Here is a 226,411-nt window from a genome sequence, read left to right on the forward strand (position 1 = left end):
GCCGTTTTGAGCGCAAGCCGTAACTTGCCACCCCGCGCTCTCGTGGATCGGCTGCGACGGTGGCGCGTCAGGGAACCCTGACGTCGGAATGGTGGACTCTGACGCCAGTCTCAGCCGCTGCTGATTCTGGGCTGGAAGCGTGGCGACCATACTGCTTCCATGACATCCCTGCACAGTCCTCCGTCTTACGCCGTCTTCGTACTAAGCGGCTCCCGGCTGCTTGTCAGCCGGCTGATCCGCACGCTGCAAACGATGGACGGCTTCCGGCTCATGGGACACGCCAAGGATGGGGTATCCGGGCTTCTCGCTATCCAAAGGGACCGGCCGGACGCGGTGCTCTACGAGTTGCCCGCATGTCGGCCTCTCCCGCTCGACGTGTTGAGCGCTCTGCGAGCACAGGACGCCCCGCCGCAAGTGATCGCCTTGACGGACTCCATGGCGTTGGCTGTCAGGCAGGCCTGTCTGACAGCCGGAGCGACACACTGCTTCGACAAGACGCTGGAGTACGACCGACTCCGGGCGACGCTTTACGGATTGCGTATGGAAAAGCAGCGCGGACGGCTGCCGGCGCGATAACGCAGTGCCGGGCACGGTGTGTCTCAGTCCGACCGCGCGAGCGTCTTGAACCCGCCGGGGCGGGCGCCCGGCCATAGGGCGGCACGCGAGGGGCCGCTTGTAATGTCGCGGAACGCTAGCCGCCAACGCGGCGCGACTTCCATTCGCCATCGGCCTGCTTGCAGAACCAGCCGGTCCAGCGCTCCTCGCTGGTGCCGCGCCTGAGTTCGGTCGTCATCCTCCGGCATGGCTGCCCCCGATCCGTTCTGCTTTCCAGTGCCGTGATGGTGGCGTGGATGGGGTCGCGTCTCCCCGGGTTCGGGGACGTCCATTCCATCGTGTCGCCGTCCGCCGTATTGGCGAGGGCCTTTCCGGCGGCCTCCGAGAAGGCGTTGGCCTCGGCCACGGTCATGGAGCCGACGACGGTATTGCGCATGTAGTTCCGCAGGAAGGCGTGGGCCGGTGCGCTCGCAATCGCGCTGGCCACAACCAGCGCGAGAACGGTGGATCTGGGCGATGCACTGATGTAGGTGAGGCGAAAGGCTTTGCGGTCCTGCATGGAGCCCCTCCAGAGCGGTATGAGGATTGGCTGCCGGCAACGAAACGTGTGTCGCGGCGAGGATTCGATTCTAGACACCGCCCCGGGATTTTTCGCGGTTGGGCCGAGGACAGTGCCTGGCCAAGCTGATTTCCAGGGCAGTCGTCGCCTGAGTCTATGGACCTTGGTCTGGCGCGGCGCGGACTAGCGCAAGCGCTCGCTTGCCGACGTGGCCCAGCAGTTTGCGCACGCGGTGCTCAGGTGTCAGGAAATCCTGACGCTGGCATAGCGCGCCCTGACGCGATTCTCAGTCCATGCTGATTTCGGGGGTGCATCACGCCGACGATACTGGGTTCATGAATCGATCCATCTGGCTGGCACCTATGCCTTCTCGGCCGGAACAGTTGCCGGTCGATCGCTTCCCAAGCGCCGATGTCGCGTTCCGCGCGGGGTACAGGCCCCCGCGTGGGCGGATGTGAGAACGCTGCCACTGGGGCGCCCGTGCTCGTCGTAGGCGCCACACCGTTACCGCCATTCCAACTCTCGGAGGACGTCATGCTCGAGCCCATCGCACCATCCCATCAAAGGTCCGTCCCGGGGCCAGCTTTGGAAACGGGGCGCTTTGTCGATGCCGCGACCATGGACCGGGATCCCATGTCCGAGGCGCGTTGCCTCAGTTGCATCCTGCGCGAAAGCTGCATGGCGGCGGATCTGGATCGCGCCGAGTTGCTGAAGCTGGACACGGTCGTTCGCAACGGGCGCAGCGTCCGGCGCGGCGAGACCCTGTATCGGGCCGGCGATCCGTTCCGCAGCCTGTATGCGGTGCGCGCCGGCTCGTTCAAGAGCGTGGTGACCCATCCGAGCGGCCGCACGCACGTCACGGGCTTCTATCTCGCTGGCGAGACGCTGGGCCTGGACGCAATCAGCACGGATTCGCACCGCTCCGATGCCATCGCCCTGGAGGACAGCGCCGTCTGCGTGGTGCCCTATCGCCTGCTCGAGGCCCTTTGCCTGGAGGTTCGGTCAATCCAGCAGTATCTGCACAAGATCCTCAGCGCCGAGATCGCTCGCGAGGCCGGCGTGATGCTGCTGCTGGGCAGCCTGAGCGCAGATCAGCGCGTCGCCGCCTTTCTCCTGAATATTTCCGCGCGGCATGCCGCCCGCGGCTACTCGGCGGCGGAATTTACCTTGCGGGCCACCCGCGAGGACATCGGCAGCTATCTCGGTATGACGCTGGAGACCGTGAGCCGCACCTTGTCACGCTTGCAACAGGCGAACCTGGTGCGGGTGGAGGGAAAGCGTATGCGCCTGATGGATATGGAGGCGCTGGATCGTCTGTAAGCGCGTGGATCAGGCAGAGGGTTGCAGCCTCAAAGGCTCGCCGGTACCACGCCATCTTCTGACTTCAGGGGAAAACCTATGCGTCACGTCAGCACCAAACTTCTGGGTGTCTTCGTGCTGCTTATGGAATATCGGGACCTGCATGCCGTGGCCATGTGCACACAGTGCCGGGTTCCGACCGTTTCCTATGCTTTGGCAAAGCTGCGCGAGATCACGGGCGATCCCTTATTCGTGAAGCGTCACGGGATTCTCGAGCCCACGCCGCATGCGATGCGGATGGAACCGGCGGTGCGTCGGATGCTCGAGCAATGGGCGAATCTGACCGGACGATCCGGCGCAAGGACCGACGCGGACGCAATCCCGGACCTGAGTACCAATGCCTGCCGCCGCGGCTGCGACACCATGGTCGACGGCACCTACGCGTCTCTGGGTGAGAGTCTGCCAGGCCGTGAGCGCTACCGTATCGGCGAAATCCGATAGCTACTTGTTCCACCGCTTTGTTAAAGGCCCCGTAACAAGGCGCGCGGAGTGCGCGATGCCGTTCCGGCGGGAAGTCGCGCGCAACCCCTGATTCGTCGCAGAACTTCCACTGGACGAAAACTTCGGTGCGGAGATGTCTCAGGTTGCCCCGCCCCCGTCAGCCTCCCGCGCCGAAACACCCCTCCTCCAACCGATACTTCGCCGCACTTTCCACCGCCTGGTCCACGAACGGCAAGGTCAGGGGATTGCCGATTTCCTTGTGGAAGGCGATCCACAGTTCCAGCGCCGGCACGTCGCGGTCCGCGAGGCGGCGGTAGACCGCCCCCTTTACCGGCTGCGCCGCGGCTGACGCGGGCACCAGCGCGACCGCGATGCCAGCCGCCACCATCGACATCACGGCATGATGCCGGGCGGCGTCGTGAATCCGTGATGGCACGACATTGTGTTCGGCCAGCCAGCTCATCATCAGGTCGTGGGCGTACTGGCCGTGGCGTCGCTCCAGGCTAGCCAGGCTTTCGCCGTTGAGGTCGCGTGCCCGCACCCGTTGGCGTCCGGCCAGCGGATGATGCTGCGGCACGGCCAGGACATACGCCTCCGACATCAGCCGGCGCGCCTGTAGCCGCGGGTCTGTCACGGGCGGCCTCAGGATCGCCACGTCCAGTTCGTTGCGCAGCAGCGATTCCACCATGACCTCGGAACTGACTTCGCGCAGCGAGTACAGGACGCCCGGCACTCGCGCGGAGAAATGCCGGAGCATGTCCGGCACCAGCTCGATCGCGGAGATCGCCGTCAAGCCGATGCCGAGGTGCCCGACATCCTCACCCCGCCCCGCCTGCCCCACCATCTGCCGGGCCCGATGCTCGATATCGAACAGCTTCTGGGCTTCCTTGCGCAAGACGTGGCCCGCCGGGGTGAGCCGCACGCTGCGTTTGGAGCGCTCGAACAGTTGCGCGCCGACCTGCGCTTCGAGCTGCTTGATCTGCAGGCTCAGCGGGGGCTGCGTCATGTTGAGCCGTTGTGCGGCGCGCGTGAAATTCAGTTCCTCGGCCAGTACCAGGAACGATGTCAGCACGCGTAGTTCGAGCGGGGCGTACATATACAGAGTTTATATAAATTCAATACAAAACCAGTATTGGAAATATAACTCGGCACATCCCAGAATGTCTCCACTGCCCCCGGCCCCGCCGCTCCCGGGCGACACCGATAACAAGACAGGAGACCCATGACGATCCAGCACCCCATCGACACGCGCTTGCCAGCGCTGCTGCGCGGCGGCGAGCCACTGCGTGGGATTTTTTCCGCGTTGCCGAGCCCGGCCATCGTGGAGATGTGTGCCTATGCCGGCTTCACCTTCGTGATCATCGACAACGAGCATGGCGCCGCCGACTTCGAGACGACCGAGCATATGCTGCGCGCCGCCCGCGCGAGCGGCATCGTTCCGGTCGTGCGCTGCTTTGCCGAGGACATTCCGCGCGTGCTGGACATGGGCGCCAGCGCCGTCCAGGTGCCGATGGTCGAGACGGCCGATCAGGCGCGCGATCTCGTCGCCCGCGTGCGCTATCCCGTGCTGGGACGGCGCGGCAGCGCCTTCAGCGGCCGGGCCGCGGGCTATGGCGCGTTTCCCGGTGCCGGCCACATCCAGCGCAGCAATGAAGGCGTAACGCTGATTCCGATGATCGAGACGCCGCAGGGCGTCGCGAACGCGGGCGAGATCGCGGCGGTGGACGGCGTCGAGGCGGTGTTCGTCGGGCCCAACGACCTCGCGCATGCGATGGGCCATGGCAACGACTGGAAGGCGCCCGCCGTGGCAGGGGCCATCGAACACGCGCTGCGCGCGGTGCACGGCGCGGGCAAATGCCCCGGCATCATCGCCCTCGGCCCGAAAGACGAGGCGCACTACGCCGGCTTTGGCGCGCGGTATTTCGCCACGGTGGCCACCAGCCTCATCACCCAGGCCTTTCGGCAGGCGGCACAGGGCGGCCGCGATACCCCGCCGCCCGTGCTGCGCTACTAGGCCGCAGCCACCCAGAACCCCAGCTTTCATATGACAGGAAGACCGCCGCAAGCGGGCCGGACGCGTGCGTCCCGACGCAATGCGCGGCGAGCAGACCAATCCAGGAGATTTGCATGGCCCAGTATCTGAAGACATCCAAGCCGCAGGAGGTAAAGGCGGAAATCCAGGCGCAGGTGCGCGACACCGTGGCCGGCATCCTCGCGCAGATCGCCGAACGGGGCGACGCCGCCGTGCGCGAATACTCGGCCCGCTTCGACAACTGGCAGCCCGAGCGCTTCCGGCTGTCGCAGGAAGAGATCGAGGCCTGCGTGGCGTCGCTGTCGCCCGAGGTGCTGGCCGATATCCGCTTTGCGCAGGAGCAGATCCGGCGCTTTGCGCAAATCCAGAAGGACTCGATGCGCGACGTGGAGGTCGAGACCTTGCCCGGCGTGGTGCTGGGGCACCGCAATCTGCCGGTCAACAGCGTCGGCTGCTATATCCCGGGCGGCAAGTATCCGCTGGTCGCGTCGGCGCACATGAGCGTACTGACCGCGAAGGTCGCCGGCGTGAAGCGCGTGATCGCCGCCGCGCCGCCGTTCGACGGCAAGCCGGCCCCCGCCATCGTGGCCGCCATGCACCTGGCCGGGGCCGACGAGATCTACTGCATGGGCGGCGTCCAGGCCATCGCCGCGATGGCCCTGGGCACCGAGCACATCGCGCCCGTGGACATGATCGTCGGCCCGGGCAACGCCTACGTCGCGGAAGCGAAGCGCCAGCTCTTCGGCCGCGTCGGAATCGACCTGCTGGCAGGGCCGACGGAGACGTTGATCATCGCCGATGACACCTGCGACGCCGAACTGGCCGTAGCGGACCTGCTGGGCCAGGCCGAGCATGGTCCCAACTCGCCCGCCATCCTGCTGACCAATTCGCGCGCCCTGGCCGAAGCCGTGCCGGCCGAGCTCGAGCGGCAGCTGGCCATTCTGCCCACGGCGCCCATCGCCCGCGTGGCATGGCAGGAATACGGCGAGATCATCCTCTGCGATTCGTACGAGGAGATGGTGGCGGAAGCGGACCGCATCGCCTCCGAGCACGTGCAGGTGATGACGCGCGATCCCGACTATTTCCTGAAGCACATGACCAACTACGGCGCGCTGTTCCTGGGCGCCCGCACCAACGTCTCGTACGGCGACAAGGTCATCGGCACGAATCACACATTGCCGACCACCAAGGCCGCGCGCTATACCGGCGGCCTGTGGGTTGGCAAGTTCATCAAGACCTGTACCTACCAGCGCGTGACCACCGACGAAGCCTCGGCCATGATCGGCGAGTACTGCTCGCGGCTATGCGCGCTGGAGGGATTCGCCGGGCACAAGGAGCAGGCCGACATCCGCGTGCGCCGCTACGGCAAATCGCGCAAGGCGGCTTGACCGCCATGGGCAAGCTGGATTTCGAAGGTCAGGTGGTGGTCGTGACCGGCGCCACCGGCGGACTTGGCACGGCCATCTGCCACGCATTCGCGCAGGGCGGTGCGGTCATGGTGGCGGGCTATCACCGTTCGGCCGAGGCGGCGCAAGCGCTGGTGGGCGCCCTGCCCTCGCACGCCGGCGCGGTACACGCGGCGGTGGCCATGCCGGTGACCGACAGCGCCGCATTGGCACACGCCGCCGCGGCCGTCGGGCAGGCGTTTGGCCGGGTCGATGTGCTGGTCAATTGCGCGGGTACCACCCGCTTCGTGCCGCACGACGACCTCGACGCGCTCGATGACGCCCTGATCGACACGGTGCTGGCGACCAACGTGCGCGGCCCGATTGCGATGGTGCGGGCATTCAGGCCCTTGCTTGAAGCGTCGGATAGCGCCGTGGTGGTGAACATCTCATCGGTGGCGGCACGGACCGCGATGGGCAGCAACATTGCCTACTGCGCATCCAAGGCCGCGCTGGACAACCTGACGGCATCGCTGGCCCGTGCGCTGGCGCCGCGCATCCGTGTGGTATCGGTGTCGCCGGGTCTTGTGGATACCGATTTCGTGCAGTCGATGGAGCCGGCATGGCGCAATACGCAGGCCCGGCTCACGCCGCTGGGGCGCCTGGCCAGTCCGCAGGAGGTGGCAACCACCGTGCTGGCCGTCGCCGGTGCGATGCCCTTCACCACCGGCGTGGCGATTCCGGTAGATGGCGGGCGTCCGTTGCAATAGCGCACTCGAGGCACGCTTCCCATTGCCGACGGGACGTCGCAACGGCAGCAAGAACCAGAAGCAGAAACATAGGAGACAAACAATGAAATCGATCTACCGCACCGCACTTCGCACCGGCCTGCTAATCACTGGACTGGCGTTCGCCATGGCGGCTTCCGCGGAGTCCTGGCCCAGCAAGCCGATCAAGTATGTGGTGCCGTTCTCGCCCGGGGGCGTGTCGGATGCCACCGCACGCATCATCGCCGAGGGACTGTCGCAACGGCTGGGGCAGCCCGTGGTGGTCGAGAACAAGCCCGGGGTATCCGGCATCCTCGGCACACAGGCCGTGGCCCGCGCCGAGCCGGACGGCTACACCGTCATGGGCGGCACCATCACGACCCACGCCGTCAACCCGTTCTTCTACAAGAAGCTGGGCTATGACCCGCTCAAGGACTTTGTGGCGGTCAATCTGGTGGGTACGGTCAGCAACGTGCTGGTGGTATCGAACGAGAGCCAGTACCAGTCGCTGGACCAGATCATTGCGGCACTGAAGGCCAAGCCCGGCAGCCTGACGTTCGGAACGGCGGGCCCGGGCAGCTCCCAACAGCTGTCGGGCCAGCTCTTCCAGAGCATCACCGGCACAAAGCTGCAGCAGATCTCGTACAAGGGCGGCGCCGCGGCGATGACAGACCTGATCGGTGGCCAGATCGACCTGGTGTTCGAGACGGTGGCTGCGGCCAAACCGATGCTCGACGCCAGGCGGGTCCGCCCGATCGGCGTGACTTCCACCCAGGCGTTGCCCAGCCTGCCGGGGGTACGGCCCTTGTCCGAGCAGGGACTGAAGGGATTCGAGATGCAGTCGTGGCAAGGCATGTTCGCGCCGGCGAAAACGCCCAAGCCCATCGTGGACCGGCTGGCGAACGAGATTGCCGCGGTGGTGGCCACGCCGGCGGTGCAGCAGCGGCTGCGCGGACTGGGCGTGGAACCGTCGGGCAAGACCTCCGCGGGCTTTACGGCCTTCCAGAGCGCGGAAGTGGCCAAGTGGGGCAAGATCATCCAGGATGCGGGCGTGGTGCCGGAGTAAGGCGGCACCGGATGGCGATAGGGAACGGGCCGACAGCCTGGCCGTCTCCGTCAATGTTTTCAGCCGGCCGGTTTGGTCAAGTTGGGAGTTTCGCCGGCGTCGCGGCGAGGGGTCGCCGCCGCTTCGTCGTGTACGCCGACACGGCGTTCTCCGAGCCTCGTACCTGAGGGAGGTAGCACAGTTGTGCTCTCTACACAGCCAATGAGCCGGCACGTTCGTGGAGAGCGCACCCTGCCGTTCATACCCAGCGTGTTGTACCGCGGCCATGGCGCACTCAGCACCATGCGCTGCGCGTATCATCGTGCGGATCCGCGTTCTTGCCGCCGACAGGTCACGATGTCCGATCGCTCACGCCTATCACCGAAGCTGCATATGACGGCAAAGCTGGGCTTTGCCTTGCACGACAGCCGTCAGCCCGCTTTCCGGCGCGATTGGCACATGCATGACTGCAGCATGTTGCTATGGCCGTGCACGGGCAGCCTGAAGGCGGTCTGGGACGCGACGCCGGATACCTGCGAGCAGACGCCCGACGCGCGGCAAGCGACGACGCTGGTGCGCGGCATGGCCGTTCTGTTGCCGGCCAACACATCGCATCTGACCGTTTCCCTCCATCGCCACCAGCACCATGGGGAGCTCTACCTTCCTCCGGATCGAACGCCTCATGGGCGGCGGCATGGCGCGTTGCGTCTCGACGCCCCCACCATGGCCATGCTGGAGGCCATGCTGGCGCCGTCGATCTCCGAGCGGAGCGCCACCTGGCTGGTGCGGGCCGTCGTGGAGCAGATCGAGGCTGGCCGGCCGCTGGCCGTGGCCGATACGCCCGCCACCGTGGCCGTTCGCATGGTACGGCGGTTCATCCAGGCGTTGGAGCACGACCAGCCCCTGCCCTTGATCGACGCGGTGGCCAGCGAACTGGGCATTTCCGTCCGCCAGCTGCAGCGTGCCTGCCAGGACGAACTGGGGGCCACGCCGGTCGCAATCCGGCGCCGCGTGCTGGCAGCTCACGCCCGGGCATTGATGGATGCCGGCCGATCGCCAGCGAGCGTCAGCGTGCAGCTCGGCTTTGCCTCCAGCAGCCATCTGCACCGGCTGCTGCGCGAAGTTGCCGCATCGCCATAGCGGGTGCCTGCCTCAGGCAGCCGTTACGAGCGCGTCGATCTCGATTTCTATCCAGGCGCAGTCGGGCAGGCTCGCCACGCCCACCGCGCTGCGCGCCGGCAGCGGCTGCTCCGGAAATGCCATGCGCAACACCGCTGACGCCGCATCGAGCACGGCCGCATGCCGTGTGAATTCCGGCGCTGCGCGGATGAACCCGCGCAGCCTGACGACCTGGCGCACGCGCGACAGATCGCCAGTGCAAGCCTGGCGCAGCGCGGCCAAGGCATTGAGCATCGATATTTCCGCTGCCTCCCGGGCAGCGGGAAGATCGGCTTCATCGCGGCATTGGCCGGCCATGGCCACCCCCTCCCGCCGGCATACCTGGCCGGAGATCGACACGGCTTGCAAGGCGCCAATGGGCATTGCGCAAGACGGCGCGTAGTGGCCCTGCGGTTTCGATACGTCGGGCAGCACCATGCCTGCCTGGGCCAGCCGGGCTTCGGGCGACTGTGCGTTCATTGCTCGCTCCACGTGCTCGCCCCGCTCAGCCAGCAACCGTCGATCCGCGCGCCCTCGCTGCGAGGTGCGACGAGGATTTCGGACGGACTGCCCATGGCGTCGCCCTGCCATACCGCAATGGACGCGGGTGGCGGACCACCGAGCGTGCCCTGGCTCGCGAGGTAACCCCACAATGCCGCCGCGGCGATACCGGTTGCAGCGTCCTCCTGATACCCCGAGGACCGTGGAAACTGCCGGGCATGGACGACAGGACGGCCTCCTGCGTCTGTCGCGCCCATGGCATAGGGATACAGCCCGGTGGAGCCGATACTGGTACAGAGCGCCTCCATCGTCGGGAAATCAGGCTGCAAGCCATCGAGCATCGACACGGACGGCAGCGCTACCAGCGTCTTGACGCGACTGGTGGAGGCATTGATCGCCGGATAGGCGCCCGGCGGCAGTCCGAGTTGCGCCTGCACGCGGCGGCAAGCCGTGTCATCCAGCGTCTGCAGTTGCACTGCCGGCTGCGAGATCCACGCACATTGCGCCCGGTCGTCCCAGTAGGCGTGCACCATGCCGCTAAGCGTCTCGATACGGGCGGTAGGCGTGGTCCAGTGTCCCCACTGGCGCATTGCCCACAGTGTGCCCACGGTGGCATGCCCACACATTTCCATCTCGTGCTGCGGAACGAAGAAGCGCAACCGCCAGTCGGCATCGCCGCCAGCGGGCAGAACGAACGCCGACTCGTGTCCGTACGCCGCCGCGATGGCCTGCATGTCGGCGCCGGTCATCGCCTGCGCGTCCGCCACCAATGGCACCGGATTGCCACCCTGCCCTTCGCGCACGAACACGCGGACTACGCTGACTTCACTCACCGGTGGCTCCCACGGATTTGGCGGTCGTTCCCCAATAGGGGATGTCCTTTTCCACGGCAGCACGCAAGGCGGCCGGCGTACCCGGACGCACCGCCACGCCCTTGGCCGCCAGGTCATCCGCCACGCTCTTGTCTTCCAGCACCTTGTTGAGCGCGGCGTTGAAGCGCACCACGATCTGCGCGGGCGTGTTCCTGGGAAATGCGATGCCGTACCAGAGCTGCTGCTCGAAACCCCGCACGCCCTGGCTGTCGAACGTCGGCACATCGGGCAACAGCGGCGTGGGTGCGGTCGTGGCGACCGCTGCAACCTTTTGCGCCTTGATATAGGGCGCAAGGCCCACGGGGTTGTCGAACATCATCTGCACCTGCCCGCCGATAAGGTCGGTATATGCCGGTGCCGCACCGCGATACGGAACATGCGTCATGGGTACGCCGACCAGTTTCTGGAACTGCTCGCCCATCAGGTGCGAGACCGTGCCCACCCCAACCGAAGCAAAGCTGTGCGGCGTGGTGTCGGTCTTCAGCTTCGCGATAAGGGATTTCGCATCGGATGCCTTCCACTGCTTGTTGACGGCCAGCACGTAGGGGGATGTGCCAATGAACCCGGCATAACTGAAGTCCTTCGCCGGCTGGTAACCCAGCTTGGGATACAGCGCGACGCTGACAGCGTGGGTGCTCGTGGTCACCACGCCAGCGGTATAGCCGTCCGGCGTCGCTCGTGCCACGTAGGCGGAGCCGATCGTGCCGCCGGCACCGCCGCGATTGTCGATCACGACGGGCTGGCCAAGCTCGCGTTGCAGCGCGGGCTGGATGGAGCGGACGACCAGGTCCGTACCACCACCGGCTGGAAACGGCACGACAATCACGACGGGCCGGCTGGGCCATGTTTCCGCGTGCGCGGCGCCGCCGAGCGCGGCAACGGCGGCGATCAGGACGTGGCGCGTCATACGCCATGTTGGGGTGGGCGATTGCACGATTTCCTCCTTGTTGGATGCAAGGAGTCTAGACAAGCGCCGCGCCGTGATCGAACCGCAAAGCGACAGGATCCCATCCAAAATACGACCATGCACCACGACAATGGCGCGAGCCAGCCGTACGTCCCGAGTAGCGTCCCGTCTTTGTGCAGCTCAAGACGACGCTGCAACCCTGATGTCGGAATGGCGCCTGCCAATGCCTAAGGCGCAGCGCCGACGCCAGGCCCGCTATACCCCGCCGCGTGCCATGCGCTCCAGATCCACCAGCCTGTCGTACTCTTCTGCCGGCATCACGCCCAGCGCGATGGCTGCTTCCCTGGACGATATGCCGTGCGCAGCGGCATGGCGGACGATGCGCGCCGCCTGGTCGTAACCGATCACGGGGTTCAACGCGGTGGCGGCCAGCAGTGGGCTGTCGAGCTGGCGCGCCAGCCTTCCCTCGTCGGGCACGAGCCCCGGAATCACGCGTGTTGCCACCGTGGCCGCGCTATCGGCGAGCAGGCGGATCGACTGCAGCACGTTGTATATCAGCACCGGCTTGGCGACGTTCAGTTCAAAGCTGCCGGAAGCGCCCGCCATCGTTGCCGTGACATGGTTGCCGGCCACCTGCATGCCGGCCTGCACCATGACCTCGGCAATGGTCGGATTGCGCTTGCCGGGCATGATCGACGAAGTGAGCCCGTCGTCTGGCATCACCAGTTCTCCGATGCCGCAGTGCGGTCCCGAACTCATCCAGCGCAGGTCATTGGCGATCTTGATGAACGAGGCGGCAATGACGTTCAGCACGCCGGACAATTCCAGCAGGGCGTCGTGCGCGGCCATGCCCTCGACCTTGCAGGGGTTGGGACGGAACGGCAGACCGGTCAGGCGGCTCACTTCCCGGCAGAACGCGTCGGCAAATCCGGCCGGCGCATTCAGTCCCGTCCCGGCCGCGGTGCCGCCCTGCGGCAGCATCAGCAGGCGCCGCATCGTGCCTTCGACCCGCGCCATGCCGTGCCCGATCTGCGCGGCGAAGCCTTCGAAGCCGCGGCCCAGCGTGGTCGGCACGGCGTCCATCAGGTGCGTACGGGCCAGCTTCAGGATGGCGGCGAAGTCGGTCGCGCGGGCTTGCAGGCTGGCGTGCAGCGCGGCCAGCGCCGGCAGCATGCGGTCGTGGAGCTCCAGCACCGCGCTCAGATGCATGACCGTCGGAAAGCTGTCGTTGGATGACTGCGAGCGGTTGACGTGGTCATTCGGATGGACGGGCCGCTTGCCGCCCAGTGGTGCGCCCATCTGCTGGTTGGCCCGGTTGGCGATCACCTCGTTCGCATTCATGTTCGTCTGCGTCCCGGAGCCGGTCTGCCAGACGGTCAGCGGGAAGTGCGAGTCGAACGCGCCGCTGCGCACTTCGGCCGCGGCGGTGACGATGGCTTGCGCCACGGCGGGGTCCAGCTCGCCGCACTCCAGGTTCGCGGCTGCCGCCGCCATCTTCTGCAGGCCGAAGGCATGGATCAGGCAGTCCGGGAAGCGTTCGCTGCCGATATCGAATACGGCCAGCGCGCGCTGGGTCTGGGCGCCCCAATAGCGGTCTGCCGGGATGTCGACGGGACCGAAGGCGTCGTGTTCTACGCGTACCGCGGTCATGGCGCTCAGTCCAGCGAGATATTGGCCTTGGCCGCCAGCACTTTCCATCGCGCCACCTCGGCCTCGGTGTGCTTGCCCAGGGCGCTCGCGGTGTACTTGTCGGCCGGCAGCATCTGGATGGCCTGCGCCGACAGCCGGTCCGTGAACGCCTTGTCGCTCATCGCCTTCAGGTAGGCAGCCTGCATCCTGTCGACGACCGGTTGCGGCGTGCCCTTGGGCGCGTAGATGCCGTACCAGGTCGCGGCCTCGAAGCCGGGCACCACCGTTTCCGCCAGCGTCGGCACGTCCTTGAGCTGGTTCACCCGCGACGCCGAGGTCACGGCCAGCGCCCTCACCTTGGACTCGGTGATCTGCGGCAGCGCCGTATTGGTCTGGTCGAACATGCCATCCACCTGCCCCCCGATCACGTCGATCAGCGCGGGCCCCGCGCCCTTGTACGGCACCAGCGACACTTTCATGCCGGCCGCCGATGCAAACATGGCCGCTATCAGATGCGAGGTGGACCCCATGCCCGCATTGCTGACAAACAGCTTGCCGGGATTCTGCTTGCCGTACTCGACGAATCCCTTCACGTCCTTCGCCGGATGGTCCTTGCGCACCATCAGCACCATCGGCGTATCGGGAAAGCGGAAGACGGGCGCGAAGTCCTTGACGGGGTCGTAGGCCAGCTTCTTGTACAGCGCCGGCGCCGCGCCCATGTAGCCCATGTGCCCGACCAGCATGGTGTAGCCGTCGGCCGCCGCCCGGGCGGCCTTGGCGGCGCCGATGGTGCCGCCCGCGCCCGGCGAGTTGTCGATGATGATCGACTGCCCCACCTCGCGCGAAACACGCTCGGCAATATGGCGCGCCAGGGCATCGGTCGGCCCCCCGGCGGCGAACGGCACGATCCACGTGATCGGTCGGGTCGGCCAGGTCTGCGCGTGGGCGGCGGTGGCGGCGACCATCGCGGCGATGGTCAATGCGCCGCGCAGGAAGCGGGGGAAGGGGTGCATGTGTTGTCTCCTGGATTGGCTTTCTATGGCGGTGGATCGGGCGTGCGTGGGCACGCGCGAGGGCTTGCCGCCCAGAGCGGGCAGCTGAACCTGTCGGGGGATGGATGCGGGCCGGTGCCGAAGCACCCCGGTATCAGGGCACCTGCGCGGACAAGGCGATGGCGCGGTCGACCATCTGCGGCGCCAGGCCCAGATAGTTGGCCGGGTCGACCATCTGTTCGATGGCGGCGCGATCGAAGTGCCGAGTCACGGCCGGCAGCGCGCACAGCGCGTCGGCGAGCGTGCCGCCCGACTCGTTGACGGTGCGGCAGGCGTCGTAGACCACGTCGTGCGCCTGCTGGCGGCCGATATGCGGGGCCATGCGCATCATCACCGCTTCCGCCACGATCAGGCCCTTCGAGATGCCCAGGTTATGCGCCATGCGCGGCGCGTCGACGATCAGCCCGCCGAGCGCGAACTTCGCCTGGTGCAGTGCCCCGGCCGTCAGGATGAAACTCTCGGGAATGGCGATCCACTCCGCATGCCACGGCCCCGTGGCGCGCTCGAAGTCCTGGACCATGGCGTCGATCATCAGCCCCGCGTGCTGGCGCACGGCCTTCGAGGCGGCGAGCATCAGTTCGCTCGAAATCGGATTGCGCTTCTGCGGCATGGTGCTGCTGGCGCCGCGGCCCTTGACGAAGGGCTCGTAGACCTCGGCGAATTCGGTCGACGCCATGATCATGATGTCCAGCGCGATCTTGCCCAGCGAGCCGGTGACCAGCGCAAGCAGGTTCACGGCCTCGGCCAGTCCGTCGCGGGCCACGTGCCACGTGGTGGCTGGCACGCCCAGTCCCAGTTCTTCGGCCAGCGCGTGCTGTACGTCGAATCCCTTGTTCCCCAGCGACGCCAGGGTGCCGGCGGCCCCGGCGAACTGTACGACCGCCACGCGGGGGCGCAATTCCGCCAGGCGCTGCTGATGGCGGTCGAACATTGCGAGCCAGATCGCCACCTTGTAGCCGAAGGTCACCGGCAAGGCTTGCTGAAGGTGGGTGCGGCCGGCCATCGGGGTGTCCCGGTGCCGGCTCGCCAGGTCGGCGAGGATGGCGCGCAGCGCCCGGATATCGGCGTCGATGGCGTCCAGGGCGTCGCGCACCTGCAGCGCCACGGCGGTATCCATGATGTCCTGCGTGGTCGCGCCCCAATGGACGAAGCGGCCCGCGTCCCCGCACATCGCCACCAGCTGGTGGACCAGCGGGAGGATCGGATAGCCGACAATGTCGGTTTCCTCCCGCATATGGTCGAAGTCGATGCGATCGATCCGCGATTCGCGGGCGATCGCCTGGGCGGCCTCGGCCGGGATCACGCCGACACGCGCCTCGGCTTTCGCCAGCGCGACCTCGACATCGATGTAGCGCTGCACGAGCGCCCCGTCGGAGAAGATCTCGCGCATGGCCTTGGTGCCGAAGGCATCGCGAAACAGCGCGGAATCGACGACGGTGCTGGCGGCGGGGATCGAGTAGTTGGGCATGGTGCTACCTTGTGGCATGCTGACAGGAACGCGGATATGTTCGAACATGTTGGTCATTAAATATGTTCGAACATAACTCCGAAATACGTATAAACCCTCGGATCCGCCGGCGGGCGACGAGCGGGCAACGAACGCCGCAAGGCCACTATGAGCAAAAGAAACGCAACCGAAATCACCGGCGAACTGCTAGAGGGCATCACGACTGGCCGTTTTCCCGTGGGCTCGCTGCTGCCCACCGAATTCGAGCTATGCGAGCAGTTCGGTGCCAGCCGCTACACCATCCGTGCGGTGCTGCAGGCGCTCCAGGACATGGGGCTGGTGTCGCGCCGCAAGAATGTCGGTACGCGTGTGGAAGCCGCGCAGCCCCGGCCGGTGTTCAAGCCGACGCTGGCATCGGTGGAAGACCTGATGCAGTTCGGGCAGGCGCACCGGCGCGTGGTGCAGTCGGTCGATACGGTCAAGGCGCCGCCCGACGTGGCCGCCGACCTCGGCGGCGGGCCGGATGCCCGATGGCTTCGCATTTCCAGCGTGCGGCTGGACGACGATGCGAGCGCGGCGCCCATGGCGTGGACCGACATCTATATCGATGCCGGCTATGCGGACATCGGGCCGATCGTGCGAGACACGCCGGACGTGCTGGTCAGCTCGCTGATCGAATCGCGTCATGGCCGGTGCATTGCCGAGATCGAACAGAAGGTCCGGGCGTCGACGCTGCAAGACGCGCGTATCGGGCGGGCGCTGGGGCTCGAACCCGGGGCGCCCGTGCTGAAGATCGTTCGCCGCTACTTTGACGAAGCGGGCGACACCTTCGAGGTATCCGTGACCACCCATCCCGCCGAGACGTTCTCGGTCGTCACCCGCATGAAACGGTCGGCGGGCTAGCCATCGCGCCAGCAGCGGCGCGCCGGTCGCCGCGGTGTCCTGCTGTCGCGTCAGGCGCGCTGCTGCTCTCCCAGATGCTCCGCCAGATGATCGATCAGCGCCCGCACCTTCGGCGGCAGCACGCGCTTGGGCGGGTACAGCAGCCACACCGCCCCCTGATAAGCACGAGCGCGGAAGTCCCAGTCGGGCAGCACCTGCACGAGCTTGCCGGACCGCAGCGCGGCGCGCGCGGCGAAGTCCGGCAGCGCCGCGATGCCCAGGTGGCCCAGCGCCCCTTCGAGCCGGGCGCCGACATGGTTGGCGATATAGCGGCCCCGCACGCTCACGGTGTGCGCCTCGCTGCCGCGGCGGAAGCGCCAGCGGTTGTCGTCCGCGTGTTCGCCCAGGAACAGGCAGTCGTGGCCGGCCAGCTCCCGCGGATGCGCGGGCGCCCCGGCCTTGCCGAGATAGCGCGGCGAGGCGCACAGCATCCAGCGCACCGCGCCGAGGCGACGGCCGGCCAGACCGGGGGGCGGGTCGTCGGTGAGCCGGATCACCAGGTCCACTTCGTCGGCGACCGGATCGACCGCCTGATCGGAAAACCGCAGATGGACGTCGACCTCCCCGTACTGGCGCAGGAACGACGGCATCAACGGGTGAATCATGGTCTTGGCGTACGCGACCGGCGCGCTCAGCGTGACCCGCCCTTGCGGCCGTTCGCCCATCTGGCCCGCGGCATCGATGGCACCCGCGGCGGCACCGACCATATCGCGGCAGAAGCGCGCCACCTGCTCCCCGGCTTCGGTAACGCGGACCTTGCGGGTCGAGCGCTCCAGCAGCCGGGTTGCCAGCGCCTCCTCCAGCCGCTTGATCTGCCGGCTGACGGTCGACGGCGTGGTGCCAAGCTGGCGCGCCGCCAGCGAGAAGTTGCCCGTATCGACCACGCGGGCAAAGACCGCGAGGTCGGGCAGCAGTGCGATCAGGGCGTTCGGGTGCATTCGGGGCTTCGACGATTGATGATTCAGCGACATCAAAGATGTGCGGGCGTAGCGGATTATCGCCGCCCACGCAATGCCAGACAATGCGTCACCGATCATTCTCCGCCGCCCGGCTTCCCGACCATGACCGCCCGACAAGCCCGATTGCTGACGTTGTCCGACCTGATGCTGCTCGGCGTCGCGGTGGTCTGGGGCACCAGCTATGGCGTCGCCAAGCAGGCGCTGGACTATTACCCGGTGCTCGGCCTGCTGGCGTTGCGCTTCGGTCTGACATTCGTGCTGCTGTCCCCCACGCTCGCAGGCCTGCGCGGCATTCCGGCGGCATCGCTGGCGCGGGTGCTGGGCGCCGGCGTGCTGCTGCTCGGCATCTTTCTGTGCGAGATGTTCGGCCTGTTGCTGACGCGCGCCGCCAATGCGGCGTTCCTGATCAGCCTGTGCGTGGTGTTGACGCCGTTGATCGAATGGCTGCTGCTGTCGCGCCGGCCGTCGCGCGTCGAATGGGCGGCCGTGCTGCTGTCGCTGTGCGGCGCCTGGATCCTGGCGGCCGACGGCGCATGGTCGCTTTCCTTTCATCCCGGCGACGCGCTGATCCTGCTTGCAGCGCTGCTGCGTGCGATCTATGTCTGCGTGATGAAGCACAGCCTGGGCAGACAGTCGCCTCCGGCGCTGACCGTCACCGCATTGCAGGCCGGCGTGGTGTCGCTGGGCAGCGTGCTGGTGGCCTGGGTGGGTGGCGCCGCCACGTGGCCATTGCCGCCGCTGCCTGGCTTCGGTGCAAGCAGCGCCTTCTGGCTGGCCGTGTTGTACCTCGTGGGCGCCTGTACGCTGTTCGCATTCTTCGCGCAGAACTATGCGATCGCGCGCAGCAGTCCCACGCGCGTCGCGCTGTTGACGGGCAGCGAGCCGGCATTCGGCGCGCTGTTCGCCTGGCTGTGGCTGGGCGAACGCATCTCGCTGTCCGGCTGGATCGGCGGCGGCCTGATCGTGGTCGCTTCGCTGGCCGCGACGGTCCGCTGGCAGCGTCCGGCCGCACGGCCCCACGCCGGTGTGGCGCAGGCCGGGAAACGCGCGTAGCACGGACGGTTGGCTGGGCTCGCCGTCGCTCCGTCGACGCCGCCTGGCACGTACCGTGCGTCCGCGCAGCGGCATGCACATCCATTCCCGCTCGATCAAATACTTCGACATGATCCGCCGCTGCGGATCCATCCGCGAGGCGGCGCGGCGTCTGCATGTGGCCTCGTCCGCCGTGAACCGGCAACTGCTGCAGCTGGAGGAGGACATCGGCACGCCGCTGTTCGACCGCTTGCCGGCCGGGCTGCGGCTGACCCCGGCCGGCGAGGTGTTTTCGCGCCATGTGCTCACCGTGCTGCAGGACGAGCATCGGCTGATCACGGAGCTGGAGATGCTGCGCGGCGTGCGGCGCGGCTCGGTGAGCATCGCCGCGGTGGAGGGTCTCAATGCCGATCTGCTGCCTGCGATGCTCAACGCGATGCACGTGCGCTACCCGACCATCCAGATCCATGTGCGCACCTGTGGCTCTGAACAGGCCGCGCAGGCCGTGATCCAGGGCGACGCCGACGTGGGCATCGGCTTCTCCATCCGCCGCCATGAGGCCCTGCGGCAATGCGCGGTTGGGCGCTTTGCCCTCGGCGCCATCGTGCCGCCCACCCATCCGGTGGCGAGCCTGCCGCGCGTGGATTTCACGAGCTGCGCGGCCTATCCCCTGATCCTCCCCTCGGCCGAGCTGTCGATGCACGGCCTGCTGCAACCGGTCATCGCCCACCACAAGCGCGTGTTGCAAGTCCTGCTGGAGACCTCTTCGATCGAGCTGGCCAAGGGGCTGGTCGAACGCGGCGTGGGGCTGTTCTTCCAGAGCCGGCTCGGGCTGGAGCGCGAACTGCGCGAGCGCCGGCTGGTTCATGTCCCGCTCGATACGCCGACACCGCTGTATTCGGAGCTGGGCGTCTACATCCGTGCGGGCCGCACGCTGCCGTCCGCGCTCGACGCCTTTATCCGCATTGCCACCGACGCCATCGCGGTGCGCGAGGACGAGGAGCGCAACGCGCTGCCGCAGCCGGCCGAGCCGCCCCACCGCGGCGCGCCCGCCATGCCCCAGGATTGGGCCACCCCGCTTCCCTAGCTGCACTGGACACGGGAATCGAAGCGTCGCGATGCACAAGCGTTGCGCACGCGGCTGCGCGGGCGACGCCGGTGCAAGGTGCTGCTCGCATTTCGGCATCGCCCCGCGCAGAAAACGGCGCTATCTGGAACGGCGCGCGCTCCCTACACTCGGCTCCATCGTTCTCTACAGCCCGATTGCCGTGACCCGCGACGCTCCCACGCCCAGTTTGCCCCTGATCGACATCGCCGGCCTGCGCAGCAGCGATCCGGCCGCCCGGCTTGCCGTTGCGGCCCGATTGCGCGAAGCGTGCCAGCAGCGCGGCTTTTTCTATGTGTGCAATCACGGCATCGACCCGGCTCTGATCGACGAGGTGTTCGCGGCCAGCCAGCGCTTCTTCGACCTGAGCCTGGCCGAGAAGCTGGCGGTGGACAAGTCGCTGTCGCCATGCAATCGCGGGTACGAGCCACTGCGCGCGCAGACGCTGGAGACCGGCGCGCCGCCCGATCTGAAGGAGAGCTTCTATCTCGGTGCGGAGGTGCCCGCCGACGATCCGCGCGTGCTGAGCGGGCGCTTCAATACCGGCCCCAATCAGTGGCCGGCCGACCTGCCCGGCTTTCGCGCGGCGATGCAAGCCTACTACCGCGCCGCCAGTGCGCTCGGCGCGACGCTCGTGCGGGGGCTGGCGCTATCGCTCGATCTGCCCGAGGACCACTTCGCCGGCTATCTGGAGGACGCCGCCTGTACGCTGCGCCTGCTGCATTACCCGCCCCAACCGGCGCAGGCGCAGCCGCGCGAGAAAGGCTGCGGCGAGCATACGGACTTTGGCGGGATCACGCTGCTGCTGCAGGACGAGACCGGCGGCCTGCAGGTGTGGGACGCGAGCCGGCGCGACTGGATCGACGCGCCGCCCGTACCGGGCGCCTATGTCGTGAACATCGGCGACCTGTTCGCGCGGTGGACCAACGACCGCTACGTCTCGACCCTTCACCGCGTCATCAACCGCTCGGGCCGCGAGCGGTATTCCGTGCCCTTCTTCTTCACCGGCAATCCGCTGCACCGGGTGGCCTGCCTGCCGACGTGCCTCGCGCAAGGCGAGACGCCGCGCTATCCGGAGGTCACCGTGGAGGAGCATCTGATGGCGTGTTACCGGCGCACCTATGCGGCTTCCGGGGCGGCCACCGCATCTGCCGCGGGCGGGCGCGCATCAGCATGACGTCGCCGCATATCGTCCTCATACACGGCGCCTGGCAGGGAAGCTGGGCGTTCGCGGCGTGGCAGCCGCTGCTGGAAGCGGCGGGCTGGCGCGTCCATGCCGTGGACCTGCCCGGCAACGGCCACGGCCCGGCGCTGTCCGGGCAGGCCAATCTGCAGGGCTATACCGATCATGTGGTCCGCCTGCTGGAGACCCTGGACGGGCCGGCCGTGGTGCTCGGCCATAGCGGTGGCGGTGTCACGGCGTCGCAGGTGGCGGAGGCCGCGCCGGAACGGGTCCGCGCGCTGATCTATCTGGCCGGCATGATGCTGCCCAGCGGCCTGCGCTTTGCCGACCTGATCGCGCAATGCCGCGCGGCCGATCCGGACTTTGCCTACGCCGGTGTCGAACCGCACCTGCAATGGGACGGGCTGCGCGCCGCCAGCCGCGTGCCCGTCGATGCCGCGCTCGACCTGTTCCTGCACGACTGCGAGCCCGGCGCCGCGAGCGCGGCGGCGGCGCGCCTGTGCGCCCAGCCCGAGAGCGGACGCAGTATGGCCAACCGGCTCAGCGCGGCGCGCTTCGGCAGCGTGCCGCGCATCTATGTGGAATGCCTGCGGGACCGCTCGGTCACGCTCGTTCTGCAACGCCGCATGCAGGCGCTGGTGCCCGGCGCGCGCCGTGTGAGCCTGGACTGCGGCCACGTACCGCAGCTCGCCTGCCCCCGCACGCTCACCGATGCCTTGCTGCCAGCGCTCGACGCGCTGGCCAGCACCAGCCGCGTCTGACACCCCCGGCCCCGGCTTCCACGGATTCAGACACCGACCTTTCCTTGCCATGCCCAACAGGAGTTCCATCATGATCGTGCGCCCTCTTCTCGTCTCGATGCTGCTGGCGGTGACCGCCGGCACGGCCTCGGCCGCCGACAAGCTGACCGTCCAGCTCGACTGGCTGCCCGGTGGCGACAAGTCCTTCGTCTACGCCGGCGTGCAGCAGGGCTTCTTCAAGGAGGAGGGACTGGACGTGAAGATCGTGCCGGGCCGGGGCTCAGCCGATGCGGTCACCAAGATCGCCTCGGGCTCGGCCGACGTGGGCTTCGGCGGCATCTCGGCGTTGATGACCGCTGCCGCGGAAGGCGCCATCCCGGTCAAGGCGGTGATGTCGCTGTACGCCCGACAGCCGGACGCCCTGTTCACGCGCGCGGACAGCAAGATCCGCAGCCTGAAGGACATGGAGGGCAAGACCGTGGCCATGCCGACCTTCTCGTCGTCGAACGCGCTGTGGCCGGTGGTGTTGCAGAAGAACGGCATCGACCCCGCGAAGATCAAGGTGATCAAGTCCGATCCGGCCACGCTGGCACCCATGCTGGCGCAGGGCCGCGTGGACGCCACCATCAATTGGGTGACCGTGGCCCCGGCCTTCGATGCGGTGCTGAAGCAGGCCGGCAAGGAGCTGACGGTGCTGCCGTGGAGCCAGTTCGGCCTGGATGGCTATGGCTGGTCCGTGCTCGCCAGCGACCGGACCATCAAGGAGCGCCCGGAAGTGCTCAAGCGCTATGTGCGCGCCTTGCAGAAGTCGCTCGCCTTCTCCATCAAGAACCCCGGCAAGGCCGCCGAGGCGCTGAAGGCCAGCGTGCCGGAGGCCGATGTGGCGGTGCTCAAGGCGGAGTTCGAGTCGTCCCTTCCGCTGCTGCAGAACGACATCACCCAGCGCGATGGCATGGGCCGGTTCGAACCCGCCCTGCTCGCCGCCACGTGGAACTGGGTCGCGCAGTCGATGCACTACGCCCCCGCCAAGGTCGACCCCGAAAAGCTGGTCGACCGCGGATTCCTCGCCAAGTAGCCATGCCATCCGTCATCGACCTGAACGCGGTCACCCAGACCTTTGTCGCCAGCGACGGCAGCGCCGTCACGGCCCTGCACGGCGTGGACCTGCATCTGCGCCGCCACGAGTTCGTCTCGCTGATCGGACCGTCCGGCTGCGGCAAGTCGACCATCCTGCGGCTGATCTCGGGGCTGCTGCGGCCCACCGCCGGCGAGGTGGCGATCTTCGGCATGCCGGTGACCGAGCCGCGCGACGAAATCGGCATGGTGTTCCAGAAGCCAACGCTGCTGCCCTGGCTCAGCGTGCTGGACAACATCTGCTTTCCGATGCGCCACAAGTACGGCCGTGTCGATGCGCGCGACCAGGCCCGTGCGCGCGAACTGCTGGCGATGGTCGGGCTGGGGGATTTTGGCCACAAGCGGCCCGACGAGCTGTCGGGCGGCATGCAGCAGCGCGTGTCGATCGCGCGCTCGCTGCTGCATGACCCGGACATCCTGCTGATGGATGAGCCGTTCTCGGCCCTGGATGCGCTCACGCGCGACGTGATGAGCTTCGAGCTGCTGCGGATCTGGAACGAGCGGCCCAAGACGGTGGTGTTCGTGACCCACTCGATCCAGGAGGCACTACTGCTGTCCGACCGGATCGTGGTGATGAGCGCGCGCCCGGGCCGCGTGGCCGACATCATCGATGTGCCGCTGCCGCGCCCGCGCAGCATGGCCACGCTGGCCGATCCGCTGTTTACGCGGATGGCCAACGAAATCCGCATGCAGGTTTTCAGCCACCAGCCGCACTGACCCCCGCTGTCCGACACCCGCCCCGACGCTGTTCCGACTCCTGTCCGCCCAGACCCGCGCCCCATGCCCGCCCTGCTCCATCGCCACGCCAGCCTGCTGGTATTCCTGCTGGCCCTCGTCCTGTGGGAGTTCGCCTGCCGCACCCTGCACGTGCCCGAGTACATCCTGCCCGCGCCGACGAAGATCTGGCACGCCGCGCGCGAACTGGGCGCGGCACGCTGGGCCGAGCATCTGTTCGCCACGCTGGAGGTGGCGCTGGCCGGCTACGCGGTGGCGATCTGCCTCGCATTGCCGCTGGCGGTGGCCATCACCCGCTCGGCGCTGCTGTCCCGCATCGTGATGCCATGGCTCGTGGTGATCCAGTCCACGCCGATCGTCGCGGTGGCCCCGATCATCGTCGTCACGCTGGGCGCCGGCGTGCTGCCGCGCGTGGTCATCACCACCATGATCGCCTTCTTCCCGCTGGTGGTTTCCACCGCGCTGGGCCTGGCCTCGGTGCCCGCCGAGTTGATCGAGCTGTCGCGCTCGCTGCGCGCCACCACCGCGCGGCAGTACTGGCAGATCCGCATGCCGTTTGCGGTGCCCTACCTGTTCTCGGCGCTGAAGGTGTCCATCACGCTCGCCATCGTCGGCGCGGTGGTGGCCGAGTTCGTGGCCGCGGAGAAGGGACTGGGCTATCTGATCCTGTTCACCACGTCGTCGTTCAAGATCCCCGTGGCCTTCGCCGCGCTCGCCCTGCTGGTCATCAGCAGCCTGCTGCTGTACGGACTGGTGCAGTGGCTGCACCGGCGCCTGTTCCCCTGGAGCCAGGGCGCGCAGCATTGAAGCGTATGCGACCGCCTGGAATCTGCCATGACCCACAACCTCACGCCGCGATGCAATTGCTGACGCCCGCCACGCCGCAAGCCGCACAGGATCTGGCCGACCGCCTGGGCGCGCGTGCGCGCTTCATCGCCGGCGGCACTGTCATCCAGCAGGAATGGGAGGGCTCGCGGCTCGCGCCGGACGATGCCTGCCTGATCGACCTGCAACGCTGGCCGCAGACGCAGGGCATCGCGCTCGAGGGGCACAGCCTGCGCATCGGTGCCGGCGCGCGGCTCGAAACGGTCCGCACCGATGCGCTGGTGCGCGCGCACGTACCGCTGCTGGTGCAGGCACTGGACCAGCTGGGCGCGCTTGGCGTGCGCCGCCTCGGGACGCTGGGCGGAAACGTCGGCTGGGGAATGGGCGATGCGGTGCCGGTCCTTCTGGTGCTCGACGCCGAAGCCGAGCTGGCCGATGGCAGTCGGGTGCCGCTGGCCGAGGTGCTGGCGCGTCCGGCGCTGCCGCTGCTGGTGGCCTTCCATCTACCGCGCGCGGATACCCGCGAGCCGGTCCATGCCGTCTTCGAAAAGGTCGGCCACCGCGCCGCGTTTTCCCCGGCGCGGCTGCGCATGGCGCTGCGCTGGCGGAGCGCGGAACGGGGGCGCGACCTGATCCGCGTGGCGGCCGGCGCGCCGGGAGCGCCGGTGCGGCGGCTCGCCGCGGTGGAAGCGCTGCTGTCGCCGGATGCGCCGTGCCCCGACCTGTACGCGCTGCGGCGCGCCTGCGCGCAAACCCTGCCGCCGTCGATGGCCCTGATTGCCAGCCGGCTGATCGCCGGCCATTGCGGCCTGCTGTAGATCGTCTGCCCAACCGCCCGTGCCGCCATGCCCGATTCCGCTTGCACCAACGATCCTCCGCCGCCGTCGGCATTCGTGCCGCCGCACCAGACGCTACGCCTGACCGACGTGGCGGCGGACATCCGCCCCGATGCCTGGAGCAAGCTCGGCGGCGACCCCGGCTTTCTCACGGACCGCATCGCCGACGGCCAGTTGCGCGGCGCGATCCTCGGCAGCCCGCATCCGCACGCCCGCATCGTGTCCATCGATACCGCGGCGGCGCGCGCGCTTCCCGGCGTGCATGCCGTCGTCACGCATGCGGACATTCCGGGCGCCGCCGTCTACGGCCTGCGCCGCGCCGACCGCCCGGTGCTGTGCCACGACAAGGTGCGCTACGTCGGCGACCCGGTGGCCGCGGTCGCGGCGGTGGACATGGAGACGGCGCGCGCGGCGCTGGAGCGCATCGTGGTCCGCTATGCGCCCCTGCCGCTGGTGGACGATCCGGAAGCTGCGCTGGCGCCGCAGTGCGCGCCCGAGGCGAGGGTCCACGAGACGGGCAATCTGCTCCACCACGTCGCGTATCGCCGCGGCGACCTGGCGCCGGCCGAGGCGCAGACGGTGCATGTGGTGGAGGACAGCTATGTCACGCCGCGACAAATGCATGGCTTCCTGGAGACCGAAGGAGGCGTTGCGGAGCCGGACGGCAAAGGTGGCCTGCGACTGTTCTTCGCCGGGCACAATCCGGCGCGCGAACGGCAGGTCGTCGCCGACATGCTGGGCCTGCCGCATGACATGGTGCAGGCGACCGGCACGCCGGTGGGCGGCTCGTATGGCGGCAAGGACGAACTCACGGTGCAACCGATCGCGGCACTGCTCGCGTGGAAGGCCGGGCGCCCGGTGCGCCTGCACCTGACGCGGCCGGAATCGGTGGACTTCGGCGTCAAGCGGCATCCCATGCGTATCCGCATGCGAACCGGTTGCGATGCCAACGGCCGACTGACCTTCCAGCAGGTCGACATCGTCGCGGACACCGGTGCCTACGCGACGCACGGTCCCGAGGTGCTCGACGCCGCGGTCGAACACGCGCCCGGCCCCTACCGCTACCGCGCGGTGCGGATCGACGCGCGGCTCGCCTACACCAACAATGGCGTGGCCGGCGCGTTCCGCGGCTTCGGCGCTACCCAGGTCCAGTTTGCGCTGGAGCAGCAGATGGACCGCCTGGCGGCGCGCGCGGGCCTGGATCCGGCGCACTTCCGCGCGCTCAATCTGGCCGAACCCGACGCGCCGGGGCCGCTCGACCAGGAGGTCGTGCCGTTCGACGGACCGCATCGCGCCCTGGACGTGGCGCGTCGGCAGCCGCTGTGGCAAGGGCCGCGCCGCTGGCAAAGCCAGGACGGGCGCTATCTGCACGGCGTGGGCCTGGCCCTGGTCCACCGCAGCGATGGCTTCGGCAAGGGCGGTCCGAGCGGCAGCCGCATGACCCTGCTGCTTGCCGAGGATGGCGCCATCGAATTGCGCTGCGGTTTCACCGAACTTGGGCAGAACCTGGTGGGCGCGATGCGGCAGTTGTGTGCGCGGCATCTGGGCTGCGCACCGGACGACGTACGGCCGGTGCTGGGCGACACGGCCCGCACGCCCGACTCGGGCGCCGTGGCGGCATCGCGCGCCACCACGCTGGTCTGGCACGCCTTGATCCAGGCGCGGGCCGGCTGGGAACGGGCCCTGCTGGACGCGGCCGCGCAGGCCCTGCATTGCGACGCGGACGCGCTGCGTACTGGCCCTGGCGGCGTCCACGATGCCAGCGGCCTGCGCCTGTCCTACCGGACGCTGGCCGCCAGGTTCGGCCCTGCCCGGCCATGCTTCATGGTGGACCTGCACGGCGAAGACCCGGCGGGAAATGAGCACGGCACCCACTTCGTGTTCGGCGCCTGCGCGGCGATTGCGCATGTCTGCGTCGATGGCTGGAGCGGCGCGGTTCGCGTGCACGATCTGGTGATATGCAGCGCGCTGGGCCCGGTCGTCTCGCCGCAGGGATATCTCGGCCAGATGGAGGGCGGCGCCGTGATGGGCATGGCCATGTGCACGCAGGAGGACCTGCCCTGCGAGCGGGGCCACTACCGCGCGCGCAACCTCGATGCCTACCTGATGCCCACGCTGGCGGATGCCCCGGTGATGGAGGTCATCGCCATCCAGAACCTGCCCGATGGCGATCCCATCGGGCCGCGCGGCGCCGGCGAGATCGGCGTCAACCTCGCCACGCCGGCCGTGGCCAACGCCATTGCGATCGCGCTGGACCATCCGGTTGCGCGCCTGCCGGTGCAGCCCGAGCACGTGATCGCCATGCTGGAGACTCCGCGATGACCGTTCCCGATTCCACCACCGACGCTGCGCTGGCGCCCATCCCGCCAACCTTCACGCTTGCCATGCGGCTCAACGGTGCGCCCGTGCAAGTGGGCTGCCGCCCCGATACACGCCTGCTCACCTTGCTGCGTGAGCACTGGAAGCTCGCCGGCGCCAAGCCGGGCTGCGAGATTGGGCGCTGCGGCGCCTGCATGGTGTGGCTCAACGATGCGCCCGCGAACGCCTGCCTGTTGATGGCGTACCAGTTGCAGGGCCAGTCCGTGCGGACCATCGAATCGGTCGGCGCGGATCCGGCCAGCCTGCCGGTGCGCGAGGCGCTGGCGCGGTGCGGCGGCGTGCAATGCGGCTACTGCACCGCGGGCATGGTGATGACCATGACGTATCTGCATCAGCTCGACCCGAAGCCCGGCGTGCAGCAGGCCGAGGCGCTGCTATGCGGCAATCTTTGCCGCTGCACGGGCTATGGCGGCATCCGCCGCGCGGTGCAGCACCTGTTCGCGCCGGCGCAACGGGAAAACCCAGCGCAACCGGCGGCTGAGAGTACGGCCGCGACGCGTGCCGCCCTTCCCCCGGCGTGCGACTACGGCTGATCGTAGACCCACACGGCGCCATCCGACATCTGGGCAGCCAGGCGCGCCTTGCCGTTGCCATCGACCGCGCCCTCGAACGCCAGCACGGTGCCGGTGCCCGGAATCGTCAGCGGGACGGTAGCGAGCGCCCCGGCATCGAACAAGGTCATCGCCGGGCCGGCCAGCCACGCCACGAAGTTCTGGAACACGCGGAAATTGGTTACCGGTCCGGTATGCGCGAAGACCAGCCGGAAGGGGGCGAATACATCGTCCCTGACCACGAGTCCGGCCCCGTTCCGGAAGCCGTAGTTCGGCCCACCGAACGATGTGGATGCCGTCGGCAGCGGGCCGAAGTGAGAGAACGCGCCCACATTCAGCGGTGTCTCGGGCGGGTGCGTCCATGAGGTCAGGACGCCGTCGGCTTCCATGCGGTAGCGCGTCGTATACAGCGGATCCAGGCCGTAGGCCGAGCCATTCGGCATCGGCAGCATATCCGTCAGCAATGGGACGCTCGCCCGGGACAAGACGGCGGTCTGGCCCGCGCGCTGGACGAACCACGTGGTGGAGCATTGGGCGGTCGTGATCAGGTCCACGCCGTCGGTCGCCACCACGAAGCGCCGCCCGGTCGGCACGCGCTGCGACGCGCAGGTGGAGAAGGAAGCGTGCGCGCGCGGGCTGTCGAAGTCCGCATCGAGCCTGCCGAATGCGTTTGTGGTATCGGCTCCCATCTGCACGACCACGGTCGGGAAGCGGCCGGCCATATTGTCGGCGTACCAGATGCGGCTGGCGTTACCGGGCAACGCCTCAGCCGGCTCGCGTGCGGGCTCGGCGACGCCGGCGAACCGCTCCAGGCGCGCCGGCTGGCTGCCGTCGGCGGATAGCCGCCAGACACGCGTGCCGTCGATCGCCAGGCTTGTCACCGTGGGCGCGTCGATCGGTGCGTCGGGCAGCCGGTGCCAGGGTCCGGGCGACGAGAGCGGCAGCGATGCGCTGTGGGTCCGCCCGTCCGGATACGACGCCGTCAGTGTCAGTGATCCGCTATAGCTCGACAGTTGCGTGGCATCCGAGCTGACGGCAACCGTCGCCCCATCTGCCGCGCCGGCGATGACGGCGGCTGAGCCCGTCTGCTGGATCGACCATGCGAGGTTGGCCAGGCCTGCCAGATGTCCCTGCGGCGCGTCGCTCAGTGTCGCGGTGATGGTGCCGGTGCGGCCGGGCTTGACCACGACCGACGGCGCCGAAAACGCGATTGCGGGCAGCGGCGTCTCGGGGCGCGCCAGCGGCACGTTGGCGCACAGCCGCTCGCGGCCCGGCGTATCGGCGCACGCGGTCAGCGCACCCGTGCCGGCCAGAGTCGCGCTGGCGGGGCTGGCCAGTCCGGCGCTGCGGCCGTCCGCGGCCGGAGTGGCCACGAACGTGGCGTTGTCGGTGGACCAGTTCCAGTTGGCGAGGTCGCCGACACCGTCGGCACCGTCCGAACGCAGTACCACCGCGGTAACCCGCTGCGGCGCGCCGCCCGCGCCGATGGTCAGCGCCGACGGCGACAGCGCCAGGGTGTAGGTGATCGCGGCCTCCGGCTGCACCACCAGGTGCGTCACGCTGGCCGCGCGGCTGCCGTCACCGAACGTCGCGGTGGCGGTGATATCCACCGCGCCGGCCCGCAGCGTACGCACCGTCGCATACGTGCCGACGGGCGCAGGCATGCTCGCGTCTTGCGCTACCTTGTCCGCCACCCTGTCCGCCGCCGTTTCGGAAGCGGACGCGACGACGGCCACGGATTCATCGGAAGAGGTCCAGGAGAACGAGGCGCCCTTGATTTCTAGTCCGTCGGCGCCCAGAACGCTCGCCTTCAGCGTCAGCGTACCGCCGGCAACCGGCGTGGCACTGGCCGTATCGACGACAAGGCGGCTACTGGCCGCCACGGGCGCGGCGGAGCCCGCCTCGTCCGAACCGGCGTCGCCGGACCCGCAGGCCGCCAGCAACGCGGCGACAAGGCAAAGGCCGGCGGCACGCGCGCCGGCATGAAAGCGTGGAAACATCAACCCAACCCGTTTTTGTAATTGGAATCGCGCCCCGCTTCCGGTGTGCCGGGTATGGAGTCGCGGCGCCGGTGTCCGGCATTTTCAGGCGGCGACTGTAACAGCGTTGCCGCAGCCGGTGAATAGCGCGTTCGGACTACGCAGGGGCACTCCGAGGCGTCGCGTCAATGCGGCGTTGCAGGGCTGGCCACGACCCGTGCGGGGCCGTGGTTTTGGTTGACATGCAAACCATTCGGCAACGATAATGGTTTGCATGTCACCTAATCGCCGTCCTGCATCGGCCGGTTCCGTCGAACAAGCCCAGGCCCGCCTGGGTCGCCTGATCGGCACGGTCTACCGGCGCTGGCGCAAGGCCATCGACCGGAGCTTTCGCGAGGTCGGCCTCACCGACGCCTCCCGCGCGCCCTTGATCGCGCTCTACGAATCCGGGTCGCCCTGGATGCGGCAGAAGGAGCTGGCGGAGGTGCTGTCGCTGGACAAGTCCTCGCTGGTGCGCGTGCTCGCCCAGTTGCGCGAGGCGGGTTTCGTGGAGTGGGAAACGCACGAGACCGATCGCCGCGCCAAAAGCATCCGCCTGACCGATGAAGGCCGGGTCATGGCCGCGCGCATGGTGGGCGAGAGCCTGGCGATCGAGGCGCAGATTCTGGACGCGCTATCCCCAGCGGAGATGCGGGCCACGCGCGAAGCGCTGGAAAAGATCGCCCGCCGGCTGGACGAGCTGTAAAGGGTGCCGTCCATGCAGACTTCGGAACCACCGTTTACGCCCGCGCTGCGCGCGCCGATGTGGCTGCTGGTGCTGGTGACGCTCAGCGGCACGATGGCCATGCACATCTTCGTGCCGGCGCTGCCGCTCGCCGGCGCGGACCTGCATGCCGGTCCCGCCGGCATGCAGCAGACCATTACCTACTACGTCCTCGGGCTGGCCTTCGGACAGCTGATCTATGGGCCGGTCTCCGACACGATCGGCCGCCGGCCGACGCTGCTGGTCGGGCTGGGCCTGTACCTGGTCGCAGGCGTGCTGGCCCTGCTGGCCCCGTCGCTGGAGTGGCTGCTGTTCGCCCGCATGGCGCAGGCACTGGGCGGCGCGGCGGGCATCACGCTGGGCCGGTCCATCGTGCGGGACACCGCGGCGCCGGGGCGGGTCACCAGCGATCTCGCGCTGCTGAACCTGCTGACGCTCGTGGGCCCCGGTGTGTCGCCCGTGGTGGGCTCGCTGCTGGCCGACCTGTTCGGCTGGCGGGCGATCTATGTGTTCCTGGTCGCCCTCGCGAGCCTGATGCTGTGGTGCGCCTGGCGCATTCTGCCGGAGACGAACGCGCACCGCCGCTCGCTCCAGGTGGCGAGGATCGCGCGCGACTACGGCCGCCTGCTCGGCAGCCGCCGCTATCTCGGGTTCATGCTCGGTGGCGCCTGTTCCACCACCGCGCTCTACCCCTATCTGGCCACCTCGCCCTACATCGTGCATGAGCAACTGGGCCTGCCCATCTGGCAGATCGGCTGGTTCGCGTCGGTGACCATTGCCGGCGCGAGCCTGGGCACGATGGTGACGCGGCGCCTGGCCGAGCGCCTGGAGCCGGAAGTATTCCTCAATGCCGGCGCCGGCCTCAGCCTCTCCATGGCCGCGTTGCTGCTGGTGGTGCAGATTGGCGGCTGGCTGAGCGCGCCGTTGCTGATCGCGATCACCTTCGTGCTGACCGCCGGAGCCGGGCTCGCCAGCCCTGCCGCCCTGTCGCGCTCGATCTCGGCCGTGCCCGGACTCACCGGCGCCGCCGCGGGGCTCTATGGCTGCGGCCAGATGGCGGTGGGAGCCCTTGGCACCAAGCTGGTGGGATACGGTTCGTCGCCGACCGTCTCCTGCGCGGTGGTGCAGATCCTGATCACCGGCACCGCGCTGGGCGCATATCGCATTGCCGCGCGGTCGAAGGTCGCGTGAACGACCGATTCCCGCACGCCCAACTTACAATCCAATCAACAAGTATGTTCGGGTAAACGCCGGGCGCTGTTTACTTGCGGTACGTACCGCTTGTAAATACACTGCCTCGCATGCCACGAAAACTTTCCTCTCTTCCCGTCGTTGAGCCCGCGCCTGCCGCGACGGAGCAGCCTGCCAGCGCTTTCCCCAGGCCTGGCGAGCCGCGCGCCGGGACCGTCGCCGTGCCCGCGAAGCGCCAGCGGCGCACGCAGGCCGAGCGCGTTGCCGAGTCCGACAGCCGGCTGCTCGCCGCGGCCACGCGCCTGATCGCCACCCGCGGCTACACACACACCACGCTGGAAGCGACCGGCATCGAGGCAGGCTATAGCCGCGGCCTCGTGCAGCATCGCTTCGGCACCAAGGACGGGCTGCTCGAAGAGCTGATCAAGCATATTGCGAATGCGCACCGCGAACGGCTGCTGGCGCGCATGCAGGGCCTCACGGGGCTCGACGCGATCCTGTGCGAGATCGACTGCTACCTGGAAGGCATGGACGACCCGTCCGAAAGTTCGCGCGCCTTCTTTGTACTGATGCTCGAATCGATCGGACCCGCGCCGCAGGTCCGCCCCACCTTCGCCGCCATCAGCGCCCGCTGGCACCGGGCGATCACCCGCCATATCGAAGCCGGGCAACGCGCGGGCCAGATCCGTCCCGACGTCGCCGCCGCCGAGGAAGCCGGCCTGCTCATCGCGACCGTGCGCGGCCTGCGGATGCAGTCGATGCTCAATCCCACGACGAGCAATATCGCGGTCGCGATCCGCGCGCTGAAGGACAACCTGCGCCAGCGCCTGCTGCTGCCGCAAGAGCCCGACTGACCGGCTGACCGTCCCTGCCCTGCCTGTTTCATCGACTGCGCGCGACGAGGCGCGACGCGGTCGGACGGCGCTCGTCCGTACGCGCGCACGACACGCCCCGGATCACACAACAAGGAGACACCGCTTCATGTCACATCGCTGGTTCCAACGCTGCGCCGCGGCTTGCGCGACCGCACTGGTCACGCTGGCCCATGGCGCCGAATTCCCCGACAAGCCCGTGAAGCTGGTGGTGGGGTTCCCGCCGGGCGGCGCCTCCGACATCGTCGCGCGCCTGTTGCAGCCGCATTTGCAGAAGGACCTGGGCCAGCCGGTCGTGATCGAAAACCGTCCGGGCGCGAACGGGAATATCGCCAACGAGGTGGTGGCGCGGGCCGATGCCGATGGCTACACGCTGCTGCTCGGCAATCCCGGCCCGCTGGTGCTCAATCCCTTCCTGTACAAGCGCGTGCCCGTGGACCCGGTCAAGGCCTTCACGCCGGTCACGCAGCTGACCGAGAGTCCGATGGTGGTCGTAGTGCCGGCGGCGTCCCCGCTGAAATCGATTGGCGATCTGCTGGGCAAGGCGCGGCAGCAGCCCGGCAAGCTGACCTACGGCTCGGCCGGCAACGGCAGCTCGATGCACGTCGCGGGCGCGACGCTGCAGGTGCGGCTGCAGACGCCGCTGATCCACGTGCCCTACAAGGGCAGCGGCCCGGCGCTGAACGACTTGCTGCCGGCCAGCTGGACTTCATGGCGGACAGCCGCTCCACCACCCTGCAGCTAATCCGCGACGGGCGCCTGCGGGCGCTGGCGGTGACCGGCAGCCGCCGCGTGGCGGATCTGCCCGACGTGCCGACCGTGGCCGAAGCGGGCGTGGGCGGGTTCGACGTGACCACCTGGCTTGGCGTGGTGGCGCCGGCGGGCACGCCGGCACCGGTGGTGCAGCGGATCTACGCCGCGTTCGCCGGCGCGCTGAAGGACAAGTCGGTGCAGGCCCGCCTCGCGGAGCTGGGCACCAACATCAAGGCCAGCACGCCGGCGCAGTTCGCCAGCGCGCTGGAAGAGGAGCGCAAGAGCGCGCGCCAGCTGGTGCGCGAATCGGGAATGTCCATCGAATGAACCACACACTCTCAGCAGACGGGCGTACCCCCGTCCTCCAGGCCGCGCGTTGCGGCCAGTGCGGCGGGCACAGCTATCCCGCCAACGTACCCGGATGCCGCCACTGCGGCGCACCGGGCCACACGCTCGAAGCGGTGGACTGCATGGGCGCCGTGCCGTTGCGCAACGTGGTCACGGTCCATGCGCCGCTCGCGCCCGGGCTTGCCGTGCCGGCCATCATCGGGGAAATCGAGCTGTGTCCGGGCCTCGTCGAGGAAGTCCGCGTGGATGCGCGGGACGAAGCCGACGCGATGCCGGGCACCGTCGTGCGGCCGGTGTGGATCGACGACGGGCAAGGCGGAAGCTGGGCATTCCGGCCGGTCGCGCAGTCCGGCTCCGATCCCGCCTCGCCGCCGGCGCCGGACCGGCAGGGAGGCGCGCAATGAGCCGCACGCTGTTGCAGGAACGTCCGGTATATGTGGTGGGCATCGGCATGCATCCCTACCAGTTCCCGGGCGAAACGCCCTACCCGCAATTGGGCCTGCGCGCGGTGCGGGAGGCGCTGGCGGACGCCGGCCTCGCATGGCCGCAGGTGCAGAGCGCGTTCGTCGGGACCGCGGCGCTGGGTATGGCGGCGGGCCGCGTGATGCTGCGCCACCTCGGATCCACCGGCCTGGAGGTCGTACAGGTGGAGAACGCCTCGGCGTCCGGGTCGAGCGCCTTCCGCCTCGCCTGCCTGCAGGTGGCCTCGGGAGAGCGCGACGTCGTGCTGGCGCTGGGCGTGGACAAGTTCGGCGACGGCCGGCGCGCGGTGCTCAAGGATGGCCTGCCGCCGCTGAGCCCCACCGCCAACGTGCCCCTGGTGAAATTCGCCCTGCTGGCGCGACGCTACATGCGCGAGCGCGGACTGCGGCCCGAGGACCTGGCCGCGGTCGCCGTCAAGAACCACGGCAACGCCGCGCGCAATCCCTATGCGCAGTTCCGCAAGCCCCGCACCATCGAACAGGTACTGGCCTCGCCGCGCATCGCCGGAGACCTGACCGCGCTGCAATGCTGCCCGCGCGGCGAAGGCGCCGCGGCGGCGATCGTCGTCTCGGAGCCGGCGCTGCGGACGCTGGGCCTGGACCGCTCGCGCGGGGTGCGGGTGCTTTCGTCTGTGGCCAGCAGCGAGGAACTGGTGCAGGACGCGCCCGCGCTAGTCGAACTGGTGCGCAAGTCCGCAGCCGAGGCGCTGGCCAGGGCCGGCGTGGGCGCCCCCGAGCTCGACATCGTCGAACTGCACGACGCCTTCACGATCGAGGAGCTGGTCTACAGCGAAGCGATCGGTGTATGCCCGCCCGGCGAGGGCGCGGCCTTCGTGACCGGGGGCGGCGCGCATATCGGCGGCCGCTGCGCGGTCAATCCGTCGGGCGGTCTGATCGGCATGGGCCATCCGCTGGGTCCGACCGGCATCGGGCAGGTGGCCGAGATTGCGCGGCAGCTGCGCGGCGAGGCCGGGGATCGCCAGCATCCGGGAGCGCGGCTGGGCCTGGCCCACATGATCGGGCTGGGCTCGGTCGCCGTCGCGCATGTCCTTTCACGAGCCTGAAGGCCAGCCATGGAATATTCCACTCTCCTCTACGAAACCCGCGACGGCGTCGCGCTGATCCGGCTCAACCGTCCCGAACGGATGAACGCCATCGGCGGCAGCATGAAGGCGGACCTGGCGCACGCGCTGTTCGAGCGGGCGCGCGTCGACGACGCCGTGCGCTGCGTCGTGATCACCGGCGCGGGCGACCGGGCGTTCTGCGCCGGCGCCGACATCAAGGAACGCGCCGACCGCATCGTGCCGCAAGCCGAATACCACCTGAAGCAGAAGGCGACACACGAGCTGTTCCGGGCGCTGGAGCAGTTCGAGAAGCCGGTGATCGCGGCGATCAACGGCGTGGCGCTCGGTGGCGGCCTGGAGATCGCGCTCTGCTGCGACGTGCGCATCGCTGCGCAGGGTGCGCGCCTGGGCTTGCCGGAAGCACGCATCGGCGTACTGCCCGCCGCCGGGGGCACGCAGCGGCTGCCGCGCCTGGTCGGCGTCGGCATCGCCAAGGAACTCATGCTGACCGGCGACCACATCGATGCCGAGCGGGCACTGGCCATCGGCCTGGTGAACCACGTCGTGCCGGCCGGCGCGCTGCTGGACACCGCCATGGCGATGGCGGCCCGCATGGCCGCCAACGCCCCGCTCGCGCTGCGCTACGCGAAGCACGCGATCGACCTCGGCTTGCAGGTCGGCATCGAGGCCGGCCTGGAGTACGAGCGCTACGCCGCCGCGCTGGTGACCGCCAGCGAGGACCGCAAGGAAGGCATGCGGGCGTTCGTCGAGAAGCGCAAGCCGGTGTTTCGCGGGCAGTAGCGGACGCGGCAGCCGGCGGCATCCGCCCGCCGGCCCACTCAATCAATCAACGACGGACTACGAAGACATAGGCATCGACATGGACCTGAATCTGAACGGCAAGGTGGCATTCGTCACGGGCGGGGGCCAGGGCGTGGGCAGGCGCATCTGCCTGGACCTTGCGGCCGAGGGCGCGCGCGTGGCGGTCAACGATCTGTTCCCCACTCGCGCGCAGGCGGTGGTGGCGGAGATCGAGGCCGCGGGCGGCCAGGCCTTCGCGGCGGTGGCCGACATTACCCGCGAGGCCGAGGTCAATGCGGCCATTGCCGCCGCGGAGCAGGCGCTTGGCCCGATCGACATCCTCGTCAACAACGCGGGCGTGCTGGTCGAGCGGCGCGAAAAAGGCGGTGCGGCGCCGATGTTCGTCGAGACCACCCCGGACGCCTGGGAGCGCATCGTGGCGCTGAACGTGTTCGGCATGATGTATTGCTGCAAGGCGGTGCTGCCCGGCATGCAGGCGCGCCGCTACGGCAAGATCGTCAACATCATGTCCGAGGCCGGGCGCGCCGGCGAAGGGCGGCTGGCGGTGTACTCCGGCGCGAAGGCGGCGATGCTGGGCTTCGCCAAGGCCATCGCGCAGGAACACGGGCGCGATTGCGTCAATGTCAATGTGATCGCGTTGGGCGCGATCTCGCACGAAGGCATTCCCGAAGGGGCGCTGCATCCCGACGCCACGCCGGAGAACAACGAGCGCCTGGGCAAGATGCTCAACGCCTACCCGATCGGCCGGGGACTGCGCCGTCTGGCACGCCCGGAAGACGTCTCCGGCATGGTGTGCCTGCTCGCGTCCGATCGCGCCGCCTATATCACCGGCCAGAGCATCGGCGTCAGCGGTGGCTACGTGATGCTCTGACGCGCCATGATGCATGCGCCCGCCCCCTTCCGCACCCGGATCACCGAACGCTTCGGCATCCGCCATCCCATCTTGGCCGGTGGGCTGATGTGGCTGTCCGACGCGCGCTATGTCGCCGCGCTGGTCAACGCGGGCGCGATGGCCTTTCTCACGCCGCGCTCGTTCGACACCCTGGCGGCCTACCGTGCCGCGCTGCGCGAATGCGGGACGCTGACGCAGGGCCGCGCGTTCGGCGTCAACCTGACGCAATCGCGCCGTGCCGAGGCGAACCGGCTGCTGCCCTCGTGGATCGAGATCGCGCTGGAGGAAGGCGTGCGGCATTTCGAGACGGTGGGACCCGCGCCCGGGGCCCTGTTCGCGCGCATCCACGCCGGCGGCGGGCTCGCCTTGCACAAGTGCGCGTTCGTCGAGCATGCGGCAAAAGCCGAGCAGGCCGGTGCCGACGCCATCGCGCTGGTCGGCGCGGAAGCCGGTGGCCATCCGGGGACCAACGAGCTGTCGGCCTTCGTGCTCGGCGGGCTGGCGCTGGAACGCCTGCGGGTGCCGCTCGCCATCGGCGGCGGCATCGGCGACGGCCGCCAGATCGCCGCGGCGCTGGCGTTGGGCGCCGACGCGGTGCTGATGGGAACGCGCTTCCTGACCTGCGACGAGGTGTGGGCGCACGATCGCTACAAGCGCCACCTCGCCGCCCAGCCGGCCCAGGCCTCCACGCTGGCGCTGCGCTCGACCGGCCATCCCTGGCGCGTGCTGGACAACGCCACCGTGCGCGAGACGCGGCGCCTGGAGCACGGCGGTGCCTGCCGCTATGAAGACTTCGGCGCGCTGGCCAGCGGCGGCCTGGGCCGCGAGCACGGCTATCGGCACGGCGACTGGGACACCGGCCTGCTGTCGATGGGCCCGGCCATCGGCTTCGCGAACACCACCGAGCCGGTGGCGGCCACGGTGCGGCGGCTGATGGCGCAGGCGGAAGCCGCCGCGGGTCGGCTGCGCGCGCTGCAAGCGGCGCCCGCCGGCACCCACGCCGATGCCGGCCTTCGCACTCCCGCCCTTCCATCCGATTCCACGATTCCATGCAACCCAATCTGACCATCCGGTTCGGCGAGCGCCGCATCGACGCCTCCACGCTCGAGGGAAACGCGGCACGCGCCGCCACCGGCTTTGCCGAACTCGGACTGCGCGCCGGCGATGCGGTCGCCGTGATGCTGCGCAACGACCTTCCCTATCTGGAACTGATCGTCGCCCTCGATCGCCTCGGAGTGCATCTGGTGGCGATCAACTGGCACTTCCAACTGGAGGAGGCCGGCTTCATCCTGCGCGACAGCGGCGCGAAGGCGCTGGTCGTCCATGGCGACCTGTTGCCGGGCATCGCCAGCGCAGTGCCCGGCGACATGCCGGTGATCGTCGTGCCGACGCCCGCGGAAATCGTGGCGGCCTATCGACTGCCCGAAGCGCCGGCGCTTGTGCCGCAGGCCCTGGCTTCCCGGGCGCTGGCGTGGCCCGCCTGGCGCGACAGCTTCGCGCCGTCGGCGGCCGAACGCGTGCCGGCGGTCGGCAGCATGCTGTACACGTCCGGCACCACCGGGCGGCCCAAGGGCGTCATGCGCCTGCCGGGCACGCCGGCCCAACATGCCGGCTCCCTGCGGGTGCGCGCGATCGCCAGCGCAGCGCGTCCGGGCATGCGCTGCGCCGTCGTGGGACCGCTGTACCATGCCGGCCCCAATGCCGCGGCCCGCGTCGCGCTGGAGCTGGCCGAGGAGATCGTCGTGCTGCCGCGCTTCGACGCCGAGCTGCTGCTCCAGGCGATCGCGCGCCATCGCATCACGCATCTGTCGCTGGTGCCCATCATGCTGGTGCGCTTGCTCAAGCTACCCGAGGCGGTACGGGTGCGCTACGACGTCTCGTCCCTGGAGAACGTGACGCACGGCGGCTCGCCGTGTCCGCCGGAGGTGCGGCGCGCGATCATCGCGTGGTGGGGCCCCATCGTCAACGAGACCTATGGCTCCACCGAGGCCGGGCTGGTGACCTTCGCCACGGCCGCCGACTGGCTTGCCCGGCCCGGCACCGCGGGCCGGCCCTTTCCGGGGACGTCGATCCGCATCCTGGACGAGGCCGGGCGCGAACTCCCGCCCGGCGAGGTCGGCGAGATCTACGTCGACACGGGCGACAACGCGCTGCCCTTCACCTATCGCCACAATGAGGCCCAGCGCCGCGCCATCGAGCGCGACGGCTATATCACGAACGGCGATGTTGGCTATCTCGATGCCGACGGCTATCTGTACATCACCGACCGCAAGCGCGACATGATCATCTCCGGCGGCGTCAACATCTACCCCGCCGAGATCGAACATGCTCTGCTGGCCAACCCGCACGTGGCCGATTGCGCGGTGTTCGGCATTCCCGATCCCGAGTTCGGCGAGGCCGTCGCCGTCGCCGTGGTGGCCGCCCAGGACGCCGCGCTCGACGCCGCGGCGGTGCGCGACTGGCTGCGCGAACGCGTGGCCGGCTACAAGGTGCCGCGCCACGTGGAATTCCATGCATCGTTGCCGCGCGAGAGCATGGGCAAGGTCTTCAAGAACCAGTTGCGCGCGCCGCACTGGGAACGCGTCGGACGCAAGATCTGATGGACGCCGCGCATACCAGCGTGTTCGATACCGCGCCGGGGCACTTTGCCACGCGCTGGCCCGGCGAGGCGGTATTCGGCGCCGGCTGCGTCGAGCAGCTGCCCCTATGGGCGCGGCGCGCCGGCGTCAGGCGCCCGCTGCTGCTGACCGATGCCGGACTGGCAGCCACGGGGCTGCCGGCGCGGGTGGCCCACGCGCTGGGCCGGGCGGGCATCGCGCCGGTCGCTCACGACGATGTCGCCGCCAATCCCGCGATCTCTCATGTCATGGCCGCCGCGCAGCGCTGGCGCGCGAACGGCTGCGATGGCCTGATCGCGCTCGGCGGAGGCAGCGTGATCGACGTCGGCAAGGTGCTGTGCGCGCTGCTGTGCAGCGACCTGCCGCTGGGCGAAACGATCGTGCAGGGCGATGCCGCGCTGACGCGTCCCACACCGCCGTTCGCGGCGGTGCCCACCACCGCGGGCACCGGCAGCGAGAGCACCGTGGCGGCGCTGGTCAAGGACGAGGCGGGACGCAAGCACGTGCTGCGCAGCCACCGTTGCCGGCCGCAGTGGGTGGCGCTGGACCCGCTGCTTACCTTGACCGTGCCGCGCGCCGTGACGGCCTGCACGGGCTTCGACGTGCTGATGCACGCGCTGGGCGCGGCCACCAATCGCGCCAGCCATCCGCTGGGCGAGACACTGGCGACCGATGCGCTGCGCCGGGCCATCGCCGCGTTGCCGGCGGTACTGGCACGGCCGGACGACACGGCGGCGCGCGCCGACATGATGCTGGCCAGCTACCTGGCCGGCGTGGCGATGAGCCTGCGCGGCGTCGATGGCATCCACGGTCTTTGCACGCCGCTGGAGGCGGTGGTGGACGCGCCGCATGCCCACGTGCTGGCGGTGGTCTGCGAGCCGCTGATGCGCTTCAACGTGGTGTCCATGACGGCGCGCTACGCCGCCGTCGCGCGGGCCTGCGCCCTCGTGGCGCCCGCCGTGCCGGACACGCTCGCGGCAAGGGCGCTGATCGAGACCATCTGCGCACTGCGCGACCTGGCGCAACTGCCCCGCTCGCTCGATGCGCTGGGCGTGCTGCCGGCCGACATGACGGGCGTGCACGACGCCGCCGAAGCCAACGCGTCCGCCCGCCTGAACGGCCGGCCGCTGTCGCGCGACGACATCGTCGCGCTCTATGCGGCCATGCGGCGCCCTCCCAACCTCGTCCGCTGACTGCCACCGGTCGGCAGCGGTCATCCATGCATCCTCACACCACCATGCAACCCACTTCCTTGCTGCGCAGCGGCGTCTATCCCCTACTGATCGATGGCGAGGAGCGGCTCGCCGCGAGCGGCCGCAGCTTCGCGGTGGGCAATCCCGCCACCGGGCGCACGCTTGCCCATGTCGCCGAAGCCGGCGTCGAGGAAGTCGATGCCGCCGTGCGCGCCGCACGCCACGCCTTCGACACGCACTGGCGCAAGACGTCCGCCCGCGAGCGCAGCCGGCTGCTGCGCAGGCTCGCGCAGGCGCTCGATGGCAAGCGGGAACAATTGGCGTGGCTGGAGACCTGGAACGTGGGGCGCCCCATCACCACCACGCGCGCATCGCTGGTCACGATGCTCGACGGCATCGACTACGTCGCCGGCGTGGCCCAGGGAATCGGCGGGCAGACGCTCAATGTCGCCGACACCTCGGTGATCAACTTCACGCTGCGCGAGCCCTATGGCGTGGTGGCGCTGATCCTGCCCTGGAACTACCCGCTGACGCTGACCATCAGCAAGCTGATGCCGGTGCTGGCGGCCGGCAACACCGCGGTGATCAAAGCCTCGGAAATCACGCCACTGTCCACCGTCGAACTCGGTGCCGCCATTCTGGAGGCGGGCTTTCCGCCGGGCGTGATCAACATCGTCCACGGGCCGGGCGCCACCATCGGCCAGGCGCTGGTCGAGCATCCGCTGGTGGAGAAGATTTCGTTCACCGGGGGCACGGCCACCGGCAAGGCGATCTACCGCAGCGCCGCCGAGCGCATCAAGCGCGTGACCCTGGAGCTGGGCGGCAAGTCGCCGCTGATCGTCTTCGACGACGCGGACGTCGACGCGGCGGTAGACGTGGCGGTGCAGGACATCACGCGCAACACCGGACAGATCTGTATCGCCTGCACCCGGCTGCTGGTCCAGCACGGCATCGCGGACGCCTTCGTGGAAAAGCTGCGCGCCGCCTGCGCCCGCATACGCATCGGCTTGCCCGACGATCCCGCCACGCAGATGGGGCCGCTGGTCAGCCGCGCGCAGCTCGAGCGCGTCACCGGCTATCTCGATATCGGCCGCGACGAAGGCGCGGGACCGCAGGCGCTGGCCGACCTGGCCGGCCGCCCGGAGTTGCAGGAGGGCTGTTTCGTCGCGCCCACGCTGTTCGCGACCGCCGGCAACGCCATGCGCGTGGCGCAGGAGGAAATCTTCGGGCCGGTGCAGGCGCTGATCCGCTTCGGCGACGAGGACGAGGCCGTGCGCCTGGCCAACGACAGCCGCTTCGGCCTGGCGGGCGTCGTCTATACGCGCGACGCCGGCCGCGCGATGCGGCTATGCCAGGCGCTGCAGATCGGCAACCTCGCGGTGAACAACGCGATCAAGGCCACCGTCGACGCGCCGTTCGGCGGCTACAAGGAATCGGGCCTGGGCAAGGAGCGCGGCATCGACGCGATCCTCGAGAACACGCAGGTCAAGAACGTGCGGTTCTCGATGCGCTAGGTCTTCGCCGCCTCGCGTGGCGGCGAGAGCGCCGGCGAAGCCATGAACGGCGAAGCCGGAACCGCGAGAAAGACAACGACAAAAAAAACGACAACCAGAACAACCATGGAGACAACGACATGACACGCATCGCCGCCTTGCTGGGGGCGCTCGCCCCGGCCACGCTGCTGGCCACCCTCGCGCTGGCCCTTTCCGCCACGGCACGGGCCGCGCCGCCGACGGACTACCCCAACCGGCCCATCCGGATGATCGTGGGCTTTGCCGCCGGTGGCATCACCGATATCACCGCACGGCAGATCGCCGCGGAGATGGGCGAGCTGCTCGGGCAATCCGTAGTGGTGGACAACCGCACCGGCGCGGGCGGCAACATCGCCACGGCGGAGCTCGCCCGCGCGAAGCCGGACGGCTACACGCTGATGCTGGCCTCGCCAGGCCAGCTCGTCGTCAATCCGCTGACGCAGAAGTCGCTCGGGTTCGATCCGAACACCCGCTTCTCGCTGATCAGCCTGGTCAACGAGAGCCCCTTCGTGTTCCTGGTACCCGCGACATCGAAGTTCGGCAGCGTCCAGCAGTTGGTGGACTGGGGCAAGCGCCATCCGCGCAAGCTCAGCTTCGCTTCGCCCGGCATCGGCACCACCATGCATATCGCGGGCGAGATGCTGCAGGTGTCCGCGGGCATCGAGGCCGTGCACGTGCCGTATCGCGGCGGCGCGCAGGCGACCAACGACCTGATCGCGGGCCGTGTGGATTTCATGATCGACAGCCTCGGCTCCGTCGCACAGGCGGTGCAATCGGGCCAGCTGAAGGTGCTCGCCACCGCGGCGCCGGAGCGCTTGCCCCAGTTTCCGGACCTGCCCACGCTGGCGGAGACCTACCCCAACCTGATCGCCTCATCCTGGCTCGGCGTGGTGGCCCCGCCCGGGCTGCCCCCGGATCTCACCGCGGTACTTGCGCGCGCGGTGGAGCGTGCCTCGCGGGCGCCCCGCTACGTCGAGACGATCGAACGGCGCGGCAGCCGGCTGGCCGCGCCCGGCCCGGCTGCCTTCTCGACGCATCTGGAGAAGGAGCGCGCGCGCGTCGAGCGCACCATCGTCAAGGCCGGCATCAAGCTGGACTGACCGCCTGAGGCGGCACGCAAGCTGACGTCCGCCAGCGGATAGCCGCGGCGATCGCGCCGCACCCCACCCCAACCACCCGAGCCGTTCCTCCGCGGCGCCTGCCGCCCCGTCCCGGGCCAGCGCGCGCAAGGGAGGCGCTCGCCCTTCGCATGGCGATGCTCGCCCGGCTTTGCCGTGGCCGCCATTCGCCGCGCGGCATCGACGCTTTACCAACAAAGGCCCGGCCAACGCCGGGGGACCGCACTCGTCCCGGGCCGACACAACAGGAGAAACGCAGCTCATGAAACCATCGATCGCATGCACGGCCGCGCTGGCCGCCACGGCAGCGCTCGCCGCCACGCCGGCACGCGCCAGCGTCACGCTCTACGGCGTTGCCGACATCGGCATCGAGTACATCGACCATCTGCCGGAGAGCGGCGACAGCGCAGTGCGCATGCAGGCGGGCAACCTCTCCGGCTCGCGTTGGGGCCTGCGCGGCGCCGAGGACCTGGGCGGCGGCATGCAGGCGGTGTTCGCGCTGGAAAGCGGTTTCAATCTCGACGACGGGCGCAGCGCGCAGGGCGGCCGCCTGTTCGGCCGGCAGGCATGGGTCGGCCTGAAGGGGCGCTTCGGCACGCTGACAGCCGGCCGGCACAGCACACCGCTGTACGACATCGGCGCCCAGTTCGACCCGATGGTCATCGGCCCACGCTATTCCATCGGCGCGCAGGACCCCGGCTTCCAGGCGCGGGCGGACAACTCCCTGAAGTACACCGGCGTGTTGGGGCCGCTCACCGCCGTCGCGTTCTACAGCTTCGGCGCCGACGGCACGGCCGGCGTCAATGGCGAAGTGCCCGGACACAGCACGGTCGGGCGCGAATACAGCGGTTCGCTGCGCTATGACGCCGGCCCCGCCGCGCTGGCGGTGGCCTACGACGAGGTCGCGGGCGCGAGCCTTGCAACGGCAGGCGACCGCACGCGGCGCGCCGCCCTGGTCGGCAGCTACGACATCGGCAGGGTCACCGCCTACGCCGGCTATCGCTATCGCTGGGAAACCCGTGGCGGGGAATCGGCCACCGGCAACCTGTACTGGGCTGGCGCAACGTGGCAGCCGCGCGCACCATGGACGTTCAAGGGCGCCGCCTACTATCAGGATTTTCACGGCACGGGGGCCGACCCGTGGCTGTTCATCCTGTCGGGCGAGTATGCGTTCAGCAAGCGCACGGACGTCTACGTCAACGTGGCCTACGCGTTGAACCGCGGCGATTCCCGGCTTGGCGTCGGCGGCTTCAACGGCGTCGCCGGCAGCGCCAACCAGCTCGGCGTGGTGGCGTCCATCCGGCACAAGTTCTGACGCGTGCCACCGCAGGCGGCAGCGCCGCCGCCTGCGGCCGCTTCGCAAAGCGACGCCATCTTGGTGCACCTGTGTGCGCCACCCCACAGAAGCGAACCTGCACGGTCAGTATCTTCGATGGCGCAGCGAATGCCGGTGCCCATCCTGTCCGTCCGGTTGCATCACGGGATGAGGGAACTGCGTCGATCCGCCACGGAGCATTCGCCTCCACAACGCCACGAATGACATCGATACCAGAACAGATTCCCGGGGGGAAGCTGGAGACATGAATTGCATAGCGATGCAATGCCCTGGCTGTGTTCCCTGGCCTATGTCCAGGTGAGCAGCCACACCGCCATTGCGCAAGGCCACGGTGGCCGCGCCGGCCTGGACCTGATTGTCGCGGGCATCCATGGCGGCACCCTGTTCCGGGACCTTCGGCACGTCCTCCCGCCTGCCTGCCACTTCCGCCTCTTCGACGCGGAAGACGAGCAGGGAAAGCGCGTGGAAGCCGCGTTGCGCAGGGTGATCCACCAACCGGATGCGGACTGGCAATGGCGGGCCGACGAGGAATGCGCCGGGCTGCGGCTGCTGTCGGTGCTCGCGCACGAGGCGATGCTGCGCGGGTATTGGGAGCTGTAGCACGGCACGTGCGCCGTGGCGGTCACTGGCGCCGCGAGCCCGCCCGTCGAACCTGCCGTCGCCGCCACCACAGCCACACGCCGGTGCCGCCAATCGCCGCAAGCAGCAGCCCGCCGACAGCGATGGACACTTCGAGAAGGACGCCGCCCAGCGTGCCCGTGTGCAGCGGGTAGACCACCGCGACAGCGCGCGCCCCGGGATCGAGCTCGTTCCAGCGGTGGACCGCCAGTACCTCGCCGCTGCGCGGGTGCAGCCACACGGAAGTCAGGCCGTTGGGATGCGGGTCGTCGGGCAGCCGGAAGCGGATGCGTACCGGACGATGCGGCTGCGCGGGGATCTGGATGTAGCCGATGGGCATGCCGGGCAGCGCGGCCTGCGCATTGGCGATCAGCACGTCGAGCGGCGGGCTGGCGTGGCTGCCGTGGCTGCCGCCGTTGTCTTTCGGGATGGCTGGGGCCGCTACCGGCACGGCGCCAGCGATGGCGGTGACGACACCGGTCAGCGGGCGCCACGCCATGTAGGCCCCCGTCGCGACCGAGACCGCGATGAGCAGGCCCGCCACGGCGCCGCCGATCCGGTGCAGGTCGAACAGCGCGCGCATGGTGCCCTTGCGCAGTTCGATGCGCAACGACGGCGGCCAGCGGCGCGGCCACCAGAGCACCAGTCCGGTCACGAGCAGAAGAAGGTAGGCCAGCGCGGCCCAGGCCAGGATGGCCTTGCCGGTGTCGCGCAGCCACAGCGAGCTATGCAGCTTGAACAGCGCGTTGGCAAACCCTTCTGTCTCGCCGCGCCGGCCGGTCTCCGCGCCGGTCGCGGGGTCGAGATAGACCGTGCCGTCCCAGGGTCCGCGCACCAGCACCCACAGCGTGTCGTCGGCCTGGCGCGGCGGGCGCAGCGTAAAGCTCGCCTTGGGCCCGAACTCGCTGCGCAGGGTGCGCACGATGCCGTCCAGCGGCACCGCCGCGCGTGCGGCATGGGCCGCGGGGGCGATAAACAGCTCGGGATGGAACCAGCGATCCAGCGGCTTTGCGGCGACCAGCACGGCCCCCGTCAGCCCCGAGAGAACGAGGATCCAGCCAATGCCCAGCGCCACCCAGCGGTGGACGCGCAGCCACAGCCGCTGCATTCGTGCCATGCGTTGCCCTGCGCCGCCGCGTCCTGGTCGGGTCCGCGGTCAGAAGGCCAGACGGCCCTGCACGTAGAACAGGCGCGGCGCGCCCACCATGCGGCCGGCGTTGCCGTCCACGTTGCGGGTGTAGAAGCGCTTGTCCAGCAGGTTGTTGATGCCCAGCAGCACCTCGCTGCCCTTGACCGCGGTGGGCTTCCAACTGGCCTGCACGTTCCACAGGCGGAAGCCCGGCACGCGTCCGACGCGGGCATCGGGTGTCTCGGCGACCGTGTTGGCCGCGTCGGAGAACTGCGCGCTCTGGTGCGTGCTGGACAGATTGAACGCCCAGTTGGCCAGTTCGTAGCGGGTGCCGAGCGTGCTGGTATGCCGGGAGTAGAACGGCACGTCCTTGCCCGCGTTCTCGCCCGATTCCTGGATGGCCTTGGTCCACGTGTAGTTGGCGTAGACGCTCAGGCCGGCCAGCATGCTCTTGCGGTCGAAGGCGTATTCGATGGCGCTCTCGATGCCCTCGTGGTCGGTCGCACCGATGTTCTGGAACGTCGGCGGCGTGATGCCCGGGACCTGCAGGATCTGGTTGTCGAAGCGCATCTTGAACGCCGTCAGTTCCGCGCGCACCTGCTCGCTCTGCCAGCGCCCGCCGATTTCCGTGGTCTTGGCGACTTCCGGCTGCAGCGGATTGCTGGCGGTCTGCGAGTTCAGCTGCAGGTTCTGCACCGGGCCGAACGACGTGTTGTAGTTACCGAACAGCGTGAGCTGCGGGGTCAGCAGGTAGGCGATGTTCAGCGACGGCAGCGCCTTGTTGTTCTTCGTCTCGAAGCGTTGCGTGGTGCCGCTCTGCTCGCGGTCCGACTCGATGTGCTCGAAGCGGACGCCCGGCGTGATGCGCCACTTGCCGATGGCGATGCGGTCGTCGATATAGAACGAGTGCGCATCGGTGGCGTTGTCGAAACGAACCACCGGCGTCAGCACGCCCGTCGCGATGATCTCGTTGAAGCTGCGGTCGTTGCCCCGCTCGCGCAGGAAGCGGTAGCCGACCGTCACGTCATGCGTGGTCGGGCCCAGCGCGATGCGATGGGTGTAGCGCGGCTCGATGCCCAGCACCTGGTAGTCCCGCGGCTGGTTGGTCAGCTGCGTGCCGGCGGTGTTGATCAGCACGCTGGAGCGCGTGCTTTCGTTGTAGTAGGCGCGAACCTCGAACTCCTGGTTGTCGGAGATCGAGTTGATGTAGCCGACATCCACGCCCTTGCGGTTGCCTTCCCAGTAGTCGGTCGGGCGCGTGTTCTGGAACGGATCGGCCTCGTACTGGGCCACGGTGAGGCCGCCGGGCGTGCGCGACTTGACGTCGAAGTACGAGAACTTCCCGTAGATCTCCGAGGTGGACGTCAGCGCGTAGCGGAACTTCAGCGCGAGATCGTTGACCCGGTCGTCGCTGCCCTGGCGCCACTCGCGTCCGGTCATGCCCGAGTAAAGCAGGGCCAGGCCGAGACCATTGTCCAGCTGCGTGCCGAGGAAGGTGCTGTACTGGGTGTTGTCGCCGCCGCCCTGGTCGAAGATGTTCTGCCGTACCGTGGCATCGCCCGTCAGCCCCGGGGTGGTCGGAATGGACCGCGTGGTGAAGTTGATGATGCCGCCGACATTCTGCGGGCCGTAGCGCACCGCCCCGCCCCCCCGCACCACGTCGATGGACTCGATGTTGGCCAGGCTCACCGGGGCGAACGACAGCTGCGGCTGGCCATAGGGCGCGACGGCGAGCGGAATGCCGTCGAGCAGCACCGTGGAGCGCGGCGAATAGCGGCCGGTCAGGCCGCGCACGCCCACGTTCAGGGAGATGGCGCTGCCGGCGGTACCCGAGTTGTCGGTGTTCTGCACGCCGGGGATGCGGCGCAGGACGTCGCCGATATTGGTCGCGCCGGTGCTCTCGATGGTTTCCTTGTCCACGACGCTGCGCGCGCCCGGAAAGGTTTTCACACTGTTTTCGAGGCCGGTGCCGAGCCAGCTGCCCGTCACCTTCACGGTGTCGAGGGTGGAGCCCGCGGGTTCGTTGGCGTCAGCCGTCTGCTGCTGCGCGAAACCGGGTCTGGCCGCCAGCAACGCCAGCGCAATCGCGGTGGCCAGGGTGGTCGGCTTGAAAAGGGGCGCGCGAGGATTGCTCGTATGCATGGCAGTGATGGGCCGGTCCTGGCCGGCTTCCCGTTGTGGTGTGCTGTGCCAATGCGCGCGATTGGCTGCCGCGAATGCTGTCGCAAACGGCGACGGATAATACCAACGAGAATCATTCCCGTCACCGGAGAAGTGCACGGCGGTCCTGCCAAACCGTTTCATCCCGGCAACACCCCGGGAATACCCTGAGTTGCGCCCCTAGCACAGCCGGCTGCTTTCGCGTTCGACCAGTGCGCAGGGCACCTCCACCGCCTGCGGCCCGCCTCCCGGGGTGCCGCCCTGGAGCGCCGCGACCACGATGGCCAGTGCGCGGCTGCCGATCGCGTAGGCGTCGGGCCGCACGGTCGTCAGCGCCGGCGTGGTGACGGCGGACAGCGGCGTATCGCCGAAACCCGCGATGGCAAGGCCGGCCGGCACGCCGATGCCCAGCGCCGGCGCGCTCAGGATGGCGGTGATGGCCATGCTGTCGTTGGCGAAAATCGCTGCCCGCGGACGCTCGGCCGGCGCCAGGGCGGCGATCGCCGCGATGGCTTCGCGGGCGGCGCCGACATCGTCGGCCGCGCCCGCGCGCCAGACGTCGGGCGCGAGGCCGGCCTCGACCATCGCCTGCGCGTAGCCCTCGCTGCGCCGCGTTGCCCGGCCGTCCTCCACGGCGCCGTTGAGCACGAAGCGGATGCGGGCGGCGCCCTGCCCGATGAAATGCCGCGCCAGCATCCGGCCCACCGTCAGCTGGCAGAACCCGACCTGGTGGAACGGGCGGCCCGCATGGAATTCCCACGCTTCGACGATCGGCACGCGCAGCCGCGACAGCAGCGCGTCGGTCTCGGGCGAATGGTCGCTGCGCGTGAGCACCAGCGCGCGCGGGTGCCATCCCGCGAAGGTACGCAGCGCCCGCCCCTCCGAGTCGCGCGAGAAATTGCTGTTGGCCAGCAGCAGTTGCAGCCCGTTGCGCTCGGCCATGTCCGACATGCCGCGCACCATGTCCGCGAAGGTCGCACTGGTGACGTTCTGCATCACCGCGCCGACCACCCCACCCTGGTTGGTGGCGAGAAAGCGCGCGGCCTGGTTTGGCACGTACGAGGTCTGCTCGACCACGCGGGCAATGCGCGCGCGGGCGGCCTCGGACACCCGCTGCGGTTCGTTGAAATAGCGCGATACGGTTACCGACGAGACACCCGCCATCGCCGCGATGTCGCGCACGGTATAGGTGCCGCTGCTCGGCCGCGCCGCCCGCTGGCGCCGGGCGGTCGACCTGCCCGATACGGGCCGTTCGGGGTCTGGAGGCATGGCCACTGTCGTGTGTGTGTCGTTGCGGATTGCCGATGGCGGCGAGTCGCCCGTCGCGCTCCTTGGGGCGCTCCTTGGTGCGCTGATTGGCGTTCGTTCCGGGTGATACGCGGCAGCCCGGCATTGACCGCAGCGCGGGGCGGATTATACACTCCGCCAATGTTACCGGTTTCATCGGATCCCTACGCTGACAAATGAAACCGCTAACATCCGTTAAAAAGCGACCTTCGAGCCGCCTCACGAGGAGACACCATGACCCAGTTCCGCAAAGCCGCGGCTGCCCTTTCCTGCCTTGCCGCGACTTCCCTGGCCCACGCCGCCTGGCCCGACAAGCCCATCGTGATGGTGGTGCCCCAGCCGCCCGGCGGCGCGGCCGACGCGTTCGCGCGCCCGTTCGCGCAGGCGCTGTCGCAGCGGTTGGGCCAGCCGGTGGTGATCGAGAACCGCGCGGGGGCCAACGGCAATATCGCCGCCGCGTACGTGGCCAAGCAGCCGGCGGACGGCTATACGATCTTCTTCGGCTCGGTGAGCACGCTGGCCGTCAACCCGCACCTGTACAAGTCCACCGGGTTCGATCCGCTGAAGGACTTCCAGCCGATCACGCTGACCAACCAGACGCCCAACGTGCTGGTGGTCAACGCCGCCTCGCCCTACAAGACGGTGGCCGACGTGGTGGCGGCGGCCAAGGCCGCGCCCGGCACCATCAACTACGGCTCCGCGGGCAACGGCAACACGATGCATCTGACCGGCGTGCTGTTCGAGCAGAAGACCGGCACCACCCTGGCCCACGTGCCCTACAAGGGCGGCCCGGCCGCGCTGACGGACGTGATGGGCGGCCAGATTCCCATGATGTTCCACAACCTCAACGCGGTGCTCGCGTACGAGAAGAGCGGCAAGGTGCGCATCCTGGCGGTGGCCGACAACAAGCGCGCGACGCAGCTGCCTGGCGCGCCCACGATGAAGGAAGCAGGCGCCGCGGGCGTGGTGCAGGTGCCTTGGAGCGGTATGCTGGTGCGCACCGGCACGCCGCAGCCCGTGGTCGAGCGGCTCAGCAAGGAGATGGTGGAGATCCTGAAGACGCCGGCGTTCCGCGCCAGCCACGAGGCGATGGGCACCGAGGTGCTGTCGTCCACGCCGGCGGAATTCGCCGAACGGCTCAAGGCCGACTATGCGTCCATGGGGGCGCTGATCAAGGCCGCGAACGTGAAGATCGACTGAACCACGCTCCGTCCAGCTCCAAGGCCCCGCATCGTTTCCGGAGACAACGTGCCAACACAGAATCAATTCAAGCAGGCGCTGCGCGAGAAGCGCGCCCAGGTCGGACTCTGGTCCACCCTGCCCTTTCCCTTCGTATCGGAGCTGATCGCCGGTGCCGGCTTCGATTGGCTGCTGCTCGACACCGAGCACACCGCCAGCGATCCGGTAGTGATGCAGCAACAGTTGCAGGCGGTCGACGCCGGCCGCTGCGCCAATACCTCGGCCGTCGTGCGGCCCGCGTGGAACGACGCCGTGCTGGTCAAGCGCTATCTGGATATCGGCGCGCAGACGCTGCTGTTTCCCTTCGTGCAGACGCCGGAGGAAGCCGCGGCGGCGGTCGCCGCCACCCGCTATCCGCCGCGCGGCATCCGCGGCATGGGCGGCACCATGCGTGCGTCCCGCTTCGGGCGCGACAGCCACTACGTGCGCGATGCCGACGACCAGATGTGTGTACTGGTCCAGCTAGAGACCGAGGAAGCGCTGGAGCGCCTGGAGGATATCGCCGCCGTGGACGGTGTCGATGGCATCTTCATCGGCCCCGCCGACCTGTCCGCCAGCATGGGCGTAGCAGGGGACGTGCACCATCCCCGCGTGCGCGCCGCCATCGACGATGCCATCTCCCGCATCCTCGCCTGCGGCAAGGCCCCGGGCCTGCTGATGCTGGACGAGAAACGGGCGCAGCAATGCCTGGACCTGGGCGCGCTGTTCGTCGCGGTGGGCACCGACCAGGTGCTGCTGCGCAAGAGCACCGACGATCTGGCCGGGCGCTTCGGCCGCGGGCCGGGCTACGCCGACGCGTCGTACTGAGCCGCGGCGGGATCAACAGGAGTTTTGCATCATGTCTCAAGCCGACAAGCCGCCGCGCCGTCCCGAGGACCTGCGCAGCCACCGCTGGTTCGCCAGCGACGATATCCGCGGCTTCGCCCATCGCCAGCGCATGCAGCAGCAGGGCCTGGCGCGCGAAGCGTTCATGGGCCGGCCGGTGATCGGCATCATCAATACCTGGAGCGATCTCTCGCCCTGCCATGCGCACCTGCGCGAGCGCGCCGAGGCGGTCAAGCGCGGCGTGCTGCAGGCGGGCGGCTATCCGCTGGAGCTGCCCGCGCTGAGCCTGGGCGAGGTGATGGTCAAACCGACGACCATGCTGTACCGCAACCTGCTATCCATCGAGACGGAGGAGCTGTTGCGCAGCCTGCCGCTGGACGGCGCGGTGCTGATGGGCGGCTGCGACAAGACGCCGCCCGGCCTGATGATGGGCGCCTTCTCGATGGACCTGCCGGTGATCTTCGTGCCGGCCGGCCCCATGCTGAACGACCGTTACCGCGGCGCGGCGGTCGGCGCGGGCACCCACACCAAGAAGTACTTCGCCGAGTACAGCATCGGCAATATCGGCAAGGACGAATGGGTGACGATGGAAGCGCGCATGACGCGCTCGGTCGGCACCTGCAACACCATGGGCACCGCCAGCACGATGACGGCCATCGTGGAGGCGCTCGGCTTCTCGCTGCCGGGCGCGATGAGCATTCCCGCGGTCGACGCGGCGCACCCGCGCATGGCGTGGGCCTGCGGCAAGCGCATCGTCGAGATGGTGTGGGAAGACCTGCGGCCATCGAAGATCGCCACCAGGACGGCCTTTCTCAATGCGGTGGCGGTCTACGCGGCGCTGGGCGGCTCGACCAACGCCGCCGTGCATCTGCCCGCGATGGCCGGCCGCGCCGGCGTGTCGCTGGACCTGGACGAGATCGACGCGGTCGCGCGCGCGGTGCCGGTCATCGCCAACCTGTACCCGTCCGGCGAACGGCTGATGGAGGACTTCCACTACGCGGGCGGGCTGCCCGCGGTGCTCCGGAAGATCGCGCCGCTGATCGATCTCGAAGCGCTGACCGTGACCGGCCGCACGCTGGGTGAAAACATCGCGGCCTGGCCGATCGAGGACGACGGCACCGTGCTCGACATCGATCGCCCGCTGAAAACCGGCACCCCCGAATGCCCCGAGGCCGGGCTCGCGCTGGCGGTGCTGCGCGGCAACCTCTGCCCCGACGGCGCGGTGATCAAGCCGTCCGCCGCCACGCCCGAGCTGCTGCGGCACGAGGGGCGCGCGCTGGTGTTCGACTCCAATGCCGAGATGTTCGCGGCCATGGACGACCCGGATCTCGATGTGGACGCCTCCACGGTCCTGGTGCTGCGCAACGCCGGGCCCATCGGCGGCCCCGGCATGCCCGAATGGGGCAACCTGCCGATCCCGAAGAAGCTGCTGCGCGAGGGCGTGCGCGACATGGTGCGCATCTCCGACGGCCGCATGAGCGGCACCCACTACGGCACGTGCGTGCTGCACGTCGCGCCGGAATCGGCCGTGGGCGGCCCGCTGGCGCTGCTGCGCACCGGCGACATCGTCCGGCTCGACATCGGCACGCGGCGGCTGGACATGCTGGTGTCGGAGGACGAGCTGGCGGCCCGGCGCGCGGCGTGGCAGCCGCCGCCGCGCCCGTATGCGCGCGGCTATGGCCGCATCTTCCAGCACGAGGTAACGCAGGCCAACGAGGGCTGCGATTTCGCCAGCCTCGCGGGCAACGCGCCCACGGTGGAGCCCTCGATCTATTGAGGGCCGCGGGCCCGGGTGGTGGGCGCTATCTCACCACCATGGCCACGCCCGTCAGGGCGAGCAGCACCGCCACCGCCGGCCGCATCACCCTCGGTGGCAGCGGCGGCGGCGCCATCATGGTCAGCCGCGTGGCGATGTGCACCACGGGAACGGACAGCACGCTGAGCAGCATCGCCCGCGGCGACAGGCCGATCGACACGATCACCAATACCAGCCTGACGCTCGCATTGCTGGCGAACATCACCAGCAGCGCGCGGCGCACCACGTCGGTGGCGAGCGGCTGCCGGTACAGGTGGTAGACGATGGGCGGCCCCGAGGTCCCGAACAGCCCGCCCATCAGCCCGGACAGCGCGCCGGCCAGCGCGAATCCGCGCGGCGGCCCCACCCGTTCGCCCGGGCGCCTGCGTGCCACCAGGCTGATGGCGCAGGCGACGATGGCCACGCCCAGCACGGTCTCCAGCCAGGCCGACGCATTGTCGTTGAGCCAGTGCAGCAGCAGCACCCCCACCAGCACGGTCAGCAGGCTCGCGATCAGCGCGGGCCGCATCAGCTTCCATGGCGGCGGCTGGCGGTCGGCGCGAAAGAACGCCACGGCATTGACCAGCGTCAGCACGGTGGCGATATTGGCGGCGTCCGCGACCGAGGCCAGATCGAACGTGGCCACCAGCCCGAGCAGCACGAGACCGAACGCGAAGCCGGTCAGCGTCTGCACATAGGTCGCGATGGCCACGCACAGCAGGAACAGCAGCGAGGTGGCCGGGGCGGCGATGACCTGCGCCACCGGCCCCGACGAAAGAATGTCCACCGGATATCGTCTTTGACTTGAGCGGATCAGGGCGGGCGCCTCGCGCCCGCGCGCCCCGCCCTCTGCTATTTATCGGCCAGGTCCAGTTCCGCGATCAGCTTGCCGTAGATCTCGGACTGGCGCTGGGCAAACGCGGCGAAGTCCTTTGCGCTCCTGTACTCGGGCGGCGTCTCCAGGCGCTCCGCATCGGCGCGATACGCCTTGCTCTCCAGCGCCTGCCGGCATGCGGTCTCCAGCTTCTGCAGCACCGGCGCGGGCAGCCCCTTCGGCGCGATCACGCCGCCCCAGATCGTCGCCTGCACCGGCCAGCCCGCTTCGGCCATGGTCGGCACGTCCGGGTAGCCGGCCAGGCGCTTGTCGGCGAACACCGCCAGCGGCCGCAGGCCATACTGCTTCGACACGGTGGGCGTCTCGTTGAACAGCATCACCTGCTTGCCGAGCAGCCCGGTCACCATCTCGCCCGAGCTCTTGTAGGGAACGTGCAGCCCTTTGCCGCCGGCCTTGCCGAGCAGCATCTCCATCGACAGGTGCAGCAGCGTGCCGGGGCCGGAAGAGCCATAGGTCAGCTTCTCCGGATTGCGCCGCGCGTAGTCGATCACGTCCGCCACGGTCTTGAACGGCGAGTCCTTGGGCACCATCATCATCAGCGGCACCGCGTACGTGCCGCAGACGTGGTCGAAATCCTTGTAGGTGTAGCCGGTCTTGCGAATGGCGGGCTGCAGCACCTCGGGTCCGATCACCGACAGGCCGATGGTATGCCCGTCGGGTTTGGCACGCATCAGTTGCGACATGCCGATCGCGCCGCCCGCCCCCGCCTTGTTGTCGACGACGATCGAGCCGCCCAGCGTCTCCGACATGCGGCGCTCGAGAATGCGCGCCATGATGTCGGAGGTGCCGCCGGGACCGAACGGCACCACCAGCGTCACCGGCTTGCTGGGAAAGGTATCCTGCGCGGCCGCGGAGCCCGCGATCAGGCCCGCCAGGGCGGCGACGGCGGCGCGCCGCAGCAGCCGGGCCGATGCGGGCGATGTCGTCGATGCCGTCGATGCCGTCGATGCCGTCGATGCCGTCGATGTCGTCGATGTCGTCGATGCCGTCGATGGGCGATGGGTATGCATGTTGTCTCCTCCTGCTGTCTGGATGGTTGCCTGGCTCGGTGCGGCCAGTCATGGCTTGCCGTGCTGCGTGTCGGGCGTGTCGCGCGTCAGTAGACGCCGCCCTCGAAGCCCTTGGCGATGGCCGGGCGGATGGCCTGGATGAATGCGCTGGCCTGCCGCATCATCATTCCCATGTCGGAGGCCACGGCGACGAACGCGTAGCCCTGGGCGATGAATTGCGACACCATCTCCGGGGTCGGCCCCACGATGCCGCAGGGCTTGCCGATGGCCTGGCAGCGGCGCGCGACGTCGGCGATCACGGCCTGCACGTCGGGATGCGCGATGTTGCCGATATGGCCCATGTTCGCGGACAGGTCGCCCGGTCCGAGAAAGAGCGCATCCACGCCCGGAACCGCCGCGATCTCCTCCAGCGCCGCGACGGCCTGCGGCGTCTCGAGCTGGATGATGGTGTAGACCGAATCGTTGGCGCGCTTGCCGTAGTCCGGCGCCGTGCCATAGCCGCTGGCGCGGTGCACGGCGGCAAAGCCCCGGATGCCCTCGGGCGGATACTTGGCGTACGACACCGCGCGGCGCGCGGCCTCGGCGCTGTCGACGAACGGCACCATCACGGTCTGCGCGCCGAGGTCCAGCGCGCGCTTGAACAGCACCGGGTCGTTGGCGGCCAGCCGCGTGACCGGGTAGGCGTTGGTGCCGGCGATCGCCTGCAGCACGCACAGCGTGTCGCGCTCGTCGAGCGGCACGTGTTCGAGGTCGACGACCAGCCATTCGAAGCCGGCGCGGCCCATGGCCTCGGCCGTCGCGGTGGTGCCGGACATCAGCCACGTGCCCAGCGGCACGCCGGGCTGGGCCAGGCGGTCGCGGAAAGGGTTGGCAAGCAGATCTTTGGGTGCGGGCATGGTGGTTCCTGTTTTTTCGGTGAGAGTGGGTGACGGTGCGCGCGCACCGCTCAGTAGATGGAAGGCTCGGGCGTCGGCGCATTGCCGGCCAGCACCTGGAAATCGCAGCCAAGGTGGGCCTGCGTGACTTCGCTCTGGTAGATGCGGGTGTCCGCGCTGATAGACCGGGGGCGGCGGCGTCCACGCGGCGCGGCGGGCGTCGAGCTCCTGCTGCGACACCAGCAGGTCCAGCCGGCGTTCGACGATGTCCAGGCGGATCCTGTCGCCGGTGCGCACCAGCGCCAGCGGGCCGCCGACCGCGGCCTCGGGCGAGATATGCAGCACGCAGGTGCCGTAGTGGGTACCGCTCATGCGCGAGTCCGACAGCCGCACCAGGTCGCGCACGCCGCGCTGCAACAGCTTCTTCGGGATCGGCAGGTTGCCCCACTCCGGCATGCCGGGCCCGCCGACCGGGCCGCCGTTGCGCAGCACCATGACGGTGTTCTCGTCGATGTCGAGGTCCGGATCGTTGACCGCGGCGAGCATCTCGGCGTTGGAGTCGAACACCAGCGCGCGCCCCGTATGACGCAGCAGCGCCGGGGTCGCCGCCGAGGGCTTGATCACCGCGCCGTCCGGGCACAGATTGCCGCGCAGCACCGCCAGCGCCATCCCGGCCTCCGGACAGTCGGCCGGCGCCTGTACGACCGGGCGGTCCAGCGGGCGGATCACGTCGTCGTCGCTGCATTCGTGCCCGGCGATGTTCTCGCCGAGCGTGGCGCCGGTGCACGTCATCGCATCGAGCGCCAGGTGCGCGGCGATGCGGTTGAGCAGCGCCGGCAGGCCGCCCGCGTAGTAGAAGTCCTCCATCAGCCGGTTGCCGGACGGGAAGAGATTGGCGAGCACGGGCACGCGGCGCGCCATCGCGTCGAAGTCCTCGAGGCTGAAGTCGACGCCGGCGCGCCCTGCCATCGCCGGCAGGTGCACCGCCGCGTTGGTCGAGCCGCCCAGCGCCATCCATGCCGCCACGCCGTTGAGAAACGACTGGCGCGTGACGATCCGCGAGGGGCGCAGGTCCTCCCACACCATCTCGACGATGCGCTTGCCGCAGGCCCAGGCCATGCGCGTGTGCCCCGCATCCATCGCCGGGATGCTGGTGGACCTGGGCAGCGCCAGCCCCATCGCCTCGACGATCGCGGTCATGGTGCTGGCCGTTCCCATCGTGTTGCAGGTGCCCGGCGCGCGCGTCATGCGCGCCTCCAGCGAGATCCACTCGGCGTCGTCGATGGCGCCCACCGTGTACTGCTCCCAGTATTTCTTGGTGTGGGTGCCCGCGCCCACGCTCTGGCCCTGGTAGCGGTCGTTGAGCATGGGCCCGGCCGGGCAGAACAGCGCCGGCAAGTCCATCGACATGGCGCCCATCACCAGTCCCGGCGTGGTCTTGTCGCAACCGCCGAGCAGCACCACGCCGTCCAGCGGCAGGCTGCGCATCAGCTCCTCCGCCTCCATCGCGAGGAAATTGCGATACAGCATGGTGGTGGGCTTGACCATCACCTCGCCCAGGCTCATCGCTGGCAGCTCCAGCGGATAGCCGCCCGCCTGCAGCACGCCGCGCTTGATGGCCTGCGCGCGGTCGCGCAGATGGGCGTGGCACGGCGAGAGGTCGCTCCACGTGTTGAGGATGCCGATGACCGGCCGCCCCATGAATTCCTCGCGCGCCAGCCCCTGCTGCTGCATGCGCTGCCGGTGGGCGAAGCCGCGGATGTCGTTGCTGGCGAACCAGCGTTGGCTGCGTAGTTGATCGATGGTGCGAGACACTGCGTGGTCCTTGGTGGGAATCGTTGTCGTCGAAATCGTGCCGGCGCCCGGTCAGTCCAGCTTGATGCCGGCTTCCTTGACCAGCCTGCCCATTGCGGCATGGTCCTTTTTCAGCAGCGCCTCGAACTGCGCCGGCGTGGAGGACAGCACTTCGTAGCCCTGCTGCTCCAGCGGCTTGCGAAAGGCCGGCGCCTGCAGCACGGCCACCATTTCCTTGTTGAGCCGGTCCACGATGGGCTGGGGTGTACCGCGCCGCACCAGGATGCCGTTCCAGACGACCGACACCACGTCCGGCACGCCGGCCTCCGCGAACGTCGGCACATCGGGCAGCACGGCCGAGCGCTTGGTGTCGGCCACGGCGAGCACGCGCAGCTTGTTGGCACTCTTGTAGGTGACCACGGCAGGCAGGTTGTTGAACATCATCGGAATCTGGCCGGCGAGCACATCCATCAGCGCCGGCGGCCCGCCCTTGTAGGGCACGTGCACGAGCTGCGTGCCGCTGCGCCTCTCGAACAGCACGCCGGCCAGGTGCATGGTGTTGCCGTTGCCCGCGGAGCCGTAGTCGATCCGGCCCGGTTGCGCCTTGGCCGCCGCCACTACGTCGGCCACGGTCTTGTAGGGCGTCTGCGCGCCCACCAGCAGCACGTTGGGCATCTGGTGCGTGAGCGTGACGGGCTGCAGGTCCTTCAGCGGGTCGTAGCCCATGCTGGCGTACAGGTGCGGGTTGATCGCCAGCGTGCTGGTGGAGCCGAGCAGCAGCGTGTAGCCGTCGGCCGGCTGCTGGCGCGCGGCCAGCGCCGAGCCGATATTGCCGTTGGCGCCGGCGCGGTTGTCGATCACCACCGGCTGGCCCAGCCGCTCGCCCAGCGCGGTGGCAAAGGCGCGGGCGAACTGATCGGCGACGCCGCCGGCCGGGTACGGCACCACCAGCGTGATCGGCTTCTTCGGGTAGCCGGCATCGCCCTGCGCATGGGCGGTGACGGGCAGCGACAGCAGGCCGCAGGCGGCCAGCGAGGCCGCGGCAAGGATGGAGCGGTGGAACAGACGCCGACGATGCATTGCTATGTCTCCTGGTTGTTTTCGTTGAGGGCCGCTCGATCGGCGGCCTGTCGTGGCAGCCGCGGACGGACTGCCGGTGCCATGGCGATGGCGGCTAGTTGACGGGCGTGGCCAGCGGCAAGCCCCGCGCGTGGCGCGTCAGGTTCTCGACCACCAGTTCGGCCATGGCCCGCCGCGTCTGCACCGTAGCGCTGGCGATATGCGGGGTCAGCACGACCCGGTCGGATCCGGTCAGCGCGGGCGGCACGTGCGGTTCGTCCTCGAACACGTCCAGGCCCGCGGCGCCCAGCGTGCCGTCGCCCAGCGCCTCGATCAGCGCGGACTGGTCGACGACCGAGCCGCGCGCGACGTTGACCAGCACGCCGTCGCCACCGAGCGCGCGCAGGGTCTCGCGGCCGACCAGATGACGGGTGTCCGGGCCGCCGGGGGTGGCGACGATCAGCACGTCCGCCCACTCGGCCAGCGCGTCGGTGCTGCCGAAATAGGTGTAGGGAACGTCCTGGGGCTTGCGGCCGCAGTACCCGATCTGGGTATCGAACGCGGCCGCGCGCCGGGCGATCAGCCGGCCGATGCGGCCCAGGCCGAGGATGCCGACGCGGCTGCCCCAGAAGCGCCGCGCCAGCGGGAACGGGCCTGCCTGCCATTGCCCCTCGCGCACGAAGCGGTCGGCCTGCGGCAACCGGCGGTGCGCGGCCAGCGCGAGCAGCACGGCAAGGTCCGCGACGTCGCCCGACAGGATGTCCGGCGTATTGCTGACGCGGATGCCGCGCGCGGTGGCCCACGGCACGTCGATGGCGTCATAGCCGACCCCATTGCATGCGATGACCGCCAGGTTGGGCAACGTATCCCGGCAATTGGCGGGAACGCCGGCCATGCCGTTGGTGATCATCGCCACCACGCGGCCGCCCCGCTCCCGCAGGAACACCGCGGCGTCAGGCAGCGCACGCCATTCCACGATCTCGAAGTGCTCGCGCGCCGGGGCGAGCGCCTCGGCGGCAAAAGGCGTCACGACGAGAAGGATCGGGCGAGTCACGGGCGTCTTCATGGCTGTTCTCTAGGTGGAAGTCCGTATGGTACCGGTGACTGTTACCGGTACCATTGGCGAAAGTGTAGAGTTGCTTACGCTCCCTTCGCCATCCGTACAAACCATGAACGACTCCACGCCGCCGCGTGCCACGCGCCGCAAGGCGGGCACCCACACGATCCACGACGTCGCCGCGCTCGCCGGCGTGTCATCGATCACGGTGTCGCGCTACTTCAACAGCCCCGACAAGGTGTCGGCTGCCGTGCGGGAGCGGCTGCGCGAGATCGTCGAGCGGATCGGCTACGTCCCGAGCCAGGTGGCCGGCGGGCTCGCATCGGGCCGCGGCCGAGTGGTGTGCGCGGTGATGCAGAACATCGCCAGCGCCACGTTCGCCGACCTGGTCAAGGGCATGACCGACGAACTGCAGGCCTCGGGCTTGCAGCTGCTGCTGGCCAATGCCCAGTATTCGCAGACGCTGGAGGAGAACGCGATCCGCACCTTCGTCGGCTGGCATCCGCGCGCGCTGATCCTCACGCGCGACGACCACACGCCCGCGGCCGAGGCGATGCTCGGCGCGCTGGACATCCCGGTGGTCGAGGCCTGGGGCTTCGTCGAGGACCGCCCTTTCCACCAGGTCGGCTTTCCGCATGCGGAGACCGGCGCGCAGCTCGCGCGGCACTTCCTCGAGCAGGGTGCGACGCGCGTGCGCTTCGTACTGCCGCATGTCGGCGAGGATTTCCGCGCGGGGCAGCGCGCACAGGGCTATGCGGGCGCGATGCAGGCCGCGGGATGCAAGGTGGACCTCGCCACCGCCGACGTGGAGGACGACTTCGAGGCCGGCGCGCGCACCATCGCCGCGCTCGCGGCGACGCCCGCCGCGCGGCGCCCCCAGGCGATCATCTTCGCCAACGACAACATGGCCGCCGGCGCCATCCTGCACGCGGGCGACTGCGGCCTGAGCCTGCCTCGCGACTGCGCGCTCGCGGGCTTCGGCGACGCACCGATCTCGGTGCGGCTCAAGCCCGCGCTGACCACACTGCGGCCGGCGCGCTACCAGATCGGCCAGATGGCGGCGCGCACCGTGCTGCGCATGCTGTCCGCCCAGCCTGAGCACGAACCGACGCCGCGCCGCGAACTGCTGCCCTGCGAGCTGATCGTGCGGGAAAGCAGCCGGCTGTCGTTGCGCTGAACGCTGGCGCCCGCGGCGGCCCGCGCGCCCGTCCTGCCCATCTCACCGGATACCACTCGATACCACTGGAGACCCCATGCAGATCACCGATTCCTCCCTGCTACGCACGCAATGCCTGATCGGCGGCGAATGGACGGCCGCGCGCGACGGCCGCACCATCGCCGTGACCGACCCGGCCGACGGCACGCATCTGGCCGACGTGCCGCGCCTGGCCGTGGACGAAGTCCGCCAGGCCATCGAGGCGGCGCATCGCGCCCTGCCCGCCTGGCGCGCCCGCACCGCCAAGGAGCGCGCGGCGATCCTGCGGCGCTGGTACGAGCTGGTCGTCGAGAACGCCGACGATCTCGCGCGGATCCTGACCGCCGAGCAGGGCAAGCCGCTGGCCGAGGCCCGTGGCGAGATCCTGGCCAATGCCGCCTACCTGGAGTGGTTCGCCGAGGAAGCCAAGCGCGTCTACGGCGACCTGATGCCCGCCGCCAATGCCGGCAGCCGCGTAGTGGTGATGAAGCAGCCGGTGGGCGTGTGCGCCGCGATCACGCCGTGGAATTTCCCCAACGGCATGATCACGCGCAAGGCCGGTCCTGCCCTCGCCGCGGGCTGCACCATGGTCCTCAAGCCCGCGTCCAAGACGCCGCTGTCCGCGCTCGCGCTGGCCGAACTGGCGCAGCGCGCCGGCGTGCCCGCCGGGGTCTTCTCGGTGGTGACGGGCGACGCGCGGCCGATCGGCGAGGAGTTCAGCCGCAATCCGCTGGTGGCCAAGATCACCTTCACCGGTTCCACCGAAGTCGGCCGCTGGCTGCTGCGCGAGGCGGCCGATGGCGTCAAGAAGATGTCGATGGAACTGGGCGGCAACGCGCCCTTCATCGTGTTCGACGATGCCGACGTGGACGCCGCGGTCGAGGGCGCGATGATCTCCAAGTTCCGCAATGCCGGGCAGACCTGCGTCTGCGCCAACCGCATCTATGTGCAGGCGGGCGTCTACGACGAGTTCGCACGCAAGCTGACCGAGCGCGTCAACGCGCTGCGCGTGGGGCGCGGCACCGAGGATGGGGTCACGCAGGGGCCGCTGATCGACATGGCGGCGGTGGAGAAGGTCGAGGAACATATCCGCGACGCGCTGGACCAGGGCGCGAAGGTGATCGCCGGCGGCCATCGCCATGCGCTGGGCGGCCAGTATTTCGAGCCAACGGTGCTGGTCGATGCGCGGCAGTCGATGAAGGTCGCCACCGAGGAGACCTTCGGGCCGCTGGCACCGCTGTTCCGCTTCGACACCGAGCAGGAGGTCGTGGAGATGGCCAACGCCAGCGAGTTCGGGCTGGCGGCCTACTTCTACGCCCGGGACCTGGGCCGCGTCTGGCGCGTCTCCGAAGCCATCGAGGCCGGCATCGTCGGCGTCAACAGCGGCCTGATCGCCAACGAGATGGCGCCGTTCGGCGGCGTCAAGCAATCGGGCATGGGGCGCGAGGGCTCGAAGTACGGCATCGAGGACTATCTCGAGATCAAGTACGTCTGCATGGCGGGGATCGCATGATGCAGGGCACGACCACCGCCATGGCGGCGCACGGTGCCATGCAGATCGAAAGCCTGGACGCCTTCGTCTTCCGCGCACCGGCCGATCCGCCCGTGCAGACCTCCTTCGGCATCATGCACGACCGCCCCGCCGTGCTGCTGCGGCTGCGCGACAAGGATGGCGCCGAGGGCTGGGGCGAAGTCTGGTGCAACTTTCCGACCGTCGGCGCCGAACACCGCGCGCGGCTGGCGCTCGCGTACGGCGCCCCGGTCGTCACCGGCCGCGCGTGGGCGCATCCGCGCGAGGCATGGGAAACGATGCTGGCGCGCTTCGCCGTGCTGATGCTGCAGACCGGCGAACCGGGCCCGCTGCACCAGATCGCCGCCGGCATCGACATGGCGATGTGGGACCTGTTCGCCCGCCGCGCCGGCATGCCGGCATGGCGGGCGCTGGGCGGCGAGTCGGCCTGGCCGGTGCCCGTCTACGCGTCGGGCATCAATCCGACCGAGCCGGAAGCACTGGCGCTGGCCAAGCGCGACGAAGGCTACCGCGCCTTCAAGCTCAAGGTCGGCTTCGGCGAAGCGCGCGACATGGCGAACCTGCGCGGCATGCGCGACGCGCTCGGCGGCGACACCGTGATGATGGTCGACGCCAACCAGGCCTGGACACCGGACGAGGCCATCGCGGCCGGCCATCGCATGGCGCAGTTCGGCCTGCTGTGGCTGGAGGAACCCGTCCGCGCCGACGAGCCCCCGCAGACATGGGAGCGCCTGGCGCGCGAGCAGCCGCTGCGGCTGGCGGGCGGCGAGAACCTGAGCAGCATGCCGGCGTACGAGGCGTTCATCGCGCAGCCTGGCATGTCGGTGATCCAGCCCGATGCCGGCAAATGGGGCGGCCTGAGCGGCTGCATCGACGTGGCACGCCGCGCCAATGCCGCGGGCAAATGGTATTGCCCGCATTGGCTGGGCGCGGGCATGGGTCTGGTCGCATCGCTGCACCTGAAGACAGCGGCCGGCGGCGAAGGCTACGTCGAGGTGGACGCCAATGCCAACGTGCTGCGCGACACGATGGCCGCGCCGGTCATGCGGCTGGAACAGGGCTGCGTGACGCTGCCCGACGCGCCCGGCTTCGGCGTGGTGCCGGACCTGGCGGCGCTGGCCCCTTACGCGGTGGATTTCGCGCGAGGGTAGTCCGCCGCCCTGCTTCCCTCTCCCGCGCGCGGGAGAGGGAAGCAACGCGATGTGGGCCGTCAGCGGCCTTCTCAGAAGCGATGCCGCACCCCAACGCTGACCGACCGCGCGTCGTCCCCGCTTCCCGGGTCGATCGCGATGCTATTGTTGGTCACGCTCCCGCCCGCGCTGTTGCGCACATAGACGGCCCGCAGGTATGCCGTGGTCCGCTTGCTGAGGTCGTGATCCCAGCCCAGGGTGACCGACAGCGGCCGCTCCCCGCCGCCGACGATCTGCCGCTTGAGCGCCGCGGCCTTGAACGTATCGCGTGGCGTCACCGTCCACTTGAAGGTCAGCCCGTAGTGGCGCGCATTGCGCGTATCCGGGCGGTGGCTGCTAGCCGTACTGAACAGCACGCCGATCTCCACCGGCTTGAACCGGTAGGATCCGCCAACGAAATGGTTCGACGTCAGCGCCGGGTTCCCCGGGACATTGGCGCCGGTGTACATGCCCTGGTAGCTGTAGAACGCATAGGCGTTCCCCGCCTCGTACGTCGCGTTCATGCCGAAGTTCAGCCCGGAGCGCTGCGAGCCGGGCACTTCGCCCGGCGCCACCGCCGCGCCGAAGGCGAAGCCGCGCCACGTGGGCGAGAAGTACTGCACCGCATTGTCGAAGCGCGCGCCGTAGGCAACGTGGCCCACGCCCTGCGATGCGGTGGCGCTCAGCAGGTTGAACGGCGACACCGCGCCGTTCAGCAGGAACGGGTCCAGCCGCAGCAGCGCATAGAACGATGGCGTGTACTGCCGGCCGAACCGGAATTCGCCCCAGCCGTTCGACAGGCCCACATAGGCCTGCCGGCCGAACAGCCGGTTGGTGCCGAAGAACTCCGTGCCGGTATCGATGTTGAAGCCCGACTCGATCAGGAAATTCGCCTTCATGCCGCCGCCGAGGTCTTCGATCCCGCGAATGCCGAAGCGCGATGCCGCCTGCTGGCCCTCGCGCATGCGCACTACGCTCTGCGACCCTTTCGCGTATTCGAGCGAGGCATCGACGACCCCGAACAGCTGCATGGTCCCCGCTGCCGCATGGCCGGCGGCGAAAACCGTGCCGCCGGCCACTCCCAATGCCATCCACTGTCTGACCTTCACGCGTGCTGTCTCCTTTCGTTGTTGTGTGTGGCCTTGCTACCGCGCCGCCTCGGACATGCTCGGGCAAGGCCCGGCCGTGGCCTTCGGCCCGTACCGAAGCGGGCTGGCCGGACGCGGCGCCGTTACTCCAGCACCACGCCGCTGGTCTTGATGACCGCGCTCCATTTGCGCACCTCCGCGTCGATGAACCGCGCAAAGCTCGCGCTGTCACCCGGCTCGGGCTGCAAGCCCAGCGCCGCCAGCTTGCCGCGCACGTCCGCGCTGCCCAGCACCGCGCTGGCATCCTGATTGAGCTGGCGCACGATGGCGGCAGGCGTTCCCGCCGGCGCCATCAGGCCGAACCAGCCGTAGCCCGTCACGCCGGGATAGTGCTGTTCGGCAAAGGTCGGCGCGTCCGGATAGACCGGCGTGCGCTGCTCCGAGGCCACGGCCAGCACCCGCAGCTGGCCCGCCTTGATAAAGGGCAGCGCCGACGTGATGGCGGTCAGCGTGGCGTCGACGCGGCCCGCGAGCAGCTCGGTGTAGGCGGTGGCATCGCCGCGGTAATGCACGTTCAGCGCCTTGAACTTCGCCTGCGCGGCGAACAGTTCCGCCGTCAGATGCGGCCCCGAGCCGGCGCCCGGCGAGGCGAAGGTGACGCCCTGCGGCTTGCCCCGCGCCATGCGCACGAAATCCTCCACCGAGCGCAGCGGCGAATCCGCCTTGACGATCAGGAACACGGGTCCGAGCACGCGCGGTCCCACCGCGACGAAGTCCTTGTGGATGTCGTAGGGCTGGGGCAGCCCGGCGGCGGTGTTGATGGCGAACGGCGCGGCGGCCCACAGCAACGTATAGCCGTCCGGAGCGGCGCGGGTCAGCGTTTCATTGGCGACGCGCGTGCCGGCGCCCGGCTTGTTCTCGACCACGAACTGCTGGCCGTACTTGCGGCTGAGCGCCTCGGCCAGCAGCCGCGCCGAGGTGTCGTTGGACCCGCCCGCGCCATACGGCGAGATCAGCCGCACCGTGCGCGACGGATAGGCCTGCGCCAGCGCCGCCAGCGGCGCCAGGGCGGGCGCGGCCGCCAGCAACAGCAGGTCCCCCGCGCGCCCCAGCAGCGCCCTTCGCGACATCGTGTCCCTGTTCATCGTCATGCCTCCGCCGGCCGGATGGCCGGATAGGAAAACGTCTTGGCCAGGTGCGCCTGCCCTGGAACGTATAGCCGCATGGCCACGTAGAACGGGCCCTCGGGCGCGGGCAGCCAGTTGCCATGGCGCGCGGGGTCGCGCGGCGGCGCGGCACTCAGATGCAGGCGCAGGCTGCCGTCGGGTTCGTGGCGCAGGGTCGGCGAGCGGTCGCCGAGCGAGTAGCGGCCGATGGGGTTGTCGACCAGCATGCAGTCGCCCTTGTCGTACATGGTCAGCGACCAGAAAGCCCCGGCCTGCGGCAGCTGGCCGGCCGGGAACACCATCTCGTGGGCCGTACGCCCATCGAGCGGGCGGCCCTGCGCATCGCAATCGGCAATGATGTACATGGCCTCCTGCACGCCGAGCGCACCGATATAGTTGCGTGCGACCTGCGCCCGCTCGGCATAGCGCGTGCCGAACGACGCGCCGATCTCGACCGGCAGTGTCCAGCCGCCGCCAAGCGACGAAGGCATGGGCGCGGCCAGTTCGGCGAGCACCTGTTCCATCGCGGCGCAAAGCTGCGCCAGTTGCCCGCCATCGGGCGGGTTGCTCGCGCACTCCGCGGCCAGGCCAAGTTCGGCGAAGGCTCGTACGGTCGCCGCCTCGGCGGCCGGCGGCGGATTCTCGCGCAGCGCGCGGTTCACCACCTCGGCGTAGCGCCTCACCTGCTGGGGCGACGCGCCCAGCTGTTCGCTCGCCTTCATGCCGACATCGTAGGCACGCACGGGATCGCCGCCATCGGGCAGCGTCAGCCGGATGCGGTCCTGCAGCGCATGCACGGTGGGCAGGTCGTCCGCGCCATCGACCAGCAGACGGCCCAACAGCCATACCGAATCGGTCGGACAGGCAATGACCGCGGCGCCGGGCGGCGGCTCGCCATTCCAGTCCGGGCCATGGAGCAGATAGCGCCCGGCCTGCGTGCCGGTGGTGCGGCTGCCGATGTAACCGAAGGGGTTGGTATAGAAGTCGAGCAGGCCGAGCACGTAGTAGCGGCCCGCGCTGTCGGGCACCTCCAGCAGCAACGGGCCCTGCGACAGGTCCAGCCAGGCATTGCTGTACAGCGTGTCGTTGTTGGGCGTTACCACCTGCCGGTGCTGCGGGCCCAGCAGCTCGCGGGTGTGGAAGAACAGGTTGACCCAGCGCAGCGTGCCGTCGGGGCTCGTGTCGGCAAAAGCGCCGTCGCGGCGGCGGCGCGGACAGGTGGCCGCACGCATGCGCGCCATCTCGTACAGCGGCAGGGTGTAGAGCACGGCGTCGCGCGCAAGGGTGGACGTGCGGGTTGGCGTTTGCAAGGTTGTCATGGGCGTTCTCGTCAGGCGAGGCGGCGCACCGCCGGGATGCGGTACTGGCCTTCGATAAAGGCCGGTGCGGGGTGGTACAGACGCAGGATCAGGTAGAACGGGCCGGCCGGCGCCGGCAGCCAGTTCTCGGCCTGCGCCGGCCGCCGGTGGGAAATCGGAATGACCAGGCTGCCGTCGGCTTCCATCCGCAGGCCCGGCGTGCGGTCGCCCACGGCGTACCGTCCGATCTCGTTGGCGCTGAAGTAACGGTCCTCGCCGTACAGCGAGACCGACCAGAACGCCTGCGCGGGCGGCAGCATGCCGGGCGGAAAGCGCAGTTCGTAGGCATGCGCGCCGTTCAGCGGCTCGCCGTCGGCGTCGAAGTCCGCCATGGCATAGATAGCCTCGTCGGCGCGCAGCGCCCCCAGGCCCTTCATCGCGGTGCAGGCGCGCTGCAGCCAGTCGTCCCCATACACGCCGAGCTTCAGGCTGTAGCCCCAGCTCTTGCGGCCTTGGCTGCGCGTGTGGGCCTCGATCAGCTGCATGGCCTGGCGGTAGGCGCTCTCCAGGCCAGCGCGGATGGCCGGGCGCAACGATGCCATGTCGAGCGGCTCCTCCAGCTTGAGGCCGGCCTTGCGCAGCAGTGTGAATGCTCCCGCCTCGCGCTCGGCCGGCGGAAACTCGCGCAGCGCGTTGAACAGGTTCTGGAAGAAGTCCAGGGCCTCGTTGCCCGTCTCGCTCCAGTCGCGCACGCATGGCGGCAGCGCCTTGCCCGGCGCCTCCAGCGCAAAGCCGCGCTCGAACGCATGGGCGGCGGCCAGATCGTCCGGTCCTTGTACCAGCACGCGGCCGAGCAGCCAGACCAGCGAGGTCGGACATGCCACGACATGGGCGCCGTCCGCCTGCTGGCCGGGACCGGCCAACGTCACGGTGCCGCCTTCGGCAGGCACGTTGCGCGGCCCGAGGTTCTCGAAGTTGTTGGTGTGCGCATCGAGCAGTTCCACCACGTAGTACCGGTCGCGCTGCGGCAGCGGCGGCACGCGCAACGTGACCGGCCCGTCCGCGAGATTGACCCAGCCGCAGAAGTACAGCAGGTCATTGGCTGGCGTAACCACGTCGCGGTCTTCATGCGTCCATTGGCGCTCGCTGGCCGACAGCGTGTTGACCGGCGCGCGGCCATAGCCGGTGGCTTCGGTGACCGCCGTCTGCACGCGGCAGGTACGCAGCGTCTCGATCAGCGGATAGCCATAGATCACGAGCGGCACGGCCGCGGCGGCGACCAGGGCCTCCTGGCTGGAGCGGTAGACGGGGGCGGCGAAGAATTCGGGCGCGGGTTGGTTCATGCGAAGGCTCCGTAAAAAGGGGAATGGAGAGGAAGCGCGGCTCGCGCCTATTCCTGCGTGGCGCCGCTGGACTTGACCAGTGCGGCCCAGGCCGCCGTGTCCGCACGCCATTGCGCGGCGAATTCGCTGCGGGTCTGCGGCGTGTAGCGCATGCCCAGCGCATCGGCCTGTGCCCGGATGGCGGGATCGCGCAGGGCGGCGGCGGTGGCGCGCTCCAGCCGGTCCAGGATGCCGGGCGGCGTGCCGGCGGGTGCAAAGAGCGCGAACCAACTGTCCACCCCGAACGGCACGCCGGACTCCGTAAAGGTGGGCACATCGGGCAGCGCCGGCGAGCGCTCCGAACCGCTGACCGCCAGTGCCCTCACCTTGCCGGCGCGGATCAGCGGCAAGGTGCCGGCGAGGTCGGACATGGCGACGGGCAGCGTGCCGCCCATCACGTCGGTCAGCATCGGGCTCACGCCCTTGTAGGGGATATGCCGCAGGCGGATGCCGCCGGAGACGTTCAGGCTCTCGCCGGCGAGGTGCCCACCCGAGCCGTTGCCCCAGGAGCCGTAGGTCAGATCGGCACCGGGGCGCTTGGCCGCGGCGATCAGCGCGGGCAGATCGCGGCCCGTGAAGGCCGGCCCCGCGATCAGCACATTGCCGCCGTAGAACAGGCGGCCGACGGGCGCGAAGTCGCGCAGCGGGTCGTAGGGCAGCTTCGGGAAGATCGCCGGCGCAATCGCGTGCGTGGCCGAAATTCCCAGCACCAGCGTGTACCCGTCGGGCGCCGCGCGTGCGACCTGCGCCGACCCGATCGTGCCGGTGGCGCCGGGCACGTTGTCCACCACCACGGTCTTGCCAAGGTCCTTCGCCAGGCCCGCCGCCAGGATGCGGCCCACCACGTCGGTGCCGCCGCCTGGCGGGAACGGTACGACCAGGCGGATCGGCTTGTCAGGAAAGGGGCCGGCGTGCGCCGCCGGGGCCGAGGCGCCGAGCGCCGCGAGGGCGAGCGCCAGCCAGCCGCGCGGCGCCATGCGGCCCGGCGGCAAATGCGTCTGCGATGGCATTGCTTGTCTCCTGTCTTGTGTTCTGGACTGCTACTGCCGCGGTGGCGGCGCCCGTCTGTGCGGGCATGGCCGACCAACGCGTTGCGCGGCGAAGCTAGGTCGCGCGGCCCTGTGCGCAGCGCAGGGTAACGACCGCGTCGGCGGCCACCAGCCCCTGCGCGCTGACGATAAAGGGGTTGATCTCGAGCGTGTCCAGCCGCTCGCCCAGCCTTGCCGCCAACTGCGATACCGCCGCCAGCACCTGCGCGGCGGCGTCCAGGTTCAGTGCGGGATTGCCGCGATGGCCCTCGCATAGCGCCGCCGCCTTGCTGTCGACCAGCATGGCGCGGGCCTGCGCGCGCGACAGCGGCGCCAGGCCGCAGGCGGTCTGGCGGAAGATCTCGACCGCGGTGCCGCCGATGCCTGCCAGCGCCACCAGGCCGAACACCGGATCGCGCCGCACGCCGACCATGATCTCGCCCCAACCGCGCACCATGCGCGCCACCAGCACACCCTCGAAAGGCACGGGCAGACCCGCTTCGGTACGCGCACCTGCCAACGCCTGCGCCATGCGGCCGAAGGCGTCGCGCACCGACGGCGCGTCGGCAAGGTTCAGCGCCACGCCGCCGACGTCGCTCTTGTGCAGGATCTCGCGCGAGCACAGCTTGACCACCACGGGATAGCCGAGCGCTTCGGCGATGCGCACGGCCTCGTCCGCATCGTGCGCGAGGCCATGCGGGGCCACCGGAATGCCGGCATCCGCCAGCAGTTGCATCGCCTCGGCTTCGGAAAGTGCCGTGGCGGTGGGCGCAAGGTCGCGCGGCAGGCTCACCGCGGTTGGCTGACGTCGATCGTCAGCCTGCGTGCCGGCGCCGTCGCCGCCCTGCATCGCGGCCGCGCGCGCCAGCGTCGCGGCCGCTTCCACCGCATGCGCCGGTTCGCGGAACACCAGGCAGCCGCGCGACTCCAGCCATGCGCGCTTGTCGTCGTCGACGATGCCGGCCAGCAGCAGCGGCGCGGCCTGCGGGTCGTCGGCGAGCGTGCCGATGGTCTGCTGCAGCTCCGGCCACAGCCGCGGGGCATTGGCGCCACCGGCCAGGAACACCGTGACGCAGCCATAGGAGCCGCTGCGTGCCACGCCCGCGATGGCCTCCATGAAGACGCGCGGCTGGGCCACCACCTGCCCCGTCACGTCGATGGGGTTGGCCGTGCTGGCGAACGGGATCGCGGTGCGCAGGGTCTCGGCCGCGTGCTCCGGCATCGCGGGTAGCGGCAGGCCCAGTTCCTCGGCGCGGTCGGCCATCATGATGCCGACGCCGCCGGACACCGTGACGATGGCCAGCGGCGCCGCGGCGGCGACCGACTGCCCCGGCTCGCGCGGTGGCAGCGCCGGGCGCCGGCCCCTGGACAACACGTAGCCCAGCCGGAAGAACTCTTCGAGCGTATGGGCGCGATGGACGCCGTAGGCATCGAACACCGCCTGGTACACCGCGTCTTCCCCGGTCAGGCTGGCCGTGTGCGACTGTGCCGAGCGGGCGCCCGCCGCCGTGGTGCCCACCTTCGTGATGACCACCGGCTTGCCGGCGGCACGCGCGGCAGCCAGCGCCTCGCGCAGGCGGGCGCCATCGCGGCAGCCTTCGATGTAGGCAAGGATCACGCGGGTGTTGGCGTCATTCGCGAGCCATGCGATCACGTCGGCCACCTGCAGCCCGGCCTCGTTGCCGGTCGTGACCCAGTGGCTCAGCCCCAGCCCCGCTTCGCGCGCCAGCGCATAGGCGTAGGCGCCGAAGGCACCGCTCTGGCTGACGAGGCCCACTTCCCCCACGGGCGGCACGCCGCTCAGCGGGATCGGCGAGAAGGTGGCGAACATGCGCTCGCGCAGGTTCATCGCGCCCAGGCAGTTGGGCCCGAGCAGCGTCACGCCGGCTTCCCGCGCGCTGCGCGCCAGCCTTTCCTGCATGCGCACGCCCGCCTCCCCGGCCTCGGCAAAGCCCGAGGTGAAAAACACCGCGGCGCCCGTGCCGTGGGCGCCAAGCTGTGCCATCACGTCCTCGCTGGCGCCGGCCGGCACGGCAACGATCGCCAGGTCCACGGGCTTGCCGATGGCCGCGATCGAGCCGTAGGCGCGCAGGCCCTGCACCTCGGCGGAGGACGGATTGACCGGATACAGTTCCCCCGCATAGCCGAGCTCGCGCAGCAGCCGCACGGGCATGCCGCCCACCTTGTCCGGCTGCGTGGAAGCACCGACCACGGCGATCGAGCGCGGGTACAACAGGGAATTCAGGTCCAGCATGGGGGCGTCTCCGGGATGTCGTTGTCGTTGTCGTTGTCGTTGTCGTTGCTGTCGCCGGCCGTGGCCGCTATTGCGGCAGCCCGCTGGCGATCTCGATGGACCGGACCATCTCCATCAGCAGCGGCGCGACCTTCTTTTCCATCATGCCGCGCCTGACCTGCGTGCCAGGCAAGGCGCAATTGAACAGCAGCGGCCGGTCCAGGTAGCGGATGCGCGAATACACGCCCACGCCATGCACGCCGACGCCCGCGTCACCCTCGTTGAGCGCGAAGCCGCGCTTGGGGTAATGGGCGACGTTGTGGCACAGCGTGTCGTACCACGCCGCGTATTCCTCCGGCCGCTCCTGGCGGGCGGCGACCATCAGGTTCTCGAATTGCGCTTTGGTCAGCGTGCACAGGTAGGCACGGCCCATGGCCGTGTTGAGCACCGAACGCACGGCACCGGTGCCGGGCCGCGCCGGCGTGCCCTCGTTGTGGGTGCACGACTGCAGGTACGTCACGTCCAGGCGATGCGCCACACCCATCGACACGGCGCCCTCGACGCGGTCGGCCAGCGCCTGCATCAGCGGCCGGGCCACGTGCCGCACCTGCAAGCCCGCCAGGTAGGGATAACCGAGCGCCAGCACCTGGGCGCTGACGAAATACTTGTCGAGCTTCGGATCCCGGTCCAGGTAGCCAAGTTCGAACAGCGTGCGGCAGATGCGCGACACCGTGGCCCGTGGCAGCTGCAGGCGTTGCGCGAGTTCGGCGTTGCCCAGCGGCTGCGGCTCGTCGATGAAGCAGCGCAGCAGCGCAAAACCCTTGGCCAGCAGACCGCCGAAGGACGGATCCTCCAGGCGGCGCTCGGCAATGAATTGTTCGACAGGCAGGTTCATGTCAGGTCCTCTATACCCAGTCTGGACAGTGCTCCGTCCAGTGTCAAAAAGCGGAACGTATTCCCACATATTGGAAATATAGGGCACCGACTTGACCCCGGCCTTGGGCGGCCTCTATGGTCTTTGGCATCGGACGGAGACACATCAATGAAGAACCGCAGCCAGATCGGGAGGCGCCGTGCCGCCCTGCTCATCGCGTCGGTAGTGGGGCTATCCCCCCTTGCCGTACTGGCCGGCGAGGCCTATCCCGGCAAGCCGGTGCGCCTGATCGTGGCCTACCCTGCCGGGGGCCTGACGGACACCCTGGCGCGCGCGCTGGCCGATGGCCTTGGCAAGCGGCTGGGCCAGACCATCGTCGTCGAGAACAAGGCAGGCGCGGGCGGGATCATCGGCACCGACCAGGCAGCCAGGTCGCCCGCGGACGGCCATACGCTGCTGCTGACCATCCCCGGCCCCATCACCGCCAATCTAGCGCTGTACAGGAAGCTGCCCTACGATCCGCGCACCGACCTGCGCCCCGTTTCCGACATCGCCACCGCGCGCACCGTGCTGGCGGTCAATGCCAGCGTTCCGGCCAGGAGCGTGAGAGAGCTGATCGACTACGCGAAGCGGGAGCCCGGCAAGCTGCGCATGGGTTCGTGGGGACCGGGCACGCAGCCGCATACGATCCAGACGTACATGGCAAAGACGTATGGGATCGACATCCTGCATGTGCCCTATCGTGGCGAGGGGCCCATGGTGACCGACCTGCTGGCCGGCCAGATCAACGTCACGGTGGGCTCGGTCACCGCGCTGCAGCAGCACTTCGCCACGGGCAAGCTGCGGCCCCTGGCGGTCACCGGAACGAGCCGCGCGAAAGCGCTGCCCGACGTGCCCACTTTCGCCGAGGCCGGCTACGGCGACAGTGCGTACCGGCTGACCGGACCCATCACGCTGATGGCGCCGGCCCGGACACCGCAGCCGATCGTCGCCCGCCTCGGCGAGGAGGTCAGCGCGCTGGTGAACAGTCCGGATTTCTCGCGGCGCATCGAGGGCATGGGCGCGGAGCCCATCGGCAACCGCCCTGCGGAGGCCGAGCGCGCTTACGCCGCCTACTTGCCGGTGGTGCTCAAGCTGACGGCCGACACCGGTGTAACGCTAGACTGACGACGCAGCACAAGAGACCGTCCGGCTTCCCTCCCTCCGCTCGCGGGAGAGGGCAGCAAAGCAATCCGCGCACCGCCTCAGGGCTTGGGCTCCACGATCACCACCGCCGTATTGACATTGCCCGTGGCAAACGGGCTGCCAGGAACGGGCGTCAACGTACCGGTGGAAGCGTCGATCGCAAACGCGAGGATCGAGCCGGACAGCGCGGTCGTATAGAGGTAGCGGCCATTGGGGTCGATGCTCAGCCGCTGGCCGTTGCCGCCGGCCGGCGTCGTTCCGACGACGGCCACGGGCAAGCCGTCCGCCGATGAAGGATCGAGCCGGTAGCCCACGATGGAACTGCTGCCGGTGCCAAGCAGGTAAGCGAAATCACCGGACGGTGTCAGCGCGATATCGACCGGCGTCGCGGCGGTGGTCGGATAGGTGTTCACCGCCGTCAGCAGGCCGTCCGAACCGATGGTCCCGACGCCCAGCGACGCGCTGGTGGAGTTCGCCACGTAGACATGGCCGCCGCTCGGGCTCACCACCAGCCGATTCGGCCCTGTTCCACCGGTGGGCAAGAACGCCAGGGGTCCGAACCCGCCACTGGACGGATCCAACGTGACCTTGAGCACGCGGTCCTGCCTGGAGTTTGCCCCGTACACGTGCGCGCCGTCCGGCGACAGTGCGACCCCATAGGTCTGACCGGTGCCGATGCCATCGGCGGCGCCGGAGACGAACGTAAGGGCATACGTGGCCGGATCGATCGCATAGGAGCTGACGCCCGTACCCGCGCCGATCAATGCCCAGTTGCCGGACGGATGCACGGCGACCGCGTGAGGCGCGCCATAGGCAGTGGGCGCCGAAGTGCCGGCGATGGCCGACATGGCGCCGGTGGCGGGATCGAGACGGAAACCGACCACCGTGTTCGTATCGACCATGACCGCGAGGCCGACAAGACCGGACGGCAGGAACGCCATGTCGTTGACGGCCCCGCCCGAAGGAAATGGACTGCCCGGGACTGGGGCAAGCGCCCCGTTCCGTGGATCGGCCCGGTACACGGAGATCGTGCGGTCGTCGCGGTTGGCGACGACGACGAACTGCGCCTGCACGCACGTGATGGCGATATTGGTCACGTTGGCCGCGGGGAGCGTCCCGATACCGTTGGCCACGGTGCACGTCTGTCCGGCCGGCTGGCCCGACACCGTCACGGCATAGGGCGTAGCGGCCGGCCGTGATGTCGGCATCGCGAAGGCGCCATTCGCGTTCACCAGCTGGACGTCCCCGTTGCCGTCGCTCAGTTGCAGGCTCTTGCCTGCCGCCAGGCCGGACACGGTACCGCCCACGCTGTATGTCGGGGCGGGCGGCGTGGCGGCGCGCGAGAGCGCGGCGTTCGCACACAGGCGCCCGGCCGGCGCATCGGCGCAGGCCGTCAGCGTTGCGCTGGCCGCCGCAGTGGCCGACGCGGGACTGGCGACTCGAGCGCTGTGCCCATCGCTGGCGATCACCACCACGAAGCTGGCGTCGTCGCTGGTCCACGACCAGTTGGCCAGATCCGCGGCGCCGTCGACACCGTCGGAGCGCCGCACGGAGACGGCCACCGTCTGCGCGGCGCCCCCCGCGCTGACGGCCAGCGTGGCCGGCGTCAGTGCGAGCGTATAGGACTTCGCCGGGGCGGCCTGCACCACCAGATGGGTCACGCTCGAGACCCGGCTGCCGTCGGCGAGCGTGGCGGTTGCCGTGATATCGGCGTCGCCCGCCGCCAGGGTCTGGATCGTGGCGTAGATGCCGACCGGCGCGGCGCCCGCGGCCGCTGGCGCCCTGTCCGATGCGGACAGCACCGTCGCCACGGACTCGTTCGAGGACGTCCAGGCAACGCTCGCGCCTTTTACCTCGGAACCGTCGGCGGCGAGCAGCGTCGCCTTGAGACTGAACGTGCCGCCCGCCACCGGTGCGGCGCTGCCGGTATCGACCACGAGACGCGCCGCAGGCAGCGTGACCGGCGGTGTCTCGGCGGGATCGTCGGAGCCGCAGGCGCCAAGCAGCGCGGCGGCGAACAGGACGAGGCCGGCAGCGCGCGCGCCGGCAAGAGCGTGTGAAAACATGGACCCAACCCGTATCTGAATGGAGAAGGGCCGCCCCGCCCTGCGGCCGGCGGCCAATCGCGCCCTCGGCGGGGCGTACTGCGCGCGACTGTAGCAGCACGACAAGGCATCCGCCACCGCATTGTGGCGAGCGCGCAGCGCAACGCCGGGCAGCGGCAGGCGCCGCATGGCGCGCTGCCCCGGCAATCAGACGTCGATCTTCGCCGCGGCGGGCCGGCTCACGACCCTGTTGCGCCCGGCCGCCTTGGCCCGGTAGAGCGAGTCGTCGGCGCGGGTGACCGCTACGTGCTCGTCGGCGTCGCCCTCGGCCACTTCCTCGACCCCGATGCTGATGGTGATGGCACCGACCGGATCGACCGGCGCCTGCGCGATGGCATGGCGGATCTTCTCGGCCACGTCCATCGCCACGTCCAGCCGGGTAGCGGGCAGGACGACGAGGAATTCCTCTCCGCCGATGCGCCCGGCGAAATCGCTCTGGCGGATGGTGGCATGCAGCACCCTGGCAACATGCCTGAGCACGTCGTCGCCTACCGCGTGACCATAGGTGTCATTGACCCGCTTGAAGAAATCCACGTCCAGCGCCAGCACGCAGTACGGCACCTTGTGGCGCTGGAAGCGGGCGAACTCCTCGGCCAGCCGCTCGTTCGTGCGCAGGCGGTTCGGCAGGCCGGTCAGCGTATCGGTGCGTGCCTGCTTTTCCAGTTCGATGTTCAGCTCCTCGAGCTCGGCCGTCCTTGCCGCCACCTTGGCTTCGAGATCCTGGTTGCTGCGCGCCAGCGCTTCCTTCTGCGCGATCAGCGTGCCGGACATGCCGCGCAGGGCCTCGGCCAGCCGCTGGAGCTCGCGGGCCCAGAAGGTCTCGGGGAAGCGCACGTTCCTGTCGCCGCGCTGGATGCGCCGCGCGGTCTGGGTCAAGGACTCCACCGGACGGCTGACGCGGTCCGCCACCACCCAGGCCAGCAGCAGGAATGCCAGGCCCGCCGCGCCCATCGTCAGCAGGTTGACCCTTTGCAAGGAGCGCACTTCCGCCAGCACGGTATCGTCGAATTGCCGCACCACCACGCGCCAGCCCAGCGCGTCGGAGGCCACGGGGCCCTGCACGATGGCCGAGGCGGTCAGGTATTGGCCCTCGTCGCCCCAGTCCATGAAGCGGTTGTGGGCGCCGCCGGCAAGCGCGTCGAGGCTGGGCGCCTTGAGACCTGCCGGTGGATTCTCGGGATAGATGACCTCGCCCTTGTGGTTGAGGATGAAGACGTCGATCTGATGGCCGTCCGTCGGCTCCGGCGTGACGGTGCGCAGCAGCGCGCCGGCCCACTGCCAGTGGGCGTGCGCGCCCAGCACGCCTTTGACATTCCCCTCGTCGTCCCGGATCGGCGCCGAAAAGTCGATGAAGCGGATGGGCTGGTCCGGCGTGGGATTGGGCAGCAGCTTGGCCAGCAGCACCGCCTCGTGGATATCGCCAACGAAGCTGCGGGTGAGCCCCGCCTGGAACCAGGGGCGCTTGGACACGTCGGCGCCCATCAGATGACCGGAGGTTGCGGCGTGGACGCGGCCCTGCGCGTCGGCCACGCCGATCCACGAATAGTGCGTGTACGACTGCTTGACCCGCTCGAGGCTGGCCCGCACTTCCGCATCGTCGAAACGCGTGCGGCGATACAGAGGGCTTTGCGTCAGCAGTTCGATCTCGCGGTGCCGCTCCGCCAGGTTCTCGGTCAGCACGGTGGCCGCGGAGTGAGCCATGGCCTCGAGCGCCTTTCGCTTGTTCTCGATCAGCTGCGTCCGGTGCTGGTTGCTGATGTACCAGTAGGTCGGCAGTCCGACGAGAACCGACAGCAGGCCGAACACCAGGGCCATCTGGAAGCGAAAGGTGCGCGGAGGAAATTGAAAGGCCAATTGGATACCCGTTTCTGGACGTGATGGTCAGAGCAAGCGCCGGCAAAAACGCGAATGATAACCAAAAACCGTGACGGATAACCTTGCTTTATATGGTATTGGAAGAACCCGATATTGACCGCTTATCGGAGTGGACTTTTTCGGCAGTTCGAAGGTGTCATTTTTCTATTGCGCCGGGCGCATCGTCATTTCCGCGCTTGATTCCCATTCCATGGCCCCTTTCCTCCAGCGCCGCACCGATTTCTTTCTTGATATGGTCGACGAAGGCCGCCATTGCGGCGCCGCGCAGGGCCATGCGGTCCTGTCCATGCCCCAGGTAGGCGTGCTGCGCTTCCAGCAGGACAGCGCTGTGCGCGGGGGGCAGGCGTGCCATGGCCCAATCGGCCGCGATCGCCTTTGGCGCGATGGCGCCGGTCGCGGCGCTGTACCAGATGCGGGCCAGCGTGAGCGCGATATTGCGTTCTTCCCCTTCCCAATCCGCCGGGCTATTCCAGAGATTCAGCGTATCGGAAAGAACCCGGTAGAAATCGTATTCCGGCACCGCATCGAAGACGCGTTGGGCCGGCGGGCCGAACAATGCAATGCTGCTTTGCCTCGCCTTGGTCAGCAGTATTGCCAGATCCGGATCGACCAGCGCGGGCTCGAAGCGGCCCGCCGCAATGTCCTCGCGCAGCCATTCGCCAAATTGCAATTCGCGCCTGGCCGGGTAGTGCCACGGCACGACATCGTCGCGCACGACGATCGTGATTTCGAGCGCGCGCAGCGCACCGCTCTGCCCGGGCGGCGCTGACACGTCCAGCAGCTCGGTCATCAGCGCCTGCCGCAAGGCGTCATCGAGGCGCGCGGCGACGGTCACCAGCAAGTCGATATCGCTGAACGGCTTCAGGCCGCCGTCCAGGGCAGAGCCATACAAATGAACCGCGATCAGCGTCGGGACGAGCCGCCTTTCGACGACGGCCAGCGCGCGTTGCACTTGTGCGGAGATTTCAGCGGGTACGCAGACACGCGTCATGGCCAACGTTCCTTCTGCAAGAGGGACGCCGCGCCGGCGCCCGCGCCGTCGGGGCCGGGCGCCCCTGGGGCGGGGCAAAGGCCCATGATAGTCCCTACCCTGCCCGCTTCTTCCCGACGGCATGGTCCGGCGCGCGCGGCGCCGATGCCAGGCCCGCCACCTTCGCCGGCAGCGCGCCTCGGCCCGCGAATGCCGCCTTGCATGCGGCCACCACGGCCTCCAGCCTGCCCCGGCAGTGCAGCCGGTCGGCCGCCTCGCGCACCGTCCACATGAATTCCTTGCGCAGGTGGCCGAGCCGCGTCTTGTGGCGCGTGTGCTCGTTGTAGTCCGCATTGATCATCGCCGGGTTGATATAGATGCGGTGGCCGTTGGCCCGCAGCGCGGCGTGGAACGCGATATGTTCGTTCACCTCCCTGCCGTTCTCGTCCTTCCCGACATAGCGGCCGCAGACGAAGGCGTCCCGCTTGTAGATCGCAAAGCCTCCGCAGGCGGATTCGACCTCGATCAGACCCGCCTCGGGCGGAATGCGCATCTGTTTCGATGCCACGCAGGCCTCCAGCGCCTGCCGCGGCCCCACGGTGTCGACAAGGGAACGGTACGCATCCCAGCAATCCACCGGGGACCATGCCTTGTGCCGCAGGGCCCAGATGTCGTAGTAGCCGAGCGTCTGGTTGGCGGTGACCCCGGCCCAGTCGATGTCAGTGCGCCAGGAGGACAGCACCGCGTCGGCGGTCAGGCCATCGTTGACGCCGTCCAGGTCGGCACTGAGCACGTAGTCGATATGCCGGTAGCGGGGATCGTTCCGGACCATCTCCACGTACACGTTGCGGCATTGCGCGATGCGATCGCACCGGATGGGATGGAGCGGCGCAAGCGCGCCCATGGAGACGAACGCGAAGTTGGGAATCTCGCGCTCCAGCTTGCGCAGTTCACGGAGCGAATCGTCGGACGAGTCGCTTTCCACGAGCAATACGGCGACCGATCGGAACACCGAAAATACCCTCATGAGATGACGGATTTCCCGCGCGATGCCGCTGCCGCAGTTCCTGACCGGTCCGACCAGCAATACGTTTGCCGCGGACGCAGGCGTCCTGTGGACGCCGCCCGAATCGTTCATACGGTCTCCCTGATCTTGTGGGGCCCTCCTGGATGGCCGCGCGGTCGGCGGCCATGCGAAGCACCGTGGTTGTGCTTCGAATTAAGGTCTTTGGGAGCGCGACCGGCAATCCCTCAAATGGCGGATGACGGCGAATGCGGCCCACCGTGGCCCGACCAGCGGCCGTGTCAGGCAGGGTCGCCGCGTTGCGGCATGGGTTAAGCCAGCACCGTCTCGTCGCTGTACAGCGCGTGCAGCGCTTCGCGCGAGCGCCAGCCATGCTGCAGCGCGAGCATCAGCAGGATCCGCGCTTTCCATGGCGACAGGTCGTCGCTCAGTACCGCGCCCTTCTCGACGAGACGGTGCGAGGAGCCGGGGAAGCTATAACCGATCCGCGTCCCGCCGGACGGAATCCGCGTGGAGACGACAACGGGTAGCCCACCGTCGAGCACGGCACCGATGGCGTCGTACATGGCTGCGTTGACGTGGCCCGAGGCGGTGGCCTCGACGACGATGCCGTCCATGCCCGCCTGCGCTGCCGCCTCCGCCAGTTCGCCGGCCGCGCCGACGTACATCGACACGATCGCGACCCTGGGCAGCGCGGCATCGCGCAGCGGCACGTGCAGCCGGCGCAAGGGCTTGCGGTGCAGCACGACGCGACCGGCACGGATGTGGCCCAGGGCCCATGGCGGTTCGGTGCGGCGGTGGATGCGAGTCGACGGTTTGGCATATGCCTGGAGCGGGTAAGCGTCAAGGGGCGTGGCGGTACCTCGATTTGCCCTACCCTGCACGTAGCCAGAAAGCGAAATTAAATCAACTTGCAATCAACATTTCTTGATGTAGTGGCACGGGGCCACCGCGCAACGCCCGCGAAAAAAATCACCACCCGTGACCGTGGATCGCGAAAAAAATCAGCACGCCGGTTTTTTGCTGTCTGCTTGACTAGGCAAAGACGCGGGAAACGGCTGCCTTTTCCCTCGCTGCACGCCGCGGCAGGGCCGTCTCCGCGCAGCACCACAGGAGGCCACCAAATGACCAATTTCTGGGATCTCGTTCTTCTGATGCTGTCCACCTTCGTGCTGGTGGCGTACCTGCTGATCCTGTTCCAGATCTTCGCGGACCTGTTCCGCGATCAGGAGCTGGGCGGCGTCTACAAGGCAATCTGGCTGATCGCGCTGGTCCTGGCACCGCCCCTGACCGCGATCGTCTACATCGTCGCGCGCGGCGCCGGCATGGCGGCGCGGCAACGGGAGCGGCTGGAGCGCGCCAGGTCTGAGACCGACGCCTATATCCGCCAGGCCGCTGGCGCCCGATCCCCGGCCGAGCAGATCGCCGACGCGAAGGCCCTGCTCGATGCCGGGACCATCACCGAGCAGGAGTTTGGCCTGCTCAAGGCGAAAGCGCTGAGCTGAAGGACGTGGCAGCAGGCGACGGCGACCGGCGGGCCCGAAGCGGTGGTGCCGCCATGGCGCTGTCGCGCCCCCCCATTCTTGAGCCTTCCGGAACACAAACTTTCGCCGGGCGTGGCTGCGCGCGGCCCGCGCTTGCCGGATCATGCGTCTATCGCCCAGGGGCCAGAGTTTGCCCCGCCCGCGCGACGATGCCGCCGGTCCCCGCGGTCCCCCGCCCTCATCAAGGAGCCTACATATGTCGAAAGCGCCAGAAGTTCGCCAGCCCGTCCCGCCCTTTACCCGCGACACCGCGCTCACCAAGGTGCGCCTCGCGGAAGACGGCTGGAACTCGCGCGACCCGCAGCGGGTCTCGCTTGCCTACACCGCCGACAGCGCCTGGCGCAACCGTACGGAGTTCGCCAACGGGCGCGACGAGATCGTGGCGTTCCTGACCCGCAAGTGGAACAAGGAACTGGATTATCGGCTGATCAAGGAACTGTGGGCGCACGACGGCAACCGCATCGCGGTGCGCTATGCCTACGAATGGCATGACGACTCTGGCAACTGGTTCCGCTCGTATGGCAACGAGAACTGGGAGTTCGACGAGAACGGGCTGATGCAGCGCCGCTTTGCCTGCATCAACGACATGCCCATCCGCGAGGCGGACCGCAAGTTCCGTTGGCCGCTAGGGCGCCGCCCGGACGACCACCCCGGACTGAGCGAGCTGGGCCTGTAGCCGCGCCGCCGCCGGCGCGGAAGACGCATTCCGGCAAGAGGAACGCACCGCGGCGCCATGGGGGCCGTCCCGGCCACGCCCCCGTGCGCGGCGGCACTATCGCCGTCGTGCGTCAGCGGGCGAGCCGAGCCGGGTCGGTCTGCAGCAGGACCTGATCGTGCATGTCGGCGAGCACCCTGTCGCGCCGCGCATCGTCGTCCATGCGGCCGAAGGCGTCGCTCTCTTCCGCGGCCCGTACCAGCGCCAGCACGTCGATGGTGCGCGAACGCGAGGAGGGCACGGTCGAGTCCTCCTCCAGCTTGCCGAAGCGGTAGGTCTGCGTGCGCTGCCACTCGCTGGCCGACTGCGTCAGCGATGCCTTTGCCAGAACGCCCTGTTCGTACGCCAGCGTCATGTCGCTGCTGGCGGTGTCGTGGATGCGCTCGTACGCATAGTTTTGCGAATGTCGGCTGGCGTCGAGCAGCAGCGTCGTGTCCGGCGTCAGCGAGCGATGGAAGCTGGCATCCAGCGTGGCTTCCTGGCGCTGCCGGATGGTGCGGTCCAGCGGGCCGGAGCCGCGCACCTCGGTCTGCTGGGACACGCGGTACGAGAACGCATCGACCTCGTCGCTGCGCAGCGGGTTCTCGGACCGGCGCGTCTGCGTGACGGAGGCGGAGAAATCCGCCAGTCCGGTCAGCATGCCCTGATCGCCGGCGCCCAGGCGGGTGGCCTGCGCCGTCGCGGCCACTGCCGGCATATTGCCGTGCAGCGCGCCGAAGCCGTCCTTGAACAGCGCCATCAGGTCGGCGTCGCCCTGACCGCGCCGCTGCGCCTGGTCGAAGGTGTGCAGATAGCGGGTCAGCGCGGCCTGGCGCTGCGCCTCGTTGCCGACGATCGCGGCGCCGGTCACGTCCACGTCCATCGCGATGGTGCCCAGCGCGCCGCTGGCGGTGAGCGACCGCCGCTTGTCGTCGGCCACCAGATCGATGGTCTGGCGCTTGTCGTGGCCCACTTGGACAGTGGCATGCAGGCTGACCGACGACAACGCCTCGCCGTCGAACCGCAGCACGCCGGCCAGGTCCAGCCGCGGCGGTACCTTGGCGAGCCCGTCGATGGCCTGCTGGAACCCGTCGGACAGCGCCGCCAGGGCCGTGCGCTCGTCCTCCGACAGCTCGCCGCCCGTCACCGCGATCCGTACCGACAGCCGGTCAGCGTCGCTGCCCAGCGTGACGGCCACCGTGGCGCCCCCGCGGGTGGTTACCGTGAGCGCGATCTCGTTGTCCGCGGGCGCGTGAAAGCGCGCATCGTCGACGCGGTCCACGGGGGTGCCGGCCGGCAGCCGGATGACGGACTGCGAGAAATCGTTGCCGTCGAACCGGAAACGCTCCAGCAATGCCGCGCCCAACCCGTCGAAGCGATTGCCGAGCCGGGCGCCCTGGACATTGGCCGCCATCCGCGACGACACGGCGTCGCGCGCCGAACGCTCCCACACAGGGGTCGGGGACAGCTGCGCCAGCGAGTACGCCGCCGCCTCGCCGCCGGACTGTCCCAGCGTCAGCGTGGTCGAGGTTGCGTCGGGCACGCCGGGCGCATCGCCAGGCTCGGCCAGCGCCCGCGGCGCGGGCACGAGGGCTTCCCGAGCGGGCGCGGTCAAGGGGGAAATCGCGGTCATGGGATCGGTCCAATGGAGTGAGGCAACACGTCGGTTGTCGGCACCGTCGGCCGGTTCTTTAGCCAGCGCACGACCCCATTTCCCCCGCGACTTCAGAAAGTGAAGATCGTATAGCCGTCCGCCGCGATCTGGGCGATGCTCGGCAGGCCGGAGGTGCCCGGCACGCTGTTGTCGGTGATCAGGTCGAAGCCGGCCCGCTCGGCCTCCTCCCGGGCGCCAAAGACATCGGCACAGCCGCACGAGATACCGACTACCGTGTCCTCCACCGCCTTGTACAGCGCATGGATCGGATGCTCGGGATTGGCCAGCACGCCGGGCCAGCGCGTGCCGGTGCCCTGGAAGTAGATGCCGACCTCGGTGTCCTTCTGCTTGAAGTCATAGGCGGCCGCCAGGCCGTTGAACATGCGCCCGAGCGCGTCTTCGCCGGCTTTCGGGTCGGACAGAATGATGATGGCTGCTTTCATGTGGAACTCCCGTTCGTCTGTGGTCGATGGCCTGTGCCGATGGCCAGTGCGATGCGGTGCGCATGCGACGAGGCCAGTCTAGGCACCGCGCAGGACGAGGGAAATGCCACGGGGGTGAATTGATTATTCCTTCGTGCGCAAGGATGCGACGCTCAGCTCAGTTCGGGGTGCGAGCGCAGGCGGGCGGCCAGCAGGTCGATGAAGTGCCTCACCTTCGAAGAGCCGTACTTGCTCTCGCGGTGCAGCACATGCACCGGCCACGGCGACTCCTCATAGTCCGGCAACACGATGCGCAGGCGTCCGTCGGCCACATGGTCGGCAATCATGTACGACAGCAGCCGGCAGATGCCCAACCCCGCCACCGTCGCCTCGATGGCGGCGTCGTTGCTGTTGACCGTCAGCCGCGGGCTCGCGCGCACCATGGTGGGATCCTCCAGCGCGCCGAATTTCCATTCGGCGCGCGGCGAGATGCCGGTGGCGGCGATGAGCGTATGGCGCAGCAGGTCGGCCGGATGCTCGGGCGTGCCGTGCCGCTCCAGGTAGGCCGGCGATGCGCACAGGACCCGGCGCACCTGGCCTACCCGCAGCGCCCGCAAGCTGGAATCGGGCAGATGGCCGATGCGCACCGCCACGTCGATGCCCTCGTCCATCAGGTTGACGAGGCGGTCCAGGAAGACCGCGGAGACCTCGACTTCCGGGTAGGCATCGAGAAATTCCACGATGCACGGCGTGACGTAGGTCTTGCCGAACAGCACCGACGCCGTTACCGAGAGGTTGCCGCGCGGCGCCGCATTGACGCCTGCCGCCGCCTCGTTGGCTTCCGCGATGCTGGCCAGGATGTTGCGGGCATCGTCCAGGTAGCGGCGCCCCGCCTCCGTCAGCCTGACGCTGCGGGTGGTGCGCATCAGCAGCTTCACCCCAAGCCGGTCTTCCAGCGCGGAGATGGCGCGGGTGACCGCCGCGGGAGACAGGTCCAGCCGCCGCGCGGCCGCGGCAAAGCTCTGCCCTTCCCCGACCGCGACGAACACGGTCATCAGGTGAATCTGGTCCATCCATTACTCTCCGCGAAACTATGACTTGCGTCGGGCGACTATTCTTGTTGCGCGGATTATTTCCCAGAATGGCGGCACCAGCAACGATCGATGCCCGATTCCGAGGAGCCGCCATGAGCGACATCAGCCCATTCCACTGCGGCGAACGTGCCGTGCAGCGCAGCGCCGGCGAAGCCGCCATCGCGGACCGCAATATCGCCGTCCTGTCCGACGCGGTCATTGCCGGCGCACGGCCGTTCATCGCCAAGCAGTCGATGGTGGCGCTCGCCAGCGTCGATGCGGCGGGGGACCTGTGGGCCTCGGTGCTGTTCGGCAAGCCGGGCTTCGTCACCACACCGGACGGCCGGTCCATCGTGCTCGACGTGCCCGCGAGCACGCGCGACCCCGACGATCCGCTATGGACCAACATCGCCGCCGGGGCGGACCTCGGCATGCTGTTCATCGAGCTGAGTTCGCGGCGCCGCTACCGCGTCAATGGCTCCGTCAGTCAGATCGACGGGCGGGCCGCGGAAGTCGCGATCCGCGAGGCCTATCCGAACTGCCCGAAGTACATCCAGCGGCGTCAGCTACGCCACGTGGGCGAGCCTCGACTGCCGGCGCAGGCCGCGTATGGCGCCGTGCTGCGCGGCACCGTCGAACAGATCGTGCGCGCGGCGGACACGGTGTTCGTGGCGAGCCGCCATCCGGCCGCGGGCGCCGACGCCTCCCACCGCGGCGGCACCCCCGGGTTCGTGCAGGTGGTGGATGCCACCACGCTGCGCATCCCCGACTATGCCGGCAACAGTCTCTTCAACACGCTGGGCAACTTCTCGGTCGATCCCCGCGCCGGGCTGTGCATCCCCGATTTCGCCAACGGCCAGCTGCTGCAACTGACAGGAAGCGCGACGGTGCAATGGGACCAGGAGGACCCCGGCAACGAGACCGGCGGCACCAGGCGCTACTGGGAATTCCGCGTCGACAAATGGATCCTGCGCGATACCCTGCAAGCGCTGGAGTGGGAATACCTCGACGCCTCGCCGTTCAACCCGCCCGTGCGGGCCGCGTGAGGCGACCAGCCATGGATTGCGTCGTCACGGCCATCGTCGGACACGGCCCCGCCGTCAAGGAGTTCCAACTGCGCCGCGCCGACGGCCAGCCGCTGCCGCCGTGGACGCCCGGCGCCCATGTCTCGCTGCGCTTTGCCGCCGCCGACGGCACATCGTTCGAGAACCGCTATTCGCTCGTCGGCGCGGCGGGAAAGGCGGACCGCTATCGCATCGCCGTGCAGCGCGAGGCCGATGGCAAGGGCGGCTCGCGCTGCCTGCACGACGAGGTCGCGGTCGGCCACCCGGTGCAGGTAGCCGGGCCGTTCGATGGATTCGCACTGCGGCCGCCGGCGGCATCCGCGCGCATCACGCTGGTTGGCGGCGGGATCGGCATCACGCCGCTGATATCGATGGCCCATGCCCTGCGCGCGCAAGGCATCCCGTTCCGGCTGCACTACCTGGCCCGCGATGCAGGCCGGCTTCCGCTGCTGGACGAACTGCGCGCCATCGCGCCCGAGGCGGTGGCCGTGCATCTGTCCGCGTCCGCGGGCCGGATCGATCCGGCCGCCGTGCTCGGCGCCTATGAACCGGGACACCATCTGTATGCATGCGGTCCGGTGGCGCTGATGCAGGCGCTGGCGGATGCCGGCGCCCGCCGGGGATGGCCGGCGAACGCACTGCATTTCGAGAGCTTCGGTGCACGAGCGGCGAGCGCGGACCGGCCGCTTACGGTGACGCTGTCGCTGTCCGGCATGACGGTCGAAGTCGCGCCCGGCACGTCCATCCTGGACGCGCTGATCGACGCGGGGGCATTGGTCGCCTACGACTGCAAGCGCGGGGAGTGCGGCAGTTGCTATGCCGAGGTAGGCGGGGGCGCGCCCATCCACCGCGACGTCTGCCTGACGCCGGCGATGCGGGCACAAGGCATGTGTACCTGCGTGTCGTGGGCCGACGGGCCGGGGCTGACACTGGCGTTGTGAGCCGCCGGCAACGGGGGATATGTCCCTGGCCTGGAAATTGCGGACGTCTGCCAGGATCGAGGCAACTGGCACGCAGTTTCGCGGCCCCATAGATGCAAACCACCGACCGTCCCGTCACGCAGAAACGTATCCAGTCCGGCATTGAGGGTATCGACGATATCCTCGGCGGTGGACTCACGCCCGATCGCATGTACCTGGTCGAAGGCGCGCCGGGGGCGGGCAAAACGACATTGGCGTTGCAATTTTTACTCAGGGGCGCCGAACTCGGCGAGTCTGGCCTGTACATTACGCTGTCCGAGACCAGCGCCGAGCTGGTCGCCGTGGCGGAAAGCCATGGCTGGGACGCCAGCAAGTTCACCACCATCGAGCTGCTGTCGGACGAAGGTCTGGATCCCCGCTTCGAGCAGAGCGTGCTCCAGCCTGCCGAAGTCGAACTGAGCGAGACCGTGCGGGACGTCATCGCCAAGGTGGACGAACTCAAGCCCACCCGCCTGGTCTTCGACAGCCTGTCCGAACTGCGGATGTTGTCGCAGAGCGGGCTGCGGTACAGGCGCCAGATCCTTGCGCTCAAGCGCTACTTCGCCACCCGCGCCTGCACCGTTCTGCTGCTCGACGACAACAGCTCCGAACCTGGCGACCTGCAGTTGCACAGCATCGCGCACGGCGTCATCTCGCTCGACAACGTAGTGCATGACTTCGGCGGCGAACGGCGGCGGCTGCGCATCGCCAAGATGCGCGGCATCCGCTTCCGCGAAGGCTTTCACGACATGACGCTCAATACGGGCGGCATCCAGGTCTACCCCCGCCTGATCGCCGCCGAGCACCACAGCGAATATGCGCCCGAAGCGCTGACCACCGGCACGCCGGGGCTGGACGCGCTGCTCGGCGGAGGCCTGGTGCGGGGCACCAACACGCTGATGGTCGGACCGTCCGGGGTAGGCAAGACCACGACGGTGGCTTCCTGCCTGCTGGCGGCGCTGAAACGCGGGGAGCCCTGCGTCTATTACCTGTTCGACGAAACCCGCATGACGCTGCTGCGGCGTTCGGCCATGCTCGGCATCGACCTCCGGCCGCATCTCGACAGTGGCCTGCTGACCCTGCGCCAGGTCGACCCCGCCGAGATTTCGCCGGGCGAATTCACCAGCGAACTGCGCCGCAGCGTGGAGCAGGACGATGTGCGCTTCGTCGCCATCGACAGCCTCAACGCCTTCCTGCAGGCCATGCCGGGCGAGCGGCACCTGCTGCTGCAGATGCACGAGCTGCTGACGTACCTGAACCAGCGCGGCGTCATCACGATGCTGGTGCTGGGGCAGCATGGTGTCATCGGCGAAGTCCAGAGCGACATCGACATCAGTTATCTGAGCGACGTGGTGGTGCTGTTCCGCTACTTCGAGCGCCAGGGCCATGTCCATACGGCCGTGACGGCCGTCAAGAGCCGCACCAGCGGGCACGAACGCTCGATCCGCGAATTCCGGCTGGACCGCGGCGGCGTGAACGTCGGCGAATCGCTGCGGGATTTCGAGGGCATCCTGAGCGGGCTGCCGGTGTACAAGGGCGACACCGCGATGCTTTCGTCCTCGCGCGCGACGCCGGATTTGCCCGGGACCTGAGGCATGGAGTTTCGCGCTCTGGTGGTGGCCCCCTTCGGCCGCGACGCCGAAGTCATCGCCGACGTGTTGCGCACGGATGGGCGCAGCTGCCTGCCATGCCCCGACATGCCGGGCCTGGTGGCCGAACTCGACCGCGGCGCCGGTGTCGCGATCGTCACGGAAGAGGCCCTGCGCCCGGACAACGCAAGCGCACTGGCTGCGTGGCTCGCACGGCAGCCGGCGTGGTCGGATTTTCCCGTGGTGCTGCTGTCCCGCCGGCTCGCCGAGGGCCGCCGCGCCGTGGGCATCGACATGCTCGAACGCCTGGGCAATGTGCTCGTGCTCGAACGTCCTCTCAATTCGGAAACCTTGCGCCGCGCGGTGACGTCGTCGCTGCGCGCCCGGGCCCGGCAGTACGACGCGCGCCGGCATCTGGCGGAATCGGAACAGCACCTGATCGAACGGGTCGAGGCTCAGCAGGCACTGGAGCGCCTGAACGAATCGCTCGAGAGCCGCATCGAGGAGCGCACGCACGAACTGGCCTCGGCGAACAACCGCCTGATGAAGGAGATCCACGAGCGGGCGAAAGTGCAGGCGGTGCTGGTGCAGTCGCAGAAGATGGAGGCGCTGGGCCAGCTGACCGGCGGCATCGCGCACGACTTCAACAACCTGCTGAGCATCATCATGGCCAATGCCGAGTTGCTCGCGCTGGTCAGCGACGACGAACGCATCCGCAAGATGGCCGCCACGGTCAAGCGCGCCACCGAACGCGGCGCCAAGCTGACGGCGCAACTGCTGACATTTTCGCGCACCAGCAACCTGGACCTGAAGGCGGTCAATGTCGCCTCGCTGCTCAACGGCATGCGCGACATCATCTCGATCTCGCTGGGGTCCACCATCGCGTTCGCCACGCATTGCGATTCCGACGACCTGTGGACGCAGGCCGATCCCAACCAGCTCGAGCTGGCGATACTGAACCTGGCAATCAACGCGCGCGATGCCATGGCCGGCGGCGGGCGCCTGGACATTTACGCGACCGAACGATCGGCTCCCGACGCCACGCTGGAGCCGGGCCGCTACGTCGTCGTCAGCGTCACCGATTCCGGCTCCGGCATCGAGCCATCCATCCTGCCCCGGGTCTTCGATCCGTTCTTCACGACCAAGCCTGTCGGCAAGGGCACCGGACTGGGCCTGAGCCAGGTCTATGGCATCGCGCGGCAGGCGGGGGGAACCGCCCGCATCGACAGCCAGCCCGGCAAGGGCACGACGGTGGAACTGTGGCTGCCGCGCGCGGCCCGGGAAATGCTGGACCTCGACGTGGCCGCGGCCGCCGATGTCGATGCGCCCAACACCGGGCGCATCCTGGTCATCGAGGACGACGACGATGTGCGCACCATGCTGGTGGAGTGCCTGCAGACCATGGGCTATCAGGTCACGGACGCGCCCGACGGCCCCAGCGGCCTGGAACGGCTGCGCCAGAACGCCCCGGACCTGATGATCGTCGACTACGCCATGCCGGGCATGAACGGCATGGAGGTCATCGAGGAAGCGCATCAGCTCAAGGCTGACCTGCCGGTCATCCTGGCAACGGGATACGCGGACGTCGATGTGTCCAAGATCACCGAGAAGCGCTTCACCGCCCTGCGCAAACCCTTCCAGCTCGGCGAGCTGGCGCGCGTGGTCCGCACCGCCCTGCTCAAGCTCCAGTAGCGCCCCGGCGGGCCCGCCTCCACGCGCACGACTGGTCCTCCAGGTGCGAGCGCACGTAGTCCATCAACGTGCGCGTGGCCAGCGTGGGAAACCGGTTCGGCGCCGTCAGCATGTAGATGCTGTCCCCCACGCCTTCCGGATCGCACTGGTCCAGCACCTCGACGATCTGGCCGCTTTCGATCTGCCGCCACACCGCATAGCGGGGCAGCAGCGCCACGCCCAGGCCGCCCATCATGGATTCGAACAGGAACGGGTAGTCGCCGGACTGGATGCGCGGCGCCACCCGCAGCGTGACCGGCGTACCCGCGACGGTGATCTTCAGGTCGAAGCGCCGCCCGAGCGAGGCCGGCGAAATCAGGTCGCATTCGAGCAGGTCGGCCGCCTGGTGGATCGGCCCGTTCTCCTCCAGGAACGACGGCGCGGCGCACAGGCACCAGCCGACATCGCATATCTTGCGCGCCACATGATCCTCGGGCGGCATCGAGGTGATCTTCAGCGCCACGTCCACTTCGGCCGAGATCAGGTCGCCGATATAGTCGTTGATCACCACGCGCAGCGAAATGTCCGGATAGGTGCGGGCAAACTGCAGCAGCACGGGCGTCAGGTACAGATGACCGAGGCCCGTCGGCAGGCGGATGCGGACATCGCCGCGCACCGACTGTCCCAGGCTGTCGATCGAGGCGCTGGCCGCCTGCAGTTCGTCCAGCATGCGCAGCCCGTGGGTATAGAGCAGGCTGCCCGCTTCCGTCAGCTCGACATGCCGGGTGGTGCGCCGCAGCAGCTGCGCGCCCATATGCTGCTCCAGCAACTTGAGGCGGCGCGAGACATTGGATCGCGTCATGCCGCTGCGCGCGGCGGCCGCGGTGAGGGTCTTCGCCTCCACCATCGTCACGAACAGCCGGACCATGTTCAGGTCGAGGGAATTGTCAATCATCAGTCAACACGGGTGGCACAGATAGGCGGATTGTCCTGGCGGGGTCGCGTCTCTAGCATAAGCCATCCGTCCTGTTCCGAGATTCCGCTCCATGCGCGACAACGCACCCGCCTCTTCCCCGCCATCCTCCAACGGCGCACCGCCGCCGGACCTGCCCTTCGCCGGCCTGCGCGTGCTGGACATCAGCCAGGGCATCGCCGGCCCGTACTGCGCCCATATCCTGTGGCAGCAGGGCGCGGAGGTGGTGAAGGTCGATCCGCCCGCGGGGGACTGGGGCCGCCATGTCGGGGTCGTACGGGGCGAGCACAGCGCGCTGTCGGTGGCCTATAACGCCGGCAAGCGCAGCATCTGCATCGACGCGACGCGGGACGACGGCCGCGCCTTGCTGCTCGAACTCGCCCTGCAGGCCGACGTGGTGGTGCAGAACTTCCGCCCCGGGGTCGCCGAACGGCTGGGCGTGGGCTTCGCCGCGCTGGCGGCACGGCTGCCCGAACTGGTCTATGTCTCGGTCAGCGGCTACGGCCCGGACGGGCCTTGCGCCGACCTGCCGGCGTCGGACTCGGTGATGCAGGCCGACAGCGGCCTGATGCACACCAACCGCAGCGCCGACGGCACGCCGCGCCGCATCGGCATGCTGCTGGCGGATGCCGCCACCGGCCTGTATGCCGCGCAAGCCTGCGCCGCGGCGCTGTGCCGGCGCTTTCGCACCGGCCTGGGCGCGCACGTCGAGCTGAACCTGTTCGACGCGTGCTGCGCGCTGCAGGCGAACAACATCCTGGAATACGCGATGCAGGGCGACAGCGCGCCGGGACCGGTGAGCGCGCCCAACGGCGTGTTCGCCACCGCGGACGGCAGCATCAGCCTGCTCGCGCTGAACAACGCGCAGTTCGCCAGGCTGTGCCACGCACTGGAGCGCGCGGCGTGGCTCGATGATCCGCGCTATGCGGACAACGGACTGCGCATGGCGAACGCCGCGGCCCTGCACGAGGCCGTTGCTGCCGTGCTGCGAACCCGTGAGACGGCCCACTGGCTGGCCCGCCTGCAGGCGCACGACGTGCTGCACGCGGCCGTGCGCGGGTACGAGGACGTGCTGCGCCATCCCCAGGCCGTGCATCGGGGCACGTTCCAGCCCATCGATCAGCCCGGCCTGGGCGCCCTGCCCTTCGCCGGCTTGCCGGCCGCCGGCCTACGCCGCCCGGCCGGCCCGGCGCCGCGCATCGGCGAGCATACCGAGCGCGTGCTGCTCGATGCCGGGTTCCCGCCATCGCGGGTCTCGCAATGGCTGGCGGACGGCGCGGCGCGCCAGGCCGAGCGCTCGCCGACGGAGGCCGGCGCATGATGCAAGCCCTGGTCTGCCACCAGTTCGGCCCTCCCGAAGACATGCGGCTCGAAGCGGTCGCTTCGCCCGCTGCGCTGGCGCCGGATGCGGTGACGCTGGCGGTGGAGTACGCCAGCGTGAGCCATGCCACCGGCCTGATGATCGCCGGCCGGTACCAGACCCGGCCGCCGCTGCCCTTCGTGCCCGGCACCGAGGCCGTGGGACGCGTGGTGGCGTGCGGCAGCGCGGTGACCCGCTTGCGGCCGGGCGACCGCGTGGTCGCCATCGCCGACTGGGGCTGCTTCGCCGAGCAGGTCTGCGTGCCGGAATACACGGTGTACCGCATTCCGGACCATCTGGATTCGCTGCGCGCGCTGCCGATTCCGCTGTCCTACGGCACCGCCTACTGCGGACTGGTATGGCGTTGCGAGCTGAAGGCGGCGGACACGGTGCTCGTGCTGGGAGCGGGCGCCGGCGTGGGCCTGGCCGCCGTCGAGATCGCCAGCCAGCTCGGCGCCACGGTCATCGCCTGCGCCAGCACCGAAACCAAGCGCACGGAGGCGCTGGCGCGCGGCGCGCGCTACGCCGTGGCGCCCGAGGACCTTGCCGCGGACGTCAAGCGCGTGACCGGCGGGCGCGGTGCCGACGTGGTGGTCGATCCCGTCGGCGGCGACCTGTTCGACCGCGCGCTGCGGGCCGCGGCGGCCAACGGCCGCGTGCTCAGCGTCGGCTTTGCCAGCGGGCGCATTCCCCAGGCGCCGCTGAACCTGCTGCTGGTGAAGAACCTGACGCTGCACGGCTTCTTCGTCGGCCGCTATATCGGCTGGACCCCGGCCAACGAGCGGGCGCAGCACGCGCCCGCCTTGCAGGCGGTGATGCGCACGCTGTGCGAATGGGCCAGCGAAGGAAAGATCCGACCGACGGTGTCGACGGTGTACCCGATGACCGGCTTGGCCGACGCGCTCGCCGCGCTGGAGGCACGCCAGGTGGTCGGCAAGGTGGCGATAAAAATCAAGGAGACGACTTCATGGCAAACCCACTCACCGGCGGCTTCGCCCGCCACGCCCATGGCATAGCCGGGCGCCGGCTGCTGGCCGGTGCATTGATGGCGGCATCGGCGCTCGCCGCGACGCTCACCGGCACGCCGGCACGGGCGGAGGACTTTCCGCAGCGCCCGGTGCGCCTCGTGCTGCCCTACCCCGCCGGCGGCCCCACCGACCTGCTCGCGCGCGTGGTTGCCGCCAAGATGGGCGACACGCTGGGCCAGACGGTGGTGATCGACAACAAGCCCGGCGCCAGCGGCATGATTGGCGCCGAGCTGGTGGCCAAGGCCCCGCCCGATGGCTACACGATGCTCGCCAACGCCTCGCTGCACGTCATCAATCCCAGCATCTATCCGAAGATGCGCTACGACGCCTTCCAGGACTTCGTACCGGTGACCCAGCTGGCCGACGTGCCGCTGGTGCTGGTGGTCAACAACGACTCCCCGGTAAAGACCGTGCAGGACCTGGTCGCGCTCGCGAAGGCCAAGGGGCGCGCGCTCAATTTCGGGTCCGCCGGCAACGCCTCGGCGCAGCAGCTTGCCGCGGAGTCTTTCAAGTTCGCCGCCAAGGTGGACATGCAGCACGTGCCCTACAAGGGCAGCTCCCCGGCGCTGACCGATCTGATGGGCGGACAGATCCAGCTGATGTTCGACTCGATGCCGTCGGCGATGCCGTTCATCAAGGCCGGCAAGCTGCGGGCCGTGGCGGTCACGACCGCCAAACGCTCGCAGGCGCTGCCCGATGTGCCCACGGTGGCCGAGTCGGGCTTCCCCGGCTTCAATATCAGCACGTGGTACGGGCTGTGGGTGCCGCGCGGCACGCCGGCGCCCATCGTGGAAAAACTGGCCACGCATGCCGCCGTGGCGTTGAAGCGGCCCGACGTGCAGCGCCAGTACGCCGACATGGGCGCGGAGCCGGTGGGCTCGTCGCCCGCGGAGTTCGCGCGCTATACGGTTGCGGAAGGCAGCAAGTGGGCGGAAATCGTCCGGCGGTCCGGCGCCAAGGCGGATCAATAGGCGGCGGGTGGCGCGATTCGCCGTGGAGAAGTCGGGGCGCCGCCGGTGGCACGGTGCTTGCGGAACGGGAGAGCCATCGGCTGCCGGCATGGCCGCCGGTACCCTTCCCGAGGGTTGCCCTCAGGCATTGTTTCAACGCTGTGCAACATGGAGATCCACCATGAAGACCGCCCCGCCCACCAACCGCACCGAGCAGGACGCCAAGGCCGAAGCCAATTCCGGCAAGCCCGCCACCACGCAGGGAAGCAAGCCCGGCAGCGGCCAGCACGCCGCGAATCACACCAAGGCCGGCAACAACGAAGGCGCCGGCGGCGGCGCGAAGCAGCGCCACGGCGCCCGCTAGGCGGCCGACCGCGAAATGCGGCCCCATGGCCCGCGAAGCCTTCGCGGGTCATGGGGCCGCTCGTCGGGCTGGCGCGGTCAGTACTGTTCGCGCCCTCCATCGCGGTCGAGCACGTTGCGGATGACATTGCGGCCGCGCGGCGGCACCGCGTAATACGCCAGCAGGATCGAGGCGGTCAGGGCGAGGCCAGCGACCGCGAAGGCGATCAACGTGGTGGCGGCAATGCTGTGATTGTCGTCGGACATGGGTGCTCTCCGGTGGCGATGAAGGGGAAGCGATCGCCGCCGCGACGGGGACGATCGGATACCTGCTTTGCATCGCGACGCAAGGCCCGTGCCGGCTCGAACCGGCCGGCGGGCGGCGCCGGCCTGTGCCGCAACGGCCGGGCCAGTCCCGCGGAGCCGGCCGTGAGAGCAGGCTTGCCCCGGACCAGCGGCGAGCAAATATTGCACGCACGATGCCCGCGGCGAACGTCCGCCGTACAAGCACGCCACGCGCGCCGCCCGCTACGACGACAGCTTGAGTCCCACGATGCCGGCCAGCACCAGGCCCGCGCTGGCAAGCCGCCACACGCTGGCTGACTCGCCGAAAATCAGGATGCCGACCGCGAATGCGCCGACCGCGCCGATCCCGGTCCATACCGCGTAGGCGGTGCCCAGCGGCAGCGAGCGCATGGCAAGCGACAGCAGCCAGAAGCTCAGGATCATCGTGACGATGGTGAAGACGGACGGCCAGAGCCGGGAGAACCCCTCGGTGTACTTCAGGCCCGTGGCCCAGGCGATTTCGGTAAAGCCGGCAAGGACGACGTAGATCCACGGCATGCGGTGCTCCAGGAAAGGCTCGTGCTAAGCCTGCGCTGACATCCGGCAGTCCTCGCGCGGCCGCCGGGCCTGCCGCCGGCTTGGACCGGCCGGGGCCTCGCGGATTCTAGCGGCTGGGCGCGCCGGCGAACCAGCGCTCCAGCAGTGCGTTGACCTCCGCCGCGCGCTCGAACTGCACCCAGTGCCCGGCCCCGGGCAAGACGCACCAGTCCCGCTGTTCCTCGTTGCCGGCGAGCTGCTGCGCGATTGCCACCGGTACCGCCGTCACGTCGTGCTCGCCCCACAGCAGCAAGGTCGGGCCGCCATACGCGGCCAGCGCCTCGCCGAGCAGCGCCTGGCGCGAGATGGCCTTGCTGCGGAACCGCGTCGCCTTGCATGCGCGTTCATGGATGGCCATGGCCAGCTCGTCGACGGCGCCCGCATCGTGCAGCATGTGCGCCTGCAGGTTGTGGCGAAGCGCATCGCGCATGGCCGCCGCATCGTCGGTGCGCCAGTCGCGCAGCGCCAGCCCCGGACGCCGCGTGCCCCCGTGTCCGGCGGGTCCGAGCAGCGCCACGCGCCCGACATGCGCGCGCCGTGCGGCGAGGCAGGCGGCGACCAGTCCGCCAAACGAAAAGCCGGCCAGCGACACCGGCCTGTCGCGGCCGACGAGCTGGTCCAGCGTGCCGATGGACGCCTCCACCAGCCGGTCGAGCCGGTCGGGCGCATGCACCGGTCCGGGCAAGGCATCCGATTCGCCGAAGCCTGGCAGATCCGGCACCAGCAGCGTGTAGGAGGCCGCCAGCGCGTCGATGCTGCGCGCCCAGTGCATCCAGTTGCCATGACCACCGTGCAGCAGCACCAGCGGCGGGCCATCGCCGAACTCGCGCCACACCACGGTGGTGGCACCATGTGCGAGGCGATGGCGGATCGCCATGCCGTCCAGGCGCGCGAGTTCCGCATCGGCCCGGCGCATGGCGCCACGCGCGGATTCGCCGCGGCTCATGCGCGCAGCACCAGCGCGTCGACGGCCAGCACACCGTCCCCTTCGGGCAGGACCATCAGCGGGTTGACCTCCGCCTCGGCAATGCGCAGGTCCGGGCGGACCGCAAGCCGGGACAGCGCGGACACCGCCTGCGCCAGCGCCTCCAGGTCGCCGCGCTGCCGGCCGCGCAGGCCGGCCACGGTGCGCAGCGCCTTGACCTCGGCGATCATCTCGCGCGCGGTCTCCACCGTGACCGGGGCAAGGCGGATGCTGCGGTCCCGCGCGACCTCGGCCCAGATGCCGCCGGCGGCGAGCATGACGATGGGGCCGGCTTCCGCGTCGACGCGATAGCCCAGCAGCACCTCGGCCAGCCCCCGGGTCATCGGTTGCACCAGCACCTCGTCGCAGTGCGTATCCGGTGCGCGCTCGGCCAGGTTGCGGCGCAGCGCGGCCAGCGCGGCATCGAGCCCCGCCTGGTCCTGGATGCCCAGTACCACGCCGCCCACTTCCGTCTTGTGCGGGATGGCGGCGGAGCAGACCTTGGCGACCACCGGAAAGTCGAATGGCGGCGCGGCGGCCGGGCCCGACAGCGGCATCGTGACCGCCGGCGCGTGGGGAACCTGGAGCTCGTCCAGTATCGCGTACGCCTGCGCTTCGCTCAGTGTCCGTGCGCTTGCCGCGGACGCAACCTGCGCGGCCGCCGGCGTGCCCGGGCGACGGCGCGCGAGCAGCGCGGCGACGGCGTCCGCGCAGGCCTCGGGCGAGCGGAAACATGGGACGTCGGCGGCCGTGAGCGCCGCCAGCGCCTGCGGCGCGTCGGGCACCAGCATCGCCGCCAGCGGCGTGGCGTGGTGCGCGCTGTCGATGATGGGCTTGACGGCCAGCTGCGGCTGGAAGCGCGCCGACGATCCCACCACCGCCAGCACGACATCGAACTCGGGCGCATCGAGCATGATGTCCAGCGCGCCCTTCATCACGTTGTAGTTGGTGCCGGCAAGCGTGAGGTCCACCACCCGGCCCGCCGAGACCGCGATGCCCGCGGCGGCGAAGCGCGCCAGCGTAGCGGGCGACGCCGCTTCCACCACCACGTCGCGCACGCCGAGCTGGTCCACCACCATCGCGGCCCCGCCGCCGGTCGTGGTGACCACGCCGACGCGGCGCAACGGCGCGCCCTCCCCATGCAAGGGAATGCGCCGCGCCAGCGGAAATGCCTCCAGCAGCGCCTCCAGCACGCCGACGCGCGCGATGCCCAGGTCTTTCAGAAAGGCGTCTGCGATATCGTCTTCGCCGGCCAGCGCGCCGGTATGCGTGGCCGCCATCTCCGCCGCCGCGGCGCTGCGGCCCAGCTTGTAGGCGATCACCGGCTTGCCGCGCCGCGCCGCCTCCCGCGCGAACGCGCGGAGCGCCTCGCCGTGGCGCAGGCTTTCGAGGAACAGCAGGTAGCCCTCCACCCCGGGATCGTCCAGCGTGGCCGCGCACACTTCGCCCAGGCACAGGTCCGATTCGCTGCCCACCGACACCAGCCCGGCGAAGCCCACGCCGCGTGCCTTGCCCCGCGAGACCAGCGCGCCGATCATGCTGCCGCTGTGCGAGGCGACGAACACGCGCCCGCGCGGCAGCTCAGGCTCGGCGAAGGCCGCGTTGGCGGTCAGCACCAGCCCCGCGCGCGGATTCACCACGCCCAGGCTGCTGGGGCCGAGCACACGCGTCGCGCTGCCCTCGCACGCCGTGCGCAGCGCCGCCTCGCGCGCCACCCCTTCGGCGCCCGCTTCCGAAAAGCCGCTGGCGAGGATGGTGACCACCTTCACGCCGAGGCGGGCGCTCTCGCGCACCGCGTCGAGCACGGTGTCGGTCGGCGTCAGCACGAAGACGTGCTCGGGCACTTCGGGCAGCGCGGCCAGGCTGGCATAGGCACGCTCGCCCTGCACCGTGCCGCGGTTGGGATTGATCGGATAGACCCGTCCCGCGAAGCCGGCCGCGCGCAGGAACTGCTGAGGACGCCCGGCGGTCTTGGCCGGATCGTCGGAGGCGCCAACCAGCGCCACGCTGCGCGGTGCCAGCAGGGCCTGCGCCAACGTGCCCTCGGTTTCGGTGCGAGACGTCATGCCGGGGCTCCGGCCTTGGGCGCGCGCTGGGGGAAGGTGCGCTCGAACACCCCCTCGGCAATGCGGTTCTTGAGCATTTCGATGGAGCCGCCGGCGATCATCCATCCCCGGATGCGGCGCAGGCAGTATTCGACGATCGATTCCTGGCTATAGCCCATGCCGCCCATCACCTGCAGCGCTTCGTTGGCGACTTCCCAGCCCGCCTGGTTGCAGGCCAGCTTGGCCATCGCGGTGCTGTGGGCCGAGGGCAGGCCGTGCTCGCCCTCCATCGCGGCGCGGTACAGCAGCAGTTGCGCCGACTCGAGCTTGAGCGCCATCTCGGCGAACTTCCACTGCACGCCCTGGAATTCGCACAGGTCGCGCCCGAACTGCTTGCGGATCTTCGCGTGCTCGCGCGCCACGTTGAAGCAGTGCCGCCCGAGTGCCAGCGAGCGCGAGGAATTGCCCAGGCGCTCCACGTTGAAGCCCGAGATCTGGCGCTTGAAGCCGCCTTCGCCGAGCAGCAGGTTGCGCGCCGGAATGCGGCAGTCCTCGAAGTACAGCTGGCACCATTCCTCGCCGCTCATGAACTTCGACGGCTCGCCGACGTGAAAGCCCGGCGCGCCGCGCTCAACCAGCACCGAGCCGATGCCGCCCACGCCCGGGCCGAAGCGCACGTAGACGAGGAACAGCTCGGCCTCGGGACTATGCGTGGAGAAGATCTTGCTGCCGTTGATGACATAGTCGTCGCCGTCGCGCCGGGCCGAGGTCTTCAGCTCCGTGACGGCGGAGCCGGCGTCCGGCTCCGTCATGCCGAGCGCGATCAGCTTCCGGCCGGCGAGCAGGTCCGGCAGGAAGCGGGCCTTCTGCTCCGCCGACGCATACTCGACGAAGGTGCGGATCGGCCCGAAATTGCCGGCCTGCACGATATCCGCGCTCTTGGGGCAGACCAGCGCGACCTCCTGGATGGCGATGACCGCGTGCATCAGCGTGCCGCCCTGCCCGCCGTCCTCTTCCGCGAAGGCGATGCCCAGCAGGCCCTGTTCGGCCAGCATGCGGGCCGCGTCCCAAGGGTACTGCGCGGAATGCGCCCGCTCCAGCGCACCGGCGGCGAGGCGGTCCTGCGCAAACCGGCGTACCGATTCGGCGAAGGCCTGGTGTTCTTCGCTGAGTTCAAAATTCATTGTCGCCCTCTCTGATTCCGACCATTGACGGGGGTCAGGATCGGGCAAAAGCAGCATGGTGTGAACTTCGGGTTTGGCGCGCAGGCAGAACCATAGCTCATACCTGCGCCTGCCCGCCGCGTCCGGCGGCCTCCAGCAGCCAGTCGCGGAACACGGCGACCTTGCGCGACTCGCGCTGGACGGCCGGGCGCACGAGATAGTGGCCCTTGCTGCGGGTATAAGGCAGCGCGAACGGCCGCACCAGGCGGCCTGCATCCAGCTCGGCCTTGAGCATGGCCGTCTGGCCGATGGCGATGCCCAGGCCGTCCAGCGCGGCCTGCCACGTCAGCACCGAACTGCCGAACGTCATGCGCTCGGTGCCTTCGGCCTGGCGCGACAGGCCGGCGAAGGCCAGCCAGTCGTCCCAGTCGGCGCGGCGATAGTGGGACACCAGCAGGCGATGGCCGAGCAGCGGCTCGAGCTTGCCGCGCGGGCCGCGATGGGCGCGCAGATAGTCGGGCGTGCAGACGGGCTCGATCTCGTCGGCGAACAGCAGCTCGGCGCTCACGCGCGGCCAGCGGCCGTCGCCGAACTGGATCGCCACGTCGGCGGCATCGCGGTCGAAATCGACGTCGGGAATGGCGTTGTCGATGCGCACCTCGATGCTGGGGTACTGGGCCTGGAAGTCAGGCAGCCGCGGGATCAGCCATTTGGCGGCGAAGGTGGTATAGGTGCGCACGCGCAGGGCGCCCTGCGAGGTGTTCCTGAGCAGCCGCGCCGTGGCACTGGCGATGGCATCGAAGGCTGGCACCACTTCCTCGGCATAGGCCTGGCCCACGCGGGTCAGCGTGACGCCATGGCGCTCGCGCCGGAACAGCTCGACCCCGAGGTAGCTTTCGAGCACGGCGACCTGGCGGCTGACGGCGGACTGGGAGACATGCAGCTCCTGCGCGGCCAGCGTGAGGTTCTGGGTGCGCGCCACGACTTCGAAGACCCGCAGTGGATTCAGTGGAGGGATACGTCGTGCCATCCGTGCATGCCTGGAAATGACATTTGATTATATCTGCGGGGTATCCGCGGCGCCCTCCGGATTAGCCCGCGGAGCGCTCCCTCCAGGGCGATCGTGTCAGGGCAATGCCTTCGCCGTCTCCAGCGTCCACAAGCGCTGCAGCAAGGCGCGCGCCGCCGTCGCGCCCAGCACCGGCCCGGCCAGTTCGAGAAACTTGCCGTCCAGGTCGCCGTCGCTGAGCGGCTCCTCGGGATCGCCTTTGCGGTTCGGCTGCAGGTAGTCGAACTGGCGTCCATCGCGCGTGCGGATCACCACCCGTGCGGCGCGCTGCCCGGGAAACGCGGCATCGAGCGGCTGGTCCACGTCCAGCGCGATGCGCGCCATCAGTGCGCGGATGGCCGGGTCGGCGAGCCGTTCGGCCGAGAACGCCGCCAGCCGGACGCTGCCGTGGATCAGCGCCGAGGCCACGACGAAAGGCAGGCTGAAGCGCGCCTCCGCCGCCGTGCGCGGATTCGGGTTGCCAGCCACCTCCAGCGCCGGCCGGTACGTGCCGATGCGCACGCTCTCGATCTCCTCCACTGCCAGGCCATGCTCACGCTGCAGTGTCTGCGCGCCGTCGATGGCCGCGAAGGTATGGCCGCAGCACGCGTGGTTCTTGAAGGTCATCCGCGTGATATGGAATTCCCGTCCCAGCGTGGCCGCGGCGGCCGGCCAGTCCGGGCCGTCGCTCATCGCGCGCCCCAGGCCCGCTTCGCCATCGATGACGTCGCGCGAGCCCGTGACACCGGCCTGCGCGGCCAGCGCCGCCAGCAGGCCGCCTTCGGCCGCGCGCCCCGCGTGCAGCGGCTTGGACATCGAATCCATGCGGAACGCCTGCTGCAGTCCGGCGGCGAACGTGGCGCAGGTCGCCAGCGCGTGCGCGGTGCGTTCGGCATCCAGGTTCAGCACGGAGGCGGCGGCGGCGGCCGCGCCGAAGGTGCCCACCGTTCCCGTGTTGTGCCAGTAGCGGTAGTGCGTGCGGCCCAGGGCGGCGCCGATGCGCGTGGACACCTCGTAGCCGGCGATCACCGCGCGCAGGAAGGCCATGCCGTCGGCATTGCGTTGCTGCGCGGCCGCCAGCGCGGCGGCAATGGTCGGCGCGCCGGGGTGATAGATGGCGTGCTTGTAGATGTCGTCCACCTCCACGGTGTGCGCGGCCGTGCCGTTGATCAGCGCGGCCGTGCGCGGCGTCGCCGCACGGCCCAGCGCCAGCCGCGCGCCGCCCCGCCCCAGATCCTCGGCCAGCGTCTGTTCCAGCAGGGTCGCCGGTGCCTGTACCGCGCCCGGGATCAGCGCCGCATACCAGTCCACCACGGCTCGCTTGGCGTGATGAACGACTTCGGCGGAGGCCGCGCCCGCGCCGGGCGCCGCGGCGAACGCGGCGAATGTGTCGATGATGGTCATGGCGATCGGCCCGGCCTTCGCGGCGGGCGGCAGGAAATGAAGCGCCATCCTCGCCCGCCCGCGCGTGCGGCGCCACTTCCAATCGCGCGCCCAGCCATGAGGTTTTGTCATGGCCGCTCCCTGCGCGGGCGCCGCCCTCAGGGTTGAGCTTTTGTCATTCCACACGGCCGAATCGGCATTTCTGTTTGCGTGGGCCATCGCCCACTATTCGGCCTGAACCAGATGCCGCGTCCCGGTGCCATGCCGGATGCGCCATCGACCAGGGGCGCGCAATCCCGTCCACAAGCGCCCCGGACCCACGACCCATCAAGGAGACAACCCATGCCATCGCTTGCCTTGCTGCGCATTCCCTGCGTCCTGGTCGCGCTCGGCCTCGCCGCCACCTCGCCATCGGCGGCGGCCGCGGCGCCCTATCCGTCCGAACCGATCCGCATCATCGTCGGCTATCAGGCCGGCGGCCCGACGGACCTGACCGCGCGGTTGCTGGCCAGCAAGCTGCAAGCGTCGCTCGGGCAGCCCGTGATCGTGGAGAACAAGCCGGGCGCGGGATCGAATATCGCGTCGGAGTACGTCGCCGCCGCGCCGCCGGACGGCTACACGCTGCTGCTCGCGGCCGCGCCCATCACGATGACGAAGTTCCTCTACAAGGGCCTGAAGTTCGACGTACAGAAGAGCTTCGAGCCGATCGCCAACGTGATGAACGCGCCGGCGGTGCTGGCCGTATCGCCCAAGCTGCCGGCGCGCGACCTGCAATCGCTGATCGAGCTGGCGAAGCAGCGGCCGGGCAGCCTGACGTTCGGCTCGACCGGCACCGGCGGATCGCAGCACCTGGCGGGCGAGCTGCTCAAGCAGCGGGCCGGCATCGACCTGCTGCATGTTCCCTACAAGGGCGCCTCCACCGCCCTGACCGATCTGATGGCGGGCACGGTCGACATGGTCTTCATGACGTCGATGTCCGCGCTGCCTGCGCTCAAGTCGGGCAACCCGCGCGCGCTGGCCGTCGCCTCGAAAAAGCGCCTGCCGCAGATGCCGGACCTGCCGACCATGGACGAATCCGGGCTGCCCGGCTTCGAGGCGGATTCGTGGAACGGATTGCTGGCGCCGGCGAAGACGCCCGCCGCCGTGCTGGACCGCCTGAACGCCGAGGTCAACAAGGCGCTGGCATCCCCCGCGGTGCGCGACGCGCTGGTGTCGCAGGGCGCGGTCGTGGTGGGCGGCTCGCGGCAGGAATTCCGGCAGTACCTGGACAAGGAGGTGGAACGCTGGAGCACCGTGTTCAAGACGGTGAAGATCAGCCTGTGAGCGGCCCGCGGCCGTGCATCACGGATAGATGCGGCTCCAGTCCCGCTTCATGCTGATCACGGTCCAGCCCTTTGCGCGCGCCGCGTCGAGCGCCTTGTCGAGCTTGCCGACAGCGGACTGCCGGTCATAGGCGAACTCGCGCTCGGCATCGTCGTGGTGGACCAGCACGGCCAGGCGCGGCCCGCTCCCTCCCGTCGTGTACTCGAGCATCTGCAGGTCGCCATCCGAATTGCCGACGGCCAGGATCGGACGACGGCCGATATGCCGGTAGATCCCGACCGGCTTGCCCGGACCGTCATCGATGAAGTCCAGCTTCGGCTCTCGCATCAGCACGGGCTTGCCGTCCCGCACCGCGTAGCGGATGCCCTGCGACGAGCCGATGACCTGTTCGGGCGGGATGCCATAGACCGCCTGGCTCCACGGGCGCATGAAGTCGATGGTGCCGCCCGAGACGATGTAGGTCCTGAAGCCGTTGGCGCGAAGAAAGGACAGCAGCTCGAGCTGCGGCTGGAACACCAGCTCGGAATAGGGCTTGTTGAACCTGGGATGGCGCGCGCTGGCCATCCAGTCGCGGATGGTGCGGTCGTATTCCTCGACGCTCATGCCGCTGTTGGCCTTGGCGATCAGCGCCAGCGCCTGCTTGCGGTTGCGCATCAGCGCCTGCATGTCGTTGGCCATCAGCGCCTTGTACGCCGGGTCGGTGCGCCATTCCGGGTGCTGCGGCGCCGCGGCCCGTACCTGGTCCAGCAGGAAAAAGAATTGGAAGTACATCGGCTGCTCGCTCCAGAGCGTGCCGTCGTTGTCGAACACGGCCACGCGCTCCTCCGGCGGCACGAAGTTGGGCGATCCCGGCTGCGTCACGTCGGCAACGAACTTGAGCAGGGCCTCGCGCGCGGCGCCGTCGCGCCACGACGGCAGCGCCTGGGTGGCGGCCTGCTGCTGAAGGGCCGACGGCTGCGCGGCGGAATCATACGGCGTGGAACAACCGGCCGCCGCGAGCCCGGCGAGCGCCAGGGCCGCGTACAGCGAGGCCAGAATGCGGCGGGAGCGGACGCCGGCGAATAGGGCGGCAGCGGGCGTTGTCATGGTGAAGACTCCAGAGTGGATAGGTCCGCGGGCGATGCCGTTCGGCCAAAGCCCGGTTCGGCGGCGCCCACGCTAGTTGGCTCCCTCGGGTCGCCGCCCACCACCCGCGAGCGGCGCGGCACGGCGCTGTTCGGTCCATCGCGCTTCGTCCATCACCAGGCGGAAGCCCAGGTGCGACATGCTGTTGTAGGGGTCGGTCCCGCGCCGGGCGCTGGGGCGGTAGCTCAGGCAGAAGTCCTCGTTGCACAGGAAGGAGCCGCCGCGCGTGACCCGCTTGGGCGCGTTGGCCGGTACGCCGGGCTCCGCGGGGTCCCATGCCGCCACCGGTCCGACGGGGTTTTCGATCAGCGCCGCCCTCGCGGCCTCGCGCCGGAACTGGTCGGCGCGATACCAGTCCGCGACCCATTGCCACGCGTTGCCCGTCATGTCGGCCAGGCCATAGCCATTGGGCGGAAAGGTGCCGACCGGACTGGTGCCGAGCGCCCCGCCCGCCTTGGCGCTGACCACCGGAAAGGGCTGGCTGGCCTGCCCCTGCCACACGTTGGCCATCTGCCGGCCGTCCGGTGCGAACTTGTCGCCCCAGGCGTAGGTGGCCTGCTCGAGCCCGCCGCGCGCGGCGAATTCCCATTCGGCTTCGGTCGGCAACCGCTTGCCGACCCATCGGGCATAGGCGAGCGCGTCCTCGTACGAGACCTGGACCACGGGGTGGTCATCCTTGCCCTCGATCGTGGTGCCGGGACCGCCGGGGTGGCGCCAGCTGGCGCCCGGCACGTAGCGCCACCACTGCGAGTAGTCCTGCAGCGGCACCGGGCCGGGCGTGCCCACGAAAACCATGGCGCCGGCCACCATCGCGCTGGCGGGCGGACGGGGCGTGCCGGGCGGCAGCTGGACCCTGAGCGTTTCCCAGTCGGGCACGCGCTCGGCCGTGGTGACATAGCCGGTGGCCTCGACGAAGCGGCGGAATTCCGCGTTGGTGACGTGGTGCTTGTCCATCCAGAACGCATGCACGCGGACCTTGTGGGCGGGCTTTTCGTTGGGCTGCGCCATCTTGCTGTCGCTGCCCATCAGGAATTCGCCGCCGGGCACATGCATCATGCCGCGGGGGCCGCGCTGGCCATCGCCCTCGACCACCGCCGGCGCCGTGGCCTGCGGGCCGGCGAAGTGGTGCCACGCCGCGGCCGAGGCCGCTACCGCGCAAGCCAGGCCGGCCGCGACCAGCGCGCGGCGGTGCCAGGACGGCGGCGTTGCCGGCGCGGCGGCCACGATCCCGGCCTTGTCCCGACGGCTTCCTTTGGTTCGGCGTGTCATGGGAGATTCCCCTGGAGAACGCAGCCCGCTGCTGCGCGGAATTCAAGCCACCCTGGGTCAGCCGTTCGCGGGCGGGCCGCGTGCGAGCAGCCTTTCGATCACGCGCAGCAGCGCGTCGCCGCCGAAAGGCTTGAGCAGGACTTCCGTACCCGGCGCGAGCTTGCGCACGGCCTGGCTGTCATAGGCGGTGATGTAGACCACGGGGGGCCGCGGCTCGCGCAGGCTCGCATAGCACGCGGGTCCGGACAGGCCCGGCAATTCCACATCGACCACCAGGCAACCGGCGCGTTGCGCAACGCCGCGCGCGGCCAGCAACTGCTCTGCGCTGCCGAAACACCGCGCCTGATATCCGGCCGCCTGCAGCAGCCGCTGCAATGCCCGCTGCAGGCTCACATCGTCCTCGACCACGGCAATCAGTTGGGAAGTCATGTTGATGAAGATGGACACTGGTGACTCCCGATCCTGAACGGACGAGATCGAGAACGGATGCGACGTATCGATGCGCCGGAGCTAGCGCTGTTGCCCTGTTACCTCTCGCTTCGCTGCCTCATGTGAGCATGAGTATTGGAGGCCGGGCACCGTCGTGCAATCAGGGAAAAGTGCAAACGCCGCTGCGTGCTTGTACGCGCCAGGGACGTCACGACCTGGGCGACGGGTCCCGGGTCCAGACGGCGGCCGGGGAGCTCGCCTTGCGGCGCGGCGAAGGTTGCATGGCGCCGGCCGCTGGCATGCGCACTTCGAACGTGGTGCCGCGCTCCGGTTCGGACGTCACGCAGACCTCGCCGCCATGGGCGGCGACGATGGCGCGCACGATGGACAGGCCCAGGCCGGTGCCCTGGGGCTTGGTGGTGTAGAACGACTCGAACACGCGCGAGACGACCTCGGCCGCCATGCCGGGTCCGCGGTCGGTCACGTTCAACACATGGAACCCCGCCTGCGCGCGCGTCTCGACCATGATCCGGCGCCGCGCGGGATCGAGTCCCTGTACCGCGTCCATGGCATTGATGACCAGGTTCACCAGCACCTGCTGCAATTGCACGGGGTCGCCCATGACCGCCACGTCAGCGGCCGCAAAGCGGCAGCGCAGCTCGCAGCCCCGGCGCCTTGCCTCGGGCCGCAGCAGGTCCATGCCTTCCTCGAGCACCGCGTCGGGCCGCAGCGGCACGAATTCGAGTTCATGCTTCCTGAGCATGGCGCGCTGCCGCTGCACCACCTGATTGGCACGCAGCGCGTCGCGGCGCACGTCGTCCAGGATCGAGCGCACCTCGTCGGTGTCCGCGGCGGGGCCATCGAGCATGAAGCTGGCCGCATCGGCATTGGTCAGGATGGCGCCAAGCGGCTGGCTGACTTCGTGGGCGATCGACGCGCTCAGTTCGCCGATCGAGGCGATGCGCGCGGCGCGCGTCAGTTCCGTGCGCCGCTGCGCTGCCTCGTCTTCCGCGCGCCGCCGCCACCGTCGCTGCCACAGCAGCGCGCCGATGGTCAGCGCCTGGAGCACGACCGTGGCGAGCACACCGAGCACCAGCGCCCGATGATCGCGCCACAGCGAGGCCGGCACATTGAGGCGGCGGCATTCGGCCGGCAGCGCTCCGGCATCGAGACCGAACGCTTCCAGACGGCCGACATCCGCCACGCACAGCGGCGCGGGCGCATCGAGCACGGTGCCGGCGGCGCGCAGTTCGCCCCGCAGCATCGCGGCGGCCACTTCGCCGGTGCGGCGGCCATGCGCGGCGAAATCGATGGCCGAGCCCGCCGCCATGCCGTACCGCATGTAGGTCTCGTACCAGCCGTAGAGCGGTGCGGCCGTTGCCGCCGACAGTGCTCCCATGACTTCGTAAGGGAAATGGGCCGCGCCGTAGCGGTCGGCATACATCGTGGCGAACAGCACCGCGGCGGAGCGATCGAGGCCGGCCACCCGTTCGACCAGTTCGCGCTGCGTCAGGCCGCTCCATGTCTCGACCTGCCACGAAGCCGACGCTCGTTGCGCCAAACCGTCATCGATCCGGGAACCCCAGTAGCGGTCCACCGGAGCGGCCCCCGTCACTACGATCAGCCGCTTCAGCTCCGGTTGCAGCGCAGCGACCATGTCCAGCGTTCCCGGAATGTCGGCCGCCATCGGCAGATAGGTAAAGGACTCGGGGCGGGCAAGCGCGGCGAGGCGTGTGGCGTCGATGCTGGTGATCAGCACGGGCACGCCGGGCCAGACCTGCTCGTGATAGCGTCCGGCGAACTGTAGCGCGTACTCGGACACCCCGATCACCAGATCGACTTCCCGGTTCGCGTACTTGGCCTTGAGCAACTGCACGAAGTGGGGTGTCATCGAGGCGGCGTCGAAGCGATAGCTGTCGAGCGCATCGACATAGAACTCCACGCCCTGCGGTGCCGCCGCGTTGAGCACGGCGCGCAGCTCGTGCACCTGCTGCGAGGCCGCAGGCTGGCTGAGGTCCGCCCCGGGCAGGATCACGACGCGCCAGGGCCTCGCCTGTGCCGGCGCGCAGAAGGCGATGGCCTGGAGCCAGAGCAGCAGCAACAGGATCGCCGGGCGGTGAAAGGACATGGCCCGGGCCGGCATGCGCTCCGGACCGGCGATGGCGAGTGGCGACGACTTCAACGCTGGACGAGGTCGCCGCCGCGCTGGACCAGGTCGGCCAGCGAGCGCGCGCCCAGCTTGGTCATCAGCCCGGAACGGCACAGCTTGATCGTGCGCTCGCTAAGGCTCAGGTCCGCGGCGATCTGCTTGTTGAGCCGGCCGGCCAGAATGCCGCGCAGCACGGTTTCCTCGCGCGTGCTGAGCGGCACGGCGGCGGCGGCCAGCGCCGCGGCGTGGTCCAGCGCGGCCAGCAGCGCCGTGGTGTCGAGGGGCTTGAGCAGGAATTCCACGGCACCGCCCTTCATGGCGCGCACGGCGCGCGGGATGTCGCGATACGCACTGATGAACACGATCGGCACCGACGCGCCGTCGCCGCGCAGGGCCTGCTGCAACGCCAGTCCGTCGATGCCCGGCATCTCCAGATCCAGCAGCAGGCATCGCGGCCCCGGGTCCGGCTCCGCGAGCATGAACGCCTCGGCCGACGGGAACGTGCGCACGGGAAAGCCGGTGACTTTCAGCAGCCGCGCCAGCGCGGCGCGGGAAGAATCGTCGTCGTCGACGATATGGACGGTGCAGTCGGATCTTGCGCTCACGAGCCATTCTCCCCGTCATCGGCGTTGCCGGCGCTGCGTGTCCAGGCCAGCCTTGTGCCAATGATTCCGTATCCCCGCCGCTTCCCGTACTGAAACTTTTCGACGCGTGGGCGGGGGTGATCTGAGCGAAATAGCTGCCGCCCGGGCCTGGCTGCGGGCATCGCGTCATGCAGGCCCTGCCAGACGAGCCTACAGCAGCGCCACCAGCAGCTTGGCAAGCACCTGCCCGAGTGGAAACTGCGCCGCCACGAGGACCAGCATCGGCAGCGCCGCCGGCACGATGGTGGCGACCAGCGCGCTCTTGTTGACCAGGGCGACGCGCGTCCTTTCCACCGCCTCGTAGAGCGCGTGGGTGTCTGCCACCGGCCCCAGTTCGGGCGCATTCAGCAGGGGATCGTCTTCGAGGCCGGCCCTGCCATGCATCCAGCGATCGTCCACCTTGCGGCCGTGCTCGGACAGCAGCACCCCATAGTCGAGCACGCCGCGTTTGCGGGTGCGCATCAGCAGCGGCGTGAAGCACAGCAACGGTGCCAGCACCAGCAGCGCCAGCACGGTGACCAGCGTGCCCATCGGCACGTACAGCGTGGACACCGGGACGCCGTGATAGACCACCTCGTGCGCCCACGCCGCCGCCACCACCGCCGACACCGCCAGCGAGAACGGCGCGAAGGCGAGCGGCAGGCGGGCCAGGAAGCCCAGCCCGCCGAAGCGGTCCGGATGGTTGGGAACCAGGCGCAGCGGCAGCCGCGCGATCCGGAACATGACGATGCACAGCAGCGCCAGCCGCCACAGCCACGCGAGCAGCAGCACATTGAAGATGGGCCGCGATACCAGCAGGAACCACCACACGGCGAAGCCGCTCGCGCCGCCCGCATCGCCCCAGCGGATGGAGTCGGGATGCGGCGCCACGGACATCGCGGCCGTCCAGGCGAGCGCCACGCCCGCGATGACGACCCAGGGATAGGTGCGGTCGCGCAGCCGCGCCCCCGCCTCGAGGATCTGGCGGAAGCGGGCTTCGAGCGGGCCATCGACCATGCCGTTGCGGACGAACTCGGACAGGCATAGCGGTATCACGGTGTGCGCGAGCGCCTCGGCCGCGATCAGCAGCGGCACGCCGACCAGCGCACGCACATGCACGGCGTAGTGGCCGAGCAGCGGCTCGGCCACCGCCGTGCCGGCCAGCAAGTGCCCGTGCACGGCGGCGATCAGCACCAGTGGCAGCCAGCCGAGCATGCCGAAGAACAGCGCGCGGCGCACGATGCCCAGGCCATGCGCCGGCACGAGTCCGATCCGTCGTTGCAGGCGGATCAGCGCATCGTCGCGTACGAGGGAGAACGATGCCGCGCAGGATCCGGCCGAGCCTTCGGCAAATGCGCTGTGAGCCGCGACCATGGTTCTTCCCGAGGCGATACCGGCTGAAGTATCGGAGGCGGCCGGCCGCCACGCAATCCGGGAAAGGGGCAACGCGGCGGCGGAGGACCGGCTCGCCGCTACGGCGTCATTCCGCCTTGGCTCCCGCCCGTTTCACCACGCCGGACCATTTGCGGATCTCGCTGTCCACGAAGCGCGCCGTGGCATCCGGGCTCATGGGCATGGGCTCCGAGCCGCGGTCGACGATGAACTTCTGCAGCTCCGGCGATTGCAGCGCCTTCACCGTTTCCGCGTTGAGCTGGCTGACGATGGGGTCGGGCGTGCCGGCCGGGGCCATCAGCACCGCCCAGCCCAGCGCCTCGAAGCCGGGCACGCCCTGCTCCTGCACCGTAGGCACGGACGGCAGCTGCCGCACGCGCGTGGCGGTGGTCACCGCGAGCGGCACGGCGCGTTTGGACTGGATCATCGGCATCGCCGCGGTGACCGAGTCCACCATGACCGGGATCTGGTTGCCCAGAAAGTCCGCCTGCGCCGGGCCGCTGCCCTTGTAGGGGATATGGACCATGAAGATGCCCGCCTGCGCCTTGAGCATCTCGGCTGACAGGTGCTGCGTGCCGCCGATGCCGGCGCTGGCGTAGCTGTACTTGCCGGGCGCGGCCTTGGCCTTGGCGATCAGGTCCTGCAGCGAGCCGATGCCGGATTGCGGCGTCGACAGGAAGATCAGCGGCACGGAGAACACGCCGGAAATGGACCGGAAGTCCTTCCGGGGGTCATAGCCGATGTTCGCGTACAGCGTCTGGTTGATCGCCATGGCGCTGCCCCCCATTACCAGCGTGTAGCCGTCCGGCGCGGCGCGCGCCACGAACTCCATGCCGATATTGCCGCCGGCGCCCGCGCGATTCTCGACCACCACGGATTGGCCGAGCTGCTTGCCCAGCCGCTCGGCCAGCGCCCGCGCGAAGATATCGGTGGCCTGTCCGGGAGGGAACGGCACGATCAGCTTGATGGGTCGCTCGGGATACGCGGCGTGGGCCGCGGGGATGGCGGCGAAAAGCAAAGCGGCGGCAATGGCAGTGCGTGGGAAGGTCAAAGCGGGTCTCCGGAGATGTTGTCGTGGCCTGCGCCGGGGTACGCGTTCGCGTCCCGGCGTGACACATTCTACGGCGCGCGGCCCGCCGTTCCTCCCGCGCAAGGCGCCGCCGCACTGTCGCGCAGCGGTGAAACTGCGGTACAGTCGGCGCGGAAGCCGTCCGCGGCACCTGCGTGCCAGGGCCGGGGCGGCCTGCCCTTCGTTCCTGCCGTCGCCGGCCTTCACGCGTCCATGAACCGATCTTCCGCCACCGGCCTCACAGCGCTGCTCTGCCTCGCGGCAGTGCTGCACGGCTGCGCGCGTGCGCCGGTCAGGAGCGATGCGGCGCCGCCCGCGGCCAGCGCCGCCGCCGAGGGCACCTGCGTCCGCGCGCAGCATGCCACCACGCTGCGCGGCACGCTCGTGCCGGCTGCGCGCGATGCACAGTTGCCCGCCATGCCGGCATCCCATCCGTTCTCCAGGACGGCCGTCGACACCAGCCGGGCCATCGGCGTGCTGCCCGAACTGGCGGTGATCGTCACCGGCCGCGAACGCGGCCTGTCCGCCGAGCAGATGCTGCTGGCACGACAGGTGCTGATGGAGCGGATCATGCTCACGATGCTGGACGTGGCGAGCGTGACGGGCGAGATCGACTGCGAGAACGAGCGCAGCGCGCAATTGCGCGACCAGCTCAGGAAGGCGGAGGAGCAGCGCCTGCGCAGCCTGACGGTGGCGGGCCTGGTGCTCGGGGCCGCCACCGCCATCCTGTCCGGCGGCATCGCGCTGGCCAACCCCGACGCCGCGGCGGCGAACGTGGTCAATGTGGTGGGCGGTACCGCGCAGGCCGGCACAGGCTTCGCCACGCTGTCGCACGCCCCGCGCGGCGCATTGCGGCACGACCGCAACCTGATGGCGGACCTGTGGGCCGGCAAGCCTTCTTCGGAAATGTTCCCGCCCTCGGTCTGGCGCTTTCTCAACGAGGTCGAGGATCACCAGAGCGGTACGCTGCTGCGGCAGCGCCTGATCGAGCAGTGGAAAGCGGGCGAGCGCCTGGGGCCCAGCGGCTCCGACGAGGAGCAGCAGCGGGCGGCGCTGATCTTCGGCAGCGGCGGCGAGTACACCATCGACGATCTGGAGGCGCGCGACGCCATGCTCGACCAGCTGGAGGCCACGGTAAAGCTGCTCTATCAGGACCTGGCGCTGCTGCTGCGCGAACTGTCCGACTGGACCGCGGCCAACTTCTACCAGCCGGTGCCGCGCTGAAGACAACGGGCGGCACCGGCGCCCGCGCGGCCTACGCTTCCACCAGCGCCTCGAAGCCGCCGAAGATCATGCGCTTGGCGTCGAACGGCATGTTCTCCATATCCATGTTCAGGCGCGGATCGGCCATCGACGCCTTCATGCCCGCGTCGCGCGCCTCCCGCGACGGCCACTGGATCCACGAGAACACCACCGCCTCGTCGTCCTTGCGCTGCACGGCCATCGTGAACGACGTGACCTTGCCTTCTGGAACGTCGTCGCCCCAGGCCTCGACGACCTGCTGGGCACCGTGCGCCTTGAACACTTCGGCGGCGGTCCGGGCGACCTCGCGGTATTTGTCGCGGTTGGCAACGGGCACGGCGAGAACGAATCCATCGATATAGGACATGGCATGTCTCCTCTGCGAACGAATGTGTCTGCGGGGCGCGATGGACGGCACGGGTGCCCCGTTTCCCGTAGGCGTCTGGATACCACATGCGCGTGAATGGGCGCTATTCCACGCTGCGGACGGGGTCATGGGGACCGCAGCCGTTGGCGCACCGCAGCAGCGCCGGTGCGCCGGGCGGATAGAATGGGCGCCCCGCCGGAACATGCGAACGACGCCCGCAGGCCACGCTCCCACGACCCATCACCATGCGTTTTCCCCGTTTCGCGCGCCGCTGCCTCGTCGCGGCAACGCTCGTGCAGCTCGGCACGGCCCATGCTTCGGACATCGACTGCGACCCGTCGGCGACCGCCGCTTCCTCCACGCCGGCGCACCGACTGATCTGCGAATCGGCGCTGTTCTCCATGGGCCATCGGCGCATCGAGGCCGACCAGCAGCGCCTGCTGAAGGCCGGCGCGATCGGCGAGGCCGACATCGCGGCGTTCCGCAGGAACCGGGACCGCTGCGATTCCGCCGCGTGCCTCGATGCCGTGTTCCGCGAATGGCGGGCGTTCGCGGCGGGGGCGCGCGGCACCCGGTGAGGCATGCGCCGGCTTGACCGGCGCGCTACGGATGCTGCCCGCGCGGTTTGACGCGCTCCGGTGCCATCCGCATAATTGCAACTTTGTTGCATCAAAGACGGATATGGCGAAGATCCAACCACATGGCCCGGCGCGCGCGACGCGCGCCGTTGCCACGCTTGCATGGCTGCTCGCCACCGGCGGCGCGGCGGCGCAACATGCGCACCGGCACGGCGCCGGCTCGCTCGACCTGTCCGTGGAGGGCGGTGGCATGACCGTGCAACTGGTGCTGCCGCTTGAGGATGTGGTCGGTTTCGAGCGCACCCCCAGGACCGCGCAGGAACGGGGCAGAGTCGAGGCGGCGCGCGCCCGCCTCGGGGAGCCGGAAGCCCTGTTCTCCGTGCCGTCGGAGGCAAAGTGCCGGCTGCGCTCGGCTCGCGTCGATCTCGATGCCGCCCGGACCATGGGCGGCAAGTCCGCCCATCATGGCGATGTCCGCGCCGACTATGTGTTCGACTGCGCCAAGCCGGAGGGCGTGCGGTGGCTGGACGTTCGACTGTTCGATGCCTTTGGCTCGGTGCGTTCCGTGCAGGTACAGGTGGCGACCCCGCAGGCCCAGCGTGGCGCCCGCCTGTCGGCGGACAAGCGACGGATCTCCTGGTAGTGCGGCGGCCCGTTCCGATGCAGATGCCGTCCGCCGCCGTGATCGCGCTGTCCGACGTGGTGTTCTCCTGGCACAAGGATTCTCCCCTGCTCGCCATTCCCCGGCTGCGGCTGGTAGCCGGCGAGCAACTGTTCGTGGCGGGGCCGAGCGGCAGCGGCAAGAGCACGCTGCTGTCGCTGCTGGCCGGCGTCGTCACGCCGCGCAGCGGGCGCGTCGATGTCCTGGGCACGGCGCTGTCTTCGCTGGGCGGCAGCGCACGCGACCGCTTCCGCGCGGACCATATCGGCGTGATCTTCCAGCAGTTCAATCTGCTGCCCTATCTGTCCATCGTCGACAACGTGCTGCTGCCCTGCCGCTTCTCGCGGTACCGGCGGGAGCGGCTGCGCGAGCTTGGCCGCACGCCCGGGCAGGCCGCGCATGTCTTGCTGGAACGGCTGGAACTGCCCCGCGCGCTGTGGAACCGGCCCGTGCCGCGGCTGTCCGTCGGCCAGCAGCAGCGCGTCGCCGCGGCGCGGGCGCTGATCGGCCGTCCGGCGGTCGTGCTCGCGGACGAGCCGACGTCCGCGCTGGACGCCCGCCTGCGGACCGTGTTCATGAGCCTGTTGCAGGAAGAATGCCGCGCGGCCGGCGCGGCGCTCGTGTTCGTCAGCCATGACGAGGCGCTGGCACAGCGCTTCGACCGCCGCCTGGACCTCGCGCCCGCGGGCGCGGCCGACGTACCGGAGACGCCCGCATGGTGATCCCGATGCTCGCCGCCCGCAGCGCATGGAACCGGCGCTCGTCGCTCGTGCTCATGCTGATCGCCATCGCGTTGTCCACCGCGCTGCTGCTGGGCATCGAGCGCGTGCGCCAGCAGGTCAGGGTGGGCTTCGCACAGTCCATTGCCGGCACGGACCTCGTGGTGGGCGCGCGTTCCAGTCCCGTGCAGCTCGTGCTCTCCGCCATCTTCCGGCTCGGCGTACCGACGCACAACGTCAGCTGGTCCAGCGTGCAGCGCCTGGCCGCCCATCCCTCGGTGGCGTGGACGGTGCCGCTGTCGCTCGGCGATTCCCACCGCGGCTTCCCGGTGCTGGCGACCAGCGCAGCCTATTTCGACCACTATCGCTACGGCAGCGGCAAGCCGCTCGCGCTGGCCACCGGCCGGCGCTTCGACGCCCTGTTCGACGCCGTGCTGGGCGCCGAGGTGGCGCGGGCGCTGGACTACCGCGTGGGCGACCGCATCGTGCTCAGTCATGGCGGCGGGCAGACGACATCGCCGGCGCATGCCGACAAGCCCTTCACCGTGGTGGGCGTGCTCGCGCCCACCGGCACGCCGGTGGACCGCACCGTCCATATCGGCCTGCCGGCGATGCAGGCGATCCATCTGGACTGGGAGGGCGGCGCGCCGATGCCGGGTCTGGCCATTCCGCCGGAACTGGTACGCAAGTTCGACCTGACGCCGACCAGCGTGAGCGCGGTGCTGGTCGGCCTGAAGCTGCGCTCGCATGTGTTTTCCGTGCAGCGCGAGATCGCGTCCGACCGGGACGAGGCGCTGACCGCGGTGCTGCCCGGCGTCGCGCTGGACGAACTGTGGAGCGTGATCGGCCATGCCGAACGCGCCATGCTGCTGATGTCGGGGCTGGTCGTGTTCGTCGGTCTCGCAGGACTGGTATCGACGGTGCTGGGCGCGCTCGACGCGCGCCGCCGCGAACTCGCGCTGCTGCGCGCGGCCGGTGCCAGCCCCCGCCACCTGATGGCCATGCTGGCGCTGGAAGGCTTCGTGGTGGTGTGTGCGGGCGCCGCACTCGGCGTCGCGCTGCTGTCCGTGCTTTCCGTGCTGATGCGGCCGTGGCTCGAAGCCGAGCTGGGCGTCGCCCTGCCCCTGGCATGGCCCACGCTGCGCGAATGGGCGCTGCTGGGCGCCGTGGTTCTCACCGGCTTCTGCGCGGGCCTGCTGCCGGGCTGGCGCGCGTACCGGATGAGCGTGTCGGACGGGCTGTTCCCGAACTAGCGAAAGGATGGGCCAATGAAGCTGAAGCTGTTGTACCTGCTCGCCGCGGTACCCGCCATCGGAGCCTACCTCGCGTATGTGCAGTGGGCCGGCAGGCAGGACGGTGGCGACGGGAAGCCCGCCGCCTACCAGGTGGGCGAGCGCATTGCACCGGCCTCCGCACCGGCCGCGCCGGCGACGGCCGCCTTCCGCGAGATCACGTGGGAGGCGCTGATCCCGCCGGGCTGGGACCCGCTCGCGCCTCTCAAGGGCCTGAAGCTCGACCAGCTCGCGGACGAGGACCCGCGGGCGCAGTCCGCGCTGCACAAGGCGCGCGAATACTGGAAGGAGGCCCCGCTGCGCACGGAGATGGACGGCCAGCAGGTCCGCCTGCCCGGCTTCGTCGTGTCGCTGGCGGGCGAAGGCGAGCGCATCCAGGAATTCCTGCTGGTGCCGTACTTCGGCGCCTGCATCCACGTGCCGCCGCCCCCGCTGAACCAGGTGGTGCACGTCGTCGCGAAGGCGCCGCATGACAGCATCCGGACGATGGACACCGTGTGGATCGCCGGCACGCTGCGCGTGGAGCGCGCGGAAACGATGATGGGGGACGCCGGCTATGCGATGCGCGACGCCGAAGTGCTGCCCTATTCGCCGCCGGCGCCCGAGCGGCGCTGAGCCGGGCCGCCGCCGCGCATTGCCAATCCCGACCGGCGGCCCTACCCTACACCGCTGAGGGGCCCTGCATCCGGCGCGTGCCGGCCGCATGCCCGCAGCGCGCGCCCTGCGCTTCCCTTCCCCGCCGCCCCACCGACGGACGCCATGCTCCACGAAAGCACGAAGACGACCCTGCTCATTGTTGCCGCGCTGTTCCCCCTCCTGAATCCGCCCGCCGTGGGCCTGATCGTGCTGGGCATGATGCCGAACCTGAGCACGGCGGAGCGCGCCGCGCTCGCCTCGCGCATCGCCATCAACAGCCTCGTGCTGCTGCTGGCCGCGCTGTCGGTAGGCGCCTATGTGCTGGCGTTCTTCGGCATCTCGATCCCGGTGCTGCGAGTCGCGGGCGGCATCATCATCGCCGCCGCCGGCTGGCGCCTGCTGGAGTCGCCCGGCGACACCAACGCGCAGCGCGAAGCCGAGCCGATGGACCGGGCGGTACGCGCCGCGGCGCTGGCAAGCCGCGCGTTCTATCCGCTGACTCTGCCGCTGACCGTGGGCCCCGGTGCCATCGCAGTGGCCATCGCCATCGGCTCCGGCACGCCGCGCGGCGGTCCGGCCGTGACGCACCTGATCGGTGTGGCGGTCGCACTGGTCCTGCTGGCGGCCAGCCTCTACGTCTGCGTGCGCTTCGCCGGCACGCTGCAGCGCCTGCTCGGCGTGGTCGGCACGCAGGTCGCGATGCGCCTGTTCGCCTTCATCATCTTCTGCATCGGCATCCAGCTGCTCTGGCTCGGCGCCTCGGAACTGCTCGGCATCGGCAAGGCAACGCCGCTGGTGGGCGGGTCGTAGCGCTTGGTCCGCTACGCCGTGCGCTGCGCGCGATAGCGCGACGGCGACACGCCCACCTGCCGCTGGAAGGACTGCCGCATGCGGTCCTCGGTGCCGAAGCCGCAATCGCGGGCGATCTGGTCGATGGTCCGGTCGCTCGTCTCCAGCAGCCGTCGCGCCGCTTCCACGCGAAACGCCTCCACCGCCTTGGCCGGCGTGCGGCCCTGCCGCTGCCTGTAGACGCGGGCGAAATTGCGCGGACTCATGCCGACCTGCGCGGCGAGGTCTTCCACCGCCAGCCTCTCCCGGCCGATATTGTCCGCAATCCACAGATGCAGCGCATCGAACGCGGGCCTGGCACCTTCCTGCGCCAGCAGCATCGTGCTGATCTGCGGCTGGCCGCCCGGGCGCCGCAAGAACACCGCGAGCTCGCGGGCAACGAGGCGCGCGATGTCGGCGCCGCAGTCCGCCTCCACCAGCGCCAGTGCCAGGTCGATGCCGGTCGTCACGCCCGCCGAGGTCCAGATGCTGCCCTGCCGCACGTAGACCGCCTGCTCGTCCAGCGTGACGGCGCCGAAGCGCGACCGGAACGCGTCCTGCATGGCCCAGTGCGTCGCGGCCCGTTTTCCTTCGAGCAATCCCGCTTCGGCCAGCAGGAATGCGCCCGTGCAGACGGAGGCCATGCGCCGCGCGCGCGGGGCGGCGAGACGCAGCCACCGCACCAGCGCGGGCGACGCGGCGACGGCATCGACGATCTCCGGGCCGCCCGGCACGATCACCGTATGCAACGGCACCGGCTCGAACTCGCGCAGCGCGGCGGTATGTATCGCCACGCCCTCGGCCGTCGCCACCGGTCCTCCGCCGATACTGGCCGCATGGCAGGCGTACCCCGGCTGGCCGCGCTCGCGGGCGTAGCGCGATGCGGCCCAGAACACCGACAGCGGACCGCTGTAGTCGAGCAGCCCCATGCCGGGATAGGCGACGAACACCACGACGGACGCGTCGGGGGGCAAGGGGCAAGCCGGGGGAGGCAGTACGGAGGACATGGGGGTCACGAAAACGGCTTGCGTCAGCCCGGGTCACGATCCGGATGCTGGCAACCGCCCTGCACCGGGGCCACGCCGAGTGCCCGCGCGAGCCAGCCGCAGGGACAGTGCCCGGGATCCGCCGCCCGCTCCCTGCCTTCTCGCGGCGCCGGATGCCACAGCCGGGCAACCCGGCGCGCCAGGGCCTGCCGCTCGACCACGCCGACGTAGCGGTCGCCATATGTGACCACCAGCGGGTCGTGCGGCTCGTGCGCGGGGCGCGACGCCAGCAGGCTCGCCAGCTCGGGCAGCTCCGCGTCGTGGGCCACGGTAAGGGGCGCCACGGAGACGAAGCAGGCGCACAGCTCCCGCCGTATCGACTCGCGGTAGCACGGCAGCATCACCACGTCGGCGATCATGCGCCGGCAGATCAGGCCGGTGGGCCTGCCGGCCGACAGTACCGCGATGGCCGAGGCCGCCTCGTGACGCGCGAAGATCTGCAGGGCATCGGCCAGACGCTGCGATTCGGCGACCGGGGGCAGCGCGTGCAGCAGCGCACGGAGCACCGGCGAGGTATCGGGGGGAAGGGGCGCGGCGACTACCGGCGCCGTGCCGTGTGAAAGGTCTGTCATGGTTCGATGGCTTGCCGCTTCGGGAACCCGAAAGCGACTCTCACCCTACACAGCGCCCGCTGTGCTGTCAGCCCTCCACCGGCACGAGGGCATCCTCCCCGAGCATGATTGCCCGCGCCGCAGCGCCGCGCGCCGCGTGGCTCCCGTTCCCCGCCATCGCCGGCCCGGCAACGGCTCGCGCGCTTGCATGCCGGCCCTGATACCCAGGTCCGATGGCCGGCTGCGGCCGGCGCTTCCACAATGCGGCGCATCGCCTCGGCCGGCGCGCCTCCTGCGCCGAAGGCCGGGCTTCCGTGCTCTGGAGGACCGCAAACACCATGGACATTTCCACCATCCGCGACCGCGCTTTCGCCAACCCGATGTGCAGTCCCGCCTATCCGATGGGACCGTACCGCTTCATCGATCGGGAGTTCTTCGTGATCACCTACCGTACCGATCCCGCGCTGCTGCGTGCCGTCGTGCCTGAGCCGCTGGAGATCGAGGAACCGCTGGTGCACTACGAGTTCATCCGCATGCCCGACTCCACCGGCTTCGGCGACTACACCGAGTCCGGGCAGGTCATTCCCGTGATGTTCGACGGCGAGCCGGGCAACTACACCCACGCCATGTTCCTCGACGACCATCCCCCGCTCGCCGCGGGGCGCGAACTGTGGGGCTTTCCGAAGAAGCTGGCGACCCCGCGTCTCGCGGTCAATACCGACACGTTGCTGGGCACGCTGGACTACGGCCCCGTCCGCGTCGCGACCGGCACCATGGGCTACAAGCATCGCGAGCTCGACAAGGAGGCGCTCGGCCACGTGCTCGCGACCACGCCGAACTACCTGCTCAAGATCCTGCCGCACGTCGACGGCTCGCCGCGCGTGTGCGAGCTGGTGCGCTACTACCTCAGGGAAGTGCGGATGAAAGGCGCATGGTCCGGCCCCGCCGCGCTGTCGCTGTTCCCGCACGCGCTCGCACCGGTGGCCTCGCTGCCCGTGCTGGAGGTGACCGGCGCGCGCCACTACATCGCCGACCTCACGCTGGGCCTGGGCGAGGTCGTCCACGACTACCTGGCGTAAGGCCGCGCCTTCGCCATCCTCATTGCCAACCTCATTGCCACCCTCATCGCCATTCAGGAGACCAACATGAAGCTTCAGGGAAAAACCGCCATCGTGACCGGCGCCGCCAGCGGCATCGGCCGGGCCATCGCAGAACAACTGGCGCGCGAGGGCGCGGCGGTAGCGATTGCCGACCTCAACCTGGACGCGGCGCGGGCCGTGGCCGACGCGATCGAATCGGGCGGAGGCCGCGCCATGGCGCTCGCGATGGACGTCACCGACGAGCGCGCCGTCGACGAGGGCACCGACGAAGTCGCCCGCACGCTGGGCGGCGTGGACATCCTGGTGTCCAACGCGGGCATCCAGATCATCAACCCGATCGAGGCCTACAGCTACGCCGACTGGAAGCGCATGCAGGCCATCCATCTGGACGGCGCCTTCCTGACGACCCGCGCCGCGCTGCGCCACATGTACCGCGACAACCGCGGCGGCACGGTCATCTACATGGGCTCGGTGCATTCGCACGAGGCCTCGCCGCTCAAGTGCGCCTATGTCGCCGCCAAGCACGCGCTGCTCGGACTGGCGCGCGTGGTGGCCAAGGAAGGCGGCCCGCGCAACGTGCGCTCGCACGTGATCTGCCCGGGCTTCGTGCGCACCCCGCTGGTGGACAGGCAGATTCCCGAGCAGGCCCGGGAACTGGGCATCAGCGAGGAAGAGGTCGTGCGCCGCGTGATGCTGGGCGGCACGGTCGACGGCGTCTTCACCACCATGGACGATGTCGCCCAGACCGCGCTGTTCCTGTGCGCCTATCCCTCGGCCGCGCTGACGGGACAGTCGTTCGTGGTCAGCCACGGCTGGTACATGCAATGAGCGAAGGCGCGCGCCGCCGGCCTGTACACCGCAGCCGGCGCGCGCCCAGAGACAGGAGTCAAGATGGCGAAAGCAGGAGAACGAATCCCGGTCCCGTCCCCGTCGCTGGCGGAATGCACCGGCCAGCCACCGGGCGGCGACGGCGTTGGCCGCCGCACCGCGACCGCCCGCCACGTCCACGAGCACTACGCCGTGCGCGCGCTGGTGCTGCAGGGCGGCGGCGCGCTGGGCGCCTACCAGGCCGGCGTCTACGAAGGCCTGGCGGCGGCCGATATCGCGCCGAACTGGGTGGCCGGCATTTCCATCGGCGCGTTGAACGCCGCCGTGATCGCCGGCAATCCCCCCGAGCGGCGCGTCGAACAGTTGCGCGCGTTCTGGCAGTTCATCTGCCGGCAGCCGTGGGCGCCGGCGCTGCTGCCCTACGACATGCTCGCCGACAGCGCGCGCCACTGGCCCGATCCGATGCGCGTCTGGTTCGACGGCATCGAGGCCAGCCGCGCGCTGCTCGAAGGCCAGCGCGGCTTCTTCCATCCGCGCCCGTGGCCCGCGCCCTATGCGCGCAGCACCGGCGCGGCCGCGGCCAGCTACTACGACACCAGTCCGCTGAAATCGACGCTGGAGCGCTTCGTCGATTTCGACCGGGTCAACCATCACGAGCACATGCGCGTCTCGGTGGGGGCCGTCAATGTGCGCACGGGCAACTTCGTGTATTTCGACAATACCGAGCAGACGCTGCGGGCCGAGCACTTCATGGCCTCGGGCGCGCTGCCGCCGGGCTTTCCGGCGGTCGAGATCGACGGCGAGTTCTACTGGGATGGCGGCCTGGTCTCGAACACCCCGCTGGCGGCCGTGCTCGCGGCCAGGCCGCGGCGCGACGCGCTGATCTTCCAGGTGGATCTGTGGAGCGCCGAGGGAACCCTGCCGGACAACCTGCTGGACGTGGCGAACCGCACCAAGGACGTCCAGTATTCGAGCCGCACGCGCGCCATCACCGACTACATGCGGGAGCAGCAGAACCTGCGGCGCATGCTCGGCAAAGTGCTGGGCCTGGTGCCCCCCGCCCGCCGCGGCGACGAGGCGTTCCGGCAGGCGGCCGCGCACGCCTGCGACGCGCGCCGCAATGTCATCCAGTTGATCTACCGCGACAAGTCCTTCGAGGGACACGCAAAGGACTACCTGTTCGGACCGCTGACGATGCGCGAGCACTGGGCCAGCGGGCTGGAGGATATCGGCGAAACGCTGCGGCATCCCGAATGGCTCTCGTTGCCGTCGCCGGACGCGCCGTTCGTCACCCACGACATCCATCGCAAGGCGCGGGCCCGGGCGTAACGGCCGGACGCGGCGCGGGACGCCGGCCGCGCCGCCCTTCCCCTTGTTGCCGCACCCCGCTCCCACACCGCCACCTCAGTACGCCGTCGCCGCCAGCGGCGCCGGCGCGCTTCGCAACGGGGCGCGCATTCCGCCCGCGTGTGCGCCGCCCTCCAGCTCGTGCGCCATCCGCACCAGGTCCGCGAACGTGCGCGCCGCCATCTTGCGCATGGCGTTGCTGCGATGGATCTTGACCGTGACGATGCTCAGGCCCAGGCGGTCGGCGATCTGCTTGTTCATCAGGCCCTGGACCGCGAACAGCATGACCTCGCGCTCGCGGACGCTCAACGTCGCGAAGCGGGCGTGCAAGGCAGCGGCAAGGCGGCGCCTCTCGCGCTGGCGGCGGTCGGCCTCCAGCGCCTCGCCGACCGCATCGAGGAAATCCTGCTCGCGCACCGGCTTGGCGAGAAAGTCGCGGGCACCGGCCTTCATGGCGCGCACGGTCATCCCGACATCGCCGTGCGCGGTCATGACGACCACCGGCAGATCGGGCCGCAACCGCGCGAGCTGCGCCTGCAGCTCGAGCCCGCTGGTACCGCGCAGCCGCACATCGAGCACCAGGCAGCTCGGGGCGTCAACCGGCTCCTGGCGCAGGAAATCGCGCGCGCACAGGAAGCCGCGCGAGGCGATGCCGACGGATTGCAGCAGTTCCCGCAATGCGTCGTTCAGGCTGGGATCGTCGTCGACGATGTAGACAAGCGAGTCCGAGGGCCCCTGCTCTTGGGGCCCGGGAGTGGGCAATGCATTCACGACAGGCTCCGTTCATCGGGTCGTCTCCTCGCCGCAAGGGAACAGCGACGGCGTCGCGTGGCGGGCCGCACCGCCTGTCCGCGGGCTTCGAGGCCGTTGGATCGATCAGGCCCAGTCTAGGGACCGGGCCGGCCGCGATCAATAACGCACCGGTGACAGCACCGTTTCCCCTCGCGCACCAATGGCGGCGGGCCCCGCGGATCGTTGCGCGGCATGCCCTGGCCTGGCAGGAATCCCGGGTTCTCTGTCATTTACGGCTGGCATGCCGGCTGACTAAGATCGCGGCCCATGTCCTCCTCCGCACCATCGAACAACGCCAGCGCCGCCAGCGGCGCGCCTCCGGCCGACTCGCCCACCTACGCCAGGGCCGGCATGCCCGAGCTCGCCGCGGGCGCCATGCACGACATCGTGCAGCCCATCATGGCCATCATGACGCGCGGCAACACCGCGCTGCGCCTGCTGCAGCGAGAGCCGCCGGATACGGAAGGCGCCATCCACGCCATCGGCAGGATGGTGGCGGACGGCCAGCGCGCGGCCGATATCGTGGCGTGGTTCCGCGCGGCCGCGGCCGGCATCCCGCTTCCGCGCGAGCGCCTGTGCCTGGGCCAGGTGGTGCGCGACACGCTGGCGGACGTGGAGCACGAATTGCGCGAGCGGGCCATCCGTACCGAGCTGCGGATGCGCGAGGCCGTTACGCCTGTGACCGGCGGCTGTCTGCCGCTACGGCAAGTGGTGGCCAACCTGGTCAGCAACGCGATGCAGGCCATGGAAGGCACGTCGGGGCCGCGCATCCTCTCGATCGCGCTGGACATCGCCGACGGCAAGGCCGTACTCGCCGTGGAAGACACCGGCTGCGGCCTGGCGCAGGCCGATATCGAGCGCCTCTTCGACGAGTTCTATTCCACGCGGGAGGACGGCATGGGCGTGGGACTGTCGATCTGCCGGACGATCGTCGCCGCGCACGGCGGAGAGATCGTCGCCCAGCAGCGCAGCGGCGGCGGCGCCCGCTTCGTGGTCCGGCTGCCGCTGGCCGAAGAGGCGCCCGCCGCGCACGACTGATCTCCGGTACTCAGGCCGGCGCGGCCTGAGCGGCCTGCGCCAGATAGGCATGGATCTGCGCGACCACGGCCGCGCCCTCGCCTACCGCCGTGGCGACGCGCTTGGTCGAGCCCGCACGCACGTCGCCCACCGCGAAGACCCCCGCCACATTGGTTTCGAGCGACCCGGCGGCGCCGGCGCTCGACGGCTCCGCAGTTCCCGTCAGCACGAAGCCCTTGCCGTCCATCGCGATGCCGCAGGGCTTGAGCCAGCCGGTATTCGGTTCCGCCCCGGTGAACAGGAACAGATGGCGCACCGGCATGCGCATGGCCGCACCGGTATGCCGATGGCGCAGTTCCACCGCGTCGAGACAGGGCTCGCCCGACAGTCCCACCAGTTCGTGGTGCGTGCGCAGCGCGACGTTGGGCTGCGACGCCAGCCGATCGATCAGATAGCGCGACATGCTGTGCTCCAGCCCCGCCCCGCGGACCACCACATGGACGCGGGCGGCATGACCGGCCAGGTAGACGGCGGCCTGCCCCGCCGAATTGCCGCCGCCCACCAGGATGACCTCTTCGCCCGCGCATAGCCGGGCCTCGAAGGGCGAGGCCCAGTAGTACACGCCCTGGCCCTCGTAGGCGTCCAGCCGCGGCACCGGCGGGCGGCGATAGGCGGCGCCGCTGGCGATGACCACCGAGCGGGCGCGGATGCGCCTGCCATCGGCGAGCGCCACCAGTTGCAGTCCGTCGCGCCGGCCGCATTGCAGACCGGCAACCTGCAGCGGAATGGCGATGTGCGCGCCGAATTTCTGCGCCTGCGCGAACGCCCGCGATGCCAGCTCCTGTCCCGCCACGCCGGTGGGAAAGCCGAGATAGTTTTCGATGCGGGCGCTGGCGCCCGCCTGGCCGCCCGGCGAATGCGCGTCGATGACGATGACGCTCAGGCCCTCGGACGCCGCGTACACCGCCGCGGCCAGTCCGGCGGGGCCCGCACCGACGATGGCCACGTCGTAGGTCCGCGCCTGCGGCAGGTCCGGGATCAGGCCCAGGCAGGCGGCGAGCTGGCTGGCGTCGGGCCGCCGCAGGATCGCGCCGTCGGGACAGATCACCAGCGGCAGATCGTCGGCGCCGCAGGCGTTGGCCGCCAGCAGCGCGCGCGCATCGGGGTCCTCGTCCATGTCGAGCACGGCGTGCGGATGGTTGTTCCGCCGCAGAAAGCCCTGCAGCAGATGGGTACGGGCATCGCTGGACCGGCCGATCAGCATGGGCCCCTTGCCGCGCTCGATCAGCATGAGCCGCCGCAGCATCAGCGCCCGCATGATGCGTTCGCCCAGTTCGGCTTCGGCCACCAGCAGCGCGCGCAGCCGTTCCGGCGCGACGACGGTAGCCTCCACGTCATCGATCGCGATGGCGTCGATCAGTTGCGGCCTGCCGGCGAGCTGCCCCAGTTCGCCGATGAAGTTGCCCGGGCCGTGCTCGATCACCACCGCGGTCTGGCCCAGGCCGTCGCGCTGCACGATCCGCACGTGGCCCGCCTCCACCACGATGATGCCGTTGGCGGGATCGCCCGTGCGGACCAAGAATTCGCCGGCCCGCCAGCTGCAGCGCGTGCCGAACGCGCGCACGCGATCGCGCTCGGCCGGCGTCAGCTGCGGATACATCTGCAGGCGGGACGGCGGGTTCGCGGCCGACGGGTCGCCATGAGGCGCCGCGTCGGCCGGGTCGGCGGAAGGGCGGCGATCGTGCGTGTCTGGTTTCATGTCTGGCATATAGCGTTCGTTGCGAAGGGCAGCGGATGCCGCCGGGAGAAAAAAAGGCCGCCGCAGGCCGGGCAAGCCCGGCGGGAACGGCGGCCAAGCACCATCGGGGGGAACGATAGTGAGGACGGGAAACAGCAATCGACGGCGGCTAGCGGACCAGCGTGATGGTGCCGGCGAGGCCGTTGCGGACCATCTTCGCGTAGGGACAGAGCCGTTCGGCATCGCGCACCAGCGCTTCGGCGGCCGCGCGTTCGAGGCCGGGCAGCCGCACCTGCAGCCGCGCCGTCAGCGCGTAGGCGCCATCCACCGGATCGCGCCCGAAGGCCACCGTGGCTTGCACGGTGGCGCCCGCGGCGCGGATTCGCGCGCGCTGCGCCAGCAGGCGCAGCGCCCCGTGGAAGCAGGCGGCATAGCCGGCGGCGAAGAGCTGCTCGGGATTGGTGCCGCCGCCCGCGCCGCCCAGCGCCCGCGGCAGCCGCAACTCCAGCGCGAGGCAGCCGTCGTCCGACCGCGCCACGCCCGAGGCGCGGCCATGTCCGCTCACGCCGCCGCGCACGGTGACCGCGGTGGTGTAGAGGGGCTGGAAGTCCGTGCCGCGATACGGATGGAGCAGCGACAGCGCGGGCAGCTCGGGCGCCGCCATGGGTTACGCGGTCCGGCTCTGGCGCAGCCAGGTGTCGAAATCGACCGCGCCCAGGCGCGGCTTGCCGCTGGGCACCAGCGTGTCGTCGTCGAGCGCGGCGCCGAAGTAGCGCGCGCTCGCATCGATGACGACCTGGCGCGGATCGCCCGTCGCCACCAGATAGCGCTGCACGATATCGGTCATGCGGAATCGCTCGGGCCCGGCGATCTCGACGATGCCGTTGACCGGCGCCGCCAGCGCGTGGTCGGCGACCGCTTCGGCCACGTCGTCCGACGCGATGGGCTGGATAAAGGCGGGAGACAGCCGCACGGCGCCATCCGCGCCGCCGGATTGCGCAATGCCGCCGAGAAATTCGAGGAACTGCGTCGACTGCACGATGGTGTACGGAACGCCCGCTTCGCGGATCAGCTTTTCCTGGGCGATCTTGGCGCGGAAATATCCGCTCTGCGAGAGCTTCTGCGTGCCGACCACCGACAGCGCGACGTGGTGCTCCACGCCGGCGGCCCTCTCCACCGCGGCCAGGTTGCGCCCGGAGGTCTCGAAGAAGTCCAGCACCGCCTTGTCCTCGAACGACGGCGAGTTGGCCACGTCCACCACCACCTGGGCGCCGCGCACCGCATCGGCCAGCCCGTCGCCGGTCAGCGTGTTGACGCCCGATTTCGGCGAGGCCGCCACCACGTCATGGCCCTTGGCGCGCAGTCGCGCCACGACCTTGCTGCCGATCAGGCCGGTACCGCCGATCACGACTATCTTCATGATGTTCCTCTCTGTCTGGTCAGGGTGCGATGACCCGGGTCAGGTGCGATCACCTTGGCCTCATGCTAGGAGCAAGCCCGGGTGGCCGGAAGGCATGCGGGCGGGCGCAGCGTGTTTCCCGGCTGACACCAATCCGCGGCCAGCGCCATCCCCGCCCCGCACGGGCGGCGCGCTGTGAGCCACCGGCGATTGGTGCCTGGCAGGCAACAATGTGGCGCCCGTCGCGGCCCTACCGCATGAGCGCGCCGGTATCTAGCATTCCTCCTGTCCGGCGCCTCCGCCCGGATACCCGAACGCTTCGGGTCCACCATCACGATCGGCAGGAGCCACGATGACGCAACGCCTGAACTACACCCAGCATGCCCCCGAGCTGTTCAAGAAATACGCGGACGTGAGCGCCCAGCTTCTCAAGTCGACGGTCGACGCCAACATCCGCAGCCTGGTCGAAGTCCGCGCATCGCAGATGAATGGCTGCGCCTTCTGCCTGGACATGCACGTCAAGCAGGCGCGCATCCACGGCGAGGGCGAGCTGCGGCTGCACCATGTGGCCATCTGGCGCGAATCGCCCCATTTCGAGCCCCGCGAACGCGCGGCGCTGGCATGGACGGAGGTGCTGACCAGGATTCCGGAGCACGGCGTGCCGGACGAGATCTACGAGCGCGTGCGCGCCCATTTCTCGGAGAAGGAACTGACCGACCTGACCTTCCTGATCATGACGATCAATGCGTGGAACCGCGTCAACGTTGCGTTCCAGACCGTCCCCGGCTCGATGGACAAGGCTTTCGGCCTGGACAAGGCCAACCTGGAGTGATGCCATGACACTCGCGAAACCGCTCAGCGCGGCGCTGCTCGCCCTGGCCTGCCTCGCCGCGGGCCAGCCCGCCCGGGCCGCCGGGGACATCAAGGTCGACTCGCTGATGACCAGGCCGCTGCCGGAGGCCCCCGGCAAGGAGGCACAGATGATCACGGTCGAATATCCGCCGGGCGGCGCCGATCCCGTGCACCGCCACAATGCGCACGGCTTCATCTACGTACTGGAAGGCTCCATCGTGATGGGGGTCAAGGGCGGGAAGGAAGTGACGCTGGGCCCGGGCCAGACCTTCTACGAAGGACCGGGCGACCTGCACACGGTGGGCCGGAACGCCAGCACGACCAAACCCGCGAAATTCCTGGTGATGCTGATCAAGGACCAGGGCGCGCCGATCCTGATTCCGGAGCCGGCCCCGCACGCGGGACACCCCCGGTAGCGGCCGCGGGAGGCGGCCCGCAGGCGCCGTTGCGCGCCCGCTGTCACAAACCCGGGGCGGCAAACGTCTGGGGGGTATGGATAACGCTACTCTTTCTCCCGCCCCTGCCCTCCCGTCCCTTGCCCACCTCGGCGCCGCGCCGGGCGACGCCCTCGCGTCCAGCTTCGCGACCAGCTACGCGGGCGTGGTCGCCTTCCTGGCCGTGGTCAGCGAAGGCAGCTTCGCACGCGCCGCCGACCGCCTGGGCATCGGCCGTTCCGCCGTCAGCCGCAGCGTCCAGAAGCTCGAAGCCCAGCTGGACGCCCGGCTGTTCATGCGCACGACGCGCTCCACCACCCTGACCCGGGAAGGGGAATTGTTCTACGAGAACTGCCGGCCCGGCATCGACCGCATCGCCCAGGCGCTGGACGACCTGCGCGAGCTGCGCCATGGTCCCCCGCGCGGACACCTGCGGGTGCGCGCCACCACCGGCTTCGGCCGCAAGGTGGTGGCGCCGCTGCTGTTCGGCTTCCAGGACGCCTACCCGGAGATCTCGCTGGATTTCCAGCTGGACGACCGGCCCGCCGACTTCACCACAGACCGGGTGGACGTCGCCTTCCGCGACGGCAGGATGGAGGACAGCCAGGTGATCGCCCGGCAGGTGGTGCCCATGCAGGCGCTGGTCTGCGCGTCGCCCGACTATGCCCGGCAGCACGGCATGCCGCAGTGCGTCGAGGACATCGCGCGCCACCGCTGCATCAATCTGCGCGCGGCCAGCGGCCGCGTGCAGGCGTGGGAATTCAAGACGGGCGGGCGCGCCGTCGCGCTGATGCCCGCCTCGCGCCAGACGTTCAACGACCCCGACCTGGTCTTGCAGGCGGTGCTGGCGGGCCAGGGCATCGCCCAGCTGGCCGCGTACCAGATCAGCGACCTGCTGCGCGCGGGCAGGCTGGCGCAGTGCCTGGCCGGCCAGGCGCCGGACGACCGCGGGCACTACATCTGCTATCTGGGCCGCAAGCACCTGCCGGCGCGGATCCGCGCGTTCGTCGACCATATGACCGAGCAGATCCGGCGGCTGGACCTGCAGATTCCGTTTGCCTGATTGGTGCCGGGCGGGCAACATGGTGTATCCCGTCCCGGGCCTGTACCGGACGGGAACAATACGCCTAGGCTGCGGAGAAGCCCACTTCGAGATGGACCATGGACGAAGAACTGACCCCGCCCCCCGTCACCCTGCTCGACCGCTACCAGGGCCGGGATTTCAAGCCGCTCTATACCACCACGGTCACCGTCACGGGCGGCCAGACCGGACACGGCCGCGCCTCCGGCGTCGTGCGGTCCGATGACGGCGAGCTCGCGGTGGAACTGCGCATGCCCGAAGCCCTCGGCGGCCCGGGCGGCGGCACCAATCCGGAGCAGCTGTTCGCGGCGGGCTACGCCGCCTGCTTCCATGGCGCGCTGTTCCTGCTGGCGTCCAAGGCCGGCGTGGAGATCCCGGATGCCGCCGTCGAAGTCCGCGTAGCGTTCGGCCGCGACCCGATGGACGGGCTCTACATGCTCAAGGCGGACGTGCGCATCCACCTTCCCGGCGTGGAGCTGTCCGTGGCGGAGGAACTGGTGCGCAATACCGAGCGTATCTGCCCCTACGCCAAGATGGCGCGCCAGGGCATCGCCAGCGTCACGCTGGCCGTACCAGCGGACTGACCGCGCGCGGCGGCCGGCCCGAACGTTTGGCACCCTCGCTACATGGCGAGGGCGGGCACGATATCGACGAACAATATTTTCACGATCGTCATGCCGGGAAAGATCATGGCATAGCCCAGGTCGGGGTTTTCCGTGGGAGAGAGCCGGTTGGAGTACGACAGGATGGCCGGGTTGCCGCAGGCCCCGGCCACGATGCCGGACACCTCGTCGAACGGCATGCGGAACGCCAGCAAGCCCAGGATCATGATCGGCAGCACCAGCGCCACGAGAACCACCGATGCCAGCCCCAGCATCAGCAAGCCGTTCTGGGACACGGTGGCGGCGAATTTGGGCCCCGAGCTCATGCCCACCTGCGCCAGGAACAAGGTCAGTCCCAGGTTGCGCAGGACCAGGTTGGCCGACAGCGGCATCATCCAGTGCATGTTTCCGGTGCGGCGCATCTTGCCAAGGATCAGCGCCACGATCAGCACGCCCGACAAGCCAAGCGCCAGCTTGCCGATGCCCGGCAGCGGAAAGCTGATGGCGCCCAGCAGAAAACCCAGCGCCATGCCGACCCCGATGGAGATGTAGCTGAACTCGGCGGTGGACTTGATCGAGTCGCCGAAGAATCTGCGCAGCGCCGAGAAATCGTCGCGATGCGCGAGCAGGCCCACGCGGTCGCCATACTCCAGCACGAGGCCCGGCTGCGACAGCAGATCGGCATCGCCGCGGCGCACGTGCACGACCACGGACGGGTTGGCTCCGGGAATGGCCAGCTCGCCAAGCGCGCGGCCCACGATATTGGCTTTGGACGCGAACAGCCGGATATAGTCCAGATCGCTGCGGTCCTTGGCGATGCGGCCCGCCTCCACCTCGCCGAACGTCTTGCTCGCCTCGACCAGCCGTTCGCGCGAAGGGCCGACGAACAGCAGCACGTCTCCCCATGTGACCACCTGGTCCGGCGCCGCAGGCTCGTTGTGATGCGCGCGGCGGCGGGCTACGATGCGCACGTCGTCCGGCAGCTTCATGGCGAGGTCGGCAAAGGTCTTGCCGACCAGCGCCGCGTTCTGCACCACGACTTCCAGTACTTCCATGCCCGTGCCTTTGACGTCGAAGCGCGGCTTGAGCACCATGAAGGCGATATAGAGGAACAGGATGGGACCGGCCACGCCGATCGGATAGGCCACGGAGTAGCCGACGGCCGGGTCGTCGTTGCCCAGGTTGACCAGCGCCGCCTGCAACGTTGGCGTGCTGGTTCCCGCGCCGGCGAACAGGCCGAGCCCGTGTCCGATGGTCAGGCCGCTGGCCCGCGACAGCAGCAGCGCTACGATACCGGCGACGAGCACGCCGGTCAGCGCGATCAGATTGGCTCGCACCCCCGCCGGACTGGTCAGGCCGACAAAGAACTGCTTGCCATACTGCAGGCCCACCGCGTACAGGAACAGCGCCAGGCCCAGCGTGCCCACCATCGGCGCGGGCGCGGCCTTGGGCGCGAACCAGCCCACGGCGAGCGCGACGAACAGCACGGCGCCCACGCCCAGCGTGAAGCCCTTGATATTGATCTCCCCCACCAGATAGCCGATGCCGATCGTCAGGAACAGGGCGATCATCGGTTGCTGCTCCAGCAGCGTTCTCAGGGCGTCCATGGCCGAGCCTCCCGCGTTCAGTAGACCATCAGGCCGCGCGCGCGGAACTGGTTGCGCACGCGGTCGGAAACCTCGGGGCTGGGCGGCTCGATCTGCTCCAGCGGATACGCCAGTCCAAGGCGGTGCCACTTGTCCCGTCCCATCTGGTGAAAGCGCAGCACCTCCACGCGCTCCACCGTCTCGAGCGTTGCGCAGAAGTCCGCGAGCTTGTCGACGTTGTCGACCGCGTCGGTCAGCCCCGGCACCAGCACGAAGCGGATCCACATTGGGCGACCCATATCGGAGAGTCGCCGCGCATAGTCCAGCGTGGGCTGCAGCGGATGGTGGGTGACGCGCTCATAGACCTGCGGATCGCCGGACTTGATGTCCAGCAGGTGCAGATCGATCTGGCTCAGATCGTCGTCGGTCATCCGCGCGCCCAGCCGTCCCGCGGTATCCAGGCAGGTGTGCAGCCCCAGTTCCTTGCACTGGCGCAGGATCGCCATGGCGAACGGGCGCTGCACCATCGGCTCGCCGCCCGACAGCGTGATGCCGCCGCGGCTGATCTTCAGCACCTGCGCATACTTGGCGATCTCGCGCATCGCCCGCGATACCGTCACGGGCCGGCCGTTGAGCTTGTGCCAGGTATCGGGGTTATGGCAGTACTGGCATCGCAGCAGGCAGCCGGTCAGGAAGGCGACGAAGCGGATGCCCGGCCCGTCGACCGTGCTGCCGACTTCCCACGAATGCACATAGCCGACGAGCTCGTCGCTGCGCGGCTCGTCCTCGACGTCGCCACGATGGATCGCGAAGTAGTCCTGCCCCTTCGCCTGCGCCGATCCTTCGTGGCTGACATGCAGTTCGTAGCGGCTGCCGGTAAGTGAATGGCTCACGCCCCCTCCTACATCGCACCGTGAAACGTCCGGTTGATGACGTCCAGCTGCTGCTCCCGGGTCAGCTTGATGAAGTTGACCGCGTAGCCGGAGACCCGGATCGTCAGCTGGGGATACTTCTCGGGATGCTCCATCGCGTCCTGCAGCGTCTCCCTGTTCAGCACGTTGATGTTGACGTGGAAACCACCGCTGCCGAAGTACGCATCGAGACCGTCCGTGCCGCGCGTGATCCGCTCCTCCTCGCTGCCGAGCGCGGACGGCACCACGGACAGCGTCAGCGAGATGCCATCTTCGGCATCGTCGTAGGGAATCTTCGCAACGGACAGCATCGCCGCCAGCGCGCCGTGGGTGTCGCGGCCGTTGGACGGGTTGGCGCCGGGCGCGAACGGATCGCCGCGCTTGCGGCCGTCCGGGGTACTGCCAGTACCCTTGCCATACACCACGTTCGAAGTGATGGTCAGCACCGATTGGGTATGCACGGCGTTGCGATAGCTCGGATACATGCGGATCTTGTTCATCATCATCGAGACCAGCAGTCGCGCGAGTTCATCGGCACGGTCGTCGTTGTTGCCGAAGTAGGGAAATTCCCCTTCGGTCTCGAACTCGACGATCAGGCCGCGCTCGTCGCGCACGGGCCTGACCTTTGCGTAGCGGATGGCGGAGAGGCTGTCGGCGCCATGCGACAGCCCGGCGATGCCACAGGCCAGCGTGCGCAGTACGTCCCGGTCATGCAACGCCATCTCCATGGACTCGTAGCAGTATTTGTCGTGCATGTAGTGGATGACGTTCAGCGCATTGACGTAGGTCTTGGCGAGCCAGTCCATCATCGGGTCCAGCCGCCGCATGACGTCGTCGAACTCCAGCACGTCGCCGGTGACCGGTGCGAACGGCGGCCCGACCTGCTCCCCCGTCACCTCGTCGCGGCCGCCGTTGAGCGCGTAGAGCAGCGTCTTGGGCAGGTTCACGCGCGCGCCGAAGAACTGCATCTGCTTGCCCAGGCGCATCGCGGACACGCAGCACGCAATGGCGCAGTCGTCCCCCCACTTGGGCCGCATCAGGTCGTCGGATTCGTACTGGATCGAGCTGGTATCGATCGACGTCTTCACGGCGAAGCGCTTGAAGCCATCGGGCAGGCGCGGGGACCAGAAGACGGTCAGATTGGGTTCCGGCGCGGGCCCGAGGTTGTACAGCGTATGCAGCATGCGGAAGGCGGACTTGCTGACCAGCGTGCGGCCGTCCTCGCCCATGCCGCCCTCGACCTCGGTCACCCACACCGGATCGCCGGAAAACAGCTGGTTGTACTCCGGCGCGCGCAGGAACCGTACCAGCCGCCATTTGATGACGAGGTCGTCGATGATCTCCTGGGCCTGCACCTCGGTGAGCACCCCTTCGCGCAGGTCGCGCTCGAAGTAGATGTCCCAGAACGTCGACAGCCGTCCCGCCGACATCGCCGCGCCGTTCTGCTGCTTGATGGCGGCCAGGTAGGCGAAGTACGTCCATTGCACGGCTTCGCGGGCATTGCTCGCCGGCTTCGAGATATCGCTGCCGTAGTTCGCCGCCATCGTCTTGAGTTCCTGCAGCGCCCGCATCTGCTCGGACAGTTCCTCGCGCAGGCGGATGACATCCTCGGTGGAATGCCGGTCGTCCAGTTCTTCCTTCTCGCGCCGCTTGTGGGCGATCAGCATATCGACACCGTACAGCGCCACGCGGCGATAGTCGCCGATGATCCGGCCCCGCCCGTAGGCGTCCGGCAGCCCCGTTACCACGGACGACGAGCGCGCCTTGCGGATATCCGGCGTGTAGGCATCGAACACGCCGTCGTTATGCGTCTTGCGGTACTTCGTGAAGACTTCGCCCACGGCGGGGTCCGGCTCGTAGCCATAGGAGCGCAGGCTCGCTTCCACGACCCGCCAGCCGCCGAACGGCATGATGGCACGCTTGAGCGGCGCGTCGGTCTGCAGGCCGACGATGATCTCGTTGTCCTTGTCGATATAGCCCGGCGCATGGGCAAGGATGCCAGAGGGTACCTGCGAGACGTCCAGCACGCCCTTCTCCCGTTCCTGCGCAAGCAGCGGCGTGATTTTTTTCCAGAGCGCCTTCGTGCGCTCGGTGGGGCCTTCGAGGAAGGCGCCATCGCCTTCGTACGGCGTGTAATTGCGCTGGATGAAATCGCGCAGGTCGACCCGGGTCTGCCAGGCGCCCGGGGCGAACTTGCGCCAGGCGCCCTCGGTAATCGGGCTCGACAGCCCGAAAGAGAAATCGATGTCCATGTTCAATCCCTTCAGCGGCGTACAAGCGAAAATCCGGCTTGCCAAGGCAGCCCGGTCCGGCATGCATCGGTACTCTAGTCAAGCCCCGGGCCGGTTTCATTGGACGAAAGGGCACATGGCACAGCAGCAAGTGCGGGCGCCACGCGCGAGGTGGAGGATGGCCCGCGCTACGGCCTGCCCCATTGGTTCAAAGTCCATTGCGGACGACTCATGCGGCGGCCACACTGTTCGTGTACCAGACGCTATCCCGCCAGACCACCGCCCGCGCCATGACCGATACGACTCCTTCCCCCGCGACCGCCAATCCCGGCCCCTGCTTTCCCGAATGCACGGCCACGCTCGCCAACGGTGCGGCGATCTCGATCCGCGAGGTCGGTGCCGACGACAAGGCAGCGCTGCTCGCCGCCTTCGACGCGCTGTCGCCCGAGTCCCGCTACACGCGCTTCTTCGCGCCGATGCCGCAGCTGCCGGATGGCGCGCTCGAGCACGCGACGCATCCGGACCCCCGGGCCGAGGGCGCACTGGTGGCGGTGGTGCTCGGCGAAGGCACCATCGTGGGCGGCGCGCGCTATGGCGCGGCGCCGGGCGGCGATACGTGCGAGTTCGCGGTGACGGTGGCCGACGACTGGCACCGGCTCGGGCTGGCCAGCCGCCTGATGACGATGCTGGTCGACATGGCGAGGGCGCGCGGCTATCGCACGATGGAGGGCTATGTGCTCTCGACCAATGCCGGCATGCGGCGGCTGGCGCGGCGGCTGGGATTCGTCGACCAGGCGTGCCCGGACGATGCGACCACGCGGATCGTGACGCTGGCGCTGCGCCCCGATGCGCCAGGCCGCCAGGTCGATGGCGCGGACAAGGACCGCGACGGCTGAGCCTCCGCCTGCGCTACTGGAAGCGTTCGTGCAGTACGACGACGCTGAGCTTGTGTCCCTTCCAGAACATCCCGTGGATGCGGTCGCGCAGCTTGTGGAGCGCGGCGTCGTCCACGGCGTTGTACGTCAGTTGCACCGACGGCCGCGAGCCGTCGCCGTCGATATGTTCGAGCCGGTCGTGCGGCGGAAACCCGTAGCGCGTGAGGAACTGGCCGATCTCTTCGTCCGTCGCGCCGGCGTCCACATTGGTAAGCATCATCAGCGGCATTGCCGTCTCCTTCCGTTGCGCGCCTACGCCGCGCTCGCGCGCGCTTCGAGCAACGCGCGGGTATGGCGGGCGATCATCAGTTCCTCGTTGGTCGGGATGGCCCATACCGCCACGGCGCTGTCGGTCGCGCCGATGCGCGGCCCGCCGCCATCGTTGGCCCGCGCGTCCAGCCGGATGCCGAGCCATGCGCCGTGCCGGCACACGCGGTCGCGGATCGCGGGCGCGTGCTCGCCGATGCCTGCCGTGAAGACCAGCGCGTCGATGCCCTGCAGGGCGGCGGCGAGCGAGCCCAGTTCGCGCGCGATCCGGTAGCAATACAGGTCGACGGCCAGACGCGCGCCCGGTGCGTCGCTGTCGAGCAGCGCCCGCATGTCGCCCGTCATGCCCGATACGCCGAGCAGGCCCGAGCGCTTGTAGATCAGGTCCTGCACGGCGCGCGTGTCCATGCCAAGCTGGTCGATCAGGTACAGGATGACGCCAGGGTCGAGGCTGCCGCAGCGGGTGCCCATCGGTAGTCCGTCGACCGCGGTAAAGCCCATGGTGCTCGCCACGCTCTTGCCGGCCAGCATCGCGCACATGCTGCTGCCGTTGCCCAGGTGAGCGACCACGGTCCTGCCCCTGGCCGCGATCGGGTCCAGAGCCGGCAGCGCGCTGGCGATGTATTCGTACGAGAGCCCATGGAAGCCATAGCGGCGCACGCCGCGCTCGACGATATCGGCCGGCAGCGCGAATGCCTGCGCCAGCTCGGGTTGGGTACGGTGATATGCCGTGTCGAAGCAGGCGACCTGCGGCAGCTCCGGGCGCTGCTCCAGCAGAGCGCGGATGGGCTTGAGGTTGTGCGGCTGGTGCAGCGGCGCCAGCGGACACAGCGCCTCCAGCGCCGTGAGCACCGCGCCATCGACGCGCACCGGGCCGCTGAACTCCATGCCGCCGTGCACGACGCGGTGCCCGACCGCCGCCAGCCGGTGGCCGCTGCCGTGGCTGCGCAGGAAGTCGGCGATGAAGCCGATGGCTGCTTCGTGCGCCAGCGCATTGCCGGCGCCCCAATCCCGTGTCTCCAGCACCTCGCCGCTGCCCGACTTCGCCTGAAACACCGGCGCATTGGACATGGCGTCCATGCTGCCGCGCAGCACCAGCGTCTCGGACGCCATCTCGAACGCACTGAACTTGATGCTGGACGAGCCGGTATTGATGACCAGAACGACATCCGCCATGGTGTTACCCCACTACGTTTCCGGCTTCGCGCCGCGCGCGGGCCACCAGCGCCGCCACCGCGGCCGAGGCCAGGCGCGTCATCACGGAATCAGCCCGGCTGGTCAGGATGATGGGCACGCGCGCGCCAAGCACGATCCCGGCGGCGTCGGCGCCGGCCAGGAACGACAGGCTCTTGGCCAGCATGTTTCCCGCTTCGAGATCGGGCACGATCAGCACGTTGGCGCTGCCGGCAACCGGCGAGTCGATGTGCTTGACGCGGGCCGCCTCCAGATTGATGGCGTTGTCCAGCGCGAGCGGCCCGTCGACCACGGCGCCGGTGATCTGGCGCCGGTCGACCATCTTGCACAGTGCCGCGGCCTCGATGGTCGAAGGCACCTTGGGGTTGACGGTCTCCATGGCGGACAGGATCGCTACCTTGACGTCCTTCACGCCCAGCGCGTGCGCCAGGTCGATGGCGTTCTGCAGGATGTCGGCCTTCTCTTCCAGGGTCGGCGCGATATTGATCGCCGCGTCGCTGATGATCAGCGCCTCCGGGTAGCCGGGCACGTCCATGACGAAACAGTGGCTGACCCGCCGCGCGGTTCTCATCCCCGCGTCGCGCTTGACCACCGCAGCCATCAGTTCGTCGGTATGCAGGCTTCCCTTCATCAGCGCCTGGGCGCGGCCCTCGCGGACCAGTTGCACCGCGTTCGCGGCCGACTCCTGGCTGAAGGCGCTGTCGACGATCTCCATGGCGCCGATGTCGATGCTCCACTCCTTGGCGGTTGCGCGGATGCGCGCCTCGGGGCCCACCAGCAGTGGCTGGATCAGGCCGAGCGATGCGGCCTCCGCGGCGCTCTCCAGGGCATAGCGGTCGACGGGATGCACCACCGCGGTCGGTGTGGGCGGCAGCGTCTTGCAGACATCGATCAGGCGCTGGTACTTCTCGTGGGTCTGTGCCATATGCGGTCCTCGCCAACGGTGGATGACGGTGCCGGCCCGGTGCCCTGCGCTGGACGGCCCGCGTGCCGGACCGCAGCCGTGCCGCACCCTGACCAAGGGTGTGTCGCGGGCAAGGGGAAAACAATTGGGCCATGGTCCAATAGCCCGTGGCCGCGCGTCGCCGGCCTCAAAGGAACTGTTCCGCGCGGTCCAGCAGATAGCCGGACGGCAGCATGTCTGCACGCTGGACCTGTACCAGCGCGAACAGGCGCTCGAACGGCGGATCGCCCGGCACGCGCGCGTACTGCAGTTCCAGTTCGGCGGCAGCGCAGCGATCGGTGGGCTGCACCACGACGTTCATTGCATCGAGCCTCAGGCGCCGCTGCGTGACATGGAAGTACGCGTCGGCATGGGAAAGCACGTCCACCAGCATGTCCAGTTGCCAGTCCAGCCGCTCGCCTGGCAGCGGGGCGGCCGCCAGCGCGCGCTCGTTTTCCGCGAACTCCGCCTCCAGTTCCCGCCGGGCCGTCTCATCCGGCCCGGCGGCCTCGCCCAGCAGGCCTTCGGCGCCAACCGCGGCCAGTTTCAGCATGCGCAGGCGCCCAGCCAGCAACGCCGTCTCGGGGCCGGTACGGTCGCCGCGATGCCGATCGTGCGCCTGATGGCCCAGCGCCTGCATTGCAAGCTGGTCAAGCAGCCGCGCCTCGATCTCCTCGCGCAGCTCCGGCAGGGTCGGGGCGCAGAGGCGGAAGCGATGATCCTGGAACGACACCGTGGTGCGCGGCACGTCGCTGCGCATCACGTCGCCCTCTAGCGCCACGCCTAGCGTGCGGCGCTCGCTCATCAGCAGGCCCATGACGGCCACTACGCTGCGCGCGGCGGGCACCGCATCGAAACAGGCACGCAGCTCCGGCGAACGCGTCACCGTCAGCGTGACGTCGTGCGGCGTGGCGAAGAAGGCGTGGATATAGGGGTCGTCTGCCCACGTACCGGCGGCCAGTCCGCGCGGCGCCGGCAGGGCCGCCGCCATGTCGCGCAGGTATGCTCGCGCCTGCCGCGTGGCCGGCGCGAGCCGCGCCCGTGCCCGCGTGGCCAGGCGCAGATGCGGATGTAGCGCGAACATGCGCGCCATGCTGTCGTTCAGCGCCTGGTCCGGATCGTCGTCCCCGGCACGGCGCCAGCGGCCGAAAATGCCCATGCGGATGCCCTCGCCTGTGGGTTGCCACGCCGGGTCAGCTGCGTGGCGTGCTACGCCATGATGTTGACGCCCCCATCCACGTAGAGGGTCTCGCCGGACAGCCGCCTGGCGTACGGCGTCGCCAGGAAGGCGCAGGTGTAGCCCACGTCCATGATGTCCACCAGCTCGCCCAGCGGCGCGCGCGCGGCAGCCTCGTTCAGCAGCAGGTCGAAGTCCTTCAGGCCCGAAGCCGCGCGGGTCCGAAGCGGCCCGGGAGACAGCGCATGCACGCGGATGCCGCTCGGGCCAAGCTCGTAGGCCAGGTAGCGTGCGCAGGCTTCCAGCGCCGCCTTGACGGGCCCCATCACGTTGTAGTTCGGCACCACCTTGTTGGCGCCGTAATAGCTCATCGTGAACATGGCACCGCCATGGTCCATCAGCGGCGCCACCCGCCGCGCGAGGCGGACGAAGGAATGGCACGAGACGTCCATCGCGCGCAGGAAGCCATCGAGCGGGCAGTCGATGAGCCCGCCCTGCAGGGACTCCTTGGGCGCCCATGCCATGGAGTGCACGAAGATGTCCAGCCGGCCCCAGGTGGACCGGATCGCATCGAAAAGCGCGTCGCTTTCCGCCTCCTCCGACACGTCCAGCCGCATGAAGACTGGCGCCTGCATCTCGCGCGCCAGCGGCTCGACATAGGGCCGCGATTTCTCGTTCAGATAGGTGATGGCGAGCTCGGCGCCAAGCTCGTGGAACGCCTTGGCGCAGCCGTAGGCAATGGAGTGCTCGTTGGCGATGCCGCACACCAGCGCCTTCATGCCGGTAAGGATGGGACGGTGACCAGCGTCGTTCATGGCATGCTCCGTTCAGTGTTGTTGCGGGCGGGAGGCCGAGCGGCGCGGCGCGGCGCGGCGGGGTGCGGGCCGGGCATCGCCGTCTCCGCGCAGCGGCGCCGGCGGCTTGCCCAGCAGCGTGCGGATGCGCGCCACCATCGCCTTGCGCTCCGCGCTCGGCATGCCGCCCATCGCGCGCGGATCGCCTTCCAGCTTGTCAATCAGCAACAGCATCCGCTCGCGGTCCGCGCCGTCCGCCAGCAGCCGAGGCAGCGACTCCAGTGCCCGTTTCGGATCGGTGCGCACGATGACTTCCTGCAGGCCGCGGATCGGGCGCCAGTTCTCGATCGCCACTTCGGGCAGGAATTGGGTGTAGTCCTGGGCCATGTCCTTGCGCAGTTCCAGCCGGGCCAGCGGCAACGGCTTGCCGCGCTCGGAAAGCAGCGCCGCGACGCGGGCGAATGCTTCCGGATAGCCGCCGGCATCCATGGCCGCCAACGCGTCTTTCACGGTGCCGTCGGCATCGGCAGCGCTGGCGGCGGGCCCAGGAGCCGTGGCCGCGTGCGGCTCCCAGAGCGCGAACAGATTGGCGTAGAGGTTGAAGAAGACGGCCTCGGTGGTGGCATCGCGCAGGGCGCGGTAGTAGTCCCACCAGGCGCTCGCGGACTCAGCCATGCCCTTTTCGGCCCGGCGCAACGGATGCTCGTGCTCCATGGCCAGCCGGTTGGCGGCCACTGCCTCGGCCGCCGGCGCAAGCCAGCGCAGCCAGGGGTTCAGGTCCGAAAACGCCCAGTTCTGGACCCGCAGCGGATGGAACTCGCGCAGCAGCCGGGCGCTGTACTCGCTGGACATGGCCTGCACGGCCGGCTGCGCGAACAGCTCATAGGCGCGCTGCGTAAACTCGGACAGGGCCGCCACCGCCTGAAACGGCCGCTCGTCCTCGCGATGGAAGCGATTGAGGCGGCCTGCCACCTCCTCCAGTTCGATCTCGTGGAAGGTCACTTCGTACTGCGGCCCGGCGCCCGCTTCCTCCTGCGGCCCGCCGTCCTCGATGCGCATGCCATAGAGCCCCGGCGGCAACAGCTCGATCGATTGCAGCACGGAGACGATCTGCGCATGCTCCTTCTTCGCGACCTTGCCCGAGACGAAAATCCCCAGATGGCCCACGCTCTCGTGCATCAGCGCCACGATGACCTGGCCGCGCGCCTTGATCTCCGCGGTGCTCGAATAGGTATCCGCCACCCAGTTGAAAGCCTGCTGGGGCGGCGTCACGTTGTCTCCCATCGAGGCGAACAGCACGATGGGCACCTTCACGTCGCGCAGGTCGAACGTCTGCCCCTGGGCACCCTTCACGTCGCCCGACCACAGGCGGTTGCCGACGAACAGATTTTGCGTGATCCACTCGATCTCCTCGCGGTTCATCAGGTAGTAGCCGCCCCACCAGCGCTCGAAGTCGAGGAAGCGCGGCGGCTCGGTGTCGGCCATGTCGAACACGTGGTAGTACTTGTCGACCAGTGTATTGGCCGGATCCAGGTTCTCGAAGTTCTGGACAAGATAAGCGCCGTCGAACTTGCCGTTGCCCAGGTCGGCCGCCAGCGAGGCAAGCCAGGTACCGCCGAGCAGCCCGCCTGAGTAGCGCATGGGGTTGTCGCCCTCGCCCGGCTGCCATGCGCCGCTCCAGTACGCCATGGGCGCGCCGTTGATGACCACCGGCCCGGTCTGGTCCGGGTCCGCGGCGGCCACCATCATCGCGGCCCAGCCGCCCTGGCAATTGCCGATGATCGCTGGCTTGCGGGAATGTGGGTGCAGCGCGCGCACCTGCCTGACGAACTGCTGCTCCGCCACGCAAACGTCCAGCAGCGTTTGGCCCGGCTCCGGCTCCTGGAAGAACACCACGAAGTACACGGGATGGCCGGCGCGCAGCGCCACGCCCACCTGCGAGTCGTCCTTGAAGCCGCCGATGCCCGGGCCGTGGCCCGCGCGCGGGTCGATGATGATGTAGGGGCGCCGCTTGTCGTCGACCGAGACGCCTTCCGGCGGCACGATGCGCACGAGCGCGTAGTTCACCGGGCGCGCGAAGCCGCGTCCATCCAGCACCATCTCGTAGTCGAAATGCAGCACTGGAACCGGTCCGGCGACGGCCCGCTCGACAAAGCCGGTGCCGCGCCGGCGCATCGTGTCCCAGAACAGCACACCGCGCTGCACGGCGTCGATCGCGTAGGCGGCGCAGGCGGCGGGGTCCATGCTGGCCGCGGCGAACGCCTGGGCGCCGCCGGCGTCCGTCCCGAACGCCTTCGACAGGCGCTCCTGCAGGGCGGCCTGCGCCCGCTTCGTGCGCCGGTTCAGCACTACCGCTGTCTTTTGCCCGACGTCTCTCGCGTGGGCCAGTCGTGCTCCGGGGTCCATAGGTCGATCCTCGTCGTTGCCGCCGCAGGCGCCGGCCCCTGCCGCCACCGCGGACCGCCGGCGTCGCTTATCCCGACCAGAATGCGCGGTGGCAGGACTCGCCACAAGGCACCTTTGGTCCAATACCGATGCCACGCGTGCGCGCATAGGCTGGGAGGATCGTGCCCGTCGTCAATGGCACATGCGCGGCGCGTCCTGGCAGGCAACGCAGTGGAACCCAGCACGGTCGGACAGCATGGGCCCCGCTTGTAAGGATCCGGCATGCGAGCCTCTCTGCTCTCGACCTTGGGTGCGGCCGCCCTTCTCTGCGGGACGGCGATGGCGCAATCGGACGCGCCATCCTTGTCCGATGCCGGTGCGGCAACGGTGGGCGGCACGCTGTCCCGGCCGGCTCCGCTTGAGCGGCCCCGCATCTGCCTGGTGCTCTCGGGCGGCGGCGCGCGCGGGGCCGCCCACATCGGTGTGCTGCGCGTGCTGGAAATGCTGCGGGTTCCCGTCGACTGCATCGCCGGCACCAGCATGGGGTCGCTGGTCGGCGCCGCCTATGCGTCCGGCATGACGCCCGACGAAATGGCGGAGGTCGTGTCGGGGCTGACCACGCGCGACCTCTTCAGCGAGCGCCCGCCGCGCAGGAATCTGTCGATGCGCCGCAAGATGGACGACCGCACGAACCTGTTCACGCCCGAGGTCGGCGTCCGCGACGGCCGGCTTCAGCTGCCCAAGGGCGCCGTGACGGGCGTTCAGGTCGAACGCGTGCTGCGGGCGCTGGTGCGCGTGCCGGGCGACGTCGATTTCGACAAGCTGCCCATTCCCTACCGCGCGGTGGCGACCGACCTGGTGGCGGGCACGCCCGTGGTGTTCTCGCGCGGCGAACTCGTGCGCGCCATGCGCGCCAGCATGTCGGTGCCGGGCGTGGTCTCGCCGGTGGAATATAACGGCACGCTGCTGGTCGACGGCGGGCTCACCGACAACCTCCCCGTCGACGTCGCGCGCAGGATGGGCGCGGACATCATCATCGCCGTCAATCTCGGCACGCCGCTGATGCCCCGCGACGAACTGGGCTCGATCATCGGCGTGACCGGGCAGATGGTGAACATCCTGACCGAGCAGAACGTGCGGGCCTCGCTCGCGAGCCTGCGGCCCGGCGACATCCTGATCGAGCCCGCGCTGGGCGACTTCTCGGCGGGCAACTTCGACCGCCTGTCGGTGACCATTCCGATCGGCGAGACGGCCGCGCTGGAGGAGACCGACCGCCTGGCGGCACTGTCGATCCCGCCGGAGCAATACGCGGCGCTGCGGGAGCGCCAGCGCACCGTGCCCGCACCGGACGTGAGACCGGTCGACGAGATCCGGCTGGCCCCGCTGCAGCGGGTCAATCCGGAATTCGCGCTCAGCACGCTGCGGACACGCCCGAACGAACCGCTGGATGCGCAGACGCTCGACTCGGACATGGAGCGCCTGTTCGGGACCGGCGACTTCGAGCATGTCAATTACCGCATTCTGGAGGAGCCCGGCCGGCGCATCCTGGGGGTGGATGCCATCGAGAAATCCTGGGGCCCGGACTACGTGCGCTTCGGCCTCGGCCTTGCCACCGACTTCCGCGGCGAGGCCTACTTCAACCTGCTGGCGAGCCATCGGCGCACGTGGATCAACGCGCTGGGCGCCGAATGGCGCAACGATCTGCAGGCCGGCCAGACCAGCAGCTTCACCAGCGAGTTCTACCAGCCTATCGACGTGCGCCAGCGCTTTTTCGTGGCGCCCCGCGTGCAACTGGAGCGGCGACCCGTGTACGTGTACAGCGGCAAGGACCGCATCGCCACGTACGACCTGCGCCGCCTGGATCTGGCGGTCGACGTGGGGGCGCGCATCGGCACGCATGGCGAGGCGCGGCTGGGCGTGCTTACCGGGCAGCAAAGCGCCTCGCTGCGCACCGGTCCCGCGAGCCTCTCGCCCACCAACGATGGCGCCGACCGCGGCGCCATCACCACGCGACTGCTGCTGGATCAGCTCGACAGCACGACGTTCCCGCGCGCGGGCTATGCCGGCACCGTCAATGTGTATGCCTCGATGCCGGGCCTCGGCGCGGACCAATCCTACGTCAGGGCGGACGCCGACGGCACCTACGTCGTCTCCTACGGCAGGCATACGCTGAACCTGGGCTTCAAGGCCGGCAGCCATGTGGGCGGCAATCCGCTGCCCCGCTACGACTACTTCCAGTGGGGCGGCTTCCTGCATCAGTCGGGCTTCACCACGGGGGAATTGCTGGGAGGCGACCTGCAGTTCGGCCGCGCCGTCTACTACAACCGGCTCGCCAAGCAATCGCTGCTGGAGGGAATCTACGCGGGCGCCTCGCTCGAAGTGGGGCGCATGGGAAGACAACTGGTGCCGGGCGGCCCGACCGGCGTGCTGGTATCCGGCTCGCTCTTTCTCGGTCTGGATACGCCGGTGGGTCCGCTGTACCTGGCCTACGGCAAGGGCAGCGGCGGCCGCCACGCGTTCTATCTGTTCCTCGGCAGGCCGTAGTGTCGCGACCGTGGCCGGCGGCGCACCGCCCCGCGCGCCGCTAGCGCACGGTATAGCCGCGCCCTTCCATGCATGCGGCGAAGGCGCGGTAGAAACCGTCCTGCGCGCTCTGGGCCTGCGCCTGGGCCGCGGACTCCGCCTCACGGCGGTTCTGACGCGCCCTCGCCCCGCCCGCCATGGTGCCTGCGGCGGCGCCGATGCCGGCACCGGTGCCCGCGTCGCCGGCGATGCCGCCGATCACCGCGCCACCCACGGCGCCACGGGCGGCGCCCCGCAACCTCTCGCCCCCGCCGGACCCGCCCGACGGTGGCGGAGCAGCCGCCTGCGACTGGGCGCCACTGGTGCTGTTGTGCGCCCACGTCTGGCATTCGCCTTCGTCGCGCTGCTGCTGTTGCGGATCCTGTCCCTGCGCGGGATACGCGACGGGCGGGCTTTGCGCCGGCACGCCCAGCGATACCGCCAGCAGCGCCGACGCGACGCCCGCCCGTGCCGCACTGCTCCTTGTCACGTTCGCCATGCCGTCGCCCCCGTTGCATGCGTCATTCAGAAAGTCTATGAGCACGGAGGCGGCGCACAATTGGACCAAGGTCGCCCATGCCGCGATCGGCGCGGGGCGCGCCCCTGCACGGCCGCGTGGCTTCAGTCGGCAGCCGGCACGCCGCGCCGCTGCGGATGCATGCCGACCCGATCCGCCATGCGCACGAGATCGGGAAGCGAGCCGACCTCGAGCTTCTGCATGACGCGCGCGCGGTGCGCCTTGATGGTCTTTTCCACGGTGCCCAGTTCGCTGGCGACCTGCTTGTTAAGGCGCCCCGTCACCACCCATGCCATCACCTCGCGCTCGCGCGGCGTGAGGCGGCCCACCAGGTCGCGCAAGTGCTGCAGCTCCTGCCTGCGCGCGTAGGCTTCCAGCGCCGCGCAGCACGCCTTGGCGAGCGCGGGCAACAGCGTGGTCGTGGTAACGGGCTTCTGCAGGAAATCGACGGCACCGGCCAGCATGGCCTGTACGACGGCCGGCACATCGGCGTAGCCGGAAAGCATCACGACCGGCACATCGGGGCCGAGGCGGCGCTGCAGTTCGATGCCGCTCAGGTCGGGCATCCTGACATCCAGCACCAGGCAGGCCGGTCCGGTCTCCTGCGACCACGCCTCCAGGAATGCCCCGGTGGAACTGAACGAGCGGGTGCGATAACCGTGCGACTGGACCAGTCTGGCCAGGCCGCGCGCCACCGTCTCCTCATCGTCGACGACGTACACGGCCACATCGGGATCGCTCATCATCGTGCTCCTTCCGTGCTGCTGTCGCGGCGCGCCGGGGAAGGAAGAAACCGAATGCATCCGCGACGCCGTCGGGACCGATCCCTGCTGCAAGGGTCCGGTACCGCAATGCCGCCAGTCGGACCCGCGATCCAGCCGGGGCGAGCCGAGGGGCGCGGACGCTGCCTGCCCCGTCGTTCTCACGTTATAGGATCACCACAAAAGGGGTGTCAATCCCTTTGTCGCATACAAGTCTCAGCGCGCGGAAGCGGCCGTCCGTATTGGACCAAAGGCCAATACGGACATGGCATGACATTCGCCCGCCGGCGGCATGACGCGGTCACTCCACCCGGATCTTCGCGGTCTTGACCACCTCGCTGTACTTCTTCAGGTCGGCCTGGATCTGCTTGCCGAACGCCTCGGAGCTGTTGCCCACGGGCACGATGCCCAGCGTCGCCAGCCGCTCCCGCGTGTCGGGCAGGTTGACCACGGCGTTCAGTTCGCCGGACAGCTTGTCGACGATCTCCTTCGGCGTGTTGGCCGGGGCCAGCAGCCCAACCCACGATTCGCTGACCAGGCCCGGTACGCCCGACTCGGCGATCGTCGGCACATCGGGCAGTGCCGGCACGCGGCTCGCGCCCGATACGGCGATGGCCGTGGCCTTGCCGCCCTTCACATACTGCTGGGCGCCCGCCACCGCCGTGTACAGCAGCGGCAGCGTGCCGCCGACGAGGTCGCCCATCGCCTGCCCGCCGCCCTTGTATGGCACGTGGACCATGTTCAGCCCCGTGCGCGCCTTGAGCAGTTCGCCAGCCAGATGCGGCGTGCTGCCGGTGCCCGCGCTGCCGTACGACAGTCCGCCTTCGCGCGATTTGGAGTAGGCCACCAGCTCCTGCAGGTTCTTCGCGGGCACCGACGGGTGGGCGATCAGGATCAGCGCGGCATCGCCGATCTTGCCGATGGGCACGAAGTCCTTGACGGGATCGAACGGCACCTTGGCGTAGACATGGGGATTGATGACCATCGTGCCGTCGAAGCCGAGCACCAGCGTGTAGCCGTCGGGCGCGGCCTGCGCCACCATCGCGGTGCCGATGTTGCCGGAGGCGCCGGGCTTGTTCTCGACCACGACCTGCTGGCCCAGCCGCTGCCCTAGCTTGTCGGCAACGACGCGGGCGCTGGTGTCCGACACCCCGCCGGGGGCGAACGGCACGATCAGCCGGATGGGCTTGCTGGGATAGGCCTGCGCCATGGCGCTACCCGCGAAGACGGCGTTGCCGGCGAGCGCGAGCGCGCCCAGTGCCTGGACGATGTGGCGGCGTTTCATTGAGTCTCCTCCTGTTCGTTGACAGTCGTTGTTGTGTCGTACCGCGGGTGATGCGAAATCGCTTCAGACGACCATGGGCGTCGTGGCGCCGTCCATCGAGAGGACCGCGCCGGAGATATAGCTCGCGCGCGCCGACGCGAGGAACAGCACGGCGTCGGCGATTTCCTCGGGCGTGGCCAGGCGCCCCAGCGGCACGCGCGCATTGGCGCGGGCGAGCATCTGCTCGACCGTGACGCCGTTCAGCGCCGCCTCGGCTTCCAGGCCCTGCTGCAGCCGCTCGGTATGCGTGGCCGCCGGGTTGACGGCGTTCACGCGCACGCCCTGCCCGCCATAGGCATGGGCAAGCCCGGCGGTGGCGAGCATCAGCGCCGCGTTGGCCGCGCCGCCCGGAAGATGCGTCGGGCTCGCGACCTTGCCGCCCATGCCGACGACATTGACGATAGCGCCGGCGCCCTGCGCCGCCATCCGCTTGATGACGGGGTCGATGACGTTGAGGTAGCTGAAGTACTTCGCGTCCATCGCCTTGCGCCATGCCTGCGGCGTCAGCTCCGCGGGCGGCGTACGCCGGGCCGCCCCGGCGGAATTGACGAGGATGTCGATGCCACCGAGTGCCGCCACCGCGGCCTGCGCCGCGCGCGCGGCATCGTCGGCATCGGTGAGGTCCGCGGCGAATGTCGCGGGCGTGGGGCCCAGCCCTTGCAGGGCCGTCCGGGCCGCCACCAGGTTCGCCTCGCTGCGCGACACGATGGCCACGAGCGCGCCCTCGCGCAGGAACGCCGCGGCGCAAGCGCGCCCGATGCCGCGGCTGCCGCCGGTGACGAGCACCCGCTTGCCCTTCAGTTGCAGATCCATGCTGCGCTCCTCGTCTTGCAGTTCATTCCGGCTGGATGCCGCCACGCTGCGCCACCTGCGTCCACTTCTGCGTTTCGCCGTTCAGGAAAGCGCGGAACGCATCCGGCGGGGTGAGCACCACCGTCGCGCCCTGGTCCTGCAACTGCCTGGCCAGCGCGGGATCGGCGGTGACCGTGCGCAGGTCGCGGTGGATCTGCTCGACGACGGCCGTGGACAGGCCCGCCGGCCCGAACAGGCCATACCAGTTCAGCGACTCCACGCCCTGCAGCCCCGCCTCCCTGAACGTCATGGCATTGGGGAAGATCGCCATCCGCTCGTCGGCGGCCACGCCGATCACCCGCAGGTTGCCCGCGTTCACGTGCGGCAGCGCGGTGAGCACGCTGGTGAAGCCGGAGGCCACGTGACCGCCGATGATGTCCACCATGATCTGCGCGCCGCCCTTGTACGGTACCGGGGTGGTCTTGAGCTTGCCGACCTGCCGCAGCAGTTCGCCGGTCAGGCGGGTCTGGCCTTCCGAATAGCCCACGCCCAGCGGCTCCTTGCGCGCCGCCTCGACCAGATCGTTCAGCGTCTTGTACGGACTGGCGTTGGCCACCACCAGCACCATCGGCGAGATCGCCAGCCGCGTGATCGGCGTGAAGCCGCGCGTGGTGTCGTAGGGCAGGCTCTTCATCAACACCGGGTTGATGGCGTGCGAGCCCACCACCATCAGCAGCGTATAGCCATCGGGGGCGGACTTGGCGACATGGCTGGAGCCGATCACGCCGTTGGCGCCCGGGCGGTTCTCCACCACGACCGGTTGCCCCCAGCGCTCGGAAAGCTTCTGCGCCACGAGCCGGCTGACGATGTCGGTGCCGCCGCCCGGCGCGTACGGCACGATCAGCGTGACCGGCTTGTCGGGCCATTTGGCCAGCGCATGGCCCCACGGCGCCATGGCCATCGCCAGGGCAAGTCCCATCGCTAGCGCGCGCAGCGTGCGGATCATCGGCATCGGTTGTCTCCTGTCTTGTGGTCTTTTGAGGTGCTGGCGTGCGTGGCGGTCGCTATGCCGCCACGCGCTTGTCTCGCTGGCGCCGCAGCCATGCGCTGGAGCGGCCGCCGAGCGGGCGCCCGAGCAGCGACTCCGCGAACTCGACGGCATCGAGCAGGCCATCGAGCGAGATGCCGGTGCGCAAGCCGCTGCCTTCGGCCATCAGCACCAGGTCCTCGGTGGCGAGGTTGCCGGCCGCGCCGGGCGCGAACGGGCAGCCGCCGATACCGCCCACGCTGGCGTCGAAGCGGCGCACGCCCGCCTCCAGCGCGGCCCACGCGTTGGCCGCGCCCAGTCCGCGCGTGTCGTGCAGATGGACCGCCAGCGCGGCGATATCCATTTCCTCGCGCAGCGCCGCGAAGCGCGCCTTGACGGCTGCCGGCGACGCCGCGCCGATCGTGTCCGCGATCACGATCTCCTCCGCGCCGGCATCGCGCATGCGGCGTGCGAGTCGGACGACCGTGGCCAGCGGCACCTCGCCCTCGAACGGACAGGTGAAGGCCACGGCGACGTAGGCGCGCGTGCGCAGGCCGAGCCGGCGTGCCTGCGCCACGGTCTCCTCGCTCACCGTGGTGGCCTGGTCCAGGCCCATGTTGATGTTGCGCTGGTTCATGGTCTCGGTGGCTGACAGCACCACCGCGATCTCGCGCGAGCCGGCGGCGTGGGCCCGCTCCAGCCCCTTCAGATTGGGCACGAGCGTGGACATGCGCAGCGCCGGCAGCGCGGCGTTGACGCCGGCCACGACCTCGGCGGCATCCGCCATCTGCGGTACGGCCTTCGGCGACACGAAGCTGGTCGCCTCGACGCTGCGCACGCCGGCCGCGGCCAGCCGGCGGATCAGTTCGAGCTTGTCCGCCGTGCGGATCGCCACGGCCTGGTTCTGCAACCCGTCGCGCGGGGCGACATCGGTGATCGCGATGGTGTCCATGCCGTCCTCCCTCACGCCACCGCGCCCGCGGCGCGCAGCGCTTCGAGCCGGGCGGCGTCGTAGCCGAGCCAGTCGCGCAGCACCGCCTCGGTGTGTTCGCCGACCGTCGGCGGCGGCGTGTACCCCGACGTGCCCGTCTCGGACAGCTTCACGGGGTTGCCCGGCATGCGGACGGTTTCGCCGGTGCGCAGCGGCACCTCCACCACCATCTCGCGCGCCAGCACCTGCGGTTCCTGCAGCGCGTGGGCAAAGTCGTTCACGGGGCCGCACGGAATGCGCGCCTGGCGCAGCCGGTCCAGCCAGTAGGCCGACGACTCGCGGCGCAGTTCGTCGCCGATGATGGCGTCGATGCGCGCCTTGTCGGCATAGCGCCCGGGCTGGCGCAGGTATTCGGGGCGGCGCAGTTCGGGATGATCCAGCACGCTGAGGAAGCGCTCGAAGAAGGCGTCGCCGATGCAGGCGATGATGATGTGGCCGTCGCGCGTGGGGTAGGTGTTGTACGGCACGTGCACGAAGTGGCTGTTGCCGATGCGCTCGGGAACGATGCCCGACATCAGGTGCATCGTCGCCATGTAGTTCAGCAGCGAGATCTGCGCGTCCAGCATCGAGATATCGACGTGCTGGCCGCGCCCGGTCTGCTCGCGCGCGGCCAGGGCCGCCAGCACGCCGATCGCGCCGAACAGCCCGCCGCCGAGGTCGCCGACCGGAATGCCGCTGCGCACCGGCGGGCCGTCGCTCATGCCGGTGATCGACATGCCGCCGCCCATCGCCTGCACCACCTGGTCGAACGCCGGCTGCTGGCGGTCCGGGCCGGTCTGGCCGAAGCCGGTCACCGAGCAGGTGATGATGCGCGGATTGACCTGCGACAGGGCCGCGTAGTCGATGCCCAGCCGTTCGGTCACCCCGGCGCTGAAGTTGTCGAACACCACGTCGGCCTTGCGCACGAGGTCCAGGAACACCGCGCGTCCCGCCTCGCTCTTCAGGTCGACGCAGACGCTTTGCTTGTTGCGGTTCAGCGTGAGGAAATAGGCGCCCATGCCGTCGCGGGAGTATTCCTCGCTCTCCGCCAGCAGCCGCCGCGTGCCCTCACCCGTCCCGGGCGGCTCGACCTTGATCGTGCGCGCCCCCAGGTCGGCCAGCAGCATGGTGCCGTAGGGGCCCGACAGCATATGGGTCAAATCCAGCACGGTGATGTGTCCGAGCGCCTGCATGCCTTCCTCCTTCAGTGTCATGGCCTTGCAGGCGCAAGTGCCATGCCACACGAGCGGTGCGCGGCAAGTCCTTGATTTGGCTCGAATCGTCATCCGGCTTGGCGTTCGTCGGTGTTTCATGAAACACTGCGCGAAACATCGATGAAACGGGCCGCCGCCCGCCGCCGCAAACGCGGCACGCGCAGGACGGCCCGGCAAGGAGACACCATGCGCACGACCCTGGCCGAGCGCGGCACGCGCCCGCGGCTTTGCTTTCTCAGCTACAAGCACCTGAGCCGGTTCGCGATGACGGTGCTGGACGAGTACGCCGACCGCGCGGACATCGAGGTGGTCAACGCCTCCTTCGACGGGGCGCTGGATGCCGCCCGCGAGCGCATCCGCGACGAATCGGCCGACGCGTTCATCAGCGCCGGCGCCAATGCCACGATCCTGCGCAACGCGGTGCAGGCGCCGGTGGCCACCATCAAGCTCAGCGGCTTCGACATCCTGCTGGCGCTGCTCAGCGCGCGGCGAATCTCCACGCGGGTCGGCGTGGTGATGTACGGGCAGAGCATTCCGGAACTGGAGGCCATCCGCGACCTGCTGAGGATCGAGGTGGCCCAGTACGCCTACCGCACCCCGGACGAGGCGCGCCGCTGCTTCGAGCTGCTGGTGCGCGACGGCTACGAAGTGGTGGTGGGCTCCAGCCTCGTGGTGGAGTTCGCCGAGCAATACGGCTTGCAGGGGCGGCTGGCCTATTCGCTCGGCGCGGTGCGCCAGGGCATCGAGGATGCGATCGAGCTCGCGCGCGTGGCGCGTCTGGAGGCCGGCCGCTACGAGCAGCTCAACGGCGTGCTGCACAACCTGCAGGAAGCGGTGCTGGCGGTGGACCGGGACAATCGCGTGATCGCCGTCAACCCGCCCATGGAAAAGCTGCTCGGCCGCGTGCGTGCGCGGCTGCTGGGCCAGCATCTGGAGGACATCGAGCCCGCCCTGTCGCTGCAGGCCACGCTGGAGAGCGGGCAGCAGGAGCGCGGCGGCGTCATGCGCCATGCGCAGCGCGACTGGATCGTCAATCGCACGCCGATCCGCGAGCATGGCGAAACGGTCGGTGCCGCCATCACGCTGTACGACGCGCGCAGCATCCAGGATGCCGACGCGAGCCTGCGCAGCCAGCAGCGCCGCTACCAGCCCACGGCGCGCTACCGCTTCGGCAACCTGATCGGCCACAGCCCGGCCTTCGTGCGGGCTTGCGAGAGCGCAAAGCGCTTTGCCCGCACCGACCTGACGGTGCTGCTGTCCGGCGAAAGCGGCGTGGGCAAGGAACTGTTCGCGCAGGCCATCCACAACGACAGCAAGCGCGCGGGCAAGCCGTTCGTGGCCGTCAACTGCGCCGCCTTTCCGGAAGCGCTCCTCGAGAGCGAACTGTTCGGCTACGAGGAAGGCGCCTTCACCGGCTCGCGCCGCGGCGGCAAGCGCGGGCTGTTCGAGGCGGCCCACACCGGCACGCTGTTTCTGGACGAGATCGGCGACATGCCGGTCTCGCTCCAGACGCGGCTGCTGCGGGTGCTGCAGGAGCGCGAGATCGTGCGGCTCGGCGGCGCCGTGCCGATCCCTGTCGACGTGCGGATCATCGCCGCCACCCACCAGCCCCTGCCGCAGCTGATCGCGGCGAGGCAGTTCCGGCAGGACCTCTACTACCGCATCAACACGCTGCAACTTGCGCTGCCGCCGCTGCGCGAACGCCAGCCGGACATCGAGGCGCTGGCCGTCGTGCTGCTACGGCGCAGCCTGGACCGGGTCGACTGCGCGCTCGATGCGGCGGCGCTGGTGGCGCGGGTGCGCGACAGGCTGGTGGCCTATCCGTGGCCAGGCAACGTGCGCGAGCTGGAAAACCTGTGCGAGCGGATGGCGGTGTTCTTCTCGCAGTGGGAGCACATCGGCGAGATCGCCTTCGACGCGCTGCGCCACGATTGCCCCGAACTGTACGCGGGCGTGGGCACGCCGCCGGGCCATCCGTCCGATGACCGCGCGCGCGTGCTCGATGTACTGGCCGCGTGCGGGGGCAACCGGCAACAGGCGGCGCAGCGCCTGGGCATCAGCCGCGCCACGCTGTGGCGGTGGATCAAGGAGGCGCGTGAAGCCCCTGCGCCGGAGCGCTGAGCCGTTTAGCTCAGCCGTGTGCCGGTCAACGCCACCACCTTGGCCCAGCGCGCGATCTCGCTTTGCAGGAAGCGGGTGAACTCGGCCGCGCCCTGCCCCGCCGGCGCCAGTCCTTCGCTTTCCAGCCGTTTGCGCATGGCCGGCGATGCCACCGCGGTGCGCACCGCCTTTTCCAGCGGCTGCACCACGCTGGCCGGCATGCCGGCAGGCCCGAGCAGGCCGTACCACGAGCTGTAGTCGAAGTTCGGCACCACGTCGGCGATCGGCGCCAGATCGGGGAAGGTAGCGAGCCGCTGCGTGGTGCTCACGCCCAGGCCCTTGATCTTGCCCGCCTGCAGCAGCGGCTGCACCGTGGCGACGTTGCCGAGCAGCAGATCGGCCTGGCTGGCCACCACGTCGGCCACCGCGGGCGCGGCGCCCTTGTACGGCACGCTGACCAGATCGATGCCGGCCTCGCGCTTGAGCATCTCGCCGGCCAGATGGTTGGCGCTGCCCACGCCCGCCACGGCCAGGCTCAGCTTGCCGGGCTTGGACTTGGCCAGCGCGATCAGCTCGCGCACGTTGGCCACGCCCAGGTCCGGCCGCGACACCAGGATCAGCGGCGAACTGGCGATCAGCGAAATCGGCGTGAAGTCCTTCAGCGGATCGAAGGGCTTCTTGTCGAACAGCGCCGGGTTGATGGCATGGCTGGTATAGCTGAGCAGCAGCGTGCCGCCATCGGGCTCGGCCTTGGCCACGGCCATCGCGGCAATATTGCCCGCGGCGCCGCCGCGGTTCTCGACGATGAACGAGTGTTTGAGCCGCTGTTCCAGTTCGGCGCTCAGTGCGCGCGCCACGAGGTCGGTGCCGCCGCCCGGCGTCGCGCCGACCAGCATCTTGGTGACCGAGGGCGCGGCGTATAGCGCGCGGGGCAGCATGGCGGTAGCGGCCGCCAGGCCCAGGAAGTCGCGTCGTTGCATATGTCTCTCCGTGTTCTGTTGTGTTTGCCAGGATTCTTGTCAGTCGCGGGCCGCTGCATCGGCGGCCCGTCGCGGTTGGGGTTCGCGCCCTCAGCGCGGAAAGCCGTAAAGCTGCGCGGGGTTTTCCACGAGGATGCGCTGCCGGATGCCGGGGTCGGGCACCCAGCTGGCGAAGGTGTCGATCAGCTCGCCGTCGTCCGGCACGGTCTGCGGCGCGTTCAGTGCCGGGTGCGGCCAGTTGGTGCCGAACACGAGCCGGTCCGGCCGCGCGTCCACCAGCGCCGCGACGATGGGGGCCATGTCGGCATGGCCGGGGCCCGCATCGGAGCGCCGATACCAGCTGGAAATCTTCGCCCAGCAGTCTTCGCGCCGGCGCAGCAGCCGCAGCAACGCCTGGAAGCCGCGGTTGCCGGGGCCTTCCGCGCCGCGCACGCAGCCCAGGTGGTCGAACACCAGCGGCACCGGCACGCGCATCAGCTCGTCCTCGAGATCGGCGATCTCGTCGGCGTGGGCCACATGCACCTGCACGTGCCAGCCCAGCGGACGAATGCGCGCGGCGTACTCCCCGATGGCCTGCGTGCCGCCGTAGCCCTTCACGTGCGTCGAAACGCGAACACCCCGCATGCCGCCGGCATGCAGGGTGTCGAGCTCGTCGCGGGTTACGCCCCGGTGCAGCCCGGCCACGCCGCGCGCGCGGTCCTGGCCGAGCGCGGCGATGGTATCGAGCGTCAGGCGGTTGTCCGCGCCGTAGACGCTGGCGCTGACCTGCACCGTGCGCGTGATGCCGACCTGCCGGCACATCGCGAGGTACTGGTCCAGCGTGGCGCGCGCCGGCGTGTACGACCGCCCGGGCACCAGCGGGTAGCGCCCGGGGTCGTCATACACATGGCAGTGGCAGTCGGTGGCGCCGTCGGGCAGCCGCGTGCGGGGCGGCGACGCCGGTTCGCGCGGCGGCAGGCATACCGGCGCCGCCGCGGCGGGCTGATGCGTCATGGGGTCTCCTGTTCTCGCGATCTACCTGGGCGCGGTGACGCCGGCGTCCCGGATCACCTGCTCCCACTTCGTGGTCTCGGCCCTCAGCGTCTTGTCGAAGTCGCCGGCCGCTCCGGTCTGCACGTCGGCGCCGAGCTCGCGCAGCTGCTTCGCGGTGCTCTCGCGCGCCAGCGTCTTTTGCAGCGCCGCGTTGATGTGCGTGAGCACCTCGGGCGGCGTGCCCTTCGGGAACATCAGGCCGGTGGTGGTGGCGGCCTCGAAGCCCGGCAGGCCCCCTTCGGCCAGCGTGGGCAGATCGGGCATCACGGAGGTGCGCTGCGCCGTGGTGACGCCCAGCGCCTTGAGCTTGCCGGCGCGGATCTGCGGCAGCGTCGAGGCCAGCTGGTCGAACGTGAGGTCGACGTGGCCGCCGAGCAGGTCGGCCACGGCCAGGCTGCTGCCCTTGTAGGGCACGTGCAGCAGCTTCGTGCCGCTCTGCTTCTGGAAGTATTCGCCGGTCAGATGGGCCGCAGTGCCGACGCCCGCCGTGCCGAAGGTCAGCTTGCCGGGCTGGGAGCGCGCATAGGCGATGAACTCGGCCAGCGACCTGGCCGGGACTTTCGGGCTGACGACCAGCACCAGCGGCGCCCGGGAGATGGGGCCGGCCGATACCAGGTCGCGTTCGGGCGACAGGGTCGCTTCCGGGTTCAGCGCCTTGAGCGTGGCGAGCGCGCCCGTCGAGGCGAGCAGCATCGTGTAGCCGTCCGGCGCGGCGCGCGCCACGGACTCGGAGCCGACGAGGCCGCCCGCGCCCGCACGGTTCTCGACCACCACGGTCTGGCCCAGCGCGTCGCTCAGCCCGCTCGCGACGATGCGCGCGGTAGCGTCGATATTGCCGCCCGGCGGGAACGGCACGACGAGCTTGACCGGCTTGTCGGGATAGGCAGCCATCGCCGCGGGAGTGGTCGCGGCCGCAGCCGCGAGGATCGCGGTACCCAGCAGTTTGCCGAGTACCTTGTGGAGGCGCTTTGTCATCGTTGTCTCCCCCGGGGTTGGGGTCATGTGGTCATGATGCGCCGGCCGGTCTTTGCCAGCCTGTCGGCATGGGCCGGTCTGCCGCCGGCTTGCTGCTGTCGCGCTCTTGCGCGACGCGTGGTGCACCGCCGCGCTCAGCCGTCCTCGGCGTAGCGCCGGGCGGTATCGAGCAGTTCAGGCGTGCCGATCACCTCGTTGAGCGCGTCGAAGTCGTTCATCTCGTCCTTGAAGGCGCGCGTGGTGCCCGCCTCCTTCAGGCCGGCGAAATAACGCTGCAGCTGGCGCGAGGCAAAGCGCACCGTGCCGCCCGGATAGATCACGATGCGGTAGCCGCGCTGGCCCAGCTCGTCCGCGCTCTGGATCGGCGTCTTGCCGCCCTCCACCATATTGGCCAGCAGCGGCACGCGGGAGGCGAACTGCGCGCAGACGCGGTCCATGTCCGCGGCCGATACCACCGCCTCGATGAACAGCGCGTCCACGCCGCAGGCGAGATAGGCCTCGGCGCGCTCGATGGCGGCGTCCAGCCCTTCCACCGCCACCGCGTCGGTGCGCGCGAGGATCAGCGTATCGGCATGGTGGCGCGCGTCCAGCGCCGCCCGCAGCTTGCCGCACATCTCGGTCACCGATACCAGCGACTTGCCGGCCAGGTGGCCGCAGCGCTTCGGAAAGCCCTGGTCCTCCAGTTGGATCATCGCCGCGCCCGCGCGCTCGAAAGCGCGCACCGTGCGCTGCGTGTTCAGCGCGTTGCCATAGCCGGTATCGCCGTCGACGATGATGGGCAGCGCGACGCGGTCGGCGATGCGCGCCAGTACGTCGGCGGTCTCCGTCGCCGTGGTCAGCCCCACGTCGGAGCGGCCCAGCAGCGTGTAGGCCACGGCCCCGCCCGACAGGTAGAGCGCCTCGAAGCCCGCCTGTTCGGCCAGCAGCGCGGTCAGCGCATCGTAGACGCCCGGCGCGAGCACCGGACGGCCTTCCTGCAGCCGCGCCTTGAGCAGGGTCGATTGCACGCCGGCGCCACTCATGCCGCCTCCTGGGCCGTGCCGTTACGCTCGTACTCGGCCAGGATCCGCGTCATGTCCTCCTGGCGGACCTGCGGGCGCCACGCCTCGCGTGCCATGCCGAGCGCATCCGCCTGGCGCTTCTCGTAGTCGAGGAACGCCTGCGTGATGGCGCTGCCGCGCACGCCGCCGCGCACCGACCCGGCGCGCACGTCGCCGTAGTACTCCTTCCAGTCGTCGGGCAGCGGCTGCGAGCCCGGCACCGCCAGCCACAGGCGGAACAGGTGGCGCTTGCGGTCCGGCTCCTCGTGGTCTTCGAACGGGGTGCGCGAGTGCAGCGTGACGTAGTTGTTCAGCAGCTGCATGTCGCCCTGCTCCAGCTCCATCGTGTAGCACAGCAGTTCGCTGGGCATCAGCTCGTCCAGCAGGTCCAGCGCCTCGTTCTGCGCGGGCGTCAAACGCGGGATCTCGGGGAAGTCGCGCTGCGCCGCGACGGTGTTCTTGCGGTTGGTGCGCGCGGCGAAGAACTCGGGATGGCTGCCGAAGATCGGGCAGCGGTAGTACTGCGGCTGCACCGGGTCCTGCGTGCCCTGGTAGCTGTGGAACCAGGTGCCCTTGAGCACCGGGATCAGGTCGGGACGGCGGCGCTCGAGTTCCTCGTACAGCGCGATGGAGCTGATCACCTTGCTGGTGCCGCCCGCCTTGGCGGTGCGCCGGCACAGCAGGCCGACCACGTCGCACGAGTCCTGGTGGAAGTCCAGCCCCGCATTGGTGTTGTAGCCGCGGCCGCCCTTGACCTTGTACTCGCCGCCTTCGTTGCGCACGTCGTTCATGAACTCGCTGGCGCGGTTCTGCGTGCGGCCCACGCCCATGTACAGGCTCATGCCCCAGTAGGCCAGGCGGGCCTCTTCCTCGGTCCATTCGTCCACCGGGAAGCCCTTGACCAGGCACATGCCCCAACGGCCCTGCGTGGTGTCGATGGCGCGCTGCAGCACCTCGCGGGCGGCGTCGTTCAGCGGGAAGTCCGCCTGCTCCATCTCCAGCAGCGGCTTGTTCAGCGAGCGGGCATGGACGAGCGCGTCGCGCATGCCCTGCACCTGTTCCTCTGTCAGGCGCAGCACCCAGGAGGTGTCCTGGCGTGCCTGTTCGGCGGTCCACGCCCGCGGGCGCTGGCCCGGCTGCGTCGATCTGGTAGGGGCTGAGGCGGACATCGGGGGCTTCTCCATGTATCGGTACGTGACGTTGAGGAGAAGTGTACCGATGGGAGTACCATGAGAAAAGCGAACTTATTTGCGATTCTTCATAAGGAATTTTGATGAAGATTGAGACTTTCCATACCCTGGAAGCCGTCTTGCAGACCGGCACTTTCGCCGGCGCGGCGCGCCAGGCCAACGTCACCCCCAGCGCGGTGAGCATGCAGATGAAGCAGCTGGAGCTCTACCTGGGGCGGCCGCTGTTCGACCGCTCGGGCCTGCAGGCGCGCCCCAGCGCCCTCGCCCACGAGGTCTCGGCCACCATGCGGCAGGCGCTGCAGAATCTGGAGGCGCTGCGCGCCGGCAGCAGCATCGCGGTGGAGGGCGTGGTGCGCCTGGGCGTGATCGAGTCGCTGCAACCGGTGGTGCTGCCGGGCATCGTGCGCTTCGTGCGCGAGCGCCATCCGCGGCTGGAGCTGCGGCTGATCCGCGGCCGCAGCAGTTCGCTGACCGCCGCCGTCAAGGCCGGCGAGATCGACGCGGCCCTGGTCGCGCAGCCGCCCACCGGCGGCTCGGCCCGACTGCGGTGGACGCCGATGCTGCGGCGCGAACTGGTCCTGATCGCCCCGCCCACCTCGACCGAGGCCAACGTGGCGTCCCTGTTCCGTCTCTACGACTGGATCCGCTACGACCGCAATACCGTGTCGGGCGCGATGGCAGCGCAGTACGTCGGCACCCACGTACCCGAGATCCGCGGCACGCTGGAATTCGACAGCGCACCGGCCATCGTCGCGATGGTGAGCGGCGGCCTGGGGGTGTCGGTGGTGCAGACCCCGGACCCGATGGTGCTGCAGGGCTACCCGGTGCGCATCGTACGGCTGGGCCGGGCTGCCCCCGTGCTGACCATGGCGCTGGTCACGCGCAAGGCCGACGACGACAACCGCTCGGTGGCCGCGGTGCGCGACGCGATGCGCCATACGCTGGCCGGCGTGCAGCGGCACGCGGTGGCGACCGCGCATTGACGCGGTCGCCGGGGCCGAGGCGGCTCAGGCTTCCGGCTCGTCTGCGCACAGCAGCCGCACCGCCGTCTCCTGGTCCAGGCCGAGCCGGTACTGCGTCGCCAGATAGTGGGCCAGCCGCGCGATGCGCTCGGGCGTGCTGCCCGCGGCTTGCAGCTGCGCGCGGTAGGCCTCGACCTCGCAGGCGAGCCGATAGGCCTTCGACAACAGGTAGCGCGGGCCGTGGGTGAGCGGCCGGCGCCAGAATTGCCGCACGTGCGCGAGTTCGTGGGCAATCAGGCCCACCGAGGTGCCGGGGCGCAGCAGCACGATCGGACCGAGGCTGAGGCCGTCGAAGCGCCGGGGCACGAAACGCCGGGTTTCGATCAGTACACAGCGGGGGTCGCGCAACGCTTTCATGGAGCGGAAATGGTCGGTGTTTGCTTGCTGGCCGCACGCGTACGCAAGCGCGGCCGCGACGCGCGCCGGCCTGCCGGGGATAGGCCAGTCTATCGTATGCGGCCGCCGTGGCAACACGACAAAAGGGGGTTTCGCGCGCGCCACGGGCATGTACACTTCCGCTCCAGACGCCATGCCCCTCGGCGCGTCGCTTCTCCAACCTCCCTCTTCCGCCCAGCCTCCGCATGACCGACACCAGGCCGCGCGCCTCCGGACCGCAGCAACGCATCACCATCCATGACGTAGCCCGCGCCGCCGGCGTCTCGCTGACGACGGTGTCGCACTCGCTGAACGATCGCGGCGTGGTGGACCCGCTCACGCGCGAGCGCGTCAAGCGCGTCGCGCAGGAGCTGGGCTATCGCGCCAGCGTACGCGCGCGGCGCCTGCAGTCCGGGCGCGCCAACTGCATCGCCCTGGTGTCCTCGATGCCCTTTGCGGTGGCCGGCGGCACGTCGCGGCTGGGCTTCATGATGGAAGTGGCCGCCATCGCCGCGGAGGCGGCCATGGCGCGCGGGCTCGGCGTGGTGCTGGTGCCCCCGCTGGATGGCGCCAACGGCCTGCTCGATTCCCTCGATATCGACGGCGCGGTGGTGATCGAACCCGTCGCCGGCGACACGCACCTGGCGGCGCTGCGCCAGCGTGGCGTGGATGTGGTGTCGATCGGCCGCGAGCCCGGCACGGACCAGCCGCTGCCCTTCGTCGACCTGCAATCGGCCTACACCGCCCACCTGCTGCTGGACCATCTCTACGCGCAGGGGCGCCGCGAAATCGGCCTGCTGATCGGCGCGTCGCGGCGGCAGTCCTATGTGGAAACGGAGCAGGCGTATCGCGAGTTCACCGGTGGGAGGGGCCTGCCGTGCCATATCGCGACGGCGCAGGAGCACGAGGGCGAAGCGGGCGGCGCGGCGGCCTGCGCCGCGCTGCTAGGGGCGCATCCGGGCATCGATGCGCTGTGCGTACCGGTGGACGCCTTCGCGGTGGGGGCCGTGGCTCACGCCCGCGCGATCGGCAGGCGTGTGCCGGAGGATCTGATGGTGGCGACCCGCTACGACGGCATCCGCGCCCGCACCGCGCAGCCGCCGCTCACCGCGGTCAACCTGCATCTCGAACGTGTCGCATCGCTCGCCGTGGAACTGCTGTTCGAACATGTTTCCGGCAACCGCGAACGCGGTTCGGTGGCGGGCCCGCTGCCCGAGCTGATCGTTCGGGCGTCCTCCTCTGCGTCAGCCGCGTAGCAGCACCACCAGTCCCGACACCAGCGCGAACACCAGCACGCCGATGCGCAGCGCGCGCTGGTTGATGCGCCGGTGCACCAGGTGGCTGGCGAACATGCCTAGCGCCAGCACCGGCAGCAACCCGGCGGCATACGCGAGGTGCGCGGCCTCCACCCGCCCGCCGACGGCCAGCACCACCAGCGAGATGATCTCCCCGACGAGGAAGCACAGCGCCACGGTGGCGCGCAGCGTTGCCACCGGCGCGTGCTGGTAGGCCAGCGCGAGCGGCGGGCCGCCCACCCCAGTCGCGGTCTCGGTGACGCCGGTGATCAGGCCGGTGGACGCGAAAGTCAGCCTGCCGGGGGTGAAGGCCGGCGCGGCGAGCGAGACCAGCGCCGCGAGAATGGTGCTGCCGCCGACGAGCGCGTTGAGCCAGGCCATCGGCACCGCGACCAGCACCCACAGTCCGCCGAAGGTGCCCGCCAGCCTGCCCGCGCTGATCCAGCCGGCGCCGCGCAGATCGATGGCGTGGCGCTCGCGCCAGGCCACGTAGGCGTTCAGCGGCAGCATGGCCAGCAGCAGCGCTGCCGGCAGCATGGCCGGCGCCGCCAGCGCGAGCACCGGCACCACGATCAGCGCGAAGCCCATGCCGGTGGTGCCCTGCACCAGCGCCCCGGTGAAGACGGCCGCCAGCACACTGAACAGCATGATGTCCATCGTCACGCCCTCTCGCCGGTGGCGGGACGCGCCGCGCGTAGGTTGTCGCGATGCCGGTCCGCGGGCTCGTGCAGCTTGCGGATGGGCGCGCCCGCGATGGTGCTGTCCGCCATCTGGCGGATGTCGCGCATCAGCGCGCGGGCGTCCCAGTCCAGCGGCCAGCCGTTCCACAGGCGCGGCCGGCCGTCCACGAACACGGCCCGGATCTGGTCGCGGTTGGCCAGCCGAACCAGTTCCCACGTCAGGTCCCATGAGGGCGTCATCTCTGGCACGTCGAGGTCCACCAGCAGGAAATCCGCCTGCTTGCCCGGCGCGATCTCGCCGGTCACTTCGCCCAGCCCCGCGGCCGCGGCCGCGTCGTGGGTCGCCATGTCGACCCAGCGCCAGCCGGCCCCGCACGACGAGTCCCCTACGCCGATGCCGAAGGCGAAGCGCTGCGCCGCCTCCGCATAGTCCAGCAGCCGGAAGCCATCGCTGCGTGTGCCGTCGGTACCCAGCCCCAGGCGCACGCCGAAGGTGGCCATCAGCTCGGCCGGCGCCACGGCATTGCCCTTCCAGGCGCTGGCGACCGGGTTGTAGGCCACCGCCGCGCCGCTATCGGCGAGCAGCCGGATTTCGCCGGGCGTGACCAGCGTAGCGTGAGCCAGCAGCGCGGCCGGACCCAGCGCGCCGGCCGCGGCCAGATGTTCGATCGGGCGCTGCCGCCTGCTGTCCAGCGAACGCTCCACCGCCACGAGATGTTCGTTGGCATGCGTCTGGAAGATGCGGCCGGCCTCGGCGCACAGGTGGTAGACCTGGCGCAGCATCGAATCGCTGGCCACCTCCGGAATCGAGATGGCCAGCGAAGGCACCACCAGCGGCTGGCCGGCCCAGCCTGCCAGGTGCTGCTCCGCCCGGCGCAGGATCGGCGCGGGGTCGAGGGTATCGGTGCCGGGCCTGTCGTTGCAGATCAGTCCGAGCACGCAGCGCACGCCCGCATGGCCCACCGCCCTGCCGATCGCATCGAGCCCGGCCTCCGAGCGCGTGCCGGCGTCGCACACGGTGGTGAAGCCGCCGCGCAGGGCTTCCAGCGCGGCGAGCTTCGAGGACAGATACAGATGCTCGCCGGTCAGGCTGCCCTCGAGCGGCACCCATACGCGGCGGAAGATCTCCGAAGGCTCGCCGAACACCAGCGACTTGCCGAACGCCTGCGTGAGATGGTGATGGGTGTCGACAAAGCCCGGCATCAGCAGCGTGCGCGGCAGCGGCAGCGCCTCCAGATGCGGGTACTCGGACGCGAGCCGGGCCGCAGGCCCGACGGCGGCGAAGCGACCGCCCTGCACCACCGCCGCGTGATCGCGCACGGCGCCCTCCCGCAGCAGCATCCATTCCGGCTGGAGGATGCGAGGTTGATCGAAGTGGGCAGGCAGCAGGGCTGCGCCGGTGTCACGCAGCGGCGCGGACGCCGCTGCATTGGAAGCGATAGGCATACAGGCAGGACTCGATGGTGCGCCCGCCGCGAGGGCGGGCCGTGGATCAATGGGTCAATGAATCAATGGATCAATGGACGGCGGGCAGCTTGCCGGCGGCGCGGCGCAGCCCGGTATGGAAGAACAGGAAGTTCATCAGCGCAGCGGCGATGGCGCCCATGGCGACGCCGTTGCCGACCAGGATGCGCACGTTGGCCGGCACGCTGCCGTAGATGCCGGGCACCAGGATGGGCAGCAGGCCCACGGCCAGCGCCACGGCCACGATGTACATGTTGGCGTGGTCGCGCAGGTCGACCTTGCGCAGCATGTCGATGCCCATGGTGCCGACGATGCAGAACACGATCAGACCGGTGCCGCCGACCACCGCTTCCGGTATGGCGCTGAGCAGCGACGACACCGGCGCCAGCAGGCCGAACAGCACCAGGATGCCGCCCGACATCGCCGTGACGAAGCGCGAGCGCACGCCGGTGGCGCGGATGATGCCGATGTTCTCGCCGCTGGTGATGATCAGCGACGTGCCGAACACTCCGCCCAGCAGCGACGTGATGGCGTCGCCGCGGATGGTGCGCGGCACGTCGCGCTGCTCGTCGACGGGCTTGCCGACCGCCTCGCCGATGGCCACGGTCTGGCCAGTGGCCTCCACCATCGACACGATGGAAAACACCATCAGCGGAATGGCGGCGATCAGGTCGAAGCGCGGCCAGCCGAACGGCAGCGGCGACGGTACCGCGAGCAGCGGCCACATCGAGACCTGCCCGACGTGGAAGGCGCCCATCAGCGCGGCCAGCACGCCACCGCACAGCAGCCCCAGCAGGATGGCGAGCTGGCCCAGCATGCCGGTCAGCAGTCGCGAGAACAGGACGGTAAACCCGATGGTCGCCGCCGCCAGCATCAGGTTCGCCGGCGCGGCGAAGCCGGGCGTGCCGGGATGCCCCGCCACCAGCTTGCCGGACACCTGCGCCAGATTGATCGCCACCAGCAGCAGCATGGTGCCAACAACGACCGGCGGAAAGTAGCGCAGGCAGCGCCGGAACACCGGCAGCACCAGGAAATAGAACACCGCGGTGAGGATCACCGCTCCAGCCGCGGTCTGCACGTCGGTCTGCTGCGCGATCAGGATAAAGAGCACGATGGGCGCCCCGCCCGGCAACATCACGAAGGGCAGGCGAGCGCCGAAGCCGCGGGGGCCGAAGGACTGCAGCAGCGTGCCGATGCCGCAGATCACGAATGTGGCGGCCAGCAGGTTCATCGACAGCGATGGCGAAAAACCGAGCGCCTTGCTCATCAGGAACACCGAGGCGATGGGCGAGGCGGCCATCACCAGGACATGTTGCAGGCCGAAGGCAAACAGCCGCCGCCATGGCAGCAGTTCGTCCACGGCCGCCGGGGCGGGTCGTTGCATGAAGTCTCTCCTTTGGGTGGGACCGACCGGTGAGCTTGGCTTCAGGAGTGCGCCCGGTCTTGTGATGTATGGCTGAAACGGCTCAACCAAAACGTTTTGGTTAGTCTATGGGATCGCGTTTCGACATGCAAGGCCGGATTCGAAACGGCGGGTATGGAGAGTGTTGACGGCGGGGAACGCCCGGCGGGGAGAAGACCGTCGCCCCGTTGCGGAGCGCGGCACGGCGCCAGCGATCGCGGGAGGCGCGAACGCTGGCGCCGCCGGAAGGTCAGCGGGCCATGACCTTGTCCGGCGTCATCGGCGTGGAGCGCAGGCGCCGGCCGGTAGCGTGGTAGATCGCATTGCTGACCGCCGCCGCGACGCCCACGATGCCGATCTCGCCGACGCCCTTGGCGCCCATGCGGCTGACCACGCGATCGTCCTCGTCGACGAAGATCACATCGATATCGTGGATGTCGGCGTTGGCCGCCACGTGGTACTCGGCGATGTTGTGGTTCATGAAGCGGCCCAGTGCGTGGTCGGCATGGGTTTCCTCGTGCAGCGCCTGGCTGATGCCCCACACCACGCCGCCCATGACCTGGCTGCGCGCCGTGCGCGCGTTGATGATGCGGCCCGCGGCCACCGCGCTCACCACGCGTGTCACGCGCACGGTGCCCAGCGCCTCGTCCACCCTCACCTCGCAGAACACCGCCGAATGCACGGCGCGCACGAACTTCTTCTGCTTGAGCACGTTGGGCAGCAGCAGATAGCGCACTTCGAGGCTGCCCTTGCCGTGGGCGAGCAGCACCGCGGTCAGCGGCATGGCGATGGCCGGATTGGCCCGCAGGCGGATGGTGCCGTCGCGGAATTCCACCTCGTCGAAGCCGCAGCCCGCGAGCTGGCCGCCGCGCGCCTTGCGCGCGAGCCGCCATAGTTGCCGCTGCAGGCGCTCGCACGCGCCGTCCACCGCCGAGCCGACGGTGGCGACATGCGAGGAGCCGCCCTCGATCGGGGCCACCGGCAGGTCCGAGTCGCCCAGGCGGAACACCACCTGCTCCAGCGGCAGGCCCATCGCCGCGGCGGCGATCTGCGCCATGGCGGTATAGGTGCCGGTGCCGATATCCGTGGCGGCGCTGGTGACTTCCAGCCGCCCGTCCGCATGCAGCGTGGCGCTGGCGCGCGCGAACATCTGCATCGCGTCCCAGGTGCCGGTGGCCATGCCCCAGCCGATCAGCTCGTGACCCTCGCGCATCGAGCGCGGCTCCTGCGGCCGGCCGTGCCAGCCGAAGCGCTCGGCGCCCTGCGCATAGCAGGCGCGCAGCTCCTTCGTGGAGAACGGCAGGTCCTTGTTGCCGTCGCGCTCGGCGTAGTTCTTCAGGCGCAGCGCCAGCGGGTCCATGCCGAGCGCATACGACAGCTCGTCCATGGCGATTTCCAGGGCATGCACGCCATGCGCGGCGCCCGGCGCGCGCATGTCCAGCGGCGTGTAGTGGTCCAGGTCCACCAGCCGGTACTCGAGCCGCACGTTGTCGCTGGCATAGAGCTGGCCGGACCAGTTGACCACCACCTCGACGTAGTCCTCGCCGCGCGAGGTTTCCGCCACGGCCTCGTGGATCACCGACACCAGCTTGCCGTCCGGCTCGGCGGCGAGCCGCACGCGCTGCCAGGTCTCGGGCCGGTGGCCGAAGGTAAACATCTGCTGGCGCGTCAGCACCACGCGCACCGAACGCTCCAGCTTCAGCGCCGCCATCACGGCGAGCAGCAGCTGGTACTGCGGCCGCAGACCGGAACCGAAGGCGCCGCCGACGAACTGGTTGCGCACGGTGACCTTGCGCTGCGGCAGCCCGAACACGCGCGACACCATCCAGCGCGAGTTCTGCGAGCCCTGGGTCTTGTCGTGGATCAGCAAATGGCCGCGCGCATCGCGGATGACCGTGCTCGCGTGCATCTCCATCGGGTTGTGGTGCTCGACGCCGGCGTAGAACTCGGCGTCGATCTTGACGGGCGCCGCGGCGAAGGCCGCGTCGGCATCGCCCTTGGGCTTGGGCGGCGGCGAGAAGCCGGCCTTCATCGGCTTGGGCTCGTGGCTGCGCGCGCGCTGCGCCAGCAGATTCGTCTCGTGCAGCGCGGCCTCGTAGCGCACGCGCACCAGCGAGGCCGCATAACGGGCGGCCTCGAACGTCTCGGCCACCACCAGCGCGACGGGCTGCCCGCTGTAGCGGACCTGATCGTCGTACAGCGGCTTGAAGGGCGAGCCGGCGGGCGCGGTCATGTCCTTGTAGAACAGGTCCATCGAACGCAGCTTGGGCCGGTTCTCGTGCGTCAGCACATCGACCACGCCCGGCACGGCGCGCGCCGCCGACGTATCGATGCCCGTGATGCGGCCCTTGGCGATCGTGCTGCTGACCACCACGCCATAGGCGAGATCCGCCACGGGATGCTCGGCCGCGTAGCGCGCCCCGCCCGTCACCTTGGCCCAGCCGTCCACCCGCGGGACCGGCGTGCCCAGCGCCACCGTGCCGGTGCCCGCCGGCGCCATCGGCTGCTGGTCTTCGTCGAATGCTTCGAGCGTGGTCTTGGTCATGCTGTGGTCTCCCCGCGCATCGCATCCTGGCCGGTATTGGTGTGCACGCCCGCCGCCGCCATTTCCAGCGCGCGGACGATGGCGCGCTCCGCCAGCGGAATCTTGAAGGCATTGCCGGGCAGGCTCTCCGGCAGTGCCGGGCCGCCCCATGCGCGCGCCTCGCGCAGCACCGCGGCCGCCGCGCGCGCATACGCCTCGGAGCCGGCGCGCTGCCCGGTCAGCAGCGCCTCGGCCTCGCGGTCGCGCCACGGCTTGTGCGCCACGCCGCCCAGCGCCAGGCGCGCGGCGCGGATGGTGCCGTCGTCGTCCAGGTCCAGCGCGGCCGCCACCGAGACCAGCGCGAAGGCATAGGAGGCGCGTTCGCGCAGCTTCAGGTAGCAGCTATGCCGTGCGAACGGGCCCGCCGGCAGGCTGATATGCGTGATCAGTTCGTCGGGCTCCAGCGTCGTGTCCACATCGGGCCGGTCGCCGGGCAGGCGGTGGAACTCCCCGAATGGAATCTCGCGGGTGCCGCGCACGGACTCGACATGCACCGTGGCCTCCAGCGCGGCCAGCGCCACGCACATGTCCGACGGATGCGTGGCGATGCAGTGTTCGCTGGCGCCGAGGATCGCATGCTGGCGGGCGAGGCCGGTGGCGGCGGGACAGCCGCTGCCCGGCTTGCGCTTGTTGCAGGGCACGCCGGCATCGTAGAAGTAGTAGCAGCGCGTGCGCTGCAGCAGGTTGCCGCCATTGGTGGCCATGTTGCGGATCTGCGGCGAGGCGCCCGCCAGGATGGCCGCGCGCAGCAGCGGATAGCGCTCGCGCACCAGCGGATGTTCGGCCGTGTCGGCATTGCGCGCCATCGCGCCAAGATGCAGGCTGCCGTCGGCCTGTTCCTCGATGACCGCGAGCGGCAAGCGGCCCAGGTCCACCAGCGCCGCCGGGCGCATCACGTTTTCCTTCATCAGGTCCAGCACATTGGTGCCGCCCGCGAGAAAGCGCGCGGTGTCGTGCGGCCCGGTATCGGCCACCGCCGCGCCGATGGCGGCGATCGCTTCCGGTACGGTGTCCACACGGTCGTAGCGGAACGGGTTCATGGCGTCTCCTTGCGATGCAGTACCACGCGCGCGACCGCCTCGACGATCTGCGGGTAGGCGCCGCAGCGGCACAGGTTGCCGCTCATGCGCTCGCGGATCTCGTTCTCGTTGGCGGGCGGGGCCTCGTTGAGCAGCCCCGCCGCGGAGCACAGCTGGCCCGGGGTGCAATAGCCGCACTGGAACGCATCGCAGTCGATGAACGCCTGCTGCAGCGGATGCAGGCCCGATTCGGCCTGCTGCAGCTGCGGGAGTCCTTCGACGGTGGTGATGTCGGCGCAGTCGTAGGCGACCGCCAGCGCGAGGCACGCGTTGATGCGGCGGCCGTCGGCGATGATGGTGCACGCGCCGCACTGGCCGTGGTCGCAGCCCTTCTTGGTGCCGGTCAGGTCCAGCCGGTCGCGCAGCAGGTCGAGCAGCGTGACCCAGGGCTCGAGCTTGAGCGCATAGTCGACGCCGTTGATGCGCAGCTTGACGGGGATGGCCGCGGGGGGAGCGGCGGCCGTTGGCGGCTCGTTGGCCACGTTGCCGGTGGCTTCGGCGCGGAAAGCCTGCATGGTCGTCCTCCAGGAGGCGCGATCCGCCAGACCGGATCGCCGATGCCCTCCCCGAAGCAAACCCTGCGCCACACCATGGACGAGGCGCTCCCGCGCCATGCGTGCGCGGCCTTCCTGGCCGGACAGCCACCAGCCGCATGCCCGCGAGACGCCACGGGCGCACGCAAGGCATGCTCCTTTTGATAAATCTGCCGAACAGGATCTACAACGCGCGCCGACAACGGGGATCGACACGGGAGTGGACCCGGGGCCGCGCAAGACGGCCGCGTCCGCTCACCGGTGAACGGACTCCAGGTATTCCAGTATCGCCTGGGGATCGGTCGGCTTGACGAAGTGCCGGTCGAAGCCGGCGGCGGCCGTGCGTGCCTTGTCGGCCTGCGAACCGTATCCGCTGACCGCCGCGATGCGGATGGACTGGCCCCAATCGCGCGTGCGGATCGCCTCGCACACCGCGTAGCCGGTCATGGTCGGCATGCCCAGATCCAGCAGTATCACGTGGGGCCGATGGCGCTCCGCCAGCGCCAGCGCATCTGCGCCATCATGCGCGAGCAACACGTGATGGCTGTCCAGGCGCAACAACGCCGCCATCGATTCCGCCGCGTCGATATTGTCGTCGGCGAGCAGAATGCGCAGCGGCACCACGGTCTGATATTGATCGCCGGGCGGCGGGAGCGCGGCATCCGCGCCGGCCGCGTCATCCAGCGGCGTGCTTTCGGCCTGGCCAGCGGCCGGCAGCACCACGGTGAACTCGCTGCCCTTGCCGGGGCCGGCGCTGACCACTCCGATGGTGCCGTGGTGCAGCTCGACCAGGCGGCGCGCCAGCGCGAGCCCGATGCCAAGCCCGCCGCGCGCGTTGTCCGGCGAGCTGTCGGCCTGGTAGTACAGCTCGAACACGCGACCGATATGCTCGGCGGCGATGCCTTCGCCGGTATCGCTCACGGACACGGCAATGCGGCGATCGGGGCGCTGCCGCAGCTCCATGCGGATGTCGCCACCCGGGTACGAATATCTGGCCGCGTTCGCGAGCAGATTGGAGAAGACTTGCGACAGCCGCACGCCGTCGCCAATCACGTCCACGCGCGTGGCGGGCATCGACACGTGCAGGTCGACCCGGCGGGCCTCCATCGCCGGCCGGGTCGTCTCCACCGCGTGCTGCAGGATCGGCACGAGGTCTACGCGGCGCAGTTCCAGTTCGAGCCGGTCGCGGCTGATCCGGCTCACATCCATCAGGTCGTCGATCAGCCGCGAGAAATGCCCGAGGTTGCGCGCGATGACGCCGCCCGCCTGCCGCACCGCCTGCGCGTCGCCCGACTGCTGCTCCAGGATGCGCGTGGCGTTGCGGATGGGCGCCAGCGGATTGCGCAGTTCGTGCGAGAGCTGCGCAATGAAATGATCCTTGCGCCGGTCCGCATCGCGCAGGGCCTGCTCGTTGATGCGCTGGGTCACCAGGTCGGCCGCCTGGCGCACCAGGATGTCGAAGAGCCGCAGCTCGCGCTCGGTGGGCGCATGCACGGCGGACCAATGGGTGGAGATCATGCCGATGATGCCGCCGTCGCGCGATTGCAGCGGCGTGGTCTGCACGGCGTGGATGCCCAGGTGCAGATAGGTCTGCAGGTCTTCCGTGCCCGCCATGTCGGGGCAGGCTTCGACATCGGGCACGCAGACCCGCACGCCATCGCGCAGTGCGGCACCGCAGGTGCTCTGGGAATCGATGTCGACCCATTTCCAGAATGCGCTCGCGGTCTCGTCGAAACCGTGGCTGGCGAGCAGCTCCAGCGAGCCGGGACCTTCGTCCCTCGGATGCAGCAACTGGATGCTGGCGAACTGCGACCGCATGATGGTGACCGCGGCATGGAGGATTTCCGCGAACAGGTCCTCGGCGCGTTCGGTATGGGCCAGCCGCATGCTGATGTCGTGCAGCAGCCGGGTGTCGGCAAGCTCCTCCGCCATTTCCTGGCGCGCCGCGCGCAGTTCCGCGGTGGAACGCTCCCGCTCGATGAGGATGCTGATCAGGTGGGCGCCGTAGTCGGCCATCTGCAGCGCCGCGCCGTCGGGCTCGCGCGGCGCGGCGAACGCCACGAACAGCGCGCCGATGGGACGGGCCTGGCGGTCGAATACCGGCGTGGAGAACCAGGCGAGCACGCCGGCCTCCAGGCAGCCCAGGCGCCACGGATCGGGCCAGCGGCCATCGGCGGAGACATCGGCGCAGATGACGCGCTGGCTGGCGCACGCGGCGAACGACGATGCCGAGTGTTCATCGGTCTGCGCCCATGCGTGCGTCAGTGACGCGACGAAAGGCAGCGCAACGGCGCGTTCTTCCGCATGGTCGAGCAGCCCGGCCCACTGCGGGGCGAAAGCCACCGCGGCCCGCGCATCGAGCGCCATGCCGAAACTTGCCTTGAGGGCGTCGAGGCAGACCGACAGCGGCTGCCCGGTGGCGATCACCTCGAGCACGCCGGCCGGCATGCCGAAGCCGGCGGTTCCCGTCCGGGCCGCCTGCTCCCCTGCACTGTCGGCGGCGAGCGTCGAAGCGCTCGTCTCGATATTAATTTGTACCGATTGCGTCACATTGTCGCTTGGAAATACCGTGGCCCAACGGCGTCTCGCGATCATAAACCAAGCGCGTCCGGTCCCCGGCACATTGGTGCATGCGCCGCCGCGGCTTTGTGGCCTTAAAGATCACATGGCATGTCAGAGCGACCCGGCCGGCCTGGACCCACCGGAGGCGGACCGGGCGCGTGCCGTCACCAGCCAGCAAGCCCCGGTGAAGCGCACTTCGGAGCCGTGCACATAGGGCGCGAACGCGGTGTGCAAGGTCCGCACGATCCGCGCGCGTGTGGGCGCGTCCGCGTTGTCCAATACCAGCCCCACGGGACCGAGCCGCGTGAAATACCCCTCCAGCTCCGCCGCCGGCATCGTGCAGTCCGCATTCACCGGCTCGATGCCGATGGCGCTCCACCCGCTCGCGGCGAGCACGGACGAGACGCGGTGCGGATCGGCGAAGGCGAACTGCCCCGGGCCGCCCGGCTGGCGCGCGGGGAGCTGCGGCAGCAGCGGCGCGGCGGCGCGCTCGGCCGTGGTCATGAAGGGGTTCTCGCCGGCATCGCGCCAGACGATCATCCGCAGTTGCCCGCCGTCGCGGGCGGCGCGCCGCAGATTGGCGAAGGCGGACACCGGGTCGTCGAAGAACATCACGCCGAAGCGCGACACGATCAGGTCGAAACTGGCGGCCGCGAAGGCGTGGCGCTGTGCGTCCGCGCAAGCGAACGCCGCGCGTGCCGCGGCCGCTTCGGCGCGCGCGCGGGCCGCCGCAATCATGGGCGCGGACACATCGATGCCCAGGCAATAGCCGTCGGCGCCGACGCGGCGCGCCGCGGCCAGCGTCGTGCTGCCGGTGCCGCAGCCGACGTCGAGCACGCGATGGCCCGCGCCGTGCGGCATCGTTTCGAACAGCAGGTCCTCGAAGGGCTGGAACAGGCGGTCCAGCACGGCCTGCCGGTCTACCCACGCGCGGCCCGCGCTGCCGTTCCACAGCGCACGCTGCTCGCGATTGCCGTCGTGCTCCTCGCCTTGCCGCTCCGTGCGACCTTCATTGCTTTCCTGCATTGCGCTCATCCCCTGCTCCATTGCGGCCATGTCGCCGCGCAAGCTAGACTGTGCAACTTCAAGCTGACTTGAGGTCAAGGGAAATGAATGCGCTCGATATCGGCGAGGTCGCGCGGCAGTCCGGTGTGCCGGCATCGACGCTGCGGTTCTATGAGGAAAAGGGGCTGATCGTCTCCACCGGCAGGCGCGGCCTGCGCCGGCTGTTCGATGCGGGCGTGCTGGAGCGCCTCGCGCTGATCGCCCTGGGACGCGCGTCCGGCTTTTCGCTCGACGAGATCGCGCAGATGTTCTCGCCGGACGGGCTGCCACGGATCGACCGCCAGCTGCTGGACGACAAGGCGGACGAACTGGACCGCACGATCAGGAAGCTGACCGCGATGCGGGACGGGCTGCGGCATGCCGCCGCCTGCCCCGCGCCCAGCCATCTGGAGTGCCCGACCTTCCGCCGCATCCTTCGGGCGGCCGGAGCGGGCGCGATTGCCGCGCCGGGACAGGCAGCCCCGCGCCGCGGCGGCCGCGCTACATCGTCTTGACCGCCCGTCCGATGTAAAGCACCGGTCCGGTGGGCCGCCCGGTCGGCGAGCCCGCGGGCGGCTCCAGCGTGATTTCGAACAACTGGTTGGGTTGCAGCGGCGGCAGCCGGTCCAGCGCCACGGCCAGCGTTTCGCCGGGCTGCACCAGGCCCAGCGAGACCGGCGCCGGCCAGTCGTCGGCCTTGGTCCAGAACTGCAGCGCCCGGCCCGGGGGCGTGTCCTCGGCCTGCAGCGGGATCAGCCTGATCTCGCGTTCCGCGCTCGCCTGCACCAGCCAGCCCGGCGTCTTCTCGCGCGGGTCCAGCAGCACGACGACGAAGCGCGGCGCCGGTTCGGGGGCCATCAGGCGCGTGCCGAGCACGAGCGCCAGCGACAGCGCGCAGGCCATGCCGCCGAAGGCAAGCCCGCGCCATAGCGGCAGCGACGTCCACCATTGGGTCGCAGGCCGCCGGGCCGGCTTGCGGGCGGAAGCCGTGCCGATGCTGTCGGCGATGCGCGGCCAGGTGGCCGGATCGGGCGCGACCGGCTCGACCATCGCGGTCAGCGGCAGCAGGCGCTGCTCCCAGTAGCGCACGCGCTCGGCCAGCGCCGGCTCGGACGCCATGCGGCGCTCGATTGCCTCGCGGGTCGCCTGCGACAGCGTGCCCAGCACGTATTCGCCCGCGAGGTGGTCGAGGTCGTCCGTATCGGGTCCCGTCGGGGGCGTGGTGGGGCTCATTGCATGCACTCCCTCAAGGCATCCAGGCCCCGGCGTATCCAGGCCTTGACGGTGCCCAGGGGCGAGCCCATGCGCGCCGCGATCTCGCCGTGCGAGCACCCCTCCAGGTAGGCGTAGAGGATGCTCTCCCGCTTCGGGCCGTCGAGCGTCTCCAGGCAGGCGCCGAGCCGGCCCAGCGTGACGTGCGTCTCCTGCGGCGTCGACCGCCCCGCCGCGGCGGCGTAGGCGTTGGCGTCCTCCAGCGCCGCCATGGCCTCTTCCTCCGGATAGACCTCGCGCATGCGGGCGCGCACGACGTTCAGCGCCTGGTGGCGAACGATGCTGAACAGCCATCCGCGTCCCGCGCCGAGCGCGGGATCGAACCCGGAAGCCTTGGCCCATACGCTGACGAAGGCGTCGTGCAGCACGTCCTCCGCCGCCTGGCGGTCGCGCACGATACGCAGCGCCACCCCGAGCAGGTAGGGCCCGTCGCGCTCATAGAGCGAGCGCAATGCGCGCTGATCCTTGCGCGCACAGCCCGCAATGGCGGCTTCGTAGTCGAACGGCTCCGTAGGTCGCTGCAAGCGCTGGCTCTTCGGTTGTGATGACAGGTCGTGGCAGCCGCGGCTCCCGGGGCCGCGCCGGATGGGCACGATCATAGCGTAGCGGTCCGCGGGCCGGCGCGGCGCGGCCGCCCGGCCCACGAAGGCCTCACGCCGCCTTCCAGAAAATGTAGTCCGCCTGGTAGCGCACGGTCTGTTTCGCGCCCTTGTTCGCGGCCGCGCACGCGGCGGCCGGGGCGACCCCGCCCCTGGTGGCGAGGCGCTGGATATAGGTCACCCCCGTCATGGCGCCATTGCCTTGCGCGGGATTGGCCTTGACCAGCTGGAGCGGAATATTGCCGGCGCCGGCGGGCGAGACGGCGACCTGCGTCGCGGTGACCTTCGAGCCGTCGCTCGCCTCCCAGGTGGCCGGCGGGCCGTAGTACCTGCCGACCGGCTTGCCGGCGCGGTCGCTGAGCACGGCATCCGGGCCGACGAAGGCCCATTCGAACTGGTCCGCCATGTCCTTCCTGGGCCGGCATTCGTAGAGGATCTCGCCGGCGCCGACGGTCTGCATGGCGACGCGATGGCCATCCGGGACCTTGACGGCGTCCGCCACGGGACTCATCGGCGCGGCGGCGTGGTGCGTGCCGCCGGCGCAGGCCGCCAGGGCGGAACATGTTGCAAGGCAGAGTAAGGAAGTACGTGACATGGCTGGGCTCCTGATGCAGTGCAGGTGAATGAGCGGTACGTCGCAACGCGGCGGTTGCCATGGCTCTACACGCGCGAAGCCGGTTTGGATGCGGGCAAGGGGAAAAAAATATCGGGCGCCGCGGAGGCCGCCACCGGTGGCGCGGATCGTGCGTCGTGCCGCTGGCGAGCGCCCGATTCCCGCTGGCGCCGAACCCGGAGGACACCATCATGGGCATTTTCAGCGACATCCTGAACAAGCTGCGCGGCAAGGCCAAGCCGGCGCAGGCCGGAACGGCCGGCGGCGCGGCGGCGGGCACCACCGCCGGCACCGCTCCCGCGGCGGGCGCGCCGGCAGCGGCGCCCGCCACCGGCACGGCCGCCCCCTCGGCCCCGCCGGCCCAGGCGCAGGCGAGCGCGGCGCCGGCCACGCTGGCCGACGTGGACGTCGAAAAGATCATGGACCAGCTGGTCAGCGAGAGCGGCCAGAAGCTGAACTGGCGCACCTCGATCGTGGACACGCTCAAGGCGCTGGGCATCGACAGCAGCCTGGAGCACCGCAAGAGCCTGGCGCAGGAGCTGAAGTACGACGGCGACATGAACGACTCCGCGGCAATGAATATCTGGCTGCAGAAGCGCGTCATGAAGGAACTGGCGTCGCATGGCGGCAAGCTGCCGCCTGAACTGACCGACTGAGGGCGGCCCCGGCGCGGCGGCGATTGCGCGGATCGGCGGCGGTGCAGCGCCGGGACTACGCCGCGGGCAGCGTGATACGAACCCGCAGGCCGCCGGCCTCGCCGGTCTCCATTCGTGCCGCGCCGTTGTGCGCCTCGCAAACCTGGCGCACGATGGCCAGCCCGAGGCCGCTTCCCGGCTCCGGGGTGCTACCCAGCCGCACGAAGCGGGAGAAGGCGCGCTCGCGGTCCTCGGGGGGTATGCCGGGCCCGGTGTCTTCGATCACGACGTCGTGCGCGTCCGTCCCGCACGCCACGCACACGCTGACCGCACCGCCGGCCGGGGTATAGCGCACCGCGTTATCGAGCAGGTTGGCCAGCATCTCGCGCAGCATGCCGGCATCGCCCCGCACCCACGCCGGGCCGTGCGGGCCTGTCATCCCGAGGTCGACCCCGCGCCGCCGCGCCGCCAGATACCACTCGGCGCACATATCCCGGCACAGGCCTGCCACGTCGATCCGTTGCAGCTCGCCAAGGCGAAGCGTCCGCGCATCGCCGTCGGCGGTGCGCGCCAGCGTCAGCAACTGGTTGGTCAGCCTCACGGTCCTGTCGATGGCGGCGCGGATGTCGGCCAGATGCGAGGGGTCCGACGTTACCGCGTCGTCCCGGTACCGGCCCAGCTGATCCACATGCCCCTTGACCAGCGACAGCGACGTGCGCAGTTGATGGGACGCATCGTCCAGGAACCGCCTCTGGTTTTCCAGGACGGCGCGCAGTCTTTCCAGGTACTGGTTCAGCGTCCGCACCAGTGGCTGGATCTCGACGGGCAGATCTGCCCCGCTCACTGGCGCGAGGCTGGCGGCGTTGCGCTCCGCGATGCGCTGCTGCAGCCGTTTCAGCGGCCGCAGCGTCGCCGCCACCGTCAGCATCAGCAGACCGAGTGCGGCGATCACCGTCAGCGCCTGTTGCCACAGCGTGGAGATCAGCAGCCGTCTCGCCATGTCGTCCCGCATTTCGAGCGTCTCGCCGACCTGGACCAGCGCCATGCCGCTACGGGGCCCTTCGATGACGGGCTGCCACAGGGCCGCGATCCGCACCGGCGCGCCCGAGTAGGCAGCGTCATAGAAATGCACGAGCGCCGGATAGTCTTCGCTGCGCGGCGTGTCGGCCGGCATCGGCGGAATATCGCTCTCCCCCGACACGAAGCGGCCCTGCGGGTCGAGCACGCGGTAAAAGATCTTTCCCCGCGAATCGATCTGGAAGGTGTCCAGGGCCACATACGGCACGTCGACGACCACCCGGCCCTTTGCCACGTCGATGCGCTCGGCAATGGCCCGCGCCGATGCCAGCAGCGTCCGGTCGTGGGCCTTGTTGGCTTCGGCCAGTGCCGTGCGGTAAGCGATGATGGCCGACAGGACGCACACCACCAGCAAGGTCAGCGCGAGTCGCCACGACAGCGTGCGGCGCAGGCTATTGGGCATCGGGCCGCGCGTCATGGCGCTGTTCCAGCAGGTAGCCCACGCCCCGTACGGCGGTGATCACCAGACCGGCTGGCTTGAGCTTCTTCCGAACCCGGGAAACGTACAGCTCGATGGTCTCCGGGTTGACCTCGTCGTCGATGGAAAAGACGCATTGGAACAGCACGTCCCGCGTGGCGACCCTGCCCGCGCGCAGGAACAGCGCCTCGAGCACGGCCAGTTCGCGACGGCTCAGCGTGAGCGCCTGGCCGCCGCACGAGAAAGACCGTTCAGCGGTATCGAACGACAGACCGCCATAGGTCTTGAGCGGCTGGCCGCCCTGGCGCCGGCGCAGTTGCGCCTTGATCCGCGCCTCCAGTTCGCCCATGTCGAAGGGCTTCGCCATATAGTCGTCGGCGCCCATGTCGAGCCCCAGGATACGGTCGGACACCTCGCTGCGGGCGGTCAGGATCAGGATCGGCGTCGTGACATGGCGCGCGCGCGCGGTGCGCAGGACATCGAGCCCGTCGGTCCTGCCCAGCGAAAGATCGAGCAGGATCACATCGTAGGTCGCCGTGCCGATCATCGACAGGGCGCTTTCGCCATCGGGCGCGTGGTCCACGATGAAGCCACTGTGGGTAAGCGACCGGATGACCAGCGCGGCGAGTTCGGGATGATCTTCGACGAGGAGTAAGCGCACGTCAGGCTAGGGTAAACGTGGAATGGCCAAGCGCCACCATGACAGCTTGGCGACAGGCCGGAATCGTACGATAAAGCCGGGTCGCGATGGTGGATGTCGACGGCCGGCCGCATCGGCGGCATAACGAGAAAACACATGGAGACAAGCATCGTGCGCCGGACGCTGATGGTCGTCGCATTGCTCTTCGGCTCGATGCACCTCGCTGACGGGGCCCGCGCGGACGGCACGCCCGCGAAATGCATCGCGCCGGCGAAGCCCGGCGGCGGGTACGACGTGACGTGCAGGATTGCCGGCGCGATCCTGAAGGACGCGGGACTGGGTCCGGTCCGCATCGCCTACATGCCTGGGGGAATCGGCGCTGTGGCATTCAACGCGATGGTCGCGCAGACGCCAGGCGATGGCGATGCCATCGTCGCGTTCTCCAGCGGCGCCCTGCTCAATATCGCGACCGGCCGGTTCGGCAAGTATGGGATCGAGGACGTCGAGTGGCTGGCCGCCGTCGGCATCGACCACGGCATGATCGCCGTGAGCGCGAACTCGCCCTATCGCTCGCTGAACGACCTCGTGGCGGCAATGCGGGCGACGCCGCGCAAGGTACTGTTCGGGGCCGGCGGCTCCATCGGCAGCCAGGACTGGATGAAGGCCGCACTGCTCGCCCGGCGAGCGGGCGTCGACCGGGGTGCGCTGCGCTATGTCGCCTTCGAGGGCGGCGGGGAAGCGATGGCCGCCTTGCTCGCCGGGCACGTGCAGGTGGTGTCGGGCGACATCGCCGAAGCGCTCGGACTGATCGACACGGGGCGGATACGCGTGCTTGCCGTGCTGTCCCAGGAGCGCCTGCCCGGCCGCCTCGCGACCATCCCGACCGCTCGCGAACAAGGCGTGGATCTGCAATGGCCCATCCTGCGCGGCTTCTATATGGGCGCGCAAGTCGCGGATGCGGACCTGCGCCGCTGGCGCGGCGCGTTCGCCAGGGCGGCGACGCACCCCGACTACGAGCGGACCGTGCAAGCCCACGGCATGGTGCCGATCGCCATATCCGGCCCCGAACTCGACGCCTATGTCAGGAAGGACGTAGCCCGCTACCAGCGGCTGGCCCGTGAATTCGGCCTGCCGAAGTAGCGTGGCCGACGGCGCAATGCCCGCCGGCCATCATGATTCCCAACCGCTTTCGACCAGAGAGAACCCATGTCCCACTTCGACTCCTCACGCCGCCGGCTCATCCAGGCCACCGCCGCCATGGCCGCCGCCTCCATCATGCCGACGCTTGCACGCGCGCAGGCGTGGCCCACCAAACCGATCCGGTTCGTGGTGCCGTTCGCCCCGGGCGGCAGTTCCGAGATCGTTGCGCGCTCGCTGGCCGCGGAACTGACCTCCATCCTGGGAGTATCGGTCTTCGTCGAGAACAAGCCCGGCGCCGCCGGCAATGTCGCGATGGGGGAAGTGGCCCGTGCGGACGATAACCACACGATCATCCTCGGACATATTGGCACGCTGGCGGTCAATCCCTACATCTTCGCCAAGCTGCCGTACGACGCCGGCAAGGACTTCCGGCCCGTCTCGCTGTCCGCCAAGGTGCCGAGCCTGTATGTGGTTCACCCCGACGTGCCGGCGACGAACCTGAAGGAGTTCGTCGCGCTGGCGAAAAGCAAGCCTGGCAAGCTCAACTACGGCTCCGCGGGCAACGGCAGCGCGGGGCATCTGGCGTTCGAATATCTGAAGGCCGCCACGGGCACCTTCATCCTGCATGTGCCGTACCGCGGCAGCGGCCCGCAGATCAACGATCTGCTGTCGGGACGACTGGAGGCTGCCGCCGTGGGCGCCCCGGCGATCCTGCCCTTTATCAAGGCCGGCAAGGTGCGGTGCATCGCCACCGGCTCGGCGCAGCGGATACCGCAGCTGCCTGACGTGGCGACGGTGGCCGAACAGGGCTACCCGGGATTCGAAATGACGCAGTGGTACGGGGTGCTGGCCCCGGCCTCGATGCCGCCGGCCGCCGTGGAGAAGCTGGCCGCCGCAAGCGCCAAGGGCATCCGCAGCCCGTCCTCCACGCAGCGGTTGATCGCCGACGCCGCGATCATCGTCGGCAGCAGCCCCGCCGAGTTCACGGCCTTTATCGCGCAGGAGCAACAGCGCTGGAAACCCATCATCGCAAAGGCGGGCATCAAGCCGGACTAAGCCGGAATCGGCCCCAGACCGGGTAAAGGGCCGCGCCCTGCGCGCGGCCGGTTCAGTGCCCGCCGCTCAACGGGGCCACCGCCGCGCCGCTGATGCCATGGCGACGCAAGGCGTCGGCCACGAAGCCGCTGGCCTTCATGTCCTCGACAAAGCGGCGCAGCGCCTGCGCCGCTTCGTCGCCCCGCGTCTTGGGCACGCCCATGGCCTGGCGGATCTCCATGAACCGGCCCGGCAGCAGGCGCAGCCCGCCAAGCCGCCGTGCGTCCGCCTCCAGTTGTTGGCGCACGCCCGCCGCGACGTCGGCGCCCTGCTCCAGGAACGTATCGACCACGGCCGGCGACGTGGGCGCGCGCAGCATGGTGGCGTGCCGCAGAGCGCGGCTCAGATACAGATCGTAGGCGCTGCCCTTGCCCACCATCACGCTGGTGCCTTCGCGGTCCACCTCGTCGTTGCCTTGCAGCGGCGATGCGTCCCGCACCAGGTAGCATCCCTCGATCAGCACATACGGCTCGGTGAAGGCGATGCTCGCGCCCCGTTGCGGGTCCACCGCGAAAAAGCCGATGTCCGCACTCTCGGCGGACACCGCCTCCACCGACTCGCCGGCGCTGGCGAGCACGACCAGTTCCACTTCCACGCCGAGCCGCGCGGCGAATGCCGTGGCGAGATCGACCGATACACCGCGGGCGCCGCCCTGCCCGGCGCGCGCCGCGAGGATCGGATTGCCCACGTTGATGGAGGCGCGCAAGCGGCCGGTCGGTGCAAAGATGGACTTCAGATGGTCGGTCATATCGGACGATTTCCGCATGGAGTTGAAAAGGCGTGCACAACAGCCGGGTTACGCCGCATATCGCTGCAACAGTGCCATCGTATCGGCATCGAGCGTAATCCCGTGCGCACGATGCCTCTCCAGCCGGTCCAATTCGATCTCCCCCGGCACGATCACCGGCCGCTCGGCGTCCACCGCCGGACTGCCGTGCAAAATGGCCGCGAAGTCGTTCATCCGCCGCGCCAGCCAAGCGGTCGAACCAAGCCGGCGGGTATCGATCAGGATAAAGAAGTGCCCGAGGTTCTGCGGTTCGTCCGGCGCGTCCACCCATGACTTGACGTGCGTGAGATAGGCGGCGTTCGACAACAGGCCGGCGAACAGATCGACCATGAGCGCAAGGCCGTACCCCTTGTGCCCGCCGATCGGCATCAGGAAGCCATCGAGCGCCGCACGCGGGTCGGTGGTGGGAACGCCGCGGCTGTCGGTCGCCCACGTATCCGGGATCGCCTCGCCGCGTTTGAGGGCGGCGCGAATCTTGGCGCGCGCCACCACGCTCATGGCCATATCGAGCAGAAACGGCCTGCCGCCCGGATTGGGCACCCCGAAGCCGAGCGGGCTGTTGCCCAGCCGCGCGTCGCCGCCGCCCCAGGGCGCGATGGTCGTGGTGGCGTTGCTGCCGATGATGCTGGCATAGCCCTGTTCGGCGGCCAGCAGGGAGTACGGGGATACCGGACCGAAGTGGTTGCTGCCGCGGGCGAACACCATGCCGATACCGCAGGTGCCTGCCACTTCCATGGCGGCGCGAAGCGCATGCATGCCTACCACCGGTCCCACGCCATTGTCGCCGTCGACCACGCGCAACGCGGGAGCGATGTCGGTCACCACGATGTCCGGTGTGGCATTGATGCCGCCGCTGTTCAGGCGCTCGCCATACGACTCGGCCCGGCTCAGGCCGTGCGTATGCAATCCGAACAGATCGGCGAGCACCAGGATCCGCGCGACGTCGGCGGCGTCGTCGGGGGGAAGCCCCAGGCCCTGGAACGCGCGTGTACCGAGGTCGAGCAGCGCGGCTTCCGTGTGAGCCGTCGCGGTGGTGGTCGTGGTGGTGATGGTCGAGGTCATTGCGTCGTTGTGGGTGTGTGTGTGGAGGGCGTGCGCACGGATGGCATTCGGCTACTGCGAACTGGCAAGCTTTGCGTCGCTGACGACGCGCGCCCAGCGGGTCCGCTCCGCCTTGATGAAGGCCGCGAACTGCTGCGGGCCTTGACCGATGGTTTCGCTGGAGTCCTGCTCCAGCCGCCGCTGCACCGACGCCGAGCGCAATGCCTTGATCGCTTCTGCATTGAGCCGCGCGACCACGGGCGCCGGCGTGCCGGCGGGCGCGAGAATGCCGAACCACTGGGAACTCTCGAAGCCCGGGTAGCCTTGTTCGGCCACGGTGGCCACCTGCGGCAGCACCGCTAGCCGCTTTGCCGAGCCGACCGCCACGATCCGCACGCGGCCCGACCTGGCGTGCTCGAGAAGGCCCGGGGTACCGGCGGACGCGGCGTCGATGTTGCCCGCCAGCAGGTCATTGATCTGCGCGCCCGTACCCTTGTACGGAACGTGGCGCACATCGATGCCGGCCGCGGTCTTCAGCATCTCGAAGGCCAGGTGGCCCGCGCTGCCGTTGCCGGCGGAGCCGTAGTTCAGCGCGCCGGGCTTCGCCCTGGCGAGCGCAACGAATTCCGGCAGCGATTTCGCGCCGACCTTGTCGCCGACAGCAAAGATCATCGGAACCTTCGCCAGCAATGTCACCGGCGCGAAGCTGCGCTCGGGGTCGTAGGCCAGCTTCGGCATCATTGCCGGATTGACGGCCAGGGTGCCGACGTGGCCAAGAATCAGCGTGTAGCCGTCCGGCGTGGCCCGCGCGGCCTCCGCGGTCGCGATCGTGCCCTGGCCTCCTCCCTTGTTTTCCACCACGATGGCCTGCCCGAGACCGTTGGACATCTCGGCGGCGACGGCCCGCGCAATCACGTCGGAGCTGCCCCCGGGACCGTACGGGACCAGCAGGCGGATCGGCCGGGTAGGCTCCCAGCCGCGCTTGTCCGGCTCGCCTGCGTGGACCGGCGCCAGCGGCATGAGCGCCAGGTGCGCCACGATGGCCGCGATAGATCGTCGAAATACGTGCCGGGGCTGAATCGCCATGGTGCTGTCTCCATCTCTGATGTCGCCGTCGATCGCGGCAACGGATGGACGAGATGTTGGACGGCAGGCGTTCTGCAGTAAAGTGCAATTATCAGATCAATTATTGCGCTCCCAGCATGAAATTCGACCTCGTCGACATCCGCGCCTTTCTTGCCGTCGCGGATCTGTCCAGCTTCCGCGCCGCCTCCGACGCGTTGCACCTGTCGCAATCGGCGGTGTCCCGCCGCGTCGACAAACTGGAGGCGGCGCTGGGCGTCAAGCTGCTGGACCGCACCACGCGGAGAGTGGAGCTGACGAGCGTCGGCCGCAGCTTCGTTCCGCGTGCCCGCAACGTGCTCAACGAACTCGAATCGGCGCTGGTCGGCGTGCAGGACATCGCGCAGCGGCTCTCGGGCCTGGTCACCATCGCCTGCGTGCCATCCGCGGTCGGCTACTTCCTGCCGGACATCATTCGCCGGTTCCATGAGAAGTACCCGCAGATCCGCGTCAAGGTCATCGACGAGTCGTCATCGACGGTGCTTACCACGGTGGCGCGAGGCGACGCCGATTTCGGGCTGACCTACATCGGCACCCATGACGCGGACATCGATTTCACACCGTTGCTGGAAGACCCCTTCGTCGTGGCCGTGCGCCGCGATCATCCGCTGGCGAAGAAGCGCAGCGTCGCGTGGGAGGATCTGGAGGGGTTCGACTTCATCAGCCTGGCCCAGGGAAGCGGCAACCGGTTCCTGATGGACCAGGCGTGGGCGCAAACCGGCCATCGGCCGCGCTGGCTGTGCGAGGTCCAGCACGTGCCGGCGTTGATCAGCCTGGTGGAGGCGGGACTGGGCGTTGGCGTCGTGCCGCGGCTTGCCATGCCGCCCGCCAACCACGCGACGCTGGTCAGCGTGAAACTGAAGGCCCCGGCGCTGAGCCGGACGCTCGGGCTGATTCACCGGCGGGGACGCAGTCTGAGCGTTGTCGCTACGCTGCTGTTCGAGCTGCTGGTGCAGCCGCGGGGCAGGCTGGCGTGATCGTGGCCGCCGGCGCCTGCGTTGCGTGGCACGGCGCATCGGCGCCCTGAACACCTGCGGCCGTACCCTCTCCCCCTCTCTCGCTCGCGCGAGACGAGAGACCACAACGCTACGGCGAACGATGCAGTACCGAAGGCCCCAGCCCCTCCAACCGCGGCTGGCCCAGCAGCGCCATGGCCACCTCGAGCTCGGTCTGGAGAATCGTCAGCATATGCGCCACGCCCGGCATGCCGCCGACCGCCAGCGCATGCAGCACGGGCTGGCCCAGCAGGACGGCCGAGGCGCCCAGCGCCATCGCCTTGACGATGTCGGTGCCGCGCCGGATGCCGCCGTCCAGCAGCACCGGCACGCGGCCCGATACCGCCTGCGCGATGGCGGGCAGTACGTCGATGGTCGCGGGCACCGTATCGAGGGTGCGGCCGCCGTGGTTGGACACCACGATGCCGCTCACGCCGGCATCGAGCGCGGGCCGCACGTCCGCCGCGTTGAGCATGCCCTTGATGACCACCGGCAGCGCCGTCTGGCCGCACAGCCAGGCGATATCCCCCCACGTCGGGGCGCCGCGCAGCATGCCCTGGAACACCGGGCTGCCCGCGCGCGCGATGACCGGCTCGTTGGGCGCGAAGCCCGCCAGATTGACCGCCGAGATGCCGGGCGGGAGGCGGAATCCCGCACGCTGCTCGATATTGCGTATCCCGCTGACCACGGCGTCGGCGGTGACCACGATGGCCCGGTATCCCGCGTCCTCGGCGCGGCGCACCAGCGACAGGGTGTCGTCCCGGCGCGGCTGCATGTAGAGCTGGAACCACAGCGGGGCGCTGGCATGGCGCGACACCTCCTCCAGCGTGACGCTGGCCTGCACGCTGACCGTCATCCACGTGCGGGTCAGTCCGGCAGCCTGCACCGTGGCGACTTCGCCGTCCGGATCGACGAGCTTGTGAAAGGCGGTCGGACCGATCAGCACCGGATACTCCAGCGGCTCCCCGAACAGCGTCGTGCGCGCCGATGCCTGCGACAGGTCGGCCATCACGCGCGGCAGCAGCCGCAGCCGTTCGAGCGCCGCGCGGTTCTCGTGCTGCGTAATGCCGTCCGCCGCCGCGCCCGCGATATAGGCGCGGATGGCGGGGTCCATCATGGCGTGGAAGTGCCGCTCGTAGTCGGCAAGCGATACGGTGTCGGCGGGAATGGGCCGGGGCGTGGGCATTGGCATCGCGGACTCAGAGTTCGGCCCAGCGCCGCAGCAGGTTGTGATAGTGATTGACCAGTCCGAGCACCGCCTCATTGTCGTCGCCCAGCTGGCGGCGCACGTCGATGATCGCGCGGTCCAGTTCGTACAGCGTGGTACGCAGCGCATCGTCCTTGACCATCGACTGTGCCCAGAAGAACGATGCCCAGCGGCTGCCGCGGGTAATGGGCATCACGCGATGCAGGCTCGAAGCGGGGTAGACCACCATATGTCCTGCCGGCAGCTTGACCGAATGCGTGCCGTAGGAGTCCTGCACCAGCAGTTCGCCACCGTCGTAGTCGTCGGGATCGCTGAGGAACAGCGTGGTGGATACGTCGGCGCGCATGCGCATGCCGCCGGTGCCCGGCACGGTGCGGATGGCGTTGTCCACGTGCGTGCCGAAGGTCATGCCCTGGTCGTAACGGTTGAACATCGGCGGCAGCACGCGCAGCGGCAATGCGGCCGAATGGTAGGTTTCGTTGCGTCCGAGCGCGTTGAGCACCAGCTCGCCGAGCGAGCGCGCCTCGGCGCTGTCCACGGGGATCTGCAGGTTGTGCTTCGTCTTGGCCGCCAGGTCGCCCGCCGTGGCGCGGCCGTCCACCCACTGGCCTTTCTCCAGCACGGTCCTGCAATGCCGCAGCTCCTCGGCGGTCAGCACATCGGGAATATGTATGAGCATGGTGTTGCCGATCCTGCAAAGCGGGTCCATCAATGCGAAACGCCATACGCGCCCCGGGGAGCGCGTATGGCGAGCGTACCAGCCCGGTCCGGGACATCGGCGGCGCGGGGCGCGCCGCCGATGCCCGCGGCATCAGAACGTCATGCCGACATTGAGCATGAAGGTGCGGCGCGAGCCCGGAACGGCGCGCGACGCGTTGAACGACGACTGGTAGTTCAGGTGATCGGTCAGGTTGTAGCCATTGAGCGAGATGCGGTACTTGCCCTGGCGGTACGCGATCATCGCGTCCACCGAGAAGTTCTCCGGCATCCGGCCCGTGTTGGCGCTGTCCGCCCAATACGCCGAAGCGTACTGCAGACCGCCGCCGACCGTGAAGCGGCCGGGCAGCGGAATCACCGTCTGCGGAATGTCGTAGCTGGTCCACAGCACCACATTGTGGCGCGACACGCCCGGCGCGGTGTTGCCGATCGAGGTGGCCGTGCTGGAGTGGGTCACTTCGCCATCCAGGTAGGCGTAGGCGATGTTCGCCGCCCAGTTGGTGGTGATGCGGCCGCTCAGGCCCAGTTCCAGGCCGCGGATGCGGCGGCCTTCCCCGCTGTCCGCGAAACCGTCGGTGATATCGCCGGTGACCGGATCGACGGTGTAGGCGTTGTCCTTCTTGGTCTGGAACAGCGCCGCGGTAAAGCCCAGGCGCTTGTTCAGGAAGTCCAGCTTGGTACCGACTTCCACCGTGTCGGCGCGCTCGGGCTCGCCGCTGGCCGCACCGGGCACCTCCGACTGCACGCCGCCCACGGCCAGCGCGATGTCGGTGCCCACCGGGCGATAGGTGCGCGAGAACGACGTGTAGAACATGGCGTTCTGCGTCGGCTCCCACATCGCGGCGATCGAGGGGCTCAGCTTCTTCGAGTCGGCCTTGCCGCCGACGGAGGAGGCATTGGTCGAGTACTTGCTCTCGAAGTAGTCCCAGCGCAGGCTGCCCAGCAGCGAGAACTGGTCGTTCAGCCAGAAGCGGTCGTTGGCGAACACGCCCACGTTGCTCGAGCTGGCGCTGCGCGTGGTCGCGCCGTAAGCCACCGAAGCGCCCGGCGTCATCTGGAAGGCGGGGTTGACGACGGTCTGGTTGTTGACGCGGCCGGTCCACGTGCCCAGGTCCCGGTCGTCATCCTGGTAGTTCATGTCCAGCCCCACCATCGCGCGGTGGCGGAAGCCGCCGGTCTGGAATTCGCCCTTCGCGCTGAGCACGTTCTGCACCGCCCAGCCGCGCTGCAGGTAGGTCATGCCGCCGCCGGCGCCGTAGGAAAGCGGTACGTTGCCGCCCGCCAGCAGGCGCTGCAGGTTGGCGTACGTCACGCCCGCGGGATTGGTCGCGGCGAAGTCCCGCTCGTAGACGCTCACGCGCGTGTCGTTGTTGATGGTGATGCCGTTATCGAGCTGCTTGGTGAAGCCGGAGGTCACCATATGCACGCTGGACTTGTCACGGTCGGTGCTGCGCACGTACGAGGTCGACGACGAGATGCCGGGCACGCCGTACTCGAGCAGGGGGCGCGCGATGCCGTCCGCGCCCACCGCCATCGGCTGGCCGTAGTCGGGCACGCCGTTGCTGTGCAGGTACGAGTAGTTCAGGTGCCATTCGGTGCTGGTGCCCAGGCCCGTGCCGAAGTCCACGGCAAAGCCCTTGCGGTCGTCGCGCACATGGTCGCGGTCCGGCGTGTTGCCGTCCTGGAACATGCCGTTGATGCGCACGGCCGAGGTGTCGTTGAGCTGGATATTGCTGTCGACCGTCGTGCGATAGGTCGATTCCGAGCCCACCGACTGGTCGATGCTGGTGGTGGTGCCCAGATGGGCCCGCTTGCTCGTCTGGTTGATGATGCCGCCGACGTTGCCCACGCCGAAGGTCTCGCCCGACGGGCCCTTGATGACCTGCACGCTCTCGGTGTTGAAGCTGTCGCGGCGGTAGGCGCCGAAGTCGCGCAGGCCGTCGACATAGATGTCGCCCTTGGCGGACAGGCCGCGGATGCGGAACTGGTCGCCGCTCTGGCCGCCGTTGCCCTCGCCCGTCGACAGCGTGATGCCGGGCACGTTCTTGAGCACCTGCTCCAGGCTGGTGGCGCGCTGCTGCTCGATGATTTCCTGCGGCACCACATTGATGACGCGCGGCGTCTCGCGCACGGTGCCCGGCATGCGGGCGATGCCGGTCGAGGCGTTGTTGCTGTTCTCAGGGGTTTGTCCGGTGACCGTGACGGCCGGCAGCACGGTGACATCCTTGGCCGCTTCCTTGGCCGTTTCCTTGGCCGCTTCCTTGGCCGGTCCCTTGGCATTGTCTCCGCTACCCACCGCGGTCTGTGCCTGCGCCGCCATCGGGATCGACGTGACCGTCATGGCCAGACCCGCCGTGGCCGCCCCGGAAACCAGAAGGCGGATCGCCTTCGCTACTGCTTTCTGCTTCACCAGACTTTCTCCTGCATTGCATTGAACCCGGGTATCGCCAGCGCGGGCGGCATGCGCCGTCCTTCCCGGAAGCTGGGACGGCGATGAGTGGGTACGGCCCGATTAATGTAAGAACAACAAGACAACCGAAGACGGAGACCGGTCGGGTGAGGCAATGCTCTTGACCTGGGAGGAAGCAGACAAAACGCAGAGGGAATGCACGCAACCGGCTCGTATTCAGGGCATGGCAGCCGGACCCGCGTGCTGGGTGGCTGCCGGATTAGCGCGGGCAAATGTAAATGATTCGCATTTGGAAGTCAATTCGTCATCACTCTGTCATCGAGCGTGTTGTTCGCTGGCGTCAGCGCGCGGACGAAAGACTAACCCTCATGTGGCGCTAACGTCATCCGCGCATCGTGTTCTTGTAGATGCTTCCGTCCTTCATGATGAGGACGAGGTTGCGGTCCGGGTCGCCGATCAGCGCAAGATTCTCCAGCGGATTGCCGTCGACCACGAGCAGGTCGGCGTACGCCCCTTCCTCGATCGTGCCGAGCTTCCCAGGATAGGGATTGCGCAGCCCGCTCAGGGCCAGCAAGCGGGCGTTGGTGGAGGTGGCCATCGTCAGCGCTTGCGCCCCCGTGTACCAGCGCGAAAGATGCGTCAGCATGACGCCCTGGCGCCGGGCCAGCGTGGCCGAAAACAGCAGGTCGGACCCGAAGGCGATCTTCAGACCGTGCTTCTTCGCCAGCGGATACACCCGGCTGGTGCCCGCGAACACCTCGATCTGCTTCTCGCGGCTGGGCCCGGTCAGCGGCACCGAATCGTCGTCACTGACGAAGGGCTGCAGGCTCAGCCACACGTCATGCTTGGCCATCAGCGCCGCCGTGGCGTCGTCCATCAGATGGCCGTGCTCGATGCACTGGACCCCCGCCCTGACCGAGCGCTGCACCGCCGCCGGCGTATAGGCATGCGACATGACGTAGGCGCCCCAGTCCGCCGCAACTTCCACCGCGGCGCGCAGTTGCGGCTCGGTAAAGGTCAGCATGTCGAGCGGACTGCGCGGCGTCGATACGCCGCCGCTGCCCACCAGCTTGACCTGCGAGGCGCCATGCAGGAACTGCTCCCGCACGCGCACGCGCACTTCGTCCACCGTATCCGCGACCATGCTGCCGCCATCCCGTTCCTGCGAACTGATCGCGCTGCCGGAACGGGGAAGCTCCGACGACGCGCGAAAGTCGCCATGGCCACCCGTGGTCGTGATCATGGCGCCCGAAGGATAGATGCGCGGGCCGGCGATGAGGCCCTCGTCGATGGCCTGCTTCAGCGCAAAAGCCGGCCCTCCCGCGTCGCGGATGGTGGTGAAGCCCCGCATCAGCGTATTGCGCGCTTCCGCGCTCGCCGCCAGATGCGCATAGGCAATATCGCCGGCGAGCATGACCTGGATCGGCACCGCGGCCAACGTCGCATGCCAGTGCATGTCGATCAGGCCGGGCATCAGCACCCGTCCGCCACAGTCGATGACCTGCGCGCCTTCGGGCAAGGGCGGCTTGCCACTAGCGACCGACTGGATACGGCCCTGCCGCACCAGCACCGACAGGCCGTCGCGCAGCGTGCTGGAGCGGCCATCGAACAGGCGCAGGTTCGTCAGCAGTACCGGCGCGGACTCGGCGGGCGGGCGTGGGCCCGGTTGCGCGCGGGCGAACTCCGGAACCATCGCCGCCAGCAGCGACGTCGCCATGCCGGCGACGAAGCCGCGCCGCGACAGGTCCGCGGTGACCTGCCTGTTCGCGAAACGCAGACCGCCTTGGCGGCAACCGCCGTCGAGCCGGATACGCAACGGACCTTCACCACGCAAGCGATCGAACATGGGCGACCTCCGACAGAAGCGATGACAGCCTGCGCCGGTCGCCGCCACGCGGCGCGCCGTTTCGCAGGCTTTGCCGGGGCAGTGTGCTACAGCCGCGCAGCCGCATCCGCACCCGACAAAACTTTCAGATCGCCGCGCAAATCTTTTCATCAGGCAGGGTCGGCACCGTGTGCCTGCGGGCGCTATGCCACCGTGGCGGTCCTCCCATCGGGAACCGCCCTGCTCCCACGCGCGTCGGCACAAACCGGCGATAATGCGGGCCATTCGAGCCAGTACCAGCCACGCACAAGGTCCGCACAGACCTCGCACCGCCCCCCGTTTCATGCAGGAAATCGATTCAAGCTGGAAGTACTCCGAGCATATGCACGCGGAGCTGACGCAGACTATCGTCAGCCGCGCGCTACAGGGCTCACCCCTGGGCATCACTCGGGTGCGCTGCGACCGGCGCGACTCGGGGCTCACCGACCCCTACGAGCGAGAGCCGGCCTATCTGGTCGTGCTGCAGCTTCGTCCGTTCGGCGAGCAGGACCTGTGGGTCGGCGGCAGGCCAGCACCGCATATTCCCTATAGCGCAGGAGCCATGGCGATCTACGACCTGGAGCGCAACTGGGTGTCGAACCTGATCGGCGCCTACGACTGCATGCAGTTCTACGTACCGCAGACCACGCTGGAAGAAGCGGCCGATGACCTTGGCGCACGGCAGATCCGCCGGCTCCATTGCCCCCCGCACCTGGCGGTGGCGGATCCCGTCGTCCATGCCATCGGCCAGGCCCTGCTACCGGCGCTGGCCAATCCGCAGCAGGCCAGCACGCTGTTCGTCGACCATATCGCGCTGGCGCTGCATGCCCACCTCGTCCACACCTATGGCAACGTGCTGGTGCCCGCGCCGAAGCTGCGCGGCGGCCTGGCACCGTGGCAATTGCAGCGCGCCAAAGAACTGATGATGGCGCATCTGGACGGCGACATTCCCCTCGCCCGGCTCGCGCAGGAATGCGGACTTTCCCGCAGCCATTTCGCGAAGGCATTCCGGGAATCGACCGGCATGCCCCCACATCGCTGGCTGGTGCTGCAGCGCGTGGAAAAGGCCAAGCACCATCTGACGTCCTCGCCGCTGGATCTGGGGCAGATCGCGCTGCTGTGCGGATTCGCGGACCAGAGCCATTTCTCGCGCGCGTTTTCGCGCGTCACCGGCTGCAGCCCGGGCAAATGGCGCAGGAATCCGCACTGACGCCGCGCCGGCCGCCACCGCACTTTTGTACAAAAAGCGGACGGCCGTTCTAGCCGCGCTTCGCCGCCGGTCCTACATTCGCGCTGAACGTATCGATCAGCGCGGTCCCCGACCGCAGGAGCGCCCGATTTTGTCCCGCCTTGCCGCCTGCCCGTCCCATTTTGCAGAGCCCGCCAGCAGTTCCCCTGTGCCCGGAACACCCGCGTGCACGCCGGACTTCGGCGCGCCGGTGCTGAGCGTGCAGGACCGGCTGCCGCTGCCCGACGATGCGATCCGGCATGTGCGCAGCCTGGCCCTGGCCATGGAGCGACGGCTGCTGGCCGGGCAATCGGGTGTGGAGGATACGGCGGGCGATCCGCTGTCGGTGCAGCGGCTGCAGGAGCAGATCGTCCATCTGGCGCGCGTGGCCACCGTCGGGGCGCTGGCGGCCTCCATCGCGCACGAGATCAACCAGCCGCTGACGGCCATCCGCGTGGAGTCGCACGCCATCCAGCGCTGGATGGCCCGTGACACCCCGCACGCTGCCGAAATCGCGGATGGCGTGCGCCGCATCCAGAACCAGTCCGAGCGCGCCGAACAGGTCATCCGCAGCCTGCGCGCACTGATGCGGCGCGAGCCGGCGACGCAGCGCCCGTTCGCGCTGGACCACGCGATCCTGGAGATCGTGCCGCTGGTCAATGGCGCGGTGAGCGATGCCGACGTCAACCTCCAGTTCGATCTGCTGGCCGGACTGCCGGAGCCGGTCGGCGACCGCGTGCAGATCCAGCAGGTCGTGCTGAACCTGCTGCTGAACGCGCTCGAGGCGGTGCGCGAACGGGCGACCGGCACGGCGACGGTGAGGCTGCGCACCTTCCAGCCGGAGCGGGACCGCATCACCGTGGAGGTCACGGACAACGGCGCCGGCATTCCCGCCGACATGCTCGACACGATCTTCGAGCCGTTCTTCAGCACCAGGGGCGACGGCATGGGCATCGGCCTGGCGATCTGCCGCTCGATCGTCGAGTTCCACGGCGGCACCGTGCGGGCCGCATCGGGCAACGGCATCACGCGGATGGCGTTTACACTGCCGGTGCGAAGCCCCTGAGCGCAGCCCGCCGCGTCTTGGCGGGGCGTCGCAACGATGTCCTGCGACCTCCCGACCGAGGAACAGCCATGACGCTCGCCGCGCTGCAGACCATCCATGCCAACGCACTGGTGGACACGTTCATCAGTCTCAGCGCCGCTTTTCTCTTCGGCGCCATCATCGGTTTCGAACGCGAATATCGCCAGCGCACCGCGGGGCTGCGCACCAACGTGCTGGTGGCGGTGGGCGCCGCCATCTTCGTCGACGTGGCGCAGCGCCTGACGGGCAACGATGGCGCGGTGCGCGTGGCGGCCTATGTGGTCTCCGGGGTGGGCTTTCTCGGCGCCGGCGTCATCATGCGCGGCGAAGGCGGCGTGCGCGGGCTCAACACCGCCGCGACGCTATGGGGCTCCGCCGCGGTCGGGTCCGCGGCCGGGTCGGACATGGTGGTGGAGGCCGCGCTGGGCTGCGCGATGGTGCTGGCCGCCAACACGCTGCTGCGTCCGCTGGTGAACCGCATCAACCGCGCGCCCATCGACACCATGCACGCCGAAGTCACCAATTCGGTGACCGTGATCGCCCATCGTCCGCAGCGCAAGGCTGCGATGCAGGAACTGGAAGACGCGCTGTCGGACGCGCAGCTGCCGGCCGGCGATCTGGTGGTGCGGTCCTTCGATGCCGAGGATGTCGCGGTCGAGGTGACCGTGCTGGCCACCTCGGTCGACAGCGAAGTCCTGGACGGACTGGTGGAACGCCTGAGCCGCTCGCCCTCCGTGCGGCAGGCGTTCTGGAGCCACAGCACGAGCGAATAGACGGCCAATCACGGAAGCGGGCCGAGCCGTGTCTTGCCCGTCGTGCGATCTGCCGGTCTGGCGGACCTAGGGTTACCCACGATGTCCGCGCCACGAGGCTTCCCTACAATCGGGTCCACAATATAGATATTAAATCCATATTATGGACAAGAACGATGCCACTCGACGCCGCTGACGCCTCCCCGCTCACCCCCTACCAATATCCCAATCCCGCCCATGCGCTGCCGGAGATCGTCGTTCCCAACGCCATCCCCACCGACAGCCGTCTATGGGTGCCGCAAGCGGAGAACGTCTGGTTCCGCCCGCTGTGTCTGAACGCCAGCCAGGGGTACTGGATGAACCTGCTCAAGGTGCGCAAGTCCGGCGTGCTCAGCCGCCATCGCCACCCGCAGGCCGTGCATGGCTTCGTGCTGAAGGGCCGCTGGAAGTACCTGGAGCATGACTGGGAGGCGACCGAGGGCAGCTATGTCTTCGAGCCGCCCGGGGAGACGCACACGCTATGGGTGCCGCCCGATGTGGAAGAAATGATCACGTACTTCCAGGTCAACGGGATCATGTATTACACGGACCCGTGGGGCAAAGGCATGGGCTACGAGGACGTCTTTACCAAGATCGACATGTGCAAGGCGCATTTCGAGGCGGTTGGCCTGGGCGCCGACTACGTGAACCAGTTCGTGCGATGAGCCCGCCCGACACGCCCGGCGCGCGCGCCCGCTACGACTTCGCCGGCATGGTGGCCGTGGTCACTGGCGGCGCGGCCGGCATTGGCGCCGAGGTCGCTGCCGTGCTGCGCGAGCATGGGGCCACGGTGGTGGTATGGGATCTGCCCGGCGCCAGCGCGCAGTGCGACGATGGCCGGTTCTTCGCAGTCGATATCGCGGACCCTGCCACGGTGCGCGCGGCGGCCGACGGCACGCTGACTCGCTGGGACCGGATCGACATCCTCGTCAACAACGCCGGCTATGCCGGCCCCACGATGCCGCTGTGGGACTACGACCCCGACGAATGGCGCCGGATCGTCGATATCAATCTGGTCGGCACATTCCATGTCTGCCAGGCGGTGGTCCCGGCCATGCGCCGCGCGGGGCGCGGACGCATCGTCAATATCGCGTCGCTCGCGGGCAAGGAAGGCACGCCCAACGCATCGGCGTACAGCGCCGCCAAGGCCGGTGTGCTGGCGATGACCAAATCGCTCGGCAAGGAGCTTGCGATGGACGGCGTACTGGTCAACGCGATCGCCCCCGCGGCGGTTCGCACGCGGCTGCTGGAGCAGATGTCGCCGGCACACGTGCAGACCATGGTCGACAAGAGCCCGATGCGGCGGCTCGGCGAGCCGCGCGAGGTGGCCGCCATGGTGGCCTGGCTCTGCTCGGACGCGTGCACCTTCAACACCGGAGCCGTGTTCGACCTCTCGGGAGGACGCGCCACCTATTGAGACGACCGGATTCGATACCGCCCATCGCGACGGCCCATCGGCGCACAGACGCCGCGGCCCAACGAGCAAACCCATCAGGAGACAACCATGATCCGCAGCCCCTTCCCCGCTCGCCACCTCCTGCCGCTGGCGGCCGGCCTATCCCTCGCCGCCGCCATGCCTGCCATGGCGCAATCGGCCAGCTTTCCCACCCACAGCATGGAACTGGTCGTGCCCTTCCAGGCCGGCGGCGGCACCGACGCGCTCGCGCGCGCCTTCGCGGAATCGTCGCGCAAGCATCTGCCGCAGAACATCGTGGTGGTCAACAAACCCGGCGCCAGCGGCGCGATCGGATGGGCCGACGTCGCCAACGCCAAACCGGACGGCTACAAGATGTCGCTGGTCACGGCCGACCTGACCATCGTGCCGCATCTGGGACTGACCAAGCTGACCTACGAGAATTTCACGCCCATCGCACGGCTGAACGCCGACCCGTCGGCGATCACGGTGCGCGCCGATTCGCCGCACGCCACGGTCGAGAGCTTCCTGGAGGCCGCGCGCAAGAACCCGGGGACGCTTCGCGTGGGCAACGCGGGCAACGGTTCTATCTGGCATCTGGCGGCCGCCGCGTTGGAAGACAAGACCGGCACCAAGTTCAACCATATCCCGTTCCAGGGCGGCAACCCTGCCGTCCTCGCGCTGCTGGGCGGCCATATCGACGCGGTGACCGTCAGCCCCGCCGAGGTACAGGCCTACGTGGCGGCCGGCAAGCTCAAGACGCTGGCGGTGATGGCGGACCAGCGGGTGAAGGGCTTCGAGTCGGTGCCCACGCTGAAGGAGCGCAGGATCGATCTTTCCATCGGCACCTGGCGCGGTATTGCGGTCCCCCGCAACACGCCCCCCGAAGTGGTCGCGGTGCTGCGCACGGCGGCCGCCAAGACCGCGGCCGAGCCGTCGCTGCGCGAGATGCTGGACAAGCAGAACCTCGGCTATGCGTATGCGGACCAGGACGAATTCCGCAGCGCGATTGCCAGGGACGATGCCTTCTTCAAGGCGCTGATCGCCAAACTGAACCTGCGCCAGTAAGGCTTCCCGACTCCGCCCCTCCCCCGCCGGCCGCGGCGCTGCCGCGGCCGGGCAACCTTCGCACTGCATTCCACATGACCTTCCAGACCGATCTCTTTCACGGCAAGCGCGCCCTGGTGTCCGGCGCCACGCAGGGCATTGGCGCGGCCATCGCCAACCGGCTCGCGCGCCTGGGCGCCGAGGTGACCGCCACCGGCATCGACCGCGGCGACGGCTCTCTGGACCCCGCCATCCGGGTCCGCGTGATGGACGTGACCCGCGACGCGCAAGTGGCCGACCTGATGGGCGGCTTCGACCGGCTCGACATGGTCGTCAATTGCGCCGGCATCATCCGGCGCGGCGCCGAGCATGAGCCGGACGTATTCGAGCAGGTGCTCGCGGTCAACCTGACCGGCACCATGCGCATCTGCACCGCGGCGCGCGGCCTGCTTGCGAACAGCAAGGGCGTGATCGTCAATACCGCATCGATGCTGAGTTTCTTCGGGGGTGCGCTGGTGCCCGGCTATGCCGCAAGCAAGGGCGGCGTGGCGCAGCTGACGAAGTCGCTCGCACTGGCCTATGCGCCGGATGGCATCCGCGTCAACGCGGTGGCACCGGGCTGGATCGCGACGCCGCTGACGCAGGCCCTGCAGGACGATCCGGCCCGCGCGGGCCCGATCCTGCAGCGTACGCCGCTGGGGCGCTGGGGCCGGCCGGACGATGTGGCCGACGCCGTGGCTTTCCTGTGCGCACCGGCGGCGGGGTTTGTCACCGGCGTCATCCTGCCGGTGGACGGTGGATATCTCGTGGCCTGAGCCCGCGGCCTGAGCGGGCCGTCATCCGCTACAGGTTGCGCGACCCCGCCAGCGCCGGGCTTTCCGCGATGCGGCGCCCGATGTCGTGGCACGCCGCGACCAGCGGCTCCACATAGCCCGCCTGCGGATCGTCCTTCTGGCGAAAGCGCAGCGTGCTGACGCTGACCGCGGCCAGCGGATGGCCGCCGGCATCGACGATGGCCGCACCGAAGCAGTAGATGCCGGCCTCGTTCTCCTCGTCGTCCACGGACCAGCCGCGCGCGCGGAACACGTCGAGCTGCTCGCGCAGCGCGCCCGCGTCCGCCACGGTATTCGCCGTGTAGCGCGGGAACGGCATGTCCGCCAGAACGGCGCCCAGCTCGGCCTCCGGCAGCCTCGCCAGATAGGCCTTGCCGACCGCAGTGGAATGCATCGACACCGCGGTGCCGATGCGCGATGCCATGCGCACCGCGCTCATGCTCTCGAGCTTCTCGATATAGACCATGGTGTTGCCGTTGGGCACCGCCAGATGCACGGTCTCGCCGGTGACATCGCGCAGCGTCTTGAGCGCCTCGACGGCCGCGAGCCTCAGGTCCGAGCGCGACCAGCTGCGGCTGGCGAGCTGCATGAGCCGTGGGCCCAGCGTGAGCACGCCGTCGCGCGCGCTCTCACGCAGCATGCCTTCGGCCGCCAGTGCCGCGACGATGCGATAGACGGTGGGACGCGGATAGCCGCTTGCCTTGACCAGCGAGGCGACCGTGACGGGCTCCTCCGCATCGGCGACCAGTTGCAGCACGTGCATGAACTTGGAGAAGGCCGCCGTGCCCGCCACCTTGGCGGTGGGACTGGGTTGGCGCGGCGTGGTGTCGACCATGGGCGTGAGAGGGATTGACTTGGCGGAAAGCGGCCATTATCGCCGATGGGCCGGCGCCCCGAGGGCCCGCGGCGCACCTTACTGCTCGTCCGTTTCCTCGGCGCGCGCGCTCGCCATCAGCTCGCGCTTGGTATCCATGATGTGTTCCTCCAGCAAGGCCACCACCGTCGCGATATCGCGCCGGCGGCAGGCCTCGACGAGGCGGCGGTGATCGCGCTGGGGCTTTTCCTTGCCGGTCGCGATCGACATGGCCACATGGGTATAGCGATCCGTGTTCAGGCAGTACTCCTCGATCAGCCGGCGCAGCCTGCGGTTATTGGCCGGCGCCGATAGTGCGAGGTGAAAGCGGCGGTTGTACTCGGCCCACTCGTTCAGGTCGGTGGAGGCCTCGTAGGCATCGAGGATCTGGTCCATCGTGTCGAAGTCGCGCTCGACCATATTGGGCACGCCGAGCTTGGCGGCATGGCATTCGAGCGCTACGCGGATGTCCAGCAGCTCGCAGATCTGTTCCACGTTCATCCGCACCACGGTCGCGCCACGATTGGCGCGGTAGACCACCAGCCCCTCCGCCTCCAACTGGCGCAGCGCCTCCCGCACGGGGATGCGGCTCGCGCCGAAGCGCTCGGCCAGCGAATCCTGGCGCAGGACCGCGCCGCCAGCGAGGGCCCCGCTCAGGATTTCGCCGCGCAACACGTTGCGAATGGCATGGCCACCGCGCTGATCGGCGGGCTGGTCCGCGGCGGCATGCCGCCCTGCGCCATCCACGTGATCGAGCCGGTGGCGGCCACGCGGGAGCGGCTCGCGGCCGAGTATGGCGTGGCCGTGGCGCCGCTGGCCGATGCCGCCCTGGGCGGCATGGACATGGTGGTATGGGCGGTCAAGCCGCAGCATTTCGACGAGGCCGCGCGGCAGGTGGCGCGTTTCACCGCGCAAGCGCTGCACGTCAGCGTGGCGGCGGGCATTTCGACGCAGAGCATGGCGCAATGGCTGGGCACCGGCCGCGTGGTGCGGGCCATGCCCAATACGCCGGCACTGATCGGCCAGGGCATCACCGGCTTGTTCGCGGCGGCGGGCGTATCCGCCGCCGACCGGGGCATGGTGCAGACGCTCGTCGCGCCCACCGGCGAACTGCTGTGGGTCGAACAGGAACGGCTCATCGACGCCGTCACGGCCGTGTCGGGCTCGGGGCCGGCCTACGTCTTCTACGTGATGGAGAGCATGGTGGCCGCCGGCGTGCAGATGGGCCTGGAGGCCAACCAGGCGCGACGCCTCGTCGGCGCGACCGTGGCCGGCGCGGCCGCGCTCGCCAATGCCTCGGACGACTCGCTCGAATCCCTGCGCGAACGGGTGACTTCCAAGGGCGGCACCACCTTCGCCGCCATCAACTCGCTGGCCGAGGCCGGCCTGCCGCAGGCGTTCGTGGAGGCCATGTGGGCGGCCAACAGGCGCGCGGCGGAGATCTCGGCGCAGCAGGGCGGCTAGTCCTTCGCCGTGGTGGGCGGCTCCCTACTCCCGGCTGCGCACCTTGGTCGACGACTCGCCGAACACCCACGTCACCGCGAGGCCCCCCGCAACACCGTCCTTGCGGCGCACCAGCGGGCTGTTCTCGAAGGTGGCGCCATCGAGCCGGTCGTAGCGCACGAAGGCCCCGACCCAGATATGCCGGAAGCGCTTCGACAACGAGGCCAGCGCCATGCTGCCGGAGTAGCCGCCGCTCGCCTGGTAGGCCGGGCGCGCGGCGGTGGCGAACTGCTGGTCGACGGAATAGAAGTACTCGTGATAGCGCCCCGTGGCGAACAGCGGCCCGGCCGTCAGGCCGAGGTTCCAGCCGCGCAGCCCGCCCACGTTGGCTACATCGAGATGCAGGTTCGGCGAGAAGATCCAGCCGATGGCGCGCGGGCTCGATTCGAGCGTCACGGCCAACCGCACTGGCAGCCGCAGGTCCAGCCGCGTGCGGTCCGTGCCGGAGTGCCACAGGTTCACGTCCAGCGACGGACCGATCTCCACCGAGGTCTTCAGGTCCGACATGCCGCGCCGTGCGTCGTTGTCGCTGCTCTTGACCGGCACCGACAGCCCGAGGCTCACGTTCAGCTCGACGCGGTCGCTGTCGAACAGCTTGCCGCGCACGCCGTTGCGATCCGCCCGCAGGACCTCGCCGCGATAGATGAAGTACGGGGTCGGCAGAACGTAGTTGGAGCGCTGGTCCGAGCCGCGGTACTGCGGAAAGCTTACGCCGCCAACGCCGAGACCCACCTCCCACAGCGGGCGTTCGACTTCGTCGAACTGCTGCGCCTGCGCGGCGGCGGCGAACGTGGATGCGGCGAGCGCCGCCATCCAGGCAGGCGAGGCGTGTGGTGGGCGCATGCGATGTCTCCGTCACTGGCGATGTCGTCAGCGCAGTATGCACCGCGGCGGCTTGGCCCCGCCAGTCAGATCTCTCCGCCCGCCCCCGCCAGTTCGCGCCGCAGCCGCCAGGCGACGCCCATGCGGCGGATCGGGTCGGGCGGCACCCATCCCGGCCGGCTGTGCGCGAGGATGAAGTCCAGCGACGGCGAGCCCATGCCGGCCATGTATTCCGCCATGTAGTGGCCAAGGTAGGTGCCCTTGACCACGCCAACCCCATTGCACCCGACCACGCAGTACAGGTTGTCCCGCTGCCGCGCGAACACCGAATGGTGGTTCAGCGTCATGCTGATCAGTCCGCCCCAGCTGTGCGCGAAGGCCTTGTCGCGCAGGGCCGGGAAGCGCGCCGCGAAGGCGCGCCGATGGTTGCGCACGGCTTCGCGCAGGCGCGCCGCGTTGGCGCGGAGCCGGGGATCGAAATGAAAGGTGTTGCGCACGAACACGCGCCGGTCCGGCGTCAGCCGCACCGTGGTGCCGGCGGGATGGGCCGACGTCGTTCCCCAGGGCCGGACGCCAGCGAGCAGCGCGCCGGCTTCCGCATCGGTCAGCGGCTCCGTCAGGCTGGCATACGTGAACAGCGGCACCAGCCTGTTCCTGATCTGGCCGAAGCCCTCGCTGAAGCTGCCCGCGGTGAGCACCACGGCATCGGCGCGCAGCGAGCCCTGGGCAAACCGCAGCGTATGCACGCCGCCGTAGTCGCACGACAACACGGGGCTCGATTCGAACAGCGTCACCGAGGCCGGCAGCGACGCGGCCAGTCCCCGCACCAGCGAGGCGGGATTGACCAGCACGCTTCCCGGGGTATAGACCGCGGCCCGGTAGTAGCCGGTGCCCAGACGCTTGCGCAGGTCCTCGCCCTGCACGACTTCGTGCGCGAACCCCGCCGCCGCCAGTCCCCGCGCGAAATGCTCCAGCGCCGGGATATTGCGCTCGTCGTGCGCCGCCATGTACTTGCCCGCATCGTCCCAGTCGCAGGCGATGCCCTGCGCGTCCTTGAGCGCGCGCAGGCGCCCGATCGCGAAGCGGTTCAGCGCGTGCAGCTGCCGGTCGTATTCCGCATCCGCCTCGCCGCCGTCGACGTTATGGGGCACGTCGATCAGGAAGCCCGCATTGCGGCCGGAGGCGCCCTCGCCCACCTGCAGCGCGTCGACCAGCGCGATGCTGGCATCGGGATGCAGTTGGGCCAGCCGGCGCGCCAGCGCGACACCGGTAAAGCCGGCGCCGATCACGGCGTAGTCGAAGCGCAGGCGGCCGACGGCCGCTTTGCCCAGCGGGGCGTGGCGCGACGGCGAGAGGTCGAACCAGCCCGGCGCGCCGTCGATGGCGGGGCGTTTGCGAATGGGGTGCGTCATGAAGAAGCGGGAAATGCGGCAGCCGCGATTGTATCCGCGGGTCCCACGGCGCTCGGCGAACAGACCTATCCGCCCATGTCCTCATACCCTTCGATGATCACGATATCGGCGTCCGAATACGGCGTGCGCAGCGACATCGCGTGCTGGTATTGCGGCGAGCGGTAGCAGTCCAGAGCGGTCTGGTAGCTGTCGAACTCCAGCACCACGATGCGCGGGCGCGTACTGCCCTCCACCACCTGCCGCTCGCCGTTGCGCACGAGGAAGCGCGCGCCGAACGCCTCGAACACCGCCTTGTTGGCGGCGATATAGCCCTGGTAACCCTCGGCATCACGCACATCGACCTGTGCGATCCAGTATCCCTTTCGCATGGTGGTACTCCCTGGCAAGGGCGGGCTTGGTGGTGCCCGCTGGTACGGTCTTCGCTTCCCGGACTACGGTGTGCGATTGCCCGCGCACGGCGTCGAAACCGGCGCCGCGCCGAGCGATGCACGAGCGGACCGGCAAGCACCTCGGACCACGTGGCAATGCCGGTATGTTAGGTCGAACGCCATTGCAGATGGAGATACGCTATGAAGACGCAGACTCCTGCGGAGCTGATCGCCAAGATTTCGGAGCGCACCCAGGTTCCCATTCCAGACGTCGAGCGTGCCTACGCCTCCACGTGGAACGAATTGCAGCGCGGCGCGAGAATTACCGACTACCTGCCGGTGATCGTCGCCAGGAAGGTCGCGGACGACCTGCGCAAGAGCGGGAACGATGGCGCGTCGCTGCACTGAACCGCGCAGCCGTCCCTGATCCTGGCGGCCCGCTTCCCCGCCCGTCCGCTACAAGACGTTGACCGCAGGCGAGCCTGCCGCCACCTCGACGGTCCGCGTGCCCGCGGTCGCCGGCAGGGCCGGCGCGGCGCCGTCCGCCAGCGGCTTGAGCTTGTGGAACGTGCAGCGCAGCCTGTCGGGGGTCAGCGTCACCACGGCATAGCCCTGCGCGTCCGTATCGACATGGCGCAGCCACGGGTTGAACGCCTGCAGCGTGGCGTCGAAGGTATTGACGACCACACCGCCCTGTTCCGCATAGATCAGCGGCTTGGCGGCCGCGAAGGTGGGATCGCTGTCGACCACGCCGCGGAAATAGCTCTGGAACGAATTGCTCGACAGGCCGGCGGTGACGAGGTCCACCATCACCGGCACCGGCGTGGCGGCGTCGTAGTCGTCCATCACCGGGCCGGCGAAGAAGGCGTGGATATCGCCGGTCAGCGCGACCACGTTGCCGATGCCATGCGTCTTCAGGAAGGCCATCAGGTTCTTGCGCTCGGCGTTGTACCCGTCCCACTGGTCCGCGTTCAGGATGTACTGGCCCAGCAGCGCAGCGGGCGGCAGCTGCGCGTCCAGCGCCGGCTTGAACAGCGCATCGAACGTGGTGCCGTCGATGCCGGCCGGCGCGAGCACCGCCTTCAGCGCCGTGTACGACATGGCCGGATAGGTGCCGCCCGCGCTGGACGCGTTCAGGTCGGTGGCCAATGCCGACGTCATGGCACCTTGCAGCGGCGCCAGCGCGCCGTTGGCCTGCACCAGCGCGCCGGCGATCAGGCCCGCAATGGCCAGGGTGCCGTCGATCTGCATGCGCAGCAGCGAGACCTCGTTGCCCCACAGCTTCCACGTCGTGTTGGCGCTGCCCATGCGGTCCTGCCACCAGGCACGCTGCGCATCGCCGAGCATGGACACGGGCGTCAGCGCATTGCCGGCCGCCACCATCTTCTGGTCCTCCACCGTGGCCAGCGTGGCCTTGGGCACGAAATAGCGGCTGCCGATCTCGCTGCCGGCCGCCTGTTCGGGCAGTACATGGTCGGCGCGATACAGCCGCTGGTCCGTCATTACAAGCGTGGCCAGGTCGCCGAAGGTAAAGGCGCGGTAGAGCTGGATATTGCGGAACGACGGATCCGTCAGGTCGATGCGTACATCGGCCGGCATGAATTCGAACCATGCCTGGCTCGCGCCGCGGCGGCGCGCCGTGCTCGGCGACTGGTCTTCGCCGGTATCGTAGGTCTGGCGGTCCTGCCAGCAGTCGTCCGAGAACTCGTGGTCGTCCCAGATCGCGATGATGGGGAAACGCGCGTGCAGCGCCTGCAGGCGCGGATCGCTGCGATAGGCCTTGTACAGGTAGCGGTAGTCGTCCACCGTGGTGGCGTAGCGCGCGCCATCGCCGCGCGCGGTGCCGTGCGGCAGCGTCAGCGGTGCGTGGCGGGCTTCCACCTTGCCGCTCTGGAAGCCGGCGCCCACGGTCTCGTAGATGTAGTCGCCCAGATGGACGATGAAATCCAGCTCCTGCGCGGCGAGTTCCTCCATGCCGGCCCAATGGTTCACGCTCCAGTCCTGGCAGCTCACGAACGCGAACCTGAGCTCGGACAGCGGCGTGCCGGGCGTGGGCGCAGTGCGCGTGCGCCCCACCGGGCTGGTATGGCTGCCCACGCGGAAGCGGTAGTAGTACGTGGTGGCCGCCGCCAGGCCGGTGACCTTGTTGCGCAGGGTGTAGTCCCACTCCGGCAGCGCCGTCAGGCTGTCGTCCACCAGCAGCGTGGCGAAGTCGGGCTGCGCCGATACCTGCAGCCTCACCGCGACGGGTTGCCCGCCGTTGTCCCCATCCACGCGGGTCCACAGCACGATGCTGTCCGCCTTCGGGTCGCCCGAAGCGACACCGTGCAGGAACGCGAACCTGTCCTGCGCGGGCGGATTGGGCGCCGGTGCCGGGCCCTCGCCATTTTCCCCGCCCGCGTCGTCGTCGCCGCCGCAGCCGGCGAGGCCCCCGGTGGCGACCGAGACCGTGACGAAGCTACCCCATTTCAGAAAGCGGCGGCGATCCATGTTGTTGTTCTCCTGACTGGCGAAGGGCGAAAGGCGAAAGGCGGAAGGCGAAAAATGCCTGGCGCCGCGGCGGCTCCTCCGCGGCAAGCCCGCCATTGTTCGCAAGCCTTATGACAGTCTGATGTCCCGCCCGCCCGTGGCGTCGCGGCGGCGCCGCGTAGGCAGACCCGCTCCCCGGTGTCATCTTCCTGCCACGCGGCTGCCATCTGGCGCCTCGACAATCGACGGCTCAAAGCACGACAAAGGAGCCGCACCATGCCGCATGCCCTACTCTCTTTCTCCAGACTGGCAACCATGGCGACGGCAGTGCTGCTCGCCGCCTGCGGCTCCGACGACCAGCCAGGCCCCACGCCCACCCCGCCGGCGGAGGTCGCCGCCGGCACCACGGCCACCCTGGCCTTGCTGGAAACCACCGATCTGCACAGCAATGTGCGCAGCTACGACTACTTCAAGCTGGCCGAGGACCAGTCGATGGGCTTCGAGCGCGTCGCCACGCTGATCAGGCAGGCGCGCGCCGAGTTTCCCAACACCGTGCTGCTCGACAACGGCGACACCATCCAGGGCACCGCCCTGGCCGACTACCAGGCGCAGGTCAGCCCGCTGGCCTGCGGCGACACGCTCGCCATGTACAAGGTGATGAACGCCGCCGGCTTCGACGGCGGCGGCATCGGCAACCACGAGTTCAACTACGGGCTGCCCTTCCTCAATCAGGTCACCGGCAACCGCTTCAACGTCGACGGGCTGCCCGAGCCGGCCGCCCAGACCCCGTGCGCCGGCCCGACGTTTCCGCAGGTGCTGGCGAACGTGCACAGCGTGAAGACGCGCGCGCCGCTGTTCCAGCCCTACGCCATCGTGACGCGGCAGATCAGCGCGACGGCTCCGGACGGCAAGGCCGTCACCGCGCCGGTCAGGATCGGCATCATCGGCTTCGCGCCGCCGGCCATCATGAGCTGGGACAAGCGCTGGCTCGATGGCAAGGTCTACACCGTGAGCGCGAAAGAGGCCGCGGAGCAGTACGTGCCGGAGATGCGCGCCAAGGGCGCCGACCTGGTCGTGGTCATCTCGCACGGCGGGCTCGATGCCTCGCCGTACTCGCCGGCGATGGAGAACGCGAGCTGGCACCTGTCGAAAGTGCCGGGTGTCGATGCCATGCTGATCGGTCATTCGCACCAGGTCTTCCCCGACGCAAACAGCACGGCGGCGCAATTCAGCCTGCCGGGAGTCGACAAGGCAAAGGGCCTGGTCAACGGGGTGCCCACCGTGATGGCCAACTACTGGGGCAAGCACCTGGGCGTGATCAAGCTGCAGCTGGCCTACAACGGCACGCGCTGGGTCGTCGATCCCAGTGGCACCGTGGTGCAGGCGCGCTCGATCCAGAACGCGGACAAGAGCTACGTTGCGCCGGACCCGGCCGTCGCCGCCGCCATCGAAGCCGAGCACCAGGCCACCATCGCCTATGTGAAGACGCCGATCGGCACCACCGACTACCGCATGACCAGCTACTTCGCCGACGTCGGCGATCCGGGCGCGATCCAGATCGTCAACCAGGCGCAGGCGCAGTATGTGAAGGACTACATCGTGGCCAACCTGCCCGCCCTGGCCTCGCTGCCGGTACTGTCGGTGTCGGCGCCGTTCAAGAGCGGCTTCGGGGGCGGCAGCGACTACACCGACGTGCAGGCCGGCGATCTGGCCATCAACAACGCCGCCGATCTGTACCTGTACCCGAACACCGTGTACGCGGTGAAGGTCAACGGCGACGACATCAAGGCCTGGCTGGAAACGGCTGCGCGCCGCTTCAACCAGATCAGCCCGTCCGCGACCGCCGACCAGCAGCTGATCGGCAGCTTCCCGGGCTACAACTTCGATATGTTCACCACGCCAGACCTGCGCTACGAAATCGACGTGACGCAGCCCGCGGGCAGCCGCATCCGGAACCTGACCTACCAGGGCACGCCGTTGTCGGCGGCGCAGGAATTCATCGTCGCGACCAACAACTATCGCGCCAGCGGCGGCGGCAACTTCCCGGGTCTCGATGGCAGCAAGACCGTCTATGCCTCGCCCGATGCCAACCGCGACGTGCTGATCGCCTATATCAAGAAGGCGGGCGCGATCACCCGCGCGGCCAATGGCGCGGCGCGCAGCTGGAGCTTCACCAGGGTGGCCACCGCCGGCAAGGTCGTGTTCAGCTCGGCCGCCGGCCAGCTGTCGCAGGCGCAGGCGGCGGGACTGACGAATATCACGCTGGACAAGGCGGACGACGGCAGCGGCAAGAACCTGTCGCAATACGTCATCGACCTCAATGGCTGAGGGGAGCGCCATGATGGCCAAGGAAAACGCGATGGCGGCGGACACGGCCGCGCGGTCCCGCCGGCGCCGGATGCATCCGCTGCTGCCCGTGGCGCTGCTGGCGATCGCGCTGGCGACCGCGGGCGTGGCCGGCACCGCCGCGTGGCGCGAGCAGAGCGAAGCGCGCCGCGTGCAGCTGGCGCAGTGGCGCAACGTGGCCATCGCCGCCGAGGACGATGCCGCGCTCGCCGCCCTGCGTGCGGCTGCCCTGGCCGGCGAAACCGCGGCCCAGGCCGCGCTGGGTGAGGCACTGTGGTCGCGCCCCGGCGCGCAACAGCATGCCGAAGGACAACGATGGTTGTGGCAGGCCGCCGAACGGGGCGATGCCGGCGCGCATTTCGTGCTGGGCAAGGCCGCGTTTCTCGGTGGCCCCGCATCCGCTGGCGCAGCGCCTGCGGCAGCCCCGGAGCTGCCGGCGGCATGGCGCCACCTCGGCATCGCCGCCGCAGCCGGCCACGCCGGCGCGGCCTACTACCTTGGATTGCTCCAGCGCGGCGGCTATGGGCGCACGCCCGATCCCGCCGCCGCCGCACGCTCGTTCACCGCCGCCGCGGAGGCCGGCATCCCGCATGCGATGTTCATGCTCGCCAACGCATATCGCGACGGCGCGGGGGTCGCCCGCGACGAAGCGCGCGCGGTGGCGTGGTACGAGGCGGCCGCCGAGCGCGACCACCCCGAATCCATCCTGGCCCTGGCCATGGCCTATCGCCATGGCGAACTCGGTCTGGAGCGCGACGAACGCAGCTACCGGATGCATCTGGCCGAGAGCGCACATGCGCTGAAGCATCCGGCGCTCAGGCCGTAGTCCTACAGCAGGCAATACCCCACCGGCGCCAGCGGCGCCGGAATATCCGGATGGTCGATCGCCTCCTTCAGGCCGATCTCGATATTGCGGCAGATGGCGTCCAGCGGCAGATCGTTGGCGCTGGTGCCGAACGGCTCCTCGATCTCGTCTCCGAGCGCGTCGAGGCCGAAGAAGGTGTAGGCGACGATGCCGACGACGAAGGGCGTCATGAAGCCGATGGTGTCGACCAACCCGAACGGCAACAGGAAGCAGTACAGGTAGGCCGTGCGATGCAGCAGCAGCGTGTAGGAGAACGGGATCGGCGTGGTGCGAATGCGGTCGCAGGCCGCGGCCGCCGCGGCCATCGCGCTGAAGGTGTCGTCGAGCGATGTCGCACGGCAGCCGTCGATGCGGCCGGTGGCGACGCATTCGGCAAGATCGTCGCCCATGCGCAGCAGCAGCGTGGCGGGCGGATTGCTGCTCCGGGCCATTGCCTCCCATTCCGCCGTGGACAGCAGCGGCAGCAGCGCCGGATCGGGCGCCGCGCCGGATGGCTGGCCGCGCAGCCGGTCGCGCAGCGCGTAGGCATGGACGATAGCGCGCGAGATCATGCGCACCCGTACATCGTCCAGACCGAGCTCCGCGCTGGCGGGCCGGGAGGCCGAGATCAGGCTGCGGCACTGGCGCGCCAGGTTCTGGCTGCGAAAGACCAGCTCGCCCCACAGCTTGCGGCCTTCCCAATACCGGTCGTAGGCCGCGGTGTTGCGAAAGCCCAGAAAGATCGCCAGCGGCAGGCCGATCAGCGTGAACGGGATGGCCGTCAGCGTAATCTTCAGTTCGAACAGCGCACCGTGGGTGATGGTGACGGCGATGGCCACCAGCACGTTGACGAGCAGCACGGCCCGGATGCGATTCAGGATGGAGCCGCGCAGGATCAGGAACAGCCTGAGTCCGGACGGGCGGTCACGCACGATCATGGGGATTTCCTCGGTCTCGCACGCGCCGGTGCAAGGCGGGGAAGTATATCGTCAGCCGCGGTGCGGACCCGCGCGATCTCCGCCTGGTAGCAGCGCTGGGCATTGCCGAACCCCTCGATGCCGGCGACCTCGGCGCCGGTGGCCCCCGATCGAAGTCCTGACCTGCGGGTCCTGCAGGGTCTGACGCAGCGCCTGCGTGAGGCAGCCAGAGCGCGCTGACCAGGGCGCTGCGCGAGCTGGAGGAGCGCCACGCGTGTCCGCGAGGCGGGACTGACTGCCGGCCGCTACTGCTGCCCCGGATTGAGTTCCACCTTGATCCAGCCCGGCTGCCGCGTGTCGAATGCCTTGTAGGCGTCGAGGGCGCCGGTCAGCGGTTCGCTGCGCGTGAGGATGGCGACGGGGTCGATCACGCCCGCCCGCACCAGTTCCACCAACTTGGGCACGTACGCGCGGTGATTGCAGTTGCCCATCCGGATGGTCAGGTTCTTGTTCATCGCCGCGCCGATGGGGAAGACCTTGTCGGTCGGCGGGTAGACGCCGATGATCGATAGCGTGCCGGCCTTGGCCAGTGCGCGCACCGCCCAATCCAGCGCCTGGGCCGGGGCGTCGCCCGGGACCCAGTTGGCGCCGTCGGGACGTGCATGGGGCGCGATGCTGGCGGTGACCTGCTCCTGCTCCTTGACCGACGGGTCCTCCGCGGCCGGACCGTGATGCGCATGGACGGCATCGACTCCCACCGCGTCGATGGCCCGGTCCACGCCAATGCCGCCGGTCAGCCGCTGTATCGTCTCCACCGGGTCTTCCTCATCGAAGTTCACGGTCTCGGCGCCTTGCGAGCGCGCCATGGCGAGACGGTCCGGCACCGCGTCCACGGCGATGATCCGACCCGCATGCATAAGCTTCGCGGAGGCGATCGCGAACTGGCCCACCGGTCCGCATCCGAACACCGCCACCGTGTGGCCGGCATGAATGTCCGCGATATCCGCACCGAAGTAGCCGGTCGGGAAGATGTCCGAGAGCATGATGGCCTGCTCGTCGGTCACGCTGTCCGGCAGTTTGACCAGATTCACGTGCGCGAACGGGACTCGCGCCTTTTCCGCCTGCAGTCCGTGGAAGGGTCCGGTCGTCTTGGGGCCGCCATAGAACGACGTACCAGCCTGCTTTCCGTTCGGGTTGGCGTTGTCGCACTGTGCGTAGTAGCCCGCGCGGCAGTAAGAACAGTAGCCGCAGGCGATGGTGGACGGAATGACCACACGGTCGCCGACATTGAGGTTGCGCACCCCCGGGCCGATCTGCTCGACAATGCCCACGCCTTCGTGGCCGAGGATGGTGCCCGGCTCGAGTCCTTCCATCGTGCCCCGCACGAAATGCAGGTCGGTGCCGCAGATGGCGCTGGAGGTAAGGCGCACGATGGCATCGGTATCCTGCTCGATGGTGGGCTCGGGGACGTCGTCCAGGCGGATATCGCCGATGCCATGAAACACGACTGCTTTCATATGCTTGCTCCGATCATGTTGCGTTGAAGGTCATGCGCCCTGCCCCTGGAACAGCATCAGCGCGCAATAGACCGCGATGGTGGGGCCGTGGGGCACAGCGAAACGCGGACGGCCGCGGTTAAGCCGCGGCCGGAATGTTCCGGTGCCGCCGCAGATTGCGTGCCTGCCAATCGCATGCGCCCTGCCCGAGGTCCATGCCCAGCGGGCGAGGCGATACCGGCATCCCACCGGCGCTACGACCCGCGCCGAGCCCTAAGGAGTTACAACGGCCGGTAAGAAAGCACACTCGCCGCGGTCCACCGGTGCGGAGCCCGCCGCATGCCGAGATTCGTAGCGGACGCGGAAAGATCCCACGTGCCGACGCAGTCGCAGTGCGCCATCGCCGCGCCCATCTCAATGACGCAGAAGGCGGGCAGAGACAGCGTGGCGCGGTGGAACACAACTTGCGGGACGAACCGGTCCGGTAGTGCCAAGACAGGAGACGCGCCATGCAGACGCAACCGCATACGTCCATGAGCATGAGCTATGGCCGTTTCGCCGCCATGATCGCCACGTCGACGATCGTGATGTACGGCCTGATGTACCTCAACACGTATGCCCTGGATCATGTGAGGTTCAGCCAGACCCGGGTGTGGATGGCCCTGCTGATGGGCGCGGCCATGGCCGTGGTCATGCTCTTGTACATGAGGGCCATGTACAAGAGCCGCCGCGTCAACATGGCGATCTTCGCCGCGAGCATCGCGGTGTTCGCCGGCGCCCTCTGGCTGGTGCGAAGCCAGCAGACGGTCGACGACGTCTCGTATATGAAGGCGATGATCCCGCACCACTCCATTGCCATCATGACCAGCGAGCGCGCCCACATCCGCGATCCGCGCGTGCGCGAACTGGCCGACGGCATCATCCGTGCCCAGGTGAAGGAGATCGGCGAGATGAACGACCTGATCGCGGACCTGAAGCGCAATCCCGTGCCCGCCGGGGCGGCGGACCTGCCGGACTACCGCGAGCGCGGTGCCCCACCGCCGCCGCCTAGGTGAGCGCCGGCCGGCGCACTGCCGCCCGGCGGGGGGCTTGCGCCGCGTGAACGACTTCCAGCCCGGGTCAGTCCACCTGCGCCCCCGACAGCCGCACCGCCTCGCCCCAGTTCTTCGTCTCGGTGCGGATGAAGGCCGCGAACTCCTTGGGTCCGGCGTTGGTTACGTCGCCCCCCATCTCGACCAGCTTCGCGCTCAGTTCCGGCTCGGCGACCACGCGGGTCACATCCTGGTTGATCTTCTGCTGCAGCGCGGCCGGCATGCTGGCCGGGGCGAACAGCCCGAACCACGTCGCCGCCTGGAAGCCCGGCATGCCGGACTGCGCGAAGGTGGGCACATCGGGCAGCGCCTGCGCGCGCTTCGAATGGGCCAGCGCAATCGCGCGGACCTTGCCGGCCTTGAGCGGCGGCAGCGCGGACGACAGCGTCACAAAGGCCATCTGCACCTGCCCGGCCATCAGGTCGGTCAGCATCGGCGCGTCGCCCTTGTACGGCACGTGCGTCAGTTCGACATTGGCCTTGGCCTTGAGCAGCGCGCCGGTCAGGTGCTGCGGCGATCCGTTGCCGGGCGAGGCGTAGGTCATGCCGGGCTTCGATCTGGCGAGCGCCAGCAGTTCCTGGAGGTCCCGGGCCTGGACCGTGGGGCTGACCACCAGCACCAGCGGCACCACCGATGCGAGATTGATCGGCGCGAAGTCCTTGAGCGGATCGTAGGGCAGCGACTTGTACAGGCTCGCGCTGATGGTGTGCGCGGCCGTGGTCATGTAGAGGGTATAGCCGTCGCCCGGTTGCTTGGCCACCTGCCCCGCGCCGAGCACCGTGCCCGCCCCCGGGCGGTTGACCACCACCACGGGCTGCTTCCACGCGGCGCCGAGCTTCTCGCCGATCAGGCGAGCAATGACATCGGTGGCGCCGCCGGCGGCGTATGGCACCACGATGCTGACCGGCTTGGCCGGATACGGCGGCTCGCCCTGCGCGTTCGCGCCCGACGCGCACAGCATCGCCGCGCCGGCCAGCAGACCGGCGCTCCATCGACTTCCCTTCATTCCCTCTCTCCTCTATGCGTCGGTATCGTGTTCCGACTGGTGGTTGGCGGTGGCGAGCCCCGCTGGCTATGTCCCGAGCGCGTCATCGAGTGGCGCGCCCGTCATCGCCTGCAACGCGGCGAAGCTCAGCCCATCGACGATCCAGATGACGCGCAGCGCGCCGTCGGCGACGTCGATGGTCGCGACGTCGGTATAGATGCGATCGACCACGCCCATTCCGGTCAGCGGATAGGTGCATGCTTCGACGATCTTGGGCCGGCCGTCGCGGGTGCGGTGTTCCATCAGCACATGGACGCGCCTGGCGCCCGCGACCAGGTCCATCGCGCCGCCGACCGCGGGTATCGAGCCCGCGACCCCGGTATCCCAGTTGGCCAGGTCGCCGTTGCGCGACACCTGGAACGCGCCCAGCACCGTCAGGTCGATATGGCCGCCGCGCATCATCGCGAACGAGGTCACGTGGTCGGTGATGGAGGCGCCGGACAGCAGCGTCACCGGCTCCTTGCTCGCGTTGACGAGGCTGGGATCGACGACGCCCGAGGCCGGCGCCGGGCCCATGCCGACGATGCCGTTCTCGCTGTGCAGGATGACGTCGCGCCCCGGGGGCAGATGCCGCGACACCAGCGTCGGCATGCCGATGCCCAGGTTCACATAGGCGCCCTCGGGAATATCGGCGGCCACGCGGGCCGCCATCTCGGCGCGCGTCTGCGCGCGCCAGGGGATCGCTCCGGCCTGCGTCATTGCCCCCTCCGCACCTGCACCACCCGCTGCACGAAAATGCCCGACGTCATCACATGTTCGGGCGGCAGCGCGCCCAGCGGCACGATCTCGTCGACCTGCGCCACCGCCGTGGCCGCCGCCATGCACATCACCGGGCCGAAGTTGCGCTCCGCATAGCGGAAGGTCAGGTTGCCCCAGCGGTCGGCCTGCTGTGCCTTGACGAAGGCGAAGTCGCCGGGCAGCGGGTGCTCCAGCACATAGCCCTTGCCGTCGATCACACGCGTTTCCTTGCCTTCGGCGAGCGTCGTGCCATACGAGGTTGGCGTGTAGAACGGACCGAGGCCGGAGCCGGCGGCGCGCATGCGCTCGGCCATGGTGCCCTGCGGCACGCATTCGAGCTCGATGCGGCCGGCGCGATAGGCCTCGGCGAAGGCCACCGCATTCGGCTCCAGCGGATTCGACGAGCGCGCGAACGAACAGATCATCTTGCGCACGCGCCCCGCCTCGATCAGCTCGCTCAGCCCCAGCCTGCCGTTGCCGGCGTTGTTGTTGACGATGGTCAGCCCGGTGGCCCCCTGCTCCAGCAGCGCGCGCACCAGTTCCGTAGGCACGCCCGAGATGCCGAAGCCGCCGATCATGATGGTGGCGCCGTCGAACACGTCGCGCACCGCCTCGTGCGCATCCCGCATGGTCTTATCGAGCATGGCCCGCCTCCGCACGCGCCGCGCTCATCGCGTCGCTCCGGTGCCCAGGATCACGGTGGACTGGCTCGACAGCGTGCCGCCGTTGCCATGGGCCAGCGCAATCTCGGCGCCCGGCACCTGCCGCTCGCCGCATTCGCCGCGCAACTGCCGCACGGCTTCGATCACCAGGAACACGCCATACATGCCGGGATGGACGCAGGAGAGCCCGCCGCCGTTGGTATTGACGGGCAGGCGGCCGCCGGGGGCGATGGCGCCGCCCTCGACGAAGCGCCCGCCCTCGCCCTTGGGACAGAAGCCGAGGTCCTCGAGAAACAGGATGGTGTTGATGGTGAAGGCGTCATAGAGGCCGACCACATCCACGTCGTCTGGCCGCACGCCCGCCATCGCGAAGGCCCTGGCGCCGGACTCGCTGGCGGCGGTCACCGTGAGGTCGTGCATCGACGAGATCTGCCGGTTCCACACGGCCGTGGCATTGCCCAGCACATAGGCCGGCGGCCGCGGGCAATCGCGGGCGCGGTCGGCGCGCACCATGACGAAGGCGCCCCCGCCGTCCGTGACGAGGCAGCAGTCGCGCACCGTCAGCGGCGACGACACCATGCGCGCGTTCAGCACGTCGTCGATCGACAATGGCTCGCGCGCCGCCGCCTCGGGATTGCGGCGCGCCCATTCGCGCGCGGCCACGGCCACTTCCGCGAGTTGCGTGCGCGTGGTGCCGAACTGGTGCATGTGGCGCTGCGCGGCCAGCGCATACGAGGTGATCGGTTGCAACGGCGCATAGGGATGCTCGTACGGCTGCGGATCGATCTGCCGCCACATGTCGACCATGCCCTTGCGGTTGACCGCGCCGGTCTTCTGCGTGCTGCCATAGCACACCAGCACCGCATTGCACTGGCCGCTGGCCAGCGCCAGCATCGCGGGCATGATCTGCGCGATAAAGCTGGAGCCGCCGAGCATCGTGCTGTCGATGAAGCGCGGGCGCAGGCCGAGGTATTCGGCGGTGGGCATGCTCCACATCGTGGCCGATGAGCTGCACGTGGCCAGGCCGTCGATATCGCGCATCGTCATGCCGGCGTCCGCCACGGCCCCGGCGCTCGCCTGCGCCAGGATCTCCATGGCGGTAAAGCCGTGCGCCTCTCCGATACCGGCCTGGCCCACGCCCACGATGGCCACCGAGCCGCGCAAGTCCCGCAATGTCATGCTTCGCCTCCGGCCAGAAACACCACCATGCCTTTGCCGTCGGTGACCCGCACCTGGGCCTGCACCGGCATCCCGATGCGCACCAGCGCCGGCGGCACGCCCTCTACCCGCGACATCAGCCTCACACCTTCCTCCAGATCGACCAACGCCACGTTGTAGTCGCTGCTGACCCCCGGCCTGCCGGCGATGACGCTGAACGAATACACGGTGCCCCTGCCGCTGGGCGCCACCCAGTCGAGCCGCGTCGCGCCGCAATGCGGACACACCGCGCGCGGAAAGAACACATGCGCGCGGCAACCGCCGCAGCGCTGGATCAGGAAACGGCCCTGGTCGAGATGGGCGAAATACTCGGCCTCCGGGCCGCTGGGCGCACGCGCGCCGGCATGGGTCTGCATGACCGCTCCTTGCATGCTGTCGGGAATGGCGCGCTCAGCGCACCGCCTGGTAGGTGGAAATCGGCCGCCGCTCCGCCACCAGCCTCTCCAGCAGCGGCGCGGGGGTCCACAGTTCGCCGTGCTGGCGGTGGAAGGCGCGGATGCGCTCCAGCACCCTGTCGAGGCCCACGGTGTCGGCGTGGAACATCGGGCCGCCGCGCGCGGCCGGAAAGCCGTAGCCGTTGACGTAGATCAGGTCGATGTCGCCGCCGCGCCGGGCAATGCCCTCTTCGAGAATCCGCGCGCCTTCGTTGACCAGCGCGTAGATCGTGCGCTCGACGATCTCCTCGTCGGTGACGGGCGCACGCGCGATGCCGGACTGCGCCGCGCACGCTTCGATGATGCGCTCGACCTCCGGGTCGGGAATCGGCACCCGGCTCCCCGGCTCGTAGCGATAGAAGCCCGCGCCGGTCTTCTGGCCGAGTCGGCCGGACTCGCACAGGCGGTCGGCCACGCGGCAGTAGCGCAGGTGCGCCGGCCGCGTCGGCGCCTGGCGCTTGCGTGCGGCCCAGCTGATGTCCAGTCCCGCCAGGTCGCCCATGCGCAGCGGCCCCATCGCCATGCCAAAGCGCTCGAGCGCCTGATCCACCTGCTGCGGCGACGCGCCTTCCTCCAGCAGGAAGTGCGCCTCGCGCGTGTAGGGGCTGACCATGCGGTTGCCGACGAACCCATCGCAGACGCCCACCAGCACCGCCACCTTGCCGACCTCGCGCGCGATACGCATGGACGTGCGGATTACCTCGGGCGCGGTGGCCACGCCGCGCACCACTTCCAGCAGCTTCATTACATGCGCGGGGCTGAAGAAGTGCAGGCCAAGCACGTCGGCCGGGCGCGAAGTCATTCGCGCGATGGCATCGATATCGAGTCGCGATGTATTGGAGGCCAGGATCGCGCCCGGCCTCGCGATGCGGTCCAGGCGCTCGAACACCGCGCGCTTGACCTCCATGTCCTCGAAGACGGCCTCGACGATCAGGTCGCTGTCGGCTAGCGCATCGAGCGAGGTAGCGCCGCGGATGCGCCCGATGCGCGCCTCCATCTCGCCGGCATCGAGCTTGCCCTTGGCCACGGTGCCGGCGTAGTTGCGGCGTATGGTCTGCAGGCCGCGTTCCAGCGCCTGCTCCCCGGTCTCCACCAGCGTCACCGGATAGCCCGCGCTGGCGAACGTCATGGCGATGCCTGTGCCCATCGTGCCGGCGCCGACTACGCCGATTCGCCGGATGGCGCGGTCGGCGCCGCCCGGCAGGTCAGCCGCGCCGGCCGCCTCGCGCGCCGCGATCGCCAGATGGCGCTGCGCGTCCCCTGCGACCTGGCTTGCAATGTTGTTGTCCGCCCCCTGCATGGCGCTCTCCACCGTCCGCATCAGCGCAGCACGACGGCGGCCTGGCCCTCGGCCACGTCGTCGCCTTCGGCCACCAGCACCTGCGCCACCACGCCGTCGGCCTCGGCCTCGAGCGGAATCTCCATCTTCATGGACTCCACGGTGATCACCGCGGTGCCGGACGATACGGCATCGCCCGGCTTGACGTGGACCGCGACCACGCGGCCGGCGACTTGCGATTCGATGGAAGGCAACTTGGTCTCCTTTCAGTGCGGGGAAATTGGAAGGCGTGCGGTGTCACGGCCGGTAGCCGAACGCACCGCGGCTTGCCTGCCGCAGCGGCGCGGCGATGCGGACGAATTCGACAAGCAGCCGTCTCGTATCGGCCGGATCGATGATGTCCTCGACCACGAAGGCCTCGGCGCTGCGGAACGGCGAGGTCAGCGCGCGTACCCGCGCCTCGATCCGGTCCCGCGCCGCGGCGGGATCGGCGGCCGCCGCGATCTCGGCCTTGTAGGCGACTTCGAGCCCGCCCTCGACCGGCAGCGAGCCCCACTGCGCGGACGGCCACGCATAGCGGAAATTGAAGCGGTCCGCGTTCTGGTGCCCGCCCCCCGCGACGCCGAATGCCTTGCGCAGGATCACCGAGCACCACGGCACCGTGGTCTGTGCGATGGCGGTCAGCGCGCGCACACCGGCGCGCATCACGCCCTCCTGCTCGGCCTCCAGCCCGATACGAAAGCCCGGCACGTCGACCAGATTGACGACGGGCAGGCGGAACAGCTCGGCCAGGTCCACCATGCGCATGTACTTTTCGGCCGTCTGCCGGTCCCAGGCCCCGCCGTAGTGATAGGGGTCGCTCGCGATCAGCACCACGGGCCAGCCGTCGATGCGCGCCAGGCCGGCCGCGATGGCCTTGCCCCAGTGCCGGCCGATCTCCATGAAGGAGCCGGTATCGACCAGCGTCTCCACGATCGCGCGCACCTTGTAGACGCTGCGCGGATTGGCCGGAATCGCGCGGCGCAATGCGAGCTGGTCCGCCAGGGCATCGCGCTCGCCCTCGCTGCGCGGGGCCGGCTCGTGGATCGACGACGGCAGGTACGACAGGAAGCGGCGAGCGCGCGCGAAGCCCTCGGCCTCGCTGCCCACCTCGTCGTCCACCACGCCGTTGCGCGTATGGATATGGCTGCCGCCCAGCTCGTTCTTCGACAGCTCCTGCCCGGTGCGCGCCACCACCGGCGGTCCCGCGACAAAGAGCTGCGAGGTGTCGCGCACCATCAGCGAGTAGTGGCTGGCGGCCACGCGTGCGGCGCCCATGCCGGCCACCGAGCCCAGGCCCATGCCGACCACCGGCACGGTGGCGAGGTTGCGGGCGATATAGGGCCAGGCCTTGAGCTTGGGCAGCAGCGTGTGGCCTTTGATCTCGATGTTCTTGACCGAGCCGCCGCCACCGGTGCCATCGACCAGGCGGATGATCGGCATGCGCAGGTCGTGTGCCATCTGTTCGGCCACGATCAGCTTGTCGCCAACCGCGCCGTCGTTGGCACCGCCGCGCACGGTGAAGTCGTCCCCAACCACCACCACCGGACGGCCGTCGATCTGCGCGCGCGCCATCAGGAAGTTCGATGGCGTGAAGTCGACCAGCTTGCCGTTCCCGTCGTACTCGCCGGTGCCGGCGAGGCCGCCGACTTCCACCGTGGAATCCGCATCCACCAGTTGCGCGATGCGCTCGCGCACCGGCAGCCGGCCCTGCTCGCGGTGCCTGCGTATCTTCTCCTCGCCGCCCATCCGCTGCGCCAGTGTCCTGCGCAAGGCGAGTTCGTCCAGCTCGTTCTGCCACGTCATGCTTTTGTCTTCCATCGTCGGTGTGTCATGCCGCCCCGCGGGCGCGGCCGCTGTGCGCAGGGCGTGCCGCTTCAGTCCAGCCGGATGCCGGAGCGCTTGATGATCTCGGCGTACTGCGCCGTTTCGGCCTTGATCTTCGCGGCGAACGGCTGCGGACCGAGCAGCAGGATGTTTCCCTGCTGGCGCAGCAGCGCCTTGGTGGCCGGGTCCTCGCCGGCGGCGAGGATGGCTTCGTGCAATGCCTTGACGGTGGCGGGCGGCGTTTTCGCCGGCACGAAGGCGCCGACCCAGAACGAGATGTCGTAGCCGGCATAGCCCTGCTCGGCCACGCTCGGGACATTGGGCAGGTCCGGCCAGCGCTGCGCGGAGGACACCGCGATGGCGCGCAGCTTGCCCGCCTTGATCTGCGGCATGGCGGCGGGGTTGTCGAAGGCCGCGTCGACTTCCTTGCCGAGCAGGCCGATCTGCGCGGCGGCCGAGCCCTTGTAGGGCACGTGGACCATCTTCACGCCGGCCATGGTGTTGAGCAGCTCGAAGCTGAGCTGGGTCAGGTTGCCGGCGCCGGCCGAGCCATAGGACAGGCCGTCCGGCTTGCTTCTGGCCAGCTTCATCAGGTCGGCCACCGAGTTCACCGCGCGCGTCTTCTCGCTCTCCGGGTTGGTCGTCAGGATGAACGGCACCGAGACGATCAGCGACACCGGCGCGAAATCGCGCTGCACGTCGTAGCGCATTTGCTGGTACAGCAGCGGATTGACCGTGATGGTGCTGGAGTTGCTGATCAGCACCGTATGGCCATCTGGCTCCGCATTGGCAAGCGCCGCCGCGGCGATCATGCCGTTGGAGCCCGGCCGGTTCTCGACGACCACCGGCTGGCCCAGCTTGCCGTTCAGGTGCGTGGCGACGATGCGCGCCACCAGGTCGATAGAGCTGCCGGGAGCAAAGCCGACCAGGAACTTCACTGGCCGGGCGGGATAGGTATCGGCGTGGGCGGCGTTGCCGGCAAAGGCAAGCGCGACGGCCGCGCCGGCGGCCGCGGCACGGAAAGCGTGAGTCAGGCGCATCGGTTGTCTCCTTGTGCCCGGTGAGCGGAACGGCGCAGCAGCTTGGCTCTACTTTCGACGTTCTATCGACCAGAACTTTTGTTCTTTCACGTAGAATACGTAGGCACCCAAATTCGGTCAAGGAGAATTCGCGCGGCGCGGTACTTGCACCTTCTTCCCCCGGCACTCTCGGCGCTTGCACGTCGCAGGAACCGCGGCGGAACGAGCGTTCCGGACAGGCACGCCGGGGCCCCGCGAACGCCAGACGTTAGAATTCAGGCCGAACCCGCCCACGGCGGCGAATCCCCTCACCATTGCCTATGCCCCAGATCACCACCGAACTTCCCGCTGCCCAGACCGACGGCGTTGCCGCGGTCGACCGTGCGCTGGCGATTGCCACCGCGCTCGCGCAGGCCGGCACGCCGCTGTCGCTGGCCGACCTCGCGCGGCTCACCGGCATGTACAAGAGCACGTTGCTGCGGCTCCTGGCGTCGCTGGAGCGCAGCGGTCTCGTGGTGCACCGCTCGGACAAGCGCTATGCGCTCGGGCCGCTGGCCTTCCTGTTCGGCCGCACGTTCGAGACCAGCCTGGGGCTGAAGGAAGCGATCCAGCCAGTGATGGAATGGCTGGTGACACAGGGCACGGAGAGCCCGTCGTTTCACGTGCAGCACGGCACGGACACGCGCATGTGCCTGTTCCGGATCGATTCGTCGCATTCGACGCTGGACCGCGTGCGGGTGGGCGACGTCTTGCCGCTGCACAAGGGCGCGCCCGGCAAGGTCTTGCGCGCGTATGAAAAAGGCGGTCCCACCGAGGGCGACGCCCAGCTCGTGTTCACCTCGTTCGGCGAGCGCGATCCACTGTGCGGGGCCATCTCGAGCCCGGTGTTCGGCCCGGCCAACACGCTGCTGGGGGCGCTGTCGCTGTCCGGTCCGCTGGAGCGCTTTTCCGAACTGGCCGTGCAGCGCATGACCGGTCTGCTGCTGACGGCCGCGCAGCGCGCCACGGCATCGCTGGGCGGGCAATGGCCTGAACTCGCCGCCGCACCCGAGAAGCCCAGGACGAAAGGGAAGGCCCGCCAGGCGGGCTAGGACTCAGTCGACGGGCATCTCGTGCAGGCATGCGACCTGGATGGGCAATCCCGGCAGCACCGGGTATTTGCGCAGCACCAGCGGGTCATGCCCCGGCACCACGTGCCCAGGGGAATCGGCGTGTTCCACGCATCTGCGGTGGCCGTCCAGCATCTCGGCGACGTTGTAGACGATGGGGAAGGGATTGCCCTCGTCCATGTTGGCGTAGTAGTGGCTGGCGTCCGACGCCAGCACGACCCAGCCGCGCCGCGTATGCACCCGCACCGCCTGCAGGCCCTTCGTATGGCCGCCGATATGGACGAGTTCGACGCCGGGACATAGCGCCTCGTCGCCCCGGTGAAACCGCACGCGATCCGCATAGACGCGCCGCACGAGGTGCACCACATCCTCCACCGAGTAGGCATGGCGCATCACGCCATGACACATGCAGCGGCCGGTGGCGTACTCCAACTCCGCGTCCTGCACGTGGAAGACCGCGGACGGCAGCTTGTCGATATTGCCCGCGTGGTCGTAATGCAGATGGGTCAGCACCACGTCCCGGATCGAGGCCGGTTCCACGTCGAGCAGGCGCAGCGAGTCGATGGGGCAGCAGTCCAGCGTGCGCCTGCGCTGCCGCGCGGCCGCTTCGTTGAAGCCGGTATCGACCAGGATATTGCGGTCAGCGCCCTTCAGCAGCCACACGAAGAAATCCATCGGCATCGGCCCGTCGTGCTCGTCCCGCTGCAGGAAGTTCGCCGTGCGGGTCCTGTCCATCGACGCATAGCGCAGCGCGAACACCTCATAGGTGGGAATGGCGTCGGTATCGTCGGCGCGCATGGTGCCTCCTGCTGTCAGGTCTGCCCTTCGAAGACAAGGCTGATCGCCGGCGCGTACTTGTCGCCGTGGCCGGCGGCAATGGCCGCATCGAAGCAGGCGATCAGGTTTTTGGCGCCGGTGGCGTTCACCCCCACCTGGTCGCCCAGCGCGGCCGCATACATCAGGTCCTTGCGGGCATAGGTCACCGGAAAGGCGCGCTCGGGAAAGTCCAGCGGCGCGATGGCTTTCATGCCGTGGTTGCGCAGCGCGAAGCTGTCGGCGGATCCCACCGACAGGGCCGCGAACAGCCGCTGCGGATCCACCCCGGCCCGGGCGCCGATGGCGCGCGCCTCGGCCAGCGCCAGCACGGTTTCGTACAGCACCATGTTGTTCAGGATCTTCACCACCTGGCCAGCGCCCACGCCGCCGGCATGGATGACGTCCGCGGCGAACATGCGGATCAGCGGCTCGATCCGGGCGAACACCTCGTCCTCGGCGCCCACCGGTACCGCCAGCGTGCCGGCCTCGGCGGCGGCGCGCGTGCGCATGACCGGCGCATCGGCAAAGCGCACACCGCGCTCGGCCAGCGCCGCGGCCACCTTCTTTGCTGTGTCCCTGGGCGAGGTGCTCAGGTCCACGACCACCTGTCCCGCGCGGCTGTGCTCCAGCAGTCCGCCGGCGCCCAGCACCACGCTTTCCACGACCTCGCCCGAGGGCAGCGACAGAAAGATGACATCCGCTTGCGCCGCAATCTCGGCCAGCGTGGCCTCGCGCACACCGTGCGCGGCGAGCCTGTGCAGCGGCTCCGGATCGCGGTCGCACGCGCTGACACGGGCACCGCTCTTGCTGGCGAGATGGCGGCACATCGGCTCGCCCATCACGCCGACGCCGATAAAGCCGATCGAGTCGATCGTAGACATGAAGATTTTCCTGGGTTGATTCGTTGCTGGGGTGGCGGCGCGCAGGCTCAGCCCGCCGCGGGAGACGACGGCATGTTGGCCGGGTTCATGCTCCAGTAGATGCCCTTGCTCTGCTGGTACAGCCGCACGCCATTGACGCCCTTCTCCCGCCCGATGCCGCTTTCCTTGAAGCCGCCGAACGGCGTGGCGATCGACAGTTGCTTGTAGGTGTTGATCCAGACCAGTCCGGTCTCCACCGCGCGCGCCACGCGCCAGGCGCGCTGGTAGTTGCCGGTCCAGATGCCCGACGCCAGGCCGAACACGGTACCGTTGGCCTGCGCGATCACGTCCGCCTCGTCGTCGAACGGCAGCACGCACAGCACGGGCCCGAAGATCTCCTGCTGCACCGCGGTGGCGCGCGGGTCCAGGCCGCCGATCACCGTAGGCAGATAGAAGGCGCCGCGCGCCAGTTCCGGCGCCGTGGGCGGGCAACCGCCCGCCAGCACCTGACCGCCCTCCCGCCGCGCGCCGTCGACGAAGCCGGCAACGCGGTCGCGATGCGCGAAGCCGGCGAGCGGGCCGATGCGCGAACCGCCATCGTGCGGCATGCCGACGCGGATGGCATTGGCCTTCTCCACCAGCAGCGCCACGGCCCTGTCGTAGATGCCGCGCTGCAGGAACAGCCGCGAGCCGGCCACGCACGATTGCCCGCTGCCCTCGAAGATGCCGTCGACAACGCCATCGATGGCGGCCTCGACGTTGGCGTCGTCGAAGAGGATGTGCGGGGATTTGCCGCCCAGTTCGAGCGCCACCGGAATCAGGCGCTGGGCGGCGATGGCCGCGATGCTGCGCCCGGTGGCCGTGCCGCCGGTGAACGACACCATGCGCACGTCGGGATGGTTGACCAGCGCGCTGCCCGTGATGCGGCCATCGCCGGTCACCACGTTGAGCAGGCCCCTGGGCAGCCCGGCTTCCAGCGCCACCTCGCCGAGCAGCAGCGCGGCCGACGGCGTGACCTCCGAGGGCTTGAGAACCACGGCGTTGCCGGCGGCCAGTGCCGGCGCGACCTTCTGGGCTTCCATCGTCATCGGCGAATTCCACGGCGTGATGGCGACCACCACGCCATAGGGTTCGTACGCCGTCATCGACAGATAGTCGCCGCGCGAGGGCGTGACTTCGGCACCCAGCGTCTCGCAGACGGCGGCGTAGTAGCGGAACGTGGCGGCGGCCGACGCGGCCTGCGCCTTGCACTCGGACCACACCTTGCCGTTCTCCAGCATCTGCAGCCGGGCGAACTCGTCGGCGCGCGCCTCCATGCCGTCGGCGATGCGGTTCAGGAGGCGGGCGCGCAGGTGCGGCAGCATGTCCCGCCACGCCGGGTCGGCGGCGGCCGCGCGCGCCGACGCCACGGCGGCATCGACGTGGGCGGCGCTCCCGCTCGACACCCTGAAATTGACCTCGCCCGTGGCCGGGTTGATCGAGTCGAAGGTCGTGTCCGGCGTGACGACGTGCTCGCCACCGATCAACATGCCCTTGATTTGCTGCCCTGACTGCTGCATTCCGTATGACTCCGTGGATGACGATGGCGGCGCGTTGCGTGCCGCCTCAAATACCAAGATAGGCCTTCTGCACGAAGGGATCGGCCAGCAGTTCCGCGCCGCCGCCGGCACGCACCACGGCACCCTGCTCCAGCACATAGGCATGCTTTGCGAGCTTCAGCGCGAGGCGCGCGTTCTGCTCGACCAGGATCACCGATACGCCGGCCTCCCGGTTGATGCGCTCGATGGTGTCGGCGATCTCGGCCACCACCTTGGGCGCGATGCCCAGCGACGGCTCGTCGAGCATCAGGATTCGCGGCCGCGACATCATCGCCCGGCCGATGGCCACCATCTGCTGCTCGCCCCCGGACAGCGAACCGGCCAGTTGCCGGCGTCGCTCCGCCACGCGCGGGAACAGCGCATAGACCTGCTCCAGCGCGGCCCTGCGCTCGTCCGCGCGCCTGACGGTGTGCG

At 69.4% G+C, this 226,411-nt stretch carries 206 protein-coding genes and 3 pseudogenes (1 of these 209 only partly in view); 90 read left to right on the plus strand and 119 right to left on the minus strand.

The window, feature by feature from the left end:
* The first annotated feature begins 159 nt into the window (after positions 1-159).
* Positions 160-576, plus strand: coding sequence for a response regulator (locus LDO27_RS02210; protein WP_224039331.1), 417 nt, complete (start codon positions 160-162; stop codon positions 574-576).
* Positions 577-691: 115 nt separating this feature from the next.
* Here LDO27_RS02210 and LDO27_RS02215 read toward each other — a convergent pair whose 3' ends face one another.
* Positions 692-1,114, minus strand: coding sequence for a hypothetical protein (locus tag LDO27_RS02215; protein ID WP_224039333.1), 423 nt, complete (start codon positions 1,112-1,114; stop codon positions 692-694).
* A gap of 534 nt (positions 1,115-1,648) precedes the next feature.
* Between LDO27_RS02215 and LDO27_RS02220 the strand changes: the two genes are divergently transcribed.
* Together LDO27_RS02220 and LDO27_RS02225 are read left to right on the plus strand one after the other, a co-directional pair.
* Positions 1,649-2,434: a helix-turn-helix domain-containing protein gene (locus tag LDO27_RS02220; RefSeq protein WP_222205946.1), complete on the plus strand. Its 786-nt coding sequence runs from the start codon at positions 1,649-1,651 to the stop codon at positions 2,432-2,434.
* 78 nt (positions 2,435-2,512) lie between these two features.
* Positions 2,513-2,755: pseudogene (locus tag LDO27_RS02225) on the plus strand (LysR family transcriptional regulator); the annotation flags it as partial.
* 316 nt (positions 2,756-3,071) lie between these two features.
* Here LDO27_RS02225 and LDO27_RS02230 read toward each other — a convergent pair.
* Complete coding sequence (locus LDO27_RS02230) at positions 3,072-3,986, minus strand: LysR substrate-binding domain-containing protein (protein ID WP_253074070.1); 915 nt, start codon at positions 3,984-3,986, stop codon at positions 3,072-3,074.
* 150 nt (positions 3,987-4,136) lie between these two features.
* On the opposite strand from LDO27_RS02230, the gene LDO27_RS02235 reads away from it, so the two are divergent.
* The 5 genes from LDO27_RS02235 to LDO27_RS02255 all read left to right on the plus strand — a co-directional run bounded on the left by LDO27_RS02235 (position 4,137) and on the right by LDO27_RS02255 (position 9,283).
* Positions 4,137-4,928: an HpcH/HpaI aldolase family protein gene (locus LDO27_RS02235; RefSeq protein ID WP_224039337.1), complete on the plus strand. Its 792-nt coding sequence runs from the start codon at positions 4,137-4,139 to the stop codon at positions 4,926-4,928.
* A gap of 113 nt (positions 4,929-5,041) precedes the next feature.
* Positions 5,042-6,334, plus strand: a complete 1,293-nt coding sequence (hisD, locus tag LDO27_RS02240; RefSeq protein ID WP_224039339.1) for a histidinol dehydrogenase — start codon at positions 5,042-5,044, stop codon at positions 6,332-6,334.
* A gap of 5 nt (positions 6,335-6,339) precedes the next feature.
* Positions 6,340-7,101, plus strand: coding sequence for an SDR family NAD(P)-dependent oxidoreductase (locus tag LDO27_RS02245; RefSeq protein WP_224039341.1), 762 nt, complete (start codon positions 6,340-6,342; stop codon positions 7,099-7,101).
* Between the two features lie 82 nt (positions 7,102-7,183).
* Complete coding sequence (locus LDO27_RS02250; protein WP_224039342.1) at positions 7,184-8,164, plus strand: Bug family tripartite tricarboxylate transporter substrate binding protein; 981 nt, start codon at positions 7,184-7,186, stop codon at positions 8,162-8,164.
* A 372-nt stretch (positions 8,165-8,536) separates the two neighbouring features.
* Positions 8,537-9,283: a helix-turn-helix transcriptional regulator gene (locus tag LDO27_RS02255; RefSeq protein ID WP_322790799.1), complete on the plus strand. Its 747-nt coding sequence runs from the start codon at positions 8,537-8,539 to the stop codon at positions 9,281-9,283.
* A gap of 12 nt (positions 9,284-9,295) precedes the next feature.
* Here the strand turns inward: LDO27_RS02255 and LDO27_RS02260 are convergent, their stop codons facing one another.
* From LDO27_RS02260 to pcaB, 6 genes are all read right to left on the minus strand, one after another.
* Positions 9,296-9,781, minus strand: coding sequence for a RidA family protein (locus LDO27_RS02260; RefSeq protein ID WP_224039345.1), 486 nt, complete (start codon positions 9,779-9,781; stop codon positions 9,296-9,298).
* Positions 9,778-10,635 carry a PhzF family phenazine biosynthesis protein gene (locus LDO27_RS02265; protein ID WP_224039347.1) on the minus strand — a complete coding sequence of 286 codons (858 nt, stop codon included), beginning with the start codon at positions 10,633-10,635 and terminating at the stop codon, positions 9,778-9,780. The genes LDO27_RS02260 and LDO27_RS02265 overlap by 4 nt, the downstream gene beginning before the upstream one ends.
* The gene (locus LDO27_RS02270) at positions 10,628-11,581 is read right to left on the minus strand and encodes a Bug family tripartite tricarboxylate transporter substrate binding protein (protein ID WP_224040764.1); all 954 of its coding nucleotides are present in this window, start codon (positions 11,579-11,581) and stop codon (positions 10,628-10,630) included. Before LDO27_RS02270 ends, LDO27_RS02265 begins: the two co-directional genes overlap by 8 nt.
* A gap of 255 nt (positions 11,582-11,836) precedes the next feature.
* A complete protein-coding gene (locus LDO27_RS02275; RefSeq protein ID WP_224039349.1) occupies positions 11,837-13,231 on the minus strand; it encodes a class II fumarate hydratase in 1,395 nt (464 codons plus the stop codon).
* A gap of 5 nt (positions 13,232-13,236) precedes the next feature.
* Positions 13,237-14,223, minus strand: a complete 987-nt coding sequence (locus tag LDO27_RS02280; protein WP_224039351.1) for a tripartite tricarboxylate transporter substrate binding protein BugD — start codon at positions 14,221-14,223, stop codon at positions 13,237-13,239.
* Positions 14,224-14,356: 133 nt separating this feature from the next.
* A complete protein-coding gene (pcaB, locus tag LDO27_RS02285) occupies positions 14,357-15,730 on the minus strand; it encodes a 3-carboxy-cis,cis-muconate cycloisomerase (RefSeq protein ID WP_224040766.1) in 1,374 nt (457 codons plus the stop codon).
* A gap of 147 nt (positions 15,731-15,877) precedes the next feature.
* Here pcaB and LDO27_RS02290 point away from each other — a divergent pair, with 147 nt between their 5' ends.
* The gene (locus tag LDO27_RS02290; RefSeq protein WP_224039353.1) at positions 15,878-16,612 is read left to right on the plus strand and encodes a GntR family transcriptional regulator; all 735 of its coding nucleotides are present in this window, start codon (positions 15,878-15,880) and stop codon (positions 16,610-16,612) included.
* A gap of 50 nt (positions 16,613-16,662) precedes the next feature.
* On the opposite strand, the gene LDO27_RS02295 is transcribed toward LDO27_RS02290, so the two are convergent.
* Positions 16,663-17,589 carry a LysR family transcriptional regulator gene (locus tag LDO27_RS02295; RefSeq protein ID WP_224039355.1) on the minus strand — a complete coding sequence of 309 codons (927 nt, stop codon included), beginning with the start codon at positions 17,587-17,589 and terminating at the stop codon, positions 16,663-16,665.
* A gap of 123 nt (positions 17,590-17,712) precedes the next feature.
* Here LDO27_RS02295 and LDO27_RS02300 point away from each other — a divergent pair, with 123 nt between their 5' ends.
* The 10 genes from LDO27_RS02300 (at position 17,713) to LDO27_RS02345 (ending at position 28,112) form a co-directional block, all read left to right on the plus strand.
* Entirely contained in the window at positions 17,713-18,663 is a 951-nt protein-coding gene (locus LDO27_RS02300; RefSeq protein WP_224039356.1) for a DMT family transporter, read from the plus strand.
* Positions 18,664-18,736: 73 nt separating this feature from the next.
* Positions 18,737-19,729: a LysR family transcriptional regulator gene (locus tag LDO27_RS02305; RefSeq protein WP_224039359.1), complete on the plus strand. Its 993-nt coding sequence runs from the start codon at positions 18,737-18,739 to the stop codon at positions 19,727-19,729.
* A 181-nt stretch (positions 19,730-19,910) separates the two neighbouring features.
* Positions 19,911-20,924 (plus strand): isopenicillin N synthase family dioxygenase, encoded by a 1,014-nt coding sequence (locus LDO27_RS02310; protein WP_224039361.1) that lies wholly within the window; start codon positions 19,911-19,913, stop codon positions 20,922-20,924.
* Positions 20,921-21,691: an alpha/beta fold hydrolase gene (locus tag LDO27_RS02315; RefSeq protein WP_224039363.1), complete on the plus strand. Its 771-nt coding sequence runs from the start codon at positions 20,921-20,923 to the stop codon at positions 21,689-21,691. Before LDO27_RS02310 ends, LDO27_RS02315 begins: the two co-directional genes overlap by 4 nt.
* A 70-nt stretch (positions 21,692-21,761) precedes the next feature.
* A complete protein-coding gene (locus LDO27_RS02320) occupies positions 21,762-22,745 on the plus strand; it encodes an ABC transporter substrate-binding protein (RefSeq protein WP_222205991.1) in 984 nt (327 codons plus the stop codon).
* 2 nt (positions 22,746-22,747) lie between these two features.
* The gene (locus LDO27_RS02325) at positions 22,748-23,521 is read left to right on the plus strand and encodes an ABC transporter ATP-binding protein (RefSeq protein ID WP_224039365.1); all 774 of its coding nucleotides are present in this window, start codon (positions 22,748-22,750) and stop codon (positions 23,519-23,521) included.
* Positions 23,522-23,584: 63 nt separating this feature from the next.
* The gene (locus tag LDO27_RS02330) at positions 23,585-24,346 is read left to right on the plus strand and encodes an ABC transporter permease (RefSeq protein ID WP_224039367.1); all 762 of its coding nucleotides are present in this window, start codon (positions 23,585-23,587) and stop codon (positions 24,344-24,346) included.
* 50 nt (positions 24,347-24,396) lie between these two features.
* Positions 24,397-25,182 carry an FAD binding domain-containing protein gene (locus LDO27_RS02335; protein ID WP_224039369.1) on the plus strand — a complete coding sequence of 262 codons (786 nt, stop codon included), beginning with the start codon at positions 24,397-24,399 and terminating at the stop codon, positions 25,180-25,182.
* 27 nt (positions 25,183-25,209) lie between these two features.
* On the plus strand, positions 25,210-27,522 hold the full coding sequence (locus LDO27_RS02340; RefSeq protein WP_224039371.1) for a xanthine dehydrogenase family protein molybdopterin-binding subunit: 2,313 nt from the start codon (positions 25,210-25,212) through the stop codon (positions 27,520-27,522).
* Entirely contained in the window at positions 27,519-28,112 is a 594-nt protein-coding gene (locus LDO27_RS02345) for a (2Fe-2S)-binding protein (protein ID WP_224039373.1), read from the plus strand. The genes LDO27_RS02340 and LDO27_RS02345 overlap by 4 nt, the downstream gene beginning before the upstream one ends.
* On the opposite strand, the gene LDO27_RS02350 is transcribed toward LDO27_RS02345, so the two are convergent.
* Positions 28,103-30,130 carry a hypothetical protein gene (locus LDO27_RS02350; protein ID WP_224039375.1) on the minus strand — a complete coding sequence of 676 codons (2,028 nt, stop codon included), beginning with the start codon at positions 30,128-30,130 and terminating at the stop codon, positions 28,103-28,105. The genes LDO27_RS02345 and LDO27_RS02350 overlap by 10 nt on opposite strands.
* 253 nt (positions 30,131-30,383) lie before the next feature.
* Here LDO27_RS02350 and LDO27_RS02355 point away from each other — a divergent pair, with 253 nt between their 5' ends.
* The 15 genes and pseudogenes from LDO27_RS02355 to LDO27_RS02425 all read left to right on the plus strand — a co-directional run bounded on the left by LDO27_RS02355 (position 30,384) and on the right by LDO27_RS02425 (position 45,693).
* Positions 30,384-30,854, plus strand: a complete 471-nt coding sequence (locus LDO27_RS02355) for a MarR family winged helix-turn-helix transcriptional regulator (RefSeq protein ID WP_222206015.1) — start codon at positions 30,384-30,386, stop codon at positions 30,852-30,854.
* A 12-nt stretch (positions 30,855-30,866) separates the two neighbouring features.
* Positions 30,867-32,063 carry a multidrug effflux MFS transporter gene (locus LDO27_RS02360; protein WP_224039377.1) on the plus strand — a complete coding sequence of 399 codons (1,197 nt, stop codon included), beginning with the start codon at positions 30,867-30,869 and terminating at the stop codon, positions 32,061-32,063.
* A gap of 221 nt (positions 32,064-32,284) precedes the next feature.
* On the plus strand, positions 32,285-32,917 hold the full coding sequence (locus LDO27_RS02365) for a TetR/AcrR family transcriptional regulator (RefSeq protein ID WP_224039379.1): 633 nt from the start codon (positions 32,285-32,287) through the stop codon (positions 32,915-32,917).
* A gap of 127 nt (positions 32,918-33,044) precedes the next feature.
* Positions 33,045-34,015: pseudogene (locus LDO27_RS02370) on the plus strand (Bug family tripartite tricarboxylate transporter substrate binding protein).
* The gene (locus LDO27_RS02375) at positions 34,012-34,440 is read left to right on the plus strand and encodes a PhlB family protein (protein WP_224039380.1); all 429 of its coding nucleotides are present in this window, start codon (positions 34,012-34,014) and stop codon (positions 34,438-34,440) included. The pseudogene LDO27_RS02370 and the gene LDO27_RS02375 overlap by 4 nt, the downstream one beginning before the upstream one ends.
* Positions 34,437-35,582 (plus strand): thiolase family protein, encoded by a 1,146-nt coding sequence (locus LDO27_RS02380; RefSeq protein WP_224039382.1) that lies wholly within the window; start codon positions 34,437-34,439, stop codon positions 35,580-35,582. The genes LDO27_RS02375 and LDO27_RS02380 overlap by 4 nt, the downstream gene beginning before the upstream one ends.
* Before the next feature lie 9 nt (positions 35,583-35,591).
* Positions 35,592-36,383 (plus strand): enoyl-CoA hydratase/isomerase family protein, encoded by a 792-nt coding sequence (locus LDO27_RS02385; protein WP_222206029.1) that lies wholly within the window; start codon positions 35,592-35,594, stop codon positions 36,381-36,383.
* Positions 36,384-36,462: 79 nt separating this feature from the next.
* Positions 36,463-37,275 carry an SDR family NAD(P)-dependent oxidoreductase gene (locus tag LDO27_RS02390; protein WP_224039384.1) on the plus strand — a complete coding sequence of 271 codons (813 nt, stop codon included), beginning with the start codon at positions 36,463-36,465 and terminating at the stop codon, positions 37,273-37,275.
* A gap of 6 nt (positions 37,276-37,281) precedes the next feature.
* Positions 37,282-38,361 (plus strand): NAD(P)H-dependent flavin oxidoreductase, encoded by a 1,080-nt coding sequence (locus LDO27_RS02395; protein ID WP_322790800.1) that lies wholly within the window; start codon positions 37,282-37,284, stop codon positions 38,359-38,361.
* Complete coding sequence (locus LDO27_RS02400; RefSeq protein WP_224039386.1) at positions 38,346-39,896, plus strand: AMP-binding protein; 1,551 nt, start codon at positions 38,346-38,348, stop codon at positions 39,894-39,896. Before LDO27_RS02395 ends, LDO27_RS02400 begins: the two co-directional genes overlap by 16 nt.
* Positions 39,896-41,107: an iron-containing alcohol dehydrogenase family protein gene (locus LDO27_RS02405; RefSeq protein WP_224039389.1), complete on the plus strand. Its 1,212-nt coding sequence runs from the start codon at positions 39,896-39,898 to the stop codon at positions 41,105-41,107. The genes LDO27_RS02400 and LDO27_RS02405 overlap by 1 nt, the downstream gene beginning before the upstream one ends.
* Positions 41,108-41,151: 44 nt before the next feature.
* Positions 41,152-42,621, plus strand: coding sequence for an aldehyde dehydrogenase family protein (locus LDO27_RS02410; protein ID WP_224039391.1), 1,470 nt, complete (start codon positions 41,152-41,154; stop codon positions 42,619-42,621).
* Between the two features lie 119 nt (positions 42,622-42,740).
* Positions 42,741-43,739, plus strand: coding sequence for a Bug family tripartite tricarboxylate transporter substrate binding protein (locus tag LDO27_RS02415; RefSeq protein WP_224039393.1), 999 nt, complete (start codon positions 42,741-42,743; stop codon positions 43,737-43,739).
* Positions 43,740-44,019: 280 nt separating this feature from the next.
* Positions 44,020-45,072 carry a porin gene (locus LDO27_RS02420; RefSeq protein WP_222206048.1) on the plus strand — a complete coding sequence of 351 codons (1,053 nt, stop codon included), beginning with the start codon at positions 44,020-44,022 and terminating at the stop codon, positions 45,070-45,072.
* 285 nt (positions 45,073-45,357) lie between these two features.
* Positions 45,358-45,693, plus strand: coding sequence for a hypothetical protein (locus LDO27_RS02425; RefSeq protein ID WP_224039395.1), 336 nt, complete (start codon positions 45,358-45,360; stop codon positions 45,691-45,693).
* A 22-nt stretch (positions 45,694-45,715) separates the two neighbouring features.
* On the opposite strand, the gene LDO27_RS02430 is transcribed toward LDO27_RS02425, so the two are convergent.
* The 3 genes from LDO27_RS02430 to LDO27_RS02440 all read right to left on the minus strand — a co-directional run bounded on the left by LDO27_RS02430 (position 45,716) and on the right by LDO27_RS02440 (position 50,269).
* Positions 45,716-46,828 carry a PepSY-associated TM helix domain-containing protein gene (locus tag LDO27_RS02430; RefSeq protein WP_224039397.1) on the minus strand — a complete coding sequence of 371 codons (1,113 nt, stop codon included), beginning with the start codon at positions 46,826-46,828 and terminating at the stop codon, positions 45,716-45,718.
* Positions 46,829-46,867: 39 nt separating this feature from the next.
* Positions 46,868-48,982, minus strand: a complete 2,115-nt coding sequence (locus LDO27_RS02435; RefSeq protein ID WP_224039399.1) for a TonB-dependent receptor family protein — start codon at positions 48,980-48,982, stop codon at positions 46,868-46,870.
* A gap of 198 nt (positions 48,983-49,180) precedes the next feature.
* The gene (locus LDO27_RS02440; protein WP_224039401.1) at positions 49,181-50,269 is read right to left on the minus strand and encodes a LacI family DNA-binding transcriptional regulator; all 1,089 of its coding nucleotides are present in this window, start codon (positions 50,267-50,269) and stop codon (positions 49,181-49,183) included.
* A 252-nt stretch (positions 50,270-50,521) separates the two neighbouring features.
* On the opposite strand from LDO27_RS02440, the gene LDO27_RS02445 reads away from it, so the two are divergent.
* From LDO27_RS02445 to araD (LDO27_RS02455), 3 genes are read left to right on the plus strand one after another with little or no spacing between them, the layout of a single operon-like run.
* On the plus strand, positions 50,522-51,487 hold the full coding sequence (locus tag LDO27_RS02445; protein WP_224039403.1) for a Bug family tripartite tricarboxylate transporter substrate binding protein: 966 nt from the start codon (positions 50,522-50,524) through the stop codon (positions 51,485-51,487).
* A 48-nt stretch (positions 51,488-51,535) separates the two neighbouring features.
* The gene (locus LDO27_RS02450) at positions 51,536-52,333 is read left to right on the plus strand and encodes an aldolase/citrate lyase family protein (protein WP_224039405.1); all 798 of its coding nucleotides are present in this window, start codon (positions 51,536-51,538) and stop codon (positions 52,331-52,333) included.
* A 31-nt stretch (positions 52,334-52,364) separates the two neighbouring features.
* Complete coding sequence (gene araD / locus LDO27_RS02455; protein ID WP_224039407.1) at positions 52,365-54,128, plus strand: L-arabinonate dehydratase; 1,764 nt, start codon at positions 52,365-52,367, stop codon at positions 54,126-54,128.
* Positions 54,129-54,153: 25 nt separating this feature from the next.
* On the opposite strand, the gene LDO27_RS02460 is transcribed toward araD (LDO27_RS02455), so the two are convergent.
* The 6 genes and pseudogenes from LDO27_RS02460 to LDO27_RS02485 all read right to left on the minus strand — a co-directional run bounded on the left by LDO27_RS02460 (position 54,154) and on the right by LDO27_RS02485 (position 60,845).
* Positions 54,154-54,933 (minus strand): sulfite exporter TauE/SafE family protein, encoded by a 780-nt coding sequence (locus LDO27_RS02460; RefSeq protein ID WP_224039409.1) that lies wholly within the window; start codon positions 54,931-54,933, stop codon positions 54,154-54,156.
* 65 nt (positions 54,934-54,998) lie between these two features.
* Positions 54,999-56,051 (minus strand): Bug family tripartite tricarboxylate transporter substrate binding protein, encoded by a 1,053-nt coding sequence (locus tag LDO27_RS02465; RefSeq protein WP_224039411.1) that lies wholly within the window; start codon positions 56,049-56,051, stop codon positions 54,999-55,001.
* A gap of 86 nt (positions 56,052-56,137) precedes the next feature.
* The gene (locus tag LDO27_RS02470) at positions 56,138-56,947 is read right to left on the minus strand and encodes an HpcH/HpaI aldolase family protein (protein ID WP_222206075.1); all 810 of its coding nucleotides are present in this window, start codon (positions 56,945-56,947) and stop codon (positions 56,138-56,140) included.
* Between the two features lie 50 nt (positions 56,948-56,997).
* Positions 56,998-58,741: pseudogene (gene araD / locus LDO27_RS02475) on the minus strand (L-arabinonate dehydratase).
* A gap of 51 nt (positions 58,742-58,792) precedes the next feature.
* Positions 58,793-59,800, minus strand: a complete 1,008-nt coding sequence (locus tag LDO27_RS02480) for a Bug family tripartite tricarboxylate transporter substrate binding protein (protein WP_224039413.1) — start codon at positions 59,798-59,800, stop codon at positions 58,793-58,795.
* 94 nt (positions 59,801-59,894) lie between these two features.
* Entirely contained in the window at positions 59,895-60,845 is a 951-nt protein-coding gene (locus tag LDO27_RS02485; protein WP_222206084.1) for a 2-hydroxyacid dehydrogenase, read from the minus strand.
* A 103-nt stretch (positions 60,846-60,948) separates the two neighbouring features.
* On the opposite strand from LDO27_RS02485, the gene LDO27_RS02490 reads away from it, so the two are divergent.
* The 3 genes from LDO27_RS02490 to LDO27_RS02500 all read left to right on the plus strand — a co-directional run bounded on the left by LDO27_RS02490 (position 60,949) and on the right by LDO27_RS02500 (position 64,713).
* Positions 60,949-62,013: a LacI family DNA-binding transcriptional regulator gene (locus tag LDO27_RS02490; RefSeq protein WP_224039415.1), complete on the plus strand. Its 1,065-nt coding sequence runs from the start codon at positions 60,949-60,951 to the stop codon at positions 62,011-62,013.
* A gap of 76 nt (positions 62,014-62,089) precedes the next feature.
* Positions 62,090-63,544: an NAD-dependent succinate-semialdehyde dehydrogenase gene (locus LDO27_RS02495; RefSeq protein ID WP_224039417.1), complete on the plus strand. Its 1,455-nt coding sequence runs from the start codon at positions 62,090-62,092 to the stop codon at positions 63,542-63,544.
* Positions 63,541-64,713, plus strand: a complete 1,173-nt coding sequence (locus LDO27_RS02500; RefSeq protein WP_224039418.1) for a mandelate racemase/muconate lactonizing enzyme family protein — start codon at positions 63,541-63,543, stop codon at positions 64,711-64,713. The genes LDO27_RS02495 and LDO27_RS02500 overlap by 4 nt, the downstream gene beginning before the upstream one ends.
* 71 nt (positions 64,714-64,784) lie before the next feature.
* Here the strand turns inward: LDO27_RS02500 and LDO27_RS02505 are convergent, their stop codons facing one another.
* The 7 genes from LDO27_RS02505 to LDO27_RS02535 all read right to left on the minus strand — a co-directional run bounded on the left by LDO27_RS02505 (position 64,785) and on the right by LDO27_RS02535 (position 73,821).
* Complete coding sequence (locus LDO27_RS02505; protein WP_224040770.1) at positions 64,785-65,822, minus strand: porin; 1,038 nt, start codon at positions 65,820-65,822, stop codon at positions 64,785-64,787.
* A 140-nt stretch (positions 65,823-65,962) separates the two neighbouring features.
* Positions 65,963-66,964, minus strand: a complete 1,002-nt coding sequence (locus LDO27_RS02510) for a Bug family tripartite tricarboxylate transporter substrate binding protein (RefSeq protein WP_224040772.1) — start codon at positions 66,962-66,964, stop codon at positions 65,963-65,965.
* Between the two features lie 2 nt (positions 66,965-66,966).
* A complete protein-coding gene (locus LDO27_RS02515; RefSeq protein ID WP_224039419.1) occupies positions 66,967-68,304 on the minus strand; it encodes a DUF1254 domain-containing protein in 1,338 nt (445 codons plus the stop codon).
* A gap of 11 nt (positions 68,305-68,315) precedes the next feature.
* On the minus strand, positions 68,316-69,626 hold the full coding sequence (locus tag LDO27_RS02520) for a DUF1254 domain-containing protein (protein ID WP_224039420.1): 1,311 nt from the start codon (positions 69,624-69,626) through the stop codon (positions 68,316-68,318).
* Positions 69,627-69,673: 47 nt separating this feature from the next.
* The gene (locus LDO27_RS02525; protein ID WP_224039421.1) at positions 69,674-70,675 is read right to left on the minus strand and encodes a Bug family tripartite tricarboxylate transporter substrate binding protein; all 1,002 of its coding nucleotides are present in this window, start codon (positions 70,673-70,675) and stop codon (positions 69,674-69,676) included.
* Positions 70,676-70,769: 94 nt separating this feature from the next.
* Positions 70,770-72,947: an acetate--CoA ligase family protein gene (locus LDO27_RS02530; protein ID WP_224039422.1), complete on the minus strand. Its 2,178-nt coding sequence runs from the start codon at positions 72,945-72,947 to the stop codon at positions 70,770-70,772.
* A 67-nt stretch (positions 72,948-73,014) separates the two neighbouring features.
* A complete protein-coding gene (locus LDO27_RS02535) occupies positions 73,015-73,821 on the minus strand; it encodes an IclR family transcriptional regulator (RefSeq protein WP_224039424.1) in 807 nt (268 codons plus the stop codon).
* A 147-nt stretch (positions 73,822-73,968) separates the two neighbouring features.
* Between LDO27_RS02535 and LDO27_RS02540 the strand changes: the two genes are divergently transcribed.
* Positions 73,969-74,967, plus strand: a complete 999-nt coding sequence (locus LDO27_RS02540; protein ID WP_224039426.1) for a Bug family tripartite tricarboxylate transporter substrate binding protein — start codon at positions 73,969-73,971, stop codon at positions 74,965-74,967.
* A gap of 77 nt (positions 74,968-75,044) precedes the next feature.
* Here the strand turns inward: LDO27_RS02540 and LDO27_RS02545 are convergent, their stop codons facing one another.
* The 5 genes from LDO27_RS02545 to LDO27_RS02565 all read right to left on the minus strand — a co-directional run bounded on the left by LDO27_RS02545 (position 75,045) and on the right by LDO27_RS02565 (position 81,705).
* Entirely contained in the window at positions 75,045-77,051 is a 2,007-nt protein-coding gene (locus LDO27_RS02545; protein ID WP_224039428.1) for a lactonase family protein, read from the minus strand.
* A gap of 186 nt (positions 77,052-77,237) precedes the next feature.
* A complete protein-coding gene (locus LDO27_RS02550; RefSeq protein ID WP_224039430.1) occupies positions 77,238-78,944 on the minus strand; it encodes a sensor domain-containing diguanylate cyclase in 1,707 nt (568 codons plus the stop codon).
* 157 nt (positions 78,945-79,101) lie between these two features.
* The gene (locus LDO27_RS02555; protein WP_224039432.1) at positions 79,102-79,956 is read right to left on the minus strand and encodes an AadA family aminoglycoside 3''-O-nucleotidyltransferase; all 855 of its coding nucleotides are present in this window, start codon (positions 79,954-79,956) and stop codon (positions 79,102-79,104) included.
* 94 nt (positions 79,957-80,050) lie between these two features.
* Entirely contained in the window at positions 80,051-80,962 is a 912-nt protein-coding gene (locus LDO27_RS02560; RefSeq protein WP_224039434.1) for a hypothetical protein, read from the minus strand.
* A gap of 308 nt (positions 80,963-81,270) precedes the next feature.
* Entirely contained in the window at positions 81,271-81,705 is a 435-nt protein-coding gene (locus tag LDO27_RS02565) for an L-asparaginase family protein (protein ID WP_224039436.1), read from the minus strand.
* Between the two features lie 378 nt (positions 81,706-82,083).
* Here LDO27_RS02565 and LDO27_RS02570 point away from each other — a divergent pair, with 378 nt between their 5' ends.
* Together LDO27_RS02570 and LDO27_RS02575 are read left to right on the plus strand one after the other, a co-directional pair.
* A complete protein-coding gene (locus LDO27_RS02570) occupies positions 82,084-82,464 on the plus strand; it encodes a hypothetical protein (protein WP_222206111.1) in 381 nt (126 codons plus the stop codon).
* Between the two features lie 235 nt (positions 82,465-82,699).
* Positions 82,700-83,179 carry a nuclear transport factor 2 family protein gene (locus LDO27_RS02575; protein ID WP_224039438.1) on the plus strand — a complete coding sequence of 160 codons (480 nt, stop codon included), beginning with the start codon at positions 82,700-82,702 and terminating at the stop codon, positions 83,177-83,179.
* A 112-nt stretch (positions 83,180-83,291) separates the two neighbouring features.
* On the opposite strand, the gene LDO27_RS02580 is transcribed toward LDO27_RS02575, so the two are convergent.
* From LDO27_RS02580 to LDO27_RS02590, 3 genes are all read right to left on the minus strand, one after another.
* Complete coding sequence (locus tag LDO27_RS02580; protein ID WP_224039440.1) at positions 83,292-84,830, minus strand: hypothetical protein; 1,539 nt, start codon at positions 84,828-84,830, stop codon at positions 83,292-83,294.
* 92 nt (positions 84,831-84,922) lie between these two features.
* Entirely contained in the window at positions 84,923-85,294 is a 372-nt protein-coding gene (locus tag LDO27_RS02585) for a DsrE family protein (RefSeq protein WP_224039442.1), read from the minus strand.
* A 152-nt stretch (positions 85,295-85,446) separates the two neighbouring features.
* The gene (locus tag LDO27_RS02590; RefSeq protein ID WP_224039444.1) at positions 85,447-86,346 is read right to left on the minus strand and encodes a LysR family transcriptional regulator; all 900 of its coding nucleotides are present in this window, start codon (positions 86,344-86,346) and stop codon (positions 85,447-85,449) included.
* Positions 86,347-86,459: 113 nt separating this feature from the next.
* Here LDO27_RS02590 and LDO27_RS02595 point away from each other — a divergent pair, with 113 nt between their 5' ends.
* The 4 genes from LDO27_RS02595 (at position 86,460) to LDO27_RS02610 (ending at position 91,650) form a co-directional block, all read left to right on the plus strand.
* Complete coding sequence (locus LDO27_RS02595) at positions 86,460-87,392, plus strand: pyridoxamine 5'-phosphate oxidase family protein (RefSeq protein ID WP_224039446.1); 933 nt, start codon at positions 86,460-86,462, stop codon at positions 87,390-87,392.
* An 11-nt stretch (positions 87,393-87,403) separates the two neighbouring features.
* Entirely contained in the window at positions 87,404-88,351 is a 948-nt protein-coding gene (locus tag LDO27_RS02600; protein ID WP_224039448.1) for a PDR/VanB family oxidoreductase, read from the plus strand.
* 92 nt (positions 88,352-88,443) lie between these two features.
* Positions 88,444-89,961 carry an ATPase domain-containing protein gene (locus LDO27_RS02605; protein WP_224039450.1) on the plus strand — a complete coding sequence of 506 codons (1,518 nt, stop codon included), beginning with the start codon at positions 88,444-88,446 and terminating at the stop codon, positions 89,959-89,961.
* 3 nt (positions 89,962-89,964) lie between these two features.
* Complete coding sequence (locus LDO27_RS02610) at positions 89,965-91,650, plus strand: ATP-binding protein (protein ID WP_224039453.1); 1,686 nt, start codon at positions 89,965-89,967, stop codon at positions 91,648-91,650.
* On the opposite strand, the gene LDO27_RS02615 is transcribed toward LDO27_RS02610, so the two are convergent.
* Positions 91,637-92,584, minus strand: coding sequence for a LysR family transcriptional regulator (locus LDO27_RS02615; protein WP_224039455.1), 948 nt, complete (start codon positions 92,582-92,584; stop codon positions 91,637-91,639). The two genes, LDO27_RS02610 and LDO27_RS02615, sit on opposite strands and share 14 nt — an antisense overlap.
* 91 nt (positions 92,585-92,675) lie before the next feature.
* On the opposite strand from LDO27_RS02615, the gene LDO27_RS02620 reads away from it, so the two are divergent.
* The 4 genes from LDO27_RS02620 (at position 92,676) to LDO27_RS02635 (ending at position 96,304) form a co-directional block, all read left to right on the plus strand.
* Entirely contained in the window at positions 92,676-93,923 is a 1,248-nt protein-coding gene (locus tag LDO27_RS02620) for a CaiB/BaiF CoA transferase family protein (protein ID WP_224039457.1), read from the plus strand.
* Positions 93,923-94,978, plus strand: coding sequence for an NADPH:quinone oxidoreductase family protein (locus tag LDO27_RS02625; protein ID WP_224040774.1), 1,056 nt, complete (start codon positions 93,923-93,925; stop codon positions 94,976-94,978). Before LDO27_RS02620 ends, LDO27_RS02625 begins: the two co-directional genes overlap by 1 nt.
* A gap of 29 nt (positions 94,979-95,007) precedes the next feature.
* Entirely contained in the window at positions 95,008-95,961 is a 954-nt protein-coding gene (locus LDO27_RS02630; protein ID WP_222206309.1) for a tripartite tricarboxylate transporter substrate binding protein, read from the plus strand.
* Positions 95,962-96,121: 160 nt separating this feature from the next.
* Positions 96,122-96,304, plus strand: a complete 183-nt coding sequence (locus tag LDO27_RS02635) for a hypothetical protein (RefSeq protein WP_224039459.1) — start codon at positions 96,122-96,124, stop codon at positions 96,302-96,304.
* Positions 96,305-96,381: 77 nt separating this feature from the next.
* Here LDO27_RS02635 and LDO27_RS02640 read toward each other — a convergent pair whose 3' ends face one another.
* The 7 genes from LDO27_RS02640 to LDO27_RS02670 all read right to left on the minus strand — a co-directional run bounded on the left by LDO27_RS02640 (position 96,382) and on the right by LDO27_RS02670 (position 103,788).
* Positions 96,382-96,549 carry a hypothetical protein gene (locus LDO27_RS02640; protein ID WP_222206144.1) on the minus strand — a complete coding sequence of 56 codons (168 nt, stop codon included), beginning with the start codon at positions 96,547-96,549 and terminating at the stop codon, positions 96,382-96,384.
* A 261-nt stretch (positions 96,550-96,810) separates the two neighbouring features.
* Entirely contained in the window at positions 96,811-97,125 is a 315-nt protein-coding gene (gene sugE, locus LDO27_RS02645) for a quaternary ammonium compound efflux SMR transporter SugE (RefSeq protein ID WP_224039461.1), read from the minus strand.
* A 106-nt stretch (positions 97,126-97,231) separates the two neighbouring features.
* A complete protein-coding gene (locus LDO27_RS02650) occupies positions 97,232-98,110 on the minus strand; it encodes an alpha/beta fold hydrolase (RefSeq protein WP_224039464.1) in 879 nt (292 codons plus the stop codon).
* Entirely contained in the window at positions 98,107-100,194 is a 2,088-nt protein-coding gene (locus tag LDO27_RS02655; protein ID WP_224039465.1) for an acetate--CoA ligase family protein, read from the minus strand. The genes LDO27_RS02650 and LDO27_RS02655 overlap by 4 nt, the downstream gene beginning before the upstream one ends.
* A complete protein-coding gene (locus LDO27_RS02660) occupies positions 100,191-101,357 on the minus strand; it encodes an acyl-CoA dehydrogenase family protein (RefSeq protein ID WP_224039466.1) in 1,167 nt (388 codons plus the stop codon). Before LDO27_RS02660 ends, LDO27_RS02655 begins: the two co-directional genes overlap by 4 nt.
* A 97-nt stretch (positions 101,358-101,454) precedes the next feature.
* Entirely contained in the window at positions 101,455-102,366 is a 912-nt protein-coding gene (gene gcvA, locus LDO27_RS02665) for a transcriptional regulator GcvA (protein ID WP_224039467.1), read from the minus strand.
* A gap of 96 nt (positions 102,367-102,462) precedes the next feature.
* The gene (locus LDO27_RS02670; protein WP_224040776.1) at positions 102,463-103,788 is read right to left on the minus strand and encodes an MmgE/PrpD family protein; all 1,326 of its coding nucleotides are present in this window, start codon (positions 103,786-103,788) and stop codon (positions 102,463-102,465) included.
* Positions 103,789-104,109: 321 nt separating this feature from the next.
* Here LDO27_RS02670 and LDO27_RS02675 point away from each other — a divergent pair, with 321 nt between their 5' ends.
* The gene (locus LDO27_RS02675; RefSeq protein WP_224039468.1) at positions 104,110-105,090 is read left to right on the plus strand and encodes a tripartite tricarboxylate transporter substrate binding protein; all 981 of its coding nucleotides are present in this window, start codon (positions 104,110-104,112) and stop codon (positions 105,088-105,090) included.
* 18 nt (positions 105,091-105,108) lie between these two features.
* Here LDO27_RS02675 and LDO27_RS02680 read toward each other — a convergent pair whose 3' ends face one another.
* From LDO27_RS02680 to LDO27_RS02710, 7 genes are all read right to left on the minus strand, one after another.
* Positions 105,109-106,176: an HAD family hydrolase gene (locus LDO27_RS02680; RefSeq protein ID WP_224039470.1), complete on the minus strand. Its 1,068-nt coding sequence runs from the start codon at positions 106,174-106,176 to the stop codon at positions 105,109-105,111.
* Between the two features lie 72 nt (positions 106,177-106,248).
* On the minus strand, positions 106,249-107,484 hold the full coding sequence (locus LDO27_RS02685) for a formylglycine-generating enzyme family protein (RefSeq protein ID WP_224039471.1): 1,236 nt from the start codon (positions 107,482-107,484) through the stop codon (positions 106,249-106,251).
* Between the two features lie 57 nt (positions 107,485-107,541).
* Positions 107,542-107,931, minus strand: coding sequence for a response regulator transcription factor (locus tag LDO27_RS02690; protein ID WP_222206166.1), 390 nt, complete (start codon positions 107,929-107,931; stop codon positions 107,542-107,544).
* 190 nt (positions 107,932-108,121) lie between these two features.
* Entirely contained in the window at positions 108,122-110,041 is a 1,920-nt protein-coding gene (locus tag LDO27_RS02695) for a sensor histidine kinase (protein WP_224039473.1), read from the minus strand.
* A gap of 50 nt (positions 110,042-110,091) precedes the next feature.
* Entirely contained in the window at positions 110,092-110,667 is a 576-nt protein-coding gene (locus LDO27_RS02700; protein WP_224039475.1) for a response regulator transcription factor, read from the minus strand.
* A 189-nt stretch (positions 110,668-110,856) separates the two neighbouring features.
* A complete protein-coding gene (locus LDO27_RS02705; protein WP_224039477.1) occupies positions 110,857-112,059 on the minus strand; it encodes a hypothetical protein in 1,203 nt (400 codons plus the stop codon).
* A gap of 106 nt (positions 112,060-112,165) precedes the next feature.
* A complete protein-coding gene (locus LDO27_RS02710; RefSeq protein WP_224039479.1) occupies positions 112,166-113,128 on the minus strand; it encodes a tripartite tricarboxylate transporter substrate binding protein in 963 nt (320 codons plus the stop codon).
* A 231-nt stretch (positions 113,129-113,359) separates the two neighbouring features.
* Here LDO27_RS02710 and LDO27_RS02715 point away from each other — a divergent pair, with 231 nt between their 5' ends.
* On the plus strand, positions 113,360-114,370 hold the full coding sequence (locus LDO27_RS02715) for a hypothetical protein (protein ID WP_222206178.1): 1,011 nt from the start codon (positions 113,360-113,362) through the stop codon (positions 114,368-114,370).
* Between the two features lie 31 nt (positions 114,371-114,401).
* Here LDO27_RS02715 and LDO27_RS02720 read toward each other — a convergent pair whose 3' ends face one another.
* A complete protein-coding gene (locus LDO27_RS02720) occupies positions 114,402-114,755 on the minus strand; it encodes a DUF1428 domain-containing protein (protein WP_222206179.1) in 354 nt (117 codons plus the stop codon).
* 245 nt (positions 114,756-115,000) lie between these two features.
* Here LDO27_RS02720 and LDO27_RS02725 point away from each other — a divergent pair, with 245 nt between their 5' ends.
* The 6 genes from LDO27_RS02725 (at position 115,001) to LDO27_RS02750 (ending at position 119,451) form a co-directional block, all read left to right on the plus strand.
* Positions 115,001-115,333 (plus strand): hypothetical protein, encoded by a 333-nt coding sequence (locus LDO27_RS02725; protein WP_224039481.1) that lies wholly within the window; start codon positions 115,001-115,003, stop codon positions 115,331-115,333.
* A gap of 13 nt (positions 115,334-115,346) precedes the next feature.
* Positions 115,347-115,976, plus strand: coding sequence for a DUF2796 domain-containing protein (locus tag LDO27_RS02730; protein WP_224039483.1), 630 nt, complete (start codon positions 115,347-115,349; stop codon positions 115,974-115,976).
* A gap of 17 nt (positions 115,977-115,993) precedes the next feature.
* A complete protein-coding gene (locus tag LDO27_RS02735; RefSeq protein ID WP_377747325.1) occupies positions 115,994-116,716 on the plus strand; it encodes an ABC transporter ATP-binding protein in 723 nt (240 codons plus the stop codon).
* Complete coding sequence (locus tag LDO27_RS02740) at positions 116,710-117,966, plus strand: ABC transporter permease (protein ID WP_224039485.1); 1,257 nt, start codon at positions 116,710-116,712, stop codon at positions 117,964-117,966. The genes LDO27_RS02735 and LDO27_RS02740 overlap by 7 nt, the downstream gene beginning before the upstream one ends.
* A 15-nt stretch (positions 117,967-117,981) precedes the next feature.
* Positions 117,982-118,620, plus strand: a complete 639-nt coding sequence (locus tag LDO27_RS02745; protein ID WP_224039487.1) for a DUF3299 domain-containing protein — start codon at positions 117,982-117,984, stop codon at positions 118,618-118,620.
* A gap of 144 nt (positions 118,621-118,764) precedes the next feature.
* On the plus strand, positions 118,765-119,451 hold the full coding sequence (locus LDO27_RS02750) for a MarC family protein (protein WP_224039489.1): 687 nt from the start codon (positions 118,765-118,767) through the stop codon (positions 119,449-119,451).
* 11 nt (positions 119,452-119,462) lie between these two features.
* Here LDO27_RS02750 and LDO27_RS02755 read toward each other — a convergent pair whose 3' ends face one another.
* Both LDO27_RS02755 and LDO27_RS02760 read right to left on the minus strand, forming a co-directional pair.
* On the minus strand, positions 119,463-120,476 hold the full coding sequence (locus LDO27_RS02755; protein WP_224039490.1) for a GlxA family transcriptional regulator: 1,014 nt from the start codon (positions 120,474-120,476) through the stop codon (positions 119,463-119,465).
* Positions 120,477-120,499: 23 nt separating this feature from the next.
* Complete coding sequence (locus tag LDO27_RS02760; protein WP_224039491.1) at positions 120,500-121,087, minus strand: CBS domain-containing protein; 588 nt, start codon at positions 121,085-121,087, stop codon at positions 120,500-120,502.
* A gap of 317 nt (positions 121,088-121,404) precedes the next feature.
* On the opposite strand from LDO27_RS02760, the gene LDO27_RS02765 reads away from it, so the two are divergent.
* The 3 genes from LDO27_RS02765 (at position 121,405) to LDO27_RS02775 (ending at position 124,323) form a co-directional block, all read left to right on the plus strand.
* On the plus strand, positions 121,405-122,145 hold the full coding sequence (locus tag LDO27_RS02765) for an acetoacetate decarboxylase (RefSeq protein WP_222206202.1): 741 nt from the start codon (positions 121,405-121,407) through the stop codon (positions 122,143-122,145).
* Between the two features lie 66 nt (positions 122,146-122,211).
* Positions 122,212-122,994, plus strand: a complete 783-nt coding sequence (locus tag LDO27_RS02770; RefSeq protein WP_222206204.1) for a 3-hydroxybutyrate dehydrogenase — start codon at positions 122,212-122,214, stop codon at positions 122,992-122,994.
* 63 nt (positions 122,995-123,057) lie between these two features.
* Positions 123,058-124,323, plus strand: coding sequence for a DUF3734 domain-containing protein (locus LDO27_RS02775; protein WP_224039492.1), 1,266 nt, complete (start codon positions 123,058-123,060; stop codon positions 124,321-124,323).
* Between the two features lie 75 nt (positions 124,324-124,398).
* On the opposite strand, the gene LDO27_RS02780 is transcribed toward LDO27_RS02775, so the two are convergent.
* A complete protein-coding gene (locus LDO27_RS02780) occupies positions 124,399-125,112 on the minus strand; it encodes a response regulator transcription factor (RefSeq protein WP_224039493.1) in 714 nt (237 codons plus the stop codon).
* Positions 125,113-125,400: 288 nt separating this feature from the next.
* Between LDO27_RS02780 and LDO27_RS02785 the strand changes: the two genes are divergently transcribed.
* Positions 125,401-126,171, plus strand: a complete 771-nt coding sequence (locus tag LDO27_RS02785; protein WP_224039494.1) for a sensor histidine kinase — start codon at positions 125,401-125,403, stop codon at positions 126,169-126,171.
* A gap of 10 nt (positions 126,172-126,181) precedes the next feature.
* On the opposite strand, the gene LDO27_RS02790 is transcribed toward LDO27_RS02785, so the two are convergent.
* From LDO27_RS02790 to LDO27_RS02800, 3 genes are all read right to left on the minus strand, one after another.
* Complete coding sequence (locus LDO27_RS02790; RefSeq protein WP_224039495.1) at positions 126,182-127,909, minus strand: FAD-dependent oxidoreductase; 1,728 nt, start codon at positions 127,907-127,909, stop codon at positions 126,182-126,184.
* Positions 127,910-128,057: 148 nt separating this feature from the next.
* On the minus strand, positions 128,058-128,552 hold the full coding sequence (locus tag LDO27_RS02795; RefSeq protein ID WP_224039496.1) for an Ohr family peroxiredoxin: 495 nt from the start codon (positions 128,550-128,552) through the stop codon (positions 128,058-128,060).
* Positions 128,553-128,555: 3 nt separating this feature from the next.
* Complete coding sequence (locus LDO27_RS02800; RefSeq protein WP_224039497.1) at positions 128,556-129,308, minus strand: SDR family oxidoreductase; 753 nt, start codon at positions 129,306-129,308, stop codon at positions 128,556-128,558.
* Positions 129,309-129,639: 331 nt separating this feature from the next.
* On the opposite strand from LDO27_RS02800, the gene LDO27_RS02805 reads away from it, so the two are divergent.
* The 4 genes from LDO27_RS02805 (at position 129,640) to LDO27_RS02820 (ending at position 132,238) form a co-directional block, all read left to right on the plus strand.
* Positions 129,640-130,119 carry a carboxymuconolactone decarboxylase family protein gene (locus LDO27_RS02805; protein ID WP_222206341.1) on the plus strand — a complete coding sequence of 160 codons (480 nt, stop codon included), beginning with the start codon at positions 129,640-129,642 and terminating at the stop codon, positions 130,117-130,119.
* A 4-nt stretch (positions 130,120-130,123) separates the two neighbouring features.
* Entirely contained in the window at positions 130,124-130,555 is a 432-nt protein-coding gene (locus LDO27_RS02810) for a cupin domain-containing protein (RefSeq protein WP_224039499.1), read from the plus strand.
* Positions 130,556-130,631: 76 nt separating this feature from the next.
* Complete coding sequence (locus LDO27_RS02815) at positions 130,632-131,636, plus strand: LysR family transcriptional regulator (protein WP_377747327.1); 1,005 nt, start codon at positions 130,632-130,634, stop codon at positions 131,634-131,636.
* Positions 131,637-131,734: 98 nt separating this feature from the next.
* Positions 131,735-132,238 carry an Ohr family peroxiredoxin gene (locus tag LDO27_RS02820; RefSeq protein ID WP_224039501.1) on the plus strand — a complete coding sequence of 168 codons (504 nt, stop codon included), beginning with the start codon at positions 131,735-131,737 and terminating at the stop codon, positions 132,236-132,238.
* Between the two features lie 38 nt (positions 132,239-132,276).
* On the opposite strand, the gene LDO27_RS02825 is transcribed toward LDO27_RS02820, so the two are convergent.
* The 3 genes from LDO27_RS02825 to pflB are packed head-to-tail and all read right to left on the minus strand — an operon-like array spanning position 132,277 to position 137,005.
* On the minus strand, positions 132,277-133,863 hold the full coding sequence (locus LDO27_RS02825) for an aspartate:alanine exchanger family transporter (protein WP_224039503.1): 1,587 nt from the start codon (positions 133,861-133,863) through the stop codon (positions 132,277-132,279).
* Positions 133,864-133,880: 17 nt separating this feature from the next.
* Positions 133,881-134,735 carry a pyruvate formate-lyase-activating protein gene (gene pflA, locus LDO27_RS02830; protein ID WP_224039505.1) on the minus strand — a complete coding sequence of 285 codons (855 nt, stop codon included), beginning with the start codon at positions 134,733-134,735 and terminating at the stop codon, positions 133,881-133,883.
* Between the two features lie 8 nt (positions 134,736-134,743).
* Positions 134,744-137,005: a formate C-acetyltransferase gene (gene pflB, locus LDO27_RS02835; protein WP_224039507.1), complete on the minus strand. Its 2,262-nt coding sequence runs from the start codon at positions 137,003-137,005 to the stop codon at positions 134,744-134,746.
* Positions 137,006-137,202: 197 nt separating this feature from the next.
* Here pflB and LDO27_RS02840 point away from each other — a divergent pair, with 197 nt between their 5' ends.
* Positions 137,203-137,880, plus strand: coding sequence for a GNAT family N-acetyltransferase (locus LDO27_RS02840; RefSeq protein WP_224039509.1), 678 nt, complete (start codon positions 137,203-137,205; stop codon positions 137,878-137,880).
* A 13-nt stretch (positions 137,881-137,893) separates the two neighbouring features.
* Here the strand turns inward: LDO27_RS02840 and LDO27_RS02845 are convergent, their stop codons facing one another.
* The 6 genes from LDO27_RS02845 to LDO27_RS02870 all read right to left on the minus strand — a co-directional run bounded on the left by LDO27_RS02845 (position 137,894) and on the right by LDO27_RS02870 (position 144,700).
* Positions 137,894-138,148: an RNA-binding protein gene (locus LDO27_RS02845; protein ID WP_224039511.1), complete on the minus strand. Its 255-nt coding sequence runs from the start codon at positions 138,146-138,148 to the stop codon at positions 137,894-137,896.
* A gap of 23 nt (positions 138,149-138,171) precedes the next feature.
* Entirely contained in the window at positions 138,172-139,362 is a 1,191-nt protein-coding gene (locus tag LDO27_RS02850; RefSeq protein WP_224039513.1) for an acetate/propionate family kinase, read from the minus strand.
* A 4-nt stretch (positions 139,363-139,366) separates the two neighbouring features.
* Positions 139,367-140,305 (minus strand): phosphate acetyltransferase, encoded by a 939-nt coding sequence (locus tag LDO27_RS02855; RefSeq protein WP_224039516.1) that lies wholly within the window; start codon positions 140,303-140,305, stop codon positions 139,367-139,369.
* Between the two features lie 166 nt (positions 140,306-140,471).
* On the minus strand, positions 140,472-141,482 hold the full coding sequence (locus LDO27_RS02860; protein WP_224039517.1) for a hypothetical protein: 1,011 nt from the start codon (positions 141,480-141,482) through the stop codon (positions 140,472-140,474).
* Between the two features lie 50 nt (positions 141,483-141,532).
* Positions 141,533-142,315 (minus strand): enoyl-ACP reductase FabI, encoded by a 783-nt coding sequence (gene fabI / locus LDO27_RS02865; RefSeq protein ID WP_224039519.1) that lies wholly within the window; start codon positions 142,313-142,315, stop codon positions 141,533-141,535.
* A gap of 12 nt (positions 142,316-142,327) precedes the next feature.
* Positions 142,328-144,700 (minus strand): DUF3141 domain-containing protein, encoded by a 2,373-nt coding sequence (locus tag LDO27_RS02870; protein ID WP_224039521.1) that lies wholly within the window; start codon positions 144,698-144,700, stop codon positions 142,328-142,330.
* Between the two features lie 261 nt (positions 144,701-144,961).
* On the opposite strand from LDO27_RS02870, the gene LDO27_RS02875 reads away from it, so the two are divergent.
* Positions 144,962-147,223: a patatin-like phospholipase family protein gene (locus LDO27_RS02875; protein ID WP_224039523.1), complete on the plus strand. Its 2,262-nt coding sequence runs from the start codon at positions 144,962-144,964 to the stop codon at positions 147,221-147,223.
* Between the two features lie 40 nt (positions 147,224-147,263).
* Here the strand turns inward: LDO27_RS02875 and LDO27_RS02880 are convergent, their stop codons facing one another.
* The 7 genes from LDO27_RS02880 to LDO27_RS02910 form a co-directional block, all read right to left on the minus strand.
* Positions 147,264-147,740, minus strand: coding sequence for a glycine zipper family protein (locus LDO27_RS02880; protein WP_224039525.1), 477 nt, complete (start codon positions 147,738-147,740; stop codon positions 147,264-147,266).
* 122 nt (positions 147,741-147,862) lie between these two features.
* Positions 147,863-148,501, minus strand: coding sequence for a response regulator transcription factor (locus LDO27_RS02885; RefSeq protein WP_222206384.1), 639 nt, complete (start codon positions 148,499-148,501; stop codon positions 147,863-147,865).
* Positions 148,502-148,820: 319 nt separating this feature from the next.
* Positions 148,821-149,804 (minus strand): Bug family tripartite tricarboxylate transporter substrate binding protein, encoded by a 984-nt coding sequence (locus LDO27_RS02890; protein ID WP_224039526.1) that lies wholly within the window; start codon positions 149,802-149,804, stop codon positions 148,821-148,823.
* Positions 149,805-149,867: 63 nt separating this feature from the next.
* Positions 149,868-150,656, minus strand: a complete 789-nt coding sequence (locus LDO27_RS02895; protein ID WP_224039527.1) for an SDR family oxidoreductase — start codon at positions 150,654-150,656, stop codon at positions 149,868-149,870.
* Positions 150,657-150,678: 22 nt separating this feature from the next.
* A complete protein-coding gene (locus tag LDO27_RS02900) occupies positions 150,679-151,647 on the minus strand; it encodes a Bug family tripartite tricarboxylate transporter substrate binding protein (RefSeq protein ID WP_224039528.1) in 969 nt (322 codons plus the stop codon).
* A gap of 52 nt (positions 151,648-151,699) precedes the next feature.
* A complete protein-coding gene (locus tag LDO27_RS02905; protein ID WP_222206395.1) occupies positions 151,700-152,614 on the minus strand; it encodes a hydroxymethylglutaryl-CoA lyase in 915 nt (304 codons plus the stop codon).
* Positions 152,615-152,625: 11 nt separating this feature from the next.
* The gene (locus tag LDO27_RS02910; RefSeq protein ID WP_224039529.1) at positions 152,626-153,846 is read right to left on the minus strand and encodes a CaiB/BaiF CoA transferase family protein; all 1,221 of its coding nucleotides are present in this window, start codon (positions 153,844-153,846) and stop codon (positions 152,626-152,628) included.
* Positions 153,847-154,032: 186 nt separating this feature from the next.
* Here LDO27_RS02910 and prpR point away from each other — a divergent pair, with 186 nt between their 5' ends.
* A complete protein-coding gene (prpR, locus tag LDO27_RS02915) occupies positions 154,033-155,967 on the plus strand; it encodes a propionate catabolism operon regulatory protein PrpR (protein WP_224039530.1) in 1,935 nt (644 codons plus the stop codon).
* A gap of 5 nt (positions 155,968-155,972) precedes the next feature.
* Here the strand turns inward: prpR and LDO27_RS02920 are convergent, their stop codons facing one another.
* From LDO27_RS02920 to LDO27_RS02940, 5 genes are all read right to left on the minus strand, one after another.
* On the minus strand, positions 155,973-156,926 hold the full coding sequence (locus LDO27_RS02920; RefSeq protein WP_222206401.1) for a tripartite tricarboxylate transporter substrate binding protein: 954 nt from the start codon (positions 156,924-156,926) through the stop codon (positions 155,973-155,975).
* Between the two features lie 90 nt (positions 156,927-157,016).
* Entirely contained in the window at positions 157,017-157,919 is a 903-nt protein-coding gene (locus LDO27_RS02925) for an amidohydrolase family protein (RefSeq protein ID WP_224039531.1), read from the minus strand.
* Positions 157,920-157,940: 21 nt separating this feature from the next.
* Positions 157,941-158,933 (minus strand): Bug family tripartite tricarboxylate transporter substrate binding protein, encoded by a 993-nt coding sequence (locus LDO27_RS02930; RefSeq protein ID WP_224039533.1) that lies wholly within the window; start codon positions 158,931-158,933, stop codon positions 157,941-157,943.
* Between the two features lie 134 nt (positions 158,934-159,067).
* Complete coding sequence (locus tag LDO27_RS02935; protein WP_222206410.1) at positions 159,068-159,955, minus strand: isocitrate lyase/PEP mutase family protein; 888 nt, start codon at positions 159,953-159,955, stop codon at positions 159,068-159,070.
* A complete protein-coding gene (locus LDO27_RS02940) occupies positions 159,952-161,142 on the minus strand; it encodes a TauD/TfdA family dioxygenase (RefSeq protein ID WP_224039535.1) in 1,191 nt (396 codons plus the stop codon). Before LDO27_RS02940 ends, LDO27_RS02935 begins: the two co-directional genes overlap by 4 nt.
* Before the next feature lie 104 nt (positions 161,143-161,246).
* Here LDO27_RS02940 and LDO27_RS02945 point away from each other — a divergent pair, with 104 nt between their 5' ends.
* Positions 161,247-162,146, plus strand: coding sequence for a LysR family transcriptional regulator (locus LDO27_RS02945; protein WP_222206415.1), 900 nt, complete (start codon positions 161,247-161,249; stop codon positions 162,144-162,146).
* A gap of 24 nt (positions 162,147-162,170) precedes the next feature.
* On the opposite strand, the gene LDO27_RS02950 is transcribed toward LDO27_RS02945, so the two are convergent.
* Positions 162,171-162,542, minus strand: coding sequence for a hypothetical protein (locus LDO27_RS02950; protein ID WP_222206418.1), 372 nt, complete (start codon positions 162,540-162,542; stop codon positions 162,171-162,173).
* A gap of 224 nt (positions 162,543-162,766) precedes the next feature.
* On the opposite strand from LDO27_RS02950, the gene LDO27_RS02955 reads away from it, so the two are divergent.
* On the plus strand, positions 162,767-163,816 hold the full coding sequence (locus LDO27_RS02955; protein ID WP_224039537.1) for a LacI family DNA-binding transcriptional regulator: 1,050 nt from the start codon (positions 162,767-162,769) through the stop codon (positions 163,814-163,816).
* Here LDO27_RS02955 and LDO27_RS02960 read toward each other — a convergent pair.
* From LDO27_RS02960 to LDO27_RS02995, 8 genes are all read right to left on the minus strand, one after another.
* Complete coding sequence (locus LDO27_RS02960) at positions 163,805-164,512, minus strand: sulfite exporter TauE/SafE family protein (protein WP_224040781.1); 708 nt, start codon at positions 164,510-164,512, stop codon at positions 163,805-163,807. The two genes, LDO27_RS02955 and LDO27_RS02960, sit on opposite strands and share 12 nt — an antisense overlap.
* 2 nt (positions 164,513-164,514) lie before the next feature.
* Positions 164,515-165,981: an amidohydrolase family protein gene (locus LDO27_RS02965; RefSeq protein WP_224039539.1), complete on the minus strand. Its 1,467-nt coding sequence runs from the start codon at positions 165,979-165,981 to the stop codon at positions 164,515-164,517.
* A gap of 70 nt (positions 165,982-166,051) precedes the next feature.
* Positions 166,052-167,383, minus strand: a complete 1,332-nt coding sequence (locus LDO27_RS02970) for a uracil-xanthine permease family protein (protein ID WP_224039541.1) — start codon at positions 167,381-167,383, stop codon at positions 166,052-166,054.
* 268 nt (positions 167,384-167,651) lie between these two features.
* Positions 167,652-169,946, minus strand: a complete 2,295-nt coding sequence (locus LDO27_RS02975) for a xanthine dehydrogenase family protein molybdopterin-binding subunit (RefSeq protein WP_224039542.1) — start codon at positions 169,944-169,946, stop codon at positions 167,652-167,654.
* Positions 169,943-171,025 (minus strand): FAD binding domain-containing protein, encoded by a 1,083-nt coding sequence (locus LDO27_RS02980; RefSeq protein ID WP_224039544.1) that lies wholly within the window; start codon positions 171,023-171,025, stop codon positions 169,943-169,945. Before LDO27_RS02980 ends, LDO27_RS02975 begins: the two co-directional genes overlap by 4 nt.
* Positions 171,022-171,579 carry a (2Fe-2S)-binding protein gene (locus tag LDO27_RS02985; RefSeq protein ID WP_224039546.1) on the minus strand — a complete coding sequence of 186 codons (558 nt, stop codon included), beginning with the start codon at positions 171,577-171,579 and terminating at the stop codon, positions 171,022-171,024. Before LDO27_RS02985 ends, LDO27_RS02980 begins: the two co-directional genes overlap by 4 nt.
* A 273-nt stretch (positions 171,580-171,852) precedes the next feature.
* Entirely contained in the window at positions 171,853-174,147 is a 2,295-nt protein-coding gene (locus tag LDO27_RS02990; RefSeq protein WP_224039547.1) for an ATP-binding protein, read from the minus strand.
* 123 nt (positions 174,148-174,270) lie between these two features.
* Positions 174,271-175,185, minus strand: a complete 915-nt coding sequence (locus LDO27_RS02995) for a class I SAM-dependent methyltransferase (RefSeq protein ID WP_224040783.1) — start codon at positions 175,183-175,185, stop codon at positions 174,271-174,273.
* 83 nt (positions 175,186-175,268) lie between these two features.
* On the opposite strand from LDO27_RS02995, the gene LDO27_RS03000 reads away from it, so the two are divergent.
* Positions 175,269-175,718, plus strand: a complete 450-nt coding sequence (locus LDO27_RS03000) for a helix-turn-helix domain-containing protein (protein WP_224039548.1) — start codon at positions 175,269-175,271, stop codon at positions 175,716-175,718.
* On the opposite strand, the gene LDO27_RS03005 is transcribed toward LDO27_RS03000, so the two are convergent.
* From LDO27_RS03005 to LDO27_RS03015, 3 genes are all read right to left on the minus strand, one after another.
* Complete coding sequence (locus LDO27_RS03005) at positions 175,705-176,436, minus strand: anti-sigma factor (RefSeq protein ID WP_224039549.1); 732 nt, start codon at positions 176,434-176,436, stop codon at positions 175,705-175,707. The two genes, LDO27_RS03000 and LDO27_RS03005, sit on opposite strands and share 14 nt — an antisense overlap.
* Positions 176,433-176,999: a sigma-70 family RNA polymerase sigma factor gene (locus tag LDO27_RS03010; protein WP_224039550.1), complete on the minus strand. Its 567-nt coding sequence runs from the start codon at positions 176,997-176,999 to the stop codon at positions 176,433-176,435. The genes LDO27_RS03005 and LDO27_RS03010 overlap by 4 nt, the downstream gene beginning before the upstream one ends.
* A 127-nt stretch (positions 177,000-177,126) precedes the next feature.
* A complete protein-coding gene (locus LDO27_RS03015; RefSeq protein ID WP_224039552.1) occupies positions 177,127-177,669 on the minus strand; it encodes a DUF3455 domain-containing protein in 543 nt (180 codons plus the stop codon).
* A 209-nt stretch (positions 177,670-177,878) separates the two neighbouring features.
* Here LDO27_RS03015 and LDO27_RS03020 point away from each other — a divergent pair, with 209 nt between their 5' ends.
* Entirely contained in the window at positions 177,879-178,343 is a 465-nt protein-coding gene (locus LDO27_RS03020) for a DUF3597 domain-containing protein (RefSeq protein ID WP_224039554.1), read from the plus strand.
* Positions 178,344-178,398: 55 nt separating this feature from the next.
* Here LDO27_RS03020 and LDO27_RS03025 read toward each other — a convergent pair whose 3' ends face one another.
* A complete protein-coding gene (locus LDO27_RS03025; protein WP_224039556.1) occupies positions 178,399-179,817 on the minus strand; it encodes a sensor histidine kinase in 1,419 nt (472 codons plus the stop codon).
* Entirely contained in the window at positions 179,792-180,478 is a 687-nt protein-coding gene (locus LDO27_RS03030; protein ID WP_224039558.1) for a response regulator, read from the minus strand. Before LDO27_RS03030 ends, LDO27_RS03025 begins: the two co-directional genes overlap by 26 nt.
* Positions 180,479-180,613: 135 nt before the next feature.
* Between LDO27_RS03030 and LDO27_RS03035 the strand changes: the two genes are divergently transcribed.
* Together LDO27_RS03035 and LDO27_RS03040 are read left to right on the plus strand one after the other, a co-directional pair.
* The gene (locus LDO27_RS03035; RefSeq protein WP_377747376.1) at positions 180,614-181,597 is read left to right on the plus strand and encodes a tripartite tricarboxylate transporter substrate binding protein; all 984 of its coding nucleotides are present in this window, start codon (positions 180,614-180,616) and stop codon (positions 181,595-181,597) included.
* A 66-nt stretch (positions 181,598-181,663) separates the two neighbouring features.
* Positions 181,664-182,653 carry a Bug family tripartite tricarboxylate transporter substrate binding protein gene (locus LDO27_RS03040; protein WP_222206456.1) on the plus strand — a complete coding sequence of 330 codons (990 nt, stop codon included), beginning with the start codon at positions 181,664-181,666 and terminating at the stop codon, positions 182,651-182,653.
* Between the two features lie 52 nt (positions 182,654-182,705).
* Here LDO27_RS03040 and LDO27_RS03045 read toward each other — a convergent pair whose 3' ends face one another.
* Genes LDO27_RS03045 through LDO27_RS03055 form a run of 3 tightly spaced genes read right to left on the minus strand, consistent with a single transcriptional unit; the run spans position 182,706 to position 185,606 of the window.
* Positions 182,706-183,440 (minus strand): ABC transporter substrate-binding protein, encoded by a 735-nt coding sequence (locus tag LDO27_RS03045; protein ID WP_224039562.1) that lies wholly within the window; start codon positions 183,438-183,440, stop codon positions 182,706-182,708.
* 48 nt (positions 183,441-183,488) lie between these two features.
* Positions 183,489-184,541 (minus strand): Ldh family oxidoreductase, encoded by a 1,053-nt coding sequence (locus LDO27_RS03050; RefSeq protein WP_224039564.1) that lies wholly within the window; start codon positions 184,539-184,541, stop codon positions 183,489-183,491.
* A gap of 51 nt (positions 184,542-184,592) precedes the next feature.
* A complete protein-coding gene (locus LDO27_RS03055) occupies positions 184,593-185,606 on the minus strand; it encodes a Bug family tripartite tricarboxylate transporter substrate binding protein (protein WP_377747336.1) in 1,014 nt (337 codons plus the stop codon).
* A gap of 116 nt (positions 185,607-185,722) precedes the next feature.
* Here LDO27_RS03055 and LDO27_RS03060 point away from each other — a divergent pair, with 116 nt between their 5' ends.
* Positions 185,723-186,619 (plus strand): LysR family transcriptional regulator, encoded by an 897-nt coding sequence (locus LDO27_RS03060; protein WP_222206466.1) that lies wholly within the window; start codon positions 185,723-185,725, stop codon positions 186,617-186,619.
* Between the two features lie 109 nt (positions 186,620-186,728).
* Here the strand turns inward: LDO27_RS03060 and LDO27_RS03065 are convergent, their stop codons facing one another.
* The 4 genes from LDO27_RS03065 to LDO27_RS03080 form a co-directional block, all read right to left on the minus strand.
* The gene (locus LDO27_RS03065; RefSeq protein ID WP_377747378.1) at positions 186,729-187,823 is read right to left on the minus strand and encodes an alpha-hydroxy acid oxidase; all 1,095 of its coding nucleotides are present in this window, start codon (positions 187,821-187,823) and stop codon (positions 186,729-186,731) included.
* Positions 187,824-187,836: 13 nt separating this feature from the next.
* On the minus strand, positions 187,837-188,523 hold the full coding sequence (locus LDO27_RS03070; protein WP_224039568.1) for a Fe2+-dependent dioxygenase: 687 nt from the start codon (positions 188,521-188,523) through the stop codon (positions 187,837-187,839).
* 132 nt (positions 188,524-188,655) lie between these two features.
* Entirely contained in the window at positions 188,656-190,971 is a 2,316-nt protein-coding gene (locus tag LDO27_RS03075; protein ID WP_224039569.1) for a TonB-dependent receptor, read from the minus strand.
* Between the two features lie 382 nt (positions 190,972-191,353).
* Positions 191,354-192,817 carry a metal-dependent hydrolase family protein gene (locus LDO27_RS03080; protein ID WP_224039571.1) on the minus strand — a complete coding sequence of 488 codons (1,464 nt, stop codon included), beginning with the start codon at positions 192,815-192,817 and terminating at the stop codon, positions 191,354-191,356.
* A gap of 322 nt (positions 192,818-193,139) precedes the next feature.
* Here LDO27_RS03080 and LDO27_RS03085 point away from each other — a divergent pair, with 322 nt between their 5' ends.
* The 7 genes from LDO27_RS03085 to LDO27_RS03115 all read left to right on the plus strand — a co-directional run bounded on the left by LDO27_RS03085 (position 193,140) and on the right by LDO27_RS03115 (position 199,214).
* Complete coding sequence (locus LDO27_RS03085; protein WP_222206475.1) at positions 193,140-194,045, plus strand: AraC family transcriptional regulator; 906 nt, start codon at positions 193,140-193,142, stop codon at positions 194,043-194,045.
* Positions 194,046-194,232: 187 nt separating this feature from the next.
* Positions 194,233-195,129 carry a sensor histidine kinase gene (locus tag LDO27_RS03090; protein WP_224039573.1) on the plus strand — a complete coding sequence of 299 codons (897 nt, stop codon included), beginning with the start codon at positions 194,233-194,235 and terminating at the stop codon, positions 195,127-195,129.
* A gap of 68 nt (positions 195,130-195,197) precedes the next feature.
* Positions 195,198-195,920, plus strand: a complete 723-nt coding sequence (locus LDO27_RS03095) for an MgtC/SapB family protein (protein ID WP_224039575.1) — start codon at positions 195,198-195,200, stop codon at positions 195,918-195,920.
* A gap of 155 nt (positions 195,921-196,075) precedes the next feature.
* Positions 196,076-196,603 (plus strand): 2,4'-dihydroxyacetophenone dioxygenase family protein, encoded by a 528-nt coding sequence (locus LDO27_RS03100; RefSeq protein ID WP_224039577.1) that lies wholly within the window; start codon positions 196,076-196,078, stop codon positions 196,601-196,603.
* Entirely contained in the window at positions 196,600-197,355 is a 756-nt protein-coding gene (locus LDO27_RS03105) for an SDR family NAD(P)-dependent oxidoreductase (RefSeq protein ID WP_224039578.1), read from the plus strand. Before LDO27_RS03100 ends, LDO27_RS03105 begins: the two co-directional genes overlap by 4 nt.
* A gap of 87 nt (positions 197,356-197,442) precedes the next feature.
* Positions 197,443-198,420, plus strand: coding sequence for a tripartite tricarboxylate transporter substrate binding protein (locus LDO27_RS03110; protein ID WP_224039580.1), 978 nt, complete (start codon positions 197,443-197,445; stop codon positions 198,418-198,420).
* A 74-nt stretch (positions 198,421-198,494) separates the two neighbouring features.
* Positions 198,495-199,214: an SDR family NAD(P)-dependent oxidoreductase gene (locus tag LDO27_RS03115; RefSeq protein ID WP_224039581.1), complete on the plus strand. Its 720-nt coding sequence runs from the start codon at positions 198,495-198,497 to the stop codon at positions 199,212-199,214.
* A gap of 28 nt (positions 199,215-199,242) precedes the next feature.
* Here LDO27_RS03115 and LDO27_RS03120 read toward each other — a convergent pair whose 3' ends face one another.
* Together LDO27_RS03120 and LDO27_RS03125 are read right to left on the minus strand one after the other, a co-directional pair.
* Positions 199,243-200,067 (minus strand): IclR family transcriptional regulator, encoded by an 825-nt coding sequence (locus tag LDO27_RS03120; RefSeq protein WP_224039582.1) that lies wholly within the window; start codon positions 200,065-200,067, stop codon positions 199,243-199,245.
* Positions 200,068-200,145: 78 nt separating this feature from the next.
* On the minus strand, positions 200,146-200,760 hold the full coding sequence (locus tag LDO27_RS03125; RefSeq protein ID WP_253074072.1) for a GntR family transcriptional regulator: 615 nt from the start codon (positions 200,758-200,760) through the stop codon (positions 200,146-200,148).
* 12 nt (positions 200,761-200,772) lie between these two features.
* Between LDO27_RS03125 and proC the strand changes: the two genes are divergently transcribed.
* Positions 200,773-201,549 carry a pyrroline-5-carboxylate reductase gene (gene proC / locus LDO27_RS03130; protein ID WP_224039586.1) on the plus strand — a complete coding sequence of 259 codons (777 nt, stop codon included), beginning with the start codon at positions 200,773-200,775 and terminating at the stop codon, positions 201,547-201,549.
* A gap of 24 nt (positions 201,550-201,573) precedes the next feature.
* Here proC and LDO27_RS03135 read toward each other — a convergent pair whose 3' ends face one another.
* The 3 genes from LDO27_RS03135 to LDO27_RS03145 form a co-directional block, all read right to left on the minus strand.
* Positions 201,574-202,431, minus strand: a complete 858-nt coding sequence (locus LDO27_RS03135; protein WP_224039588.1) for a MipA/OmpV family protein — start codon at positions 202,429-202,431, stop codon at positions 201,574-201,576.
* A gap of 65 nt (positions 202,432-202,496) precedes the next feature.
* Entirely contained in the window at positions 202,497-203,822 is a 1,326-nt protein-coding gene (locus LDO27_RS03140; RefSeq protein ID WP_224039590.1) for an NAD(P)/FAD-dependent oxidoreductase, read from the minus strand.
* Between the two features lie 65 nt (positions 203,823-203,887).
* A complete protein-coding gene (locus LDO27_RS03145; RefSeq protein WP_222206489.1) occupies positions 203,888-204,190 on the minus strand; it encodes a DUF1330 domain-containing protein in 303 nt (100 codons plus the stop codon).
* A 201-nt stretch (positions 204,191-204,391) separates the two neighbouring features.
* Here LDO27_RS03145 and LDO27_RS03150 point away from each other — a divergent pair, with 201 nt between their 5' ends.
* Positions 204,392-204,598, plus strand: a complete 207-nt coding sequence (locus tag LDO27_RS03150) for a DUF3562 domain-containing protein (RefSeq protein ID WP_224039592.1) — start codon at positions 204,392-204,394, stop codon at positions 204,596-204,598.
* A 48-nt stretch (positions 204,599-204,646) separates the two neighbouring features.
* Here LDO27_RS03150 and LDO27_RS03155 read toward each other — a convergent pair whose 3' ends face one another.
* Positions 204,647-206,680 (minus strand): alkaline phosphatase D family protein, encoded by a 2,034-nt coding sequence (locus LDO27_RS03155; protein WP_224039594.1) that lies wholly within the window; start codon positions 206,678-206,680, stop codon positions 204,647-204,649.
* Between the two features lie 255 nt (positions 206,681-206,935).
* Here LDO27_RS03155 and LDO27_RS03160 point away from each other — a divergent pair, with 255 nt between their 5' ends.
* Both LDO27_RS03160 and LDO27_RS03165 read left to right on the plus strand, forming a co-directional pair.
* Positions 206,936-208,987, plus strand: a complete 2,052-nt coding sequence (locus LDO27_RS03160; RefSeq protein ID WP_224039596.1) for a bifunctional 2',3'-cyclic-nucleotide 2'-phosphodiesterase/3'-nucleotidase — start codon at positions 206,936-206,938, stop codon at positions 208,985-208,987.
* A 10-nt stretch (positions 208,988-208,997) separates the two neighbouring features.
* Positions 208,998-209,831 (plus strand): tetratricopeptide repeat protein, encoded by an 834-nt coding sequence (locus LDO27_RS03165; protein WP_224039598.1) that lies wholly within the window; start codon positions 208,998-209,000, stop codon positions 209,829-209,831.
* A 2-nt stretch (positions 209,832-209,833) separates the two neighbouring features.
* Here the strand turns inward: LDO27_RS03165 and LDO27_RS03170 are convergent, their stop codons facing one another.
* Both LDO27_RS03170 and LDO27_RS03175 read right to left on the minus strand, forming a co-directional pair.
* A complete protein-coding gene (locus LDO27_RS03170) occupies positions 209,834-210,787 on the minus strand; it encodes a bestrophin family protein (protein WP_224039600.1) in 954 nt (317 codons plus the stop codon).
* Positions 210,788-211,071: 284 nt separating this feature from the next.
* Complete coding sequence (locus LDO27_RS03175; RefSeq protein ID WP_224039602.1) at positions 211,072-212,283, minus strand: zinc-dependent alcohol dehydrogenase; 1,212 nt, start codon at positions 212,281-212,283, stop codon at positions 211,072-211,074.
* Between the two features lie 488 nt (positions 212,284-212,771).
* On the opposite strand from LDO27_RS03175, the gene LDO27_RS03180 reads away from it, so the two are divergent.
* Positions 212,772-213,317, plus strand: coding sequence for a DUF305 domain-containing protein (locus tag LDO27_RS03180; protein WP_224039604.1), 546 nt, complete (start codon positions 212,772-212,774; stop codon positions 213,315-213,317).
* A gap of 64 nt (positions 213,318-213,381) precedes the next feature.
* On the opposite strand, the gene LDO27_RS03185 is transcribed toward LDO27_RS03180, so the two are convergent.
* From LDO27_RS03185 to LDO27_RS03225, 9 genes are all read right to left on the minus strand, one after another.
* Complete coding sequence (locus tag LDO27_RS03185) at positions 213,382-214,359, minus strand: tripartite tricarboxylate transporter substrate binding protein (RefSeq protein WP_224039606.1); 978 nt, start codon at positions 214,357-214,359, stop codon at positions 213,382-213,384.
* A gap of 66 nt (positions 214,360-214,425) precedes the next feature.
* Entirely contained in the window at positions 214,426-215,097 is a 672-nt protein-coding gene (locus LDO27_RS03190) for a 3-oxoacid CoA-transferase subunit B (RefSeq protein WP_224039608.1), read from the minus strand.
* Positions 215,094-215,780 (minus strand): 3-oxoacid CoA-transferase subunit A, encoded by a 687-nt coding sequence (locus tag LDO27_RS03195; RefSeq protein WP_224039610.1) that lies wholly within the window; start codon positions 215,778-215,780, stop codon positions 215,094-215,096. Before LDO27_RS03195 ends, LDO27_RS03190 begins: the two co-directional genes overlap by 4 nt.
* Before the next feature lie 24 nt (positions 215,781-215,804).
* Positions 215,805-216,977, minus strand: coding sequence for a thiolase (locus tag LDO27_RS03200; protein ID WP_224039612.1), 1,173 nt, complete (start codon positions 216,975-216,977; stop codon positions 215,805-215,807).
* Positions 216,974-217,372, minus strand: a complete 399-nt coding sequence (locus LDO27_RS03205) for a Zn-ribbon domain-containing OB-fold protein (RefSeq protein WP_222206508.1) — start codon at positions 217,370-217,372, stop codon at positions 216,974-216,976. The genes LDO27_RS03200 and LDO27_RS03205 overlap by 4 nt, the downstream gene beginning before the upstream one ends.
* A gap of 34 nt (positions 217,373-217,406) precedes the next feature.
* Positions 217,407-218,750 (minus strand): 3-hydroxyacyl-CoA dehydrogenase, encoded by a 1,344-nt coding sequence (locus tag LDO27_RS03210; RefSeq protein ID WP_377747338.1) that lies wholly within the window; start codon positions 218,748-218,750, stop codon positions 217,407-217,409.
* Between the two features lie 20 nt (positions 218,751-218,770).
* Positions 218,771-218,983 (minus strand): acetyl-CoA carboxylase biotin carboxyl carrier protein subunit, encoded by a 213-nt coding sequence (locus LDO27_RS03215; RefSeq protein ID WP_222206514.1) that lies wholly within the window; start codon positions 218,981-218,983, stop codon positions 218,771-218,773.
* 43 nt (positions 218,984-219,026) lie between these two features.
* Positions 219,027-220,574: an acyl-CoA carboxylase subunit beta gene (locus LDO27_RS03220; RefSeq protein ID WP_224039614.1), complete on the minus strand. Its 1,548-nt coding sequence runs from the start codon at positions 220,572-220,574 to the stop codon at positions 219,027-219,029.
* Between the two features lie 71 nt (positions 220,575-220,645).
* Positions 220,646-221,635, minus strand: a complete 990-nt coding sequence (locus LDO27_RS03225) for a Bug family tripartite tricarboxylate transporter substrate binding protein (protein WP_224039616.1) — start codon at positions 221,633-221,635, stop codon at positions 220,646-220,648.
* A 299-nt stretch (positions 221,636-221,934) separates the two neighbouring features.
* Here LDO27_RS03225 and LDO27_RS03230 point away from each other — a divergent pair, with 299 nt between their 5' ends.
* Entirely contained in the window at positions 221,935-222,705 is a 771-nt protein-coding gene (locus LDO27_RS03230; RefSeq protein ID WP_222206521.1) for an IclR family transcriptional regulator, read from the plus strand.
* Positions 222,706-222,708: 3 nt separating this feature from the next.
* On the opposite strand, the gene LDO27_RS03235 is transcribed toward LDO27_RS03230, so the two are convergent.
* The 4 genes in view from LDO27_RS03235 to LDO27_RS03250 are tightly spaced (at most 47 nt apart) and all read right to left on the minus strand, a layout consistent with a single transcriptional unit that may run on beyond the window.
* Positions 222,709-223,521, minus strand: a complete 813-nt coding sequence (locus LDO27_RS03235) for an N-acyl homoserine lactonase family protein (protein ID WP_224039618.1) — start codon at positions 223,519-223,521, stop codon at positions 222,709-222,711.
* Between the two features lie 14 nt (positions 223,522-223,535).
* Positions 223,536-224,420 (minus strand): NAD(P)-dependent oxidoreductase, encoded by an 885-nt coding sequence (locus LDO27_RS03240; RefSeq protein WP_224039620.1) that lies wholly within the window; start codon positions 224,418-224,420, stop codon positions 223,536-223,538.
* Between the two features lie 47 nt (positions 224,421-224,467).
* Positions 224,468-225,958: an aldehyde dehydrogenase gene (locus LDO27_RS03245; protein ID WP_377747340.1), complete on the minus strand. Its 1,491-nt coding sequence runs from the start codon at positions 225,956-225,958 to the stop codon at positions 224,468-224,470.
* 46 nt (positions 225,959-226,004) lie between these two features.
* Positions 226,005-226,411, minus strand: the 3' portion of a protein-coding gene (locus LDO27_RS03250; RefSeq protein ID WP_222206531.1) for an ABC transporter ATP-binding protein. It continues 307 nt past the right edge of the window; only the last 407 of its 714 coding nucleotides appear in the window; its start codon lies off the right edge, out of view; its stop codon occupies positions 226,005-226,007.

The sequence above is a fragment of the Cupriavidus respiraculi genome (assembly GCF_914271545.1).
GTDB classification, from domain to species: Bacteria; Pseudomonadota; Gammaproteobacteria; order Burkholderiales; family Burkholderiaceae; genus Cupriavidus; species Cupriavidus respiraculi.

Excerpts from the sequence above, each read along its gene's own strand:
- LDO27_RS02210 (WP_224039331.1), top strand. The coding sequence starts at position 160 with ATGACATCCCTGCACAGTCCTCCGTCTTACGCCGTCTTCGTACTAAGC.
- LDO27_RS02215 (WP_224039333.1), bottom strand. The coding sequence starts at position 1,114 with ATGCAGGACCGCAAAGCCTTTCGCCTCACCTACATCAGTGCATCGCCC.
- LDO27_RS02220 (WP_222205946.1), top strand. The coding sequence starts at position 1,649 with ATGCTCGAGCCCATCGCACCATCCCATCAAAGGTCCGTCCCGGGGCCA.
- LDO27_RS02235 (WP_224039337.1), top strand. The coding sequence starts at position 4,137 with ATGACGATCCAGCACCCCATCGACACGCGCTTGCCAGCGCTGCTGCGC.
- hisD (WP_224039339.1), top strand. The coding sequence starts at position 5,042 with ATGGCCCAGTATCTGAAGACATCCAAGCCGCAGGAGGTAAAGGCGGAA.
- LDO27_RS02245 (WP_224039341.1), top strand. The coding sequence starts at position 6,340 with ATGGGCAAGCTGGATTTCGAAGGTCAGGTGGTGGTCGTGACCGGCGCC.
- LDO27_RS02250 (WP_224039342.1), top strand. The coding sequence starts at position 7,184 with ATGAAATCGATCTACCGCACCGCACTTCGCACCGGCCTGCTAATCACT.
- LDO27_RS02255 (WP_322790799.1), top strand. The coding sequence starts at position 8,537 with ATGACGGCAAAGCTGGGCTTTGCCTTGCACGACAGCCGTCAGCCCGCT.
- LDO27_RS02260 (WP_224039345.1), bottom strand. The coding sequence starts at position 9,781 with ATGAACGCACAGTCGCCCGAAGCCCGGCTGGCCCAGGCAGGCATGGTG.
- LDO27_RS02270 (WP_224040764.1), bottom strand. The coding sequence starts at position 11,581 with ATGACGCGCCACGTCCTGATCGCCGCCGTTGCCGCGCTCGGCGGCGCC.
- LDO27_RS02275 (WP_224039349.1), bottom strand. The coding sequence starts at position 13,231 with ATGACCGCGGTACGCGTAGAACACGACGCCTTCGGTCCCGTCGACATC.
- LDO27_RS02280 (WP_224039351.1), bottom strand. The coding sequence starts at position 14,223 with ATGCACCCCTTCCCCCGCTTCCTGCGCGGCGCATTGACCATCGCCGCG.
- pcaB (WP_224040766.1), bottom strand. The coding sequence starts at position 15,730 with ATGCCCAACTACTCGATCCCCGCCGCCAGCACCGTCGTCGATTCCGCG.
- LDO27_RS02290 (WP_224039353.1), top strand. The coding sequence starts at position 15,878 with ATGAGCAAAAGAAACGCAACCGAAATCACCGGCGAACTGCTAGAGGGC.
- LDO27_RS02295 (WP_224039355.1), bottom strand. The coding sequence starts at position 17,589 with ATGCACCCGAACGCCCTGATCGCACTGCTGCCCGACCTCGCGGTCTTT.
- LDO27_RS02300 (WP_224039356.1), top strand. The coding sequence starts at position 17,713 with ATGACCGCCCGACAAGCCCGATTGCTGACGTTGTCCGACCTGATGCTG.
- LDO27_RS02305 (WP_224039359.1), top strand. The coding sequence starts at position 18,737 with ATGCACATCCATTCCCGCTCGATCAAATACTTCGACATGATCCGCCGC.
- LDO27_RS02315 (WP_224039363.1), top strand. The coding sequence starts at position 20,921 with ATGACGTCGCCGCATATCGTCCTCATACACGGCGCCTGGCAGGGAAGC.
- LDO27_RS02320 (WP_222205991.1), top strand. The coding sequence starts at position 21,762 with ATGATCGTGCGCCCTCTTCTCGTCTCGATGCTGCTGGCGGTGACCGCC.
- LDO27_RS02325 (WP_224039365.1), top strand. The coding sequence starts at position 22,748 with ATGCCATCCGTCATCGACCTGAACGCGGTCACCCAGACCTTTGTCGCC.
- LDO27_RS02330 (WP_224039367.1), top strand. The coding sequence starts at position 23,585 with ATGCCCGCCCTGCTCCATCGCCACGCCAGCCTGCTGGTATTCCTGCTG.
- LDO27_RS02335 (WP_224039369.1), top strand. The coding sequence starts at position 24,397 with ATGCAATTGCTGACGCCCGCCACGCCGCAAGCCGCACAGGATCTGGCC.
- LDO27_RS02340 (WP_224039371.1), top strand. The coding sequence starts at position 25,210 with ATGCCCGATTCCGCTTGCACCAACGATCCTCCGCCGCCGTCGGCATTC.
- LDO27_RS02345 (WP_224039373.1), top strand. The coding sequence starts at position 27,519 with ATGACCGTTCCCGATTCCACCACCGACGCTGCGCTGGCGCCCATCCCG.
- LDO27_RS02350 (WP_224039375.1), bottom strand. The coding sequence starts at position 30,130 with ATGTTTCCACGCTTTCATGCCGGCGCGCGTGCCGCCGGCCTTTGCCTT.
- LDO27_RS02355 (WP_222206015.1), top strand. The coding sequence starts at position 30,384 with ATGTCACCTAATCGCCGTCCTGCATCGGCCGGTTCCGTCGAACAAGCC.
- LDO27_RS02360 (WP_224039377.1), top strand. The coding sequence starts at position 30,867 with ATGCAGACTTCGGAACCACCGTTTACGCCCGCGCTGCGCGCGCCGATG.
- LDO27_RS02375 (WP_224039380.1), top strand. The coding sequence starts at position 34,012 with ATGAACCACACACTCTCAGCAGACGGGCGTACCCCCGTCCTCCAGGCC.
- LDO27_RS02380 (WP_224039382.1), top strand. The coding sequence starts at position 34,437 with ATGAGCCGCACGCTGTTGCAGGAACGTCCGGTATATGTGGTGGGCATC.
- LDO27_RS02385 (WP_222206029.1), top strand. The coding sequence starts at position 35,592 with ATGGAATATTCCACTCTCCTCTACGAAACCCGCGACGGCGTCGCGCTG.
- LDO27_RS02390 (WP_224039384.1), top strand. The coding sequence starts at position 36,463 with ATGGACCTGAATCTGAACGGCAAGGTGGCATTCGTCACGGGCGGGGGC.
- LDO27_RS02395 (WP_322790800.1), top strand. The coding sequence starts at position 37,282 with ATGATGCATGCGCCCGCCCCCTTCCGCACCCGGATCACCGAACGCTTC.
- LDO27_RS02400 (WP_224039386.1), top strand. The coding sequence starts at position 38,346 with ATGCAACCCAATCTGACCATCCGGTTCGGCGAGCGCCGCATCGACGCC.
- LDO27_RS02405 (WP_224039389.1), top strand. The coding sequence starts at position 39,896 with ATGGACGCCGCGCATACCAGCGTGTTCGATACCGCGCCGGGGCACTTT.
- LDO27_RS02410 (WP_224039391.1), top strand. The coding sequence starts at position 41,152 with ATGCAACCCACTTCCTTGCTGCGCAGCGGCGTCTATCCCCTACTGATC.
- LDO27_RS02415 (WP_224039393.1), top strand. The coding sequence starts at position 42,741 with ATGACACGCATCGCCGCCTTGCTGGGGGCGCTCGCCCCGGCCACGCTG.
- LDO27_RS02420 (WP_222206048.1), top strand. The coding sequence starts at position 44,020 with ATGAAACCATCGATCGCATGCACGGCCGCGCTGGCCGCCACGGCAGCG.
- LDO27_RS02425 (WP_224039395.1), top strand. The coding sequence starts at position 45,358 with ATGCCCTGGCTGTGTTCCCTGGCCTATGTCCAGGTGAGCAGCCACACC.
- LDO27_RS02430 (WP_224039397.1), bottom strand. The coding sequence starts at position 46,828 with ATGGCACGAATGCAGCGGCTGTGGCTGCGCGTCCACCGCTGGGTGGCG.
- LDO27_RS02435 (WP_224039399.1), bottom strand. The coding sequence starts at position 48,982 with ATGCATACGAGCAATCCTCGCGCGCCCCTTTTCAAGCCGACCACCCTG.
- LDO27_RS02440 (WP_224039401.1), bottom strand. The coding sequence starts at position 50,269 with ATGCCTCCAGACCCCGAACGGCCCGTATCGGGCAGGTCGACCGCCCGG.
- LDO27_RS02445 (WP_224039403.1), top strand. The coding sequence starts at position 50,522 with ATGACCCAGTTCCGCAAAGCCGCGGCTGCCCTTTCCTGCCTTGCCGCG.
- araD (WP_224039407.1), top strand. The coding sequence starts at position 52,365 with ATGTCTCAAGCCGACAAGCCGCCGCGCCGTCCCGAGGACCTGCGCAGC.
- LDO27_RS02465 (WP_224039411.1), bottom strand. The coding sequence starts at position 56,051 with ATGCATACCCATCGCCCATCGACGGCATCGACGACATCGACGACATCG.
- LDO27_RS02470 (WP_222206075.1), bottom strand. The coding sequence starts at position 56,947 with ATGCCCGCACCCAAAGATCTGCTTGCCAACCCTTTCCGCGACCGCCTG.
- LDO27_RS02480 (WP_224039413.1), bottom strand. The coding sequence starts at position 59,800 with ATGCATCGTCGGCGTCTGTTCCACCGCTCCATCCTTGCCGCGGCCTCG.
- LDO27_RS02485 (WP_222206084.1), bottom strand. The coding sequence starts at position 60,845 with ATGAAGACGCCCGTGACTCGCCCGATCCTTCTCGTCGTGACGCCTTTT.
- LDO27_RS02490 (WP_224039415.1), top strand. The coding sequence starts at position 60,949 with ATGAACGACTCCACGCCGCCGCGTGCCACGCGCCGCAAGGCGGGCACC.
- LDO27_RS02495 (WP_224039417.1), top strand. The coding sequence starts at position 62,090 with ATGCAGATCACCGATTCCTCCCTGCTACGCACGCAATGCCTGATCGGC.
- LDO27_RS02500 (WP_224039418.1), top strand. The coding sequence starts at position 63,541 with ATGATGCAGGGCACGACCACCGCCATGGCGGCGCACGGTGCCATGCAG.
- LDO27_RS02505 (WP_224040770.1), bottom strand. The coding sequence starts at position 65,822 with ATGGCATTGGGAGTGGCCGGCGGCACGGTTTTCGCCGCCGGCCATGCG.
- LDO27_RS02510 (WP_224040772.1), bottom strand. The coding sequence starts at position 66,964 with ATGAACAGGGACACGATGTCGCGAAGGGCGCTGCTGGGGCGCGCGGGG.
- LDO27_RS02515 (WP_224039419.1), bottom strand. The coding sequence starts at position 68,304 with ATGACAACCTTGCAAACGCCAACCCGCACGTCCACCCTTGCGCGCGAC.
- LDO27_RS02520 (WP_224039420.1), bottom strand. The coding sequence starts at position 69,626 with ATGAACCAACCCGCGCCCGAATTCTTCGCCGCCCCCGTCTACCGCTCC.
- LDO27_RS02525 (WP_224039421.1), bottom strand. The coding sequence starts at position 70,675 with ATGCCATCGCAGACGCATTTGCCGCCGGGCCGCATGGCGCCGCGCGGC.
- LDO27_RS02530 (WP_224039422.1), bottom strand. The coding sequence starts at position 72,947 with ATGCTGGACCTGAATTCCCTGTTGTACCCGCGCTCGATCGCCGTGGTC.
- LDO27_RS02535 (WP_224039424.1), bottom strand. The coding sequence starts at position 73,821 with ATGAACCTGCCTGTCGAACAATTCATTGCCGAGCGCCGCCTGGAGGAT.
- LDO27_RS02540 (WP_224039426.1), top strand. The coding sequence starts at position 73,969 with ATGAAGAACCGCAGCCAGATCGGGAGGCGCCGTGCCGCCCTGCTCATC.
- LDO27_RS02545 (WP_224039428.1), bottom strand. The coding sequence starts at position 77,051 with ATGTTTTCACACGCTCTTGCCGGCGCGCGCGCTGCCGGCCTCGTCCTG.
- LDO27_RS02555 (WP_224039432.1), bottom strand. The coding sequence starts at position 79,956 with ATGACGCGTGTCTGCGTACCCGCTGAAATCTCCGCACAAGTGCAACGC.
- LDO27_RS02560 (WP_224039434.1), bottom strand. The coding sequence starts at position 80,962 with ATGAGGGTATTTTCGGTGTTCCGATCGGTCGCCGTATTGCTCGTGGAA.
- LDO27_RS02570 (WP_222206111.1), top strand. The coding sequence starts at position 82,084 with ATGACCAATTTCTGGGATCTCGTTCTTCTGATGCTGTCCACCTTCGTG.
- LDO27_RS02575 (WP_224039438.1), top strand. The coding sequence starts at position 82,700 with ATGTCGAAAGCGCCAGAAGTTCGCCAGCCCGTCCCGCCCTTTACCCGC.
- LDO27_RS02580 (WP_224039440.1), bottom strand. The coding sequence starts at position 84,830 with ATGACCGCGATTTCCCCCTTGACCGCGCCCGCTCGGGAAGCCCTCGTG.
- LDO27_RS02585 (WP_224039442.1), bottom strand. The coding sequence starts at position 85,294 with ATGAAAGCAGCCATCATCATTCTGTCCGACCCGAAAGCCGGCGAAGAC.
- LDO27_RS02590 (WP_224039444.1), bottom strand. The coding sequence starts at position 86,346 with ATGGACCAGATTCACCTGATGACCGTGTTCGTCGCGGTCGGGGAAGGG.
- LDO27_RS02595 (WP_224039446.1), top strand. The coding sequence starts at position 86,460 with ATGAGCGACATCAGCCCATTCCACTGCGGCGAACGTGCCGTGCAGCGC.
- LDO27_RS02600 (WP_224039448.1), top strand. The coding sequence starts at position 87,404 with ATGGATTGCGTCGTCACGGCCATCGTCGGACACGGCCCCGCCGTCAAG.
- LDO27_RS02605 (WP_224039450.1), top strand. The coding sequence starts at position 88,444 with ATGCAAACCACCGACCGTCCCGTCACGCAGAAACGTATCCAGTCCGGC.
- LDO27_RS02610 (WP_224039453.1), top strand. The coding sequence starts at position 89,965 with ATGGAGTTTCGCGCTCTGGTGGTGGCCCCCTTCGGCCGCGACGCCGAA.
- LDO27_RS02615 (WP_224039455.1), bottom strand. The coding sequence starts at position 92,584 with ATGATTGACAATTCCCTCGACCTGAACATGGTCCGGCTGTTCGTGACG.
- LDO27_RS02620 (WP_224039457.1), top strand. The coding sequence starts at position 92,676 with ATGCGCGACAACGCACCCGCCTCTTCCCCGCCATCCTCCAACGGCGCA.
- LDO27_RS02625 (WP_224040774.1), top strand. The coding sequence starts at position 93,923 with ATGCAAGCCCTGGTCTGCCACCAGTTCGGCCCTCCCGAAGACATGCGG.
- LDO27_RS02630 (WP_222206309.1), top strand. The coding sequence starts at position 95,008 with ATGGCGGCATCGGCGCTCGCCGCGACGCTCACCGGCACGCCGGCACGG.
- LDO27_RS02635 (WP_224039459.1), top strand. The coding sequence starts at position 96,122 with ATGAAGACCGCCCCGCCCACCAACCGCACCGAGCAGGACGCCAAGGCC.
- LDO27_RS02640 (WP_222206144.1), bottom strand. The coding sequence starts at position 96,549 with ATGTCCGACGACAATCACAGCATTGCCGCCACCACGTTGATCGCCTTC.
- sugE (WP_224039461.1), bottom strand. The coding sequence starts at position 97,125 with ATGCCGTGGATCTACGTCGTCCTTGCCGGCTTTACCGAAATCGCCTGG.
- LDO27_RS02650 (WP_224039464.1), bottom strand. The coding sequence starts at position 98,110 with ATGAGCCGCGGCGAATCCGCGCGTGGCGCCATGCGCCGGGCCGATGCG.
- LDO27_RS02655 (WP_224039465.1), bottom strand. The coding sequence starts at position 100,194 with ATGACGTCTCGCACCGAAACCGAGGGCACGTTGGCGCAGGCCCTGCTG.
- LDO27_RS02660 (WP_224039466.1), bottom strand. The coding sequence starts at position 101,357 with ATGAATTTTGAACTCAGCGAAGAACACCAGGCCTTCGCCGAATCGGTA.
- gcvA (WP_224039467.1), bottom strand. The coding sequence starts at position 102,366 with ATGGCACGACGTATCCCTCCACTGAATCCACTGCGGGTCTTCGAAGTC.
- LDO27_RS02670 (WP_224040776.1), bottom strand. The coding sequence starts at position 103,788 with ATGACCATCATCGACACATTCGCCGCGTTCGCCGCGGCGCCCGGCGCG.
- LDO27_RS02675 (WP_224039468.1), top strand. The coding sequence starts at position 104,110 with ATGCCATCGCTTGCCTTGCTGCGCATTCCCTGCGTCCTGGTCGCGCTC.
- LDO27_RS02680 (WP_224039470.1), bottom strand. The coding sequence starts at position 106,176 with ATGACAACGCCCGCTGCCGCCCTATTCGCCGGCGTCCGCTCCCGCCGC.
- LDO27_RS02685 (WP_224039471.1), bottom strand. The coding sequence starts at position 107,484 with ATGACACGCCGAACCAAAGGAAGCCGTCGGGACAAGGCCGGGATCGTG.
- LDO27_RS02695 (WP_224039473.1), bottom strand. The coding sequence starts at position 110,041 with ATGTCCTTTCACCGCCCGGCGATCCTGTTGCTGCTGCTCTGGCTCCAG.
- LDO27_RS02705 (WP_224039477.1), bottom strand. The coding sequence starts at position 112,059 with ATGGTCGCGGCTCACAGCGCATTTGCCGAAGGCTCGGCCGGATCCTGC.
- LDO27_RS02715 (WP_222206178.1), top strand. The coding sequence starts at position 113,360 with ATGAACCGATCTTCCGCCACCGGCCTCACAGCGCTGCTCTGCCTCGCG.
- LDO27_RS02720 (WP_222206179.1), bottom strand. The coding sequence starts at position 114,755 with ATGTCCTATATCGATGGATTCGTTCTCGCCGTGCCCGTTGCCAACCGC.
- LDO27_RS02725 (WP_224039481.1), top strand. The coding sequence starts at position 115,001 with ATGCGTTTTCCCCGTTTCGCGCGCCGCTGCCTCGTCGCGGCAACGCTC.
- LDO27_RS02735 (WP_377747325.1), top strand. The coding sequence starts at position 115,994 with ATGCAGATGCCGTCCGCCGCCGTGATCGCGCTGTCCGACGTGGTGTTC.
- LDO27_RS02740 (WP_224039485.1), top strand. The coding sequence starts at position 116,710 with ATGGTGATCCCGATGCTCGCCGCCCGCAGCGCATGGAACCGGCGCTCG.
- LDO27_RS02745 (WP_224039487.1), top strand. The coding sequence starts at position 117,982 with ATGAAGCTGAAGCTGTTGTACCTGCTCGCCGCGGTACCCGCCATCGGA.
- LDO27_RS02750 (WP_224039489.1), top strand. The coding sequence starts at position 118,765 with ATGCTCCACGAAAGCACGAAGACGACCCTGCTCATTGTTGCCGCGCTG.
- LDO27_RS02755 (WP_224039490.1), bottom strand. The coding sequence starts at position 120,476 with ATGTCCTCCGTACTGCCTCCCCCGGCTTGCCCCTTGCCCCCCGACGCG.
- LDO27_RS02760 (WP_224039491.1), bottom strand. The coding sequence starts at position 121,087 with ATGACAGACCTTTCACACGGCACGGCGCCGGTAGTCGCCGCGCCCCTT.
- LDO27_RS02765 (WP_222206202.1), top strand. The coding sequence starts at position 121,405 with ATGGACATTTCCACCATCCGCGACCGCGCTTTCGCCAACCCGATGTGC.
- LDO27_RS02770 (WP_222206204.1), top strand. The coding sequence starts at position 122,212 with ATGAAGCTTCAGGGAAAAACCGCCATCGTGACCGGCGCCGCCAGCGGC.
- LDO27_RS02775 (WP_224039492.1), top strand. The coding sequence starts at position 123,058 with ATGGCGAAAGCAGGAGAACGAATCCCGGTCCCGTCCCCGTCGCTGGCG.
- LDO27_RS02785 (WP_224039494.1), top strand. The coding sequence starts at position 125,401 with ATGTCCTCCTCCGCACCATCGAACAACGCCAGCGCCGCCAGCGGCGCG.
- LDO27_RS02790 (WP_224039495.1), bottom strand. The coding sequence starts at position 127,909 with ATGAAACCAGACACGCACGATCGCCGCCCTTCCGCCGACCCGGCCGAC.
- LDO27_RS02795 (WP_224039496.1), bottom strand. The coding sequence starts at position 128,552 with ATGGCGGCGCCCGAGCTGCCCGCGCTGTCGCTGCTCCATCCGTATCGC.
- LDO27_RS02800 (WP_224039497.1), bottom strand. The coding sequence starts at position 129,308 with ATGAAGATAGTCGTGATCGGCGGTACCGGCCTGATCGGCAGCAAGGTC.
- LDO27_RS02805 (WP_222206341.1), top strand. The coding sequence starts at position 129,640 with ATGACGCAACGCCTGAACTACACCCAGCATGCCCCCGAGCTGTTCAAG.
- LDO27_RS02810 (WP_224039499.1), top strand. The coding sequence starts at position 130,124 with ATGACACTCGCGAAACCGCTCAGCGCGGCGCTGCTCGCCCTGGCCTGC.
- LDO27_RS02815 (WP_377747327.1), top strand. The coding sequence starts at position 130,632 with ATGGATAACGCTACTCTTTCTCCCGCCCCTGCCCTCCCGTCCCTTGCC.
- LDO27_RS02820 (WP_224039501.1), top strand. The coding sequence starts at position 131,735 with ATGGACGAAGAACTGACCCCGCCCCCCGTCACCCTGCTCGACCGCTAC.
- LDO27_RS02825 (WP_224039503.1), bottom strand. The coding sequence starts at position 133,863 with ATGGACGCCCTGAGAACGCTGCTGGAGCAGCAACCGATGATCGCCCTG.
- pflB (WP_224039507.1), bottom strand. The coding sequence starts at position 137,005 with ATGGACATCGATTTCTCTTTCGGGCTGTCGAGCCCGATTACCGAGGGC.
- LDO27_RS02845 (WP_224039511.1), bottom strand. The coding sequence starts at position 138,148 with ATGCCGCTGATGATGCTTACCAATGTGGACGCCGGCGCGACGGACGAA.
- LDO27_RS02850 (WP_224039513.1), bottom strand. The coding sequence starts at position 139,362 with ATGGCGGATGTCGTTCTGGTCATCAATACCGGCTCGTCCAGCATCAAG.
- LDO27_RS02855 (WP_224039516.1), bottom strand. The coding sequence starts at position 140,305 with ATGGCACAGACCCACGAGAAGTACCAGCGCCTGATCGATGTCTGCAAG.
- LDO27_RS02860 (WP_224039517.1), bottom strand. The coding sequence starts at position 141,482 with ATGGGCATTTTCGGCCGCTGGCGCCGTGCCGGGGACGACGATCCGGAC.
- fabI (WP_224039519.1), bottom strand. The coding sequence starts at position 142,315 with ATGAACGACGCTGGTCACCGTCCCATCCTTACCGGCATGAAGGCGCTG.
- LDO27_RS02870 (WP_224039521.1), bottom strand. The coding sequence starts at position 144,700 with ATGGACCCCGGAGCACGACTGGCCCACGCGAGAGACGTCGGGCAAAAG.
- LDO27_RS02875 (WP_224039523.1), top strand. The coding sequence starts at position 144,962 with ATGCGAGCCTCTCTGCTCTCGACCTTGGGTGCGGCCGCCCTTCTCTGC.
- LDO27_RS02880 (WP_224039525.1), bottom strand. The coding sequence starts at position 147,740 with ATGGCGAACGTGACAAGGAGCAGTGCGGCACGGGCGGGCGTCGCGTCG.
- LDO27_RS02885 (WP_222206384.1), bottom strand. The coding sequence starts at position 148,501 with ATGAGCGATCCCGATGTGGCCGTGTACGTCGTCGACGATGAGGAGACG.
- LDO27_RS02890 (WP_224039526.1), bottom strand. The coding sequence starts at position 149,804 with ATGAAACGCCGCCACATCGTCCAGGCACTGGGCGCGCTCGCGCTCGCC.
- LDO27_RS02895 (WP_224039527.1), bottom strand. The coding sequence starts at position 150,656 with ATGGATCTGCAACTGAAGGGCAAGCGGGTGCTCGTCACCGGCGGCAGC.
- LDO27_RS02900 (WP_224039528.1), bottom strand. The coding sequence starts at position 151,647 with ATGCCGATGATCCGCACGCTGCGCGCGCTAGCGATGGGACTTGCCCTG.
- LDO27_RS02905 (WP_222206395.1), bottom strand. The coding sequence starts at position 152,614 with ATGGACACCATCGCGATCACCGATGTCGCCCCGCGCGACGGGTTGCAG.
- LDO27_RS02910 (WP_224039529.1), bottom strand. The coding sequence starts at position 153,846 with ATGACACTGAAGGAGGAAGGCATGCAGGCGCTCGGACACATCACCGTG.
- prpR (WP_224039530.1), top strand. The coding sequence starts at position 154,033 with ATGCGCACGACCCTGGCCGAGCGCGGCACGCGCCCGCGGCTTTGCTTT.
- LDO27_RS02920 (WP_222206401.1), bottom strand. The coding sequence starts at position 156,926 with ATGCAACGACGCGACTTCCTGGGCCTGGCGGCCGCTACCGCCATGCTG.
- LDO27_RS02925 (WP_224039531.1), bottom strand. The coding sequence starts at position 157,919 with ATGACGCATCAGCCCGCCGCGGCGGCGCCGGTATGCCTGCCGCCGCGC.
- LDO27_RS02930 (WP_224039533.1), bottom strand. The coding sequence starts at position 158,933 with ATGACAAAGCGCCTCCACAAGGTACTCGGCAAACTGCTGGGTACCGCG.
- LDO27_RS02935 (WP_222206410.1), bottom strand. The coding sequence starts at position 159,955 with ATGAGTGGCGCCGGCGTGCAATCGACCCTGCTCAAGGCGCGGCTGCAG.
- LDO27_RS02940 (WP_224039535.1), bottom strand. The coding sequence starts at position 161,142 with ATGTCCGCCTCAGCCCCTACCAGATCGACGCAGCCGGGCCAGCGCCCG.
- LDO27_RS02945 (WP_222206415.1), top strand. The coding sequence starts at position 161,247 with ATGAAGATTGAGACTTTCCATACCCTGGAAGCCGTCTTGCAGACCGGC.
- LDO27_RS02950 (WP_222206418.1), bottom strand. The coding sequence starts at position 162,542 with ATGAAAGCGTTGCGCGACCCCCGCTGTGTACTGATCGAAACCCGGCGT.
- LDO27_RS02955 (WP_224039537.1), top strand. The coding sequence starts at position 162,767 with ATGACCGACACCAGGCCGCGCGCCTCCGGACCGCAGCAACGCATCACC.
- LDO27_RS02960 (WP_224040781.1), bottom strand. The coding sequence starts at position 164,512 with ATGGACATCATGCTGTTCAGTGTGCTGGCGGCCGTCTTCACCGGGGCG.
- LDO27_RS02965 (WP_224039539.1), bottom strand. The coding sequence starts at position 165,981 with ATGCCTATCGCTTCCAATGCAGCGGCGTCCGCGCCGCTGCGTGACACC.
- LDO27_RS02970 (WP_224039541.1), bottom strand. The coding sequence starts at position 167,383 with ATGCAACGACCCGCCCCGGCGGCCGTGGACGAACTGCTGCCATGGCGG.
- LDO27_RS02975 (WP_224039542.1), bottom strand. The coding sequence starts at position 169,946 with ATGACCAAGACCACGCTCGAAGCATTCGACGAAGACCAGCAGCCGATG.
- LDO27_RS02980 (WP_224039544.1), bottom strand. The coding sequence starts at position 171,025 with ATGAACCCGTTCCGCTACGACCGTGTGGACACCGTACCGGAAGCGATC.
- LDO27_RS02985 (WP_224039546.1), bottom strand. The coding sequence starts at position 171,579 with ATGCAGGCTTTCCGCGCCGAAGCCACCGGCAACGTGGCCAACGAGCCG.
- LDO27_RS02995 (WP_224040783.1), bottom strand. The coding sequence starts at position 175,185 with ATGCAGGAAAGCAATGAAGGTCGCACGGAGCGGCAAGGCGAGGAGCAC.
- LDO27_RS03000 (WP_224039548.1), top strand. The coding sequence starts at position 175,269 with ATGAATGCGCTCGATATCGGCGAGGTCGCGCGGCAGTCCGGTGTGCCG.
- LDO27_RS03005 (WP_224039549.1), bottom strand. The coding sequence starts at position 176,436 with ATGAGCCCCACCACGCCCCCGACGGGACCCGATACGGACGACCTCGAC.
- LDO27_RS03015 (WP_224039552.1), bottom strand. The coding sequence starts at position 177,669 with ATGTCACGTACTTCCTTACTCTGCCTTGCAACATGTTCCGCCCTGGCG.
- LDO27_RS03020 (WP_224039554.1), top strand. The coding sequence starts at position 177,879 with ATGGGCATTTTCAGCGACATCCTGAACAAGCTGCGCGGCAAGGCCAAG.
- LDO27_RS03025 (WP_224039556.1), bottom strand. The coding sequence starts at position 179,817 with ATGACGCGCGGCCCGATGCCCAATAGCCTGCGCCGCACGCTGTCGTGG.
- LDO27_RS03035 (WP_377747376.1), top strand. The coding sequence starts at position 180,614 with ATGGAGACAAGCATCGTGCGCCGGACGCTGATGGTCGTCGCATTGCTC.
- LDO27_RS03040 (WP_222206456.1), top strand. The coding sequence starts at position 181,664 with ATGTCCCACTTCGACTCCTCACGCCGCCGGCTCATCCAGGCCACCGCC.
- LDO27_RS03045 (WP_224039562.1), bottom strand. The coding sequence starts at position 183,440 with ATGACCGACCATCTGAAGTCCATCTTTGCACCGACCGGCCGCTTGCGC.
- LDO27_RS03050 (WP_224039564.1), bottom strand. The coding sequence starts at position 184,541 with ATGACCTCGACCATCACCACCACGACCACCACCGCGACGGCTCACACG.
- LDO27_RS03055 (WP_377747336.1), bottom strand. The coding sequence starts at position 185,606 with ATGGCGATTCAGCCCCGGCACGTATTTCGACGATCTATCGCGGCCATC.
- LDO27_RS03060 (WP_222206466.1), top strand. The coding sequence starts at position 185,723 with ATGAAATTCGACCTCGTCGACATCCGCGCCTTTCTTGCCGTCGCGGAT.
- LDO27_RS03065 (WP_377747378.1), bottom strand. The coding sequence starts at position 187,823 with ATGCCCACGCCCCGGCCCATTCCCGCCGACACCGTATCGCTTGCCGAC.
- LDO27_RS03070 (WP_224039568.1), bottom strand. The coding sequence starts at position 188,523 with ATGCTCATACATATTCCCGATGTGCTGACCGCCGAGGAGCTGCGGCAT.
- LDO27_RS03080 (WP_224039571.1), bottom strand. The coding sequence starts at position 192,817 with ATGTTCGATCGCTTGCGTGGTGAAGGTCCGTTGCGTATCCGGCTCGAC.
- LDO27_RS03085 (WP_222206475.1), top strand. The coding sequence starts at position 193,140 with ATGCAGGAAATCGATTCAAGCTGGAAGTACTCCGAGCATATGCACGCG.
- LDO27_RS03095 (WP_224039575.1), top strand. The coding sequence starts at position 195,198 with ATGACGCTCGCCGCGCTGCAGACCATCCATGCCAACGCACTGGTGGAC.
- LDO27_RS03100 (WP_224039577.1), top strand. The coding sequence starts at position 196,076 with ATGCCACTCGACGCCGCTGACGCCTCCCCGCTCACCCCCTACCAATAT.
- LDO27_RS03105 (WP_224039578.1), top strand. The coding sequence starts at position 196,600 with ATGAGCCCGCCCGACACGCCCGGCGCGCGCGCCCGCTACGACTTCGCC.
- LDO27_RS03110 (WP_224039580.1), top strand. The coding sequence starts at position 197,443 with ATGATCCGCAGCCCCTTCCCCGCTCGCCACCTCCTGCCGCTGGCGGCC.
- LDO27_RS03115 (WP_224039581.1), top strand. The coding sequence starts at position 198,495 with ATGACCTTCCAGACCGATCTCTTTCACGGCAAGCGCGCCCTGGTGTCC.
- LDO27_RS03120 (WP_224039582.1), bottom strand. The coding sequence starts at position 200,067 with ATGGTCGACACCACGCCGCGCCAACCCAGTCCCACCGCCAAGGTGGCG.
- proC (WP_224039586.1), top strand. The coding sequence starts at position 200,773 with ATGGCCACCGCGCTGATCGGCGGGCTGGTCCGCGGCGGCATGCCGCCC.
- LDO27_RS03135 (WP_224039588.1), bottom strand. The coding sequence starts at position 202,431 with ATGCGCCCACCACACGCCTCGCCTGCCTGGATGGCGGCGCTCGCCGCA.
- LDO27_RS03140 (WP_224039590.1), bottom strand. The coding sequence starts at position 203,822 with ATGACGCACCCCATTCGCAAACGCCCCGCCATCGACGGCGCGCCGGGC.
- LDO27_RS03145 (WP_222206489.1), bottom strand. The coding sequence starts at position 204,190 with ATGCGAAAGGGATACTGGATCGCACAGGTCGATGTGCGTGATGCCGAG.
- LDO27_RS03150 (WP_224039592.1), top strand. The coding sequence starts at position 204,392 with ATGAAGACGCAGACTCCTGCGGAGCTGATCGCCAAGATTTCGGAGCGC.
- LDO27_RS03155 (WP_224039594.1), bottom strand. The coding sequence starts at position 206,680 with ATGGATCGCCGCCGCTTTCTGAAATGGGGTAGCTTCGTCACGGTCTCG.
- LDO27_RS03160 (WP_224039596.1), top strand. The coding sequence starts at position 206,936 with ATGCCGCATGCCCTACTCTCTTTCTCCAGACTGGCAACCATGGCGACG.
- LDO27_RS03165 (WP_224039598.1), top strand. The coding sequence starts at position 208,998 with ATGATGGCCAAGGAAAACGCGATGGCGGCGGACACGGCCGCGCGGTCC.
- LDO27_RS03170 (WP_224039600.1), bottom strand. The coding sequence starts at position 210,787 with ATGATCGTGCGTGACCGCCCGTCCGGACTCAGGCTGTTCCTGATCCTG.
- LDO27_RS03175 (WP_224039602.1), bottom strand. The coding sequence starts at position 212,283 with ATGAAAGCAGTCGTGTTTCATGGCATCGGCGATATCCGCCTGGACGAC.
- LDO27_RS03180 (WP_224039604.1), top strand. The coding sequence starts at position 212,772 with ATGCAGACGCAACCGCATACGTCCATGAGCATGAGCTATGGCCGTTTC.
- LDO27_RS03185 (WP_224039606.1), bottom strand. The coding sequence starts at position 214,359 with ATGAAGGGAAGTCGATGGAGCGCCGGTCTGCTGGCCGGCGCGGCGATG.
- LDO27_RS03190 (WP_224039608.1), bottom strand. The coding sequence starts at position 215,097 with ATGACGCAGGCCGGAGCGATCCCCTGGCGCGCGCAGACGCGCGCCGAG.
- LDO27_RS03195 (WP_224039610.1), bottom strand. The coding sequence starts at position 215,780 with ATGCTCGATAAGACCATGCGGGATGCGCACGAGGCGGTGCGCGACGTG.
- LDO27_RS03200 (WP_224039612.1), bottom strand. The coding sequence starts at position 216,977 with ATGACATTGCGGGACTTGCGCGGCTCGGTGGCCATCGTGGGCGTGGGC.
- LDO27_RS03205 (WP_222206508.1), bottom strand. The coding sequence starts at position 217,372 with ATGCAGACCCATGCCGGCGCGCGTGCGCCCAGCGGCCCGGAGGCCGAG.
- LDO27_RS03210 (WP_377747338.1), bottom strand. The coding sequence starts at position 218,750 with ATGCAGGGGGCGGACAACAACATTGCAAGCCAGGTCGCAGGGGACGCG.
- LDO27_RS03220 (WP_224039614.1), bottom strand. The coding sequence starts at position 220,574 with ATGACGTGGCAGAACGAGCTGGACGAACTCGCCTTGCGCAGGACACTG.
- LDO27_RS03225 (WP_224039616.1), bottom strand. The coding sequence starts at position 221,635 with ATGCGCCTGACTCACGCTTTCCGTGCCGCGGCCGCCGGCGCGGCCGTC.
- LDO27_RS03230 (WP_222206521.1), top strand. The coding sequence starts at position 221,935 with ATGCCCCAGATCACCACCGAACTTCCCGCTGCCCAGACCGACGGCGTT.
- LDO27_RS03235 (WP_224039618.1), bottom strand. The coding sequence starts at position 223,521 with ATGCGCGCCGACGATACCGACGCCATTCCCACCTATGAGGTGTTCGCG.
- LDO27_RS03240 (WP_224039620.1), bottom strand. The coding sequence starts at position 224,420 with ATGTCTACGATCGACTCGATCGGCTTTATCGGCGTCGGCGTGATGGGC.
- LDO27_RS03245 (WP_377747340.1), bottom strand. The coding sequence starts at position 225,958 with ATGCAGCAGTCAGGGCAGCAAATCAAGGGCATGTTGATCGGTGGCGAG.